We start from the raw sequence: 225312 nt of genomic DNA, 5'->3' as shown, positions 1-225312 counted from the left end.
GTCGAGTGCGGCCAAACAATCCTGTTCGGCCCACTCGCCGCAGCCTGCCAGCGTCGGATGCGGCAGCCCGGCCGGCAACCGGTTTCCCGCGAAGGCGCGCACGCTGACTCGCATTCCCAAGGCCGCCAGGCCTTTGTCGACCCGGGCCGGCCAATCGAACTGCAGCGGCCCCCACAGATCGTCGAGTGCCGCACCGAAAACCGAACACATGCTCTCGTAGACGTCCAGGTAGTCGTTGGCGTACCGCTGTTCGAACGGGCCACCGTCGATCACCGTCCGTAGTGCTTGTGCCGCGGTGGGCGCGCCATCGGCGATCTGCCCGGCGTAGTCCTCGTCCAGCTGCGCCATGGTCTCGGCGCGCTCGGCTGAAATACGCGCGAAGTGGCCGTCGTCCTTCGACCCGACCACTTCGTCGACCGTATTGAGGTCGACTATGTACAGACTCAGGAAGTACCCCACGGCGGGAGTCTATGTCCTCGGCCGTTATGCGTAGCAGGTCGGTAGCCTGCCTCCGTTGTAGGCAACCATCTCGCCGAAAATCGACAGCACATCGAGCGGTTCGCCCGCCGGCCCGCCGTCGAGTTCCGCATAAGCGCGGTACAGGTTTCCGACGATCCGTTCGGCGTCGACGAGTTCGGTGAACTCACCGTGGTCGACCTGCCGTGCGACCTCCAGCGGTGGCAGGCCGAGCGAGCGCCCCTCGGCCGCGAGCTCCTGGATCCATTGCAGGTAGCGGGCCGTTTGTGCGAGCACTTCCGCCCCTGTCACCGGGCCATGGCCGGAGACAACGGTTTTCGCGCCGAGCGCGGCGAGCCTGCGGACGGCGGTGAGCGAGCCACTGATCGATCCCATCAGACAGAACGGGGCCGCGCCGGACATGACGATGTCACCGGCGAACAGGACGCGCTCCTCCGGGAGCCAGGCGACCACGTCGTTGGTGGTGTGGGCGGCGGGACCGAGGTGGATCAGTTCGACCCGGCGGTCGCCGACGTGCACGGTGATCCGGTCGGCGAAGGTGATGGTGGGCAGCGTGACTCGCACATCGCCCCACGCCACGTCCGGCCACAGCTGCGTCAGCGCGAGGCCGGTGTCGATCATCTCGGGGCGGATGCGGTCGTGGCCGAGCACCACCGCGGTGGGACCGAAGAGATGGTTGCCGAAGTTGTGGTCGCCGTGGTGGTGGGTGTTCACGATTGTCCTGGCCGGGCCGACCCCCAAGCCGTCGACGAAGTCGACCAGGGCGCGCGTGCGGCCTTCGGTGGCCAGGGTATCGATCACCAGAGCGCCGTTCGTCCCCGCCAGGACGCCTGCATTGCTGACACACCAGCCGCCGCGACCGTGGGTGTAGGCGAAGACGTTGTCGGCGACTTCATGCACGACCGGCGCGGCGAGCTGGGGGAGTCGGGTCGAGGTCATGTCGGTGACTTCGTGGCGTCGGCCGGCTGTGCTGCGGCATACCGCACCGCGCACAACAGCGTATTGCGGCTGTTGGTGCCGAGGGCCTCGCCGAGATAGGCGCGCGCATCGGCCAGATCGGTATCCGCGCCGAGTATTTCGCGCGCCCGCTCGGGGTTGATGGCGACCGTGTGCCGTGCGGTGACCACCGCGCCGTCCCGGCCGTCGGCGAATTCCCAAGCGCCGCTGTGCCCGAAGAGCATGGCGGGCGGCATCAGCTGCTTGTAGTCGATCCGCGTGCCCTCGAAACAGACGCGCACCGACTTGGTGGTGTGTGCGATCCCACCCGCCGTCACCGTGTCCATCTCCATCAGCTGGACGCCTTCGGCATCCTCGGTGAGCTCGATTCTGCTGACATGCGGAACGTGCTCGGGCCACCGTTCGCTGTGGTAGATGAAGTCGTAGAGCTCGGCGGCGGAGGCATCGAGCACCACGGTGTCCTCGAAGGTGTGGATGACGTCCTCGATCGGATGTCCCAGCTCGGCAATGCGCGCGAGGGCCGCGAGCTCGCTGATGCTGTTGCGGTCCACCGCGCCGGCGACCAGCGCGGGGTCGACGCCGTCCACCACAGTGAAGCGGTGGTCCAACGTCACTTCGGTGACGCCCGGGTCGAGCTCGCGGAAAGCCCAGCTGCCGCCCATGGACGCGATCGGAGTGCGGCTGCGTTCCTGCTCGAACGAGATCCGGCGTTGATCCCGGTCGAGCAGCCGTCGCGAGGTCCAGTTCGTCACCTCACCATTGACGGTGGCCCACAACCGGAATCGCTCTTCGTCCGGTCCGCGATGCAGATGGCGAACCAGCACACTCGGCCCGAAAACCACCGGCCAGCAGCTCACATCGGCGACCAGGTCGTAGACGATCTCCGGTGCCGCCTTGATGACCTGGGTATGGCGCATGTCCCGGGCGAGCGCACTCATGCCGCACCACGCAGCTGGTCGTTGACGATATCGATCAGTTCCTGCGGCGTCTTGACATCGATGAGTTGCTCCTCCGGGATCATCACCCCGAAATCGCGCTGGATCCGCGACGCGGTCTCGATCAACGCCAGTGAGTCGTAGCCGAGCTGGTCGAAATCGACGGTCGAAATATCGCCGTTCAGCTCGGCGATCTCGTCGCCGCCCGCGCATTCCACGAGGATCTGTCGCAGTGCTGTGATGGTCATGGTCATGATCGGCTCCTCGAAGTGCTGCGGATTAGACGGACACGGTGCGTACGACGACCGCGGAGTTGAAACCCCAACGGCCACGGGCAAGAACGAGGGCCGCACCGACATCGGTGGGCCGTGCGGCACCGAGCACCAGATCGATCCGGTAGTCCTCGGCGAGTTCGGTGGTGTGGGCGGTCGGTGGGATCACCGCGTCACGCATCGACAGCAGCGCGGTCACGATGTCGAGCGGGCCGGCCCCGGAAAACAGCCGGCCTGTCAGTGGTTTGGTGGCGGTCACCGGTACGCCGTTCGCCCCGAAGATCGCCTCGATCGCGGCGGCCTCGTCGCGGTCGCGATCGGGAAGCCCGGAGGCGTCGGCGAATACGACGTCGATCTCGTCGGGTCGCAGCCCCGCGTCCGCGAGCGCCAGCTCGGCCGCACGGCGCAGACCCGAGGGGCGCTGCGAGCCCGGTGGCGGATCGAAAGTGGAGGCGTACCCGGTGATCTCGCCGTGTACCTTGGGCACACCGCGCGCTCGCGCGGCCGCCGCATCCTCCAGCACGAGCATCGCGCCGCCCTCACCGGGCACATAACCCGCGGCGGCGACATCGAAGGGCAGGTACGCACGCGACGGTTCGGAAGCCGTGCTGACCGCGCCGCTGGAGACATGCGAAGCCCAACCCCACGGGTCGAGCGCCGAATCGACGCCGCCGGTCACCACCAGGGGGGTGCCGCGTCGCACCGTGCGCCGTGCGTGCCCGACCGCGTCCAAGCCGCCCGCCTGCTCGGCGACCAGCGCACTGCTCGGACCGCGCATGCCGTGCCGGATCGAGATCTGGCCGGTGTTCACCGCATAGAACCAGGCGAAGGATTCGTACACGCTCACGTGCTGCGAACCGAGCGACCACAATTTGTTGAACTCGCGGTGGGTGAATTCGAAACCGCCGGAGGCGTTTCCGGTCACCACCCCCATGTCGTAGTCGGTGAGTGCCGCGGTGTCCACCTTTGCGTCGTCCAACGCCCACTGTGCCGCGACGAGAGCCATTCTGGTCGACACATCGGTCTGTGGGAGCAGTCGACTCGGCAGGTGCTCGGGCGCCTCGAAATCGGTGACCTGCCCGGCCAATCGTGCCGTGGTAGCACTCGTGTCGAACCGGGTGAGCGGCGCGACCCCGCCGCGACCTTCCAGGACCGCGTCCCAGAACCGCTCCGGGCCGAGCCCGTTCGGGGCAATGACCCCCATTCCCGTCACCATAGTCATGCCGCCGCACCCTTCGGGTGGCGCAGCACCATGGCGCTCTGGAATCCGCCGAATCCGCTGCCGACGGTGAGCACGGTGTCCATCCGGTGATCACGCGCGACCAGCGGCACGTAGTCCAGGTCGCATTCCGGATCGGGTTCGTGCAGGTTCGCCGTCGGCGGCACCACCTGGTACTCGAGGGCCAGTAGCGAGGCCGCGATCTCGACCGACCCGATCGCGCCGAGCGAGTGGCCGACCATCGACTTGATCGAACTCATCGGGGTCTCGTACGCGTGCGCGCCGAGGCTGCGCTTCACCGCTGCTGTTTCGTGCCGGTCGTTCTGCCTGGTGCCGGAGCCGTGCGCATTGATGTAGTCGACCTCGGTCGGGTCGATCTGCGATTCGTCGAGCGCCACCCGGATCGCCTCGGCCATTTCCCGGCCGTCGGCCTTCAGGCCCGTCATGTGGTAGGCGTTGCACCGGGTCGCGTAGCCGGAGATCTCCGCGTAGATGTGCGCGCCGCGGGCGCGGGCGCTCTCGTACTCTTCGAGCACGAACATCGCCGCGCCCTCGGCGAGCACGAACCCGTTGCGGGAGTTGTCGAAGGGGCGCGAGGCCACTTCGGGCTCGTCATTGCGGGAGGTGGTCGCCTTGATCGCGTCGAAACAGGCCACCACGATCGGGGTTATCGGGGTGTCGGACGCACCGGCGAGCATGACCTCCGCCGAGCCCTCGCGGATCAACTGCACCGCGTGCCCGACCGAGTCGAGGCCGGAGGTGCAGCCGTTGGAGACCATCGCGACCGGCCCCTCAGCGCCCACGCTCCAGGCCACCTCCGCGGGCATCACGCTCGGGATCATGTAGTCGAACATGTGCGGCGACAGGTAGTTCTGGTCGACCAGCCAGTTCCGCCCGGAATCCGACAGCACCAGGTATTCCTGTTCCAGGCTGGTTGCCGCGGCCACCGCGCTGCCGAGACTGACGCCGAGCCGGTGCGGGTCGAGCGCTCCGATGTCCAGCCCGCTGTCGGCCACAGCCTCCCTCGCACACACGACAGCGAATTGGACGGCGCGGTCCATCCGCCGAATCTCTCTGGGCGACAGACCCTCCAGCACCGGATCGAAGTCTGCTTCGCCTGCTACCTGGGATCGATAGGGCGAGGCGTCGAAGAACGAAATCCGGCGGGTGGCGGTGCGGCCCGAGGACAGCAGTTTCCAGAACTCGTCCTTGCCGGATCCGCCCGGCGCGCGAACGCCGAGTCCGGTGACGACAACACGGCGGGTCATCTCGCACCACCGGTGACGAAGGTGTGCATAGCTGTATCTCCCTTCACGCCGACGAGGTTCTCGCCATTCCAGCGTTGATCGGCACCAAGCATCCGATGGCGCCCTCGAACCTCACTCGAGCCCGCGAGTCCAGTTGTTCTCTAGTGGGCGCGCGGAAGCTGTGGGGAGTAGTCACGTGGCCGGCGTTATCGAGCACAGGAGAAACGCGTGAAGATGTCAGCAGACAGCCGTAACGGCGCCGCGGAGTGGATGCTCTGCCCCGGCTGCCGGATTCCGGTGTACGGCAAACGATTCGCCCGCGACCTCGGCGTCTGCGCCGAATGCGGCAAGCACACCCCGATCACCGCGCAACAGCGCATCGGGCAACTCGCCGACGGCGGCCGCTTCGAACCGTTCGCCGTTGCGTCGACCGACGACGATCCGCTCGACTTCACCGACACCAAGCCCTACCGGGACCGGCTCGCCACGGCGCGGGCCCGCACCGGGATGTCGGACGGGGTGCTCTGCGCTTTCGCGACGATCGAGGACAATCCGGTGATCATCGCGGCCATGGACTTCCGTTTCCTCGGCGGCAGCCTGGGCACCGCGGTCGGTGAGATGATCACCGAGGCCGCGGAAACCGCGCTCGCCGAACGCATTCCGCTGTTGATCGTCACCGCATCCGGCGGCGCGAGGATGCAGGAGGGCGCGCTGTCGCTGATGCAGATGGCCAAGACCAGCGCCGCACTCGAGCAACTCGATCGTGCCGGCATTCTGACCATCACCCTGATCACCGACCCGACCTACGGCGGCGTCGCAGCCTCCTTCGCAACGTTGTCCGACGTCCTCATCGCCGAGCCGGGCGCGCGACTCGGATTCGCCGGGCGACGGGTGATCGAGCAGACGATCCGGCAGGAATTGCCTGCCGAGTTCCAGACCGCGGAATTCCTGCTCGCGCGCGGACTCATCGACATGATCGTGCCGAGATCGGGACTGCGACAGGCGCTCGGCTCGCTGCTGCGCATCGTGACGCCGGTGGCCGCTGCCGCTGGGCCCGCTCTTTCCGATCCGGGCACCATCGCCGATCCCGACCTCGTTTCCGAAACCGATCCCTGGGCCCAGGTGCGCAGGGCGCGCAAGCCGAGCAGACCGACCGCGCTCGACTACTTCGCGCTCGCCTTCGAGGGGTTTCTGGAATTGCGAGGCGACCGGATCTCCGGTGATTGCGCCGCGGTCGTCGGTGGTCCGGCTTGGTTGGATGACCAGCCGGTCATGGTGATCGGGCAGCAGAAGGGTCACGAGCCGAAGGAGCTGATGGCCCGCAACTTCGGCATGCCGACCCCCGCGGGCTACCGCAAGTCGGCGCGGCTCATGCGTCTGGCCGAGAAACTGGGGCTGCCGGTGATCACCTTGATCGATACACCGGGCGCGTACCCGGGCGCGACCGCGGAGGAGCAGGGGCAGGCGATCGTCATCGCCGAGAACATCCGCCTGATGTCCGCATTGAAGGTGCCCGTGATCAGCGTGGTCATCGGCGAGGGCGGCAGCGGTGGCGCGCTGGCGCTCGGTGTTGCCAACCGGGTGCTGATGTTCGCCAACGGCACCTATTCGGTGATCAGTCCGGAGGGGTGTGCGGCGATCGTGTGGAACGATCCCGCCGCCGCACCGAATGCCGCTGCGGCACTGTGCCTTACGGCCCGTGATCTGCTGCGGCTCGGTGTCGTGGACGCGGTGCTGCCCGAACCCGGCGACGATGTGGGCGGTGCGCCACTGGCGGCTGCGAACCAGTTGCACCGCGCTCTCGTGGCGAACCTGCGCGAGCTGAGCGGCCGTAGTGGCGAGGACATCGCGGCCGAACGGCGGGCGCGCTTCCGGCGCTTCGGCGTGCGGCGGCAGGCCCAGGTCCGGTCGGTGGCGTAGGGGATCGGGAGCCGTCATGTTCGACAAGGTCTTGATTGCCAATCGGGGCGAAATCGCGTTGCGGGTCGCGCGTACCTGCCGGGAAATGGGCGTGCGCACGGTGGCCGTACATTCGGTCGCCGACCGCGATTCGGCGGTGGTCCGCCTCGCCGATGAGGCGGTGCAGATCGGTCCCGCCGCCGCGAAACGCAGCTACCTCAATGCCGCGGCGGTGCTGACCGCCGCCGAGCTGACCGGCGCGGATGCGATCCATCCCGGGTACGGATTCCTTTCGGAGTCACCGGATTTCGCTGATGCCTGCCGTGCGGCGGGCATCACGCTCATCGGCCCGCCCGCCGATGTGATGGCGCAGCTCGGTGACAAGCAGTCCGCGCGCACGCTGATGGCGAAGGCGGGGCTGCCGTTGTTGCCCGGCAGCCTCGACCCACTCGAACTCGACGCGGCCCACGCCCTTGCCGATCGGATCGGCTATCCGGTGATCATCAAGGCGGCCGCGGGCGGCGGTGGCCGCGGTATGCAGGTCGTCGGTGACAGTTCGGCGTTCCGGCGCGCCTTCCAAGAGACGCGTGCGACCGCACGAATGTTGTTCGGAGACAGCAGGGTTTACCTCGAGCGGTATCTGGAGGGCGCCAGACACGTCGAGGTACAGGTGTTGTGCGACGGGCACGGAGCGGGCGTCCACCTCGGTGAGCGCGATTGCTCGGTGCAGCGCCGCCATCAGAAACTCATCGAGGAGTCACCGGCGCCGCGGCTGCCCGACGGGCTGGCCGCGCGCATGGGCCGCGCGGCTGTCGACGGTGTATTGGAGGCGGGTTACGTCGGCGCGGGCACCGTGGAGTTCCTGGTGGACAGGGCGGGAAATTTCTACTTCATGGAGGTGAATTGCCGCATCCAAGTGGAACACCCGGTCACCGAGATGGTGACCGGCATCGACCTGATCGCCGAGCAGATCAGGATTGCCGCCGGTGCGCCGCTCGGGTACACCCAGGACCAGATCTCGGTTCGCGGCGCGGCCATCGAATGCCGTATCAACGCCGAGGACCCGGCCGCCGAATTCGCACCCGCCCCAGGAATGGTGTCCGAGTTCACGCCTCCCGGCGGACCTTTCGTCCGGGTGGACTCGCACGTGCATGCCGGCTACCAGATACCGCCGCACTACGACTCGCTGCTGGCCAAAGTCATTGTGTGGGCGCCCGACCGCGCCCGCGCCATCGCACGCATGCAACGAGCACTCGCCGAATTCCGGATATCCGGTGCCCGCGTAGAGACAACACGCGACTTCTTGCGTGAGGTCCTCGACCACCCACGAATGCGCTCGGCCACCCATTCCACCGCGCTCGTGGACGAACTCCTCGGGAAGCAGGACGGTTGAGCCACGCTATCGGGTGCAGATCGAGGACTTCACCCCCACGGTCCGAAATATCCGCAGCCTCCTCCAAGGCGGCCATGAGCACCGTGCCAAAGATCTTCTCCCCGAAGAGCGGGACTACCCGGTTGCCCCAGAGCTGGCCCGCCGCTTGGGAATCGACATCTGACGCACTGCGATGGCACCGCCCGAACTCTCCGGTCGGGTACGTGCCGCCGTGGGCACCGTGGCGAGGAGTTCGTCGGGTTCTCGCTCGGTTTATCGGACCGGCTACCACTCGCCCAGGGTCGCGGGGTCCGCCAGCGCACCTTCGGCGGTGCGTAGGCGGTCGGTGACGGCGGTGAGTAGGTCCATGGACTCCTCGGAGAGACCTAGCGCATGGCGCATCAGGCGACGCAGCGGCAGGCTGGCGATCTGGCAAACCAGAGCGGAGTCGTGGTCACTGTGTCTGTCGAGGTAGTCGGGATCCACGGCGTAGTACTCACAATCTGTTTTCAGTTCCGGACACCACCTTGGGTGGCCGGTCGGCCTGCGAAACTGCGAGGCAACGCACAGTCTCCTTCGCTGCGCCGTCGTCGAATGGTTCGCGACTACTCCGGCCTTGATGATGGACAGTAGCGTCTAATATTCGGCGAGGGAGGCTCGACCCTCCTATCGTCCAGCCGACCGACGGAAAGGCGCAACGATGGCGTTCGCCGATTATCAGAACGAGATCTATTTCGGCGCGCTGGGCGGGCATCCGCCCGAGTTCCCTGCCGACTACGCCACCCTGGAGGCCAAGGCCGCCGCCGCGCTGCCGGATTCCCTGCATTCCTACATCGCGGGTGGTGCGGGCGACGAGCTGACCCAGCGCCGCAATGTGGATGCCTTCGCGGACTGGGGCCTGGTGCCGCGCATGCTGGTCGGCGCGACCGAGCGCGATCTGTCGGTCACCGCATGGGGAATAACGTTCCCGAGCCCGATCTTCATGGCCCCCGTCGGCGTGATCGGGCTGGTCGGCGACAAGCACGGCGACATCGCGGTTGCCGAGGCCGCCGCGAAAACCGGTGTGCCCGCAGTGTTTTCCACCCTGATGGAGGACCCGCTGGAAGAGGTCGTCCCGCACGCCGGTGCGACGCCCAGCTTCTTCCAGCTCTACACGCCCAAGAATCGCGACCTCGCCGCGAGCCTGGTGAGCCGGGCCGAGGCGGCCGGATACCGCGGCATCACGGTCACCCTGGACACCTGGATTCCCGGCTGGCGACCGCGTGACCTCGCGACGGGCAACTTCCCACAGCTGCGCGGGCATGTCCTGAAGAACTACACCTCCGATCCGGTATTCCAGAAGATGGTGGGGTCCGACGACCCGCAAACCATCATCCTGAACTGGATTCAAACCTTCGGTAACCCGCTGTCCTGGTCGGATCTGGCGTGGCTACGGTCCTTGACCGATTTGCCGATCGTGCTCAAGGGCATCTCGCACCCCGACGACGCCCGCCGCGCCATCGACGGCGGCGTCGACGGCATCTACTGCTCGAATCACGGTGGGCGGCAGGCGAATGGCGGCCTCAGCGCGCTGGAGACGCTGCCCGCCGTGGTGGCGGCCTGCGATGACCGGGTGCCCGTGCTTTTCGACTCCGGCGTGCGGTCGGGCTCCGACGTGGTCAAGGCGCTCGGGCTCGGCGCGACGATGGTCGGCATCGGTCGTCCGTACGTCTATGGCCTTGCGCTGGCCGGGGTGCCCGGTCTGGTCCACGTGCTGCGGATGATCCTGGCGGAAGCGGATCTGCTGATGGCGGTGAACGGTTATCCGGATCTGGCGGCGGTCCGGGAGAACATTCGGGCGACGACGAACGGTCGGGCTACTCGCTGACGGTCGTCAGGCTGGTCAGGAATCGGGTCAGCACCTCGGTGACGGCCGCCAGGTCGAGGCGCGAGTCACCGGTGCTCCACTGGTGTACGAGGGCGTTCAGTGCGCCGACGAACCCGGTTGCCGCCGCACGGTAGCCGCCCGGCGGGACAAAGTCCGGTCCGAGGGTGCGAGTGCACTGATCGGCGAAGAACGTCATCCATGCTTCGCGCTGGTCGAGGCGGTGTTGTTCGACCCGTTCGCTGACGCCGACGATCTCGATTTGTGAGATCCGTGCCCGGCGTGGGTCACGCCCGAGCGATTCGGCATAGGCGCGCACGGCGGCCTGCGCCCAGCCGACGGCGTCACCGGGTTCGGCCAGGTCCACCGCCTCGGCCACGGCCTGCCTCGCCTCCTCCTGGATCATGTCGAAGACGGCGAGCAGTAGTTCCTCACGGTTGTGGAAGTGCTCGTAGAACTGGCTGCGCGCCAGGCCAGCGGCCCGGCACAGCGCGGTGATCGAGCTGTCCTGGTAGCCGCTCTCACCGAACAACTCGAGCCCCGCGGCAAGGAACTGCGCCCGTCGCTGGGCCCTGCGGTCTGCAACAGGTCGCCCGTCGTACTTGCGGGAGGAGTCGGGTGCTGTCACGGCACGACCCTAGCGAGCGTGGTCGGCTACGGCGCGGAGGCGTCCGGCGCGCGAGTTTCCGGGGGCTGCGTATCGGGTTTACCGTCGGTGGCGACCGCCGCCCGCGCCTCTTCGCGCAGCTCAGTGGCATGTTGTCCGCCGGAGCCCCAGCCGCTGTATGCCTCGGCCCGCATTCGCTCGACCATGTGCGGGTAATGCAGCTCGAACGCGGGACGCTCCGACCGGATACGCGGCAGCTCGTAGAAGTTGTGCCGCGGCGGCGGGCAGGTCGTCGCCCACTCCAGCGAATTGCCATAGCCCCACGGATCGTCCACCGTGACCACTTCGCCGTAGCGGAAGCTCTTGAAGACGTTCCAGACGAACGGCAGCATCGAAGCGCCGAGGATGAACGCACCGATGGTCGAGATCGTGTTCAGTGTGGTGAAACCGTCGCTGGGCAGGTAGTCGGCATAGCGACGTGGCATGCCCTCGGCGCCCAGCCAGTGCTGCACCAGGAACGTGGTGTGGAACCCGATCAGCGTGGTCCAGAAATGCCACTTGGCCAACCGCTCGTCGAGCATCCGTCCGGTCATCTTGGGGAACCAGAAGTAGATGCCCGCGAAGGTCGCGAAAACGATGGTGCCGAAGAGCACGTAGTGGAAGTGCGCGACCACGAAATAGCTGTCGGTGACATGGAAGTCGATGGGCGGAGAGGCCAGAACGACGCCGGAAAGCCCACCGAACAGGAACGTGACGAGGAATCCGACGGCGAACAGCATCGGTGACTCGAAGGTGAGTTGACCGCGCCACATGGTGCCGATCCAGTTGAAGAACTTCACCCCGGTCGGAACCGCGATCAGGAAGGTCATCATCGAAAAGAACGGCAACAGCACGGCGCCGGTCGCGTACATGTGGTGGGCCCACACCGCCATCGACAGCGCGGCGATCGAGAGCGTCGCGTACACCAGCGTGCTGTAACCGAACAACGGTTTGCGGCTGAACACCGGGAAGATCTCGGTGACGATCCCGAAGAACGGTAGCGCGACAATGTACACCTCGGGATGGCCGAAGAACCAGAACAGGTGCTGCCACAAGAGAACTCCGCCGGTGGCCGTGTCGTAGATGTGCCCGCCGAGATGTCGGTCGAACGCCAGCGCCATCAACGCCGCGGTCAGAATCGGAAAGGCGAGCAGCGCAAGCACACTGGTGACAAGAATATTCCAGGTAAAGATCGGCATCCGGAACATCGTCATGCCGGGGGCGCGCAGACACACGACGGTGGTGATCATGTTGACGCCACCGAGAATGGTGCCGAGACCGGAGACGGCCAGCCCCATGATCCACAGATCCGCACCGACGCCGGGCGCATGCTCGAAGGTGCTCAGCGGGGTATAGCCGGTCCACCCGAAATCGGCAGGGCCACCCGGGGTGAGGAACCCCGCGGTCGCCATGGTCGCACCGAACAGGTACAGCCAGTAGCTGAACGCGTTCAGCCGGGGAAACGCGACGTCCGGCGCCCCGATCTGCAATGGCAGCACAGCATTGGCGAAACCGAACACGATCGGGGTGGCATAGAAGAGCAGCATGATGGTGCCGTGCATGGTGAACAGCTGGTTGAACTGTTCCGGCGAGAGGAACTGCATGCCGGGCCGCGCCAGCTCACCGCGCATCAGCAGGGCGATCAAGCCGCCGATGAAGAAGAAGGTCATCGCGGTGGTCAAATACATGACCCCGAGCACCTTCGGATCGGTGGTGGTCATCATTTTCCAGATGTAGGAACCCTTCGGCCCCACACGCTGCGGATACGGTCGAACAGCTTGTATTCGAGTAGTAGTACTCACGGCCGTCGCCACCTTCCCAACCGCCGACCAGCCTGTGTCCGGATTATGCGCCTTTTCGATCTCCGAAATGGGCGCTTTCCGCCATTGGTGCCCGGGGGCCGATTCGATCGTGCGAGGATGGGTGGGCCTTACCGGGCTATGCGCGGATAGGGGGTAGAACCATGGGGAATCTCGACGAAAAAGTAGCTGTGATCACCGGCGGAGCGCGCGGCCAAGGTCGCGCCCATGCCGTGGCGCTCGCCGCCGCGGGCGCAGACATCGTGGTATGCGATATCGCCGGACCGATCGCCACCGTGCCCTATCCGCTGAGTTCCGCCGCCGATCTCGCCGAGACCGCCGAGTTGGTGGCCGAAGCAGGCCGCCGCTGTCTGGCGATCAAGGCCGACGTGCGCAGTGGGCCCGAGATGAATGCGGTGGCCGAGCAGGCAGTCGACGAGTTCGGGCGCATCGATATCCTCGTCGCCAACGCCGGCATCTCGTCCAATTCGCCCGTCGCGGAGATGGACGAGCAGACCTGGCAGGACATGATCGACGTCAACCTCACCGGTGTTTTCCACAGTTTCCGCGCGGTGGTGCCGTACATGATCGAACGCCGAGGGGGCCGAATTGTGGCGACCTCCTCCATTGTCGGCCGGATGGGTGTCAAGGGCGCGGGCCATTACGCCGCGGCCAAATGGGCGGTGCTGGGTCTGGTCAAATCGTTGTCGCTGGAAGTGGCCGAGCACGGGATCACCGTCAACGCGGTACTGCCCTCCGGCGTGGACACCGACATGATCCAGAACCCCGCCATGTGGCGACACCTGATGCCGGACATCGAAAATCCGACCCGCGAAGACGCCATGAAGATGTTCAACTCCGGCCCACCGAACGGCGACCTGATCGATCCCGCCGAAGTCGCCGAGGCGGTGCTGTTGCTGGTTTCCGATCACGGCCGCCACTTCAACGGCGAAGCCGTGACCATCTCCGGCGGAATGAGCGCGAGCCTCCCCTGATTTCTCCGACCCTGGTGTGATGTGCGCGAGCTCGCCCGGTCGTAGCGCCACCTGACCCGATTGGACGACGTCGACCTGTGACGCTCGTCCCATCGAGCCGATTTCTCGTGGGCCTCGGGAACTTTCGCGTGAGTTCACCCGACGATTGGACGAGGGCCGGTTTCCCACGCAGGACATTCAAGGGATTGGTGGACGACAACGTGCAGGTGCAGCGCTCGGCAGTCCACGTCCTCTGGTGTGCGGCGGCGCTCGTTTCGCTGGTACTCATTGTCGGATCGGTTCTCGGCGCGGGTGAGATGCCCTATCGAGAAGCGGGCACCGCCTACCCAGGCATCGGGGATGTGCTCGGGTATGTGGTGCTTCGGGTGGTGGCCGCGCTCGCGGGCGCGGCCACGCTCGGATCCCTGGTGTACGCGGTGTGCTGCACCGCCGTCACGGCGCGCGGCCGGGTCGATATCGACGGGTACGCCGGAGTCCGGGTCGCCGAGCGGGCGGCCGCGGTGTGGTTGGTGTCGGCGTTGCTGCTGGTCCCGGTCACTGCGGGCAATGCGGCAGGTTTGTCGACAGCGGCGATGTTTCGACTCGGCGCGCTCGGTGCGCTGATCGATGCGAGCGAGAAACCGAAGGCGTGGATCGTCGTCGCGGTGTTGGCCGGTGTCTTGACCCTCGCCACTCGGCTGACATTGTCTTGGGTCGGGTTGGCGGCATGGACCGGGTCGGCGGCCATCGCCGTGCTGCCACCGATGCTGGTCGGCAATGCCGGGGAAGGACCTGATCACGACTATGCCACCGCCGCGATGATCATCTTCCAGATCGCGGTGTCGATACTGCCCGGCCTGGCCTGGTGCGTGGCGGCGCAGGTGCGGCGCAACGGATCTCACGTCGCGATCGCGGTGCGGCGCTGTGTGAGGATCGCCCGGCTGTGTCTGGTGGCGGCGGTCGCGAGTGGGCTGGTGCTCGCTGCCGTGCTGTTGCCCTGGTCAGCGGTACCTGCATCCGGATACGGGCGGCTCGCGATGGTGGCAGTTGTCCTTGCGATCGGTGTCGCAGTGACGGTGCGGCGGATCGCGGCGATGTCGAGCTGCGGCGCTTTCTCGGCATCCGCGCGTGCCCGGCTCGCGCTCCTGATCGGCTGTGTCGCAGCACTTTCCGCGGTCGCGCTGACGACGATAGTGGCGATGGCGGTCCAGCCCGCGCCCGCCTTCGCCGATCGGACGTTCACCGCGCAAGAGGTGTTCATCGGCTTCAACCTGGCGCATCGGCCCGATGCGATCCGGCTGATGACGGTGTGGCGCTTCGATATCGTGCTCGGGACTGCGGCCGTCGTCGGTGTCGTCCTGTATGCGGCGGGGGTGCTACGGCTGCGCCGACGTGGTGACAGCTGGTCGCGGTGGCGGGCGACATCCTGGGTGAGTGGCTGTGCGGTCCTGCTGATTTCGACATCGTCGGGTATCGGCAGCTACGGCTATGCCATGTTCAGCGTGCACATGATCACGCACATGGCGTTGAACATGTTCGTACCCGTGCTCCTGGTGCTCGGGGCCCCGGTGACGCTGCTGTTGCGCGCGGTGCCCGCCGCCGGACGCGACGAGGTCCCCGGTGTGCGCGAAGGGGTGCTGCGGATTCTGCATTCCCGGCCGACCGCGGTCATCGCCCACCCGGGCACGGCGATCGCCGCGTTCGTCGTCTCGCTCTACGGTCTGTATTTCACCCCGCTGCTGGAGAATCTGATCCGATACCACTGGGGTCACGTCCTGATGAACGTGCACTTCCTGATCATCGGCTACCTCTTCTACTGGGGCATCATCGGCATCGACCCCGGCCCGCGCAGGCTGCCGCACCTGGGCAGACTCGGCATGTTGTTCGCGATCATGCCCTTCCACGCCTTCTTCGGCGTCGCGGTGATGTCGATGAACACCGTGATCGGCGCCCGCTTCTACGACCAGCTCGACCTGCTGTGGCATACCGACCTCCTGTCGGATCAACGGGTCGGCGGCGGAATTGCCTGGGTATCGGGCGAAGTCCCGATCCTGCTGGTAGTCGGCGCACTCCTGTCCCAATGGGTAGCCCAGGACCGCCGCACTGCCGTGCGCACCGACCGCAAGGACGACATCTACGCCGACTCCGACCTCGCCGCGTACAACGCCATGCTCGAGCAGTTGGCCGCCACCCGCCGCTGACCGGAAGTCGTGCTCGCCGGCTTCCCGCGCTTCGGCGGCGGCAGGCTCATTCGGTGGCACGCGAGCTGCGCTCACAGCCGGAAGCGGGCTCGGCGCAGGCGGAGGCTGTTGGAGACGACGAAGAACGATGAGAATGCCATGGATGCGCCGGCGATCAGGGGGTTGAGGTAGCCGAGGGCGGCTATGGGGATGGCGATGACGTTGTAGCCGAAGGCCCAGACGAGGTTGCCCTTGATGGTGCGCAGGGTGGCGTGGGCCAGTTCGATGGCGTCGGCGACGGCGCCGAGGTCGTCGCGGACCAGGATGACGTCGGCTGCGGCGATGGCAACGTCGGTGCCTGCGCCGATGGCCATGCCGAGGTCGGCGGTCGCGAGGGCGGCGCCGTCGTTGATGCCGTCGCCGACCATGCCGACGCGGTGGCCTTGTTCCTGTAGGCCGGCGATCAGCTCGACCTTGTCTTCCGGAAGCAGTTCGGCGACAACCTCATCGATGCCGATCTCGTCGGCGACCGATTGGGCCGCGTAGGCGTTGTCGCCGGTGAACATCATGGTGCGCAGTCCGAGTCGATGCAGCCGGGCGACCGCGTCGGCGGCGGTCTCCTTCACCGTGTCGGCCACCGCGATGACCGCCTGGGCGACGCCGTCGACAACGACGAGCACCACCGTGCGTCCAGCCCGTTCCTGCTGCCGCACGACGCGATTCAACGACGGGGGAACCTCGACGCCCTGTTCGTTCAGCAGGCGCAGTCGGCCGACCGACACCAGCTCGCCTGCCACGAGGCCGCTGGCACCCAATCCCGGTAGCGCCGTGAAGGATTCGACCGCGGGCAGCTCACCGAGCAGTGCCCGTGCATACCGCGTGATGGCCGCCGCGACGGCATGCTCGGAGGCCGCTTCGACGGCACCGGCCAGCCGCAGCACGTCGGATTCGGTGATCACGTCGCTGTCGGACACCGCGCTATCGGCGGCTGCCGTGCTGTCCGGGGTTGTCGGGCTGTCCATCGACGCCATGCCGTTCACAGTCGCTGCGCCGACCACGGTTACTGCGACAACGCTCATCACGCCGTTGGTGACAGTCCCGGTCTTGTCGAGCACCACGGTGTCCACATCCCGCGTGGCCTCCAATGCCTGGTGACCTTTGATGAAGATGCCGAGCTGTGCGCCTCGCCCGGACGCCACCATCAATGCCGTCGGAATCGCCAGCCCCAACGCGCACGGGCACGCGACGACCAGCACCGCGAGTGCGGCTGCCGCTGCTTTCTCCGCGCCCGCACCGGTCAGCAGCCAAGTCACGAAGGTGCCCGCGGCAATCGCGAAAACGACGGGCACGAACACCGACGACACTCGGTCGGCCACCCGCTGCATGCGCGCCTTCCCGGTCTGGGCCTGCTCGACCAGCCGGATCATCCCCGACAGCTTCGTATCCGCGCCCACCGCAGCGGCTTCCACGATCAGCCGTCCCGTCAACGCGGTGGTGCCGCCGATGACCTCCATTCCGGGCGTCACGTCCACCGGGATGGATTCGCCGGTCATCGCGCTCGCATCGACGCTGGATCCGCCGGACACCACGAGGCCGTCGGTCGCAATGGTCTCGCCGGGGCGCACGACGAACCGTTGGCCCTCGACGAGTTCGCCGATCGGCACCCGCATTTCGTGATCGCCACGGGTCAGCACGGTTACCTCGCGAGCGCCGAGCGCGGCCAGCGCCCGCAGTGCACTGCCTGCCGCCCGCTTGGCTTTCGCCTCGAAATACCGACCGGCGAGGACGAACGCGGTGACGCCCGCGGCGACCTCGAGGTAGATGGAATCGCTGGACCAGATCGCATCCCACACCCCGTCCGGTGCCGGCTGCGATCGATCCGAATGCACGAACATGGTGTCCAGCGACCACAGTGTCGCGGTGATCACCCCGACCGAGACCAGCGTATCCATGCTTGCGGCAAGGCCTTTCGCGCCGTGGAAGGCGCGTCGGTGGAATGGCGCCGCCGACCACACCACCACCGGCAACGCCAGCACCGTCAGGATCAGCTGCCAGCCCGAGATCCGGGTGGCGGGCACGGTCGCGAACATCACCGACAGGTCGGCAAGGGGGAAGAACAGCAGCAGCGCGACAACCAGGCGGCGGAACAGATCACCGACGGCAGCGTCCTCGGGAGCCGAAACGATCCGGCCCGTATGCGCGACAACGGGTTCCGCCCCATAGCCCGCCGATTCGACTTCGGCGCACAGTTGTTCGGCCGTCACCTCGACGGCGGCATCGATGGTCGCCACGCCGGTGGCGTAGTTCACCGAGGCGGTCACCCCGACCACCTTGTTGAGCTTGCGTTCCACCCGGGTCGCACAGGCCGCGCAGCTCATGCCGGAGACGGCGAGCGAGATGCGGGTGGCGGATTCCGGAAAAGCGACGTCGGTACTCATGTTTCCGTTCGGTCAGGCGGCGGGATCTCGAGTCGATCTGAGGTGGGCGGTGCGACGGCCGAGCTGGGCGCCGGGCGGCAGGACCAGTTCGGTGGGCGGGCTGTTGGTGGTGCGCGAGGGTGGTGAGGTGTGTGGTCGTCGGGTGCGGTGCACGACAACGACCAACACGAGCGCGACGACGAGGACACCGTGGGAGAGGACACGGGACAGCGGCACGACCCCCGAGTTCAGATCGCCGATCACGAACGTCGTCAGCGTCGCGACCAGCACACCGAGCACCGGCAGCACGCCCGAGGTCGCGTACGGCCGCAACGCGCAGTAGATGAAGCCGATGCCGATCGCGAGGCTCCACGCCGAGGTCTCGTTCAGCAGGTGCCGGGTCATGTCGCTGTTGTGCTGGTGGCTCATGCCGAAGTCGGCCCCCGCAGCCTGGCCGATCGCCAAGCCACACTGCACGACGCCGAGCATGCCGAGCAGCAGCCGGGTCCATACAGTGCGCGAGGAGGTCAGCGCGGTGCGCCAGGATAGGAACCAGGCGCTCATCCACGACCCGAGCGAGGGCCGCGGCCGGTCCAGATCGGCGGCGGCGAAGATCGCGGCGGTGAGATCGGGTGCGTACCCGGAGCCGCGGCGCAGCAGCCGCGTGGTCTCCACCGCCGCGACGTACCAGGAGCAGCACGCGGTGCACTGTTCCAGATGCTCGTCCACCCGCGCCGCGGGAACGGTTTCACGTTCGCCATCGATCCGAGCCGACAGCGCCGTCCGGCACACTTTGCACTCCACGTCGAGATTGTCGTTCACGGGGAGACCGAAGTTCCCCGCGCCTACGCCTACGCCGAGGCCGCGACGGTCTGCGGCTGCCCCGTCGGCACGGTCGGGGTGCGAGTGGCCCGCGCTCGTGACGACCGCATCGCCGCAACCCGTTTCACTGCCCCTACCGACGGCTGAGCCCGTCTCGTCGAACGGAACACGGCCGCGGCACCCGTCGAGAAGCACGCGCAGTGATGTCCCGCTCGCCGAGGTCGATGTCATGGCTGGGGAGCAAGAGGGGTGGCGGCGTAGTTGATTCGGATGGTGTGGTCGTCGTGGCGGGTGGTAGTGGCGATGACGCCGAAGACGGTGCGTAGTAGGGCGGGGGTCATCACATCGAGGACCGGGCCCGCGGCGACGACGCAACCGTGGTTCAGGACGACGAGGTGGTCGCAGTAGCGGACGGCCAGGTCGAGTTCGTGCAGGACGGCGAGGGTGGTGATGCCGGTGGAGCGGATCAGGTCGAGCAGTTCGAAGCGGGCGCGAACGTCGAGGTGGTTGGTGAGTTCGTCGAGGACGAGCAGGCGTGGACGTTGCGCGAGTGCTCTGGCCAGCAGGACGCGTTGGCGCTCGCCGCCGGAGAGCGAGCCGACGCAGCGGTCGGCGTAGGCGATCACACCGGTTTCGGCCATCGCTTTCGTGACGGCCGCGCGATCGTCGGCGGTATCGCGGCTGAACAATGCGTGGTGCGGGTTGCGGCCCAGCTCGACCATTTCCGCGACGGTCAGATCCGGTGATCCGGTGCCACTCTGCAGCACCGCCGCGGTCGTGCGCGCCGCGGTGCGCACGGACATTGCGGCGATGTCGGCCCCGTCGATCAGCACCGCGCCACTATCGGGTCGCAGCGAACGGTAGATCGTGCGCAGCAGGGTTGTTTTTCCGCTGCCGTTCGGCCCGACTACGCCGACGATCGAGCCCGGCGGAACGTGCATCGTCACCGCATCGAGTGCGGGAGAATTACCGAACGTGACCGTCACCCCGGTGACCGACAGTTCGGCGGTCGGTTCGATCGCGCCGCCGGGGGGCGTGCTGTTGTCGAAGGCGACAGTCGTTCCGGTAGTGGGTGATTCGGTGGCGTTCTCGGTCATGTCCGCTCTCCGTCGCGGCGCAGCAGCCAGAGGAAGAACGGTGCGCCGAACGCGGCGGTGAAGATGCCCAGCGGAAGTTCATCGGGGGCACCGATGGTGCGTGAAAGCAAGTCCACCGCAACGAGATAGGCGCCGCCCAGCAATGCCGACAGCGGCAGCGCGCGGCGGTGGTCCATGCCGAAGCTCAGGCGCACCAGATGCGGAATCATCAAGCCGACGAACCCGATTCCGCCCGCGACCGCGATCAGCGTGCCGGTCAGCAGGGATGCCAGCACCAGCAAGATGATCCGGGTCGTGCGCACGTCGACGCCGAGGGCAGTGGCCTGTTCGTCGCCGGTGCCGAGCACATTCAGCCGACGGCCGAAGGCCAGCACCACGGCGACGACGAGCAGCACCACCGCCGTGACCGGCCCGAGTCGCTCCCAGCTCGCCCCGGCGACACTGCCCATGGTCCAGAACATCACCGCGCGCAATTCGTTGGGCGCTGCGCGCAACTGGAGGTAGTTCGTCGCCGCCAGCAAGAGGTAGCCGACGGCGACACCGGCCAGGACCAGGCGGATCGGTACCACCGTGCCGCGGCGCTGCCCGAGCGCGAATACCACTGCGGCGGTGAGGATCGCGCCGAGGAACGCGGCGGTGGAGACACCGACGCCGCCGAGCGCCGCCCCCGCGGAGACCATCACCGTCACCGCGCCGAGCGAGGCGCCCGAGGACAGGCCGAGGACGTAGGGGTCGGCGAGTGGATTGTTCACCAGCGCTTGCAGAATCACCCCGGAGACGGCCAGGCCGCAGCCGCACAGCGCGGCGAGGATGACACGCGGTAACCGGTAGTTCCACACGATCTGGTCGACGGTGAACCCGACCCCGGGTGTCTTACCGCCGACATGGGCGAAGATCACCCGCCCGGTGTCGGCGAGGGAAACGGTGACCGATCCGACGCTGACCGACACCAGCATCACAGCGCACAGCACGCCCACCGATACGGCGATCGCGACGGGCAGCGCAGTCCCGGCAAAGGGCGCGCGAGTTCGGTTCGACCGGCTGCCCCGCGAGAGCCGGGACCCGAGGCGCTGCAGACCGGAACCCGGCGAGCGCAGAGACGACGCAGCGACGATGGGCGGCATCGGTCAGAACTGCTCGGGGTGCACGAGCCGGGCGATCTTGTCCACCGCGATGTCGTTGCTGGGACCGAGATAGATCGAATCCGAGAGCGCCACATAGGTCTTGTTCTTGGTGGCATTCCACTGCGGGAACTGATCGAGGATCCGCCCGGCCGCCGCGTCGATATCGGGATTGCGATAGTTCACCACGATCACACCGTCGATCGGCGTCACGGCGAGCTGTTCCTTGCTGATCGTGACGAAGGTGGTGCCGTCCGTGCGGTTGAACGGGTTCACCGCACCGGCTTTGTCGATGATGTCGTTCCAGATTCCGCCCGCCGCGATGGCCGAGAAATCGCCCGCGTCACCCATTCCCATACCGGGAAAGACGAGCAGCACGTTCTTCTCGGTCGCCCCGGCGACGGTGGCGACCGTGTCGGCGATCTTGCGCCGCGATTCGGCGATGAGCTGTTCGGCGCGGCCCGGCACGTCGAACACCGCGCCGAGGTCGCGCAGCATCGCATAGCTGTCCTCGACGGTGGGTGTTCCCGTCACCGCGCCGGTCATGCTGCAGTTCGCCCGTGGCACATAGGTATTCGCACCCGCGGCGGCCAATTGCTCGCGGGTGGCGAAGCCCTGATCGGCGGCGAAACCGCCCCCGCCGGTGGAGAGCACGAAGTCTGCGTGCTGCGCGAGCATGGCCTCGCGCGGGATGTCCTGCATGCTGTTGTATGCGATGCCGCGGGTGGGGAGGGCAGCAATGGCCGCGGCACGGCCGGCGACATCGGAGGAGCCGTAGGACTGCGCATTGGCCAGGATCCGGTTGCCGACGCCGAGCGCGATCAGCGACGAGACCTCGCCGACGGAACCGCCGTTCATGACGACCACACGCTCGGGGGCCTCGGTGTAGGTGTAGGTCCTGCCGCAATTGTCGAGGGTGATCGGGTACTGCGTGACCCCCTCGGTCGATGCGACGGAGCTATCGCCTGCCGGAGCGGATTCGGGCACCGTGGTCGTACAGCCCGTGAGGGCGAGGGTGCCTGCGGCCAGTGCCAGCACGGTGGCGCGTTTCATGAGTCCTCCCGCGGAGTCCGCAGCGCTGTCTGCTGCTCGACTACTGAGTCGGACGGCAGTGCCGCCTGGTTCCCGCTCGCACCCGAGATTCTCGGCGGCGATGATTCGCGTGCTCGCTCCACCGCTGGTGTGCCGATCGGTCGGCCAACCGGCCGGTCGGGTTGCTGACCTGGTTTTCGAGTAGTCGGTACTCAGGACTCCGGGCGGGACGCGGCGGACCATGGTTCGTGTCAACAGTTGGTCGGGGGCCTGTCGAGGATCGGTGTATGAGATGGTCACCCTGCGTATCGCGACGTTCAATCTGGAAAACTTCGATGAGGTGCCGCCGAACATCCGGCCGTCGCTGCCGGACCGGATAGCGGTGATGCGGCCACAGATCGAGCGGTTGCAGGCCGACGTGCTGTGTCTGCAAGAGGTGCACGGGCAGGAGCGGGCCGGGCAGCCACGTGCTTTGCTCGCCTTGGCGGAACTGCTCGCGGGGACGAAGCAGGCGGGGGCGAATGTTGTCTCGACCCTGGATCCCAACGGCCAGGTATTCGATCAACGAAACCTGGTTGTGGTCACCTCGTTACCGGTGATGGCGCGGGCGCAACTGCTGAACACGCTGGTCGCAGCGCCGATGTATCAGATACTGACCGCGAGTCCGCCCGCGCCGCAACCGCTGTCGATTCTGCTGGAGCGGCCGATCCTGCACGTGGAACTCGATCTGCAAGGCGTACCGCTGCATGTGATCGTGGTGCATCTGAAATCGAAGCTGCCCACCAATATTCCGGGCCAGAAGATCGATGATTTCACCTGGCGCAGCGCCGACGCGGTGGCCGAGGGCTCGTTCATCTCGTCGATGAAGCGGATGAGCCAGGCCGTGGAAGTGCGACGGCTCGTCGATTCGATCCTCGACCAGGACCCGGCGGCGCGCATCGTGGTGGCGGGGGACTTCAATGCCACCGCCGACGAGGTGCCGCTGGTTGCCATTCGGGGCGATGTCGAGGAAACCGGCAACGGTGCGCTGGCCGGACGGGTGCTGGTGCCGGTCGAGAACACCATTCCCGAGCCGGCCCGGTACTCGCTGCTCCATCACGGCAGGGGGCAGATGCTCGACCACATCCTGGTCACCCGCAATCTGCTTGCCCACTACCGTGGTTCGGAGATTCACAACGAGGTGCTGCACGACGAATCCGGCGCTTTCGCCACCGATGTCAAATACCCCGAGTCCGATCACGCCCCCGTGGTGGCGACGTTCGAATTCGGTTAAGCCGCGTCGCTGCGATACTGATCGATCAGGGCGGCCGCCATGCGCTGAGCACGACGGGCGGCGCCGCGATCACCCTCGGTCGCGGCGACAATGGAACCCTTCATCAGGATGTGCCAGGAACGAGCGAACTCCTCGGGATCCCGCAGGTCTGCTTCGATCGCACGGGCGCGTACCACGTCACGAATTCGATCGAGATGCACGATGCTCGCCCGACCGGTCGGATGGTTCGGGCCCATTTCCACCAGCACATTGATGAAGGTGCATGCCTCGAAATCCGCGGTGGCAAACCATTCGTCGAACACGTCGAAAATAGCCAGCAAACGTTCTTCCGCTGTGTTGCCGCGCAAGTGCGACCGGTGCTCGACGAAGCCGAAGGTCCACAGTTGTTCGCGGCGCGCGAGCACCGCAATGACCAACTCGTCCTTTGTCCGAAAATGCCGGTACAATGTGGCTTTCGCGATCCCGGCCTTGGCGATCACTTCGTCGATGCCGACATCTCGAATACCGCGTCGAGTGAACAACGCGTAGGCAGTGGCCAGAATTCGCTCCCGAGCGCCGACAACTGGGTCGTTGCTGGCAGTCATGGCCATACTCTATCCCTGTACAGAGCTGTGCGACCCTGCTTCACTAGAGAGACAGGTCTGTCCCTGTGCGCCAGTGACGGGCCCCCAGGAGTCAGCCCATGTCCAGCCGTTCTGTGAATGTTGTTGAGTGCACCACTGTTTGTGCGTCCGGCGGAGCAGATGCGATCCAGTTCTGTGTGAGCCGTCCGCGCGGTGACGTGACACTGATCGAAGTCGCCGGTGAGATCGACCTGTGCACCGCGCCGACGCTGCGGGAGAATCTGGTGCGTGCCTTCGGTTTTCAAGCGAACACCATGGTGGTCGACCTGTCACCGGTGACCTTCTTCGCCGCGGCCGGGGTCACCGCGCTGATCGAGGTACTGGCGGAGGCCGAAAAGTCCGCTCGCCGAGTACTTTTGATCACGGCGGGGCACAGTGTCGGACGTGTCATCGAGATCACCGGCCTCTCCGAAAGCCTGCATTGTGTCGGCTCCCTGGACGCCGCACTCGCCGAAGGATACGAGGCGTCGGCCTAGCGCCGACGGCGACGGCGACGGCTGCGGCGGAGATCAGCCGCGCCTTGCCTCGACACGATCGCGGCCGCATCGGCGAGGTGCGCCCCGCGCTCACGGGCGGTCGCCGCGAGTTCGGGTCCACGTTCCTTCGCGATCTCGGCCCAATCCGAACCGTGCCGCCGAGCGGTTTCGGCGATCTCGGGCGCACGCTCTTTGGCGACTTCGGCCCAATCCGAACCGTGCCGCCGAGCGGTTTCGGCGATCTCGGGCACACGCTCTTTGGCGACCTCGGCCCAATCGGCGCCACGACGCTTGGCCATGTCGGCCAGGATCGCGGCCCGGTGTTTGGCGATCTCGGCCCACTCCGCGCCGTACTCCTTGGCGATCTCAGCCCACTCCACGCCGTGTTCCTTGGCGATCTCGGCCATTTCAGCGCTACGCTCTTTCGCCACATCGGCCCACTCGGAACCGTGCTGCTGCGCGACGCCCGCAACCTCGGACCCCTTGACCGCCGCGATTCCGCTCAGTGCGCGGGTGCGTGCGCGCTCGGCGGCCTCGGACGCGTGCTGGCGCAGCGCCTCGCCCGTTGCACCCTCGGACGCGCCGAAGGGCAGCGCCGCCGATACCGCGGCGGCGGCATGGTGCGCTGCTCGTTTGCCGCGCCATCCCAGTGACGGCTTGCCCGCCGTATCGGCGGCCGCGATCATCAGGCCACCGAGCAGGCCCATATCCTTCAGGAACGCGTTGCGTTTCGCGGCCTTCCGGTCCGGATCCTGTTCGGCCCAGAAGTCCTGTTCGGTGACCGTCGCGGGGATCACTGTCGCGGCAAGCACCAACGAGGCGAGCCTCGGCATCTTGCCCAGCGCCAACAGCACGCCGCCGGACACCTGAGCGATCGCGTTGACCCGGACCACTGTCGCCGTGTCCGACGGGAGCTTCGCGGCCAGATTGTCCGGCAGTCGCTCCTCGCCGCGCTGCCTGAGCGCGGTAGCGGCCTTGGCGCGTGGTTCCGGATGCATCAGGGTATCGACTCCGTCGGCGACGAAGGAGGCCGCCAGCAGCGGTCGGGCGAGTCGGCGTAGCAACATGGCATCAAACCCTTTCTCGATGACTATCGACGGGTTCCCGCAACATATGTCGTCAAACAACACCAGCTGACCTGCCTCTTCGCGCATTCGGCGCACCCATTGGGTGCCGCGCGGGCCGGCCGGCGTTTCGAGTGTAGGTCAGCTGTCGGGCGTACTTGTGGAGTTACGCAGTTGGGCCGCGAGGAACGTCGTGATGGCGGTCGTCACCGCGGTGGGGTCTTCGACCATGGGCAGATGGCCGCAGTCGGGAAGCTCTATTTCGGTGTGCGGGTGCAGGGTGTGGTTGAGGCGGGCGCCCGCGCGGGCCGACAGGATGCGGTTCTGCTTGCCCCAGATGGTGCAGATCGGGGGGAAGCCTGTGGGTGGGCTGAAGGCATCGAGGTCGGCGAAGGCGGGGAAGTCCTGGACCAAGCCGTGCAGGGCTTGCAGGCGACCGCGGTCGGACCAGTGCGCGCGCAGGCGGGGCGAGTGGTGCAATTTCTGGCGTCGGCCACGCGCGCCGAGTTGTTCGGTGACGATCCGGGAGACGATCACTTCGGGCAGCGCCACCCTGCGGGCCACCGGGCCGAGTGGGAGTCGGGCATCGGCCCATGCCATTGCGGCTTGGCGTCCGGCGCGGACGGTGTTCCAGGTCAGCGGGTTGATCAAGACCAGCGCGCGGGCGACGGCGGGGTGCGCGATCGTGTAGCGCAGTGAGGTGGCCGCGCCGAGGCAATTGCCGATGAGAACGACGTCCGTGAGGTGGTGCGCATCGAGGAACGTGCCGAGCATGGCGACATAATCGTCGAGGCGGTAGCCGTCGGCGGGTTGTTCGGATTCGCCGTAGCCGGGCAGGTCGAGCGCGAAGACTTCGTGGTCGCCGCTCAGTGCCGTGACCTGATCGTCCCAGATGCGGCGTTGGGTGCCCGCGTTGTGGAGCAGGACGATCGGCGGACCGCTACCCACCCGGTCGAAGACCACAGCCCGGCCTTGATGCACGAATGTCTCCACGTCGCCTCCTTGCGAGTGGCCGGGCGATCATAGTGTGAACGCCGGTTATAGCTAAGGTAGCTCGAGTCCGACTCGCATGCGTGCGAAATTGGGCCTTACGCTGCACGAATCGGAAAACCATCGGCAGCGTGCACCCGCCGAGTGCCTCGTACTCGCTCAGCCGTCGGGCGTCGCAGCGGCCCAGCCACCAGGCCGAGGTGGCGTTGGTACGAAGCAGTCGGCGGGTACCCCTCAGCTGCCCGTCACGCCTGCTCGCAGGAATCGGCCGGTCCTCCGGGTGCCGAGGACCGGTGCGGATGCGCCGTTGCCGAAGACGTATTCGCCACCGATCAGCACCGCGGTGACCGTCGCATCGTTCCGGTTGACCATGCGTGAGAGATTGTCGAACTGGGCGATCGGAGCCTCGGCGTAGGCGTCGGTGGTCTCGTCGAGGCGTTCGGGATCGATCACGACCAGGTCCGCCCGGTCGCCGGTGCGCAGGTGGCCCGCGTCGATGCCGTACCAGTCGGCGAGTTCGCCGGTGATGCGGTGCACGGCGCGTTCCAGCGACAGGATCGGACGGCCCGCGCGCTCGGCATCGTGTACTCGACGGAGGAACCGCAGCCCGAAGTTGTAGAACGCCATATTGCGCAGGTGCGCCCCGGCATCCGAGAAGCCAAGTTGCACACCGGGATCGGCGGCAAACCGGTCCAGTACCTCCGGCCGGTGGTTGGAAATGGTTGTCCGCCACCGAACCTTGTTGCCGTGCTCGACGACGAGGTCGAGGAAGGCGTCCACCGGGTGCAGCCCGCCCCGATCGACCCCGACCTCGCCGAAGGTCTTGCCGAGCACGGTCTGATCCGGACATTCGACGATCTCGGCATCGAAGAAGTCTCGATGCCAGACCCGCGGGCCGAACTTCTTGTCGTAGTCCTTTCGGAAGCGACGGCGGTAGCCTTCGTCGCGCAGCAGTTCCCTGCGCGCCTCGAGCTGGTCGGCCAGGTGCAGTGCGGCCGCGCCCGAACCGAACTCCTCGAAGACCGGCAGATCGATGCCGTCGGAGTACACCTCGAACGGCACCGGCAGATGCTGCCACCGGAAGTCGCCGCCCAACGCGTTGAGCACCCTGGCAATCCACGGAAAGATATGCGCCACTGCGGGAATGGCCTTGATGTCGGCCGCGGACAGCAGGCTGACCTTCAGTGGCTTGCGGAAGATCCCGACACTGCTGGCCGCCATCGCGACCAGACTTTGCGGCCGTGCGACATCGGGACCGCCCTGCAATGCGCGGCCACGACGCCGCAGTATCGCGTTGAGCCTGCGGCGTTCCCGAGTGGTCGCATAGGTCGAGGGCAGGGTGCGCGATCGACAGACTTCGCCGTCGAGCTTGTCGAACAGCAGCTGCTGCGAGGACATGCCGATGAAGCCCGCGTCCAGCGCCTCATCGAGTTTCGCCACCATGGCGTCGAGTTCGGCAGCGGTGGGCCGAATGTCCTTGCTGGTGGATCGTTCCAGGCCCATCTGCGCGGCACGGATATCGGAATGCCCGATGAACGCGGCCAGGTTCGGACCGAGCGGCAGCGCTTCCAGCGCGTCGACGAACTCGTGCGCCGTAGTCCAGGTCTTGGTTTCGGTGACAGCCTCGATCACATGTCGGCGCGGGATGGCCTCGACCCGGCCGAACAGGTCGCCGGCGTCGGAAGCCTCGACATGTACCGTCGACAGCGAGCACGAGCCGAGCAGCACGGTGGTGACGCCGTGGCGGACCGACTCGGCCAGCGAGGGAGTTTGCAGTACCTCGACGTCGTAATGCGTATGGATGTCGATCATTCCGGGAAGCACCCACTTCCCGGCGGCGTCGATGATGTGCTGGCAGCCGGTCTCGTCGAGCGGTTCGATCGAGACCACGGCGATGCGACCGTCACGGATGCCGAGATGGCGGACCGCGGAGGGCGAAGCGGTGCCGTCGAACCAGCGGCCGCCCTTGATGATGGTGTCGTACATGTCTTCTCATACCTCGATACCGGTGCGCACAACCTTGCCGGTCGCGTTGCGCGGTAGTGCTGTGGTGGTGATCCGCCAACGTGCGGGCACCTTGAAATAGGCGAGTCGCTCCTTGGCGAACTCGAGCAGCTCGTGTTCGGTTGTCGCCGTGTCGTTGTCGACGACGACCACCGCGGCGACCTGCTGGCCGAGATCGGCATCGGGCATGCCGACCACAGCGCACTCACGCACGGCGGGGTGTTCCTCGAGACACTGCTCGATCTCGGTGGGATAGACGTTCTCGCCACCGCGTAGGATGAGATCGGAACGCCTGCCGGACAGGCGAAGCCGGCCCTGCTCCTGCACGCCGATATCGCCGGTGCGCAGCCAGCGGTCGGGAGTGATGGCGGCGGCTGTCGCGGCCTTGTCCTCCCAGTAGCCGAGCATTACGTAGGGGCTGCGCACGCAGATCTCACCCTCGGTGCCTTCGGGGACGGCATTGCCCGCGGCGTCCCGGATTTCGATGGTGACACCGACGACGGGGCGGCCGACGGTATCCGGGAACGCGGCCAGCTCGGCGGGGGCTGCCAGGGTGGCGGCCGTACTGCATTCGGTGAGGCCGTAGCTGGTCACGAGTGCGGTCTTCGCCACCGGAAGTTGTTCGCGTAGCCGGTGTTGCAGTGCGGCCGAGGATGGCGCCGAGTTGAGCGAGAACGACGTCAGCGAGGACAGATCGTAGCGGGACAGATCGGTTTCGAGCATCCGGCTTGCCATCGTCGGCATCGCGCCCCAGTTGGTGATGTGTTCGCGTTCGACCAGGTGCAGTACGCGATCGGCGTCGAACGAACCCTGGTAAATGACGGTGGTATCGCCGGTCGCCATCCGCGGTATCACCAGGTTGTGCAGGCTGGCGATGTGGAACAGCGGCGAGGTGAGCAGGAACCGTCTGCCTTTCGGGCTGCCGTCGTCGGCGCGGCCTTGGAAGGCGGCGGCCAGTGCGTCGTTGAAACGGTGATAGTCGATGACCGCCAACAGGTTTCGCTGGGTGTGCACCGCGCCTTTCGGGCGTCCGCTCGTGCCGCTGGTGTAGAGGATGACCGCAGGATCGTCCTCGGCCACCGGCGTGCGCGGCAGCTCGCCGTCGTCGAATGCGGCGATCAGGGCGGGGAGGTCCTGCTCCATGGTCAGCACCGGGACCTGGATGTCCAGGTCCGCCAGCTGTGCGGCCCGCTTCACGTCGACGATCAACACCGCGGGCCGGGTGTGGTCGATGCCGTATGCGATTTCGCGGGGCGCCCACCAGGCGTTGTACCCGACGGCGATGGCGCCGAGGGTCTGTGCCGCCCAGAACGCGGCGACCCATTCCGGCGTGTTCGCCGCCAGGATGCCGATCCGGTCGCCCTTTCCGACGCCGTACCGGTCGCGCAGGGCGCGGGCAAGCGCGCCGACTGCGTGCGCGTGCTCGGTGTAGGACATCCTGCGGTCCGCGGTGACCAGGTAGTCGCGGTCGGCCAACGCGATGGATGCCGCGAGCACTTCGCCGAGCGAGCGGCCGCGATGCCGCATCACCGGCATCGGTGCGCCGAGCACCTCCTCGACCACCATTTCGAACTGTCCGCCGGGCCCGGTCAGCCGAGCGATTGCCGCGGCCGCCATGGCCTGCGGGTCCAAAGGCTGTGTCATGACATGACCTTCCTCAACATTGATCGGACCTGCCTACGGCACCAGGACCGCACGGCCGGCGACCAGCCCGCGTTCCAGTCGGTCGAGCGCCTCGCGGCCTTCGGCAAGGTCATAGCGTTCGACTTCGACTCTGAGCTTGCCCGCCTGCGCGAGCGCGACGGAGCTGATCAGGTCGGATTTGGTGCCGCCGTAGGACTTTCGGATCGATGCGCCCCACGGCCAGCCGGGTCCGCCGGCCGGGCCCGCGGTGATTTCCGGTGCGCCGCCCCCGAGCCCGATCATGCGATAGGCGCCGTTGGGCGCCACCGATTCCACGGCCAGGGTCGCGGTGTGGTCGGTGCCGACGAAGTCGAACACCGCGTCGGCGCCGCGCCCTCCGGTGCGGTCGAGGACCTCGCGGGCGGTGTCGGGTCCACCGATGAGTCCTTCGGCCGCGCCGCAGCGGGCGGCGAGGTCGAGTTTTTCCGCGCTCACGTCGACCGCGATCACGTGCGCTGCACTGGTCGCGGCGAGGATCTGTACCGCAACGTGGCCGAGCCCGCCGATGCCGATGACCACCGCGACCGAACCCGGCTGCAGCTGTGCACGCGCACCGTTGATCGCGTGATAGCTCGACAGCGCGGCGTCGGCCAGCGGCGCGGCCTGGAGGAAATCCAAGTCACCGATCGGCACGAAGGAGGCGGCCGGAATCCTGATGTACTCGGCCATCCCACCGTCCGGCCCCAGACCTGGGCACGGCGGCATCGCAGTGCGCCCTGCTGCGCGGCACACATTCTCGTTGCCGCTCACACATTCCCGGCACACCCCGCACGACCAGCACAGGTAGACGATGCCGCGCTCACCGGCCGACCGGCCCTCGACAGCGCTGCCGACGGCTTCGATGGTGCCCGCGACCTCGTGTCCGAGGGTCAGCGGCTCGTCGCGCATCTTGAAGGGGATATGCAGCACATGCAGATCGGAGTGGCAGATGCCCGCCGCACCGACGCGTAGCAACAGATCGGTGGGGCCGATCTCGGGGACCGGAACTTTACGCAGTTCCAGCACACCGGGATCGGTGAGTTGCAGCGCCCGCATCATGAGCGATCTCCTCGGACTACAGAAAACACCGAGCGCAGGTAGGCGTCGGCGCGGTCGGAGCCGATCAGCCCCGGTGCCATCTTGTTCATGGTGTAGGCGAAGGTGACTCGGTGCTCCAGGTCGTTGACAACGATGGCCCCGCCAAACCCGGCCCACCAGCAGACGCGCCCGTCCGGGACCTCCGGAGCGGTCTGCGCCTGAGGCAGGCCGTAGCCGATGCCGAAGCGCAGCGGAAGCAGCAGCGCCAGATCCGCACCGTCGGACTGCTGTTCGAAGATCAGGTCGATCGTCTTCTCGGACAACAGCCTTCGGCCGTTCAGCTCGCCGCCGCAAGATACGAGCGACTGCACCTTCGCCACCGAATGCGCGTTGCCGTGGCCGTTCACCGCGCCGATCTCCGCCTGCCGCCATGCGGCGCTATTGGCCTCCGGAATGTCCAGCAGCGGGCTGGTGAGCGTCTTGACCAGGATGCTCTCCTGATCGAGCGAGGCCATATCGAATTCCAGTAGTGGCGGTGGCACCAACGGTGCGATGCGGTGGTGGTGCTCCGGACCGGTGCCGATGTGGAAGTCGGCCGCCAGCGGTCCGGCGAGCTCCTCGGCGAAGAACTGCCCGAGGCTACGGCCGGTAATGCGGCGAATAACCGCGCCGATCAGATGTCCATAGTTCAGGGCGTGGTATCCCGACGCGGTGCCCGGCTCCCACCACGGCGGTTGGGCCGCGAGGCGGGCGCTGGCCGCTTCGGTGTCGTAGATATCGGCCAGCTCGATCGGCCGCTGCCAACCGGAGACGCCGGAGGTGTGTCCGAGCAGCTGACGAATCTCGATGTCGCCCTTGCCGTTCGCGGCGAACTCCGGCCAGTAGTGCGCGACTTTTTGCCGCACATCCAGCTCGCCGCGATCCACCAGCAGCAGCGCGGACAGTGCCGTCATGGTCTTGCTGATAGAGAAGACGTTGACCAGGGTGTCCTCGGTCCATGGCGTGGTGCGCTCGATATCGCGGTGCCCGCCCCAGATATCGACGACTATTTCGCCGTCGACGGTCACACAGATCGACGCGCCGAGCTCCTCGTCCGCAGCGATCCGATTCTCCAGTTCCTGTCGCACGCCCGCGAAACGGTCGGCGCAGAATCCCATCGTCGTTGTCATCGCCGCCTCACACGTGCTCGAGTACTCGGGCAGGCACCGGTAGCGCGTTGCCGGTTGCCGCGGCACGTTTTGCGCCACTGGCCATTTCGCGCTTCATATCGCGCACGTAGGCCTCGAATTCGATTTGGATGGTGTGGCGCGGTGAGTCGTAGTAGCGGCCGCTGCGGCGCTGCTCGGCGGCACGGATCACCTCGTGCATCTCCGGCTCCGATGGCGGGAGGTACGCGCCGGTCAGGTAGGCGGCGACGAGCTTGCTCTGCTGTTCGGCGAAGTTCACCAGGGTAGGCAGCGGCTGTGCGAGGCCCATATAGAACAAATTGTCGACACCCGGCTTCATCATTTGCTTGAACAGCGGGATGCGATTGCTGCTGTCGGGCACCAGTTCCGGATCCGAGAAGAACGGGAAGCTGATGTGGTAGCCGGTCGCACAGACGATGACGTCCACCTCTTCGGTGCTGCCATCGGCGAACTGCACTCGCTTGCCCGCCAATCCGGTGATGGCGGGCTTGAAGGCGATGTCACCGCAGCCCGCCCGGTGCAGGAACTCCTCACTGGCCGAAGGGTGTGCCTCGAACGGTTGGTGATCGGGTTTGGGCAGGCCGTAGAACTCCATGTCGCCGCGGAACTTTCGGACGAACCGCTGCTTGAGCTTCATGCTCACCTTGCGCGGAATCCACGGTGGCACCGATTGTTTGTCGCCGACCTTGCCGTGGACGTATTTCGGCAGCACCCACACACCGCGCCGCGCCGACACGGTCAGCCGCTCGGCGATGAAGCGCTGGGACAGTTCGGAGGCGATGTCGAGCCCGGAGTTGCCCATCCCGACGACCACGACCTTCTTGCCGCGCATGTCGACCGGGTCGAACGGATCATTGTAGGCGTGGCTGTGGATGAGCACGCCGTCGAATTCGCCGGGATAGTCCGGGATATTGGGATCCCAGTGGTGGCCGTTGCACACAATCAGGGCGTCGTAGTCGCGGGTGCGACCGTCGCTGGAGGTGACCAGCCACCGGCCGTCGGGCTGCCGTTCGGCGGCGGTCACCAGGGTGTCGAACAGGATCTTGTCGCGGAAACCGAAATGGTCGACATAGTCCTTGAAGTATTGGAACAACTGCGAGTGGTGCGGAAAGTCCGGCCAGTCCTCGGGCACCGGATAGTCCTCGAAGGCCAAGCGCCACTTGGACGTATCGATGTGCAGGCTCTGGTAGCAGGCCGACATGCCGTTGGGGTTCTTGAAGTACCAGTTGCCGCCCACCTCGTCGGACGCCTCGAAGACGTCGAACGGGATGTCTAAGTCCTGCAGGCGTTTGGCGGTGGTGATACCCGAGGGGCCTGCGCCGATGACGCAGACCTTGGGAAGTGTGCGTGGAGTCAATTCACTAGTCCTCATTCGAAGCTGCCGTCACGGCTCGCAGTGGCGCCGGACACGGCGGGCGAGTGTCCGGAGCCGTGGCGCTCCGGAGTGACGTAGGCAACAACGTAACATTGACTGGACTCTGTGTCTAGTGAATGACAGAATGTCTAGTGAAGACCGCGGCCCGCCCGGGTCGGACGTACACTTGCTCACCGGAAGTCGCACGTCAGCAATAGTTTCCCGACCTACGCGAGGTAGCCGCTCACCATGCCAACGAAGTCGAAACAGGCCGGCACCAGCCTGCGGGACGAACAGAAACTGCAGACCAGGGCCAAGCTGCTGGAGGGTGCGAAGAACCTGTTCAGCACCCAGGGCTACGCGGCTGTCCGGGTCGACGACATCGCCGCCGCCGTGGGCTGTAGCCGGGCTACGTTCTACCTGCATTTCGCCAGCAAGCTCGAGGTGCTGCGCGCAGTCGCCGAGCAGAGCACCGCGCCGAGTGCGCTGTACTTCTATGAGGATCTGGACCGAGTCCTCGACACCGGTTCGCGCGCCGAGTTCGTCGGCTGGATGACCCGCGCCATTGGCTGGTTCCAGGAATACAAGGACCTGCTGCCCGCGTGGGACGAGGCTACCGCGCTCGAACCGGAATTCCGTGACATCGCCCGCCAGGGCATCGCGGCCCTACCCAACGCGATGACGTCCTACCTGGCGCGCTGGCCTGCCGACCGTCAGGACGAGGCCCGCTTGCGGGTGGAACTGCTTGTCGCCCAACTCGAACGCTTCTTCACCCGCTGGGCCATGCAGGGCACCATCGATGTCACGGCCGACCAAGCCGCGGACGTCCTCGCCGACATCTGGTTTCCGGCCCTGCAAGCGCCGCGGGAAAGGTAGCCTCGGCGCGGGATCTCGAATGTAGCTCAGGGTTCGCTGGGGTTGCGGCCCTGGTGTTTCCCGGAGTCGATGTGGTGGCAGCTTGCGAATCTGTCGGTAGCGTGCGGCATCATCTGTGCACGCAGCCATCCACGAATTCGCTCGGAGTCACCATGCCCTCGTCCAGAACCAAACCACAGCCCTTGTCGGACACTGAGATTCAGCAGATCGCCACGGACATTGCCGGCGGCCGACCGCCGATGGTGTGGTTCACCGCTGCCGCGGTGGGCGTGCCCGAAGGTCGGTCGGGGAAGGTGCTCGAACTCGATGATCCATCCGTAGGAGACTTCCTGCGGGTCCGTCCGACCGGATCGAAGGATGTACTGTCCTTTTCTCCGACCGAAGTGACGTTGACCAAGCCGCCCCGCGCGGCGACCGCTTCCACAGCCCAGCCGAAGTCGACAACCAGGAAGGAATCCCCCGTGACCCAGCCGTCGACCTTGACGAGCGTTGCGACACCGTCCACCCCGAGTCCCGGCTCGCTCGGAACCAACGCGGCGACACCGTCGGTGCCCAAGCCGGGCCCGGTCGCCTCGGGAACGAGCGAAGCCGACAACGCCGCCAAGTCTGCCGCGGCCAAGCAGCCCGCCGCGGGCGCGCCCGGCGCGAAGCCCGCCACAAAGGCGCCCGCCGCCGCGCGCAAGGTGAAGGCGCCGGAGGTCACCGTGACGCTGACCGGGACTGCCGACGGCGAGTGGTCGGTCGATGTGATCAGCGGCAAGAAGCGGGCCGTGCGCGGTCTGCCGGTGGCAAGCTCCGCGGTGGCGCAGGCCGCCAAGGTGCTGCATCCGGAGGTGGCCGAGGTGGTCGCCGGAATTCTCGACGCGGCGCGCGAGGTACAGCAGGTCAAGGTCGCGCAACTGGCGGCCGAGCTGGAGGAGGCCAAGCGCCTGCTCGAGGAACTGACCGACTGATCAGACGGCGGTGCTCGTCGACCGATTGGCGGGGCGCCAATTCCGGCGCCCCGTATCGGGGGTCCCATGCCGCACTTCGTCGTGGAACGCGTAGCCGAGCGAGTACTCCTTCGCGTGGTACATCGCCGAATCCGCGTCTCGGATGAGGTCGTAGATGCTGGCGTCGTAACTGCGCGGGCTGCCGCAGGCGATCCCGACACTCGCGGTGATCGGGATCTCGCCCGCGCTCAATTCGAAGGGGCGCACGAACGCGCCCAATAGTCGTTCGGCGAGCATGGCTGCCTCTTGTCTGCCCAGCGGCGCGAGCACCACGAATTCGTCGCCGCCGTAGCGCGCCACTACGTCCTCGCGGCGGATCACCCGCCGAATGCGCGAGGCCGCGTTCGCGATCAGCTCGTCGCCGACGGCATGGCCGTAGCTGTCGTTGACCATCTTGAAGCCGTCCAGGTCGATGAACAACAGGCTCAGCGGTTGTTCGAGCCAGTGCTCGTGATTGCGATTGAGCGCGCGCAGCAGGGCGGACCGATTCAGCAGTCCGGTCAGCATGTCGTGGTCGGCCTGATACTGCGCGCGGCGTTCGCTGCGGGCGCTGCGCACGATGGCACGTTCGCTGCGTGCCAGGACGCCGATCAGCAAGAGCGCGAGCAGCGAAGAGACGACCGCGCGGTCGAGGGTGTCGAGGCTGGACCCCACTACCGGAACCAGGGACGCCATGATCAGTGCGACCGCGATGACACTGGCGCGCTGACGCGAATGATGGGGATGGATGCGGCGCGGTGCGCCGAGGCAGGCCATGGTCGGATGCAGCGCCGCGACCCCGACGGTGATGTAGGCGGCCAGCAGCGGCGTGAGCAACACTTCCCGCCCGATCGTCGCGGTGCCGACGGTCTCCAGGCTGTAGCCGAGATCGCCGAGCAGTACCGCAATCAGGCCGACGTGCAGGAGCCGCAGCGAGGTCTCCGAGCGGGTCGCGGTCGCCACCGAATGCGCGACCATGGTCAGCAGTAGTGCGTCGAGTATCGGATAGATCGCCGCCACAACGGTGTTCATGGTGGTGGCATGTGACTGCAGAATCGGCGAGATGAGAAAGGTCCAGGAGGCCAGCAGTGCGCCGAGTCCGATGAGCCCGGAGTCCAGCAGCAGGTCGTAGTTGTGCTGGACCTGGCGCGGCCGCAGCCACAGGGTGGCCGCGACGCCGACGGCGAAATAACCGGCCAGCGTGAACAAATCGTCGATGGGGTGCATCGAATGCTCGTCGATGCCGCGCAATACGGTGCCGGTGGCGAACAACAGCGCCGACGCCGCGATCAGATACCAGGGCAGCGGCTGCGGCGGGCGATGACGCCGCAGGCCGAGGCCGATCATGGCAAGGGCTCCTACCACCACAACCAGCATCGTCACCAGCGAGAGCAACTGCGAATCGACGGCAATATTCAGCCCGATCGCGGCCGAGCTGACACCGAAAAGTATTACGTACCACCGTAATCCGACAGTGTGGCGTCGGCTCGTCGACTGCTCTTCGGTCAGTGTCATCAGCCCCCCTTTGTCGCTCCATCCCCTGTGAATCGAGCCGCATAGTAGGTCTGCGAATCTTCCACCGCGACTTCGACGTTCGCCTCTTGCTCATCGAGCACTGCTCTGATGCTGTCGGCGAAGGAGAACCGAGTGTTGTTGTACGAGCAGATGTCCCAGCCCACCGCCGCGCGCTCGGCCACAAGGACCTGGACAACTGATTTGATCATGGCATGGAACGCGGCCCCTTGTCGGGCACTTGATGCAACAAGGGTGAAACCGGCGTAGTAGATCGCATCGCGTGCGGCATGCTCCGGATAGCGTGCGGCGAAATAATCGGGGCTGATCCACGGCACCGTCTCCAGATGCCTGGTCAGCGTCGTCACTCCGATGGGCTCTCCTGCGGTGGTGCGCGCGACGTGCTTGAGCACGCGGGGGTCGACCATCTCCGCGCGGAACTCGGCATGGTGCAGCACCTGCCGGGCGATGGCCTTGGTGCGCAGCGGGCCGAAGGCCTCCTCGTAGAGCAGGTGGAACATATCGATCCGGTCGTCGGGGATCGTGGTTTCGACGGTGACGTGCAGCTCGTTCATCGTCTGGTCCACGGCGTGGTGTGGTAGGCGGCCAGCACCATGGCGCAGGCCGGATCGCCCTCGGAGCGGGTCTCGCTGGTGCACAGCTGGATCGGTCCGAAGCGCTCGGGCCGGTTGGCGGTCATATCGGCGAGGCTGGACCGGATCAGCAACTCGACCTCCTCGGCGGTCTCCGCCTCGTGCTCGACGAAAAGTCCCGCACCGGAATGGTCGTCGCGCAGCACCCAGCCGATGCCCGCCGCGGCCCGTCTGCCATTGCCGATCGCGTGCTGTGCCGCGTAGACGCAGTAGAGCCGATCACCCCAGGGTATCGGCTTACGGACGCGGACGGTGCGCTCCAGGGTGGCGTGCGGTGGAATCACCGATGACAGGCGAATCAAGTTGGCATCACCCACTCCCAGATAGCGCAGTGCCGCATCGAAGGCCGACATGGTTGTCGGGCCCACCCCGGTCGCCGCGCCGATCTCGATCGTCAGTGGTGCCCCTGGCAATTGCCGGTCGTCGCGATCCGGCCTGCCGAGGGGCGGGAGCAGTCGATCGATCCACTGCAGCCCGAGTAGGCCGCTGCGTGGGGTCGTAGGAATCATAATGCCCTCCCGAAACTCCCGGCCGATTTTGCAGGCCGATATTGCGTCAAAATCGACTCTGCGTCACGAATGTCGATCGCGCACGCGCACCGCCCGAAAGCAGTGCTCCTGCGGCGTGTCTCGTAACGTGTGCCGGCGAGCCGTCAGACACACTCCGAATCGACGAAGCGAGGACCAGTGCAGAAGTGGGTGGCGCCGGGGCGGGTCAACATCATCGGTGAGCACACCGACTACAACCAAGGCTTTGTGTTGCCCATCGCATTACCGCTGGTTGTCGAGTGTTTCGCCGCAGTGCTCGACACTGGGGATGTGCGGGTGGTCTCGCGTCAGCGGCCAGGGGATCGGGTGCTCGCCGGGGTGGGCGCGCTTGCCGCCGAACGGGATCGAGTGCCTGCCTGGTCGCGGTATCCGTTGGGCGTTGTGTCCGAATTCGTGCGACGCGGGCATCGGATCGCCGGAGTGGACATCGAGCTCGACGGTGCAGTGCCGATCGGTGCCGGGCTGTCCTCGTCGGCGGCGCTGTCGTGTGCGGTGGCAGTCGCGCTGCGAGATCTGTTCGCGCCCACGGTCACTGATCGGGAGCTCATCGATATCGCCCGTGCCGCCGAGAACGACTACGCCGGTGCGCCGACCGGACTGCTCGATCAGTCGGCATCGATCCTGTGCACGGCAGGTCACGCACTGTTTCTGGACGTACGTCGCTTCACGCACATGGCCGGTGGCACCACGCACGAACAGATCCCCTTCGATCTGGACCGTTTCGGGTTGGAATTGCTCGTGATCGATACCGGGCAGGCACACGAGCTGGTCGACGGAGGCTACGCCGCCCGGCGCGCGCAATGCGATGCGGCGGCCGCGGAACTCGGCGTGCCCGCGCTCCGGGATATCGACACCATCGACGCGCTCGAACGCATCGTCGACCCGATACTGCGACGCCGGGCCCGGCACGTGGTCACCGAGAACGCGCGCGTGTTGACGGTTGCCGAGAAGTTGCGCGATGGTGCCGATCCGCGCTCGATAGGCCCGATCCTCAGCGCCGGGCACGCCTCGTTGCGTGACGATTTCGAAGTCTCCACGCCCGCTTTGGACGCGGCTGCCGCCGCAGCGGTCGACGCGGGAGCACACGGCGCGCGCATGGTCGGCGGCGGGTTCGGCGGCAGCGTTATTGCGCTCGTGGATCGTGAGCACGCGGCGGCCGTCGCGGATGCAGTGCGAAATCGATTCGTCCGTGCGGGTTTCGCCGATCCGCGCACCTTCGTCGTGGTGCCGGGCCCTGGCGCACACCGCGTCGATTGAGCGACCGTCCAGGTTTTTGTACGTGATTGTGCTGCGGTGATGCGGCACAATCACCGACAGTAGGTAGTAGCCGACACCATCGGCGGGCGACAGGATAGACCGCACCGCCATACGCATGACTCGCTCGACGCCCGGTTTCATCGCCTGGAGGGACGACGCTGTGCCGCTTGCCGATTCACCCGTGCTCCACTCCGCGCTGGACGTCGCGACCCTGCGGCCGACCGCATCGACCGTGCATCTCGACGCGGCATCGAGCCTGCAACTGGATGCGGATCCCGTCGACTACGCCCTGGTCGCGTTGTATTTCGTCTTCGTGATCGGCATCGGGCTGCTGGCCAGGCGGCGAGTCTCCTCCAGCATCGACTTCTTCCTGTCGGGTCGTTCGCTGCCCGCCTGGGTGACCGGCCTCGCCTTCATCTCCGCCAACCTCGGCGCTGTCGAGATCATGGGCATGTCGGCCAATGGCGCGGAGTATGGCTTCCCGACCTTCCACTACTTCTGGATCGGCGCGGTGCCGGCCATGCTGTTCCTCGGCGTGGTAATGATGCCGTTCTACTACGGCTCCAAGGTGCGCAGTGTGCCCGAGTTCATGCGCAGGCGGTTCGGCACCGGTGCACACCTGGTGAACGCATTGAGCTTCGCGACCGCGCAGGTGCTCATCGCCGGGGTGAACCTATATCTGCTGGGCACCATCGTGAATGTGCTGCTCGGTTGGCCGCTGTGGGTTTCGGTGATCGTCGCGGCGGTGATCGTGTTGTCCTACATCACCCTCGGCGGGTTGTCCGCGGCGATCTACAACGAGGTACTGCAGTTCTTCGTCATCGTTGCCGCGTTGCTGCCGCTCACGTTGGTCGGTCTGCACAAGGTCGGTGGCTGGGAGGGGCTGCGCGACAAGGTGACCGCGTCGCCGGGCGGTGCGGCACAGCTGGAGTCGTGGCCGGGCAATGCGCTCAGCGGCTTCTCCAACAATTTCCTCTCCGTGGTCGGCATCGTGTTCGGGCTCGGGTTCGTGCTCTCGTTCGGATACTGGACCACCAATTTCGTCGAGGTGCAGCGGGCGCTGGCGACGCACTCCATCTCGGCGGCACGGCGCACTCCGATCATCGGTGCGTACCCGAAGATGTTCATCCCGCTGATCGTGGTGATCCCCGGCATGATCAGCGCCGTTCTGGTGCCGCAGATGGCCGAGTACAAAAATCAGGTCACCGCGAATCCGGACTACACCGGGGACGTCACCTACAACCAGGCGCTGCTGTATCTGATGAAAGACGTACTGCCCAACGGATTGCTCGGTGTCGGGCTCGCCGGCCTGCTCGCGGCATTCATGGCGGGCATGGCCGCCAATATCTCTGCCTTCAACACGGTATTCAGCTACGACCTCTGGCAGCAGTATGTCCGCCGTGATCGGCCCGACCACTACTACCTCGGCGTCGGCCGCCTGGCCACTGTCGGAGCCACCGTCGCCGCGATCTTCACCGCGTTCATCGCGGGGAATTTCAGCAACATGATGGACTACCTGCAAACGCTGTTCAGCTTCTTCAACGCGCCATTGTTCGCGACGTTCATCCTCGGCATGTTCTGGAAACGGATGACACCGACCGCGGGCTGGATGGGCCTGGTCTGCGGAACCGGTTCGGCCATTGTGGTTTACGTGCTGCACAAGACGGACGTCTTCGAATTATCCGGCCAGGGATCGAGTTTCGTCGCCGCCGGTGTCGCCTTCTTCGTCGACATCGCCGTCAGTGTCGCGGTCACCATGGTGACCCAGCCGAAGCCCGCTGCCGAACTCGTCGGCCTGGTCTACTCGGAAACCCCGAAGGAAATGCGCACCGATCCCGAGTCCGATTCCCTGCCCTGGTACCAGCGCCCGGTCCTGCTCGCCGGCATCGCCTTCGCCCTGGTCATCGCCCTCAACATCATCGTCGGATAAGGAGGCCAGCCGATGCTTTTCGATATCCGCACCATCGTCGGTGCCCTGCTCGGCAGCTACGGCGTCATCCTCATCATCACCGGCCTCGTCCACGACACCGCCGCCGAGGAAGCCAAAACCGGCGGCATCAATATCAACATCTGGTCCGGCATAGGAATGGCCGCAGTAGCCCTCGCCTTCCTGGTCTGGGTGCTACTGCGGCCGGTCGTCCCGCCGAACCCCGAACCTCCGATCACCGAGGAGGATTCGTCAGCCGAGGTGTGAGGTTCATCAGGTCTCTTCGCTGAAGAGATCGGTGATCGTGGTGGCGGTTATGCAACGGTCGAGCCATCGATCGACCTGGTCGTGATCGCGGCAGGCGGTGATGCGGAATCCGACATCGTCGGGCACTGCGATGTCACGTCGATCGAGGATGTGCAGGATGGATCGGGCGCGGCCTTCCGCAAAGCCAATGGCATAGCCTTCCGCTCGGATCCGTTGGGACGTTTCTGAGCGGAAGAAGGACAGATCAATGGGCATCGGTTGTTGCCTCCCGGTTCTGTCCACCGGTCAGGTATGGCTGAATGCGTTGTGCTGCAGTGCTTTATCGGCCCCTGCTTTCGATGTCAGGTCTCGTCGGCGAAGAGATCAGCGATTGTGGTTGCGGCGAGGGATCGGTCGAGCCAGGTGTTGAGCTGGTCTTGGTCCGCGCAAGCCTTGATCCGGGCGCGGGCATTGTCATCGGTGACGATGCCGCGACGACTCAACACCCGCAGCAGGCCGTCCGCGAGGCCTTCCGCGTGGCCTGCCGCGTGGCCTTTCTCGACGCCCTCCGCGCGCAGGCGCTGGGACGTTTCCGAGCGGAAGAACGACAGATCCATGGTCATCAGTTTCCTCCAGGTCTCGATGGCCGGGCTACTGCTCAGGCCGAGTTCGGTGAGTTCGGCGAAGAGCTGGGCTTCGTCGGTGTTGCCGATGTCTCGCAACGCGGTGACCAGTGCCTTCAGTATTGCACCAATGCCGGGAGCTTTGGCGTGGGTGATCGCAGACAAAGCGGCGAGCGGAATGTCTGCGGCAGCGGTTTCGACATCGGTGACCTCCGGCACGTTGTGGGGGCCGAGCACCAGCGGCCGAACTACCAGGCTCGACCATTGTGGTGGACCCAGCTGCCATGGACCTGCCGCCCAGGTTGCGGTCGATTGGTCCTGGCACACGACAAGTAGTACTGGTGGCAGCCCGAACTTGGCGAGTAGGTGTGACAGGTAGTACGCCCACGATGCTGGTTTGTCGGGATCTTTGTCGCCCTGGGCTTCCACCAGCAGCAGGAAGGACCCGCTGGCGGTGACGATTCGCATGACGGTGTCGACGCGCCGTTCGATCGGCCTGGATTCGGTGAGATCGGTCGATAACAACGCGACTTCGAGCGGGTCGTCGAAGGGGAGGGCCAGTTCGTGGAATGCGCGTGTGAAGACTCCTGGATCGTGTTGGAAGAGCCGGTGCATCGCCTCGTGCGGGGAGCGGACCATGGCGGCCAGGTTAGCGAGCTCTATCGCAAATATGTTCGATCGAATCGGATAGGTTGGTGCGAAGCGGCGAGTTTGCCGACACGCGGGTTGGGTGTCGCGCAACTCGCCAGCAAGTTGGGCGGACGTATGAGAAACCCCGTCCGGTTGTGACCGGACGGGGCTCCTGGGGCTGAATTCTGTTGTGCGGTGGCTTGTTCCGGACTACTTGGCGGGCGGCACGAACGGCTGGTTGATGGTGGTGAAGTACTGGATTGCCGCGCCGATCGCGACCGGAGCCGTCACGAAGATCTGACCCGCGACGGTGCCGATGGCGCCGACCAGGGCGACGCCCGCGATGCAACCCACAGCGGCCGCGGGTAGGAACGGGCCGAACAGGCCGATGATGGTGCCGCCGACGGCGGCGCCGCCGAGGATGCCGCCGAGGACGCAGCCGACGGCTGCACCACCGAGCCCGCCGACCAGGGTGCCGATCGAGGCGCCCATGCCGATGGTGCTGGCCATGCGGCTCCAGGCGGCCTGCTCGCGGTCGTATTCGGTCTTCCACGGCGCTTTGTCCTCGAAGGGGAGGGCGACCGGCTTGTAGGCGGCGTGTGTCAGGTCCATCCGGGGCGTGAGAGTCGCAGTGCGGCCGGAGATTTCGGCGGCGATCGGGAACTCGAACTCGTCGACCCGGAACGTCAGCGGAGTGCCCGCGACGACGGTGCCGTCGGCGGCCTTGATCTTGAAAACGCCGTCTTCGACGCTCAGCGAACCAGCATCGGTTTCGATGATCGATGACTTGTCGGCGGCTCGAGCGGTGAATCCGATCGCGTCGGCCTCGGTGGCAAGCGAGCTTGCGTGGCTTGCGCCGGCGGCGATGCCCACCGCGGTCGTCATGAATGCGGCGGCCAGGGCGAACTTGGTGATCTTCATGGTGTGGGAGTCCTTGATGAGGGAATTCGAGGCATGGCGAAACAACGGCCATACCTGTGACGTTCGGTAGGTCGTTTCGGTAACACCGGAGTCGTTGCCCGGCGGCTAGCGGCCGAGGCTCCGGCGGATCAGAACTGGGTTATGAAGTGGCGCGAACGCGTCCGACGAGACCGATCACCAGATCGATCGCGAGGAAGGCGAGCAGGCTCAGCCCGACCAGCGGGACGAACCAGCCGACCACCAGCGCGGCGGCGACCAGCGGGACCGCCAGCCACGGCGAGGTTTTGCGCAGCACGCCGCGGCGTGGAGCGCGGCCGAGCACGATCCGCGATCCATCGCGGGTCGGCCTGCGGTTCCACCACATCAGATAGCCGCGCACGACGACGGTGATCAGGCCGATCATCACCACGAGCAGCAGCAACTGGTTGAGCAGACCGAACATCAGACCCATATGGAACTGGATGCCCCAGTTGGTGAGCTTGGCCATCAGCGGCCAGTCGGCGTAGGCCAGCTTGTCGGTGACCGTGCCGGTGGCGCCTTCAACGGCGACTGCGTCGACGGTATACACGCCGGGCATTCGTCGTTCCTTCACCGCAAACGCCTTACCGGGCTCGGCCGGGATACTGATCTCGGCCGCTTCTGTCACACCATTGGCACGGGCCACGTCGTAGACCCGATCGACCTGAGCGATTCGATTGCTCGGATCGACAGGCGCGGGCATCTCGTGACCGCCGCCGTGGTGGTGATCGCCGCCCGCAGTGGGAGCGGGCGACCGGGTGTCCGCGCCCGGCAGCGCGGTGCTTACAGCAGGGGTGGTCCAGCTGAGCTGCTGGCGCAATTCGGTGATGTTCTCACCGGCATAGGTGGACCAGGTCATGCCGGTCGCCGACAGCAGCAGCACTACCGGCAGAATCCAGACACCCACGGCGCCATGCCAGTTCAGTCGCCTCCCGCGGCCGCCCTGTGAACGGTCGGGAACCAGCAGCCAGCCCGCCGAATTGCGGTTACGGCGACTGCGGACCCGACGGAACCACAGCACCAGCCCGCCCAGCGCGATGATCCACAGCCAGGACGCCGCGAGCTCGCTGTAGATGCGGCCCGGCTCGCCGAGGTGAAGATCCCGGTGCAGCTGGTCGATCCAGGTGCGCAGCGGCAGTGCGCCCGAGCTGCCGTAGACGACCGAGTCGCCGACGGGATGTGCGGTGTAGGGATTGACGAACACCGCGCGGCGCTCGGACTCACCGAGCGACGGGTCGCTGAAGATCACCCGGGTGGTGTCGTGCGAACCCGGTGCGGGGGCGACTGCGACCAGCGCCAGATTCGGCTGGGTCGCGACGGCCGCATTGATCTGTTCCGACAGCGGCTTCGGGGTGCCACCCGGGTCGACCTGGAGCAGATCGCGGGAAACGATCGATTCGAGCGTCGGTGATATCGCGTAGAGCGCCCCAGTGATCGCGGCGATCAGGATGAACGGGGCGATGAAGACGCCCGCATAGAAATGCAGCCGCATGGCAAGCGGGTAGAGACCGTTGCGGCGGCGGGTGGATTTTTCCGGTGTGCTGGATTCCGGTGGTGGCGCCCCCGATTCGGTATCGGGAGGACTGGCGTCGATGATGCTCATGTTCGATTCGTTTCTGGAGTTCAGGGAACCCGGATGCCTGTCGCCGCACCGTCGAGGTGCCCGACAGCATGTCGGCCGCAGGGTTGCGGCTCGTCAGAAGTCGGCTGCCGACGGCGATGGTCGATGGCTTCGCGCCGGCAGTGGGTGTGCACCTGCGGCGAATGACCGTCCAAGGCCGATGTTTTCGGCGTGCGCGACGACTATGCGAAGCCACGACGGGAGGATATCGGCCTGCAGCTGGAAGTTTGCCGAGGCGGCAGCGGCGACGCACGAGCAACGCGGCTCGTGCACCGGGTGAAGGAATTGGTCAGAGACGAACCGCGAGTGGGGGACCGCGGGTCCGCAGCGATTCGGCGGCGAAGACCCGCAGAATGACACGGTCGCGATGGGTGTCGCGCAGCTGCGCGGGACCGGTGATCGCGGGTGGGTGGTAGCGCATCGGCAGCACGCGCGCCAGCACGGCGCAGCCGATCAGATAGGCGGCCTCGGCGCCGCGGATCACTACGGCGGCCAGCACAGCGGCGATGGTATGCGCGGTGAACATGGCGGGGGTGAGCTGCGCATCGCCGTGATGCATATGCCCCGAACTCCAGCCCATGGCGAGATGGCCGAGCAGCTGACCTGCGACGAGTGCCGCGACAAGACCGGTCGAGGTGTCACGCAGCAGCGGGAGACCGGCCACCAGCGCGCCGATCACCGCAGCGGCGGCGGCCAGCAGCGCCAACGTGGTGCCATCCGGTGTCATTCCGCCGGATGCCCACCCGTGTGCCGCAACCGAAACGGCCCCCGAGATCGATCCGGCCGCAGCGCCGCGCAACCGCGCGACAGCACTGCGTTTCCCCGCAACGGCGCGGCCGGACTCGATACTCACCCGCTGATGATAACTGACAGGTAACGCGCCGAATCTCGAGATAGTCGACACCCGAAATCTCGCGGAATCCGCAGCTTCCATCTGGAAATAATTGTGCCCCCACCGGATTTCCCGCACACCGAACACAAACGGTTCAGGTGCGGGAAATCAACCGAGGCCCATGGGCTATGGTCACCTACCCGCCGTCGACCACCATCTCGATGAGCGGCTTGCGCAGCAGCTTGCCGGTGGCGTTGCGGGGCAACTCGTCGAGGAAGATCACCTCGCGCGGCACCTTGTAGCGGGCCAGGTTCACCTTGACGAAGTCCTTGATTTCCTGGGCGTCGCGCTTGGACTCCGGACCCGGAACAACGAACGCGCGCAACCGCTTTCCGAATTCTCGGTCGTCGACACCGACCACGGCGGCCTCGAAAATGTCCTCGCGGCCCGCGATGAGGTTCTCGACCTCGAGCGGAAAGACGTTCTCGCCGCCGGAGACGATCATGTCGTCGTCACGACCATCGATGTAGAGCAGGCCGTCGGCGTCGAAGTGCCCGACATCGCCGCTGGACATCATGCCGTCCACGATCTCCTTGGTCCGGCCGTCGGTGTAGCCGGTGAAGGCGAAGCCGTTGTCCACGAAGATGGTGCCGGTGACGTTCGGCTCGGTGATCGGCTTGCGGTTCTCGTCGAGCAGCACGATGCGGATGCCGACCGGCGCCTTGCCCGCGGTGGTCGGGGCCTTGCGCAGATCTTCTGGGGTCGCGACCGTCATGACGGCGCATTCGGTGGAGCCGTAGAGGTTGTAGAGGCTGTCGCCGAAGTAGTCGAGCGTGCGGGTGACAACATCCGGAGCGATCGCCGAGCCCGCCGCGAAGATCACCTTGATGGTGCTCGGGTCGTACTTCGCCAGCACGTCGTCGCCGAGATCGAGGATGCGCTGCAGCATGGTCGGAACCACGACCAGCGAATCCGCCCGGTACTGCGTGATATTCGCGAGCGTCTGCTCCGGGTCGAACCGGCGCTGCTGGAAGATCACCCGATTGCCGAGGGCCAGACCGATGGTGAACTGCGAGAGCCCGGTGCCGTGGAAGATCGGCGCCGCCATGATCATGGTGCCGTTGTTGGGCAGCGGCACCCGGTCGACGAACTGAGCCGAGGCGAACGGGCTCACCCGGTCGCGCGGCGCGCCCTTCGGGGTGCCGGTGGTGCCACTGGTCAGGATGACCATGCCGCCTGGCTTGGCGGGGGCGGGCAGCGGTTCGGTGGAGCGACCCGCGATCAGAGTTTCGATAGTGGGGATCGACGGATCGGCGTTGTCCTTCTCGTCGACCCAGGTGAGCACCCGGGGGATCTCGGCGGGGATGGCGCTCATCAGATCGAGGAATTCGCTGTCGTGCAGCACCGCTTTGACGTTCTCGCGTTTGGAGACGTCGGCGAACTGCGGTTTCGCGAAGCCGGTGTTCATCAGGACCGTGCGGACACCGAGCTTGCCCGTGGCAAGCAGGCTCAGCACCATGCCGCGATGGTCGCGTGCCAACAATGCGACCACGTCGCCGGGCTCGATACCCTGTGACTCCAGGCCGCGCACCAGTGCGCTCGACTGCTCGTTCAGCTGACCGAAGGTCATCTCGCCACGTTCGTCGACGATGGCGGCTGCGCTCGGCCGGGTCTGGGCCGCGTGCATCACGACACCGGCGAACGGGCCGAACTTGAGCACGTTGAACGCTGATCGCGCTGCGTGATCGGGCCGGAGCGGATTGAACAGGTGCCGCTTGACCATGACATTCACGCCCTGGGCGAAATCGCCCGCCTTTCGGACGGAGCCATTCAACGCGGGCAGGGATAGAGACATTCGACAACGCCTTCCGCGGTCCGCCCACCGGGACCGGGGGTGGTGTGGACCGCAACTTCGAGATCCAGTGCTGCCGCTAACAATAGCAAGCAACTGTGACTCGGTGTGTCATGTATCTCAATCCGAGGATTGGGCCAGCTCACACAGCCTTCCGGGCAGTGCTGATCAGGTTGCGGCGTTGCAGCCTTCCCAGCAGTGACACGTCGGCCCGATCGCGCCCGCCCGAATGCTCAGGTCTGTACCTCGTACTCGACAAGCACGCGGCGCAGCAGCTTGCCGGTGGGGTTGCGGGGCAGATCGTCGAGGAACACCACTTCGCGCGGCACTTTGTACCTGGCGAGATTGTTCTTCACGTAGGTCTTGATTTCCTCGCCGTCCGGAGTTCGACCGGGTTCCGGAACGACGAAGGCACGCAACCGCTTACCGAACTCGACATCGTCGACGCCGACGACCGCGGCATCGAAGACATCGGGACGCTCCAGCAGCAGGTTCTCGACCTCCTGGGGGAAGACGTTCTCGCCGCCGGAGACGATCATGTCGTCATCACGGCCGTCGACCATCAGCAGCCCGTGCTCGTCGAAATGGCCGACGTCGCCGCTGGACATATAGCCATCGATGATCTGCTTGTGACGACCATCGGTGTAACCCTCGAAAGGCGCACCGCTGCGGATGAAGATGCGGGCGGTCTTGTTGATCCCGGTGACCTGCTTGTCGTTGTCGTCGTAGAGCCGCACCTCGCAGGTGATCGGCGCTCGGCCGACCGTGCCGGGCGCGAGCGCCAGATCCTCCGGGTTGGCGACGGTGGCGACTGCGCATTCGGTCGAGCCGTACAGGTTGTAGAGGACGGGCCCGAATACCTGCGTGGCCTTGACGCACAGCTCCGGCGAGAGCGCCGAGCCTGCCAACAGGATGCACTTCAGCGAGGACGTGTCGTACTTGGCGCGGACCTCGGGGGGCAGCTCGGTCATCCGGTGCAGCATGGTCGGCACCGCCACCAGCATTTCGGCCTGGTGGTCGGCGATCATCTTCAGCGTCGCTTCGGCGTCGAACCGGCGCCGCACCACCACCTTGTTGGTCATCGCCGAGGCGACCAGGTAGGTGCCGAGGCCGGTGCTGTGGAAAATCGGCGACACGATGACCTGGGTTCCCCTGACCGGGAACGGGATTCGATCGACCATCTGGGCGGTGGCCAGTGGGGTCACCTTGCTGCGTGGTGCACCCTTCGGCAGGCCGGTGGTGCCGCTGGTGAGGATGACGAAGCCGCCGGGCTTGCTCGGCGCGGGCAGCGGTTCGGTCGAGTTGGCTGCGATGAGATCGTCGAGCGTCTGCGCGCCGTCCGGCAGCGTGGTGCCTTCATCGACCCAGGTGAGGTAGCGCGGCAGGTCGGTGGGCAGCGCGTCGAGCAGGCCGAGGAACTCGCTGTCGTGCAGCACCGCCTTGACCTTCTCGCGCGCACAGACCTCGGCGAACTGCGGCTTGGCGAAACCGGTGTTCATCAGCGCGACCCGAACGCCGAGCTTGCCCGCGGCGGCCATGGCCAGGATCAGGCCGCGATGGTCGCGAGCGAGGACGCCGATCACCGAGCCCTCGGTCAGGCCGGCGGGCTGCAGCCCGCGCGCGATGGCCGTCGACTGCTCGTCGAGTTCGCGGTAGCTCAGCTCGCCGCGCTCGTCCACCAGCCCGGGCGCATTCGGCGCGATGCGCGCAGAGTGCCGTATCAATGTCGCCTGTGGGCCGTATATCTGGGACTCTTTCATTGTCCGCAGTGCCTCGCCCGGCCTGCGCGGATCGCTGACTCCGCGGGCCCGCAGCACTCCCAACGCCTTGATTGTTTCCAAGGCATGCGCCAACTTCATCCGTCGAACACCTCCACCAACAAACTCGCGTCGGTTCTCGACCTAGCGATATCGAACGGGCGTATATGCCAGCCCACCGTATCAGCGGCAGTGGGGTGGATCACACAATGTCGATAAACCGACATCTGGTGGTCCAGCTGTGGCGCGAGCCACCGTTCACAACACGCCGTCGCACGGTGGGCCGTTAAGGTTCGAGGCATGCGTATCGCGGCCGTCATGGCCATCGTTCTGCTATCGGCCGGTTGTGCTGCGGAAACGGATCATCGGTCGGCTGCCGCCCCGAGCTCGACCGGCGTAGCGTCGGTCGGGCCGTCGGCATCGTCGACGCGGTCGGCTCCGACCAGCGGCGCGTCGGTGGCGGATCTGGAGTCGTGGACCCGGGCGGGTAGTGCGGCCGATCCGGTGGGGTACCGCACCGCACGCCTGGACAGTGGCGCGGTGACCGACCTGAAGAGCGACCGCGCCTTCACCAGTCCCTCCGGAAAGATCAGCTGTATCACCGATTACGAGCACGGTGATCGGGGCGTCGTATGCCTCGTCGAGTTGAAGAATCCGCCCGCCAAACCCCACGACGGCATCGGCAACTGGAAGGGCGGCTGGATCCGCTACACCGGCGGCAAGCTGACCGTCGGCGCCTTCCGTGGCGATCCGGGTCCGTTCGTGCAGGGGCGCGGTGCCGAATTGCCCTACGGCAGTGCGCTGTCCATTCGCGAGTTCACCTGTCGCATGGACGCCAGCGGCCTCGCCTGTGTGAACTCAGAGGCGGGCTCGGGCGTGCAGATGAGCGATGCAGGCGTCATCCCGTTCGGGTGCCTGAAGCAGCAGGTGGCGACCCCGAACGACAACGCGGGCATGCTGTTCGGCTGTTAGCCGCGGTCGGCGCGGACTTGTGTGTGGTCCGATCCGCATCGGCAACCCGATCCGCATCGGCAGCCCGAAGCGCAGTCCGGGCGCGGTCCGATGTCCGGCGGCAGAAAGCGTGGTGTTGCCGGCCGCGACTGCTCTTATCCCGTAAGCGATTTGGTCGCGGACCGCGTCAGCGCCGCGCGCTGGCCAGCGCGACCAGCAGCGGCACGACCCGGCCCTCCGGCACTTCGAAACGCCCACGGCCGGCGGTGTGTAGCCAGCCGACGGCGGCCAACTGCCGCAGATGGTGATACACCTGACCAGAGGTTCCGACCCCTTCGAGCCCGACGAGTTCGGCTGCGGTCCTGCGGCCACCCATCACCTCACGCAGCAGCCGCAGTCGTACCGGACTGCCGAGGGCGGCCAGACATTCGGCTGCCTCGGACCAGTCGTCCTCGATGATCTCACCGGTGGTGAACCGTGCCTGCCACCCGTAATGCTCATCGGTAGGTAGCCGCACCGACCCGGCGAACAGCACCCCGCCGTTGGGCTCGTCGGCGTCGGAGAAATCCTCCTGCAGCCGTTGCACCGCCCACTTCTCCGACGATGCGTCCGCGCCCCGGCCGCCGCCTGCCTCCAACGCGCCGAGCCGTCGCTCCAGCTCCGCAACCCGTTCCTCTAGACCCACGCCCCAAAATTACGGAACTACGTAATGCCGGACAAGAGGACACCTCTGCGCCCTCGCCGTGCCGTTCGGCATGGTGAAACACGCGAGAGCCGATGCGCGTCCAGGACGGACTCGCATCGGCTCTCGGGTGTGGGTTGGGACGGTCAGTTATAGACGGCGCCGAAGGATGGCGTGGAGATAGTGCCGAGCTGGTACTGGTATCCGTCGGGGTTCGCCTCGCTGACCGGGACCGGCCAGCGGTGCCACAGGGTTCCGTACACCGCGGCCACGATCATGCCGCCGCCGGTGTTGATGGCCCGGGTGCGAATGGTGGTGTCCACGGGGGCATTGTTGTGCTCGGTGAGCACCTCGGTGCCGCTACGGCCATTGGACAGGTTGACCCAGGTTGCCTGGAGCCTGGCTCCGCTCTGGTCCGGCGCGATCGTGCCTGGGCCGCCGAAGAATCCGAGCCGGAATCCGTCGATGCCGAGCGCGAGGCCGGTGCCGTAGGCGCCGGGGCCGCCACCGCGGCCGATATCGGATTGCGCCGGCATCTGGAACGGCTGTGCGGGCAATGCCACCTGCTCGCCAGTGGTGACCTGGCCGCCGGAGGCCATCAGCCGATCCACGGCCTGCTCGGCCGTCGGATCGCCCGCGGCCGCGGCACGCAGTTTCTGAACCGCCGTATTCCAGTCGACCTGCACCGGATCGGCGGCGGCCTGCCCTGCGAATACGACAGCCACTGCGGTCGTTGCCGCGAGTGCGGCAGTGAAGCGACGTATCAAACCCAACTTCTGCATAACCAGTCTCCTTGAGGGGTCTTGGTACAGCTCGGTGGAAATTCGTCCGCTGAATTCTTCGGACTCAACACGCAGCGTTACGTTAGTCAAACCCGTGCGTGTGCAGCAACGTAACGGATTGCGCTGTCGAACAGCCGCACCGGGTGGGCATGTCTCTCGGAAAATCCGGAAGTTTCGGCGGTGCCGCCGTCCCGGATCTGGTGATCTTCGACTAGCAGGACACCCGACGCTCGCCACCGGGTGTTGGCGCACAATAGAAAACCGGTGCGAGTCGTTGTGTCGACCTGCGGTTTCGGTTGCAGTACTTACTACTTCAGCATCACTTCGGCTCGGCGCTGGTCTTGCCGAGGACCTGGCGGGCCGGGATGAGCCGCTGGATCTGCTGGGTGCTTGTGGAAGATATCCAGGATCTTGCGACCGGGTTCCGTTGTCCCAGTGGAAGATCGAAAAAACGCTCGATGGCCTGTGCGGAGGTTCTTCGCGCAAGGTGTCGAGCCTCCAATGAAGCCAAAACGTCAAGCATCACCTGAAGCCCGAGGGCAGCTCGGACTCGTGGTCTCGAGATGGGGGTCCGGTAGTCGTAAGCCGTTGATCCGGCGGCTCGGCTCGTGGTCCGTACGGGGAGCGGGACCACCCCTATCGAAGCGTTGTCAGCGTCGTTGATGGGCGATCGAGCATGATATCGCGGCGTCCGGATCGCGTAAGTGCCTTCGCGATGCCCCGACGGTTCAGGCGCAGACGCGGTTGAGTTCGTTCGTGGCGGGGTCCAGGTCGGTGATGTTGTCATCGACCAAGGCGTTGGCGTAGCCGGTGATAGCGTCCTTTTCTTCGCCAACGGCCAGGGCGGCCAGGCCCGACAGCCTGTCGGACAAAGCGTGCTGGGTGGCATCGTCCAGGTTGTCGCCGCTGATGGCGATCGCGGCATTGATCAGCTCGATGGCTTTGGCGCAGCTGGGGGACTTCGCATGTGCGGGCGCGGCGGGCAGGACCTGTAGGGCGGCGGCCGCCGTCGCGGTCAGCAAAACAGCGGAGAAGAGCTTGATCATGACGTCCTCGAGTAGCTTCCAACACGAAGGTCTGCAACTCACCTGAGCGGACCTCTCGGTCTCACACCGTACCTGGTCACCGTTCGATACAGGCAACGAGGTTCTCGGACGGATCCGCGTTCTGGCCGCCGATAAGGCCCGCATACCAACCACTTCGGCGGTCACAAGGTGTGCGGTCGGCAAAGGATATTCGGCAACCCGGTCACCGACTGGGCGATTCCCACTCCCATCTGTGCTGTCAGACGATGAGCTGCTGGATCTGCTGGGTGCCTTCGAAGATATCCAGGATCTTCCAGGCGAATTGCGGTGTCCTGGTGAAAGATTGCGAAAATGCGCTGTGAGCTGGGCGAGGAGTTCTCCGTAGTTCTCGCCCGTTCCGGGTCGAGGCGTTGGAGGGCCATCCGAACGCACGGTAATGGCGCATTCCGCGCGTTCTCACGAGTAGTAGCAGATTATCGCAAGTTCATGAATGAACGGGCTCCCTAAATCCCGGGTTTGCGCGCTTTCATGTCGTAACTTGATGAATCGTGAAGCATCTGTTGACTGCGGCCACGATGGTACTGGGTCTTTCGATCACAATGGGGCAGATACCTGCCCGGGCGGAGGCGGACGCGCCGGAATCTTCGGTGTCGGTTGCCCCGTCCGTTGGTGTACAGGAGGGTCCGAACCCACTGCAGCAGTGGATCGATTCCCATCTTCCCGCGCCGACGAAGATGCTACCGCGAGCGTCGCGGCCCCTTGCGGCACCGAGTGATCTGCCGCAGGAACTGATAGCGCTGTGGAATGGTGTGCAGTCCGCGCCGACCGGTGACCCACTGTTCGACACCTGGCCGGCGGATCTCGCCCGCTATGCGCCCGGCGACATTCTGGAATGGCGGGATGTGACGGCGTCGGCCAAGCCGACGATGCTTCTCCTGAACCTCACCTCCATTTCACGCGCCACTCTCCTGAAATTCCGCACCACCAACTCCGCCGGTGAGCCCTCCATCGGCACCGCGACGCTGGTTCTTCCCCTCAAGGCGTGGACCGAGCCCGGCAGTCAGCCCGTCTTGGTGAACGCGCAAGCCATCAACGCGCTCAACAAGCGCTGCACCCCCGGTTACGTGCTCTCCCACGGCATGGAAGTCCCGACCGGCAACGATTTCACACCGTCGCCGACCGCCTGGGCGATCGAGCACGGGTACGCGCTGATTATCCCCGACCACGAGGGCCCCCTGATGGCCTACTCGGAGCCGGCCGTCGCCGGACACAACCTGCTCGACTCCATCCGCGCGGTCCGCAATTTCGCCCCGGATCAGTTCGGCGAGAGCCGTTTCGCCTCGACCGGATACTCCGGCGGTGCCGTCGCTTCCCACGCTGCGGCCATGCTGGTACAGGAATACGCACCGGAACTGCTCCCGTATTTCGCTGGCGCGAGTTTCGGTGGATTGGTCACCGACTATCGCCGGTTCGCCCACGCCTTCGATGGTTCCTACATCTCCGCGTTCCTGCTCACCACCGTGCTCGCGCTCGGCCGGGAGCACCCAGAAATCCTCGGCCTCATGAACCATGCGGCGCAATGGGTGGCGACGTCCCCCGTCAAAGATATCTGCAGCGGTAGTTTCGGTGCACTCGGGATAATGCCCATCCCGGTCGACACGATGGCCACAATCGATAAGTCGCTCGACAGCGAATCGGCCGAGGCTATCTTCCAACATCTGAGTATGAACGGCCGGAAATCGGGAGTGCCGCTGTTCATTTACCACGGTATCAACGATCCTTGGATTCCCGTGCCGGAGGCCGAGCAGCTGTGGCGCGAGCAATGTGCCCTGGGGGTGGCGGCGACGAAGAATATCGTCGGCGGTGAACATCTGGCGGCCTACGTCAGCTCCTATGGCACGACCATGGATTGGCTGGATCAACGATTGCGCGGTGTGCCTGCGACCGGAACATGTGGCGCGACACCCGGCGGACGGTGACCTGCCGTCCATCGCGGCGTGGTCCACCGGCCGCGGCGCCGAGATCTGCGCCTCGTCATTGATCTCAGATCCCGTCGACCGACGTCATAGTTCGCCGATGACCGACGTCGCCAGACAGCAAACCGGTGCCGGTCCACAGTGGACCGACACCGGTTTTCTGTTGTGCGACTTGTTATTTCAGCTCGGCGCTGGTCTTGCCGAGGACCCGGCGCGCCACGATGAGCTGCTGGATCTGCTGGGTACCTTCGAAGATATCCAGGATCTTCGAGTCGCGGCCCCACTTTTCGAGCAGGGTGCGCTGGGAGTAGCCGATGGCGCCTGCGAGTTCGACGGCCTTCAAGGTCACGTCGGTGCCGGTGCGGCCCGCTTTGGCCTTGGACATGGAGGCTTCCAGGGAGTTCGGCTTCTTGTTGTCGGCCATCCACGCGGCGCGCAGCGACAACAGGTAGGCGGACTCGTAATCGGCTTCCATGCGCAGGAATTCGGCGGCTGCGGCGTGCTGATTGTTGGCCGGGGTGTCGTAGGAGATCTCGACACCGGCGTCGGTCAGGATCGCGCGCAGCTCCTCGAGAGCGGCGCGGGCGACACCGACGGCCATGGCGGCAACGAGCGGGCGGGTGTTGTCGAAGGTCTGCATGACCCCGGCAAAGCCCTTCTCCACGTTGACTTCCGGGCTGCCGAGGATGTTGTCCTTCGGAATCCGGCAGTCCTGTAGCAGTAGCACGGCGGTGTCGGAGGCCTTGATGCCGAGCTTGTGCTCGAGCCTGGCCACCGAAAGGCCGGGGGCCTCACGCGGCACGACGAACGACTTGATCGCGGCGCGGCCGAGGCTACGGTCGACCGACGCCCACACCACGATGTGGGTGGAGCGCTGGCCCGCGGTCACGAAAATCTTCTCGCCGTTGAGAACCCACTCGTCGCCGTCGAGGACGGCGGTGGTGGTGACGGCGGCCGAGTCCGAGCCGAAAGACGGCTCGGTAATGGCCATCGAGGCCCACACTTTGCCGAAACGCTTCAGCTGCTCGTCGGTGGCGACGGCCGCGATGGCTGCGTTTCCCAGACCCTGGTAAGGGATCGAGAGCATGAGGCCGACGTCGCCCCAGGAGGTCTCCAGGGCGTTCAGCAGCGCGGACATATTGCCGCCGTTGCTGTTTCCGAGCAGCTCGGTGGCGTGGCTGTCGGACTCGCTGTCATGCGAACGGCCACCGGCTGCGCCGCCGATCTTCTGGGTGCCGGAGTCGGCGAGGCCCTCGACCATGGCGGCCATGGCGTCCAGCTCGACCGGGTAGTCGTGTTCGCCGAGGTCGTACTTGCGCGAGATCGGACGGAAGATTTCCGAGGCGACCTGGTGGGCCTGGTTGGCGCTGGCCCGCAGCTTCTTGGGGAGTTCGAGATTGATCATGGAATGTCTCCTGGAAGGTAAGGAACCAGCCGGTTTAGATGAGCACGACACCTTCGGCGACGCCGATGGCCCGCAGATCGCGGTACCAGCGCTCGACCGGGTGTTCCTTCGTGAAGCCGTGGCCACCGAGCAGCTGCACGCCATCGAGACCGATCTGCATGCCCTTGTCGGTGGCCAGCTTTCTCGCCAGCGCCGCTTCGCGCGCGAACGACAGTCCCTGCTCCGCGCGTGACGCACCCCGCAGGGTCACGAGCCGAAGGCCGTCGAGTTCGATGGCGATGTTGGCGACCATGAAGGCGACCGCCTGGCGATGGCTGATCGGCTCGCCGAACGCCTCACGCTCGTTCACGTACGGAATCACGTAGTCCAGCACCGCCTGGCCGGTGCCGATGGCCAGCGAGGCCCAGCCGAGGCGGGCGAGACGTACTGCGTCCGCGTACTCTTCGGCGCGCTGGACGGCATCGCTGTCACCGAGGATGGCGTCGGTGCCGACCGCGACATTGTCGAGGATCAGGCGGCCGAGGCCCGCGGCACGCAGACCCATGCTCGGGTCGGCCTCGACGACCAGGCCCTGGGTGTCGGACGGCACGATGAACAGGGCGGGCCGACCGTCCAGCTCAGCGGCGACGAGGAACAGCTCGGCATCCGCGGCGGCGGGCACCAGGCTCTTCACGCCGTTGAGGCGATAGCCGCTGGGGGAGCGAGTCGCCTTGGTCTGCAATGCGAACGGATCGAACAGGGCCCGCGGCTCGCTGATCACGACGGCGGCCTGTGGGACGTTCTCGCCGGTGAAGGCGGGCAGGTAGGTCTGCTGCTGAGCGTCGGTGCCCCACTGGGAAAGGGCAATCGCGACACCGCTCGGCGCGAGGATCGGCAGGGCGAGGCCCATGTCACCGTGCGCGAGGGCCTCGGCGACCAGCGAGTTGGTGACCGCGCCACGCTCGGCGGCCGCGCCCTCGAGCTCCTCGGGCACGTTGATGAGGGTGATGCCGAGTTCGGCGGCCCGCTCGAGCAGGTCGCGCGGGGCCTTCGCGGCGCCGTCGGCTTCGTAGGCGGCCGGGCGCAGGATCTCGGCGGCGAATTCCTTCACCGTCTCGACGATCATCTGCTGCTCGTCGCTGGGGGTGAGGTCGAAGAAATCCTTGTTCTTCGACTCGTTGTCCGCCAGCCGCTTCGGTGCGCCGTTGCCCGCGACCTTGGCGAACGCGCGGGTGGCCGCGCCGAGGGTGCGGAAACCGGTCTTGGTGCCTTCGTAGGTGACTCGCTCGATCGGCTTGCGCAGGTTGTACTTCTCGGCGAGCTCCGACCCGGTGAAGGTCGTCATGATCCGCATGGCCGCGCCCATCCAGTCCCGCTTGGGATGGTTCAGGCCAACAGCGGACGTGTCTGGACGTCGCGTCGTTGCGCTGTCTCGAGTGCTCATCATCACCTGTTTTCTCGGGTGGGTGGGGTGAGGTCTTATCCCAGCTATCTTACTCCTGAGTAAGGCTATCTTACTCCAGAGTAAGAACCCCGTCGAGGTGCAGCTTACGCCGCCGATCTGTGTCAGGCTGGACAAGTGCCCATCGTCGCGGTGCGACAGGTGCCCGCTGTCGCGATGCGGCAGCTGACCATCGTCGCGGGACTGTTTGCTGCTCTACTCATCGCTTTCGCCGCGCGCTACGGGTACCACCGCGACGAGCTCTACTTTCTGGCCGCGGGCAGGCGCCTCGATTGGGGATACCCGGATCAGCCGCCGCTGACGCCGCTGCTCGCTCACACGGTGTCGGCAATCGATCCCGATTCGTTGCTGCTGCTGCGCCTTCCGTCGATCGTGGCCGCCACGTTCATCGTGGTCTGCGCGGGTCTGATGGCACGCGAATTCGGCGGCGGGCGCGGTGCGCAGGCCCTCGCGTCGGCGTCGGTGGCCGCCGCGGCGCTGGTGATGGGTGTCGGGCACCTGCTCACCACCACGTCGCTCGATATGGCCGTCTGGTCGTCGATATGCCTGCTGGTGCTGAAACTGCTGCGTGATCCCGCAGGCGACGGGGTGACCGACAGCGCGGCCAGCCGGGTCGGCAACGCTCGAGGGCAGCGCGGTGCCGACCCGAGATGGTGGCTCCTGATCGGGCTCGTAATCGGGGTCGGGCTGCAGAATAAGCTGCTGGTGATCTTCCCCGTCGGTGCGCTCGTGCTGGCACTGGTTCTGGTCGGACCACGAAAGATCTTCGCTACCACGTTCTTTCCTGTGGCAGTCGGCATCGCCGCGCTGATCTGGCTGCCCTACCTGTGGTGGCAGGCCGAGAACGGCTGGCCGCAATGGGAAATGGGCCGGGCGATCGCCGGCGGCTCCTCGGGCACCTCGGATTCGCCCGCGGCGTTCGTGCTGCTGCAATTCGGTCTGATGGGGCCATTGTTGGTGCCGCTGTGGATATTCGGGCTGTGGCGGCTATGGCGCGCGGTCCGCTACCGAGCTTTCGTGGTCGGGTACGCGCTGATGTTCGTCGTGTTCGTGGCCACCGGTGGCAAGGCCTACTACATGGGCGGGATGTATCCGATTCTGCTTGCTGCCGCCGCGGTGCCGGTCGCGGCATGGCTGGGGCTTCGACGAATGCGTTGGGCGGCAGTGGGTTCAGCACTCGCGGTGAACGCTCTCGTCTCGGCAGTGTTGTTCCTGCCGGTGTTGCCGATTTCGGCGCTGCCGAATTCGCCGGTGCTCGCAGTCGACTACGACGCGGGCGAGACCATCGGCTGGCCGGAATTCGTGCGTCAGATCGCCGACGCGCGCGCCGGACTCGGAGCCGATGTCGCTGTGCTCACCGCCGACTCCGGTGCGGCGGGCGCCATCGAGCGTTTCGGCGGGCAATACGGACTGCCGACACCGCACAGCGGGCACAATGCCTACTGGTGGTGGGGCCCGCCGAGTGCTGCCGCTGCTGTCGTGATCGCCGTCGGTATCGAACGCGATCAGTTGGTTCGCTTCTTTCGCGACATCGAACCGGCGGGTCGAATCGACAATGGCTTCGACATCGACAACGACGAGCAGGGCCGACCGATCTTCCGTTGCCGCGAGCCGCGCGCGGCCTGGCCGGAGCTATGGCCGCAGCTGAAGCATCTCGGCTGACCCCGGCTCGTCAACGATCCTGAAAAGCACCGAAGGAGAGCACGTGCCCGAAGCTGCCCCCATGGTCGTGGCGACTCCCGCTGACGCATCCGACATTGCGCAACTACGCGATCGCCTCGCCGAATGGATGGTCGGCAACGGTATCGCGCAATGGTTGCCCGGCGAGTACCCCGCTGCGGTGGTGGCCGAAGAAGCGACCCGGGGTGAATGGTTCGTGTGGCGCGAGACCCCGACCGAATTGACCGCCGCGGTCCGGATCGTCTGGCGGGATCCGGACTTCTGGGGCGCGGACGACGCCGACGCCGGATACATCCACGGACTCATGGTCGCTCCGGAATATCGCGGACGCGATCTCGGCTCCCGCATCATCCGATTCTGCGCCGAATACACGCTGGCCCAAGGCGTTACGGTGCAACGACTCGATGCCGCCGCGGACAACCCGGTGCTGCGCAAGTATTATGCCGCACAGGGTTTCCTCGAGGTGCGGGAAACACAGCTGCCGCCACAGTTCCACGGCACCGCCCGCGTGGTCCTCATGCAGAAGCAGCTCACGCCGAACTGAGCCGAGAATCAGTCGGCGCCGAGGCGGGCGAGCACCTCATCGTGCAGCAGACCGTTGGTGGCGATGGCGTCGCCGCCGTGCGGGCCGGGCTCGCCGTGCAGCGAGGTGAAGCGGCCGCCTGCCTCGCGCACCAGGATGTCGAGGGCGGCGAGATCCCACAGCGAGACCTCGGGCTCGGTGGCGATGTCCACCGCGCCCTCGGCCAGCAGGCAGTAGGTGAGGAAGTCGCCGTAGCCGCGGACGCGCCAGACGTCGTCGGTGAGGGCCAGGAAGTGCTCGCGTAGACCGCGTTCGCGCCAACCCGACAGACTGGAGAACGCCAGGCTCGCCGAGCTCAGCTCGGCCACCGCGGACACCGAAATCGCCTTCGGCGCTTCCTGATCGAAGGTGGACCAGGCGCCGGCCCCCGCCGCTGCCCACCACCTGCGGGTCAGCGCAGGAGCGCTCACCACGCCGACAACGGGCACCCCGTCTTCGAGCAATGCGATCAGCGTCGCCCAGATCGGCACCCGGCGCACGAAATTCTTGGTGCCGTCGATGGGGTCGATCACCCACTGCCGTCCGGTGAACTCCGCGTCCCCGCCGAATTCCTCGCCGAGCACCGAATCGCCGGGCCGCTCCTGCCCGAGCACCTGCCGGATCGCCTTCTCTACCGCCAGATCGGCGTCGGAAACCGGCGTCAGATCGGGCTTCGAATCAACCTTCAGATCCAGCGCACCGAAGCGCGCCCGAGTAATCGCGTCGGCCTCATCGGCCAACCGCAGGGCAAGTTCGAGATCGGAAGAATCCACCCCCGAACCCTAGCGACCCGCCGATCGGCTCTGTGAGTGGCACATGCGGCAAACATCGAGTCGGTCCCACCACGATGTGTCACTCGTTGTCGAGGTCGGGGGTTACGCGGCGACGGTGGCGGCGCGTGCGGAGGTGAGGGCGGTCGCCCACCAGTGAAGTTGGTCGAGCATGGCTTGGGCGGCTGCCGCAGGTTCTTCGGGGGCGAGGAGGCGGCCTTCGGCGTCGAAGAGGAGGTAGTAGCGGGGGAAAGAGACGTAGTTGCGAATGGTGTGGGCGTTGAGCTCGTTGAACACCTGGCGGAGGCCTTCGATGGCGAGCAGGCCGCCGCTGGCGCCGCTGTAGCCGACGAAGCCGATGGTCTTGCTGTCCCACTGGGTGAAGTGCCAGTCGATAGCGGCCTTGATCGAGGCGGGGAAGCTGCGGTTGTAGTCGGGGGTGACGATGACGAAGGCATCGGCTGTGGTCAGCCGTCGGGTGAGGTCGGTCATACCGGCCGGGCGCGGCGGGTTCGGGTCGAGCGCGGGGGAGACCGCGGGCAGCGCCAGCGGCAGTTCGAAATCCGCCAGGTCGATCACGTCGATCTCGAACCCGCCGTGTCGCACGGCATGTTCGGTGAACCAGGAGGTCACCACGGGGGCAAAGCGTCCTTCGCGCACGCTTGCGACGATTACCGCGAGCTTCAGTGTGGACATGCCGTTCTCCATCGTAGGAACCATCGCCACGACCGGGTTCGGCCGTCGCATGTCCCAATCTGCTGCCCGCCGCGGTTGCCGGGAAGACCGCGCGGAGAGTGGTAGTGGCAGGGTCACCCTCGCGACGGCCGCCGCTTGTACCGTTCGAAGGGTGAGCGACAACGAGTTGGGACTCTTCCTGCGCACCCGGCGCGAAGCGGTCACCCCGGCCCAGGTCGGATTGCCGACCGGTACTCGACGCCGGACCCCAGGACTGCGTCGCGCCGAGCTGGCCACCCTCGCCGGGGTGAGCGTCGAATACATCACCCGTCTCGAGCAGGGTCGCGATCGTCGTCCCTCACCACCGGTGCTCGGCGCGCTTGCCGACGCATTGCACCTCGCGCCTAGTGAGCGTGTTCACCTGCACCGGCTGACCAAGGCCGCCGATGCCGGATTCAGCTGTAGGGGCGCCGCACAGCCGCCGCGCGAGGTGCGCCCCACGGTCCGTGCCGTCCTCGACCGCTTGGAGCCCGCGCCCGCGGTCGTGGTCAATCGACTGCGCGAACCGCTTGCCTGGACCGAAGGCTACGAACGTCTCATGGCGCCGACCGGGCTGCTCGACGATGAGGGCTGGGCGAATCTCGCGCTGTTCGTATTCACTGATCCGCGCGCCCGCACCGTGTACCCGGATTGGGACCATATCGCCGACGAGGCGGTTGCCGCGCTCAAGCAGGGCCCGTTCCGCGCCGATCCGCATATTGCCGCACTGGCCGATGAACTCACCGTCGCCGCAGGCGCGGAGTTCACCCGACGGGTGGAGTCTGTGCCCAGTCTTGCCGCCGCCACGGGCATCACCCGCCTTGTGCATCCTGACGCGGGCAACCTGCGGCTGTCCTACGAGACCCTGGAACTGTCTGCCGACGACGACCAGCAATTGATCGTCTACTTGCCCGCCGACGACTCCACCGCGCACGCCCTCGATGCGCTCGCGGGCCGCCGCCCCGGCGGTCTGCGCGCGGTATCGAGCTGATCGCGCTACTCGGCGACGCTACTGGTCCCGCACGCGACGACCGATCTCCGTGAGTACCCGGTCACACCACGAACACGGGTGTGCACCGACGGGCAGGCCCGCGGCGCCAAGCCCTGTCGCGCTCAGTGGCGCGCTGGGTTTAGGGGCAGGCGGAGCAGCACAGTAGGCTAGGACATCGTGCATCCTGACGTCTCCGCTGATCTCGCCGAACTCGACGCCACCCTCAAGACGGTCGAGTCGGTCCTCGACATCGAGGAGCTGCGTCGCCGTATCGACGAACTGGAACATCAGGCCGCCGACCCGGACCTGTGGAACGACCAGGACCACGCGCAGCAGGTCACCAGTGAGCTGTCGCACGCGCAGAGCGAACTGCGCCGGGTCGAGGAACTGCGCCAGCGGCTGGAAGATCTGCCCGTGCTCTACGAGCTGGCCGAGGGCGAGGAAGGCGAGGCGCAGGTTTCCGCGCTGGCCGACGCCGACGCCGAACGTGCCGCGCTGCACGGTGACGTGGAGGCCATGGAGGTTCGGACGCTGCTGTCGGGCGAGTACGACAAGCGCGACGCACTGGTCAACATCCGATCGGGTGCGGGCGGCGTCGACGCCGCGGACTGGGCCGAGATGCTGATGCGCATGTACATCCGGTGGGCGGACCGGCACAAGTTCTCGGTCGAGGTGTACGACACCTCCTACGCTGAAGAAGCGGGCATCAAGAGCGCCACCTTCGCGGTGAAGTCACCGTATGCCTACGGCACGCTCTCGGTGGAGATGGGCACACACCGGCTCGTGCGCATCAGCCCGTTCGACAACCAGGGCCGGCGCCAGACCTCCTTTGCCGAGGTCGAGGTGCTGCCGGTCGTCGAAACCACCGACCACATCGAGATCCCCGACACCGAGATCAGGGTGGACGTGTACCGCTCGTCGGGTCCCGGCGGCCAGAGCGTCAACACCACCGACTCCGCAGTCCGGCTGACACACATCCCGACCGGCATCGTCGTCACCTGCCAGAACGAGAAATCCCAACTGCAGAACAAGATTTCGGCGATGCGCGTGCTGCAGGCCAAGCTGCTGGAACGCAAGCGCCAGGAGGAACGCGCCCAGATGGACGCGCTGAAGACGAACGAGGGCGCGTCCTGGGGCAACCAGATGCGCTCCTACGTGCTGCACCCGTACCAGATGGTCAAGGATCTGCGGACCAACTACGAAGTCAATAATCCGTCCGCTGTGCTCGACGGTGACATCGATGGTTTCATCGAATCCGGAATCCGCTGGCGAATGCGAGAGCAGGCAAGCTAAATGAATGTCGCGGGGATCCAGGCATTCGCCTCGTCCACCGATTTCACGACCTGGCTGCGTTCCTCGGGCCTGGAGATCGTGCTCTACCTCCTCGGCGCAGTCCTGTTCAGCCGGTTCGCGACCTTCATCAGAGATCGGATCACGCGCAAGATCGACGCCGGATTCCGCAGCAGCGATGCGCTGGTGCGGACCGAAGCGGCCAAACATCGGCACGCGCTGGCGCAGGTGGTCACCTGGGTCGTACTGACAATCGTGTATGTGCTGGTCGGCATCGAGGTGCTGCGGCGCATGGGGTTCGAGGTGACCGGACTCGTCGCGCCCGCCGCGGTGCTCGGTGCCGCACTCGGTTTCGGCGCGCAGCGCATCGTGCAGGACATTCTCGCCGGGTTCTTCCTGATCACCGAGCGTCAGTACGGGTTCGGTGACGTGGTTCGCATCGCGGTGACTGGATCCGCAGAGCAGGCCGAGGGTACGGTCGAGGATGTCACGCTGCGGATCACCACCCTGCGTAACGCGGACGGTGAAGTGATCACCGTGCCCAACGGCCAGATCGTGAAAGTGACGAATCTGTCGAAGGATTGGGCCCGCGCCGCGATCGACGTGCCGGTGGCCGCGAGCGTCGACATCACCAGGGTCAACGAGATCCTGCACGCGGTCGGTACACAGGCGTACGAAGATAGTCGACTGCGGCCGCTACTACTCGACGAGCCCAGCGTGATGGGTGTCGAAGACCTGACGGTCGACCAGATGAACATCCGAATGGTTGCCCGCACGTTGCCGGGTAAACAATTCGAAGTCGGTCGCGAACTGCGGGTGCGAGTAGCCGCGGCGTTGCGCCGGGAGGGAATCAGTGAGACCTCGTAGATCCACGGCGATCCTGATGGCAACCTGGGTCGTCACATTCGTGCTGTATGTGTTCGTCAAGCCGGATAATCCCATTCCAGCCGGATCTAATCCCACTCTGAACATCGTTCCAGCAGGAGTGCTTCCGGCAGTACCCACCCGGTGAGGCCGCGGCGCAAGCAGCGTCCGCACACCGTGGACGGTCCTCGGCCATGCAGTAGTCAGTCGGTTGCTGGTTACACTGGCTCCCCGTGATCACCATGCGGAACGTCACCAAGTCATACAAGACCTCGACGCGACCCGCGCTGGACAACATCACCGTCGATGTGGACAAGGGCGAATTCGTCTTCATCATCGGACCGTCCGGTTCCGGCAAGTCGACCTTCATGCGCCTGCTCCTCAAGGAGGAGGCGCCCACCTCCGGTGAGATACAGGTCGCCGACTTCCGGGTCGACCGGTTGCCGGGGCGGCGGGTGCCGAAGTTGCGCCAGCGCATCGGCTGCGTGTTCCAGGACTTCCGGCTGCTACAGCAGAAGACCGTCCAGCAGAATGTCGCGTTCGCGTTGGAGGTGATCGGCAAGCGCCAGCAGTTCATCGACCGGACGGTCCCCGAGGTGCTCGACATGGTCGGTCTCGGCGGTAAGGCCGATCGACTACCCAGCGAGCTGTCCGGTGGTGAGCAGCAGCGCGTGGCGATCGCCAGGGCGTTCGTGAACCATCCGCTCGTGCTGCTCGCCGATGAGCCGACCGGCAATCTCGATCCCGACACCAGCGGCGACATCATGCTGCTGCTGGAGCGGATCAACCGCACCGGCACGACGGTGGTGATGGCCACCCACGACAACCACATCGTCGATGCGATGCGCAGGCGGGTGGTCGAGCTCGATCACGGGCGTCTGGTGCGCGATGACGCGACCGGTGTCTACGGGGTGGGCCGGTAATGCGCTTCGGATTCCTGTTCGGCGAGGTCATCACCGGCCTGCGCCGCAATGTCACGATGACCATCGCGATGATCCTCACCACCGCGGTGTCGCTCACCATGCTGGGCGGTGGTCTGCTCGCGGTGCGGATCGCCGACAAGACCGAGAACTACTTCATGGATCGGGTCGAGATACGGCTGTATCTCGACGACGATGTCTCGGCGAGCGACCTCGAGTGCTCCCAGGCGCCGTGCCAGTCGCTGATGTCGGAACTCAAGAAAACCGGCGGCGTCGTGTCGGTCCAGTTCGTCAACAGCACGGAAGCGATGAAGGAAGCCACCGAGGTGACCTTCAAGGGCCAGCCCGAGATGATCGAGATGATCCAGGACACCCGGCTGCCCGCGTCGTTGCGGGTGAAGATGACCGATGCCGATCAGTACGAGCGGATCTTCCAGACCTACCATGCGCGGCCCGGGGTGCAGCAGGTCCTCAACGACAAGGAGATCGTCGACCGGCTGGTCAGCATCTTCGATGGGCTGCGCAACGCGGCATTCGGTTTGGCTCTTGTGATGGCGCTCGCGGCGCTGATGCTGATCGCGAATATGGTGCAGATCGCTGCGTTCACCCGCCGCGAGGAGGTGGGGATCATGCGGCTGGTCGGCGCGACCCGCTGGTACACACAGCTGCCGTTCCTGCTGGAGGCGGTCGTTGCGGCGGTCATCGGCTCGGTGCTCGCGATCCTCGGCCTGCTCGTCGCGCGTCCCATGGTGGTCGATCGGGCGCTCGGGCAGCTGTTCGACAGCAATGTCTTTCCGCATGTCACCGGGGACGACATCGCGGTGGTCGCGCTGACCATCGCCCCGATCGGTGTGGTCTTCGCCGCTGTCACCGCCTACGCCACGCTGCGCTACTACGTCCGCGAATAGCGTCGTGACCTCTGTGAACGCCGGGATCCGTGGGGCAGAGTCCGCCCCTTGGGTTCCGGCGTTCCGCGGTTTGGCGGGCCGACAGCGCGGATAACGAGATTCGTTGTGCACATGTGGAGTACCGGCAGTGTCTCTCGCGTTCGGGGCCGGTGTGCGGCCTTCGCCCGCGGGCGGCGCTCGTAGGATGGGCCGGGTGGAATCCCCCGATACTCTCGCGACCGGTCCTTTCGAGCGACCTGCAAGCAGTCGCCACGGCGTGCCGACCGACGGCGATCCCGGTTCCGAATCCGGTGCGGCGCAACAGGTTCTACGTCGGGTGTTCGGTTACGACAGCTTCCGCGGTGATCAGCAGGACATCGTGGAGCATGTGGTCGGCGGTGGGGATGCGCTGGTCCTGATGCCGACCGGCGGCGGCAAGTCGCTGTGCTACCAGGTGCCTGCGCTGGTGCGTCCCGGTGTCGGCGTGGTGGTGTCACCGCTGATCGCCTTGATGCAGGACCAAGTCGACGCGCTCAGCGCCCTCGGTGTGCGGGCCGGGTTCCTCAACTCCACCCAGTTCCCGGACGAGCGGCGGACGGTGGAAGCCCAATTCGTCGCGGGCGAGTTGGACATGTTGTATCTGGCGCCGGAACGCCTGCGGCTGGATTCGACCGCGAATCTGCTGGACCGAGGCAAGATAGCGCTGTTCGCCATCGACGAGGCGCACTGCGTCTCGCAGTGGGGTCACGACTTCCGACCGGATTATCTCGGCCTGTCGATGCTGCACGAACGCTGGCCGGAGGTGCCGCGCATCGCGCTGACCGCGACCGCCACCGACAAGACCCGCGACGAGATCATTCAGCGCCTCGAACTCGGCTCCGCCAGGCGATTCGTCGCCAGCTTCGACCGGCCCAATATTCAGTACCGGATCGAGCCCAAGAACCGGCCGGAGCGCCAGCTGCTGGAGTTCATCAAGGCCGAGCACGCCGGGGATGCCGGCATTGTCTACTGCCTGTCGCGCAATTCGGTGGAGAAGACCGCGGCCTTCCTCAACGAGAACGGGATCAGCGCCGTCGCCTATCACGCCGGGCTGGACGCGCGCACTCGTGCGACGAACCAGTCGAGGTTCCTGCGTGAGGACGGACTCATCGTCGTCGCCACCATCGCCTTCGGCATGGGCATCGACAAGCCCGACGTGCGGTTCGTCGCGCACCTGGATCTGCCGAAATCGGTCGAGGGCTACTACCAGGAGACCGGCCGCGCGGGTCGTGACGGGCTGCCGTCGACGGCATGGATGGTGTACGGCCTCAGTGATGTTGTGCAGCAACGCAAATTGATCGACGCCTCGGAGGGCGATGCCGCCCACCGCAGGCAGCTCCAATTACATCTGGACGCGATGCTCGCACTGTGTGAAACCGTGGAATGTCGCCGTACCCAGCTGCTGGCCTACTTCGGACAACCCGGTCAGGCGTGCGGCAATTGCGATACTTGCCTGACTCCGCCGGAGTCCTGGGACGGCACGGTGGCCGCGCAGAAGGTGCTGTCCACGGTGCTGCGGTTGAAACGCGAACGCGGACAGAGCTTCGGTGCCGGCCACATTGTCGACATCCTGATCGGCAAGAAGAATCCCAAAGTGCTGCAGCATGATCACCACGAGCTAAAGGTCTTCGGGGTCGGCACGGAACTGCGTGACGTCGAATGGCGTGGGGTGGTGCGGCAATTGCTCGCCCAAGGTTTGGCGGCTGTGCACGGCGACTACGGCGTGCTGACGCTCACCGAAGCGAGCGATGGAGTGCTGTTCGACAGCAGGCAGGTGCTGCTGCGTCGGGAGCCGGAGCGCGCCACCCCCGCCCGCGCCGCCCGGTCGGCGAAAGCGGCCAAGACCCCGCCCGTCGATCTCGCGCCGGCGGATGTCGGCCTGTTCGAGAAGCTGCGTGAATGGCGTGCGGCGACCTCGAAGGAGCAGGGCGTGCCCGCCTACGTCGTCTTCCACGACGCCACGTTGCGTGAGATCGCAGGCCGGAAGCCGAAGAGCCTGACCGAGTTGGGCACGGTTGCCGGTGTCGGCGAGAACAAGCTTGCCAAGTATGGGGAACAGGTGCTGGAGGTCTTGGCAGCAGAGTGACATTCTGCACGTCATGACCGTCTACCCATGGCGCGGGTTCCGCTCCTCGGATCATCTGAAAGTGGCTGTGCTGCCGAATATTTCGGATGCCGACCGCAATCGACGTAGGCAGTCGCGGCGCTCAGTGGCCAACCGCTCGGTAACCGACTGATTGCCGATGGTATCTCTTCGTTCCGGCGACATCACCGAGCTCGGCGCGTCCGAGCTATCTACGAACACAATGGAGTTTCGCTCATGCCCGCTGTCTGGTCGCGTTCCACACCTCGTCGGCTCCGTGCCGGTGCCGCCATGGGTGCCGCTGTCCTCGTCGGGGTGCTGGCCGCCTGCGGGTCCTCCGACTCCACGAGCCGAGGCAACGGCGAGCTCATCACCCCTGCTGCCACCGGCGACCCGAGTCAACACGGCGGCGCTCGTCGGACCTCCGGAGACCGCACCGACGCGCTGCGCGCCGCACTCAACGGTAATCAGGCCAAGAACGTCATCCTGTTGATCGGTGACGGCATGGGCGATTCGGAAATCACGGTGGCGCGCAACGTAGCCGAGGGCGCGGGCGGCTACTTCAAGGGCATCGACGCGCTGCCGCTCACCGGCTCCTATACGCACTATTCCCTCGACAAGGCCACCGGAAAGCCGGACTACGCCACCGATTCCGCGGCGAGCGGCAGCGCCTGGGCGACCGGGACCAAGACGTACAACGGCGCCATCGGTGTCGACCTCCACGGCGCCGCACGGGCCAATCTGCTGGAGATCGCGAAGGCCAACGGCAAGGCCACCGGAAACGTGACCACCGCCGAGCTCCAGGACGCGACACCCGCTGTGCTCGGCGCGCACGTCACCAACCGCAGGTGCTATGGCCCCGAGGAAACGGCGCTGCAGTGCCCGACCAACGCACTCGAGCAGGGCGGCCTCGGCTCGATCAGTGAACAGCTGCTCAACACCCGCGCCGACATCACGCTGGGCGGTGGCGCGAAGAGCTTCGAACAGAAGGCTGCTGCCGGCCAATGGCAGGGACAGACGCTGCACGATCAAGCCAAGGCGCGCGGCTACAACCTCGTCGCCGATCGCGCCGGTTTGGAGGCGGTGTCGAAGGCCGACCAGGACACACCGCTGCTCGGTCTGTTCGCCCCGGGCAATCTGCCGATCCGCTGGGACGGCGCGAAGGCCGTGCGCGACGGGCTGAACCTGCCCGCGCAGACCTGCCACCCGAATGCGAACCGGCCCGCCACTCAGCCCGATCTGGCCGGCATGACCCGCAAGGCGATCGACTTGCTGAAGGACCGCAAGGACGGATTCTTCCTCCAGGTGGAGGGCGCCTCGATCGACAAGCAGGACCATGCCGCGAACCCGTGCGGGCAGGTCGGCGAGACCGTCGATCTGGACGAGGCGGTGCAGGCGGCTCTCGAATTCGCCGAGAACGACGGCAATACCCTGGTGATCGTCACCGCCGACCACGCGCAGGCCAGCCAAATCGTGCCGCTCGACACCAAGTCTGCCTCGTTGACCAGCAAGGTCGTCACCAAGGACGGCGCCGAGATCGGCATCTCCTATGGCAACGGTGAAGAAGGCAGTTCCCAGGAGCACACCGGCACCCAGGTGCGAGTCGCCGCCTACGGTCCGCGCGCCGCGAATGTTGTCGGGCTCACCGACCAGACCGACATGTTCTTCACCATCTCCGACGCGCTCGGTCTGGATCGGGACAAGCAGCCGGCCATCGGCAAATGACGCCTCGCGCGACCGCGGGATCCACTACTGGAATATCGATGCGCCGAGTGCTGCGGGACCGCGTGCCCATCCTCCTTCGCCATGGGTGAGGATGGGCGCCGGGACATCTGGTGTCGATCATGAGTGGAGGACAGCGCGTGACGGGTGACAGCAGGATCGGGCGACGGGGCTTTCTAGCGGGTGCGGCGACCGCTGCGGCGGGTGCGTCGCTGGTGGGTCTTTCGCCCGCCGATGCCGTGCCGGTCGAGGCGGGTGTGTCCAAATTCGCTTTTCCTGCCGAGCGCACCGTGCGCGTGCTTGTCACCGGTGATGCGGGCACCGGCACCCGCAGCCAGTGGGCCGTCGCCGACGCCATGCGTGAACACCATCGCCGCCAACCGTTTTCGCTGGCGCTCGGCCTCGGCGACAATATCTACGAGAGCGGCCCCAACAGCGGTGACGACGTCCAGTTCGCGGACAAGTTCGAGAGCCCCAATGCCGGACTGGATTTCCCGTGGCTGATGGTGCTCGGCAACCACGACACCAGCTCGATCTTCGGCGGCGACGGCGGCTGGTTGCTGCGCGGCAACAACGAGGTCGAGTATCACGCGCACTCCGCACGCTGGTGGATGCCGAGCCGGTACTACTCGGTGCGGCTACCCGAAGAGAATCCGGTGGTCGAGTTCTTCGTCCTCGACATCAATCCGCTGGCCTCCTACATCCCGCCGCTGTTCGACCCGTATTGGACGGTCGACGGTCAGTTCATGAACGAGCAGCGCGCCTGGCTGGATCGCGCCGTCGCCGAGTCCCCCGCGAAGTGGAAGATCGCCTGCACCCACCAGCCCTACCTCAACAACGGTCCGCACGGCGACGCCGGCCGCTATGAGGGGCTTGCGATCGAGCCGCTGAACGGCATCCACGCCAAGCGGTTCTTCGAGGACCATGTCGTGGGCAAGTGCCACTTCATTCTGTCCGGACACGACCACTCGCTGCAGGTGCTCGAGCCGACCTCGGAATCGAAGGGCACCCGGCAGATCATCTCCGGTGCCGCCGCCAAAACCGTTGGCGCGGAGCCGAAGCTGACTCCGGGCGGCACCCATCCTGCGCTGTTCGAGAACTATCACCAGCTCGGCTACATGGTCATGGAACTCACTGCGAGCACGGCCGACCTGCGGGTTGTCACCGTCGACCTCGCAAATGGCGGAGCCGATGAGGCATTCGCCCGCCGCCTCGCCTGAGTTCCCATCGCATTGCGCTACCCGGTAATTCCGGCGCAGCCTCGGTCCGGCGGCTACGGTGCTGCTTATGGCAACCGGTGATGGCCCAGCGGACGACGCGTCCGGCGGCTCCGGCGACTACCTTGCCCGCGACGCCGGGGATGCGCTGCCGTATCAACGCAGCACCCACGACCCCTCGGTCGAATCGGTGTGGCTGCGCCATCGTCCGCCACCGCTGCGCCGCCATCCCGCCCTGCCGCGCGCCTCGACGGTCCTGCTGGTGGCCGCCTTCGTCGCCGTGCTGCTGGTGTACCTGATGCTGCGACCGGGCGGATAGCACGCGCCGCGATAGCCAGCGGGTCACGACCTGGGAATAATCCCGTTGCGGCGTCACTTTAAGCTTCTCGTTATGAAGGAACAAGGGCGCAAGGTCATCGCGACCAACCGCCGGGCGCGGCACAACTACACGATCCTGGAAACCTTCGAGGCCGGGATCGCGCTGGTGGGTACCGAGGTCAAGAGCCTGCGCGAGGGCAAGGCCTCGCTGGTGGATGCCTTCGCGACCGTCGACAACGGTGAGGTGTGGCTGCGCGCGCTGCACATTCCGGAGTTCAGCCACGGCACCTGGACCAATCACTCGCCGCGCCGGGTGCGCAAGCTGTTGCTGCACAAGCGCGAGATCGAGCGACTGGTCGGCAAGTCGCGTGAGGGCAACCAGACACTGGTGCCGTTGTCGATGTACTTCTCCGACGGCAAGGTGAAGGTCGAGCTCGCGCTGGCCAAGGGCAAACAGGACTACGACAAGCGGCAAGATCTTGCCAGGCGCACAGCCGAGCGTGAGGTCACTCGCGAGCTGGGGCGGCGGGTCAAAGGCATGCGGTGACAGCTGTCCTGCTGGCGTTGGTCGCTGCTGCCGGCTACGGAGTCAGCGACTTCTTCGGCGGAGTGGCGGCACGGCGGGTAACCGCACTGCGGATAGTCGTTGTTTCCTATCCGATTTCGGGGCTGTTGGTGCTTGCCCTCGCGCCGCTGGTCGGCGGCAACCCGGACCTCGCGTCGATGAGTTGGGGCCTGGCGGCGGGAGTGGCCAGCGGCTTGGCGGTGTGGTGGTTCTACGCGGCGTTGGCACGCGGCCCGATGGCGGTGGTATCGCCGTTGACTGCGGTACTGGTGGCGGGTATTCCGGTGCTGGCCGGTCTGGTGATCGGGGAACGTCCCGGCGCGCTCGCCTTCGGCGGCATCGCGCTCGCGTTGCTGGCCGTCGTGCTGGTCAGCCGGGAAGCGCCGGATGATGTCACCGAGGAGATCACCGGCGGGCGCGAGCTGCGGTTCACCCGCAGCGTTGCGCTGTTGACCGTCGGATCGGGTGCGGCCTTCGGCTTCGCGTTCTTCTTTCTCCACGAAACGCACGCGAGCGCGGGGCTGTGGCCACTGGTCGCACAGCGTGTCGCGGCCACCACCGTGGTGTGGCTGACCGCGCTGGCCGCCGGGGAGTTCCAGACGTTGCGCGGCGAACCACTGCGATTGGCGGCCTACATCGGAGTCCTCGACACCATCGCCAACGCGGCGCTGCTGTATGCCTTCCATGGATCGCTGCTGTCGCTCGTCAGTGTGATCGGTTCGCTCTATCCGGCGGCGACCGTACTGTTGGCGATGGTGTTGCTCGGCGAACGGGTGGGTCGCATGCAGCAGGTCGGCATGGTGCTCGCGCTCATCGCGGTCGGCCTCATCGCCGTGAACTGACCGCCGCCGCCCCCACGCCGGATAATGGAATGAACCAGGCGGCACCAAGTGTTAACATGACTAGCCCGACGAGGTGTCGGGACGTACGGGGCTGAACGGTTTCGACTTTGTACGTAGATTTAGGGGAAGCGTGTCGGTGCAGGCAAGAGACCACCGTAAGCGTCGTTGCAACCAATTAAGCGCCGATTCCAATCAGCGCGAGTACGCCCTCGCTGCCTAAGTAGCCAGGTCGTCTCTGTCAGTCCGGGTTCGTCCCTCGACCCGGGTACTGGCATCAGCTAGAGGGAATTACCGTTCGGCTCGGTCACGGAGTCGGACGGGACATCGAACAGTGACTGGGATCGTCATCCGAGCTTGTTCGCGAGACCCGGAGATCCGAGCAGAGACCTAGCGAACTGCACACGGAGAAGCCCTGAAGACGCGGCGGAGGACCCGGGTTCGATTCCCGGCAGCTCCACAAGAAAGGCCCGGTCCAACAGGACCGGGCCTTCGTCGTTGACGGGATCATGGGTGGCTTGCCGGAGCCCGCACCGTACGTCACATCCCTCGGCTTCAGACGGCGACATTCCGATGGGCGTTATTCCAATCACCCAGCAGATCAACTGCCATGCTTTGCCGTTCGCCGGTCGACGATCTGTCGCTTTTCTCGTAGTACCAGTCGAAGTCCTGAGCCACTTGGCTCGCGTTGTTGGGGTTCGCGTCAACACCTCTTCTGGCATCCTCGTATCCCCCGGAATGCAACTCCTGAACCATGTAGTCGATGTGGGTCTTCCAGTCGCCGCTATCCCTGGGTTTGCCGTGCTTGTCCGGCTGGCTCGCGAACCTCCAAAACCCGTCTTGTCGATCGAAACGCCACTGGAATAAGCCTTTGGCAGTTCCGTTGTCACCCTTAGCCTTGAGGTCGAAGCCTGCTGACTCGACGTAAGCGTTGGCGACGATTCCCGCTGCTTGCGCCGGGGTGAAGTGGTGTTCATTGATGAGATATTCCATCATTTCCGTCGCGGCAGGCTTAGCTCCGGTGGGAATGATCTCGGTGCTTATCGAACCCGAGCTGGGGGACCACGGGGTGCGGTACCCCGAGGAGCGGTTCGACACCGGCTGAACGCCGCCGCCGTTGTTGCGGGGGCTGGGGTCGAAGCTTTCCCCGTTGGCGCGGATTTTGACCGCCTCGGCCGCTGCTTGATCCGAGACCCCGTTGACCTGTTCGAATGTCGTGTTCAACGTATCCCACACACCCTTGAACAGACCGTTGACGATTGCTTGCGGCAGTTCTTTTGTCGTGACGACGTTGCCGTTCGTATCCTTCACCGGGTTGCCGTGCTCATCACGTACGGCCTTGATCAGCACCGCGTTGTGGGAGGCATCGATCTTTGTGTTGAGTTCCCTTAACGAGGTGTCGATGGCGTCATATGCCTTCGTCACAATCTCGCCGATCCCAGCGGTTCTCACGACGATTCCGGCGTCCTCCCGGTGGACGTTCGACTTGACCTTCTCCATCTTGTCTTGGTGATCGCCATACTTTTCGATCATCGCCGACTGGTCCTCAGGTTTGGCGATTCCGTTGTCGCGCAGCAACTGACGCAGATCGGGAGCCTTGGATGGTGTGCCCGAGCCCAGCAGCTTGACCTGCTCTTGAATAACCCCCTCGGCCAGAGTGAACAGGGCTTTCAATCCCGCCGGTGCGCAGTCCGGAAGATCATGCAAATCGCCCAGCAGCTTGGTGTCGTTGGGGCTCATCGGCGCCTCGCTCTCACCTGGGCAGATACCGTCGACACACGTCGATTATCGGATGTTCCCGGACCTGGGAATGTACGTAGGGGCTGTCTGTCCGGTCCGACCTGGATGCGTTCGAAACGCAGCCCCCCACGGCCGCCGTCGCATTAGCCCGCACCCTCGTGTCGCAACCGGACGCGACCAAGCGAGCGACCGCATGAGGCGGCAACTGCGCCACAGGGCCGACCGCATCGCACCGAACTGATCTGCTTGGTGTCGCTGTCCTCTGGTGTACCCGCGGTCGACGCCGGATCTCGTGCAATGCCTGTTCAGGCTGCGTCGCCGTGGTGGCTGTCGGCAGAGTGTTGGTTCAGGTCCACGAGCCTCGGCCGCGGTGCGTCCGCCCCTTGTCCAGGATCACATCCTCTGATGTGCCATTAGCTAATGGCCCGATAGAAGAGTCGAATGACAAATATCGCGTTTGAAGCCGAAATGCGCTGGTCTAGGGCATTGCAGCTGCCGCGACACGGTTACCGTAGGAAATGACCTATTGAACGTGCCGTTGTATAGCGGTACATTGGATGGCATGGGCTCGGCTTCCCTCTGCGGAGGATACCGACTTCGAGCCCGCCTAGATCGTCGATTGCTAACTGATCAATTCGTACCGAAATGAGGAAGTTCCCATGGGTCGAGAGAACCGCACTGGGCGTGCCTGGCCAGTGGTTGCCCGCATCGCAGTGGTGTCCGCGATAGCGCTGATGCCGATTACCGCCGCCGTCGCCCCGGCTGTCGCTGATTCGGCTGTCGCTGATTCGGCTGTGGTCGAGTCCGAGCACGTCGACCTGGTCCACGGCCGTTATGGTCACGGTTACTGGAACCAGCCGCGCTACCCCAGTTACCCCAGCTTCCCACTGTTCCCGAGCTACCCCAGCTACCCCAGCTACCCCAGTTACCCGAGCTATCCCGGGTATGGCGGCTGGCGTCTGCCGGGCACCGGAAGTGGGTCCGGCAGCGGCTCGTGGTGACGACGACCCTGCTTGGTCGTCGTGGGCCGGGCGTGTTGCGGACCCGGGCCAGGTGAGGTCGTTGGTGCGGGTCCAGGCCGGGGCAGGTCGTCGAAGTCGGCCATCTCGCCGGCCTGCACCCGCGGAGAATGGCGCGGCACGCTGGGGAAATCCGGGTTGATCCGCAAGTGGAAGGATTCCTCTTCCGCATCGGCCCGGAGCCGACCGTCGCGAGTCGGGTCCACCTGCCTGGTGATTGTCATTGCAGCGAAACCCTTTCGAGCGCCGGATCACCCCGACCGGTAACGAGCCAACCTTTTCGGACCGGGCTCCGAGGCGCATGTGGTTTCGGCGCCGGCGTCGAGCCCCGATCGTGGGTACCGGCGCGTCTCGTATTACGCCCAGCGGCGAGATGAGTTGTGGGAGAAGGTCATTTCGCTGGGACGTTGAGACACGGAGCTGAGTCTTTCATCAATAATCTGGCGATCTTGGGGCGGTTTGGATCAGGGCATACATCAACGAAGAATGCGGATCAGGGCATGACATCAACGATGAATCAGACGGTAGCTCAGACCGTTCTCGTGACCGCGGGCACCGGCAAGGTGGGTCGTCGGGTGGCGGATCGCTTGGCGGCCAAGGGTTTCCCGGTCGGTATCGGTTCCCGTTCGGCGGAGGTCGCGTTCGATTGGGAGGACCGCAGCACGTGGGCGGCGGTGCTCGAGGATGTGGGGGCGGTGTTCCTCATGTACACCCCCGGGACATCGGGACTCCGGCGCCGGAGACACCATTCGGGCGTTCAGTGAACTGGCTGTGGCGAACGGTGTCGGTCGGTTGGTGTTGTTGTCGGCTCGCGGTGAGGATCAGGCTGCGGCGGCGCAGCAGGCGGTGCGCGACAGTGGTGCGGAATGGACTGTGCTGCAGGCAGCGTGGTTCAACCAGAACTTCGGCGAGGGTGTGTTCACGGATGCAGTATCCGCTGGTGAGGTCGCGTTCCCTGCCGGTCAGGTGTCGGAGCCTTTCATCGATTCCGGTGACCTCGCGGATGTCGTGGCCGCCGCGTTGACCGAGGACGGGCACGCGGGCAGGAACTATGAATTGACCAGTCCCCGGTTGCTGACTTTCGGTGACGCAGCCGAGGCGATCGCGAACGAGACCAACCGGGATGTCGCCTATATTCCCGTCACCGGTGAGCAGTTCGGTGCGGTGCTGACCTCGGAGTTCGATATGCCGGATGAGGAGGTGGCCGTGATGATCGACATCTTCGACACGCTCCTGGATAGCCGTAATACGAAGATGACCGACACCGTCCGTCGTCTCCTGGAGCGCGAGTCGGTCGACTTCGCCGATTTCGTGTGCGAGGCGGTTGCGTCGGGCGCCTGGAAACAGGACTGACCAACGGGCTACGGGTGCGTCCGGTCGCGCGGGTGTGCACTGCACGATCACGATTTCAGAGCCTTCGATCGGCACCGCGCGGTTCGCAAGGTGATGCATCAGTCCCACTCGAAAGGCCCGGTCCACACGGACCGGGCTTTCGTCATTCCGGGCGGAGGATCGTCCGAACAAAGTGCTCATTTGGTGAGCACTTTGTGCTGGAGGATGGTTGTCATGAACATTTTCTTCGCGAGCACAATCGACGACTGGCGTACCTGGTTGGCCCAGAACAGCCAGTCCGAGAAGGAAATCTGGCTGGTCATTCACCACAAGGACAGCGGCGTGCCGAGCCTGCGGTACCACGAGGCGATCGAACATGCGCTCTGCTACGGCTGGATCGACGGGCTGCACCGCAAACGCGACGCGAACAGCTCGCAGCTGCGGTTCAGCCCGCGCGCCCCGCGCAGCACATGGAGCCGGGTGAACAGGGAGCGCGCGGCAAACATGATCGAGCAGGGGTTGATGACCGAGCGCGGTCAAGCCTTGATCGAGCTGGCCACGGCCAAGGGAACCTGGGAAGTGGTCGCGGACGGCGAGCGCTGGGCCGTACCCGATGACCTGCGCGCGCTGCTCGACCGAAATGACGCCGCCCGCACCAACTTCGAGAGCTTCCCGCCCTCCTCCAAGCGGCTGATCCTGGAATGGATAGTCACTGCCAAGCATGCGGATACGAGGGAGCGCCGGATCAATCGAACGGTCGAACTCGCTGCGGTGAACGTTCGAGCCAATCATCCGGGAGTTCGGATGCAGGTCGCCGGCTGAGACCGCCCGGCGGCTTCCGCCGGATGGCAGTCGTGCCTACGTCAGCATCCAGCGGTCCTGGCGTCGACACCTATGCTCGCGCCGTCGTCGACCAGATCCGGGTAATCCGCGGCCCCGGGCCCTCCCGACCTCCCGGATGGCAAGCGCCGGTCTTGGGCAGCAGTGCGGAACAAGCCATTACGGTCGTTCCGATCGGTTGACCGGACCTTGCCGCCATGCTACCGCGTGCTCGGCGGCGTAGGCCGCCAGCGACCGGGCCGGATGGCCGGTGTTTCACGTCGTGATGCAGGGCACCTGCTGGCTGCTGTCCGACGGTGCGGCAACACCTCTCGCGCTCGGCCCCGGTGATGTGGTCTTCCTTCGCAACGGCAGCGCACACGCCCTCGCCGATAATCCGGCGACTGCGCAGGTCGAGTTCGTCCCCGAACGTGCCGACCCTTCCTCGACGATCGGGCAGGTCCGCATCGACGGATCGGGGGCGCACTCGGTTCTGCTGTGCGGCGCTTACGAACTCGATCGAACCCGGTCGCACCCATTGATGAACGAGCTCCCCGATCTGGTGCACTTGCCGGCGCGGTCGGCGAAGCACAGCGAGCTGCGCCACCTGATCGATCTGCTCGCCACCGAGCTCGCGGGTCGGCGACCAGGGGGTGACGGAATCGTGCCCGCGCTGATCGACGCCATGCTGCTGTACATCCTGCGTGCATGGATAGACGACCGATCCGTTACCGAGACCGGCGACCGGGCATCCTCGGGATGGGCACTGGCACTGACCGATCCGGCAATTGGACGAGCGCTGCAAGGCATTCATGCCCAACCCGCTCATCCATGGACCGTGCACGAACTCGCGGCGCGCAGCGGCCTCTCCCGTTCGGTCTTCGCCCAGCGCTTCACCACATTGGTCGGTGAGCCACCACTGACCTACCTGAGCTGGTGGCGGATGACGACCGCCGGACGACTGCTCCGCGAATCCGACGCCCCGCTCAGCGCGGTGGCCCGACGGGTCGGTTACACCTCCGAATTCGCGTTCGCCAAAGCCTTCAAACGCGAATACGGCACTCCGCCAGGCCGATACCGGCATCCGATCGCGCGCGTGCAGCAGGTCTGACACGGACGGTAGCGCCGTCTATCGATCGGCGGACATGGTGACCAGTCTGCGGGCCAGTCGGTGGGTCCGAATGTCCAACGCGCGGTTGGGCACGGCGTTGGTCGTGGCGGGGCGCTCTCGGATGGGTTCTGTCCAGGGCAGTGGCGTCGTCGGCACGGTGAACGGTGTGCCGCAGGCGGAGGCGGTGGATAGGAACACCGTCATCGAGTCGGCGGTCGGCAGGCGTTCGCCTCGGCGGGCGCAGATTCCGGCCACCGCTGCCTGGGTCACTGCTACGGCGTCGACTACCCCTGGCGCGTCGACGGAGAAGGTCACGTAGGCGATGTCCTCCGCGCGGATCGGTCGTAGTCGTTCTTGGTGGGACACCTCGTCGGCCGACGACAGGGTGAGTTCGTTCTGGAAATCCTGGTCGTTCAGCATCAGCCACTGGGCCGAGCCGCGCAGGTTGCCCGCGCCCGCGGTCAGGCCGATCGCCGGTTTCCAGTCGGCCAGCAGTTGGGTGACATGTTCGGCGGCGGTGTTGGTGTCGACCACGATGAATCCCGCGCCGGTTTTCGCGACCGCCCACATGGCCGACACCGACTCGATCGATGATCCGATTGCCAGCGCGACGAGATCGCCAGGGCCGACCTTGCGTTCGATCAACAATCGCGCCAATCGGGAGGACGCGCCATCCAGCTCGCGATAGCTGAGCTCCGATCGCCGACACGACACCGCAGTACCGTCGGGCGCGGCCTCGACGGCCGCCGCCAGTAGTCGCGGCAGATTGACTACCCGTGGTCGCCGCGAGCGGACCGGTCGCGTGCGTGTCGGTTGGTTCATCGGCCGCTGCTCAACGCCACTACTGCCCATCACCATCGTCTACCCATCCACCGATACCGCGATCGGTCGTCACTGCTGCTTTAGTCGAGCCGTCCTTCGGGAAGTTGCTTCTTTGTTGCCCCACTCTAGGAAGGGCGGCCCCAACTTTCGCTGTTGGGTCTACCGCGTGTTGCTTCGCACCCTCGGTAGGCCGGTCGACTCGCGTGCTCCGAGGCCTCGACCAGCGAGACCACCTGGTGGCTGGAGCCGCTGCGGATTCAGGTGCAGAACGGACGGTATTCCGCATCCCCGGCGACCAGCAATTCCCGTCGCGTGGTGTCAGTTTGCTCGGCCGGGTGAATCAGTCCCATGCGGGTGGCCTGCAGTCCCGAGCGAGTCCCTCAGTCCCACAATCGAGCACACGGCAGTGGTGGCAGATCGTCGCGCAGCTCGTCGTCGACGGTGACCCTGAGCTCCGGAAAACCTTGGGCCAGTTCATCGGCCACGCTCTGGGCCTGTTCTGGCGATGCGCGGTAGTCCAGAGTCAATGCGCCGGATTCGATGTGGATGTGTCGCGCCGGTGCTGTCATGTCCCGGCTCCTTCCCTGAGCGACCGGGCCGCGGGGATGGGTCGGTCGTGAGTGTCGAGCGTGGCTCAGGAGAGGGAACAGCTATCGGCTGTCGAGTGCCGGAAGAGTATCTGTTCGGTGCATATTCGCCGACATCGCCAACCGGCCACCAGAGTTCACTTGGGCCGCAGTGATTCTCGGATCGAGCAAACGACCGGGGCGTCCTGGATACGGATGCAGAAGTCTGGCCCGGATTCATCGCCAGTGTGCCGCGAACGCGCGGGCGGGGTTGTCGACGAAGAGGGCGGTGGCAATGTCGGGGCCCAGTTCCCTTGTGATGCGGGGACGTAGCCCACTCAGCAGGAACGGCATGCCGGGGCCATCGGCGCTGGATCTGGCTGTTGCGGTCACCGTGTCACCACCCAGCAGGATCTGGTGCGCGTAACCCGCGTCTACCAGGGCGGCAATGCTGTCGAGTAGCCGCCAGTCGGTGCTGTGGTGGGCGCGGGACGGGCCGTCGAACGACAGAAAAGCGCCCGCCTCGGCGAGTCGGCGATGAATTCTATTGTCGGGAAACCGATGTAGATGTCCGAGGATCACGCGGTGTGCTGGCACGGCGTGGGTGCCGCACAGGAGGTCCAACATTTCCACGCCTGCGGATCCGGCTTCGAGGTGCACACCGATGGGTGCGTCGGTGTCGTGATGTGCCTCGGCCGCGGCGGTCGCGACGTACTGGGCATGGTCATCGATGCGGTGATAGGCGCCGGCGATCTTGATCATTCCGGCGCGCACGCCGGGACCGGTCAGCTCGTGAACGAACAATCCAGCCAGTCCATCGTAGACGCGGTCCAGCTCGTCGCGGTTGTAGTGTTTGGCTTGATGCAGGCCGGTCGCGGCAATGATCTGCACGCCTGATTGCCGGGAGAGGCCACGCAGCATCTCGGTCCGTGGTCCCATGCCCCACGGCGTCCACTGCACGACCGCTCGTCCGCCGAGCGCGGCGAAGGCGTTCAGTTCGGCGAGCGCTGCCGCGCGATCGTCGAGTTCCTGGCCGGGCAGCATCGGTGAGCTGAGGAACAGGTGGTCATGGGCATCGCAGACGCCGAGGCGCTCCGGTCGGAGATCGCCGAGCACCGTCCGGATGGCCGCACTCATTGCTGCTCGGCGTCGGCGAGAGCGGTTGCCGCTACCCGCAATCCGGCCAGCGCTTTCGGCACGCCGATGTACGGCGCGAGGTGGACGAAGACCTCGATGATCTCCGTGCGGGTCATGCCGACCCGCAGTGAGCTCTTGACGTGCCCGGACAGCTGCGGGTCGACACCGCCGAGCGCGGTGAGCGCGGCCAGGTTGATCAACTGGCGGTCGCGCAGCAACAACCCCTCGCGTTGGTAGGTGCCGCCGAACAGGGCCGTTACCAGCCAGTCGGCGAAGCCGGGCGCGAGCTGTTCGAGACCGGGCAGCGCGGCCAGCTGGGTGGCCTCATCTTGGAGCGCGTCGAGCATTCGGTATCCCTCGGCGCGGTCGAACCGTGCTGGCACCAGCAGCTCGGACAGTGCTCGGTCGCTCGTCGCTTGTTCGGTCGTCATGGCACTGCCCTCGCTCCATCGAATCCTGTAACGCTCTGATCGTTACGAGACGCTAGCACATGTAACGGATAAAGCGTTACGATGAATGTCGTGACCAAAGAGGACAACTTCGCCTTTCGCTTCGACTGTGGCGCGACCTGGTTGAACCTGCTCGCCACGAAGGGTCGTACGTTCAGCGCTGGTCCGGTCGAGCGGATCGCGACCCCGGACCGGCTTGCCGAGTGGCTGGAGTTGTGCGACCTTGCCTCGGCCCGGACTCCGGATCAACACGATTTGGACCTGACCTGGCAGCTGCGAGAGACGTTGCGCACCTTGGCATTGGCCACCGTCGACCAGCAGCCGCCCCCTGCGTCGGCTGTCGCGGAGCTGTCAACCTTCTTGACCGAGCACGACCACCCGGTCCAGTTGATCTCGGACCATCGGTTGCGCCGCGAGCCGCCCGCGACGGTGACCGATGCCCTTGCCCGCATCGCCCGCCAGGCCGCAGACCAGTTGACCGGTGCGGACCGGGCATTGCTGAAGAGCTGTCCGGAACACGATTGCCGCGGCGTGTTCATCGATCCGGACGGCCGGCGTCGCTGGTGTCCGTCGCCCGCGTGTGCGAGCCGTGGTCGAGTCCGCGCGCACCGCGCTCGCCGCAGCGCCGAAGAGGCGCAGTGAATCGTCCGTTCGGTAGCCCCTATTTATTCGGCGGCGGGTTCGAGTTCCTCGCCGACTTCGGGCGGCGGGGCTGTGGCCGCATCGATCTGCTCGCCGATGTAGCGGATCGTCACGGCGACGACCGCTGCGAAGGGGACCGCGAGGAAGGCTCCGACGATGCCGTACAGCGATCCACCTGCGGTGATGGCCAACAGCACGAAGACGGCGTGCAGCTTCATGCTGCGGCTCTGGAGCACCGGCTGCAGCACATTGCCCTCGAGCTGCTGCACCGCGATGATGATGCCGAGCACGATCAGCGCCGTGGTCATACCATTGGCTACCAACGCAACCAGCACCGCGAGCGCACCGGCGACGAAGGCGCCGACGATCGGGATGAAGCCACCGATGAACGTGATCACGGCCAGGACAAGAGCAAGCGGCACACCGAGTATCACCAACCCGGCACCGATGAATATCGCGTCGATCAAGCTGACAAGCGCTTGAGTGCGGATGAATCCGCCTAGGGTGGCCCAGATTCGACTCAGCACCTCCTCGAGGTGGCGGCCGGTGCGGCTGCCGAGCGTGTTGTGTAGCCAAGGCATGAAGCGCGGCCCGTCCTTGATGAAGAAGAACGACAGCGTGAGCACCAGGACCAGCGTGACGATCGCCGACGTCGCGGCGCTCACCCCGCTGAAAACACCGGTCGCGATCCGCTCGGTGCTGGACTGCAGCCGTTGCACGATCGCGTCGACCCCGGAATCGAGTTGTTCCTGCTGGATTCTCAGCGGCGGACCCTGCAGCCAGTCGCGCACTTTATTGACGCCTGCTGTCGACTTTTCGGCGAGCTCAGGGGCCTGATCGACGACCGAGGGCACGATCAGTGCCACAACCCCGGCGAGCAGTCCGAGGAAACCGACCAGGGTGACCGCGGCCGCCGCGGCCGGGCGCAGGCCGTGCCGCGTGAGCCACCGCGTCGGCGGCCACAACACGGTGGTGACGACGATCGCGAGTAGGACCGGCAGCACCGCTACCCACAGCTTCGCGAGGACGTAGCCGACTACCCAGGTGCCCGCCGCGATCGCGACGATGCACACCGCCCACTTGGCGAGCCACAGCACGCCGGTGCCGATGACATCGCCGCGGTCGGGCGTCGATTTACCTTCGTTCAGCTCGCTCACGGCCCCAGTCTTGCATGCGTCCGAGGGGTGAGTGGTGATTGTTCGGGCCGTCCGGTTTACGTCGTTCCCGGTTCTACGGTCGAACCGAATTCAGGAAATCCGAGACCAGCGGGCCTGCGGTGGCGCGGAACTCGTCGAAGTACGCGTGTCTGGCACCCGGGATCAGCCGCAGCTGAGCTCCGGGGATGCGATCGGCGAGCAATGCTGCGTTCGCTGCCGGATTGAAACGGTCGTCGGTGCCGTGCACGACCAACGTGGGAACGCCGATGTCGGGCAGGGCATCCCACGCGTCGTGCCTGGCGCTCGCGAGGAGATGTCGTCGTCGAGCGTAGGCAGGCATGGTCGGGTCGCCCAGGGTGTTGAACGGTCCGGGTGCGATCGCCAGATAGGTCGGCGTGTACATCAATTCCAGCAGCGCCGCTCGGGCGGCCGCCGGATCGGGATCGGCCAGCGAGCGGCGGACCTCGTTGTCGCGTTCGATGGCGTGCCGTCCTCCCGGTGTGGTGCAGCCGAGTACGAGGGCGCGCACCCGATCCGGATGGCGGGCGGCCAGCCATTGCGCGACTCGGCCGCCCATGGAGGTGCCGTACACGTCGGCGCTGTCGATGCCCAGATCGTCGAGGACGGCGATGGCGTCGTCGGCGAATCCTGTTGTGCTGTATGGCATATCGGGCTTGTCGCTGTCGCCGGTGCCGCGATAGTCGAAGGTGATCGTCCGGTGGTGGGCGTGGAAGTCGTCGCGAACGCCGTCCCACCAATGATGGTTGTTCGCCTGTCCGGCAAGCAGCATCAGTGGGGCACCGTCGCCTTGTGTTCGGTAGGCGATGCGAACGCCATCGGTGGACTTGGCGTGGGGCACAGTGGTTCCTCCCGGTGTCAGGCCGTCGGTTGCTCGTGCGGCTGTCGGAGGCCGTCGAGTACGAGATCCAGGCAGCGGCGCCAGGCCGGTGGACCTGCGGTCTCGCCGAGTAGCGACAGCGCCCACAGCAGATTCACGACGTCTTCGTCTCGCGCGTCTGCGCGCATCGCGCCGGAGCGGCGGGCCCGGTCGAGCAGTACCGACAGGTGTGACATTCCGCGATGGCAGGCCTGCGTGAGTTGCTCGGCGGCGGGATGGTTGCCGGTGAAGGCCTCGAGCAACCCGCGGTCGGTGGTGAGCTGGTCGAGCAGGGCCCCGGTGAACCCGGTGAACGCCGTCCACGCGTCCGGCTCGCTCGCGGCGCGGGCGGCGAATTCGTCCAACGCGGCCAGCCGCGGCGGCAGCAGCGCGTCGATCAGTGCATCGCGGTGCGGGAAATGGTTGTACAGCGTCCCGATGCTGACGCCCGCGCGCCGTGCGATTTCCTCCAGCGAACCATCGAGCCCCTGCTCGGCGAACACACCGGTGGCCGCACGCACCAGCTTCTCGCGATTGCGGGCCGCGTCCCGGCGCAGGGGTCTGGTCATGCCCGAATTCTACAAAAGTCGAGGGGTGCCTCGGCTTCATGCTATCTTTGCTGAACATGAGGCCCCCCTCAATCTTGGAAGGAATCCTATGCCCACCACGCGAACAGCAGTGATCATCGGGGTCGGGCCCGGTCTCGGCATGTCCATGGCGCGGCGCTTCGGCCGCGAAGGTTTCCGCATCGCGCTTGTCTCACGCAGCGATGCGCGGCACGGCGCCTACCTGCGCGATCTCGCATCCCTCGGGATCGATGCCACCGCACACACCGCCGACGTCACCGATCGCGACCGACTGCGATCGGTACTCTCCGAGATCGGGCGGGACGGAGGTATCGCGCTGGCCTACTACGGACCCGGTCCGACCCAGCAGCCGGTGCCCATCACCGAAATAGACATGGCGACAGCGCAATCGGCGTTCGAGTGGGTGTGGCCCGCGGTCGACGTGGTGCGCGAAGTGCTGCCGGGCATGCTCGACGACGGCGACGGTGGGCTGCTCTTCGCGGGCGGTTTGTCCAGCGTGCGCCCCATGCCGATGCTCGGCCAACTCGCGCTGGCCTCGGCAGCGCTGCGGAGCTATGCGCTCACTCTCCATGCCGCACTGGCCGATCGGGGCGTTTATGCGGGGACGCTCACCATCGGCGGACTGGTGGAACGCGGCGACATCCACGCCATGGTGACCGCGGATCCGGAGCGATTCGGCTCCCCGGACGGCCACACCCTCGACCCCGATCGGCTCGCAGACACCGCATGGGGCATGTACCGAACGCGCGATCGCGCGGAGGATGTCTTCGACGCGTTCGGTGGATGAAGATCGAAGTAGGTTGCTACAGAGCTGCTTTCCTGCGCGGCGCCTCGGCGGTGGTCAGGCGCCGACGACGGAATTCATGATGGTGCCCGCGCTGGTGGCCACCACGCCGCCGATCATGGCTCCCGCGATCATCTTCGGTGATTCGAGCTGGCCGCCGCTCCATTTCTCCCATGCGAACCTCCCTCCTGCGTAGGTGATGCCGGAGACACCGGACAGCAGCACGAACCAGTTCAGGTACCGGACCATCTGCAGGAACTTGTCCGAAGTAGGCGGCGCCTCGGGGGACGGGTTGCCGATCTGAGCGAGGACGGCGTCATAGGCGGCGGTCAGAATCATGGATGTGCTCGTTCCGTGTCGAGGTGGGCGAGGATGGCTAGCTCGAGCGAGTTGTCCAGATGATTGCCAGATCTATACCGCACAGTATGTGGGGCAGTCGTCGTTCGCGTGGCGGGATCGCGCGACCTGTCGAAAATGTCCGAAACTGTCTAGGGGGATGAATGTGTAGGACAAGGCCATTCGGGTCAGTCGGACTCGCGCGGGAGGGGTGACTTTCCTGGCACCGGCCTACCAGGAACGCCCAGTTGGACCTCGGATCAACCGCGGTAGCGCACATCGGTGAGTTTCTCGGAGATCTCCCACAAGGCGGCTTGGCGCACGGGATCGTGGGAGCGGGGGCTGGATTTCACTGGGGCCGGGTAGCCCTGGATCTCGAAAAGGCCTGAGGGTCCATAGTATTCGCCGCCTTTTGCGTGGGGATCGGTGGCGGCGCGGAGGGTGGGGAGGGCGCCCATGGCGGGGGTGCGGCCGAAGAGGCGGGCGATGGCGAGGTTGGGCAGTCGGAATGCCGCGGGGGAGTATCGGAATACCTCGGTGCTTGCGCCGCCGGGGTGGGCGGCGAGGGCGATGGCCGGAGTGTTCGCGAGGCGGCGGTCGAGTTCGTAGGTGAACAGGAGATTTGCGAGTTTCGATTTGGCGTAGGCGTTTCCGGTGGAGTCGGCTGGGCTGTCGGGGTCGACGCGGCCGAAACGATGACCGATGCTGCTGACCGTGACAATGCGCGCGGCCGGGGCGGCTGCGATGTGGCCGAGGAGCAGGCCTGTGAGGGCGAAATGGCCGAGATGATTGATGCCGAACTGGATCTCGAAGCCGTCCTCGGTGACACCGGAGAGTCCGGTGACCCCGGCGTTGTTGATCAGTAGGTCGATGTGGTCGTGGCGGCTGCGGATCACATCGGCGGCGCTGCTGATGGAGTCGAGGGAGTTCAGGTCGAGCTGTGCGGTTTCGATGGTGGCGCCCGGTGTGTTCTCGATGATGCGGTTGGCCGCAGCCTCGCCCTTCTCTCGACTTCGGCATGCGAGAACGACAGTTGCACCGTGCTCGGCCAGTGCCCTTGCCGTTTCGAAGCCGATGCCGGTATTCGCTCCGGTGACGACAGCGATGCGGCCGTTCTGACGGGGGATGTCTACTTCGGTCCACTTGCGCATGTGCTGCTCCTAAGATGAACTACTGGTTCACCATTAAAGTGAACCAGTAGTTCATGTTCTGTGCAAGGTGGTCGAGAGGATCAGAGATGACCGGACAACCGAGACTGCGGGCGGACGCTCAGCGCAATCGCGAAGCGATCCTCGACGCGGCACGAGAGCTCGTGGTCGGCCGCGGTCCCGCCATCGGAATGGACGAGATCGCCGCTGCGGCCGGTGTCGCGGTCGGCACGCTGTACCGGCACTTCCCGACCAAGAAGGATCTCGTCGAGGCGATCGTGGCCGAACTGGCCGCGATGGTCGGCGCATCGCTCGACGCGGCGCTGTCCAGGGTGGGAAGCGGCGCGACATCTGCCATCGATGAGATCGTCGCGTTGCTGCACAGCGTCGTGATCGACATGCGGCAGGAGCGCTTGCTGAGGTTCGCCGTGACCGGATTGGCCGAGGATTCGTTGCAGGACCTGCGGCAGCGTGGCCGCGCCGCAGTCGAGCAGTTGGTTGCGGCGGCACACCGGGACGGATCGCTCTATCCCGACGTTGCGGTCGACGATGTAATCCTGCTCCTGGCGACGTCACCATCGGATGCTGTGTCTAGGGCCGAACAGCAGCGGTGGCTGACATTGGCGCGTCGTGCACTCTCCCCGGTTTCCGAGTTCGAAGCCGGGAACCGACGCCGACCACGCGCCTAGCGGTATGTGCATACGTCCGTCGGTGCGGGCAGCAGTCTTCGACGATCAGCGCAGGGCGAGGGCGAGGAAGAAGTCGACGCGGTCTTCCAGGCGGGAGAGGTCTCGGCCGGTTAGTTCTTCGATGCGTTGGATGCGGTAGCGCAGGGTGTTGACGTGGACGTGGAGCAGGTCGGCGGACTTGGTCCAGGAGCCGGAGGCCTCGAGGAAGGTTTCCAGGGTGTGGACCAGATCCGAGCGGTTGTCCTGGTCGTAGTTGGTGAGGGGGTCGAGCAGGCGCAGCCGGAACATCCGGCGGACCTCGTCGGGGACGCTGGCCAGCAGCAGCATGTGGGTCGCCAGCTCGTCGTGTCCGACGACGCTGGTGGGCTGGTGACGATCGGCTGCCAGGCGGCGGGCGTAACGAGCCTCCTCCACGGCGCCGCGCAGACCTTCGCCGTCGACCACGCCGCTGACGCCGACCGACAGTTGGCTGCCGCGTAGGCCGGGCTCCAGAGCTGCTACGGCCCGGTGGATTTCGTCGATGACCGAGCCGTCGGTGCCAGCAGGTATCAGGGCGATCGCCTCACCATCGACGACGCCTGCGGCGGGCCTTCTGCCGTAGAGGATTTCGCGCAGGAGCACGCGTAATTCGCCGGGGCGCAAGGTATCTGCCTGTGCTGCGGCCACCACAGCGATATAGGACTCGGCGGAGCCGAGGCCGGTCAGTTCGAGGCGGGAGATGATCTCGGCGGGCTTGGCGTCGGAGACGATCAGTTCGATGAGTTCCTGGGCAAGGCGGCCCTCGGCGCTCTGCCGGTCGTCCTGGCGGGCGCGTTCGAGGGACACGACGGCCGCGAGCTCGCCGGTCAGGGCGCGGCGTTCCTCGGGCCAGTCGCCGCAGTCGCCCTCGAAGACCAGAAACCAGTCGGCCGCCCGTGACGTGCGGTGCTCGTCGACGGCGAACAGCGAATAGCGCGCGCTCTGGTGGGTCAGCACATGGGGCAGGCGGCGGGCGCTGAGGAAGGCCGCCGTCACCTCGGCGGGCGGCGGGGGCGGGCCCGCAACCACCCGGCCGGTCGAGGACATGACCCAGCAGCGCATGCCCAGGTCGCGTTCGATGAGTTCCAGCACCGAGCCGAGGCCCGAACCCGCGACCAGCTGGCGATGCCGATCGAGGACAGCGGTCAGATCGGCGGCACGGCCGGTGGAGAGGTTTCTGGTGATTTGCTCGGTGACCGTCGCGAAGGCAATGTTCTCCGGAACCCGGAACAGCGGGATGCCGTGTTTGCGGCACGCCTCGACGATGTCGGGCGGTGCGCCGCCGTACTTGGCATCACCGGCGGCCAGGCCTGCCACGCCTGCTCGGGCCAGTGCTTGGACGAAAATCTCGCTGTCGGCGGGCGTGGAGCGCCATTGCAGGCCGGTCAGCACCAGCTCCCCGCCGGAGAGGTAGCGGCTGGGATCGAGCATGTCCGTGGTTACCACCCAGCGAACGAAGCGGTCGAGCTGGTTCTCGCCGGTCACGAGCTCCAGCCCCAGGTCCGTCATGGTGAGTAGGGAACGTAGGCGCACGTGGTGGACGCTAACAGTCGAGGGGCTTGGACATACCTACAAAGAATCCTGTGTGAACTGGCACACAGTTCGGATTTCTCGTTTCTAGCTGCGCTGATCCCCAGCGGGTGTACTTACCGGACACGTTGAGACCCCGATGGGAGACCGGATGTCAGGTGAGATTGGATGGCTCAACTCACTGCCTCTCGACCACGCGGAGGCGGAGCTGCTGACCTGTTGCGCGTCCCGGACCTGGGCGCGAAAGGTGGTGGCGCGCAGACCATATGAGAACAGCGAAAGCCTGATAGCGGCCGCGGTGACCGGAGTGTGCGAGCTGAGTTGGCCGGATGTCGAGGAGGCGCTGTCGGCGCACCCGCGCATCGGTGAACGAGCCAAAGTGGCTGCAGCAGTGGGAGTTTCGTCAGAAAGTGCGGTAAAGGCACGGCGCGAGGCACATTGGTCGCGCAGCGAGCAATCCGGGGCCGCGACCGCCGACCCCGCGGTGCTGCGCGAACTCGCCGCAGGAAATTTTGCTTACGAAGAGCGGTTCGGGCATGTCTTCCTGATTCGCGCGACCGGCCGCAGTGCCGAGGAAATACTCACTGAGCTGCGTAAACGCCTGGACAATGCGGTCGAAGACGAGCGTGTGGTCATTTCGGCGGAGCTCGCCGAGATCACCAGGCTCCGGGTGCGCAAGCTGCTGGAGCAGCGATGAGCCTGTCGACCCACGTGCTCAATGCGGCCACCGGCCGCCCCGCCGCCGGACTGCTGGTCCGACTGGCGACGGTCGAGGGCACCGTGCTCGCCGAGCATCGCACCGACGCCGACGGCCGGATCAAGGACCTGCCCGCTCCCGCGGCCGGCGTGCACCGCCTGACCTTCGAGACCGGCGAGATCAGCCCGTTCTATCCGTCGGTCTCCATCGACTTCACCATCGCAGACCCAGCCGAGCACCACCACGTGCCGCTGCTGCTCAGCCCGTATTCCTACTCCACCTATCGAGGTAGCTGAACAATGTCGATCAAGCTAGGCCCCAATAGATACGGCAAGTCCGAGAACCGTGTCGTCAGGGTGACGAAAACCGGTGGCATCCATGAGATCCGAGATCTCAACGTCAGCGTGGCGTTGTCCGGAGACATGGACGACACTCACCTCACCGGCGGCAACGCCGCGGTGCTGCCGACCGACACCCAGAAGAACACCGTCTTCGCCTTCGCGAAGGAGCACGGTATCGCCTCGCCCGAGGACTTCGGCCTGCTGCTCGCCCGGCATTTCGTCGACTCCCAGCCGACCATCGAGCATGCCAGGGTCTCGCTGGAGGAGTACGCCTGGGAGCGCATCGTCGTCGGCCCCGGCGACCGGCAGCACTCCTTCGTCCGCTCCAACCAGGAGATCCGCACCGCCCGCGTGCACAACGACGGTGACAATGCCTGGGTGGTCACGGGATTGAAGAATCTCGTGGTCCTCAACTCCACCGGCTCGGAGTTCCACGGCTACATCAAGGACAAGTACACGACGCTGCGCGAAGCCTATGACCGCGTTCTCGCGACCGAGGTCAATGCGGAGTGGCGGCACATCGCCGTCCCCGACGACTGGGACAAGTCCTACCTGACTGCCCGCGGCTGCCTGCTGGAGGCGTTCGCGGAGACCCACAGCCTGTCGCTGCAGCAGACCCTGTACGCCATGGGCAACCGGGTCCTCGACACCTGTCCGGAGATCGGCGAGGTCCGGCTTTCGCTGCCCAATAAGCACCATTTCGTGGTGGATCTGTCTCCGTTCGGCCTGGAGAACGACAACGAGGTGTTCTGGGCCGCCGACCGGCCCTACGGCCTCATCGAAGGTTCGGTCCTGTCCGAGGACGCCCCCGACGCAGGGCCCGCCTGGGACTGAATCGGGAATGACAATGGACTTTCTACAACCTGCCACCTGGGCCGAAGCCCTCGAGCTGAAGGCCGACCGCCCGGACGCCACCCCGATCCAGGGCGGCACCGACATCATGGTCGAGCTCAACTTCGACAAGGGCCGCCCCGCCGCACTGCTCGACCTCAATCAGTGCCGCGATCTGTTCGAATACGAGGAGCGCGACGGCAAGTTCCGGATCGGGGCGGGCGTTCCCTATGTGCGGATAATCAACCGGCTCGGTGACCGGCTGCCCGGCCTGGCGCAGGCATCACGAACGGTCGGCTCGCCGCAGATCCGCAACCGCGGCACGGTCGGCGGCAATCTCGGCGGCGCGTCACCGGCCGGTGACGCCCACCCCGCGCTGCTCGCAGGCGATGCGGTGGTCGAGGTGGAGTCGGCCGCGCGCGGCAGTCGCATGATCCCGATCGACGACTTCTACGTGTGGGTCAAGAAGAACGCACTCGAGCCCGACGAGCTCATCCGCGCCGTGTGGCTCGCGCCCGCGCACGGGCCGCAGTACTTTGCCAAGGTCGGCACCAGGAACGCCATGGTGATCGCGGTGTGCTCGTTCTCCATTGCGCTCTACCCCGACACCCGCTCGGCAAGGACCGGCATCGGCTCGGCAGGTCCGACACCGCTGCGCGCGACGCCTGCCGAGGAATTCCTCGCCACCCAGCTGGCCTGGGACGATCCCGCCCCGCTCACCGAAAGGGTGCTGCGCGAGTTCGGCGCGCTCGCCGCCGCGGCCGCGAAGCCGATCGATGATGTGCGAGGCACCGCGGACTACCGCAAGCACGCACTGTCGGTGCTGGCGCGGCGCACCTTGACCTGGGCATGGAACGACCATCTAGCAGAGAGGAGGGCGGCCTGATGCGCGTGACCTTCGATGTGAACGGCTCGACGGAAACCGTCGACGACGTCTGGGAGGGGGAGAGCCTCCTCTACATGCTCCGTGAGCGGATGGGCCTTCCCGGCTCCAAGAACGCCTGCGAGCAGGGCGAATGCGGTTCGTGCACAGTCTATTTGAACGGTACCCCGGTCTGTTCCTGTCTCGTAGCGGCAGGCCAGGCGCAGGGCTGTTCGGTGCGGACCGTCGAGGGCCTCGCCAAGGGCGACAAGCTCGATCCGATGCAGCAGGCGTTCGTCGAGGCGGGCGCGGTCCAATGCGGTTTCTGCACACCGGGTCTCATCGTCCAGGCACACGACCTGGTCGAGCACAATCCGGAACCGTCCGATGTGGAGATCCGCGAGGCGCTGGCCGGAAACCTGTGCCGCTGCACCGGATACGAGAAGATCCTCGACGCGGTTCGGCTCGCGGCACGACGTAAGGCGGGCAGATGACCAGGGTCGTTATCGAGAACGCGTACATCGCACCGGTCGTCGGACCGGAGATCGCGTCCGGATATCTCGTCGTCGACGAGGGCAGGATCGAGTCGCTCGGTGCGGGTCCAGCGCCGCTGCTGATTGATGCCCAACGCATCGATGCCACCGGCTGCCTGGTCACCCCCGGCTTGGTCAACACCCACCATCACCTCTACCAGTGGGCGAGCCAAGGCCTGTTCCAGGACTCGACGCTCTTCGAATGGCTGACCGGGCTCTACCGCACCTGGGCCCGCATGGACGCCGAGGTGGTCTACGGGGCCGCCTCCGCAGGCCTCGGCTGGCTGGCGCTGACCGGTTGCACCACCAGCAGCGATCACCACTACATCTTCCCCAAGGGGCGCGGCGATCTGTTCGAAGCCGAGGTGCGCGCCGCACGGGAGATCGGTCTGCGTTTCCACCCGTGCCGCGGCTCGATGGACCGCGGGCAGGCCGACGGCGGCCTGCCGCCGGACGAGGTGGTCGAGGACCGCGACGAAATCCTTTCCCACACCACCGAAGTCATCGACACCTACCACGATCCGTCGTTCGATTCGATGCTGCGGGTCGCCGTCGCGCCGTGCTCGCCGTTCTCGGTCAGCGAGGGCCTGATGCTCGACGCCGCCACGCTGGCACGGGCCAAAGGCGTTCGGCTGCATACCCATCTCGCCGAAACGCTCGACGAGCAGGAGCACTGCATCGAGCAGATGGGTTGCACCCCTGTCGAATACATGGAGAAGCTCGGTTGGCTCGGCGAGGACGTCTGGTTCGCCCACGTGGTGCACCTGCACGACGCCGATATCCGCCGGTTCGCCGAAACCGGCAGCGGCTCAGCGCATTGCCCGAGCTCCAACGCCAGGCTCGGCGCGGGTATCGCCCGCGTCACCGATCTGCTCGCCGCGGGCGCGCCCGTCGGCCTCGGCGTCGACGGTGCGGCGTCGAGCGAGCTGACCTCACTCGCCGGAGAGATGCGCCAAGCCATGCTGTTCCAGCGGGCGGTACACGGCCCGACGGCGTTCACCGCGCGCCAGGCGCTGCAGATAGGAACCATGGGCGGCGCACGCAATCTCGGCCGCCACAACGAGATCGGCAGCCTCGAGCCGGGCAAGCTCGCCGACATCGCCATGTGGCGGGTCGACGGCTTCCGCGCCGCGGTCGAGGACCCGGTGTGCGCCCTGGTCTTCGGCCCGACACCGCCACTGGCGCGGTTACTCGTCGGCGGCCGGACCGTCGTGGAGAACGACGAGCTGCGCACCGTCTCGCACGACGCGGTCGGCAGGGCAGGCGCAGCGGCGCGGAAACGGTTGATGGGAGAGGAGTCCCGATGAGTGCGGTACGTACCATCCGATTCCCCGGCGAGGTCGCCGCGCCGGGGAAGGGCGGCATCGGTGAGAGTCCGCTGCGTCCCGACGGCACCCTCAAGGTGAAGGGCGAATTCGCCTACTCCTCCGACCTGTGGATGGACGGCATGCTGTGGGGTGCGACCCTGCGCAGCCCGCACCCGCGCGCCATTATCCGGAGCATCAATATCGCTCCTGCGCTGGCCATAACCGGTGTACACGCGGTGCTCACCGAGGAGGATGTACCCGGCCGCAAGATGTACGGCCTCGACCACACCTGGGATCAGCCGGTCCTCGCCATCGGCGAGGTGCGCCACCACGGTGAACCCATCGCCCTGGTCGCCGCCGACCATCCCGAGATCGCTCGCCGCGCCCTTACCGCCATCGACATCGATTGGGAGGTACTGGAACCCATTACCGACCCGATGGCGGTGGTTTCGGCTCCGAAGCGTCTGAAGGTGCAGGAGCGCGGCGGTATCGCCCGTCACCAGCCGGTGCGCGTCGGTGATATCACTGTGGGCCGCGCCCTGGCCACCGTGGTGGTGACCGAGGAGTTCGAGGTCGGCATTCAGGACCAGGCATTCCTCGGTCCCGAATCCGGCATGGTCATTCCGGCCGAGGACGGTGGCCTCGACTTCTACGTCGCCACCCAGTGGCTGCACAACGATCTCTCCCAGATCGGCCCGTGCCTCGGCCTGGCCGACGACCAGATCCGCATGACCATGGCCGGTGTCGGCGGAGCCTTCGGCGGCCGCGAGGACCTGTCCATGCAGATCCACGCGGGCATGCTGGCCATGCGCACCGGCAAGCCCATCAAGATGGTGTACAACCGCGAGGAGTCGTTCTTCGGGCACGTACACCGGCACCCGGCGAAGATGCTCTACGAGTACGGTGCCAATGCCGTCGGAAAGCTCACCTACGCAAAGGTTGTCATCGTCCTCGACGGTGGCGCGTACACCTCGGCGACACTGAATGTCACCGGTAACGCGTCCTCGCTCGCGGTAGGACCGTACGAGATTCCGCATATCGAGATCGACGCGTACGGTGTCTACACCAACAACCCGCCGTGCGGTGCTATGCGCGGATTCGGCGCTGTCCAAGCGTGTTTCGCGCACGAGTCGATGATGGACAAGCTCGCGGAGGCATTGGAACTCGACCCGGTGCATGTGCGCCAGATCAACGCCGTCTCGCAGGGCTCGAAGCTGGCGACCGGACAGGTGGTGCACGCGCCCGCACCGCTGGCGGAGATGCTCGATCAGGTGCGCGCGATCCCGCTGCCCGCGGCATTGGATGCCTCCGACATCAGGAACCTGCCGGGTGGGGCGTCACAGACCACCCACGGCGAGGGTGTGGTGCGCGGCATCGGCTACGGCGTCGGCATCAAGAATATCTGCTTCTCCGAAGGGTTCGACGACCTGTCGACGGCCCGAGTGCGACTGGAAGTCATTGCCGGAGAACCGGTTGCACTGGTACACACCGCGGCAGCCGAAGTCGGCCAGGGACTGGTCACCGTCGAGGCGCAGATCGCACGCACCGAACTCGGGATCGAAAGGGTCACCATCCATCCCGCCGACAACCAGGTAGGTGATTCCGGGTCGTCGTCGGCTTCCCGGCAGACCTACATGACCGGCGGTGCGGTCAAGACCGCCTGTGAGGCGGTGCGGGCGCGGCTGCTCGAGCTCGCCATCGCGCAGGGTCACGGTCCCGCCGCACAGCTGATCGGCGGCAAGGTGGTTTCGGAGACGGGGGAGGTGCTCGCTGCGATCGTCGATGTCCTGAATGAGGGGGTTATCGAAGAAACCCGCGAGTACCACCACCGCCCTACCACCGGGATGGATCCGGTCACCGGCCAGGGGAGCAGCCACACCCAGCTGGCGCTGTGCGTGCACCGCGCGGTCGTCGACGTCGATACCGAACTCGGGCTCGTTAAGGTCGTCGCCCTCGACGCGGTGCAAGACGTCGGCAAGATCATGAACCGCCTGTCCCTGGAGGGCCAGATCCATGGCGGCTCCGCACAGGGCCTCGGCCTGGCAGTTATGGAGGAAATTCAGGTCAAGAACGGAAAAGTGCTCAACCCGTCCTTCACGGACTATCTGATTCCCACCATCCTCGATATGCCTCCGCAGAAGCTGGAGATCCTCGAGAACGCCGATCCACACGCCCCGTACGGGCTGCGCGGCGCCGGAGAGCCACCCACGCTCTCTTCGACCCCTGCCATCGCCTCGGCCATTCGTGACGCGTGCCGATCGCAGGGTGGAAACGTGCACATCAATCGTGTGCCGGTGCGACCGGAAGACATCATCCGGAGCAGTTGATCAACAGGGGCAGCCTGCCTATCTAGGACAGACCCCACAACAGCAGTACCCGAACCGAGCGGTCCGCTCGAGTCCACAAGGACCGGACCGTAGGTCGGCTACGCCCCGAGGAGGGCACGCCATGACCCAAATTCAGACCAAGCCCAGCGCACCAGAGCCGGTTGCCGGAAGGTCTGCGCTGGACCGGTTCTTCCGGCTGAGCGAACGCAAGACCACGATTTCCCGGGAAATCCGTGGCGGCATCACCACTTTCGTCGCGATGGCCTACGTCATCCTGCTGGTCCCGCTCATTCTCGGCGGTGTCGCGGATGTCAACGGTGACAAGTTGAGCATCGCTCAACTCACCACGGCCACGGCGTTTTCCGCAGGACTGAGCACTGTCCTGATGGGCCTTGTCGGCAATGTGCCGCTAGCGCTCGCCGCCGGACTCGGCGTGGTACCGGTGGTCGCCTTTCAGGCCGCGCCACACATGACCTGGCCCCAGACCATGGGCTTGGTCTTCCTGATGGGCGTGATCATCGTGGTGCTCGCGGCGACCGGCCTGCGAACGATGATCATCAATGCCATTCCGCTCAGTCTCAAGAACGCCATCGGCGTCGGGATCGGCATGTTCATCGCCATGATCGGCCTTGTCTCGGCCGGTGTCGTCGGCCACGGTTCGCAGACGGGTCCGCCGGTCACGCTCGGGGCCGGTGGTCATCTCTCGGGTTGGCCGGTGGTGATATTCGCGGTCGGACTGCTTGTGATGCTCGCGCTGTTCATCCGCAAGGTGCCCGGTGCGATTCTGATCAGCATCGTCATCGCGACGGTGCTCGCCGTCGCGGTCAATTCGCTGGCGAAGATCGACCCGGCGGCGTGGGGCCCTGTCGTGCCGGAGTCGCCGAAAGGCTTCTTCTCCGCACCCGATTTCGGCCTGATGTTCGATATCGACTTCTTCGGGGGATTCGCCGAAGCGGGCGGACTCGTCGCGGGAGTCGTGCTGTTCACCCTCGTGCTGACCGGCTTCTTCGATGCCATGGGCACGGTTTTCGGGGTCTGTGACGAGGCCGGCCTGCTCGACGAGAAGGGCACCATGCCCGGTATCGGCAAGGTGCTCACCATCGATGGCGTCGCGCAGATTATCGGTGGAGCCAGCGGCGGCGCCGGAAACACGGTCTATGTCGAGTCCGCGACGGGTGTCGGTGAGGGCGCCCGTACCGGATTGACCAGTGTGGTGACCGGTGGGCTCTTCTGTCTCGCAGTCTTTTTCACCCCGCTGGCCGCGGTGGTGCCGATACAAGCGGCCGCTCCGGCATTGGTGCTCGTCGGCGCACTGATGATGACCCAGGCCCGCAAGATCGACTGGGCCGATCTCGAGGTGGCGGTGCCCGCCTTCCTGACGATCGTGCTGATGCCGTTCACCTACTCGATCACCAACGGTGTCGGCGCGGGTCTGATCGCCTACGTGGTGATCAAGTCGGCGCGCGGCAAGTTCAGTGAAATCCATTGGCTGGTTTGGGTTGTCGCGCTGGTCTTCGCGGGCTACTTCGGCATCTCGGCCATCGAACTCCTGCTTGGCGGATAAGGCGATGCGTGACCTCGCGACAGAACTCCTGCAATGGCACACGGCGGGCAAGTCCTACGCCGTCGCCACCGTCATCGGTGTCACCGGCAGCGCGCCGCGGCCGCCCGGCGCCGCCCTTGCCGTCGATGCCGAAGGCGCGGTCATCGGAAGCATTTCCGGTGGTTGTGTCGAAGGTGCGGTGTACGAACTCTGTCGCGAGGTGCTGCGCACCGGACAGTCGATGCGCGAAACCTTCGGATACAGCGACGAGGACGCCTTTGCCGTCGGCTTGACCTGCGGCGGTGAGCTCGAAGTGTTCATTCAGGCGATAACGCCCGACGAGCACGGGACCATTCGAGCGATCCTGCAGTCCACCGAGGCGGTCGCGCTGGTGCGGGATCTGAATACCGGGGCGGCGACGGCGCTCGGCACCTGGTGGACCCTCGGTGCGATCTTCGACGAGGTGATCGTCGCGGAGGCCCGGGCCATGCTCGACACCGGATCAACCGGCTTGCGGGTCGTCGGCTGCGGGGCCGGGGAGCGCACGATTTTTGTGGAGTCCTATGTACCTGCGCCGCGCATGATCGTCTTCGGCGCAATAGATTTCGCCGCTGCCGTCACCCGCATCGGGCGTTTCCTCGGGTACCACGTCACGGTCTGCGATGCGCGACCGGTGTTCGCCACCCGCGCCCGATTCCCGGACGCCGACGAGATCGTCGTGGAATGGCCCGACCGCTATCTCGCACGTACCCCGGTGGATTCGCGCACCGTCCTGTGTGTGCTCACCCACGACGCCAAGTTCGACATCCCGCTGCTCGAGGTGGCGCTGCGGTTGCCGGTCGCCTATGTGGGCGCGATGGGTTCCCGTCGCACCCATGCGGATCGCCATGCCAGGTTGCGTGCGGTCGGTGTATCCGAAGCCGAACTCGCCCAACTGCATTCGCCGATCGGGTTGGACCTCGGCGGGCGCACGGCCGAGGAGACCGCGGTGGCTGTCGCCGCGGAGATCGTCGCGGTCCGCCGCGGCGGTTCGACACAGCCGCTCACCACCAGTGACGGCCCGATCCACCGGGACCTGGTCCCGGCCTGGTGAGGGCTTCTTACCGCACACCCCGTGTCTCAGCCGTACACCCATCGCACGGGGTGTGCGGTATGCCCGCGATCGGCCGATCAATGACATGCACCTTTCTGGAGCATCGTACGAAATGAGCTCCGAAACAGACGGTGAGCTCGGTGTTAATCGCTTCTATTCCAAGTGAACCGGTTACCCACATACTTGGACGAAATTTCGAACAAAGGACCCGAACAATGCCGTTGATATTTCTGAACGGTTCCGCGATGCGTGGCGGGCCGCTGAACCACCTGCTGGACGGCGCGCCCTTCGCGGGCGAGGTGAAAACCGCGCCGCGCTACCGATTCTTCTCTGTCGGAGACCGTTTTCCCGGCCTGGAGCCGGCCGCGGACGGCGGCGACTCGATCGAGGGGGAGCTCTTCGATGTGCCGCTCGACGTGCTACGCAGCAGGTTGCTGCCCGCCGAGCCGCCCGAACTCGAGCTCGGCGCGATCGAACTGGAGGACGGCCGTTCGGTCTTGTCCATGGTGCTGCGCAGGCCGCCGACCTCGTATCCGGAGCTGATCGATATCACCGCGATCGGCAGCTGGCAGAAATACCGCCGAAGGAGCTGAATGAATAACTACACGGGGAGTTCGAAACTCCCGAAATTCGATGTCAACTGCTCGATACTCTTCACCGACCTCCCGCTGCTGGAACGACCGGCCGCCGCGAAGCAGGCCGGATTCGACGCGGTCGAATTCTGGTGGCCATTCGGGGAGAATCCGGCACCGGGCGATAAAGAGATCGATGAATTCATCCGTGCGATCAATGATGCCGGTGTCGAGCTGATCGGCCTGAACTTCATCGATCTGATCCCGGCGGGCCGCGGCCTGGTCTCGGTCCCCAGTGCAGTCATGAAGTTCCGGGACAACATCGATGTGGCCGTCGGGATCGCCGACAGCACCGGCTGTCGCGCCCTGAATGCCCTCTACGGCAACCGGATCGCCGGCGAATCTCCGGAGAAGCAGGACGAACTTGCGTTGGAGAACCTGCGCATCGCCGCTCGGGCGGCAGCTCGCATCGGCGCCACCGTGCTGGTGGAGGCGCTCAACTCCCTCGAGTCGCCGGACTATCCGATCGTCAGCGCCGAGCACGCGATTCGAGTCATCGAGCAGACCGGCGAGCCCAATGTGCGATTCCTCTGCGACCTCTATCACCTGGCCAGGATGGACGAGAACCTCATCGAGGTGATCGAGACCCACGCGCCGCACATCGGCCATGTGCAGATCGCCGATGATCCCGGCCGCGGCCGACCAGGCACCGGCGAGCTCGACTTTCCCCGGCTCTTCGAAACCCTCGCCGCCAGTGGCTACGACGGCTGGATCGGCCTCGAATACAAGGACCCCGAGTTGGATTGGAACTGGATCAAATGAGCGAGCGCAGCGAGCGAATCATCGACACAGCGCCCGCTGGGAACGGTGGAGTCATGAGCAAGATCGGATTTGTCGGACTCGGGATCATGGGCAGCCCGATGGCGGGCCACCTCGTCGCGGCCGGGCACGACGTCACTGGTTACGACGTCGGCCCGACCGGGCTCGACAAGCTGAAGGCGGCGGGTGGCGCGGCCGCGGCCAGCGCTGCGGAAGCGGTGCGCGACAAGGACATCGTCATCACGATGCTGCCCCAGGACGAGCACGTCGAGCAGGTCTTCGGTGATGTCCTCGAGCACGCGAACCCCGGGACGCTGTACATCGACTTCTCTACGATCACCCCGCAGACGGCCCGGTGGACCGCGGAAGAGGGCAAGAAGAAGGGCCTGCGTGTCCTCGACGCCCCGGTGAGTGGAGGGGAGACCGGGGCGGTCAATGCCGCCCTGTCGATCATGGTCGGCGGCGCGGAGGCCGACTTCGAGGCCGCCCGGCCGATTTTCGGCGCGGTCGGCAAGACCGTCGCGTTGGTCGGCGGCAACGGTGCGGGGCAGTGCGTCAAAGCGGCCAATCAGCTGGTCGTCGGCGGTACGTATGCCCTGGTCGCCGAGGCGATCCTGCTGATGGAGAATCTGGGCGCGGACGCGGCGAAGGGCCTCGACGTGCTGGCCGGCGGCCTTGCGGGCAGCAAGATCCTCGAGCTCAAGCGCGAGTCCATGCTGGCGCGCAGTTTCGTGCCGGGGTTTCGAATCGACCTGCACCACAAGGACATGGGCATTATCCTGCAGGCCGCTCGTCAGGCCGAGGTGTCGATCCCGATGGGCGCGCTGACCGCGCAGTTGATCGCCGCGGCGCGGGCCATGGGCTACGGCTCGCTGGACCATTCGGCGCTGCTGCTCGTCGCGGACGCGCTGTCCGGGCGGACCGAGACAGACGGGGCGAGCTGACCATGGCACGCATGCGCACCGTCGATGCGGCTGTTCTGATTCTGGAAAAGGAGGGGGCGACACAGGCTTTCGGGCTGCCCGGCGCCGCGATCAACCCCTTCTACAGTGCGATGAAGGCGCACGGCGGGATTCGGCACGTCCTTGCCCGCCACGTGGAGGCCGCATCGCACATGGCCGAGGGATACACCCGCGCCGTGCCGGGCAATATCGGCGTCTGCATCGGCACCTCGGGCCCGGCGGGCACGGACATGATCACCGGGTTGTATTCGGCGAGTGCGGATTCCATTCCGATCCTGTGCATCACCGGGCAGGCTCCGGTGGCCAAGCTGCACAAGGAGGACTTCCAGGCGGTCGACATCGCCTCGATCGCCGCACCGGTCAGCAAGTGGGCGGTCACCGTTCTCGAACCGGCACAGGTGCCCGGCACGTTCCAGAAGGCATTCCACCTCATGCGTGACGGTCGGCCGGGGCCGGTCCTCATCGACCTGCCGATCGATGTGCAGCTCGCCGAAATCGAGTTCGACATCGAGACGTACACGCCGTTGGAGGTGCATCGCCCGGCCGCGACGCGGGCACAGGCCGAGAAGGCGATCCGCATGTTGAACGCTGCGCAGCGGCCGCTGATCGTCGCGGGTGGTGGCATCGTCAATGCCGACGCCGCCGAGTTGCTGGTCGAATTCGCCGAGCTGACCGGTGTTCCGGTGGTACCGACCCTGATGGGTTGGGGCACGATCCCCGACGATCACGCCCTGCATGCGGGGATGGTCGGTCTGCAAACCTCGCATCGCTACGGCAATGCGACCCTGTTGGAATCGGACTTCGTCCTCGGCATCGGGAACCGGTGGGCCAACCGGCACACCGGTGGCGTCGAAACCTATACCCAGGGACGCACTTTCGTGCACGTCGACATCGAGCCGACCCAGATCGGGCGGGTGTTCGCGCCCGACTTCGGTATCACCTCCGACGCGGGCGCCGCGCTCGCGGTGTTCGTGGCGGTCGCCCGCGAGCTGGCGGCGGCAGGGGAACTGGCCGACCGCGGCGATTGGGCGGGCCAGGTGCGGGCACGCAAACAGTTGGGGCAGCGCAAGACGCACTTCGACAATGTCCCGATCAAACCGCAGCGGGTCTACGAGGAGATGAACCGGGCGTTCGGACCCGACATCCGCTACGTCAGCACCATCGGTCTGTCGCAGATCCAGGCGGCGCAACTGCTGCACGTGTACCGGCCGCGGCATTGGATCAATGCCGGTCAGGCCGGGCCGCTGGGCTGGACGGTGCCCGCGGCGCTCGGGGTCGCGACCGCCGACCCCGAGGCCACCGTGGTCGCGCTGTCGGGGGACTACGACTTCCAGTTCCTCATCGAGGAATTGGCCGTCGGCGCACAGTTCAACATCCCCTACATCCATGTGCTGGTGAACAACTCGTATCTGGGCCTGATCCGCCAGGCACAGCGGAACTTCTCGATGGACTACTACGTCCAGCTCGACTTCGAGAACATCAACAGTCCCGAGCTGAACGGCTATGGCGTCGACCACGTCAAGGTGGTGGAAGGCTTGGGCTGCAAGGCGATCCGCGTCAACGACCCCGCGTGGATCGGACCCGCGCTGGAAGACGCTAAGAAGCTGATGGCCGAATTCCGGGTGCCGGTGGTCGTCGAGGTCATTCTCGAGCGCGTGACGAATGTGTCGATGGGACTGGAGATCGACAACATCAACGAGTTCGAGGAGCTGGCAAGCTCTGCCGCAGACGCGCCGACCGCGATCGCGCCGATCGAGGAACCGGAACCCGTCGGAGGCGGCAATTGAGTCGGCCGGGTGCGGCCAGGAAATTGTGGCGGGGCGGGCATTGTGTCATCGCGCCCGACAAGTTCAAGGGGTCGCTGACGGCCCCCCAGGTCGCCGCGCACCTGGCGGCGGGGCTTCGGCAGGTCCGGCCGGACATCCCGGTGCTGACCATGCCGGTGGCCGACGGTGGAGACGGCACCGTCGACGCCGTGGTGGAGTCGGGTTTCTCGCGGTTCCAGACGACCGTCACGGGGCCGCTGGGGGATCGGGTCGTCGCGTCGTTCGCGATCCGCGATCACACCGCCGTCGTCGAGCTCGCCGAGGCATCGGGGTTGCGCAGGCTGCAGGGCAGGCCCGATGCCACGGTGGCCCTGACCGCGAGCAGTCTCGGCACCGGTGAGCTGATCAAGGCGGCCGTCGAACGCGGTGCCGGACGGGTCGTCCTCGGCCTCGGCGGCAGTGCGTGCACGGACGGGGGCGTCGGCATGCTGACCGCGCTCGGCGTCCGCTTCCTCGACGAGCACGGACACCCGCTGGCACCAGGCGGCGGGTCGCTGCGCAGGCTGGCGCGCATCGACACCAGCGCCATGATCAGGGTTCCGGTGACCGTCGCCTGCGACGTCGACAACCCGCTGCTCGGGGTGCGCGGCGCGGCGAATGTCTACGCGCGGCAGAAGGGCGCCGAGACCGCCGATGTCGACGAACTCGAAAGGGGCCTGGCCCATTTCGCGTCGATCGTGCGTCGCGATTTGCCCGTCGACGTCGTCGACCGGCCGGGCGCGGGGGCCGCGGGCGGGGTCGGCTATGCCGCTCTCGCTTTTCTCGGTGCGCAGGTTCGGCCGGGCATCGAGCTGATCCTCGAGCAGCTCGGTTTCGCCGAACAGGTCGAAGGCGCTCGGCTGGTGATCACCGGTGAGGGTTCACTGGATCGGCAGACGCTGCACGGGAAGGCGCCGGTCGGGGTGGCACGGGCAGCGGCGGCCGCCGGTGCTCCGGTCATCGCGGTCGCGGGGCAGCGGGCGCTCACCGACGAGCAGCTGCGGCGCGCCCACATCGAGCAGGCATACACACTGACCGACATCGAGCCGGATCCCGAGGTCTGCATGGCGAAGGCCGGACCGCTACTGGAAGCACTCGCTCGCGACATCGCCGAGAACTGGCTGGGCGACAAGGCAATCGGCAACGAGGCAGGCGCTCATGCATGATCTGGTCATCCGATCCCGGCGCGTCGCACTGCCGGACGGGATCCGGCCCGCCGCAATAGCCGTGCAGGACGGACGAATTGCAGCGCTGAGCGACTACGACACGGTGCTGCCCGCGACCACGATCACCGATCTCGCCGACCTGGTCGTGCTGCCGGGACTTGTCGACTCGCACGTCCACGTCAACGAGCCGGGGCGCACCGAGTGGGAGGGTTTTGCCACCGCGACCAAGGCTGCGGCGGCCGGCGGGGTGACCACCATCGTCGACATGCCGCTGAATTCGCTGCCGCCGACGGTCACCGTTGCCGACCTGGCCACCAAGCGCGCGGCGGCGGACGGACAGTGCTATGTGGACGTGGCCTTCTGGGGCGGTGCGATTCCCGGCAACCTGGACTCGCTGCGACCGCTGCACGAGGCGGGCGTCGTCGGTTTCAAGTGCTTCCTGTCGCCGTCCGGGGTCGAGGAGTTCCCGCCGCTGACACTCGACGAGATCGACAAGGTGATGCGGGAGCTGGCATCCTTCGACGGGCTGCTCATTGTGCACGCCGAAGACCCCGTGCGGTTGGGCGAACCGGTCGACGGCTCCTACCGTGCGTTCCTGAATTCCCGACCGGGGGCCGCCGAAAGCTCTGCGGTGCAACAGATCATCGCGCTAGCGGAGGCAACAGGCACCCGGACCCACATCCTGCACGTCTCGTCGGCAGACTGCCTGGCACCGCTCGCCGCCGCACAGGCGCGCGGCGTGCGCATCACTGCGGAGACCTGTCCGCACTATCTCACGCTGTCGGCCGCGGAGGCATACACGACGGCGTTCAAATGCTGTCCGCCCATTCGGGACGCCGCCAACCAGGACGCGCTGTGGCAGGGGCTGGCCGACGGTGTGCTGTCGTGCGTGGTCTCCGACCATTCGCCGTGCCCGCCCGCCATGAAGGAGGGCGACTTTGCCAGCGCATGGGGCGGCATCTCATCGCTGCAGATCGGGCTGCCCGCGGTCTGGACCGCCGCGCGGGCACGGGGATTCGGGCTGACCGACGTCGTGCGCTGGATGGCGGCCGCGCCCGCAGAGCTGGCCGGGCTACGCCGCAAGGGGCGGATCGAGGTCGGCTGCGATGCCGATCTCGTCGCCTTCGATCCCGCGGCGTCGTTCACCGTGGAGCCGATCGCTCTGGCGCACAAGAACCCGATCACGCCCTACGGCGGCCGCGAGCTGTTCGGCGTTGTCCATTCCACCTGGCTCGGCGGCCGTGTCGCGTGGCACGGCCACCCGCCTGCGGGTCGTCATTTGGTTACCGACAACCGTTGAGAGAGAACACATGTCAGACTTCACCAGCCTGCCCGACTTGGCGCTGCGCAGTAATCGCGCGAGCGTGATCGCCGCGAGCGACGAATCTTTTGAAGAGCGAGAGAATCTCATCAACCCGTGGGAGCCGCGCTTCCAGGAGCACACGTTCGGTCCCAAGGGGCAGGAGTACGACGGCTGGGAAACCCGCAGGCACCGCGGCCCCGGTGACGATTGGGCCATCATCCGCCTCGGTATGTCCGGTGTGATCCGCGGCGTCGTAGTGGACACGGCCTGGTTCAAAGGCAACTACCCGCCCCATATTTCGGTTGCGGCGTGCCGGGCGCCGGACTACCCCTCGGTGGCGCGGCTGAGTAGCGCGGAATGGGTGGACATCGTGCCGCGCAGCGCGATCGGCGGCGATGCGAAGCACGAGTTCCCGGTGTCGGACGAACGCATCTTCACCCACGTCCGCCTGACTATGTACCCGGACGGTGGCGTGGCCCGCCTGCGCGTGCACGGTGAGGTGGTCCCGGATCCGGCCCTGCTCACCGGTCTCACCGTGGACCTTGCGGCGCTGGCCAACGGGGCACGCGCGGTGGCGTGCTCCAATATGTTCTATTCCGCCCCGGACAACATGCTCGCCCCCGGTCTGGCGCGCAACCAAGCGGAGGGGTGGGAGACCGCGCGGCGTCGGGACGGCGGAAACGACTGGGCGACAATCCGTCTCGCCGCCCAGGGCTTTCCGGAGTTGATCGAGCTGGACACCACGAACCTGCTGTTCAACGCCCCTGGCTCGGCCCGCCTGCTCGGTATCGATCACCACGGCGACGAACCGTTGCCCGCGCCGGCCGACCCGGCCTGGTTCGAGCTGCTGCCCGAAACGCCCCTGCAGCCCGACACTCCGCATCGATTCCGGTTGCCGCGTGCTCCGCGCAGGCCCGCCACCCATGTGCGCGTCGACATCTACCCGGACGGCGGCATCGCCCGCCTCGGCGTCCTCGGCACCCTCACCCCGGCCGCGGAGCGAAAGTTGAGCTCTCGCTGGCTTTCATCCGCCGAGTAGCCACCCGCCGCGAAGCTATGTCGCGGTGGCGCGATCGATGTCGTCGACAGGGGTGTCCTCAGGCACCGAGGGCGGCATCGATCTCCGCGAGCAGCCGGGCTTTCGAGCGCGCACCGACCAGCGTGGTGACCGGCCGACCGCCGCGGAACAGGATCAGTGTCGGCAGCGACATCACCTGATAGTCGCGCATCACGGCCGGGTTCGAGTCGGTGTCGATGGCGCGAATCGTCAGCGATCCGGCACGCTCGTCGGCTATCTGCGCGAGTACCGGTGCGATCATCCGGCACGGTGGGCACCATGCCGCCCAGAAGTCCACCAGAACGGGTTTGTCGTGCTCGAGGACATCGCGCACGAAGCTTTTGTCGGTGACGGCGGCGATATCGGCGGTGGTGTGGGTGGTGGACGACATCATGCCTCCGCGATTTCGTTCGTCTCGATGGTGTCTGCTCCGCAGCACGAATGCGCAGGCCGGGTCAGCGCGCGGGTCAGCTTGTCCTGCAGCCCCGCTCGCACCACGTCGAGCCGGGCGATGCATTCCTCGACCTCGGCGAGTTTGCGCTGGTAGACCTCGATCGAGTCGGCGCAGGAATCCCCGGTCTCGTGACCGGCGCGCAGGCACTCGACGAACGGCTTGGTGTCATCGAGGCTCAAGCCGACGGCCTGTAGGGTCCTGATCTCATCGACCAGCCGAAAGTCCGCTTCGTCGTACTCGCGATACCCGTTGGCCGAGCGCCTCGCATCGAGCAGCCCCTGTGACTCATAGAAGCGCAGCGCCCGCGTTGTCGTTCCGGCTCGCCGGGCGAGTTCACCAATTCGCATGTGATCGACGGTAAACCTTGCCCCGAACGTCAAGGCAACACTTTTTGTCGATCGGGCGATGTTCGCCACGTGAGGTTGTGCTTGACCAGGGGTTGTAGTGGAACATACCCTCTAATCGTTCTAGAAGGAACGTTCTAAATAAAGGTGGCGAGATGGCGGTACTCAATATCCACACGCGGCGGCTGCCGGTGTCGGAGTCCGAGGTTGGGGCGCTGATCGACGGCATCGCGAGCGATGGCGACCGTTTGTGGCCGCGGGACAAGTGGCCCGCGGTGCGGTTCGACCGCCCGTTGGGGTTCGGGGCTGTCGGCGGGCACGGCCCTGTTCACTACATTGTCGAGGCCTATGAGCCGGGTCGCTGGATTCGGTTCCGCTTCACCGCGCCTCGCGGGTTCCACGGGTTTCACGAGTATTCGGTGCGGCATGCCGGCGACGGCGCCATCCTGCTCAGTCATGTGCTTGCTATCAAGTTGCGTGGCCGCGCACGGTTGTCGTGGCCGCTGTTCTATCGCTGGATGCACGACGCGTTGCTGGAAGACAGCCTCGACTGTGCGGAACGTGCATTGACCGGGGCGATTCGGACTCCCGCCGAGTGGAGTCGATACGTCGTGCTCCTGCGTGATGTCGGTGCGCGGGCGCGCAAGCGGAAGGCGAGTCGACCGGCGGTGGCGGCTGTGACCGGCGGTGCCCTGCGCAATGCCGAACCAGCCCGTGACCGGCTCGCGCAGTAACGGCTTCTGCATTCGGTGCGCAGGCCGGGAAGCCGAAATGCTCGGACCACAGCGGTACGCGCGATCTGGGCGGCAGACCAGGATTGGACCTCCCAGGTGCGGCAGCCGCCGATTCGGCGGGGCTGCCGCCTGTCGGTATAGTGGCCGCGGATGAGCAGCGTGACCACCCGTGACGAACCGAGGACACCGAACCGTCGATTCGGGCGCTTGGTGTGGCTGGTGCCGCCGCTATTGGCGGGATTCGCCGCACTGTGTCTGATGTTGCCGCTGTGGCCCTTCCAGCGAATCACCGGTGGGTTCATAGATCTGCAGGTGTATCGGCTCGGGATCGAGGCGCTGCGTGACGGCGCGGATATGTACGGACAGCTGCCGCAGACCACCATCGGTATCGGCCTGCCGTTCATCTATCCGCCGTTCGCCGCGGTGGTGTTGAGCCCGTTCGCACTGCTCCCATGGGATGCCGCGGCCTTCACCTTCTTCCTCACCTCCACCGTCGCGCTGGCGGTCACGCTGTATCTGGTCGCACGGCGGCGCTGGCCGGAGGAATCCGGGCGTAGGCAGGCACTGCTGGCCGCCTCCTGCGCGGCGCCACTGGCCATGCTGCTGGAGCCGATCCGCTCGACGCTGGACTTCGGTCAGGTCAATCTGCTGCTGATGGTCCTCGTCGCCGCCGACTGTCTGACGGAGAAGCCGAAGTGGCGGCGCGGCATGCTGATCGGCATCGCCGCGGCGGTCAAGCTGACTCCCGCGGCGTTCGTGCTGTACTTCCTGGTCCGCCGTGACTATCGCGCAGCAACGACCGCCGCGATCACCGGCGCTGCCGCGACCGCGCTCAGTTTCGCGGTGCTGCCGCACGAATCCGTCCAGTACTGGTTCGGCGGGCTCGGCAACGTTTCCGGGCTCAGTGGCTCGTCGTTTCACACCAACCAGTCGATCCAGGCCGTGCTCGCCAGGTTCGGCGTGGAGAAGCCGCTGTTCACCCTGCTGTGGCTGGTGCTGAGCGCCGCTCTGCTAGCGCTGGTCGTCGTCGCCATGCGGCGCGCGGCCTCGGCGCCCGCGCTGGCGTTGGCGATCAACGCGGTCTTCACGTTGCTGGTGTCGCCGATCTCGTGGTCGCATCACTGGGTGTGGGTGGCACCGGCGCTGCTCGCGATGGTCGGGTACGCGACCCGGTTGCCGGTGCGGCAGGCGATCGGCTGGTATGTCGCGATCACCGTCACCGCAGCGGCGTTCGTCTACGGGCCACAGAACTGGATGCCCGGCGACAAACAACGCGAATTGTCGTGGACACCGTGGCAGCACCTGGTCGGGAACACTTATGTCTGGCTCAGCGTCTTGCTCGTCGTGGTGTTCGTCATCACGAGCAGGCGTTCGCCCGCCATCTCGTCGGTGCGTCCGCCTGCCGACGATGCCGCACCGGCACCCGCGGCTCTCACCGGTTCGCAACCGACGGCCTGAGGCGAGCAGGCAGTCTCGGACGACACGATTCATCGTTTGCAGGTGTGCGTGCGGTTCCCCGCCACCATCTGGAACCTGGTGCGCAGCCCGTCGCCGAACTGCTCGTGGGTATCGACGCGGTGGCCGGGTAGCGCCTCTTCGGCACGTGTCGGTGTGGGTTGGCATGGTGGGGGCCTGGGCAATTGGCGATGGAAACGGAGGGATGGCACGTGGTGGCGATCGATCTCGAACGGAGTCCGAAATCGGCGTGGCCGCTGCATGCCGTGCGGGCGATGGCGCAACGTGGGCTCGGGGGCGTCCCGCCGACCGCCCTTGTGCTTGCCGGGATCGTCAGCGTGCAGATCGGTGCGGCGCTGGCCAAGCAGCTGTTCACCGCAACCGGTGCCGCGGGCGCGGTCAGTCTGCGGCTGTTCTTCGCCGGGATCGTGCTGCTGATCTTCTGGCGGTCGGCACTGCGCATCGACCGGCGCGCGCTGCCCGTCGTGCTCGGCTACGGCGCCGTGCTCGCATTGATGAATCTGTCCTTCTACCAGTCGATCGACCGCATTCCGCTCGGCATGGCGGTGACGATCGAATTCCTCGGACCGCTCGCGGTCGCGCTCGCGGGCTCGCGCCGCTGGATCGACCCGCTGTGGGCCTTGTTGGCCGGGGCGGGAGTTGTGCTGTTGACCCGGACCGCAGGGCCGGTGATGTGGTCGGGAGTGCTGTTCGCGTTGGCCGCCGCGGTGTGCTGGGCGGGCTACATTCTGCTCAGCAGCGCGCTCGGAGAGCGGACCAGCGGTGGCGGCGGCCTTGCGTTGGCGATGGCGTTCGGCGGTTTGCTGATGGCGCCTGTCGGCATCGCGGATGCCGGTGCCGCGCTGCTCGAACCTTCCGTGCTCGCAGCAGGATTCGGGGTGGCGATGCTGTCGTCGGTCTTGCCCTACTCGGCGGAACTCGAAGCACTGCGGCGTATTCCGGCTCGGGTGTTCGGCGTGCTGATGAGTCTGGAACCCGCCGCGGCCGCCTTGGCCGGTCTCGTCGTCCTCGGCCAGATCATGAATCTTGCGCAGTGGGCGGGTGTTACGTGTGTGGTCGCCGCCTCGATCGGGGCCACCCGAATGTCGAAGAGGGGCTAGCGGTTCGGCGGCAGGATTCTGAGGGTCAACATCAGTCCAGCCGCGATGCAAACGGTGGAAACTGCTGCGGTAGTGAAGGATCGGGTGATCGCGGCGATGCCGGCGGTGAACGTGAAGCAGGTTGCCAGAGCCAGCAGTGCGGTTCCCCACTCCACACCGGCAATCCGGTGAGTTCGGTTTCTCGTCACTGTCATGCTGTTGTGATACCCACTCGCCGGGGTTATCAAACCGTTATCGTCGGGGCGTCGTAGATATCTCCGCCGCCCGAATGCACCGGCGAGCCTTCCGTCCCTGGTCACGCCTCTGTAGCGCAGTGCAGATACGACAAGCCCGGAATGGCATGGGTCGAGTTGTCCGGTAACGAGCACGCCACCTGCAGCGTGCCGATTCCGGTATACGGTGACCGGTCGGCCATGTTGTTTACCCGTAGCCGCCTGGGTACTCGGTGCGCAGGAGGTGTGACATGCCGAAGGAATGGAGCACGAAGGACGAGCGGCAGTACCAGCACATCAAGGACTCCGCGAAGGACCGGGGCGCGAGCACGGATCGGGCCGAAGAGATCGCGGCCCGCACCGTCAACAAGAACCGCGCCCAATCCGGCAGGACCAAGACGGCGAGTCGGTCCTCGACAAGCGGTATGTCGCCGCAGCGCCGTGGTGGCCTGCGATCCGGGACCAAGGGACCGAAGGGGCCCACCCGCGATCAGCTCTACAACGAGGCCAGGCAGCGCAATATCGAGGGCCGCTCGAAGATGACGAAGAGTCAGCTGGCCCGCGCGCTGGGCAAGTGACTCTCCCCGGCTGACCCAGCAGCCTCGGCACTGCCGATAGCTGTTCGCTGCTGCTCGAGTGCGTACAGCACGGTGGCCCCGATGACCGCGAAGGCGGTGCCGAGCAGGGCTCCGGCGATGACGTCGGTGAGCCAGTGCACGCCGAGGTAGAGCCTGCTCGCCGCCACCAGAGCGATGAGCAGGGCCGCGACCGCGCTGAGTAGCGCCACCAACTGTCGGCCGCGCCCGATCATCAGGATGGCAACGGTGATGCCGACCAGCGCCGAGGTACTGGTGGCGTGTCCCGACGGGAACGAGTAGTCCGTGGTGATGACCTGCTGCGTCTCGATCGGCGGGCGCACCCGTCCCACCACCAGCTTCAGTGTGGTGCTTGTTGCCGAGGCTGCGGCTCCCGTTGCGACAATCACGATGATCGGCAGGGCGGATCGTGCGCGCCACGACAGCCATGCCCCGATGAGCGCGGTGAGCGTTATGACTGCGCCCGGACTGCCGAGTGTGGTGATCACGAGTGCCGCGGTATCCATCCATGGTGTGCGATGGGCGATGAACCAGTTGCGGGTCGGCGCGTCGCCGCCGGTCAGCCAGCCATTGTCGGATACCTGGATCGCGAATATCGCGAACGCGATGAGCAACCCACCGACGCACAACGCCGCTGAGACGTATCGGCGACCGGTCTGGACCATCCCCGTGGTGACCAGAACCCCCGCCACGGCCAGCTCGGCGAGCGCGACATCCTTCGCCGCGGGTTCGGTGACAGCGTCGACGATGGCGCTGTGCAAGAGTCCGAGGGGATGCATTGTTCGAGTATCGCGAGGGGGTGCTGTGAAGAAGCTGAGAGGTGTGCCTACGGCCGATCAGGACGGGGTCGCCGCGCGAGCGATGAATTCTCGAGGTGTGCTTCGTCTGAACTGATGACGAAGCAACCACCACCAGGAGACGTCCCATGAGGAAGATCACCGCAGGTCTGTTCATCTCGCTCGACGGCGTGATCGAAGACCCGCAGGACTGGCATTTCCCGTACTTCAGCGACGAGATGGGCGCGGCGGTCGATGCGCAGCTCGGGTCCGCCGACACACTGCTGCTCGGGCGTAAGACCTATGACAGCTTTGCGGTGGCGTGGCCGGATCGGGAGCTGGCGGGTGAGCAGGACGCTGCGATGGGCAAGGCGCTCGGCGATGCCCGCAAGATCGTCGTGTCGAACCAGGATCTGCAGTTCACCTGGCGCAATTCCGAACTGTTGAAGGGCGAGCTCATCGAGGCCGTCACGGCGCTGAAGAACCAGCCGGGCGCGACCGACATTGCCATCAGTGGGTCGGTGTCGGTTGTCCGGCAGTTGCTCGAGGCCGGACTGCTCGACGAACTACACCTGCTCGTCCATCCGATCGCCGTCTGCAAGGGCGCGCGGTTGTTCGAGGAGGCCGACACTCCGCTTCCGCTGCGCCTGATCTCCTCGGCCACCTTCGAATCGGGGGTTGTGCACCAGGTCTACACACTCGCGGATACGGCGCCCACCGGCACCTACGAGGATGCGAAAGTGCACCTGCCTCAGGGTGATCAGTAATCGAAGGTACGAAATCAGCGGCCCGCGCTGCCCGGTGCGAAGATCGGGATCTCGCACCACCACGGCAGGGCGGGCGGCGGTGTTCCGGGCCGCCTGCCACGATCCATTCGCCTCGGCCGCTGACCTCGCGCCCGGCCGGTCGGCGGGCCCGACGGCGACGATTGACGTGCTCGATGCTCATAACGATCTCGGCGTTCTCGGCCCCGCTGTGGCAGGTGGTACGAGATAGCCGCCGCCACGATTCGAGCTCGCAATCGGCGGCATGGCATGAATCTCGGCTTAGGGTGGTTGTTCACGAGCAATCGGGAGAGAGGCAGACGAGATGCGGGCGATCGCGTTCGACGAGTTCGGTGGGCCTGAGGTGCTTAAGATCGTGGATATCCCGGTACCCGAGCCCGGCGCAGGCGAGGTCCGTGTCGCCGTGCGAGCGGCGGGGGTCAATCCGGCGGACTGGAAGGTTCGCTCGGGCGCTTTGACCTTCGGTGAACCGGTGTTTCCGCAGTATCCCGGTGCCGAGATCGCGGGCGTTGTCGACGCGGTCGGTCCGTCGGTCACCGGAGTGGCCGTCGGTGACGAGGTGTTCGGGTGGGCGCGCCGCGGTGGCTACGCCGAGTACGCGCTGAGTGCCGCCGTCGTCCGCAAGCCTGCCGGGCTCGGCTGGGCGGACGCCGTGGCGCTTCCCGTCGCCGTGTCTACCGCGGACTATGTGCTGAAGCTGTTGCAGCTGCAGCCCGGCGAGACGCTGCTGATCAATGGCGCGGCGGGGGCCGTCGGTTCGATGGCGGTGCAGCTGGCGGTGGCAGGCGGCGTCAGCGTCATCGGCACTGCCTCGCAGGCTAATCAAGACGTCGTGCGTGCCCTCGGCGCCACCCCGACCACCTACGGCGCCGGTCTGGCCGAACGCGTGCGCGCACTGACGCCCAAGGGTGTCGATGCCGTATTCGACGCCGCGGGCCATGGTGGGCTGCCCGATGCCATTGATCTGCGCGGTGGCACCGACCGGATCGTGACCATTGCCGATCCCGCCGCTGCCGAGCTCGGTGTGACCTTCACCAGCACGGGTGGCTCTCCGCGTCCGACCGAACTCGCCGGGCAGGTCGCCGAACGGCTCGCCGCGGGCGAATACCGGCTCCCCGGCCCCGCTCGAACTTTCTCCCTCGACCAGGCCCCCGCCGCTCAACAGGAAAGCGAAACCGGGCGTGGCCCAGGAAAAGTCGTGCTGCTGGTGAGCTGAACCCGTGGTGGCGCACTCGAACCCACCACTGCGGACGTCTCCAGTCACACTCGGACACAGTCGAATTGGGTCTGCGTTGCGCGATGTGCGCGACGATTAGCCGAATATCGCGGGATCGGGGTGGTCCGGGCGTATTCTTTGGGAGGCCGCGGGGCCGCTGGGGAGCGCGCCCGAGCCTGCGGTGCGCTGAGCGAGGAGGGCTGGCGCGGTGGTGGCAGAGGCACAGACCGAGAGTGCGGGACGTGGCGTGCTCGAAGCCGGGTTCCAAGTGCTGCAGGCGATTTCGGTCGTCCCAGAGGGGTGCGGTCTTTCCCAGCTCGCGCGTGCCACCGGGCTGGCAAAGGCCACGGCGTACCGGCTCGCCGAGCAGTTGGTTGCCCTCGGTGCGGTCCAGCGGGTGGAGCAGCGGTATTTCGTCGGTGCTCGAATGGCGGAGCTGGGAAGGCAGTGGCAGGCCGCGCCGTTGCTGCGCCAGGCCGCGCAACGACCGGGGCGGACGTTGGCCGCCATGACCAAAGCGACTGTCGCAGTGTGTGTTCTCGACGGTGACGAGGTACATCTGATCGCCAGCTTCAAGGGTGCGGAGATATTCGTCACGGCCGAGGCGGAAGCCGACCTCACCTTCCGGACCGCGATGGTGCAGGTGCTGCACGCCGCGCGGGCCGACAATGCGCCACCGCCGCCGACCTACTCGGCGGGAGAATGGCGGCGCATCGAAACCGCCATCGCCGACGACGGCATGATCGCCGTCGACCGCTACGACCTGGTGTCCGGAGTCTGTTGTGCGGCAGCGGCAATCAAATCGAATGGGTGCGGTGGTCCCGCTGCAATCGCCTGCATGTCCCTCGCGCCGCGCTTTCCGCCGAATCTCCCGAGCCTGGTTGCCCATGCGGCCCGCGAGATCGGGAAGAATCTTCGCTGATCGGTTCGCTCAGTGGACCGACCCGTTCCGGGTTCGCCCTGCACGCCCCACGATAGTTGGTTGTTCAACTATCGCAAGTGAGGGCTGATCTGCTGATGATCGACTCCAATCTTTGGGGCCACCGCTACGTTTCGTTGTCCGTCACCGAAGACGGACGCCGCCGCTACCTCGTCCGCGGCACCAGGATCACGCTGTGGTTCGTGGCCGAGACCCGCAGGCTATCTGCCCACGCGGGGTGCAACACGGTCATGTTCGACGCGGACATCGACGACGGAATCGTCAAGGCGAGGTCACCGTTTTCCACCGTGCTCACCTGCTCGGCGGAGTTGATGCAGCAGGACCGCTGGCTGAGCGAATTCCTGCTGCTCACCCCGGCCTGGACGGTCGTCGACGACGCTCTGGTGCTAACCGGCGACCACACCGAAATTGTGCTGCAGCGAACGCCTGCCAATCACGATTGAGCCGACGGCGCCACCAGGAAACCCTCGACAACGCGGCGCACTTTGTGCACCACCTCGGTATCGCCGAGACGTAGCGCGCTATTCGCGGCGCCGAGCACGGCGTCGATCTGGAATGCGGCAAGATCGGTGTCCAGGTCGGCGATTTCGCCCGCGGTGACGGCGTGCCGCAGCTCGGCGGCGATGGCGCCGATCCAGTCCTGCTGATCGCGGACAAGGGCGTCGCGGACCGGGCCGGGGTGGCTGTCGAAATCCGCGATGTTCGCCATCCGCAGGCAGCCGCCCGCAAACAGCGGCGTCGCGGCGTAGACAATCCAATGCTCGATCAGCGCGCGCAGGCGTGCCGCCCCGCGAGGTTGTGTGCGGGCCGGGCGGATCACGGCGTCGATGAACATCTCGCGGGCGTGGTCGACGGCAGCTACTTGCAGAATCTCCTTCGTTTTGAAGAGGGTCTGCACGCCCGCCTTACTGAGTCCCGTGTCGGTGGCCAGTTTGCCGAAGCTCAGCCCCTCCAGCCCATCGAGCGATGCGGTGTCGACGGCCTGCCGCAGCACGATCTGGCGGGATCGGGCCCCGCGCAACAGGCGCTTATCCGAGATCATGCCGATACCCGCTTTCCGAGCTGATGGGCAAGGCGTTTGACGACCTCGGCGGCCAGTACGGCCTGGCCCGACGCGGAGAAGTGAATACCGTCCGCGCTCAACAGGTTCGCGCGGTGGTTGATCGGGTGATCCCACATGTCGACGACGTGCGCGCGGTATTCGGCAGCCAGCCTGCGGGTGATGTCGTTGACCGTGCGCACCCGCTGGTCCCAGTCGGGAAAGACCGGCACGATGTACGCCTTGCCGAGGGTGAAGGTGATCAGCTGTGCCCCGGTGCTACTTGCGAGGCGGTACATCTCGCGCAGGGTTTCCTCGATGTCGTCGAAATCGGGGGTGCGCCTGACGATGTCGTTGGCGCCGGAGGGCACATGGAGCAGGTCGGGGGCGAACGCGCGGATTTGCTCGGACTGGTGTTGTAGCGCTTGGTCTGTCGTCGCGCCGGGCTGCGCGGTGCTGAGATACGCCAGATCCGGATGGACCCGGCGCAGGGTGTCCGCTACTCGGTCGGCCCAGCCCAAGGTCGCATAACCTGGGCTCGGGTCGCCCGTGCCTGCCGAGAGGCTGTCGCCGAGCACCGCGAATCGCCGCCATGGTGCGTCGAAGAGCAGTGCTGCCGCATCGAGGGGGTGCAGGCAGTACGGATCGGTTTCTTCGGCCGAGGGGAGGGTCGTGGTGGTCATCAACAAAGAATACGTCCGATCGTATGGTAAAACAAGGATGCGTGGGCGACAGGCCGGGTGCGCGCGTCCCGCCCGGCGCGTCTTCGGGGGATGGTGCGAATCAGGTTGCTGCGCAATCTTTCTCAGAATGACCGGCTATCATCTGGCTAGGCGTTCGACGGCGTCACCGGCATTCGAAGAGGGGTACGACTGTGAGCATGATTCTCGCTGCGGCACATGACATGTACGGGACAGTCCTCGCCCAGATCGGGAACCCGACCCCGCAGGCGCCGCCGATCTCGGACAAGATTTTGCAGATGGTTCGTTACCTGACCTGGTTCGTGCTGCTGTCGGGTGTCGGCGCCATCACCTACGCGGGCGGCCGCTTCGCGTGGGAGAAATGGTCCGGCGGCGGTCTGCAGTCGCCGAAGATGGTGGCGGGAGCCATGATCGGCGGTGTCGTCGCGACAAGCGCGGGCACCATCATGAATGCCGTGATCGGCACCTAGCAGGCCGCGACTAGCCCAGATCCGAGGGATCGGTGTTGGCGCCGCACAATACGACGCAGACCTGCTCGTCCGGATCTGGCAGGTACGCCCGGCCGGGACGCTGATCGTTGCTGGTCAGGACGGCGAGCGCCGTTGCAGCCGCGTGCTCGACGGCAAGGCGGCGATCGTGCCACAGCGCGCGACGGGCGGTCACGATCTCGTTGTCGGAGACCAGCATCGATGCGACGTCGTAGTGCTGAGCCGCGTGCAGCGCCAGCTCTGTGACGCGCCTGGCGCCGAGGGAATCGGCGGCGACGGAATCGACGGGGCCGTCGACGATGTGCCCGGCTTCGATCGCGGCACGGAGCGCACGGCAATTCTCCGGCTCCACCGCAACGGTTCGGATGCCGTAATGATCTGCGGCCGTGGCTATCCCGGCGAAGAGGCCGCCGCCGCCGACCGCGACGACGATGGTGTCGAGCCGGGGAAGTTGCCGGTGGATCTCCTCCATCAGGGTTCCCGCGCCCGCGGCGATGAGCGGATTGTCATAGGCGTGCGACAGCAGTGCGCCGGTGGTGTCGGCGTGCTCCAGGCACGCGGCGAGCGCGTGCGCGTATTCGTCGCCGACCATCCGCACCTGCGCGCCGTAGCCGCGTAGCTTGTCGACCTTCACCGTGGGTGCTGTCGTCGGCAGGAACACCGTCGCGGTCACGCCCTGCTGCTGCGCCGCCCATGCGCACGCGAGGCCCGCGTTGCCGCCGGAGGCAATGGTCACCCCAGCCGCCGGTAATGTGCCCTCGTCCCGATGCGCCTGGATGAAGTTCTGTGCGCCCCTCGCCTTGAATGTGCCGGTGTGCTGCATGAATTCGAGTGCGAACCACAGCTCACCCGAGACGGATCCGGCTCGGCGGTCCCCGGGCGCGAGGGCGACCGGCCGCACCCGACCCGCGACGCGGTCGGTGGCTGCCTTGATGTCGCGGTAGGTCAATTCCATTGCGCTCCTCGTGCCGTTCCGGTCGATCAATGAGTCTTCCGCGGGAGGTGGTCCGCCTGCCGCCGATCTATCCGGTGCCGTCCGCGAATGCGCGATCCAGCAACGCCAGCAGGGCGTGCAGGTGGCGTTCGTAGGCTGCCTCGCTGAACGCTGGAGTGTCACGCATGGTGAAGCCGTGCTGCGCATCCCGATACACCGCCGAGGTGAATCGAACTCCAGCGGCGTCGAGCGTCGAGTCGAGCAGGGTGATCTGGTCGGCGGGCATGGAGACGTCCCGATCGGCGTGGGCGATCAACAGTTCCGCGGTGATGCCGTTCGCGGCGTGGTGCGGGCTGTCGGGCGCATCCTCGACTGCGAGGCGTCCGCCATGGAAACTGGCCGCGGCGGCGATCCGGCTGCCATAGGCGCCTGCGGTGCGCAGGGCGAGCCGGCCACCCATGCAATAGCCCGTCACGGCGAGTGCGCGCGGTGCGACGAATGGGCAAGCGCTCAGCCAGTCCAGGTAGGTTTTCGTGTCCGCCATCATGTTGTTCGGCGTGAGTTGCTGCCGCACCGGGGCCAATGCCGCGAAGAAATGGGCCTGGCCGTCCGGCTCGGCGGGGTCCGGTAGCGGTAGCAGCGGTGCGCGTCCCGAGCGGTAGAAGATATTCGGTGCCAGCACGGTGAAGCCGTGCGCGGCAATGGCTTCCATCATCTCGCGGAGCCAGGGGCGCAGGCCGTAGGCGTCCATGAGGAACAGCAGGCCGGGATGGGCTCGCCCGTCATCGGGTCTGACCAGATAGGAATCGGCGTCGCCATCGGCTGCGGCGATGTCGAAAGTGTCGAATACGACGGGCAACATCATCGGCGTCCTCCGAACCACGGTGCTCACTTCGGTCACCGCGATCTTAACCGTCGGTGCGAAGTTGAACTGACCATGTTCGGTAGGCGCGAATTGTCGTCGGCGGCATACGGATACGCGGAACAATTCTCGGTGCCGGTATGCGGTGCTTCTCCTTGCCCTCGAACTCGGCCGCGCACACTCTATTTGCGGGTCAATTGCCAACTTTCACGCAATGTAGTCTGCATTCATCTGAGAAGTCGTCATACTCTGTTCGATCGCTGATCCGTACCGACGCCTGATTAGTGGGCGCGAAGAGAGGTTTGACCTGTGAAACTGATCTGGATTACGGCGTCCGCACTGGTGGCTGTTGCCGCGGCTGGGTGCTCCGATGACAAGCCGTCTAGTTCCGCTGCGACGTCGACCGTTGCTTCGTCGGGGAGTGCGGTGACCGCTGCTCCGGAGCCGAGCGAGGCTGCCGAGCCCGGCGGCGGTGTGCGGATAACCCTCGGGGAAACCGAGAAAGTGCTCGTACCCGCCGATGCCGTCATGGATATCAAAGTTCCCGCGGAGTGGGGCTCGGCGGCATCGGGCCTGCGCTGCGCGGTAGCCGACAGCACCGGACGAAATGAAGATCTCCGCTCCTCGGATGTGAAGAAACAGGAATCCATCGCAGGCAGAGACTGGACCACCATCTGGACTTTTTCGTCACCGCCCGAGGCAGAGGTCAGCGTCGGGTGCAAGGACCCCGACGCCAAAATCACTGCTACCGATATCAACTACATCCGCGTCGCACCCCGCGGTCTCAACCCGCACTGAGCCGTCGGCGGATCTGATATCGCGCCGGCGCCGGGGCAGCGCCCGGCCTCCGATCCCAGTTGTCTACGGCGTAGATAATCTCGACAGAGTCGCTGACGACACAGGTAGCCTCGAATCGTGGTGGAGGCAACGGCGGAGCTCGGGTATCGCGAGCGCCCGTCACGGTTCGACGGTGCTGTGGTGTGGACCCGCACCGTTACTCGCGATGATCTCGGCCTGCCCGTACTGCCCGATGGGTGCATGGACCTGTTGTGGACCGGCGGCAGGCTGTCGGTCGCGGGTCCGGACACCGGTGCCTACCGCCCAGCTGTTCCGGTGGGAACCCGCTTTGCGGGGATCCGATTCTTTCCCGGCAGTGCGCCCGCGCTGCTCGGGGTGCCCGCACACGAATTGCGTGATCGACGCGTCGAACTCGCGGATCTGTGGCCGTCGGCAACGGTCCGGCAGCTGACTGCGCAGATCGACGACGCCGACGACACGATCGCCGCGCTCGAGGCGATAGTGCTGCGGCGGGCGGCCGACACCGAACCGCCGGATCCGATCCTGCGCCGGATCGCGGTCGCGTTGGATGCGGGGTGGTCGGTGGCGCAGACCGCCGAAGCGGCCGGGCTCGGTGCGCGGCTACTGCATCGCAGGTCCCTCGCGGCCTTCGGATACGGGCCGAAAACGCTCGCTCGGGTATTGCGGCTGCAGCGGGCCCTGGCGGTGGCGCGCAGTGGAGTGGCGCTCGCGGACACCGCCGCACGCACCGGCTACGCGGACCAGGCCCATCTGGCTCGCGAGGTGCGGGACCTGGCGGGAATGCCGTTGCGTGAGTTGCTCAGTCGGTAGCGGGCAACGGGGCGTACAGGTCGACGCCGTTGCCGTCGGGATCCGCGAGCGAGGCGTAGCGCTGACCCCAAACGGCGTCCCATGGCTTCAGTTCGCCGTGGTAGCCGGCGTCGACGAGTTCGGTGAACACCCGATCGACCTCGGCGGGATCGGTGCACCGGAAGGCGAGTCCGGTCCGGCCCGCGGAGCTGGGCGGCTGCCACTCCGGATGAAATGACCTGATCACCGCTTCGGTGTCGAAGGCGATGCGCATCCCTCCCGCGATCGCGGCCTCGACATGCGGCTGGTCCTCGGAGCCCTCCGGAAAATCAAGCCCGAGGCGTCGGTAGAAGTCGAGGGCGGCCGCCATATCGGTGACCACGATGCCGATGAAGTCGAGTTGTGGAGTCATGACCCGCAGCCTAAGTGGGCTCGGTGCGGCCGGTCTTGAACAAATCGGACACCGTGGACGAGGGCGGCGCTCAGCTGGCGGTAGCCGGAATGAGTTCGGCGATCAGGTTCTCCACGAGAATGCGGATCCGGTCACGGATCGAGCGCACGATGGCGATGTCCTCGTCCGACGGGTCGGGCAGCACCCAGTCCCGGTAGCTGATTCCTGGGAAGAACGGACAGGCGTCGCCGCAACCCATGGTGATCACGACGTCGGACATGGCGACCGCGTCGATGGTCAGGAGCTTCGGCGCTCGAGCGGAGATGTCGATGCCCGCCTCGGCCATGACGGTGACCACGGCCGGGTCGAGCGCATCGGCCGGTGTGCTGCCCGCGGAGCGGACCTCGATGCGATCACCGGCGAGCGCACCGAGAAATCCGGCGGCCATCTGCGATCTGCCCGCATTGTGGACGCAGACGAACAGCACGCTGGGCTTGTGAGCCATGTGCGGGAATACCTTTCAACTGGGCGAATCGAGCGATGCTGGACGCGAGGTCGGGCGATGCGGGGTGGTTCGAGCCGGGTCGGGGCGCCCGAACGGCGCCGTAGTGTGAGTGATACGTATACCAGGGTGCGCGAGGGCCGGATGCACGCTCACCGGGTCGCGGCGCACGTGGCGCCGCCGGAATCGATCATCGACACATCCGAGAGTTGTTGCAGCGCTTCAGGTATGTCTCGATAGTAGACACATCAAACGACCCGTGGGTGCCGGGTCGGCTACCACGGGTCGTTTGATTGTCGCTACAGCATCACCAAGAGCGCGGTCGATGGCCTTTCATTCCGGTTGGGTGCGTGTCCCAGGCAGCGCGCCTCGTGGCAATCGGGAAGTAGCGCAGGCGTTCCCGAGCCGATTAGCGCCCGCCGCTGGGTGGGCTGTCTGCCTAGATGGTCGGTTGCAGTGAAGATGCCGATGCCGATGCCGATGAATCGGGTTGGCTCTGGCTTGTCCGGGTCCGCTGGCTGGAGCACGGATGCGAGCCAGTCGTGAGATCCCACCCAGGTGGTTGGATGGCCAAGGAGCTTTTCAACCACCAATTATTGGGCAGCACGCTGGCTGCATTCCCGTTTTTTCGCTACCTAACTGGCCGTGTTCGGGGTTCGAGCTCGAGCTATTTGACGCCCGCGCCTTGTTTTCCGGTGCTCCAGATATCTGTCGAGTTCGAGCCTGCTTTGCCCGGCTCGATGCCCGTGCCGCGGAGCACTATGTTGCCGTCCGTTTGCATAGTCAGTCGGAATAAGCTGTTGGACGGGACCAACGACTGACCGATTTCGAGTTTCTGTCCTGCGAGCAGGGTTATGTTCACGGTTCTGCGCATCGGTCAGGGCGCCATGTGGCGGAGGGGCTACCATCGCTGCGCTCCAGTTCGGTCAGCCACGGACGTCGCCGATAACGGGCAGCATCGAGCCATTAATGCCTCCAAGGCCAGGTCGGTACTCCGGCTCAGACTGGCCTGCAGGGGTCTCAGTCGCTTGAAAAACCTGCTGTCCTGGCAAGCTGCAGCCATTACTCCGAGCGCACCACAAAGAATCGCCGCGATCATGTACCAAATGCGTCATGATCAAACTGCTGCGTATACGCATACTCCTACTTATAGTTGGATTGTTGCTAGGTGCCGAGCCGGAGGGAAACAGTGCACGCTCAACGCACGACCGACACTGACTCGAACAACTCGACCTGGACTGGCATGGTGCCGGTCGACGAGACGGCGCTGGCCTGACCGACACCCGCGGCCCTGGCCGTCCGGTCGTCTATCTGGACGGCTCCTATCCCGAACAGTCGCGCTGGCGGCGCTGGGTCAGGGTCCGCTGACCCAGCCGCCCAATTCACACACCGAACCCATTTCACGCACTGGAGGAGTACAGCCATGCCCACATTCGAGATTGGGGGTTCACGGTGGACATCGAATCGCTGCGCTATGTAGTGACTTTGGCGGATGAGCTGCATTTCGGGCGGGCAGCGCAGCAGCATTTCGTCACGGCAGGTCACTTCGGTCGACGGGTGCAACGACTCGAACGAGCGCTCGGTGCACGGCTTTTCGATCGCACCAGCCGTCATGTCGAGCTGACCTCGGTCGGTCAACGGGTCGTCTCGCACGCACGCGCTGTGTTGCTCGCGCTCGACGAGTTGCGGGCGAGCGCCGATCCGTTGCTGCGGACCGAGGCCGGTGTATTGCGGGTCGGCGTCCTGGGTTTCGGGATGGCGGAGCGATGGCCGCTCCTGCGCGACCTGGTGGGCGCTGCCATGCCGGGCATAAAGCTGGTGTACGAAGACGTGGACCTGTACTCGCAGTACGACGCTGTGCGGCGAGGCGATGTCGATGTCGCGGTCGTGCACTATCTGGGTGATCTCGATGGCCTGCTATTCCAACCGGTCTACACCACGCCCCGGGTGGCGATCGTCCCGGCTTCGTCTCCGTTTGCCGACGCCGATCGGCTGTGTCTGAACGATGTCGCAGATGAAGGTTGGGTTCGGGTCTCGGGCGGCCATCCGCGACTCGCGGAATGGGCCGGCCCTGCGCAACAGGTGCCTCGGGGGTCGCCGCTGGTGCGCACACCGTCGGCGGTCCCGGGCGCTGTCGCGACGACCGGCCTGCTGGGGGTGCACGGTGCTGCGGCAAGTCGGTACTTCGCACGGCCCGATGTGCGATTCGTGCTCCTCGACGGCACACCGGCGGAGGTTGCCGTCGCCACCAGGCGGTCGGACAACCGCCCGATCGTGCAGGCATTTCGACAAGCGGTCGCGGCGCTGGACCATGACCCGTCTGGTACATGATCGCGGCGGCCGTCCATAGTGCGGTGGAAGCAGCCGCCCCCCGGGTTGTGGAGGTGCGCATGGGACAGCAACGCACCCTGGTTACCGCCGGATACGTCGTGTCGATGGTGGTGGTGGACTTCTCGCACTGGAACAACACGACGCCGCTGTGCAGGATTGCAAGAATCCGGAATACGTGCCGCGCACGGTCCGGTTTCTTCGAAAGCAGCCCGCAGGCAACGAAGTTCGGCAGCCACGCTGATCGCATCCGTGACTTCCACCGGGTCGGGCGACAAGTATTTCGCGGCCTAGGGTCTGCTCACACTCGGTGTCGCTCAGCGAGGTCGGCGGAATTCCCTGGGATGCGCGCGATAACGACGCGGATCTCGCGGCGACCTGGCACCGACGTCCAGACGGGACGGGGTGCGCGGCGGTGACGGACAGAGTTACATCGGGCGCAGGTCGATGATCTTTCGCAGTCTGGCGCGGTCGCGTTCGAGGCGGCGGGCTTCGTAGGCAATGGGGAAGTAGCGCAGGCGTTCCGGGAGCAGCGGTACGGTGCGGCCGATCAGCCAACCCAGTGCTCGTAGCTTGCGTTCGTCGGATGCGGTCCAGGTCAGGCCGAGCTTGCGGCGGGCGGGCTCGGGGGTGGTGCCGACGGTGAAGAAATACTGCAGTTGTCCGACCGGGGCTACCGCGCGTCGCCAGATCGGGCGCAGTATGCGCGGGAGTTGGGTAGGTGGCGCGACGGATCGGATCACCTTCAGGTAGTCGTGCGCGGTGGCGGTGTCTTGGAGATAGTTGTCGACCATGTCCTCGAAGAACTTCTCGAACGCGGTGTAGTTCTCCGGAATCTCCTTGGGCGCCACCGAGAAGTTGCGCATCAGTTGCACCACCTCCTGGTAGTACGCCTCTTTGTCCGCCGCGGTCAGCGGGCGGCGGGCGAAGTATTTCGAGCCTTCGGTGAAGGCGAAGGTGCCGGTGTGCAGCACCCAGGCCCACGGCCCGGACGACAGCGCCTTGTGCCGGACGCCGGCGGCATCGGTGGTGTTGAGCGATGCGTGCATCGCGCGCAGGCGATCGGCTTCGGCGAGCGCTTCGTCACCGCCGTAGATCCACATCATCACCGAGCCGAGGCTGCGCACGGCGCGGCCCATCGGGTCGGTGCGAAAGGTCGAATGCTCGTCGACGACGGCGGAAATGGTCGGTTCCATCGTTTGAAGCAGGAACGCCGAGCCTGCGGTCAGGGAGAAGGTGATCAGGCCGGTCTCGTCCCACATTCGCGTGCCGGGCTCGATCGGGCGGCGGTCCGGCAGCGTGTGCGAGCCGGTGGTGTCGAGTGCGACGGCAGTCATTGCGATCTCCTTTGATCGTCCTGCTCAATAGCGTGAGAGATTTAGAGTACCAATCTCTCACTATCTTGGCACACCCGAAGGGGCTGCGTCAGGCGTTGGAGGTCCCGGTCATCCCGCTCGCGCTGGGGCGGCGCTTGCCGAGGCGAAACGAGCCGACGGTAAGCGCGTCGGCCGAATGCACTGACCGCGGTGCTGCCCCTACGCTTTCGATATGACGACCGAATGGCGCAGGCGTTCCGGCCGGATCGGGGTGCTCACGGGCGCGGGGATATCCACCGATTCCGGGATACCGGATTTTCGCGGGCCGCGCGGGGTGTGGACGAAAGACCCCATCGCCGAACTGTTGTCGACCTTCGACGCCTACCTGGCCGATCCGCAGCTGCGGCAACGATCGTGGCTCGCCCGCCGCGACAACCCGGCGTGGCAGGCCGAGCCGAACGCTGCCCACACCGCGCTCGCGGATCTCGAGCGGGCCGGGCGCACCGTCACGATCATTACCCAGAACATCGATCGGCTGCATCAGCGCGCGGGTTCCTCGCCGCATCGGGTCATCGAAATCCACGGCAATATGTTCGAGGTGGTGTGTGTCGAGTGTGATTTCGAGACCAGCATGGCCGCGACCCTGGAACGCGTCGCGGCAGGCGAAGCGGACCCGCCCTGTCCTGAATGCGGCGGCGTGCTGAAAGCGGCCACCATCATGTTCGGTCAGCAGCTCGACTCGCGCACGATCATGAAGGCCGCCTTGACGGCCGAGACCAGCGACATCTTCCTGGCGGTCGGCAGCTCACTGCAGGTGGAGCCCGCCGCCTCGATGTGCGCGCTCGCGGTCGACAACGGCGCCGACCTCGTCATCGTCAACGCCGAGCCGACGCCCTACGACGGCTTGGCCACCGAGATCATCCGGGACCCCATCGGCACGGCATTGCCTCGGTTGATCGCCGAGATCCTGGCCGACTGACCCGCGCGGCGAACTCAGGCGACCGGGCCGAGCACCCGGTCCAGATACGCGTTGCTGAAGCGGCCCTTGGGGTCGAAGCGGCGGCGCACCTCGGCGAAGCGGTCCCAGTCGGGGTAGCGCGGCCGGAGGGTCTCCGCGGTCTGGAAATGGCGCTTGCCCCAGTGCGGTCGGCCGTTGTAGCGGTCGAAGACTGCTTCGCAGGCGCGGAAGTACGGCTCGAAATCCATGCCGCGGTACTGGTGCACGGCGATGTAGCAGGTGTCGCGACCGCCGGCGGGGGAGAGGAACGCGTCATCGGGGGCGACCCAGCGCACCTCGATAGGCATCGGCGTATCGAATGTCGCGGATAGTTCCTTGATTTCGCGGATCGCGGCGATCGAGTGTTCGCGCGGGATCGCGTACTCCATCTCGGTGAAGCGAATCAGGCGGGGCGAGGCGAATACTCGGTAGGAGCGGTCGACCTGGCGGCGGTAGCTGCCCGCGTAGGCGGCGCCGCGATGGATCCACGGCACCAGGCCCGGCTGCCATTTGCCGAGGCGGCACAGCACGTCGAAGGCGTAGTTGGACATCAGGATGTCGGCGAACCAGTCGACGGCCTTGCTGCGCGGCTGTTCGGGCAGCTCGACCGGGTTGTTGCGTTTGGTCATGGCCAACGGGCTGTGCGCGAACATGTAGAACTCGAAGTGCTCGCTGCCGTCGACGTAGGAGTCCAGGTCGGCGAGGATGTCTTCGACCGGCACCGGTCGCTCGATGCCCTCGAGTACGAAGGACGGAACCAGCTGCAAGGTGGTGGCGGTGACGACGCCGAGTGCGCCGATGCCGACGCGTGCGGCGCGCCAACCCTCCGGATCGGTCTCGGCATTCAGTTCTACCCGGCTGCCGTCGGCGAGCATCAGTTCGATGGAATGCAGTGCGGCCGAAAGGTTCTGCAGCGTGGCGCCGGTGCCGTGGGTACCGGTGGCGGTGGCGCCCGCGACGGTCTGCACGTCGATATCGCCCAGGTTGGGGAAGGCGAGCCCGTGCGGGTGTAGTGCATTGCTCGCGGCGTTGAGGGTGATGCCCGCCTCGACCCTGGCGCGGCCGGTGGTCGGATCCACGTCCAGGACGCGGTTCATGTTCGCGAGGTTCAGCAGCACGCCGTCGGTCAGGACGGTGTCGGTGAAGGAATGGCCCGCGCCCGCGACGCGTACCGTCTGCCCGTTCGCGGCGGCGCGGCCGAGGACGTCGGCCAGCTCATCGGTGTTGCGCGGGGCGGCGATCGTCGTCGGCGCGCACTGCTGATCGCCGGCCCAGTTCACCCACGAGTTGGTCATGTGTCCAACTGTAGGGGATTGCGTGTGACGCGCGCTACCTATGTCCCTTTTTTGCGATTACCGCTTGCGGCCCGCGCAGACGTGCGACTTGGCCAGTTCGACCTCTTCGTCGGTCAGTGCGGGCACGGTGAGCGGCTGGCGCGGCATGGCGTCGGCGCGCACCCCGTTGAGCGCGATGGCCATATACCGTTGCCAGACATCGGGATTCACCGGCCTGGAGAACTCGGCGAGTGCGTCCACCATGTGGATGAGGGCGAAGAAGTCCGAGGCCTCGACATCGGGGGCCAGGGTGCCCGCGTCGCGGGCTCGGTCGATGACGGCCGCGACCGTCGGCTTGAGCCGGTCGCGGACGGCGGCGAAGCGTTCCATGTCGTTCTCGAGTTCGAGCATTACTTCGCTGAAGCCGCGGTTGGTGGCCAGGTGCCTGCATGCGTACTCGAAGAACTGGACGAGGCCCTGCCAGGGGTCGGGATGCGCGTAGGCGGCATCGGCGGCGTCGCCGAACTCCGACATGTTCTGCTCGAAGACCTCGGCGATGAGCTCTTTTTTGTTGGCGAAGCGCCGGTAGACGGTGCCGACGCCCACTCCGGCGCGTTCGGCGACGTCGTCGAGGGTGATCTCGAGTCCGTGGTCGGCGAACAGTTCGCGCGCCGCGACGACGATCCGCTGCTGATTGCGCGCGGCATCGGCCCGCAAGCGCCGAGGTGGAGAGAGGGCCGTGGCGTGATTCACACCCACATCCTATCAAGTATCGGGATTAAGTGGAGGCATTACCTCCGTTATCATGGTAGCTTCTTCATAAGCGGAGGCGCCTTCTCCGCATCAAGACCCGATACAAAGGGGACAGCATGACTACGGTGGTCGACCGTGGGGCACCCGCCCCCGAGAAAACGGAAAACCGCAGGCGCGGCTCGCACGCGCTGCGTTGGTGGGTGCTCGCCGTCCTCGGCGTCGCACAGCTCATGGTCGTTCTGGATGCGACCGTCGTGAACATCGCGCTGCCCGCGGCGCAACAGGATCTCGGTTTCAGTGACGGCGACCGCCAGTGGGTGGTCACCGGTTATGCATTGGCCTTCGGCAGCTTGCTGCTGCTCGGCGGACGGCTCAGCGACCTCTTCGGTCGCCGCAATACCTTCATCATCGGACTCATCGGCTTCGCGGGCGCCTCCGCGGTCGGTGGCGCGGCCACCAGCTTCGAAATGCTCGTTGCGGCCCGGGTCGGGCAGGGCGTGTTCGGCGCGCTGCTTGCTCCTGCCGCGCTATCGCTGCTGACCGTCACCTTCACCGAACCGTCCGAGCGGGCCAAGGCCTTCGGCATCTTCGGTGCGGTCGCCGGTGCCGGTGGTGCGATCGGCCTGCTGCTCGGCGGCATGCTCACCGAATGGGCGTCGTGGCGTTGGGTGATGTTCGTCAACTTGGCCTTCGCCGCCGTCGCACTGGTCGGCGCGGTGCTGCTGCTGGCCAAGCACGTGATCACCGAGCGGCCCAAGCTCGATATCCCCGGCACGCTCGTGGTGACGGCCGCGCTCTTCGGCATCGTCTACGGCTTCTCCCACGCCGAGTCGACCAGCTGGACCAACCCGGTCACCCTCGGCTTCCTGATCGGCGGCGCGGTGCTTCTCGCGGTGTTCGTGTGGCTGGAAACCAAGGTCGCCAACCCGCTGCTGCCGCTGCGGATCGTGCTGGACCGCACCCGCGGTGGTTCGTTCCTGACCGTGTTCGTCATGGGCATCGGGATGTTCGCGATCTTCTTGTTCCTCACCTACTACATGCAGCTGAGCATGGGGTATTCGCCGATCAAGACCGGACTTGCCTTCCTGCCGATGGTGGCAGGCATGGTCGTCTCGTCGACAACGGTGCCCTCGCTGTTGCTGCCGAAAGTCGGCCCGAAGATCGTGGTCGCCGGCGGCTTCCTCGTTGCGGCGGCCGGCATGGCCTGGCTGACCCAGATCGGTCTGGACAGCGGTTACGTCACGCACATCCTGCCCGCCCTCGTCCTGATGGGCCTCGGCCTCGGTGGTGCGATGTCGACCGCCTTCCAGGGCGCGACGGCCGGTGTGCGCCACGAGGATGCTGGCGTCGCCTCGGCGATGATCAACACCAGCCAGCAGGTCGGTGGTTCGATCGGCACCGCGCTGTTGAGCACCATTGCCGCGTCGGCGGCGACGGACTACCTGTCCTCGCATCAGCCGGGTCCGATGGCCGTGGCACAGGCTCAGATCGAGAGCTACACCACCAGCTTTTGGTGGGCCACCGCGATCTTCGTGGCCGGCGCCGTGATCACCGCATTTCTGATGCCGAACACGGTGCCCGCTCCCTCCGAGGGAGAGCCCGTGCTCGCGCACTGAAGTTCGACCGAAAAGCACAGCGCCCGTGTCACTTCGACGCGGGCGCTGTGCTGTGTCGCCGAATCTCGGTAGTTGCCGGTGAATCTCAGCGCCGTCGCGGCTGGCGGCATGTAGGTGAGGCTCGATGGCGCGACCGATAGCGCCGCGATGGTGAGCCGCCGCAGTGATCAGCGGCCGCCGAAGGTGATCGAATTCTGTCTGCCGAACAGTTGCTGACGCTCGAGTCGGCGCGGTTTCGCCGTTGCCCGATGGATCGCGGGTACTGCTCGTCGTGCCGTCATCATCGCTCCCGACCTGAGTCTGTAGGGGGTTAGCTGGAACCTCGGCGAAACCTTCTGGGCATTCGAACGTCGTACATGTCGACGAACGGCACTGTTCGTAATTTGTGCCGCCGTCCCGGGCGAACAGACCGCACGGTACAGCCGATAGCATTGCGCCGGTGACATTCGGCTCGGCAGGAGGTCAGCGCATGGGTCGGCGGACCGACGCCCCTGCCGTCGAACCGATAGTGCTGTTGGTGATCTCCGTCGGCGGCGCGATCGGGGCGATGCTGCGCTACGGCATCGGCGTATGGTGGCCGCCGCGACCGGGCCACGTCCCCTGGTCGACGTTCACGATCAATGTCGTGGGATGCTTTGCGATCGGAATTCTGATGATTCTGATTACCGAAGTGTGGGTAGCCCACAGACTGCTCCGCCCGTTCCTCGGCGTCGGCCTGCTCGGCGGCTTCACCACTTTTTCCACCTATAGCCTCGAGGTTCGTAGACTGCTCCAATCGGGTGCAACGGTCGAGGCGCTCGGCTATCTGGGGGGAACGGTGGTGGCGGCGCTCGTCGCGGTCGTGCTCGGAATGGGCTCGGCGCGATGGATGACCGGACTGGCTCGACGGACATGATGACGGCACGACGGAAGGGGGTCAGACGATGAATGATTCACCGGCGGGCGCGCGTCCGACGGCGGGACAGTGGAAGCAGGCCGCGCGGCTGACGGTGCTGCTCGACGAGGACGACAAATGGAAACACGGCCCCCTGTATCACGAAATCGTGCAGCGGGCCCGCGACGCCGGATTGGCAGGGGCAAGTGTGTGGCGTGGAGTCGAGGGCTACGGCGCCTCCTCGCGCATCCACACCAGCCGGATCCTGGATCTGGCCGAACACCTACCCGTGCAGGTGATGGTCATCGATGATGCCCAGCGGCTGCGGTCGTTCGTCGAGCAGAATGCCGAGATGCTCGTCGCGGTGAACGTCACCCTGTCCGACGTGACGATCTGGCAGCCGACCGCAGGGATGCTCGGATGAACGTCGCACTCGTCGTGCTCGGTGCCATGTTCGGAGCACCCGCTCGATATCTGATAGACCGTGCTGTCGCAGCACGTTTCGGATCTCTGCTGCCGTGGGGCACCTTGACCGTTAACATTGTCGGTTCGGCGTTGCTCGGTGGTCTGGTCGGCGCGGGTGCGAACAGTTGGCTGCTCACCGCTGCCGGGACCGGCTTCTGCGGTGCGCTCACCACGTTCAGCACCTTCGGCTACGAGACCATCAGGCTGGTTGCCGACGGCGCCTACGCCTATGCCGCAGGCAATGTCGTGATCAGCGTCGTGGCCGGTCTGGTCGCGGTCTTCGCCGCAGCATCCGCGACACAGTGGTTGTGGACATGATTCTGATGACGAGCCGGGCGCAGCCGATCCGGAAGGGAGACCCGAGCATGGCCCATGATCGAGCCGGGCGACCCGCGCGACCCACCGACCTGGAGGACATCGCGCATCTGGTGACGGCCTACTACAGCCGCATCCCGGATCCGCAGGATCCTGCCCAGCAGGTGGTATTCGGCACCTCGGGGCATCGTGGCTCGAGCTTGGACACCGCGTTCAACGAGGCGCACATCCTGGCCATTACCCAGGCGATCATCGAATACCGTGCGACCCGGGGCATTACCGGCCCGGTATATCTGGCCCGGGACACACACGCATTGTCGGAACCCGCGTGGACCACTGCACTCGAGGTGCTCGCGGCCAACGACGTGACCGCGATCATCGACGCCCGCGACCGATACACCCCGACTCCCGCGCTGAGTCATGCGGTGCTGCGCCACAATCGCGGCGGCACCCGCCACCAGGCCGACGGCATCGTGGTCACCCCCTCGCACAACCCGCCGCGTGACGGCGGCTTCAAATACAACCCGCCGCATGGCGGTCCCGCCGACACCGTTGCCACCGACGCCATCGCCGCCCGCGCCAACGAACTGCTGCGCAGCGGTCTCGCTGGCATCCGCCGCACCACGCTGCAGCATGCGCTGGACACCAGCGTCGAACGCTACGACTACCTCGACCACTACATCGCGGACCTGCCGAACGTGTTGAACCTGGACGCCATTCGCGGCGCCGGGATCCGGCTCGGCGCCGACCCGATGGGTGGGGCGAGCGTCGACTACTGGGAGGAAATCGGTCAGCGCTACGACCTCGAGCTCGAGGTCGTCAACCCGTTCGTCGACCCGACCTGGCGGTTCATGACCCTCGACAGCGACGGCAAGATCCGCATGGATCCGTCCTCGCGCTACGCCATGGCTTCGCTGATCGCGATCAAGGACGACTACGACCTCTCCACCGGCAACGACGCCGACGCCGACCGGCACGGCATCGTCACGCCCGACGGCGGGTTGATGAATCCCAACCACTTCCTCGCGGTCGCCATCGAATATCTCGTCGCGAACCGGATGGGCTGGGACGCGCTGACCAAGATCGGCAAGACGGCGGTGAGCTCGTCGATGATCGATCGGGTGGTCGGCGTGCTCGGCCGCGACGTACACGAAGTGCCGGTCGGCTTCAAATGGTTCGTGCCCGGATTGTTCAGCGGCAGCTTGGCTTTCGGTGGCGAGGAGAGCGCAGGTGCATCCTTCCTGCGGATGGACGGCACCGTCTGGACCACCGACAAGGACGGGCTGTTGCTCGCACTGCTCGCCGCCGAGATCGCGGCGGTCACCGGCCAGAGCCCGTCTGCGCGCTATGTCGAACTCGAGAAGCGCTACGGCAGCCCCGCCTACGCGCGGATCGACGCCGCCGCAACCGGGGAACAGAAAGAGCTGCTCGCGAAGTTGACGCCGGACATGATCACCACACAGGAGATCGCGGGCGAGCCGATCACCGCGGTGCTCACCAGGGCACGGGGCAACGGCGCACCGCTCGGCGGTCTGAAGGTGACGACGGAGAACGCGTGGTTCGCCGCGCGCCCGTCCGGCACCGAGGACAAGTACAAGATCTACGCCGAATCGTTCCACGGCCCCGAGCATCTGACACAGGTGCAGGCCGCCGCGGAGGAGATGGTCGGGCAGGCGCTGTCGAGTGAGTAGTAGATCGAAGGCCCTGCCCACCGAGATCTGGGTGCTGGTCGGGGCCGCGTTCGTCATTGCCATCGGTTTCGGCTTGGTCGCACCCGTGCTGCCGCAGTACGCGCGCAGTTTCGGCGTCGGTGTGGCGGCAGCGTCGGCGATCATCAGCGCCTTCGCCTTGATGCGGCTGCTGTTCGCCCCGGTGAGCGGCCGACTGGTGCAGCGCTTGGGGGAGCGCTCGGTGTATCTGAGCGGGCTGCTGATCGTCGCGGTGTCGACGGGTGCAAGCGCGCTGGCCCAGAGTTATTGGCAGCTGCTGGTTTTGCGTTCTGTCGGCGGTATCGGGTCGACCATGTTCACCGTTTCCTCGCTCGCACTGGTGATTCGGCTGTCGCCGCCCGCGCAGCGCGGGCGGGTGTCCGGGCTGTGGTCGACCAGCTTCCTGATCGGTTCGGTGAGCGGGCCGCTGGTGGGTGGGGCGCTGGCCGGTCTCGGGCTGCGGGCGCCGTTCGTGATCTACATGGTCGCGCTGCTCGCCGTCACCGTGGCCGTCTACCTGAGCCTGCGGAATTCGAATCTGGCCGCGCCGGAGGCGACCGGTGCGGTGCGGGTGCTGACCTTCCGACAGGGCTGGGCGCGGCCGGAATATCGGGCGGTGCTCTGGTCGAACTTTGCCAACGGCGCCGCTGTCTTCGGCGTGCGCATGGCGTTGGTGCCGTTGCTCGTGGTCGAGGTGCTGCATCAGCCGTCGGGGATGGCCGGCGTCGCGCTGACGGTGTTCGCCGCAGGCAATGTGGCGGTGCTGTTCCTCTCGGGCCGGCTGTCGGATCGTTGGGGCCGTAGACCGTTTCTGATCGCCGGATCGCTGGTGTGTTCGGTCGGCACGATCGGGCTCGGATTCGCGCCGAACCTGTTGTGGCTGATGGTGAGTTCGGTGGTGGCCGGGCTCGGATCGGGCATGCTGACACCGACGCAGCAGGCTGCGCTCGCCGACGTGATCGGGCCGAAGGCACGCGGCGGGCCGGTGCTCGCCGGCTTCCAGATGGCGGCCGACCTGGGCACCGTCCTCGGCCCGGTCGCGATCGGTGCGCTGGCACAACACGTCTCCTACGGGGTTGCGCTCACCGTCACCGGTACGCTGCTCGCCGTCGCCGCAGTGGTGTGGGTTGTGGTGCCGGAGCCGTTGCAGTCGCGGATCCGACCGCTCGACACCGATCGATCCGATCACGTGAGCGGCGTGCCGTGCGACGACGCCGAATATCAGCTCGCGCATCGTGCCGCGGAGTCGTGCGGTGATGATGCTCCCGAGCGAGTTCTCGACGCCGAGCAGGGACGCGCCAAGGTCTAGCCCAAGGGGTGGGACACTCGCGCGTTCGCCAGCACCCGGCGCGGGTCGACGCGGACGGTTGCGGCAGAGTGTTCGGGGTGAGCGAATCGCGTTCGAACTACACCCCGCGACCGATGTCGAGCAAGACCACCTATGCCCTCGGCGCCGTGGCTCTCGCGCTCATCGTGTTGATCGTGATCCTGGCCATGCGGTGGGGTCGCGACGAACCCGCCGTGCGCAATGACGGGTACGGTCCGGTACACAGCTCGGCGGTGGTCGCGACGCTGCAGCCGGACGGCCTGATCCTCGTCGGTCGCCCGGACGCGCGGAAGACGATCGAGGTGTACGCCGACCCGCTGTGCCCGGGCTGCGGTTCGATGGAGCGCGTCTACGGTCAGGAAATTGCGCAACAGCAGGATGAGGGCAAGCTCGCGGTGCGCTACCACCTGGTCAATTTTCTCGAATCCAAGTCGCGCAGCAAGGATTACTCGACGCGCGCGATCGCCGCGAACGAGTGTGTCGCCGAGGCCGGTTCCGGTCCGGTCTACTCGAAGTTCCACGCACTGTTGTTCACCACCAGCCAGCCCGAGGAGGGCGGTGCGGACCTGAGTAACGAGGAGCTGGCCGCGGTGGCACGGGAGGCGGGCGCATCTGATCAGGTGGCGCAATGCATCGCTTCCGGCGCGAAGGTCGATGCTGCGCGGGCGCACGCACTGGTCGCGCTCGGCACGCTCAACGAACTGCTCGATGGGCGTGCGGCAACCCCTTCGGTTTTCGACGGCAAGACCAAGCTGGACGTCAACAACGAAGAGTGGGTCCTCGACGTCGCACGCTGATCGCGAGAATCGGCTAGCGTCGTAGGAGTGGCAACCCTGGACGATGCCGCTGAGATCGCTCTCCAGCTCCCCGAGGTCACCGAAGGGCTGCGATTCGACTACCGGACGTGGTCGGTCGCGGGCAAGGCTTTCGCGTGGGAACGACCGTTCAGCAAGGCTGATATCAAGCGATTCGGCGATACCGAGCGGCCCGACGCGCCGATCCTCGCGGTGCGGCTGGCCGACCTCAACGACAAGGAAGCCGTTCTCGCCGAGGATCGCCCCGGTGTGTTCACCATCCCGCATTTCGACGGCTATGCCGCGGTCCTCGTCGAACTGAATCGCACCACCGTTGAGCGGCTGGGCGAACTCCTGCAAGACGGTTGGTTGGCTTGCGCCCCAGCCCGTTTGGCCGACAGCTACCTCCACGGTCGCTGACGGCCGGAACGTCGAAGCGCCCGGTTCGGGCGACGCGATCGCGCCGCCCGAACCGGCGGCGTCACGTCGTCGACAGGGTGGCGAGTTCGCGCTCGACGAGTTTGTCGTGCTCCTGGGCCTGCGCCGCGGCCTTCTTCGGGCTCCAGTGTCCGGCCATCAGGAAGACGAACGGCAGGAACGCGACCTGTGCGATCAGGCAGATCCACCACCAGCGCTTCCACTGCGAGGGCGAATCGGCTTGCGCCTGCTGCACTTCTGTGGCGTGCTCGGCCAGGTAGGCCTGGTCTTCGACGGGAATGGTGCCGACCGCCTTCAGCTTCGCGCTCGCCTGCTCGAGTTGCGGGCCGACCTTCGCGGCCACGGCGAGTTCGGCGGGTGGAATCTGCTGGACGGCGGTGAGGCGGGCAATCGCCTGGTCTGGCGGAATACCGAACTTCTTGGCCACCTGACCGACCGCTGCGAGTCCGGCGTTCGCATCGGTGGGGTTCGCTGCAAGCGCCGCCAACGTGGCGGGATCGATGGCTTGCAGGGTCGCGACTTCCTGCGGGTATTTCATGCTCAGCCCGACGGCCGCCTGAATCTCGGCCGATGTGGCGCCGGTGAGCTTGGTCATCGCCGTGAGCTGTGCGGCCTGATCGTTGGGGTTGGTTTTCAGCGCCGCAAGGGTTTCCGGTCCGACCTGCTGGATGGTCGCCAGCTCCGGGCCGAATCGGTGCTGGATTTCCTGGAGCTTGGGGCCGTAATTGACCAGCGGGCCCGCTGCGTTCACCACGATGAGCAAGCCGAACAGGACGACGGTGACGACACCGCGCAGGGTGCCGCCCCACACCGCGAGTCCGACGGCCGTCGCGGCCGGGTTCCGCTCCTCGACCGTCTCGGTGAAGCTGGCCATCCAGGTGGAGTAGGCGATACCCGTGCCGACCGCGATGACCACGAAAACCGTTGCGAACGCGTAGTAGCCGGTGTCGGGTTTGTCGGTGTAGCCGATGAATACGAACATGCCGACGATGCTGATGAGCGCGCCGACGATCATGAACGGCTTACGCACCTTGAGCTTGTCCGACGCGATTCCGGCGAGCACCAGCGCGATCGCGTTGGCGGTCCAGTACCAGTTGCCGAGCGCGTTGGCCTTGGCCGGACTGAAGCCGAAGTTCGTGGCCATGTAGACCGGGAGAAACGACACGATCGTGTAGAAGAAGGCCAGGAACAGGCTGATCCCGAGGGCCGACCCCACGATATTGAGGCGCAGCATCTGCCGCCACTGCCCCTGCTCCAGCTCGCTGACATCGATGCCGCGGGCGCGTGCCTCGATCAGCGCCCGGTCGCGCAGTGAGACCATGATCTGGTCGCGCAATTGTGGACTCAGCTCACGCAATCCGATTACCGCGATCACGGCGATAACGAGACTGATCGCGCCGCAGAGTCGGTAGTGGAACTGCCAGTCCGGATGCGCGTCCAGGGTCCGGGTGGAGATCTGGGTGGTGACCAGGGCGCCGATGACGGGTCCGAGCGTCCAGAAACCCATCGCGGATGCGCGGTCGAGTTGGGGCGAGAAGTCGCGGATCAGCGCCGGTGTCGCCACGAGGACAGCGCCCTCGACGATGCTCACCAGGATGTAGACGACGAGGTATGCCTCTTTCGTGGTCGTCGCGGGCACCGCGAACAGCGTCAGCAGCGAGCAGATCACCACGCCGTAGGCGACGATATTTGCCCGCCCCCACCGATCGAGTACACCCGCCAGCACCGAAGCGACCGCCCCGAATGCGGCGCCGATAATGAAGATCCACACGAAGTACGCAAAAGAGAGATCGAAGTACGCGATGAGCTCATTGCCCACCGCGCCGGTGACGAACAATTGGTAATACAGGGCGATCGAGGTGATGACCACCACGGCCAGGTACCAGGAACGGGCGGGCGTATCGGGATAGTGCGGTAGTTTGCGCTGCCACAACCCGGTGATCAGGGTCGGCGGGGGCGTAGTCGTGGTCGAACTCATGGTCGAGATGCCTTTCTGGCCACGGCATTTCGCAGGAGGCTGAACCATCCGCAGTTCAGGACGAGTAGCCGGGTGGAAACAATGTAGCGACCAGCCGTGATTTGCATCACTGTTCTCGAAACAACTGCTTGTTTTGGTTGTTGTCGCCGGGCATTCGGTTGCCAGGGGTCGACAAGGATCGATTGCGGAGGTCTGCACAGCGAATCATGCAGAATGGGCGCCGATTGGTTGACGGGAGCGAGTGCTGACGCCGAAGGGTTATTGCGCGCGTTTTCGAGCTGGTTCGGGTCTGTCGTCGGGGATTTCGTCTTCGGGTGGGATCCGCCGAAGCTGTCCGTGGACGACGACGTAGCCGTTCAGGGGGTACGCCATCTCTTCGGCGGTGGGGCGGTCGGGAAGGGCTCGGGGCGGGTCCATCGCCTGCTCGGATCTGTGGACGCCGAGGTGCGGGGCGGCGGGTGCGCCGGTGTCGGTGCGCGAGAAGAGGTATTTGCCGCCCTCGCGGACGGTCGTATGGATGTCGCCGGTCGGTGCGGTCCATTGCAGGCGCTCCAGGTCCGCGCGCGAGACCGTCCAGGGGAGTTTCTCCTTGTCCGCCAACGTCTTCAGGCGATGGTGGCGACCGCAGAGCACGGCGAGGTTGGTGCGTGCCGTCGGTCCGCCGCGGGATGGTCGCTCGCGGTCGAAGGGATGGTTGTGGTCCAGTTCTGATTCGACGGCAGGCATCGCGCAACCGGGGAAGCGGCACATTCCGTCCACCGCCCGGACTTCGCGTTCCAGCCGGGGCGTGGGCCGCCACTGCGCCGCCTCCTCGGCGGTGGTCGGGTCGTCGATATCGGACTGTTCCGGAATCGCCTGGAAGTGAGCGTGTTCGGCCAGTATTCGCGCCAGCGCCGCATCGATGGGCCCATAGCCGGCCAGGAAAGCGGGCGACTCCTGAATCCCGAGCAGGGTATCGGCGGGGATACCTATCTGAATGAGCGGGCGGCGCGGCCGCTCGATCGGTACGCCGTACTTGGGGCAGCGCGCACCGCGCCCGCACTGACACCGCAACTGCCCGGACCCGTCGGCCAGCGCGACGAGCGCGTCTGCGCGGCGCTGCGGCATCGTCCGTGGATCCGACGCGCACACCTGCATGCTCATTTCCCGCAGCCGCATCGCCACCGTCTGGGCCCCCGGTGCGGGCAGCAGTCCATCGAAAACGGCCATGCTGTCCTGGACCGCGCGCAGCCGGACATCGCGTTCTTCCTGTCGTCGCTCTCGCCGCCGCCGCGTGCCGCCGGGATCGAGCCGAGCCGCCCAGCGTCGTGCCGCCTGCCGCAGCCGTAGCGCATTGGTCCGCCCCGCCGCCTCCAGCAATCGCGGCTCCAAATCCGCCACCACCTCCGGCGCCACCGCACGCGTATTGTCGACGATCACCCGCACCTTCGCCAGATCGATCCGCCCCGCCGTGAACGCCGCCCGCGTGCGCGGTAGCGCCTCCTCCAGCGCCATCCCGATATCGATCAGCGCCGCAATGGTCGCCTCGTCGACCTGTAGCGCCACCGCCGCCTCCGTCGCCGCGAACTCCCCGCCCCGCACTCCATCCGGCCCCGGATCCGCACTGTCCGCACGCCGCCGCCGATACAGCTCCCGCGCAGCGAACACCTCCGCCGCCTGCGCGGCCGCAGCCGCCCCGTGCGCCGTCCGAAGGGCGTCGATAAGCCCCTCGTCATTAATGGCACTGAAGTCCACCGTCGAGAGATCATCGCGATCGAACATATGTTCGATTCTACGACCATCCAACCCCCTCCGTCACCCCCTGAATCAAGGCGATTTGGTTGCTGACACGCCGGTGGTGTAACTTCGTTCAGGCAGTCAGGGAAACCTGAGGGCAATCACCAGGGGCTATGGCGCAGCTGGTAGCGCACCACACTGGCAGTGTGGGGGTCAGGGGTTCGAGTCCCCTTAGCTCCACTTTTTGGTTCGATAGTGGCATTGATCTGGGACTTTGTATCGAGCCCCTCATGGAAGCGGGGCCCGCTCTTCTGCGGGTTTTCCCTGTTCAGTGCCCATTTTTCGTGTTCTATTGCCGCAGAGTGTCTTGCTTTCGCCTGGTGTTGATCGGGTCAGGAGTTGTTGGTGTTCGGCTGGCTGACTGAGTGTGTGGGTCTGCTTGTGATTCTGTGGACATCAGGACCGGGCTCGTCCGTGGGTGTCGCGGGTACGGACACCGCGTTCGCGCAGCCGATTTAGCACAGTGACCGGATCAACGGCGAGGTGTCGGGCGACTCGGACGAGGGACCATCCTCGGTTGTAAAGGTCGATTGCTTCGTCAACTTGTCCGGGGGACAGGCCACGCCGCCGCATCGGAATGTTGTGCCGATGGAGGATCGCGCTGACGGTTCGGTGGTCGATACCGAACCTGTCTCCCAGCTCATATGTCGTCGCGCCCGCAATATAGCCCTGGATCAGGACCCGAACTTGGTCCTGATCGAGTCGACGTGCCCGCCGTGGCGGGAGCCGGTCGGCGGACATCGGCGGTAGCGGTGAACTCTTGTCGTTGATCGCCGCTGGATCGTCATAGGCACTTGGGTGGTCGGCCGTCTGCTGTCGTGCGAGTTCGATGAGTACCGTCGCGATCGTCTCGGCATCGGGCGGGTCACGACGGACGCCACGCACATGAAGCTCGCCCTATCGAGTAGCGGCGTTATTCGAAGTTGTCATACGACCCCCCCTCGTCACGCACCACAAGGACGGCCACGATGTCCGCTCTTTGGCTGTCGCCTAATCGTGCAGCAGCCCGTTGAGCGGTCGACGCGTTTGCTGAAATCACTCAAGTACATGGGAAATTCCATGACGAGGGACGCCATGCTGCGGCAACTTCGGCCGATGTCCTTCAGGTGATGGGCGTTCGTTGACCGGTCCAGGTGGCCAGCAGCCGGAGTGCGGTGTGGGAGGGCGATCCCTCGTCGGCGGTGAGCATGACCAGGGCCAGCCCCGGGTCGTCCGGTAGGCGCAGGGTCTCGTAGGCCAGCTCCAGCTCGCCGACCAGCGGATGCCGGTACCGGTACCGTCCATGTCCCTTGTCCTTCACCTGGTGCTCCGCCCACAACTCGCGAAACTCGGCGCTGGCGGTTGACAGCTCGTCGATCAGGTCCGCCGTGGACGGGTCGGCGGGCCGGCGAGCGGCGTCCAGCCTCAGGAAGGCAACCAGGTCGCGGGCCCGTGCCGGCCAGTCGGCGTACAGGTGGCGCACGCCCTCGTCGAGAAAGGTCAGCCGGGCAATGTTGCGTTGCCCGGGCGGCAGCGTTCCGAAGTCGGTGATCAGCGCGGAGGCCAACTGATTCCACGCCAGCACCGTGGTGTTGCGGTCAACCAGGTAGGCCGGTACGTCATGGATCGAAGACAGCAGCAGCTCGATGCCCGAGCGCAGCGACCGAACGGCAATGGGCTCGGCCGCCGTGGCGGGGGCCGGGTGGGCCAGGCGATGCAGGTGGGCGCGTTCGGCCGCGTCCAGTCGCAGTGCCTGGGCCACCGCGTCCAGGACCTCAGCGGAGAACTGCAGGCTGCGTCCCTGTTCCAGCCGGACGTAATGGTCGACACTGACGCCGGCCAGCTGCGCCAGCTCCTCGCGCCGCAACCCGGGGACGCGGCGCCGCTTGCCGTACGCGGACAGGCCGAACTCCTCCGGATGCAGCCGGGCTCGCCGAGACCGCAGGAATTCGCCCAGTTCGGCGCGTCGATCCAACAACATGTTCTCCAGTATCGCGGAGACGCGCTGAGCAAGCCTGGGCATGCCGTGCCCAGGCACGCGCTGCCTCTGGCTGCGCCGGTCGCTATTGGCCAGAGTGGACTTCGCCGGAGCGGTTCCGGCCCCGTCACGGGCGGTGGACGCCCGGTCGGGTTCAGATTACGGGAGCAGCACATGTCCTCTTCTCGCCTGCCCATCCAGCGGCTCGGCCATACCGATATGGAGATCACCCGGATCGGGTTCGGATCGTGGGCGGTGTCGGGCTCGGGGTGGCGCTTCGGCTGGGGTGCCACCGACGACGCCGAGTCCATCGCCGCGATCCGCCATGCCCTCGCCCGCGGCGTCAACTGGATCGACACCGCCGCCGTCTACGGCCTGGGCCATGGGGAGGAAGTGGTCGGCAAGGCCATCGCCGACCTGCCCGAGGCCGACCGGCCCTACATCTTCACCAAGGCCGGGCTGGTCTGGAACCCGGACGACCCGCAGGCCGCACCGCGCCGGATCATGAAGCCTGCCAGCGTCCGCCGCGAGGTCGAGGACTCGCTGCGGCGGCTGGGTGTCGACCACATCGACCTGTACCAGGTGCACTATCCCGACACCGGCGAATCGCTGGAGTACGCCGGTGGCGGCTTCGGCGCCGTCTCGCCCAACGCTACCCCGTTGGAGGAGTACTGGCAGGTGATGGCCGGCCTGAAGGCCGAGGGCAAGGTCCGCGCGATCGGGCTGTCCAACCACTCGCCGGAGGAGCTGACGGCGGCCGAGCGTATCGCTCACGTCGATGTCATCCAGCCGCCGTTCTCGGCGATCAACCGGTCCGCAGCGGCCGAGATCGGCTGGGCCCGCGCCCATGACACCGGCGTGATCGTGTACTCGCCGCTGCAGTCCGGGCTGCTCACCGGCGCTTTCTCCGCCCAGCGTGTCGCCGGCCTGCCCGCCGACGATTGGCGCACGGCCCATCACGACTTCACCACCGGCTTGCCCGCCAACCTCCGGCTCGCTGACGAGTTGCGTCCGATCGCCGAACGCTACGACGTCAGCGTGGCCGAGGTGGCCATCGCCTGGGTGCTGGCCTGGCCCGGCATCACCGGCGCGATCGTCGGGGCCCGCAGGCCGGCCCAGGTCGACGGCTGGATCGGCGCCGCGTCGGTGGAGTTGACCCGCGCCGACCTCGACGAGATTACCGGCGCGATCACCCGCTCCGGCGCGGGAACCGGCCCTGCCCGCCCCTGACCAGATATAGGGACAACGCCATGTCTCTTTGGGGCATCGCCGAGTGTGTTGCCGCGCCTGGGCAGCATGACTGGCTCCGCACGGCACTGGAGGCCATGATCGAACTGTCTCTGGACGAACCCGGCTGCCTGGCCTACCAGCCCTATATCGACCCCAACGATCCCGCCCACATGGTGATCGTCGAGGAGTGGCCCGACCCGCAAGCCCTCGCTGAGCACTTCACCACACCGCACTTTCGCCATGTGGAGCAGGTCCTCGGGCAAATCCTCGCGCAGCCCCTGAGTCTCTGGAAACTGATCATCGCCCCGGCCATCTGAATAAGCTCCAGTGTGTTGGCGTGTGAGTCCACTGAGGATCCGAGTTCGGATGAGGTGATATAGCATCGTGAAGTCATTGGCGTGTCAGGATGTGCCGTGAAACGCGTCGATCCCTTTGCGCCATGTGGTGTTGAGATCGGCGTCGGGCGGGAACCGGTGGTTCAGCTCGAGAATGACCATGCCGTGCGCAAAGGCCCAGAAGGCCCGGGCTTGTTCGAGGTCGCCGCCGGTCGCGTTGAGCAGCGGCATCGCGGCGGCTGCTTCGACGCCGGGGGCGAGCAGGTCGCGGCGCTGGGGTCGTTCGGTCATCAGCCGGAACAGGTGCGGTTGCCGGTGGGCGAAGTCGCGGTATGCGGCGGCGAGGGAGGCGAGCGGGTCGTCGGACCCGTGGACCGCTTGCGTGAACAGCTCGGCCTGTTCCTCGAATCCCATGGAGATCAAGGCCGCTTCCAATGCCTGCTTGTCGCGGAGGTGCTCATAGATCGAGGAGGCACGTATCCCGATCCGGTCGCCGATGCGGCGCATCGACAGCGCGTCGGGCCCTTCCTGTTCAAGCAGTTCGCGTGCGGCCCGCACGATCTCCCGGGCGCGCGGCGCGAGCCGGTCAACCGCGCGGGATGCCATCGATCGCCCGTGGTCCGAGGCTGTCCGGCAGTGCGCACATGATCGAGCAAACCCCTTTCCGAGCGAACCCTAACGGCGTTAGGATACCAGCCGAACACCGTTAGGGTCACCGGTGGATACACGTGGACATCAGGACTTAGGTGAAGAGAAGCGGAGTCGGAGGATGGCGGAGACAGACATCGCGTACTGCGTGACGAGAATGGGTCAGGCTGCGGTGGATTGGCGAACGCTCGTGGTCGCGGGGTCCGGTACTTGCCCGGCGTCGGCTGCGGAACTCTGGGCGGTCTGGTGCGATCTGGAGCGGTGGCCTGCCTGGTCGCCGATCCACCGGTCGGTGGCGGTCGTCGACGCGAGTTCCTTGTCGGTCGGCGGCTCCTTCGAGCAGGAACTCGGGCTGGGGTTTCCGGTCGGTGTCCAGCACGAGCGGGCGACGTTCGACGAGTTCGAGCCGAATGTCCGCGCGTCGTGGTCCGGCAACAAGAACGGCGTGCGCAGCTGTCACGTATGGCGGTTCGAGCCGATGCCCGGCGGGGGCACCCGGGTGCACAATGTCGAGGTCTTCGTCGGTACGACGATCGGACTGGTCAAGCCTTTGGTCGGGAAGCGGTGGAATCGCCTGTTCCAGGGCTCGGTCGACGGTTTGATCGCGGCTGCGGCGGCGGCAGCCGAGGTCGGTCCACATGAGCGCTGAGGACAACCGGACGCGTCAGGATCCTTCGGCGGGCACCGCGGTTGCCGCTCCGGACTCCCTGAGCGCGTCGGCGCCACGGTTTCTGGTCGAGATCATCGCCTGGGTCGCCGCGCCGTGGGCGCTGGCGGCGCATTCGATCTGGCTGGCCGTGCTGGCCAACGTTCTGCTGATCGGCCTGCCCACGGTTTTCGGGATGCCGGGGGCGAAGAAGCAGAAGAATCCGGTCTCGATCCCGGCCCGGCCGGCGATCGCCCTCGAACTGCTGCAGCCCGTCGCCGCCTGCGTGGCCGCTTTCGCGGCGTGGCCGCCGATCGTGGCGTCACTGGTGGTCGCCGCGTCACTCGCGGCCTGCGGCCTTCAGCTTCGCCGCTGGCGCTGGATGCTCACCCGATGAACCGGCTCGTGAAGGGATCTCGACATGAACGACCTCGGTCACTTTCCGTCGACGGCCGCGGGGGCGGTGACACGTGCACCCCCGCCCCCGGGACCTGGTCAGGCGGAAGCCGTCGACCACTGTTCGGCGGGTGACTTGCCGGGCAGCGGCTTGCCGATCAGCGCGAGGGGCACGAAGAAGGTGACCTGGCCGATCGCCAGCGCCAAAGTGGTCAGCGCCTTGTCGTCATAGTGCTCGGCCGCCTGGGCGTAGAGCTCGTCGGAGACCCGCTCGCCGTGCGTCGACGGCTGGAGCACGCCCTCCACCAGCCCGAGCGCCGCGCGCTCGGGCTCGGTGAAGTAGGGCGCGTCCCGCCAGGACGCCACCGCGGTGATCCGCTCCTCCGTCTCGCCTGCTCGACGCAGGGTGCCGGTGTGCAGCACGGTCAGGTAGGTGTTGCGGACGATCTGACCGGCACGCAGCTGCATCAGGGCGATCGTGCTCTTCGGCACCGAGCCGTTGCCGGTGACCTTGAACAACGCCCCGGTCAGTTCCCGCAACTCGGGAACCAGCTCAACCGGATTGGGCAGTCGTGAACCCATTTCTCCTCCATCACCATCTGTTGTTTTCGGATGTCCGCCGGCGAATCGCGGCGCGACGGGACGGCCGCGCTGCGATCAGCGCGGCGGCGGCGGGGTTGGTGCTACACCAACTCCGCAGCGGCGGGGTTGGTGCTACACCAACCCTCCATCGGGGCACCGATCTGATCAACGCCGACTTCGCGGGCCGATCAATAACGTCACACTTATAAGGGGGCAGAAATCCTGTGGAGCTGCGGGACATCGAGATCTTCCTGACCCTGGCCGAGGAACTGCACTTCGGCCGGACCGCCGCTCGGCTGCACGTCTCCCAGGCCCGCATCAGCCAGGCGATCAGCCAACAGGAACGCCGCCTGGGCGCCTTGCTGTTCGACCGCGCCAACCGCCGCGTGGTCCGGCTGACCTCCGTCGGCCGGCAACTCCGCGACGACCTGCGACCGGTCTACGCAGGCCTGCGCGACAGCCTCGAACGAGCCCGCCTCGCCGCTCAAGGCATCACCGCCGTGCTCCGCGTCGGCATGCTCCCCATAAACGGCCACGACATGCGCCCCTACTGGGACACCTTCCGGTCCCGCCACCCCCAGTGGAAGCTACGCATCCAGTACGCGCCATTCGTCGACCCCTTCGCTGGACTCCGTCGCGGAGACGTCGACGTCCTGGTCACCTGGCTTCCTGTCGAGGAACCCGACCTCACCGTGGGGCCGACCCTGTTCGCGGAGCCCCGCGTGCTCGCCGTGGTCAGCGAGCACGAACTCGCCGGCCGTCCGTCGGTCTCGCTGGAGATGATCAGCCACTTCCAGTTCCCCGACATCGGATCGGGCCCGGACTACTGGATCGATAGTTACCTCCCGCCCCACACCCCCCGGGGGCAGCCGATCGAGCGCGGTCCTGTCGTCCAGAACAACGAGGAAGTACTTGCCTTGGTCAGCGTCGGAGAGATCGTCACGCTCTACCCCGGCCACATGAGCCGCTACGGCCTCCGACCCGACATCGCCTACCTGCCCGTCCGGGACATCGACGCCATCTCGTACGCACTCGTATGGCAGCACGAGTCGGAGAACGACCTCATCCGCGCCCTCGCCGACACCATCCGCGACCTCGGACCACTCGACCTCTGAACAGCGACCCCCGCCATCCTGAACAGCCACACACGCGAAACAGAATGGGCGGAAGAACTTGAGACTATCGCGACTGTCGACAACCAGCCCACCTCGGAGGTCATTCGCGCCGTCATCGCGGAGCATGTTGCTGGCCGCCAGGCACCGGGTTCCAGGACAGCCTCCGAGAGCGGATCGAGCGTGCCCATCGGATGCTGAATGATCAAAAACGCTACGGCTGACCGCCCTTGTCCGGTTGCGTCGCTTGGCCGCCGTGGCCCGTTCAAGATCGTGGTCGGCCGTGGCTGTCACGAGTGGGGATGCCGCGTTCTCGGAGTTTGGTTAAGACGGTGGTGTGGTCGACGCCCAGGTGCCCGCCGACTCGCGCAAGTGACCAGCCGAGGTTGTAGAGGTGGATGGCATCGTCGACCTGCTCAGGGGAGAGTCCACGGCGGCGCATCGGCACGTCGTGCCGCTTCAGGATGTTGCTGACCGTCCGCCGTTCGATGCCGAACCGGGTACCCAGCTCGTACACGGTTGCTCCGGCTTGGTACCCAGCGATGAGCTCCTGGACCTGGTCGGCGTCGAGTTGTCGTGCCCGACCTGGTTTCGGCCGGTCGGCAAGCGGCGGAGCGGGCGTCGTGGGGTCGGGCAGCTTCCGGAGCAGCGTCTCCAGGGCTTCTACCTGGGGTTTTGTGTTGTAGTAAGTTCCCCCAAGGTCCACAGAATCGCAGGTCAGGCCCGGTCTAGCACCGGGCCTGACCTGTTTTATTTGAACCAACCCCACGCTTACCCCACGGTTTCGGCCCGTTTTCGGCGGATCGGGGCATGCATCGGTCCGAGGTGGATGCTGGCTGGGGGGCGGCGCGGCGTCGTGGTCTTGGTCGAGGCTGACCAGGAAAGGTTCGAGTTCGGGGTAGCCCGGCCTCGCGGACTTGCTTGATCTATCTGCCCAACGGTGTCCCAGAGAAGCCGTCCCAAGACACCATCTCCCACTCCTTCCCTACACACCCCACGACGATCCGTGGTACCGCTTCACGCACAACGCCAATATCAGCGCGTGGTAGCCGATAGCAGAGTGGGCGGGCACACAAAGAGGGACCGGATCACATCGAGCACATCCGCGATTCAGCGACGGTTCGTTCAAGGGAAGAGGGTGAGCACCTGGCTCAGGATGTAGTCAGCGTCCTCAGGGTTTGTTGCGGTCACGCTGACCGCGGGAACCCTCGGCCCGTATTTCAGGTCCGGGTCGTCGGGGTTGATGGCGGGGCCGACGATCGCGGAGCGGAAGTGGAAGTCGCCCTTGGCCGAGACGTCCTTGTAGACCTTGTAGTGAGTGCCAGGAAGGCCCTCCGGTGCGTCACCCAGGATCATGTCTTGCTCTTCGTACTCGTATCGCACCGAAATCTCAGCGCCGCGATAGGTGAAGTCGCAGGTTCGCATCCGACGGTCGACGGGGTTCACCGTGACTCCCACTTTCGGGAGCACACGCAGGGATCGGCACCGGGTAAGGATCGTCCTCGCCGTCTCCGGTGCCGTCCCCCGCGGCGGTTCCTTCACGAACTCGGCTGCAGCAGTCCACATTACCGATTCCCCGAGTTGGCACGGCTCGGTACCCAACGGGGTCTTGACGAACATCATCAGTGCCGAGCCGGCCGGGAATTGCGCTGACACAGTGCAGTTTCGCTCGACAAGCTGCTCGAATTGCTTATCCGTGAGGCCATCACGATCGTTCGCGAGGTAGACACGTAAACCGTCGACTGCCTTCTCGGTACTCTTCGGGCCTTTCTGTACGGTCGCCACGACAACCGCCCAGTCCAACTCGATCCCATCGCGAGATCCCGCCGAACCGATCTTGGCCTCGCACGAATCCGGCTGCTCATTCTCAACCGACCGAACCGCCCCGAGCTTGCCCAACTCAGCGCGCGACACCAGGGCGCAAGCGTCAATACCTCGCGCACGTCGCAGCAACACAGGACCTGAGTCTGCCCGCCCAGAGATCGAGCAGATCATCCGGGTGCTCGATCCAATCCTCGCGAAAACGGTTGGGAACCACCACATTATGTGGGTGCACTGTGTAACCATCGGCTTTGCACCATGACAATCCCATCTCGATCGAATCTGAGGCCGTCATGAATCATGTTGAGGGGCAGCATGAGTGAGCTCCGTGATGCGTACACTGTTGGCATGAAGTCAGCCCGGGTGCGCGTGAATCTCAACCCGGGCGGCGGTCGTCGGCCCTCGCGGGTTGAGCGGCGTCTGCGCCGTGTGATCAGTGCCGTGTGGGCTGGTAGCGGCCGGTGGCAGTGTGGATGAATTCACCGTTCAGCTGGGCTGTGTTGCCGGATTCAGGTTGGATCTGCAGGACCTCGGCACGAACTTCTCCTCGAACGCCTCACGAATGCTGTCGGCGATGTCGGTGCCCAGCGGGACAACGGGACTGATGGCCACGCTAGGGTCGGCGTTCGAGAGGTTGCAGGGCACGCTGTCATCATCACATCAGCGGGACCTGGCTAGCCTCAACACGTTCAGCGCCAACCTGGCCACTGCCGGGACGCAGTACCAAGCCTCCGACAGCGCCACGACGAAGGCGATTTCGACGCTGGCTGCGGGGGAGACGGCGGGGGTGTCCGGTGCCCTCGGGGTCGTCAGCAGATTCGCGGGGCTGCAACTTCCGAGCCTGTCTGCAGTCGAGGAAAGCCAGTTCACGGTACGGCAGGTGGTCGAAGTGGGTGTTGAACTGGTTGCTCCCTACGACGAAAAGCTGAGCGCAGCGATCGGAATGAAACCCGCCGCGGACTACCTGACCCCCTTGGCTGCGGACTGGGAGGCCCTGCAGACCTTGGGAAAGCGGATCTATCAGTTGGGTATTAACGATTTCGTGGCGTCGGAGAATCTTTCCGGCGGGCTCAGATGGTTACAGGGCAGCTGGAGTGGCAGTGCCGCACAGGCATTCGCTGCCAGCGCGGGCAATCTCGGACAGGCGATCGCGATTCGCAGCGCGGACTTGGATGAGGTGTCGAAGATCGTCCAGAACGGTGGCGTCTACCTCGAGCGCCTCGTATACAACCAGGCTGTTGAGCTCACCAGCGCACTTGCACAGCCGATGAGTTTCCTCGACATCACGCTGCCGCTGTCCGGTTGGGCGCAGCTGGTCAACCAGCCGATGCGGGACACGATCAAGACGGAGATCGTTGCCGCGGTGGACGCCATGAAGAAATCGGTCGACGCGAGACGGGACGCGATAACCACCGGCCTCGGGACAATTTCCCAAGCACTGGATTACTCTCCGGGGCGTGCTGGCCCGACATTCAATGCTATCGAGTTCGAAATTCCGGATAAGGTGATTGTGGATCTGGGTGCCAGGAGATACGGGTTCGGCAACAACATTTGGTGGGAGAGCAACATTGCATCCGCCTCCTGACCGTGACTTGCCCAGCGACCGAGCTGTCTACGGTTCGAAAAACGGAAAATTAGACAAGGCGGAGGCCGCAGCAAACCGCAGCCTGGATGCTACTGCCGTACTGGTCTACTGGGATCTGCGCGGATGGGAGACGGCGCCCAAACTCTTCAGGGAATATCTGAACAACCACGGGTCCGACTATGAATATCGATTCACCAAAGATCAGATGTGGCAGATCACGAGAACGGCAAATGTTCGAAACGCGGTTACTCGCTGCCTGGAATCGGTGAAGGATCAGGCGCGGACGGACCCGCAGACCGGGGTAACCAGAGAAATCACGTCGGACTGGTACGGCAACGTCCACACCGACGACGATGGTGACCTCTCTGCTGCGCTGGGCCACTTCGACGTAGCCGTCGGAAGCGATACCACCGTCTATAAGTCAGATGACGGGTCGGGACTCCGTGCGGAGATACGGTATAAGATCTATGTCTACGACTTCTATAATTTCGACTTCCTGAGGACGGAGGGACCTGTCCCGAGCATCCCTAACAACATAAACAATGAAATGCGGGAGTTGGAGGAGGTCGGGTGGGCCAGAAGCTTCAAGTCTCGAGGCGAGTCGGATATTCAACAGTGGTCTGGCGTGCTGTGATTCGACGGGAACATCGGGGGATGCGCGTCGGCGTGCTCGCCTGCCTGGTTGTATCGCTGGTCGCCGGCTGCAGCGGCGACACCTCCTCGCACCTCAGCATTGTGGCAGATTGCGGCAAGCTGGTATTTCCGGACGACGTGGAGTTGGTGTGGTATCACCGCGAAGTAATGTTTGGGGATCAGATGACCGACGCTGTCGTAGACATTCCGGCCGGCGAGGTCGAGGAGTTCAAGAAGCGATCCGGCATGGACAAGTTCGACGCAGGAGTTCCGCCCGGCTGGCGAGAGGCATGGGAAGACAGCGGCCAAGCCCAGCTCCTTATGGAAAACGCTGGGAATGAGCACCTGGTCGAATTGAACAAGAGTCCGACGAGGTGGGTCGTCATTCACACCGGTGGCAACGAGTCGAGGCGAGTGTTCATTCGATCGGGCTGCTGATCATCGAATCGCGATGCTGGCCGCCAAGGCGGCGAGTCTGGCGGGATGATCGCCGAGCCCGGTGCCGCGGAGGCCTTGCGGATCGCCGCGCGACGCGAGGACCGACGTGCGAGTGACAGCGGCATATGTGGCCGCGGGCTTTCCCGATCCGCACGCCGATTCCGTGGTGTCGAGATTGGCGGACGATTCCGACGACGCCATTCGCGCCCTGGTGCAACGGACGCGGGAGTCACGCGCGCGTCGAAAGACGCTGCGCACCTCTGGGAATCCGGCGCTGAGAACAGCTCATGGGCTGAAACTCGGGCTTCATGAGTTGCTGCCGCGGGATCCGGCCGATGCGACCGAATGGTCTGCTGCTTCGTCCTCCGCATCTGGAATCTGCAAATGACAGCCAGTGAGGATGGCGGCTGTGGCCAGGTCTTTGATGAGGTCGGTTTCGGCGGATCGGCGCCAGATCAGGGCCCAACGGGCGGGTGGTACATCGGGCATGGGGATGTAGGTGACGTCGGGTCTGGAGTAGTAGCGGGCGGCGTGGGCGTGCACCGGGGTGATGGCCTTGCCCGCCGCTACGAGCAATATCAGGTCTTGGAAGTTGGCGGCGTGGGCGGTGCGGAGGATGGGGCGGCCGCTGGGGGTGAAGTACGGAACGGCGGCGGCGGTCCAGTAGTCGGGGGGCAGGTTGACCGGGTCGGATGGGGGCACTCCGAAGACGCCGTAGTCGGCCAGATCCTCGTATGAGGCCGATTCACGTTGTGCCAGTGGGTGATCCGCACCAACGAGCAGCATGAACGGTTCCTCATAGAGAGTCGGGCCCACCACCAGATCGGGCTCCTCGATGGGAAGCCAGCTCACCAGTGCATCGATGTCGTCGCCACGCAGAGCGCCGAAGGGGTTGCCGAAGTGGACGTGCTCGATGTGCAAGGTGCAGTGGGGATGCTGGGATTGGAAGGTGTTCAACAGGGGGCGGACGTTGCCGAGGTTGCTACTGGTGATGCCCAGCCGCAGTATGCCTGCGTCGCCGTAGCGGGCTGAGCGGGCCGCCCGGCCCAGGCTGGCCCGCAGGTCACGATAGTTGGTCTGCAAGTCGTCACGCAGCTGTCGTCCGATCGGTGTCAATGTCACTGTGCGACTGGATCTTTCGAAGAGTTTGCCGCCGATGCGACGTTCCAGTTTCGCGATCACCTGACTGACCCGGGCTGGTGAGAGGTGCAACCCCTCGGCGGTCCGGCCGAAATGCAACTCGGCGGACAACATCAGAAAGATCTCGATGTCGCGCAGATCCAGATCGCGCAGGTCCATGCGGTTTTCCTATCAATCACGGTGGCTTACCGCATTATAAGCAGTTCGCCGTTGATGAATTCTCACCGCGAACCGAGGCTGAAACCTCGACAACCTTTGAGAAGACGGCAGTTCGTCGCCGCCCTCCTGATCGAAAAGAGCAGCCAATGCCAACGCTTCCGTGGAAGACGGTCGGTAACCCCACCACCCCCGAGGTCCAATGCATGGCTTCGCGCCTCGAGGTCAAGTCGTTGGTAAACGCCCCCGGCTTCCTCATCGCGTCACTGACCTTGTGGTGGCAAGCCCGCCGTTCTCCAGGAGCGCTGGGTGTGGCCTTGAAAGCAGAAATGCTGAAAGGCACCTTCTGGACCTACTCTGCTTGGGACGACAAGGCGGCAATCTACGCCTATGCGGGTTCCGAGCCCCATAAGTCGACTGTCGCGCGCAAGCGAAGGGTCATGCGGGATGCGACCTTCGTGTTCTTCAATGCACCGGCGGACGAGTTGCCCCTGTCGTGGGGCGAGATCAGCCGCCGAATCGCCGAGAAACGCGACTCGGCAGCACCGGATCGCGAGACTGGGCCGACCGCCTCGCCGACCGCCTCGCCGGTGTGAACCCCGAGGTGCGATACGCCAACCCCGCCGCTCGCGGAAAATTCGCCGGACAGGTCCTTGCCGAACAACTCGAGGCGCGCTCCGCCAAACGCCCTGTCCTGAAACTGGTTCGCAGGAAAGGGGGCTCTCCGGTAACCGTCGAATTCCGCAATTCCCTGAAGATCACTCGTGACTTCGGCCGCCACCCCGGCACCTGGTTCCCGCCGTTGGTCGTGATGCTGATCCTGGCACTAACTCTGCCTGCGGTCTATCTCGGCGGTACCCTCGATCCGATCGGAAGCCTGCGCGGGCTTCCGGTCGCCATGGTCGTCGAGCCTCAGACCGCCAGCAGTATCGGCGCCGCCGATCAGGTCAGTGCGGCTATCACACAGGGCGTCGACCATGAGGCAATCGAGCTCATTCCGATGACTGCCGAGCAGGAACGCGAGCAGATGGATGGCGGCAAGATCTTCGGAGCCGTCCGCGTACCCGCCGATTTCAATGCCGAGATCTCCCGGCTCGCCAGCGGATCGCCAGGTCCTGCCACACACGCGGTGATCCATCTTGACACCAATCCGGCTGCCGCGACGATGAGCACTGGATTGTTCACCGGGTACCTCGCGCCAGTAGTCGCCGCAGTAAACGCGGGGATGGGTGCCAAGTTGCCGCAGAACGCGCCGACCGCTGCCGCCACTACTGCGCTGGCCAACCCGTTCTCGGTCGCGACCGCACCTCTGACACCACTACCGGCGCACACCGGGTCCGGGACCAGTGTCTTCTATTACGCGGTGGTCTTGGTTCTTCTCGGCTTCGTCGGCGCCTCGGCGATCCACCCGATGGTGGACTCCGCCAGCGGGTTTCAGCCCACTGAGCTCGGACCGAAAGTACAACGTCGCCGCTACACCCACCTGTCCCGACTACACATGCTGGTTGTCAAATGGTGCGTGGCGCTGATCGCGGCGCCCCTGAGCGCTGGATTGGTCCAGCTCCTGGCGACCAAAACACTTCACATGCCTGTCGCCTCGCCGTGGCAGCTGTATCTGTTCTCCGCCACCACGATCGACGCCGTTGCCCTCGGCGCCCTGACGGTCTTCGCGATCTTCGGGTCTCTCGCTCCGTTGATCAACATGTTCTTCTTCGTTGCCATGGCCATGACATCCTCAGCGGGCACAATTCCCATCGAAGCGACTCCCGCGTTCTTTCGCGTGATCGCGAAATTCGAACCGATGCAGCCGATTGTGGCCGGCCTGCGCTCGATTCTCTATTTCCACTCGACACCACCGTCAGGACTGCACACAGCATGGATCCATGTCGTTATCGGTGGCCTACTAGCTGTCGTCGTCGGTGTGGTGATTACCGGCCTCTACGACCGGAAACCGTCCTTCACCCGGCAACCGGTCCTCGCCACTGAATGAGCCTGGACCGGACGCTCGAACAGTGGTGGCGGCGCACCGTCTGGTCCACGACGGTGAAACCGTCCTCGACGTCCCCGCCGAACTCTCCGTGCAGGTGCGAGCCGGCGTAGGCGCGATCGTCCAGGATGTCCACGTGGTCGATCGCCTCCTCGCCGGAGGCGTCCGGCCGGGTGAGGGCCTCGAGGAACCGCTCCCACTCCTTGGGCCGGTCGTAGCAGGTGCGGACCAGGATCGTCAGCTCGGTCTCGGGCAGCATGCAGCCTCCTGTGCGCCGCGGCAGGACGTCACAGCCCAGCGTAGGGAACCGCACACCTAGGCGGTCCATCGTTCGGTCGAAGGAGGTCGAGGTGCCGAAAACGTTTCGGCAGATGTCGTTTCGATCGAGACGGACAGATCGTCGCTGCGGCTGCGTGGTCCCGAGGACGCCGCATGCAATCTAGCGTTGCTGAGTGAGTATCAGGGCGGAACGACCGCGACTCTTGTGGATATCCGGGAAAGCCTGGTCCGGCAGCGAGGCCAGGCGTTGGCCGACGGTATCGGGTTGCTGTCGATCCAGCGTCGGGTCGAGGGAGATCGGATCGGCCACTGCGGGTTGATCGTCGGGCGTGGCCACTTCGAGGAGCAAGAGATCGCATACGAGCTGCTGCCTCGGGTGCATAGTTTCGGCAATGCGACCGAGGCGGCACGTGCAGTGGTCGAAGCCGCGTTCGATACTGGCCGACGACGGATCTGGTCGACTGTCCGTGCCTGTAACAAGCCCTCGCTGCGCGTCCTGGAAAAGATCGGTTTCCATCCCGATCACAGCGTCATCGACGAGCGTGGCGAGCTGATCTACCTGGTTCGCAATGCCCTGTAATGGCCCCCCTTTATGTCATGAGGTGGTTGGGAGTTCGGCGTTAGGTTGGATGTTGGTATGTCCGATGAGCGTGCGAGCAGGTCGATGAGACGATGCCGGCGTAGGCCGAAAGGCGAGAGGCCCGGGTGCAGGTGACGAGCTGGGAACGAGGGGCGCATCGGCCCGATCTGCTTCACATACCGGGGTACTCCGCGTGGATGTCGCCGTCGAACAGTCTCCAGTAGAAGGCGTTCATCTTCGCGGCGGCAGGTGCGTGCCGGGTCAAGATCGCGGCCACCACCGGTGGCACGTCATCCGGGATGTGACCAGCGGCGCACTGGAGTACGTACTCGTTGCGGGCGACTGGGCCGCCGCTGGACGGCATCGGCACCCCGCAGACGTCGGTCACCAGCCAGTTGACCAGTCGCATGGCGGCGTGGCCGGCGTCATGAGTGGCGTGGCGTTCGGCGAAGTCACGCTCGGCGGGCGACAGGTCGAAATGTGGTGAGGTAGCCAGCCCGAAGTCGCTGAGATAGATCCGCTCCCCGTCGGTACGCAGGTTGCCGAAGTGTCCGTCCATGTGCAGCAGCTCCCGATCGCCCAGGAACGTCACAATCTCCGAAAACTGCCGCTCGACCACGGCGGCCTTGCTCGCCGGGTTCTCGCTCAGCCAGTCCGGCGTCGGGTGCGGGATGTATTCGCAGAACAGCACGAGGCTGGACGGCGCGGCGGCCAGCGCTTCGAGACGGGCCCGCACGGCGGGGCTGCCGCCCTGGGCGGCGATCACCGTGTCGATGTCGGCGTGTTCGGCTGCGACCGTAGAACGGCCGGGCAGAACCCGCCAGTAGTAGAGCATCGGGAACGACTGTGTCTCGCCAGCCAGAACGCCGTCGGTGACGATGATGTTCGCGGCCAGCTCGCGCCATGCGTTGAAGCTCGGGCCGCCGATGCCGTACTGGCAGAACACCGGCAGGTCGAACAGGTTCGCGGTAGAGCCCCGGTGGGCGAGTTCCCGATCGGTCAGCGGGATGCGCTTGGCGAACACCGGCACGCCGTCGACGTCCAGGACTGCCGTGCCGCCGCCCACTCCCACGCTGTTGGACCGACCCGTGGCCATGAGCTCGGCGAGCTCAATGTCGCTGTGGGAAGCCAGGAAAGCCGAGAGTCTCTGGTGGCGGTCGCTCCTGGCAGCTGTCATCTCACGATTCTGCCACCGACCGGATGGTTGCCCGCTTGTGGTGAGACGGCCAGACCTACCAACCATATTCGACTGACCACCATCATCACCCCGACTACACGTAGGGGGTATTGGCGGCCAAGCCTTGAGCCCTGCCGACCGATCGGCCGAGAGGCCCCGACACTCCCTTATAACTCAGTTCAGAATGAGTTTGCGGAGGCACTGACAGCGGGAACTCACCCATCATCCTCACGTCGGGCAAGATGCCCGACGCCCGCTCGTACCCGGCTTGTGTTGTCAGCTTGGTTCCGGGATGCCGATCTCTTTGCTGAGTTCCGGGGTGAATACGACCATCACGTCGTCGAGGCCGAGCCAGAAGTTGTAGCCGGTTCCGGAGGGGCCGGACGTGCCTGCCGCGATCCATACGGCCTTGTCGTCGATGCCTAGACGGATGGCCGCCGGGTATCGGATTCCGTCGTCGGGATGGTTGTCCCAACAGATGTCGGCTGTGAGGATCGGTTTGTCGACCAGATCGACCCAATACTGACCGACGGTTGCCGGTACCGGCTTGATGCCGCCGAGGTCGAGTCGAAGGACCTCGGACATCGGTTTGCGGAAAATCTCCATCCCGTATTCGGTGAAGGCATCGGTGGTTCTCGCCGAGTAGTGCCGGCCGCTGTCGGTGATCAGTTCGACGCCCATCCGCGGTTCGTCCCAGCCGGGATACTCCCATTCATCGACGTAGATGTCCTCATCGTCGGTGGTCAGCAGGTAGTACACGACCTCGGTGATGCGCTCACCGCGCAGTTCGGCAACGATCGCCGTCAGTGATTCCTCGGCGCATTGGATTGCCTCCCGTGACATGCGTTGCGGTGTCGGTGACGGCAGCCACTCGGCGCAGGTGACGACCTCGAAACCGCGATTGGGGAAAACGGTATCCATGAAGAAGTCGTGCATTGTCGGTTCGGCGTCGGCGCAGCCGTCGCGCAGAACGATCACCCGGTAGTCGCGGTCTGCTGCGTCGTAGCACGTTGCAGCTACCATTGCGCTGGTGGCGACACCTGCGATCGCGAGCGTGTCGACACCGTTCGCACGGAGTATGAGGTCGAGATCGGTGCCTGCGAATGCGCTGGCACGGCGCTTGGACACGATGACATCCTTTGCGGCGACCGGCAATTCGATCTCCGTTCCGGGTGCCCCCTCATGAAAGGCGTCGCCCGCTTCGTGGAAGGTTCGGAACAACTCGCTGTGTCGCGGCAAGTCGATTCCATTGGGGCGCAGGGCAAATCGCACGAACACTACAAGCGTGCCGACCTCGCGAGCTCGGGGGAGTAGTTCGTACAGTGGGTCCACCACCTGTGCGGCGAATGGATAGTTGGCCGTGATGCCCCGCTGGACGTCCCCGATGATCAGTGCTGTGTTCACGATTGACCCATCTTGCCCGACTTCGCCGCTGGAAGTTGAAGGAAATGGCTTATCTCGAGTTCAGACCTTGCTCAGGACAACGCAACTCGGGTATCAGTAGGGGTCGAGCATCCTGCCCGACTTCGTGGGCTGGAAGGGGAAGGTTTCAACTGAGGTGAGGCGGTTCCTGCAGCTTCCAGCGGTGAAGTCGGGTAGGGCGGGCGATCACCCGTGACCGCCTCGCAACGCGGCGGCGATCTTGGCGGGGAGCTCATCGATGCTGGCCGTTGGACAAATAGTTCGCCCGCGTCGTTTATCGGTCGGCCAGCAAGGCTTCGAGTTGTCCTTCGATGTCTCGAGCTTGCGTGTGATCGTCGGCGATGACGAGGAATTCAGCGGTGCCGGTAGCCACGGCCAGAGCGCGGAAGACCGCCTTGCTGTTGAGCATGGTCGCCAGATCCTGGGCGTAGGCCGTGGAGCCGGTCGCGAGTCCGAGCCGGTGTTCCCAGTGCGCCACATCGCGATCACGGACGTAGCACGACACCGACCATTCGATGAGATCGATGCCGCTGTCCGAGATCCGGTCCTATACTGCGGCAAACAGTTCGGGGTTGTCTCCGGGGTACCAGTGAATTCCGTTGTAGTCCTGCATGGACAGCACTGTGGGGGCCGGGCCGGTGATGCCGAGTAGCTCGATCAGGTAGGTGAGAAACTCCTTGTCGAGGGGGCCGGGGATGATGGCGATGTCCTCGGCATCCAGACTCCACAACATGTGGGCTGCCTCGACATCGCACCCCCGCCAGGACTTTGGGGGCAGGTCGTGGGGTCGGGCGACCATCGCGCGACTGTGCGGATTGGCAAGCACCAGCTTCGGCATGGGTTTCAAACCTTTCTGCCTCGACGACGCCACGGCCGCCGGTTTCGGGTGTCGTCCGGAGCGGTAGCCACAAAGCTGGCTAACCTTACCGGAGGAGCCCGAACACGCTGGACCACAACAGGATTGCCCTGCAAATCGACAACTGCAAGATAGGACGGCCATGGTCGAACCCAGCACCGCACGAGTCGATCCCGCCTCGCCGGCGACGACGGCAACGGACTCGTTCGGGGCTGCTGCATGATCAGGTGATAGCGGTTATGCGGCCCGACCGGCCGCTGAGTACATGATGGTTTCGTACTCGATCGGGGTCAACCGACCGAGTCTGGATTGGCGGCGGCGCCGGTGATAGGTCCGTTTCGATCCAGGACACGATCGCGATCCATAACTGCTCGCGGGTATCCCACCGTTGCCGGTCCAACACGTTGCGTTGCAGCAGGCTGCAGAAGCTTCCATCGCGGCGTTGTCACCAGCAGCACCGACTCGCCCCATCGACCCAACCAAGTCGTGACGGTTCAGACCGAGGCATGGTCATCATCGTGCCGTAACCACGAAGGCTCATCCGCACGGTCCACGCCATCTCCTCCCGGGCCGCCACAGGACGCTGCCGCCGCCCCAGCAACTTCACCCCAGCTGCCGAGATGCGCCAGCCGTCGCGCCGATCCACGGTACCCGCGTCGCAGCACGGTAGTGCCCAAAGCCGTGTTTCCTGGCCTCCATTGGGCGCCAACACCCCAACTGCCGCCCGCCGGGGGACTGCGGTTGAGTCATGACAAATGTAAGCAGTCAGGGCGCATCGATGATCTCGTCAAGCGCTGTTCGGGCGGTGTCGGGATCACGTGTGGCGGTTTCGCGCCGCGCGGGCTCGGTCCCAGAGCCGATCAACGACGAACCTCGAGCGAGGAGACCTCCGGCACACCGGAGGTCTCCTCGTCGCGACAGGTCAATCGTCGTCGTCTTCGTTACGGTCGGCCGCGTCGGCGGCTCGCTCGTCGAACCCTGACTGCGCGGTGGGGCTTTTATGTAGGCGGAGCGTGTGTCAGGGCCTGCACGGTCGTCGGCTTTGTCTCATATTCGGTGGTCGGCGGTGCCCGAAACCTGGATTGCCTCGTTTAGTATTGTTGAATGACTCTGTGGCAGTTGATATTTCGGTATGGCTGTCTAACCTTGGGCACTGTGGCCCGGTCCGGAGGACTTGCCACCACCGCATGTGGGTCCGAGCCGAAAAGTGGGACGGAGCCTGAGGCTGGACAGGCCCGGTAAGGATCTGCGATCTGGTCGGCTATGTGCGGCTCGGTGTGTACGTATCGATGGCGTCGTCCAGCAGGCGACGTAGGGGTGTGGCTGTCGGAGCGAGGGCCGTGGCCAGTAGGGCGGGGCCGGGCAGGGGCGTGACGATGCCCTGGCCGTCGGCGGGGTCTTTGCCGAGCAGGCGGGTGGCGGGTGGGGCGTTGGCGAAGGCTGGGTCGACGATGAGGACGTGGCCGGTGGCGCGGTGTCCGGCCAGGACGGCGGGGCCGTCCCAGCCGGGGGCTGCGGGGCCGAAGGCGGTGTGCTGGGCGAGCAGTGGACGCCCGTCGCGGTGCACGGTGAGGTGGCTGGTGAGGTTGCCGGGGGTTTCGCGGGCTCGTCCGAGGATCAGTTCTTCGCGCAGGACGAGCCGGGCGGTGGGGGCGAGGTCCACGGAGTAGGTCTGGCGTAGGTTGCTGCCGTGGGTGCTGATCAGCGGGTGGGGCAGCCAGGACAGGGTCGCGTGTTCTTCGACGGTGAGAGTCACGTCGTAGGTGGCGTGGTCGGTGGTGGCGCCGCGCAGGGCGAGGGTGGCGGCGGCGGTGGTGATCTCCAGTTCGGCGCCGGTTTCGGCGGTGACGTGGATAGCCAGTCTGTCCCCGCCCAGCGGCGCGCTCATCGCGCCGACGATGCGGACACGTGCTTGGGTGCCGCGGTGGCTGAGCTGGCACAGGTGAAAGGGGCCGTCGTTGTGCAGGTAGGGCACGGCGGTCGGGCCGTCGATGCCGACCGCCCGGATGCGGGCGGTGGCGTGGACACCTCTGCCTGCGCGCGGTGCGGCCTGGGTGTGTGGCGAGGCGCTGGTCATGCCGCGGTCCAGGTGGCCAGGCGTGCGCGTATCCAGTCGGCTACCGGCCGAACGCCGTCATCGGCGGTGAGGGAGGTGAAGGCGACGGGTCGTTCGCCGCGCTGACGTTTGGCGTCGGTGGCCATGGTTTCCAGGTCCGAGCCGACGTGGGGAGCCAGATCGGTCTTGTTGATCACCAGGAGGTCGGCGGTGGTGATGCCGGGGCCGCCCTTGCGGGGGATGTCGTCGCCGCCGGCCACATCGATGATGAAGATCTGGGCGTCGACCAGCCCCCGGGAGAAGATGGCGGTGAGGTTGTCACCACCGGATTCGACCAGCATGAGGTCGAGCGGTCCGGCGGTCGCCTCCAGGTGCTCGACGGCTTCGAGGTTGGCGGAGATGTCGTCACGGATCGCGGTGTGTGGGCAGGCTCCTGTCTCCACGGCCTGGATGCGCTCGGCGGGCAGGACCGCATTGCGCAGCAGGAAGTCGGCGTCCTCGCGGGTGTAGATGTCGTTGGTGACCACGGCGATGGACAGCTGGTCGCGCATGGCCCGACAAAGCGCGGCGACCGTGGCGGTTTTTCCGGAGCCGACCGGACCGCCCAAACCGATCCGCAGTGCCCGGCGGGAACCGTCAGGTCCGGTGGGATCGGCGGGTCGGTCGGCGTAGGCGCTGTGCGAGTGGGGGATGCTGTCGTCGAGGTGCACGGAGGTCTCCTCAGCGGTGTGAACGGGTGTGGTCAGGAAGCGAACAGGCGGACCGGCCACTGGGCGTGTTGCGCGGCGGTGACGTCGAGCAGTGGCGCGGAGTTGGCGGGCAGCACGGCGGTGCCTTCATCTGCCACACGGTCGGCAACTCGTGCCGCACGGTCGGCGACCTGGTCCAGGTCGTCGGCGAGCCGGACAAGGACGGCGGTGGCTTCGAAGGGATCCAGGCCCAGCAGTCGTACCGCTGCGGTGGCTGGGCCGCTGACGCTCTCGTACGCGGCGGCGTACGCGGCGTCCAGGGACGTCAGGCCGGCCACGCGAGCAGCCAAGCCCAGCACCACGGGTTGGTGAGTACCCTGCGGGCGGTCCCGGGCGAGCTTGTCGAGTTCGGGTGCCGGCCACACGGCACGCGCGGCGCGCATCATCTGCCGTCCCTGTTTGCGGGCGATGTCGCGCAACGCCAGGACAGGGGTGCGAGCATCAGCGGCCTCGTCCAGTGCCAGTGGGTCGGCGCCGGCGGCCGTCGCGGCCGCCAGGGCCGCGGCGACCAGACCCGTGGTGTGCAGCCGTCCCTGGCAGAACGTCTGCAGACAGTCTGCGTCACGGATCGCTCCGCGGGCGATGGCAGCTTCCATCCCGCCGGAGTGCGCGTGTCCTCCGGCGGGGAAGCGGCCATCGGCCAGGATGAGCAGGGTTGCGCGGCTCATCGGTCAGAACAGGAAGTAGCGCTGGGCCATCGGCAGCGCGGTGGCGTGATCCTGCTTGGGGAGCATCTTCTGCCCGTCCACCTCGGTCATGTTGTCCCCTGTCGATTTTCCGCCGATTTCCACCGTGAAGGTCTCGGGGTCCACGTCGATTCCGGGCGTGGCGTTGTTTTCCAGCATGCTGCTCTTTCCGCGGCCCCGGGTGTCTTCGATGGCGCGGAACTGCTTGCTGACGCCGAGCCTTTGGGCCAGCCCCTTGTCCAGGGCCCGCTGTGTGACGAAGTTGAACGAATTGGCCGCGGGGGCCCGGCCCTGAGCTGCCCACACCGCACGCGGCAGGATCGGCTGCGGCGTGGGGATCGACGCGTTGGCGTCTCCCACCTGGGCGTAGGCGATCTGGCCACCCTTGAGGACCAGGTGTGGTTTGACGCCGAAGAACTTCGGCTCCCACAGCACCAGATCAGCGAGTTTGCCGACCTCGACCGAGCCGACCTCGTGGTCGATGCCGTGGGCTATCGCGGGATTGACGGTGTACTTCGCGATGTAGCGGCGGGCGCGATGATTATCCGAGCCGTTGTCACCATCCAGAAAGCCGACACGGTTCTTCATCACGTGCGCGGTCTGCCAGGTACGGATGATCATCTCACCGATGCGGCCCATGGCCTGGGCGTCGGAGGACATTATGGAGATCGCGCCCATATCGTGCAGCAGGTCCTCGGCCGCCATGGTGGAAGGGCGGATCCGTGAGTCGGCGAAGGCCAGGTCTGCCGGGATTTCCGGATTGAGGTGGTGGCAGACCATCATCATGTCCAGGTGTTCCGCGACGGTGTTCACCGTCAAGGGTCGGGTCGGGTTGGTCGAAGCAGGCAGGACATTGGGGTGACTCGCCATCTTGATCATGTCGGGGGCATGGCCGCCGCCGGCGCCCTCGATGTGGAAGACATGCAGGCAGCGCCCGCCGATGGCTTTGATCGTGTCGTCGACGAAGCCGGCCTCGTTCAGCGAGTCTGCGTGGAGTGCGAGCTGCACGCCGGTGTCGTCGCAGACCCGAAGGCACGCGTCGAGGACCGCGGGGGTCGCTCCCCAGTCCTCGTGGATCTTGAAGCCGAGAACACCGGCGTCCACCTGGTTGTACAGCGAGGTCTTGGATGTGGTGCTGCCCTTGCCCAGCAGACCGATGTTGACGGGGAAGTCGTCCAGCGCCTCGAACATCCGGGCCAGATGCCACTTGCCGGGCGTCACGGTGGTGGCGGTGGACCCCTCGGCGGGACCGGTTCCGCCGCCGATCAACGTGGTCACACCGGCCGCGAGGGCTACGTGAATCTGTTCCGGACACAGAAAGTGCACATGGGTGTCCACGCCGCCGGCGGTGAGAATGCGGCCCTTACCCGAAATGACCTCGGTTTCCGGACCGATCACGATGTCGGAGGGAGTCCCATCGTCGCCGTGCATCGGGTCCATCGTCTCGGGGTTGTATGCCTTGCCCAGCGCCTGGATCCTGCCGTCGCGCAGAGCCACATCCGCTTTGACCACCCCCCAGTGGTCCAATACCACCGCGCCTGTTATGACGGTGTCCGCAGGCCTGCGCGTATCGCGCGGGCCGGGATCGCGGGCGATGCTGGACTGGCCCATCGACTCACGAATCACCTTGCCGCCGCCGAAGACGACCTCGTTCCCGCTACGGCCGGGCCCGCCAGCCCAGTCCTCGGTGATCTGGATGGATAAGGCGGTGTCCGCGAGCCGGATCCGGTCGCCGGCCGTCGGCCCGAACAGCTCGTTGTACTCCTCGCGGGTCAGTGGATTCTCGTACGCTTCCCTTTTCATGGTCATCGAGAGGTCCTCCCGTTTCGTCGCGTGGACGCAGGATCGAGAGGGCCGCCCACTTCGCCGCGCAGGCCCAGCACGACACGCTCACCCTCGATAGGCACCAGCTCGACCTCGACGGGGCCGCACTCGGGTTCGAAACGCTGGGAGGTCCCGGCCGCCACGTTCAGCCGCATGCCGTGGGCGTCCTGACGATCGAAGTCCAAGCCGGGATTGGCCTCGGCGAAGTGGTAGTGCGAGCCCACTTGGATCGGACGTTTTCCGGGGTTGGACACATCCACCTTCCTCGTCGAATCCTTCAACTTCTCATTGAATTCGATCGGCGGCTCCCCGTCTGGGTACTCCACCTTTCCCGGATGCACCGGTTGCACCGTCGTGTCCTGAACGGGTTCGACCTTCAGCATGTGTACTGGCCCAGAGGGGTGAGCCGCCTGGTGTGGCTGGATAGGGTTGGTGATCGTCACGAGTTTCGTGCCATCAGGGAAGGTCGCCTCCACCTGGACGTCCTTGATCATCTCCGGGACACCTTCCATCAGCTGATCACGACATAGCTGCTGACGACCGGAGTCCATGATGTCCTGTACGAGCGTCCCCGCCCGCGCCTCTTCGTAGACGTACACCGTCAGCAGCGCCATCGCTTCCGGGTAATTCAGCTTCAGGCCACGTTCTTGGCGTCGGCGGGCCACGTCCGCCGCTACATGGATGAGCAGGCGCTCCTGCTCGTGCGGAGTCAGATGCATGTCGTCCCTCCAAACTTCTTCCTTGACCGGCAGCACACCCACACGACATACGCCCAGACGGCACCCGTATCGGGGTCGCGTCCGCTGCGGTGGCACATGACGGCTACTGGCGATCGATGGCAGGCTGGGCAGCACATCGGCAGGCAGTGCGGAGATGCTGGACTGTCACTCGATAATCGGGACTGTCACTCGACAATCAGAATGAAGAGTCGGTCTTGGTCAGCAGCTCGAGGCCACGGAAGCAATGGCCCCGCGCGATCAACGGAATAGCGGATAGTTTGTGCGGCAACAGGTCTCGCCCTGCCGAGCGCCCCGTAAGCGGCATGAGCGCTCACTCGAATCGAACTGTGGCCAGCACCTGGCGGGGAAGACTGCCAAATCGCACGCTCAGCAGGCCCTCACCTGACGACCGGACATCTCATCGCACAACCGGTCAGAGGTGGTCTCTGAAACGGGGAACGCGACGACTGATGTCGGCACTGGTCATAGAACAGGGACTGGCGATAATCGCCTTGCCCCAGAACGACTTTCGCATTGCCATAGTGTGGAGTGAGTGAAGACTTCGGCATAACCGATGCTGGGAGACATCTAAATCCCCTGTCCCGTTCGGCGTGGAAAGAAGGTGTGCGCTCTGCCTGCCGTACTCGAACTCGTTGCCGTACAAAATTCTACAGTGCGCAACGGGGATCGGTACTGAGATTCCGCAGCAACAGCCAACATCGACGCCTGGCACCAGCTCCGGCAGATCGAAGACAGCTTCCCAGAAGCCCACCTGGCAGATGTTCGCCAACTTAACCGTCAGCAACCAGATCGGAGATCAAACCTACTGGAGCATAGAGACATCCGGCCTCGCGTACCCGATGAGCGCCGAATTCCCGTCGTCGCGGCACGCGCCGGCGATGCAGTCCTTCGACGCGGACATCCACAACCACGCGTCGATCTGGACGCCCGAACCGGCACGCGATCACCCGATCGTTACGTAACACCCTGCCCTGCAAGTTATCTCGTAGTGAGCTTGTCCTTGGCGTACCACCGCATACCAACCCATCAGCCCTGTCGAGGTCACCGACGGGTTTGGCATCACCCAAGCTCACTGCGGCACAGCTCGAGTGGCTGTTTGCCCCCTGACACATCTGAACTGACACACCTATGGAAGCGGCTTCAAAATCACTCGCCGACCTCGAGGTTCCCGTGCCGCGACTCGAACAACAGCAGGCGATCGCGGTTGTGTTGGCAGATCGCGAGCAGCGCATCGTATCCCTGCGTGCGGCACTTCGGGCTGAAGAAGAGGGGCGTGATGTGCTGGCAGAAGCATTGGTCACAGGTGTTGTCAGGGTCGACGGGAGGTAGTCGGCGGCATCCTCGGCAGGCGCCGCGCGTGAAGAAGCCGGATCGTTCATCCGAGGCCGGCCCAGTGCTGTTACTCGGATGGAGGGCATGGTCATGCGCCCGCTACCGAGGTCTTCCGTGAGTGTCTCGGGTGGGTATTCCGTGTTGGCGGAGTGCGGTCAGGATGGTGGTGTGGGCTACGTCGAGATGCTGTGCGACGCGGGTGAGGGACCATCCGAGCTGGTAGAGGTGGACGGCGGTCTCGACTTGTTCGGGGGACAGGCCGTGGCGGCGCATGGGCACATGGTGCCGGTGGAGGATAGTGCTGACCGTGCGCCGTTCGATATCGAATCGGGCGGCCAGTTCATACACGGTGGATCCGGTCTGGTATTCGGTGATCAGTTTCGCGATTCGGTCGGCGTCGAGTTGCCGTGCGCGTCGCGGTTTGGGCCGCTGGGCGGTTGTCGTGGTGTCGGGCAGCTTCTGGATCAGGGTCTCCAGGGCTTCTACCTGCGTTTTCGTGTTGTAGTAAGGTCCCCCAAGGTCCACGTATTAATACAGGTCAGGACCGGTATCGCACCGGTCCTGACCTGCTTCATTTGCGCCGACCCCACGTTTACCCCACGGTTTCGCCCCAATGTTTTCATCATGCTGGGGGACGTGTGGGAGGGTGGCTGTTCCTGACCTGGACGCCGTGGCTTGCGCCCGGACTCAGGGTTGCGCTCGAGGTGCACCAGCGCTGCCCGCGACCAGTCTCGGGCGTGGCTTGTCGACAAAGTGCGATCAATCGAGGCCCGGAGGCTCACGACCTGTAGCCGGCCATGTGTTTTGGGTGACGGCGCCTGGGTATTCGCGTGCTGGCCGGGAGGTGCGTGGATGACTGTTGAGCGGGTGTCGGGCCCGACGGACCTGCGGTGGAGGTCCTGGCGTGATGCGCTGTGGCGCACGATTGGCGCGGTCTGGTCGGACAAGCTCACGGATTGGGCTGCGGCGCTGACCTATTACAGCGTGCTGTCGCTCTTCCCGGGTCTGTTGGTGCTCACTGCGGTTCTCGGCATGCTGGAGCCCAGCTCGACGGATACGCTGATCGACACCGTTGAGCAGCTCGGACCGGGCAGCGGTATCGCCCTTCTCGTCGACGCGATCGAGAATCTGCAGAATGCACGTTCGCTGTCGGGGCCCGTGGCGATGGCCGGGCTTGCCGTCGCGGTGTGGACCGCCTCCGCCTACGTCGGCGCGTTCATTCGCGCCGCGAACTCGATCTACGAGATCGATGAAGGCCGTTCGATGTGGAAGACGTTGCCACTGCGGCTTGGATTGACCGTCGCGCTGCTGGTCGTCGTCGCGGCGTGCACGGTCGGGGTGGTCGCCACCGGAGCGGTGGCTCGCGAGATCGGGGCGTGGCTCGGTGTCGGCTCGGCGGGTGTCCGGATCTGGGATGTACTCAAGTGGCCTGTGTTAGCTGTGCTGGTGAGTTTGGTGTGCGCGCTGCTCTACTGGGCCTCGCCGAATGTTCGGCACCCTGGGTTCCGTTGGCTGACACCGGGAAGTGTGCTTACGGTAATTGTCTGGACCACTGCCTCAGCCGGATTCGCGGTCTATGTCGCGAATTTCGGTTCGTTCAACAAGGTTTACGGCTCGTTGGCCGCTGCGGTGGTCTTCCTGGTGTGGTTGTGGATCACGAATCTCGCGGTGCTGATGGGTGCGGCGTTCGATGCCGAACTAGCGCGTGGGCGCGGCATCGAGCAAGGACGGTCACCTGATGCGACCCCGTTCCTACCGGCGCGTGACGAACCCGACACTGCCGCTTGATGAGCGGTCGTTCACGGCGTGTTCGCGTTCCGCTTTTGCGGGCGCGCTGTTCTTTCGGGATCGGGCCGGCTTGTTGAATGCCTGGCGGAGCCCGGCGCTACACGAATGAGAAAGGCCCCGCACCTCGATGGTGCGGAGCCTTTACAGGTCACGCTGGATCAGATAGCGCGGACATCCTGGGCCTGCGGACCCTTCTGGCCCTGGCCTACCTCGAACTCCACGCGCTGGCCCTCTTCGAGCGACTTGAAACCCGCCCCGCCGATAGCCGAGTAATGCACGAAGACGTCAGGGCCGCCTCCGTCTTGAGCGATAAAGCCGAAGCCTTTTTCACCGTTGAACCACTTCACACTGCCTTGAGCCATGTTTTTAACAACTTCTTCTCTGTAGGTGAGCCGTGCAGATCACTTCGATACGCCCGGTCTCAAAGCCAACTATGCCATGAACCGCAGAATCCGCACGTCCGGGGCTCGTGGACCAGCACTCGACACGGTCGACCGGAGTCACGAGGACAGCGAACGCTCGTCGCGTTGTTCCGGCCTCCCACACGATCGGGTCGGTCTCAGCGAGCGGCTGTTCGGCCGGTTGAGGTGCTGCGCAGGGACGTGCACGACGCGAGCCCGGCCGAGATGGCCGGGCTCGCGGAGTACCTGTTCGTTTTTCCGGCGTACTCGTTCGCGTCAGGCGTTGATGACCTGCCGTCGGTTGCTGCGTTCGATGTCGATCTTGCGTGGCTTGGCTTTCTCCGCGATCTGGATGCGAAGTCGCAGCACACCATCGTTGTAGTCGGCGCTGATGGCCTCGGTGTCGAGGGACTCGCCGAGGAACAACTGCCGACTGAACACACCCCGTGCTCGTTCCGCGGCGATCAATTCCCGGCCCGCGTTCAACTCCGAACGCTGTGCTCGCACGGTGAGTACGTTGCGTTCGACATCCAGATCCAGCGAATCCGGATCGACGCCGGGTAGATCCAGCTCGACCACGAATTCCTCGCCTTCGCGCCACGCATCCATCGGCATCGCCGCCGGACGTGCCGCAGTGCCGAATACCTGCTGTGTGAACCGGTCCAGATCCCGGAACGGATCGGTACGCATCAACATGGTCGCCACCTCCAACTGTCCTTTCATCTCGAATCTGCTGGCAAGATAATCTGTGCCAGTGGGTGCATATTTCTTATAGCACCGGGGGTGACTGTGTGCAACCAGCGAGCGTCGACAGGATTCGTCCCTGGCGTAACCCTGTGGGATGGTGCGCTGCTTCGGGCGCGCCGTCCCGGCAAGGAAAGGCCTGTACGCCGGGTTTATTCGTGCACCCACGTGCTGTTGACCGGGCCGGGGAGCGCTGTTGGGCGTGTCTTGCCTCGCAATGGTTGCCGCTCGTGACAGTCGAGCGGTTGCGGCCGTCAATGGTGGAGTGGGCTACGGATCGGCGAAGAAGAAATCTGTAGTGGTGAATGTAGACAACCGATGCAGACTGTTGTACTGTCGCTCTTGTTCAGAGAGTAGGAAGTCCGGTGGCCGTGGCAGAGATGAACTGCCCGGAAGATGTTAGGTTCGGCCGTCCCCTCCGGCTGGGGTGAAGTAGTTGATGTTTGGTTTACCGCCGGAGGGGACGAAGAACACCGCAAGAAAGCGCAGGAAGCGTCTCGACGAGTTTCCGGGCGGGACCGCGTCGCTGGTTGGCGCGGGGTGCGCATCCTACGAACCGGGAGGTGGTCTACGAGCAAACACATACGCACTACGCGTCATTGTGGACATGTCCGGACGCGGTGTGCGACACCGGCCTTGCCGGCCGATAGTCGGAATTGAACAACAGATAGATCGACCCCAGGCCCCGGCGCTGTATGCGCCGGGGCCTGGGGGCATGAAATCCTCGAGAGGTGTAGTGGAAGATCCGCAAGCGAACCCTGACAGCACGCCCGCCGACCGGCTCGATGACGATGACTACCCCGCCTACAGCATGGGCCGGGCCGCGGAAATCGTCGGAGTCACTCAAGCCTTCCTGCGCGGTCTCGACGCCGCTGAACTGCTGACCCCGCAACGCTCCGAGGGTGGCCACCGCCGCTACTCTCGCTACCAATTGCGTATCGCGGCTCGGGTCCGGCAACTCGTCGACGAAGGCAACCCACTCGAGGCCGCGTGCCGCATCGTCATCCTCGAAGATCAGCTCGCCGAAGCCCAGCGCATCAACAGCGAACTACAGCAAACCCTCCGAGATGGCCGGGGCAAGGATCGGCACCCGCCGGAGTGACGGACCAACGGCGGCCGATCCGCTGTCGAAACATGCGGAACCGATTCGCGCTGCCGACTGGAAGGTCACGCGTGGGTGGGCAGCACTCGGTGATCTGACCCCGTGTCCGGGATTTGATCTCGTCGCGGAGTGGCCACACTTATTCGACGCCGCTACTCGCGGTTACCCCACGCTTTCGCCGGTATACACAGCCGCCAAGGCCACCCGCCCAAGGCGCGGACCTCCGAGTCGGAGGATCTATCACGTCTATTCAGGGTGCATTTTGTCTGCCTGAGCGGGGCCCCGGCCGCCATCACGGGACATGATCCTGACGCTCGCTGCCGGGGATGCGACCGGCGACCGAGGGTGGCAACGCCACAGACCGTAGGCAAGACGACTGCACGGAAATCGGCGCTACCGAGCGTTCGAGGTAACTCGCGGTGCAGGTTGCGTATCGTGTGGCGGTTCGCGGGTGTGGGTGCAGACTTGAGCCGGCCCCACAGTTACCCCACTCTTTCGTCATCGATGTGACGTCGACGTCGGGTGCCTACCGGGGGGAGGACTGCTCGCGGAGCCGAAGGGAGATCGTCGGCCGTATTGCCTTTTTCCCTGCTCAGTCGTCTGCTCGGGTGTCACGGACCGTCTTGGACGCAGTGGGCCGGGAGGCTGGGTTGCCGCCGGTCGACTTGACGTTCTGGCGAGCGGGTCATAGAGGGTTGAGTATCCGTTGTGGGGGTGCGTTCGGGGTAGCCCGGTGGGGAGGTCGTGCAGTTCGGACTCGACGGGAGTTCCTCGCTGTGCGCTGTATTTCCGTTGTGGCCGAACGTAATTCGGCGACTTCATAGTCGGAGGGTGCGGCCACTTTCGTTGCCGTCGCGGGGGCGATCGTTGGTGTCGGTGCCGAACATCGAGGTCTCGCCGGACCGATTAGTCTCATGAACCTCTTTGTGGGGGTCAGGGGTTCGAGTCCCCTTGGCTCCACCATGACGGCCATACTCGAACCCGTGACCGGAAGAACGCCGGCCAGGGTCGGTTAGGCCGTTTTGGCATGTAGGGAAGCCTCCGCTTTGCGGGGGCTTCTTGTTTTTGTGCTGGTGGAGCGGCTTTGTGATCCGTGCAGGCTGGTCGCCCGGCTCACACAGGCTCTGCTTGTCTCAACAATTGGCGACCTCGCTCCAGATGCCCATAGCGAAGTTCGCGAAATCGCGGAACAGGTTCAGGATGACGCCCTGCCACGGCCGCAGCCTGAGTTGACACTCATACAGCTTGCGCGATCCTACCCGAATTGAGGAGCGCTCTCCGAAAACCCTGAATGGGCGCGGCCTTAGAGCATTCGGGCTACCGGCGGCGCCGGTTCGGGCTGTCTCGCTCGGCTATCGCTCGGCTCGCGCACCATTGGTTGGTCTCGACTCGCCCTTGCCCTTTCTGGCCAACCGGTGGAGTGCATGTATTCGTTTGTCGCACAATTCCTCCGTGTCCGACGAGTGACTCTCGCAGCTACCGGTCACGTAGACCATGGCGGCGATCGCCTTTGCCTGCGGAGTTCGGCGGCGGTGCTAGGGAGTGCTCGGGGCACCATTGCCGCATCGCGAGCTGGCCGCGTCCGTTGCCGGTAGAGGCGGTGAACTCCACGAGCCCCAGCCATACCCCGTTCGTGTTGATACCGGCACGAACTGACGGCGGAACCCGGAGCGGAATCCGCGTGGTTCTGGTGATCTTGCGCGTACTATCCTCGGGTCGCGAGAGGACCACCACCGCACCGGCGCTGGTGATTACGCCCCTCGCGGCGGCGAGCACGAGATTGCGCAGCCCGGGAATCGTCCTTATCGCGACACCTCGAGTCCCGGATTCAGGGCGATCTCCTCCAGCACCGCGAACGGCAGAGGCTCATCGGCGGCATCGGTGGAGCTGACCTGGATCTGCACCCCGGACCGGCGAGTGACGGTGACGGTGCGGGACGGCGAGCTTCCCAGCTCGCTGGACTCGACCACAGTCCCGTCCGGCAGCCGCCGCGTCGCGCCGCCGTAAGAGGAAGTATCGGGCTCCTGCGGGAGGGGTTGCTCGGTGCTGATCACGATGGCCAACCGCGATTGCCGGCCGGGCGTGGTTACTCGAACCGCCTGGCACACGCCGCCGCCCCTATGCCCTGGCAGCAGCGTCCCCAATGGCCGGTCCAGGGTCACACCGTCGAGCGGGATCTGGGCCAGCACCGCATCCCATCGACGAGCCTGGGCCTGATCGATCACCGCGCCGGATTTCGAGAAGGGCAGGCAGACCTCGGGCGGGCTCGACGTTCCGGGCGGAACCGGCGCGCTGATGCGTAGTTCGGGATCGGTCACGAGCGCGACGAGTTCATCGATGGCCAAGGGGACGGCTCGGGGACGGCCGCTGCCCTCAGCGGGTTGATCGGTGGCGTTCGCGTGGGCGACGGATCCGTCGGGCAGGTAAGCGGTGGCGTCGCGCGTAAGGGTGCGAACCCCGTTGATCTCATACCAGGTGTCATCGGTATCGACGATCGTGCCATCGGGAAGGTGGCGCCGTTCGTCGAGTTCGCCGGCGACGCACGGTGGAATCGGCTTGGTGGCTTGGCGCACGGTCACCGACAGCGCGCCCGCTCGGTCACCGCGCAGCAGCGTGGCGTTCGCACTGGTCCAACCGCCGAATTCCTTGTTCTGCGTGGCATCGCCGAGGATCGGCTGGAACACCAGCGAGCGCGTTACCGGGGCGAAGGCGATCTCGACATCACCGGGCAGCCCATCCTGCAGCGCCTGCGTCATCGCGCCCGCCTTGGGACCGGAGAACCACGGATAGGACGGATTGTCGTATTCGTATGTGACGGAGTGAACCATCCCGAACGTTTGCCCTTCCCGCGGAGGTTCCACGACATCACAGCCTGGGATCTGCACCGGAAACGCGACCGGCGGAGTGACATAGGAGTTTTCGGCCCGAGCTGTGGGCTCCGACGGCTCCGGCTCGTGCACCAGCCAGGCGATGAGGTAGCCGGTCGCGGCGATCGCGGCGCAGGTGAGACCGACCGTCCATCTGTTCACGGCCGGGGAGGGCTGGGCCGCGTCGTTGTCATCACCGTTTTCCATGTCCTGCATTGTGTCTGCCGGTACCGACATGCTGCACACTTGGCCGGATACGGAGAGAAAATCACCACCCTCGAAGCTGCCGCGGCACTGAATTTGCCGTGATGGAGGTCGGTCCCTCGATGGAACTCCGGACGAGCGAGCGTACCCGGCGCGCGACAAGACGGCCCTGGAATCGGTTTCGGCGCTGAAGGTCGCGTTCCTTGTCGGGATTGTGGGCTGAGTGATCGGACTCGAAGTCTGCATTAGTGTTCGGCCGACGGGAGACCCGCGTCGACCGCCTCGGATCGCGGCTCGAGAGTGCGTTGCTGCCGGAGGTCAGCCGGTCCGGTAAGGCGCAGACCACCGAGCCGACCCGTAGGGGTACCGACTTCTTTGGGCCGAAGGTTGCGTGCTGCGTCGGAACTGCAACTGGTGGAGGGCACGTATTCGATGTCTGCACTATTCGTGGTCGCTGCCCCCCGATGGGGCCCGAGGCGGGTACCACTCGCGGAGCCCGCGGGCACTAGCCCCAAGATGGCAGCAGTGAGGACGTGATCACGCGCCGTTGGGCTGTCCTGCCGAGAGATCGGAGCGGATTTCGGTGGCAGTTCATGTCTTGAGCGGCAACCAGTCCAGCCCACCGGCCAGCAGGTCGTGCCGAGCTCGAACCGCGCGGTATGCGGCATTACTGCTCGCTATTGTCAAGTAAGGCCAGCTCTGTCGCCCTCGGATTTGGCCTGCTGCTCGGGCGGCGTCGTACTCAGTCAACGACGCGGCGGCCTTCTGTAAGCACCCGCCGCGCGACAGCTCGAAAACGCTGCAGGGAAGATCGCGGAAGCTCAGCGCACCTATGCCGAGCACCGGCGAAACCAGCTGTAGCCGTATCGGATTGTGCAGAAATCCGCGGCAAAGACCTGGAAGCGCAGCGGCACAAGAAAATTCGCCGCGCGGCGAGCACGTTAGACTCACGTGCAGCCTTGCTTGACGAAAGGTGATCCAGTGGCTGTCGATGATTTGGCGTGGGCGGACGGTGGGGGACGAGATTCGCTGGGGGAGATCTACTGTCTCACCTTCATCCGTGATGTGGACGCTGCGGAGGCGTTGCGGCGAATGGGCGGTCTGCCCGGCACGTTCGCGACCCGCACGTGGTCGGATGTCGGGGACCTGGACAACGTCGACGATGGATATCCCGAGATGGCGATGGCGTTACCGCTGGGCGGGTGGACCGTCGTATTCGAGTCGGGCGGGTTCAACGGCATCAGCCTGACCTCCGCGTTGTCACACGGAACCGAGGCGCTATCGGTGCTGCGGCACGACTACGCGTCTCCTGCGTTCGCCTATGCGGTCGATGGCGTGTTGATCACGGGGTTCGATCCGACCTGCCCCTACCCGCACCTACGGCACGGCGCCGATCCCGACCGCCTGCTCTCCCACATGCTCGAAGTCGGATTCGCTATGGGAGACAACGAGGACGACGAGGACGACGATTTCGACGAGGACGACGATTTCGACAACAACCACGACCGCCCCCACGGGCGTTGCCTACGGTTGATCGAACAGTTCACCGGCCGTCTGCCTACGTTCGAGGCACTCAACGGCCCCCTGATGAGTGCACAGATCGCACCCTGGTTCGCCGAAGCACGCAACGATCCGGCTGTTCGACCCGGCTACGACGGCCCCGTCGATGCGGTCACCGAAGTACGACGGCTCACCAGTCTGCACGGCTTGACCGACACTCCCGGCCTCGCCGACGCACTCGCCGCAGCAGAACGCGGAGAGCCTGTCTCGATCGCCCCCGACAGTTCACTCGGTGAACATGTGCGCAGCTGGCTTACCGAGCACCGGCGCGCCGGTAGGGCAGTGAATGGCGGTGAAGGACGGTGGCGGATGACCGAGATCGAACGTGACCGCGCGTTCGATCTCGGGTTGCTCACCCGCGCTCTCGGCGCCGCCATCCAACCCGGCCCCACCGCTGCGGGTTGACAACACGCTCGGACCGGCAGAACCCCCGGCTGTCCATGGGTGTTCGGCTGCCAGAATTGGCTGACATAACCACACACTCGAACGGGCTAAGAACCCGCACGATATTCGGCATTACAGAGCATTCGGTGAAGCCGGGATGATGGCCGTCGCGCTGAAGGCGACATACCTAAGCCGGAAGGACAACAGCACAATCAACCAACCAGTAGCCACGACTGGCGGAAACACTTCGACCTGTAATACCGTACCGGGGTACCGTCAGGGCTGCAGCGCAGCCTGGGCGGTTTCTACAACCAGGAGGAGATTTTCATGCGAGTACTACTCATCGGTGCGAGCGGCTACGTGGGTTCCGCGGTCGCCGAACACCTCTCGTCCCTCGGACATGACATCGTGGCGCTCGAGCGTCCCGGCACCGATTCCAGCGCGAGTGAGTACGAGACCCGCACGGGAGATCTGGCCGACCCCGCGTCGCTGACCGCCGCGGTCACCCCCGACATCGACGCCGTCATCAACCTGGCCACCCCCAGCGGCGATGCGGCAATCGACGCGGCCGCGGTTGCCGCGCTTACCGATCCGCTGCGCGGCACGGGCAAGTCGTTCGTCTACACCAGTGGAGTCTGGGTGCTCGGCGCGACCGACGGCGCCGACGAAACCACGCCCACCAACCCGATCCCCATCGTCGGGTACCGTCCCGACATCGAACGCCAAGTCCTCGCGCTCGCCGACACGGGCGTCCGCGCGGCCGTCATCCGCCCCGGCATCGTCCACGGCCGGGGCGGCGGAATCCCCGCTCTCCTGGTCGATCTCGCTCGCAAGCACGAGGCTCCCGTGGTCGTCGCCGACCCCACAGTCGTGTGGCCCATGGTTCACATCGACGACCTGGCAGACCTTTTCGCCAAGGTCGTCGACGCGGCCCCGGCGGGTTCGACCTGGCATGGCATCAGTGAGCCCGCGGTCCCGGTCGCCGACCTGGCCGCGGCCGCCGGCCGGGCGGCCGGTGTCTCCGGTGAAACCAAGGTCTGGCCCCTCGACCAGGCCCGAGCCGAGCTGGGCGAGCTCTTCGCCGACGCCCTGGCCCTCAGTCAGTCTGTCACCGGTCAGGCCGGAATCGACGAGCTGAACTGGGAGCCCAAGGGCCCCAACGTCCTAGCGGACCTGACCGCCGGTTCCTACCGCTGATCGGCTCGCACAGAGGAACGAGCCCGTCGGACTGTCTGACGGGCTTGCCCCGGTCGAAGGCTATGGAGCGTCGCCCAGATCGCTGATCACTTTCGCGAGTGCGCGTACCGGCTCGCTGTCGGTGCGCCAAACCAGCGCGTAGGGCAGCGGTGGCATATCAGTGATGGGGATCCAGCGAATGTGGGTCACCCCCCAGTGATAGAGCACGTGGGCGGGGAAAGGGTGAATGATATCGCCGTTGCCGATCCAGTCGATCAGGTCGTCGGGGTTGGTGGCGGGTTTGCCACGGGGTATTGGGCGGCCGCTCGGGGTAGTGAAGGGCAGGTAGGTTTCCTCCCATTCCCGGGGCGCGTCCGGGACAAAGGTGTGCAGATAGTCGGCGAAGTCTTCGACCGATACCGAGTCGCGGTCCGCCAGCGGATGATCGTGGCTGACCGACAAGACGCGAGCGTCACGGAACAGGACGGGGCCGAGGGTCAGGTCGTCGGCGACCGGCGGCCAGACCACGATCGCGTCGTACTGGCCGCTGCGAAGCAGACCGAACGGGTCGACGAAGGACAGCCGGTGCAGCCGCAGTTCCCATTGCGGGTGCCGGCGCCGGAACTCGTCCCAATAGCGGTGCAGCCCTTCATAATTGAAGGGCAGCAGGGCGACGCGCAACTTCGCCGTGTGCCCCTGGGCGGCGAGCTTGGCCCGCCGCACGCTGTGTTCGAGCCCCTCGTAGAGCGGACGCAGATCGTCGCGCAACTGCTCACCGACCGGCGTCAGCCGCACCACTCGATTGGTCCGCTCGAACAGCAGCGCGCCGATCTGCCGCTCCTGCTTCTTGATCGCCTGCGTGATGCGCGCCGGGGTGACATTGAGCCGCTCGGCGGTCCGCCCGAAATGCAGCTCCTCGGCCAGCGTCAGGAAGATCTCTATATCGCGTAACTCCACGAAGTCCCTGTCTCGTTAACTCCGCGGTTAATGCGGTATTGCTTTCTTGATCGTTGTTCGGCGGTTGCCGGCCGCTCATTCTAGAACCCGAGTCCGGTGCGCCCCTGCCACCGAGGTCTCCGAGCCCGGTGCCCGGAAGGTCCCGACCCGATCAAGGAGTTTTCGCATGACGACCGTATCTGCCTCACCCGCAACGGAATCCGTTGCCGAACAGGTGCCGCTGCGGCGCTGGTTCGGCGTCGCGGCTGTAGCCATGGGCACATTCGCGGTGGTGACGTCCGAACAGTTGCCGGTGGGCCTGCTCTCCTCGGTGAGCAGCGCGCTCGGAGTCTCGGAGGGCACCGCCGCGCTGATGGTGACCGTGCCCGGCCTGGTGGCCTCCGCGACCGCGCCCATCCTGCCCGTGGCCATCGGCCGTCTGGACCGCCGGGTCGTCTTGCTGGGCCTGATCACCTTGATGGTCGGCGCCAATCTGCTCTCGGCCTTCGCCCCGAATTTCGCGCTGCTGCTGGCCTCGCGGTTTCTGATCGGCATCGCCATCGGCGGATTCTGGGCGCTGGCCGCCGGCATCGCGGTACGCATGGTGCCCGAGAAGTTCGTGCCGCAGGCCACCGCCATCGCCTTCGGCGGCGCGACCGCGGCCAACGTCCTCGGCATCCCGGCGGGCACGCTGATCGGCGAATTGACCGACTGGCGTATCGCGTTCGGGGTGCTCGGCGGTCTCGGACTGGTCGTGGTCGTGGCGCTGCTCGCCCTGCTGCCGCAGCTGCCCGCGACCCAGGCCGTGCACCTGCGCACCCTCGGGCGGCAATTCCGTGATCCGGTGGTGCGGGCCGGTGTGCTCGTCACCTTCCTCCTGGTGAGCGGGCATTTCGCGGCCTTCACCTTCGTGAGCCCGATCTTGCAGAACCTGGCCGGACTGGACCGGGCGGCGATCGGCCCGGCTCTGCTGGGCTTCGGAATCGCCGGGATCATCGGCAACTTCCTCACCGGCGCCGTGGCCGCGCGCAATGTCCGCGTCGCGCTCATCACCATCAGTGCCGTGTTGGGGACGGTGCTGGTGCTGGTCGCTATGGTGGGCGGTACCGCGGTGGCCGCGCTGGGCCTGCTGCTGGTGTGGGGCTTGGCTTTCGGCGGCATCCCGGTCGGCGTGCAGACCTGGATCCTGCGCGCCCAGCCGGAGTCCATGGAGGCAGCCACCGCACTGAACACCGCCATGTTCAACCTCGCCATCGCGCTCGGCGCGCTGTTCGGTGGACTCATCACCGACAATGTCGCCCTGTCGGCGGTGCTCTGGTTCGGCGCGGCATTGAGTGCGCTTGCCTCCATTGCGATCTGGTCGACTCGCGGATCCAGGTCCGCGAGCATCGCGGAAGCCTGACGCCATGGCCGGTTCCGATGCCGTGGACCAGGACAGGTGGCGGTACGACCGCCGGCCCCGATCGGCCTTACCGGAGTTGAGCATTCGGCTGCTCGAGTCCTTCCATACCGTGGCGCAGGAAGGCAACATCACCCGGGCGGCGGCCCGGTTGCACCTGACCCAGCAGACTCTCTCGGCGCAGATCAAGCAGCTGGAGCGGGCGCTCGGCGCGGACCTGCTGGTCCGGGATTCGCGCGGCGTGCGACTCACCGAGGCCGGTGAGATCTTCGCCGAGGGCGCGGGCGCCATGGTGAGCGGTCTGGCAGAGCTGTCCGCCCGGGTGAATCAGGCTGCGGGGCAATCGATCAGCCGACTGCGGGTGGTGTTCTGCCCGCGCTCCACGACCCCGTTTCTGATCCGGGTCGCGAACGAGCTGGAGGCCGCGGATCCGACCCTGCGGGTCGTGCTGGTCAGCGTGCGGTCCATGGCCGAGACCCGGTGCGAACTCGAAGCGGGTCGTGCGGACGCGGCGCTGATGTGGCTGCCGATCGAGGGCAGCGGACTGCGCCACACCGTCATCGGCTCCGACGGCTGGGTGGCGGTGTTCGCCCACGACGACGCCTTCGCCGACCGGGACCGGGTACTGCTGGCGGAATTGACCTCCGCTCCCCTGGTGCTGCCGGGCATCTTCATGTCCGCCGCGGCCGAACGGCACTGGGCCGCCGCCCTGCGCCCCGATCCCGGATCGCCGCAGGCGACCGTCGCCGACACCGCCGACGGTCCGATCATCGCCGCCCGCCGGCAGGGCATCTGGCTCGCGCCCGAATCCCTGGGTCGCCGCTACGCCGACGCCAACAACCGCATAGTCCGCATCGCCGACGCGCCGCCCATCGAGGCGGCCGTGGTCTGGACCGCGCAAGCACCGCAACCACTGACAACCCTGTTGGTCCGCGCGATACGCGCGGCCGTGGAGGTGAACGAATGACCTGGCGTTCCAAATCCTGCTTGTACCTGGAACCAGAAAAGACTGTTTCCCACCGGCTTCCGGCGGCAGCAGGATTCCATGGCACCCATCTTTCCCTACCCGAGGAGCTCAGCATGCGCACCACCACCGAGGTCATGGACCGGTTCAACCGCGCCTTCACTGATCGCGACCCCGAGCTCCTCGACGACCTTGTCGACGACGACTGCGTCATGGAATCGGTGCAGCCCGCACCAGCCGGCGAGCGGGTCGTGGGCCGGGAGGCCTGCCTGCTGTTCTGGAAGACCCTGGTCGAGGACACCGCCACCCAGTTCCAGCCGCAGGAGGTGATCGTCGCGGGCGACCGCGCGACCATCCGCTGGCAGTACCGCTTCGGCACCGGTGAGAACGACTGGGTCGAGGGCGTCAACCTCATGCACGTCCGCGACGGCCGGATCGTCGAGGCCCTCGGCTACAGCAAGACAACCGGCGATATCCCCCTCGCCACCGACTGAGCGCTGGGCCGCACGACCGCCCGCGACACACAACCAGGAACTACGAAAACGGAGTGGGCAAGCAGGACGCTGGAAGTTCCTTGGCTCCGTTGGACGTCAGCCTGGGATGCCGTTCACCGCCACCGGCCACAACGCGGTCACCGCTGCTCGTCCATCGAGCCTCGATTCGGGTTTGGTCGACCTCAGTGTGACGCTGTACTGCGATAACGCGCATTTCGGTGGTGAGTGGGTCTGGAACCTGATCCGGGACGGTCGGCTGAACCGACGCGACATCTGGCACCGGCTCGACACCGAGGACAGGACCGCGTGGTTGGCGGTGGCGCTCTGGACGAGTGCCTACCAGCGCCGAGGCAGGCCGGATTCTGCCGCAGGCCAAGTCTTCACACTGGATGGACAGGCTGTCACCGACATCGTCAGCTTCTACTGCGCGCTCGGGGAAGCGATCAACGGCCCTGGGGGCTATTTCGGCTGGAACCTCGATGCTCTGTGGGACTGCCTACACGGAGGATGGGGCGCCTGCAGCCCATTCACGCTGGAGTTGCTGCACTCCGATGTGGCGCGGGAGCATCTGCTGACAGACCAGGCCGTGGATGCCGGGCAAACCATGTTCGATCTGCTCTTGGAGATCTTCGATGAGAAGGGCATCGAGGTTATCCTGCGATAACGCCCTGCCCGAATACACTCAACTCGGCATTATGGGATGTCCGGAACCGCATTGCGTCTCATTCCCCAGTCGCCCGCCCAGCGGCATTACCGCGGGTTCATCCGGCCCTGACTGGGCGGGGCTTCGATCTACTGCGCGTGTCCGCAATGGCACCGTCTCCGCAAGCAGCATCATAATTCGACCTTCGACCGGATACCCCACGGTCGCGTGGATCGGTCGACCGTTTCGGAAGAGGATCAGCGTCGACATCGACATGATTTGATATTCCGGTGCAGTGCCGGGATTTTAATCGACATTGATCCTGCAGACGGTGAGACTACCCGCCCGCTCGCGAGCGATGTCGCCGAGCACACGGCCGATCATGCGGCACAGGGCATGCTCGAATTCGGCAATGGCGCCGAGGATCTGGAAGGACATGCGCCCAAGCGCGGTCGAGGTATCGATGCCCTGATCGAGCACCACCAGATCGACGCCGCGCTGTTCGAGCGTTTTCGACACGATGTCCGAGCGCACCCGCGACGGCCTGGTCGCCGGTGCGCCCGCGGACGCACCGGCGACCAGAAGCCGAAGCTCGGTTGCCGTCAGGTGCAGCTGGTCTGGCAGATGTACGACGAGCTCGACGCGGCCGGCAAACGTAAATACACCGTCGCGCAGATTGCCGCCGAGTTCGGCGTCATTCGGCCCACCATCTACCGGCACCTGGACACACCGAGCAACGGTGCTGGGCAAGCGGTTTGAGATCAGGTCAATGGCCGTGCCGGTGCCGGTGCCGGTGTCGGTGTCGGTGCCTGTCGCCGTCTTTGTCCCCGTCTGTGCACTGATCGTCGCTGTCCTGGTCCTTACCGTTGTTCCCGCCTTTGCACTGAGGGTCCTTGCTGCCGTCGTTACCGCCCGGCGCCAGGACCGGACCGGCCGCACCCGAGGGGCTTGGCGGGACGGGCGACGCCTCAGCAACCGCCGAAAAGACCGCAGCGGCCAGTGCCGCTCCACCGATGAGCGCTGCGAGTTCGGCGCGAGATTTCGGAGTTCGGGACATGCGGATCTCCTCAGCGTTGGATTGATTCGAACGGCTTGGTGGTGCAATCCCAGTCGGCGATCGGTGCCGACTCCTCAACGGAGACAGCGGCCTCCGCATTCTCTTCGTCAGCTACAGTACAGCAATCAAGATCGACTACCGTGCCACGAGACACCTCGAGGTGAAGCGAATATGCCACATACGAGCAGCAGGCCGGTCCAGTCCCGCCACAGCATGACAGCTGGTGTCCACACACCGAGAACACTCCAGCGTGGCCGATTCGAATGGTGGAGAGGGGGTGCCATCAGCACGATCGCCGCGCAGGACACACCGGATCGGGTGGGGCCCGCACGCTGGAATCCGTTCACCCGCATCGCGTTCCGGTTCTGCTTCCTGTATTTTGGACTGTACTGTCTGCTGTATCCACAGTTGCTCTCGATTCTCGCGGGGTGGCTCGTCGCCGGGTGGTCGTCGCTCGCGGATCCCTCGACCTGGCAGACGCAGCTGCTGCAGCCGTTCCTGCAATGGGTGGGGCGGCAGGTGTTCGGCGCCACCGACGTTCCGTTGGTGACGACCGGCGGCCGCGACCAGCTCATCTTCTGGGTGCTGCTGTTCTGCATCCTGGTGGTCAGCGTCGTAGGGACCGCGGTGTGGACGCTGCTGGACCAACGGCATGAGTATCGGCGGCTGGCGGGCTGGTTCTTCGTGTTCATCCGGCTCTGTGTCGCCGGGGAGATGATGAATTACGGTCTGGGGAAACTGATTCCGACACAAATGCCCGCGCCCGCGCTGCGCACGCTGCTCACACCGTATGGGGACTTCACTCCGTTGGATGTGCTGTGGAATCAGGTCGGCGTCTCACAGCCCTACGAGGCACTGCTCGGCGCCGCCGAGGTGCTGGGCGGGATACTGCTTTTCATCCCACGGACCAGGATTGCGGGTGCGATCTTGGTAATGGTCGACATGGCCATGGTGTTCGTGATGGATATGTGCTTCGGCGTGCATGTCCGGACCCTGTCCGGGCACCTGATGCTGATGTCGCTGCTGTTGCTGGCGCCGGAGGCACGGCGTTTGGTGAACGTGCTGTTTCTCGACCGGCCCGCCGGTGTATCTACTGCGCCATATCCGTTCCACACCAAGCGATCTCGGCGGGTTGCCGCAGGTGCGCAAGTGCTGCTGGGAATCTGGGTCTCCACCGCTTTTATCCCCATGAGCATCGACTACTGGCGCGAGCAACATCCACCGAAGTCGCCGGTTTACGGCATCTGGACCGTCACGGGGTTCACCCGGGACGGCACCGACGTCCCGCCGTTGACAACCGACCGAACCCGCTGGCGCAAGCTGGTTTTCGATGAGCCCGGCTGGGCCACCTATCAGCGCATGGACGACAGCCTTGTCGATGTACAGGCCACGATCGCCGCTGCAGCCGACCGCATCGAACTGTACGACCAGGGCGACACCAAGCCGAAACCACTGGCAACATTCACCTTCCAGAAGGAAGGCGCCGACCACCTGCGCCTGAGCGGCTCATTGAACGGCCACCCGGTAACGATCACCCTCGACCGGGTCGACCTGAGCCAGTTCCCATTGCGCAACCACAGGTTCCAATGGGTGGAGCCCAACGATTCGTAAACCGGTTCACCGGCACCGCGGACGGGGTCACGGTCCCGAAAAACCGGCGTCCCCGCCGACGGACTGATCACCCGCAACTGACCCGCCTGGGGCGACTTCGGCGCGCATCGAAAGCCCCGGTGCGGTGTTTGGTGGCACGCCAGGGGCAACTGGCGTGGCAGTCTGGTGAATCACTTCCATGAAAGATCATTGTTTGAAGCGTCACGATCCGTCTGGCACGCGCGCCGCAGTCCGCACTGAAATCGGCAGTTGCCGGACGTTCGAGAGCGCGCGCCCCGCGGCGCCTGAGCGGATGTTCGCAGCCACTCTCGCCTGGGCTCGTGCCTGGCTGGTTCGGCTCATTGTCGGACAGTTGCCCGCACGAGTCGGCACAGATCGGCGGGGTGCAGTGCATCCCGGCGCTGCCAGAGTGCTGCATCGACGGCCTCGCGTTGTGAAACGTGTTCGGCCACTGCGAAACCATGGCGTTCGAGCAATAGTGTCAGCTGCTCCGGTGTGAAGACGCTGAGCCACGGCTCGCCCTGTTGCGCGGTGGCCCCGAGTGCGAATTCCGCGTAGACGCGGCCTGGTTCGTCACGTAGTTCGGGCGGGAGTGCGTATTCCATGATGAGCTCGGTGCCCGGAGCGAGCTGGCCCAGCGAGGCGAGTGTCGCTGCTATCGCGGATTCGGTCAGGTACATGGATACGCCGAGCCAGCTCACCAATGCTTGCTGATCCGGGTCGAATCCGTGCGCAACCAACCCGGCGGCAAGATCGCCGACTTCGAAGTTCACTCCGACGAATTCCACCGCTGCGGTATCCAGTCCCGCGGCTGTCAGCAACTCCTGCTTCCAGCTCTGGGTAGCAGGATGGTCGACCTCATAGACTGCGATCGCTCGGGCCAGCGGTGAGCGGTAGGCGAAAGTGTCCAGACCCGCGCCGAGAATCACGTATTGAGTGAAGCTGGCCGACAATCGGTCCTCGGTGTAACGACTGCGGACGTTGACCTGGGTACGAGTGCCGCTGAGTATCGGGTGATCGCCGAACTTGCGGTGATAGCCGACGAGTTCGGCGGCGCGCGCGCCGAGCAGCGCCTCCGCGACAGTGTCCTGGAACAGATGCGGCTCGCGATCGACGATCAGGTGCGCCGCACGACCGGCCGCCGCCATCATCGCGGTCCGGCTCGGAACTTTTTCCATCGAATTCTCCAGTCATCGCCACAGCAGTTCCAACAGGAATACCGATACTAGACAAGGAAATTCGATTTCGCTTTCACCATATCACACAATAATAAATTTCCGATTACGGAAAGTTTGTCTCGCACAATCGGTTCGGTTGATGGCTCGAACTGCGACATCCAGCGGCCTGTGAGCTGGTGCGGTGCCGGGAGCCCTGGCTGACTGCCGGCACGAATGGCTGCTGCTCCGCTTTCAAGATCGGTCCCACACAGCGGATCTGGTATCGCGAGCTGCTTACCGATGAAGCGGCCCGCGCAGCGGCATGTGAGTGCATTGCGAGATGCGAGCAGCGAGACATGCGGCGAATCGTGTTCACGCGATCTCTGAGCTGATTGGCCTACTCAGGTCCCGCAGAGCGTCGTCGTATTGGTTGCGGTCGAACCGGAATGGACCGAACGCGCCATAGTCGCGTGTTCGGCGACCGGGTTGTTCGGAGCAATCCCAGATCACGAGGTCGTCGGTGACGGTGATCTCGGCCAGGAGTGGCCAGCAGCCCCACTCACCGCATTCACATACGAGCACGGGTGTCTTCGATCCCGTTGCCATGGTTGACCTTCCGTGGAAGTGGTCGTCCATCCGCAGGGACCGAGAGTGCGCCGGGATGAGGCCACCGTATGCCCCACCTGCGGGCTGCATACCTGCGTCGAGCTCGAATCTGTCGATCAGATCGGTGAGTGGCACGCCGTCGATACGTGGGATGACCCGGTCACGTCGCATGATCGGAAGGATTCCGGCGAGGAGCCAGCGGCGTGGGCGGGGAAACTGGACTTGTCTGTCGAACTGGATCTTATTGATGGCCATGGTGAAATCCGGTCTCGCCGGTGGATCGGTACGTGGCCGCGGCTTCGTGCAGCTCGTCGATGAGGATGCGGGCGGGGTGGTAGCGGTGCGTGTATCGGTTGAAACCGAATTCACCATCCGGTTCGGAAAGTCAGGCCTCGACCTCATCGGACTATTCGGTGCGCACGAACAGCGCCGAGTAATTCCTGGCCAGACGGGCGACCTCGCCGGATGGCCAATCCAGTTCCGGCGGTGGATCTTTCAGCAACTTCGTGATGGTTTGCACCAGCACCGGTAGCGCATCGGAGTAGTGCCGGGGCCATGGTCCTGAGCCGTGCAAGGCGCTGAGGCCGAGTGGGTGAACAAGAAGAGTGGTCTGGTCATCCGTATCGCCGGAAACCAGCCACTTGCCGGGGATCACCGGCAGGGGCGCACGGCGCCCTTTCCATAAGAGAAGATCACTGCGCCAATATATACGGGCACCCGCTCCACCTGCAATATCCGCTCGAAAAGGTGCAGGCCAACCTGGTGATTCGATCCGATTCGACAGGCCTTTGCCTTCGAACGAACAGACATCCAGATCAGCGACGTATCAAACACCCCTGCCAGCGCGTTAGTCGCTACGAGATACCGTGCCCTGAATCTGAGACGTGCTCGTTCCGCCGTAATCCGCATATTTGTAGGTCGCCGAAACCACCCGGCTACTGCCGGCCTCACAATTCGGAGCGCGCAGCTGAGTAAACGCGAACTCGTTGCCTGTACCAGGCTGATACAGCATCACTTCGGTTCCCGGCGGACCCGACCGTAATGGCAGCTCGTCTCGGAACGAGATCGCGGTCGGCGGGGTAGTTTCGACGCTGCCTGTGCCGTTACGCAGTGTGACCACGACCCCGAACACGTTGTCGGGCACATCCTTCGGCGGATACGACTGTTTCGCCCCGCCCGTGTAGACGGTCGTCTGTCCCTCGTCGGTCCAGTCCGACAAGTTCCTGCCGCAATGGGGGTCGGTGCGAGCCCAGCCAGGACACCGGACGGGGTGCCGCTGCCCGCGATCAGCGGCGGAATCGTGACCACCACACTGACGAGAATGGCAACTACCAGCACTGCTGCGCCTCGCATCGAGGCGGCGCGCGTCCGACCGGATCGGTTGCCATACAAGTGCAAGAAGGCTGCCGCGAACGCTGCGGCAAGTGCGAAGCACGCCGCGACGATGCTCGTGTCGAGGTGTCCGGATAACGCCGGCTTGTAATCGGACAAGTACAGCTCGGTTCCCACCCACTGAGCGAACAAACTGGCAACTACCCCACCCGCGATGGTGCCGCCAGGCGCAAACCGGTATGGCATCAGCCCGAAAATGCCAGTGACGACCAGCACCGGGCTAATCACAAGCAGGAACGGCCAATAGACCATGAGGTTGGCCGCGAAGCGGCCGCCCGCTTCGAGCTCGAACCGTGGATCCGCTCCCGGCTCCGAGTACAGTCCGAGCCCGATCGCCACCCACGCCACAGCCAGCGCACCGACGGCAACGACATGCAATATGTACGCGAGAAGGTTCAAGCGATTCCACGATGTATCACGAGCAAACACGCGGTCAATGTATCGACCAGTTGTGTCCGATCCGGTTACCAAGTGTGGAGAAATCGCGTGGGTCCGGTAGGAGACTCCGAAGTCGCGGAGCCCGAACCCATTCAGAGGGCGTCGCGAGTGCAGCAGGATCGGCGGCAATTCAGGTTGTTCGCCGGACCGGCTCGGCTGACCCCGAGCCCGATCGGTGGGCTCGCTCGTGGAACGCCCCCGCCTCCTTGACTTTCGTCACCGCTGGATGTTCGATGCTGTCCCGAATGAGCGTTGTCAGACTGTGGAGCACACAGAACTTGCTACGGGTCGATAGCCTCGAGCCGCTCCAGTGCGGTTTGAACGCGCGCGGTGGCTGCCACTATCTCCGGGGTGTCGTCCAACGCGTCCAAGGCATTCGAGTGGCCTTCGAGCCCGGCGTTCAGATTTTGTCGCTCGGCGGCGGTCGTGTTCTGCGCCAGCTGAGCTTGGGTGATCGGGTTGGCCGCCGTTCCGAGGACAGCGTCTGCCGCCAGGTTTGCCGCAGCGACGACGGCAGCCGCGTTCTGGTCTGCGTTGACGGGATGAGCCACGACAATCTCCATTGTTCGTTCCGGACGATCAATCAACCCCGCACGAGCACTTGGGCGATGACGACTACGACGTCAGTCTGGAGGATCCCGTCATCGAGGACGACGTGCCGACGACCTGGCAGGAATTCGCCGAGGACGCGCGAAAGACCAGCACTGCTTCGGGAGCGCCACCCATCCGACAACGGCCTACCTGATCGAATAGACGAACTTTCCGTGTTGATGAATTGGTTCCCTCGAGTGGGACTGGCCGGGTAGGAGTTCAAGGGTTAGGGCCTGGGTCGGGTATTGCACCGGGCTCAGGCCTTGATCCGGCGGCGCGTGGTAGTGCGGCCGAGGCAGCAGTACCCATCGACGGGCACGAGTTCCGCCGGACCAAGAGGATGCATAGATGTCGTCACCGATACCGGAAGTCGTGGCCTGGGCGGTGATCGGCTACGTCACGGTTCTCGGGTCGGGTCGGTTATGGCTCGTCGGCGGCACTGTTGTCGATCGGCTGGTAAACCACATGGGCCTGTGGAGCCTCGCGACCCTGCTGATATACCGGTGCGCATCGACGCCGACCATCGATGACCCGGCGAATCAGCTTGCCTTGGGCTGCATTCTCGTGAACACCACATACCTGAGCAGCATCGGTCGGCTTGCCCGCGCGGATTCCGAGCCGGAGACCGTATGGCGCCACCAGCGCAACACCGCGCTCCTCGCCTCGGCCGCGACGGCCTCGATAATCCTGGCCGCGGCATCGGCGAGATACTCGGGACGATCGGTCGACCTGCACCTCGCGGAGGTCGGACTGGTCATCTGTTGCGCCTTCGCCGTCACCTACAACACGTTCGTGATCAGTCGCATCTGCCTCGGCGCACTCCGCGATGTCGGTACCCCGCGCGCGGCGCGGATCGTGTGTATCGGCCTGATCGGCAGCAATGCCGTTCTCTGGGGTGCGCAGGCACTCTCGCTGTCCGAGCTGGCCACGGGATGGCCCGACGGACCACAACTATCGCTGGTCCAGGCTGCGTTCACCCTATGGGTCGCGATCAATGCGACACTGCACGCGATACCGCTGGTCGCGGAGTTGGTGCTGCGAGCGGGTATGGATCGCGCCACCAGAACCTGCCGTCGGCTATTGCCGCTGTGGCGCGATCTCACCGCGGCGGTCCCGGAGATCGTCATGCCCGTCGATGCGCGGCACGGCTCAGATCCAGCCACCCGTCTACTGCGGATGACTGTGGAGATCCGCGACGCGATGCTCCACCTGGGCGCCTATCTCCCGGCCGAAACCGATGAAACGCAACGCAATACCGTGCGAGAGCCCGAATCGGACCGGGGGACTACCGATTACGCCCATCGGCTGATCCGGGCGGCGCAGGCCAGAAAGGCGGGCCTACCGCCCGCTGGCACCGGCGCACCACCGCCATTGCCCGTGGTCGCGCACGATTTCGACGCCGAGCTCGCGCACCTGATCGACCTGGCCCGGATCTGGCCGCAGGCCAAGGCCGCGGTGGAATGAGCCGATCGGCCAGTCCCGCCAGCCCATCCTCGCGATAGCGTTCGACCCAGGTGTGTACCGACTGGTGCGAGACCCGGTCACGGGCCGCGACCTCGACAACCGGGATCCCCGCGCAATGCTCAGGTAGGCGGAGTAATCGATCCTTGGAGGCATCTCAGTCGCCATGTCGAAATATTATCGGAGGTCCAGCGAGGGTGCCCTGCGATAGAAATGCGATGGTCAGCCCACCTCGCGGTGCGGCCGGTCGACCTCGGCGCCGGAATTGACGCCGTCGCAGTGGATCTCCATGATCGTCATCCCATGCAATGCCGAGGACACTGTCGGTCACGGCCTTCACCTCAGGCGAATGGGGCGCCAACGCCGTGACCTTCGTCGAAGTACGCACCCTCGCAAAGCAACTTGCCAGTCGGCCACGTCGATACGAACGATCGTATCTCGGGAAAATGAGGTGCCCGCTGCGTATCTCGCCTCGATCCGTGTCGATCGCTATGCTGCTGCGGCAGTGTCCAGTTGCCGCCCCGTCGGGCTCGGCCAGCGGCGGTGGTCGGCGTCGATGACGAAGACATGGGTGTGTCGGTAGTGGCGTTCGTCCACACGGTCGGCGCCGAACAGCCGGGCCGGGTCGATGGTGCCGACTTCATGCAGATGAGTCAGCTCCTCAGGGTCGTGGCGTGGCCACATCCGCAGTGCCGCAGTGATTCCCGCGACTGCGAACACCGCGAGCGTTATCCAGGTGGTGGTGAAACCGGCGGCGGTGGTCAGCCATCCGGCGATCGGATAGGTGATCAACCAGGCGAGGTGTGACAGCGAGAACTGCGCCGCGAAGAGCGCGGGGCGGTAGGCGGGTTGCGACGAGCGCCGCAGGACCTGCCCGGTCGGCGTCAGCACCGCCGCGGTGCCCGAACCGGTCAGGGCCCACACCGCGATAGCGGCGCCCCATCGCCAGCCGCCGGCATCGGCGGTGGACAGCGCGACGGCCGAGCCGAGTCCGGCAATCAGCGTGGCCGCACCAGCGAACATCACCGGCCGGGCACCGACTCGATCGAGGACCCGGGGCAGCGCGAGCGCGATGATCATGGTGCCGAACCCGTTGGCGGCCAAGAGCATCGCCACTCCGGACTGAGTGCCGCCGAGGGTGTCGCGCACGTAGTTGACGGTGTTGACCATGATCACCGATCCGGCGGCGGCGACCACGAGGTTCAATCCGAGCAGGCCGCGCAACCGCGGTGTCGCGGCGAAGATCCGCATGCCCATTGTGATCCGTTCCCGGAAGGAGCCCCGCGTGGCGGTAGTCGCGTTAGGGACACGGGTGGTGATCACCAAGGCGGCCGAGACGGCGAATCCGATTGCGGTGCCGATGAACAGCCAGTGGAAGCTCATCACGGTCAGTGCCGCCGCGGCGAGTATCGGGCTCAGCAGCGTTTCCATGGTGGCGGCCAGTTGCGCGGCCGACAGCGCTCTGGTGTATTCGCGCTCATCGGGCAGGATGTCGGGGATGATCGCCTGGTAGGTGGGGGTGAAAGCGGCCGAGGCGGTTTGCAGCACCGCGATCAGTACGTAGATCTGCCATACCTGGTCGATGAACGGCAGTGTCAGCACGATGGCGGCTCGAATCACGTTGAGCGCCACCAGGAAAAGCCTGCGGGGGAGTCGGTCGGCGTAGGCGGCCACGATCGGCGCGATCGTCACGTAGACGAGCATCTTGATGGTCAGAGCGGTGCCGAGGACAGCGCCTGCGTCGGCTCCGGCGAGTTCGTACGCGAGCAGCCCGAGGGCGACGGTAGTCAGCCCGGTGCCGAAGAGAGCCGACACCTGAGCGGTGAACAGTCGCAGGTAGTCACGGTGGCCGAAGAGTGTGGTGATCATGGGCATGGAACGCATCGGAAACACATCCTTGGAATGAGTTGGGCGGATCACGGGTCCTGGGACAGCGGCATTCGGACACGTCGGGCTCCTTTCGGGAATTGGCGGCGCAGCGGTGGAACATGCACACGCTCAGTAGGTTTCAGTGATCAGGCATTGGTGGTGTGCTGGGTGGGGAGGACGTCACTGTGCTGGAAACCAAGTGCAGAAGGTAAGTTCCGGAGCCGGGCGCGGCCGTGTGGAAAGTGACATCCGGACCGGGTGCGGTCGATCCGGCACCGGGTTCGCCGTTCGGGCGGATGTGGGCGAGGTCGGATCGCCCGCGGGCAGGGTCACCAAGTGGCCATGGACGGGTAGGGCTGCCGGTCGGTGAACGCTTCGCCGTCCCTGCGCGCGGTGAGCGTGAGCAGCCGGTCCTCGGCCGGCGCGAGTTCATCATCGAGGGTCGCCTCGTACCGTCCACGATCACGGTGCGCGTGGGCTCCAGGGTGGGGCGCAGTTCGTCGGTGTCTGCTACCGAGAGATCCACGCCGAGGGTGATGGTCTTGCCGAGGTCTCGCGGGGTGATATCGGTGATCGCGCGGTCCGCGCCCGCATTGGTGTGAGTCTGCGTGGTCATCGCCCTGGCCGCTCCGATCTTGTTCGTTCGACCCATAGAAAAGATATACCCCTAGGGGGTATATGACAAGGCGGGGGAATGTGATGCGCCTCACTCGCGCTTCGAGTGATGGATGCCGCCGGAATTCGCCGTGGTGGAGTACATGGATCGGCTCGACCGAGCGCAGCGCGAGGCGGCCGAAATCCTGAAGCTGGAGTTCTTCAACGCCAAGCCGATCACCGCGGGACATGGTCTGTGTTCGGACGATCCGTGGGTCAACGGGGTGTTCGATCCGCGCGCCGACTTCCTCGGGATGCCTTTGCACCCCACTGCGAAGGGCGATGCGGTCATGGCGGCCGGGCTGCGTGACTGGATCTCCCGGTGACGACCTCGGACACAGAAGCGCCGAGCACCTCGGCGCTTTCACCCACGGCGCCCGCTACCTCCGGCTCGTCGAGCACGGTCCGGCCGGGCGGAAATCTGCCCGGTCTGACCGGGGCTCGGTGGTGGGCAGCCGCGGCGGTTTTCCTGCTGCACGCGCTGGTGTTCTTACCGACCTACCCGTTCGAGAAGTCGGAGCTGTTCCGCACGATCCATCAGAACTTCCTGCCGATGCAGTTCGGCGCAACGGCTGTCACGTTCTTCTTCGTGCTGTCGGGTTTCATCATTTACTGGTCTTTCCGGCCCGGCACCTCCACGGTGGCCTTCCTGCGTCGCCGCATACTCAAGCTCTACCCCACCCATCTGGTCGCAGCCGCGATGTTCATCCTGGTGGCCTCCGTGCCGCTGAGCCGCATCGTCGTCTGGGTGCCGAACGTGCTGCTGATTCACACTTGGCTTCCGAAATGGACCACGGTGGGCGGGCTCAACGTCCCGTCGTGGTCGCTGGCGACGGACCTGGCGTTCTATCTGAGTTTCCCGCTGGTTCTTCCGTTGGTGCGGCGCATTCGCGTCGACCGGTTGTTGCCCTGGGTCATCGGTCTGCTGGCATTCATCATCCTGATGAACGTCGCCTGTGCGCTGCGCCACCTGCTCCAGCGTCCGAACCGTATGCGGTCGGTCGAAGACCTCGCATTCGACATGCCCAGCTACGGCACCGCCAGCACCTTCCCTGGCTTCGACCACCGGGTAGAAGGCGACTACCGCGTCGTCCTCACCACTACCCTCGACACCCTCGGCCTCACCCGAGTCCACCTCGTCGGCCACAACTGCGGCGTCCCATGGGGACTGGCCTGGGCCGCCGCCCAGCCCGTACACCTCGCCTCACTCACACTCATCAACGCAAGCGCCCTGCGCCCGACTACCGCTGCCGACAGCGAAATGCGTTGCCACGCAAAAGGCCAGATCCGGGAATCGACCGGACCTGGCCTTTGTTGGAGCAAAGCTGAGGCGACTCGAACCCATGATCTCAGTCCGAGAATATGCCGGTGGTGATCACGCGGACTGTTGGATCGGCTGCCGGGGTCGCCCGTGGGCGAACCGGCGCATGATCGGCAGGTCGACCCACTGATAGATGGCGGCGGCGGCCACCACCGCGGCAGTGCGGTCGACCCACCGCAGCCTGGTGAGCTGCTCGAGGATTCGGTAGGCGGTCGACCGAGGCAAGTGGGGGCGTGCTGGCATCGAGTCTGAGCCACCGGGTTTCGCAGCGGCGCGCCGAGCACGATCTGCGCCTAGCCGCCGCGTTGCTCCTTCGCCGGGCACCCGCGCTGAGCTGATGTGCCGGTGCGGCCGCGGCCAAGACGATTTCAATCAGCGGGAATCGTGGTGCCAGCGGGCGGTTGGTGGCACGCCGCTTTCATCTGTTCGGGGGGGTCGGGCGGATCCGTTGATCAACGCGCTTTGGGGGAGCCGGGCAGCTCTCGCCACCGCAGGTCGTGGCGCGTCAGATCATGGCGCGCAGCGGCCCCTGCGGCTCGGCGCCCATCGTGGTCAGTGCTGTCGAGTGATACAGAGGGCCGGGGGTGTGGATGGCGTGCTGCAGGCCGGCGTGGGCGTCGCGCCAGAAGCGCTGCATGACGTGCCCGAGCGGCCCTGAACGCGCTTTCGTTCGAAACATTCGAACGAAAGCGTGTTCAGGGCAATATCGTTCAGGCGAAGTCGGAAATGTGGTCGTCGACCCACTGGGCGTAGCTGCGTGGGGTGTGGCCGGTGAGTTGTTCGACGTTGGCGTTGACCGGTGCGGGCTTGTCAACGGTTGCCGCCATCAGGTCGAAGAGGGCGTTGATGAAGGCGGGGTCCATGAACTGCGCCATCTGCTCCCGGACCGGCGCGTCGTCGAGTTCCTCGAAGCTCAACGGGCGCGCGAGCGCCGTGCCGAGGATATCGACCTGCTCTGCCTGGGTGACCGACTGTGGGCCGGTGAGCTCGTAGATCAGGCCGCCGTGTCCGCCGGCCAGCACGGCTGCCGCGACGTCGGCGACATCCTTCTCGTGGATCGGCGCGCTCGCGGCGTTTGCGAAGGGCGCCCGGATCACGTCGCCGCCGGTCAGCTGCATCGCGAAGGACAGGGAGTTGATCGCTGGGAAGAAAAGGCGCAGGAACGTCCAGCTGATGCCCGAGGTCTCGATTGCGCGCTCTACATCGCGGTGGTACTGGGCGATGACATCCGGTTGCTGGTCGACACCGTCGACGACGGCACCGGAGGACAGGAACACGATGTGCTCGACGCCCGCGCCGCTCGCGACGGCGAGCAGGGGTGTGGCAATCCATTTGATACGGCAGCACCAAGAAGATCGCCCGCACGCCGTCCAGCGCCGGCGCAAGGGTTTCCTTCCGGGTGAGATCACCGGCTACCACCTCGACTTGCTCGGGCAGTCCGGCCGACTCGGGACGGCGGGTGAGCGCCCGAACCGGCTGTCCCTCTGCACATCGGTGGGCAACCGTGCCGAGGAATGCGCCGCGTCAGTAGGCCGATCCTGCCGATCGGCTACCCCTGCCGGCCTTCCGGGTACTCACGAGCGCTGATGTCGTGGGTGATGCCCTCGCCGACGGCGTGGAGTTTGTCGGGGTTGGCGACGTTGTGGATGGTGACGATGCGGCTGTCACGGTCGAAGGCGAAGGTGACCGTGGCAATGACGCGGCCCCGCCCGCTGAACAGCAGCCCTCGGCTGCCGTTGATCTCGACCAATTCGACGGTCATATCAGCGAATTCGATCCCCTGATAGGGATGGCGGCCGAGATTTCCGAACAGTGCGGCCACCGTGGGTGCACCGACGACCGGACGCATGACCTGGCGCACCTTGCCGCCGCCGTCGGTCCACAGCGTGACCTCCGGCGACAGCAGTTCCATCAGAGTGTTGATAGCGCCACGCGGCGGCCAGGAACCGTTCGGTACATTTCAGTCACCGACACGTCCAGCTCAACGGATCTCAGCTCACGGTAATCGGAATTACCGCCGACACACCGTTCGCGCCGTCGATCGTTACGGTCAGGAGGCCGCTGCCGGTGCCGACCGCGCCGACGCCCACAGTGTCCTCGTCCGTTTCACCCGGCAACAGCGCCACGACGTTTCGCCCGATCGACGTGACGAGCAGGCCACCGTCCGTTCCGGCCAGATCGACCCGAACACCGGCCTCCGGCGATTCCTCATCACCGGTGTTCACGCACTTCCATTTCACGGAAAACTGGACGTGTGCCTGTGGTGGATCGGGGACGATCTGCGGAAAATCCTCGACAAAATCCAGCTGATGGGTCATGGCAGCTCTCCTGTGTGCTCGCGTCGCGGGCCGCGGTCAGACGCATTCGTCGATGATGACGTTGCCCAGGGTCAGTGGCGCTTGGCCGTTGATGACGAGGGTCATGACGTAGTTGCCTGCCAGGAGGGTGAAAGTCAACGAGCGCTTCGCCGACTCGCCGACCGCCAGCGGCTCGCATCGCAGCTCCTTGCTGTCGCCCGATCCTTGATCGTCCAGATCGAATATGTCCTGGTACTGGACCGAATCTTCGTCACCGATGTTCTTCTCCTGCCAGGAGACCGTGAATTCTTCTCCTGCACAGGGGCTTACAGGATCGGTCAGAAAGGTGACCTGATCGTCCAGCACGATTTTGACCGACATTTTCGTCTCCCTACTCTGTTTCCCAGCCGGGCAAGCCCCACCGATGAGGTCGCCGGAATCGTCACCGTGGTGATGGCGGTAATGCGAAGATTCGCAGATGCTGCGCGCCTCGGCGTGAGTGGTGTACTACTCGAATTGCAACGCAGAACTCCGGTACACCATCGGCCGGTCACCGCGGATCAGCGGTATGTCTCCCATCACGAACGGCGGGTGGACGGCGTTACGGCGTTGACATGCCCGAGGGAGGCTGGCACCCGAACGGTTACTTGATCCCTGTCTTCAGTACCGGGACCAGCTTGTTCAGCAGGATCTGTTCGGAGTCGGAGTTCCAATAGCGAATGGCGTTGACCGTTTGCGGGTCGTCGACGACGAGGACTGTCGCGTGGGTGTCGAGGAGGGCGCCGGGGAGGCCGAGGAGGCCGCCACCGCCTGCGCGGGCGTCGCTGCGGACGGCCAGGATGTAGCCCTCGGTGACGGCGCTGAAGGCGACGTACTGGCTGTCCTTGCCGATCGGTCGGGGGGATGGTTCATCGCCCTTCTTGGCGAAGGTCGGGTGGTAGGTGAGGCCGATATCGTGCAGGAAAGTGGTGGGCGGGGTGGTGTCGAGGAAGACTTCCATGTCGGGTTCGGCGGTGCGGCCGGTGCCGGTGATGTTGACCATCAAGATCGGGGTGCCGATGAACCGGGGATTCTGGGCGCGGGCCTGATCTTTCGACGTCGGCGGCGGCGCGGATGTCGCGGTCGCGGGGCCCGCGGTGGGGGCGGCACCTGGACTGTCGCGGCCGGTGAGCAGCACGCCCGCGCCGATCGCGAGGGCGACCACGACGGCGGCGGCCGCCGCGATCACGCCCCAGCGTTTGCCGGAAGGCTGGGGGATCGATCGGAGCTCCGTGGGAGCCACCGGAATTCGCGGATCTGTCGGTGGCAGGGGTGCGCCGACCCGAATGGGGGAGGTACTGGTCAGGGCGGGGACACGGCCTGGGAGCATGGCGTCGGCGGCAGCGTCGGTGAATTCGCGGCAGCTGGCGAACCGGTCGGCCGGGTGCTTGGCCATGGCTCGGGCGAGCACGTCGTCGATGGCGGGCGGCAGGCCCGGGTTGGCCGCGGTGGCGAGCGGCGGCGGCTGGTGCAGATGCCCCATCATCACCACGGTCGGCTGCGTCGACGGGTACGGGTTATGCCCGGTCAGCAGCTTGTAGAGCGAGCAGGCCAGGCTGTAGATGTCCGAGCGCGGATCCAGCTGCAGCCCCGAGAGCTGCTCGGGCGACGCGTAGGCGATGGTCGCGACGAAGCTGCCTGCCTGGGTGAGTTCGCTGGTGTCGTCGGAAGCCTTCGCGACGCCGAAATCGGTGAGCAGGACCCGCTCTTCGTCGCCGTCTGCGGTGGACAGCAGAAAGTTCGCCGGCTTGATGTCGCGGTGCAGCAAGCCTTTTCGGTGCGCGTAGTCGAGCCCCTTGCCGACCTCGGTGATAATCCGAAGTGCGCGTAGCGGATTCATGCCATGCGGGTCACGCGTCATGTCCGCGGCGACGTCGGTGCCCGCCACGTACTGCATGGCGATCCACAGTCGACCGTGCTCCTCGCCACGGTTGTACACGGAGACGATATTCGGATGATCCAGTCCAGCAGCGAGATTCGCCTCCCGCTCGAATCGCGCGCGGAACTCGTCGTCGACCGAGCGCTCGGTGCCGAGCACCTTGATCGCGTCGCGCCGCGGCAGGCTGGGGTGCTGGGCCAGGTAGACGGTGCCCATGCCGCCTGCGCCGAGTACCCCCAGGATCCGATATCCGCCGACGATGGTGCCGGGGCTCATCGCCATCTTTGCCGTCCTGTTCCTGCGTCGGCCGCGGGGGCCGAGTGTGATGCCTGGAGGAGCCGATTGCTCGGGTGGGGTCTTGTCATTTCCCGCGGGCTAGCTGTTCGCGAAAAGTGCGTACTGAGCGGCTGCCTGTTTCTGGGCGTCGGCGAGGCTTCGGTGGGAAACGAATCCCACGTACTCGTGATACGCGACGATGCAGGTGAATTTGTAGCCCGATTTCGACGGCTCGTTTTCCACGCATGCCGAATCGGGCAGATTCGCTGGAGCTGCGGCGTCGCGTGCGACCGGAGCCAGGGTGAGGCGCTCGGTGACGATCTTGCGGGCCGTCGCGGCGTCGGCGGTGTGCGCGACCATTGTGCTTTCGACAGTGGCGAATTGGTCCGCGTTCATCGCCGCGAGGCGATTCTCGGCCAGCTCGCGATCCTTGCTGAGGTGCAGCACGCCTTGGCGGCCGACGAGCACTTGGCGGGTGCTGAACGACGGAACGGGGGACTTGTTCGGATTCAACGCTCGACTGTAGAGATGGCCAGTATCCCAGGGTATTTGCAGCATTTCCATGGTGGACAACGGCTTCGCTTGCTCGAGTAGCGGCAGCTGTTTGTCGTAGGACTTCTCGGCCAGCGTGCGCAATGCGTTCAGATCCACGCCCGGAGTGGACAACAGGAACGCCACCACGTATGGGCCGCGCGCCAGCATGGTCCGCAGAAACGGCGAGTCGGGATGCCAATACGAGTGCGCCGCACCATATTTCGGCAAGGGCACCGCTTGGTTCTGGTCCGGGTTGACCGCGAGGTCGGCCTCGTAGAACTCTCTCGCCGCCCGCTCTGCGAGCCCCGCGTCCGGGAACTGCATGATCATCGAGGTGATGATCGTCTCGTCCGCCGTAAACTTCTTCGGCCAATCGTCGGGGGCGACACCGATGGAAAGGCTGAAGCCCTTGTCCGATCCATTCGACATGAATCCGTTGACCAGCTTGTTTCGGATGGCGATCGGTTCCAGATCCGCAGGACGCCCCAGCTTGTCGGGCATGACGCCCGGCAAGATGCTGTACGGGAAGTATCCGGTCTTCAACCGTGGGTCGATGTCGTGGGCGGTCGCGGCGTTCTCGGCGAGCCGCATGGCCGCGACTTCACGCCGATAGAAGAAGCTCGGGGCATAGTCGTCGTTGTGCGCGTGGTACGGCACGGTCGGATACGAGCCGACATCGAGCTTGCGGACATCTATTTCGCCCGGCCCCGAAACACCGGGAACGGTGGATCCGCACGCGGCGACCAACAGCACGAGCGCAGCCGCGGTCATCGCGATCGCACCGGTACGCACCGATCCGATTCGGCGCTGGTAATACTGCATGGAGAACCTCATTCGGCGTTCACCAGGAGCGCGTATTGGGCGGACATTCGTTGCTGCAGATCGACCAGCTGATCCGACCAGACCAGAGCGACATAGCGGTCGTAGGAGACCGAGCAGTAGAACCGGATCGCGAACTTGTCGCTGCCGATGTACTCCTGGCACTTGGCCTGCGGAAGGTTCTTCGGCGACTCGACGCTGCGGAGCTTCTTGTCGAGCTCGGCCTGGTGTGCCAGCAGCTTCCTGGCGGCGGCCACGTCGCGGGTCCGGTAGACGATGGCGTGGTCCCGCGCGTACCGATCGACACCCGCGGCCTCCAGTGCTGGGCGGGCCGTGATCGGTGTGGTGCTGAAGTGCAGTCCGGCGAGGCCGGTGTATACGCCGGGCGGATTGGTGAAGAGTTCCTCGTTGATTCGGGGCAGCGTGCGACCGAGCATCCCGTCGATGTCGACCGGCAGATTCATCAGCTGGTCGGGCGGGGTCGGGGTGAACTTCGCGATCGAAGGAACAACCACGTCCAGGCTCTTTTCCACCAGGCTCACCAAGGTGGTCAGATCCACTTCACCCGCTGCGATCCGCAGATAGTCGTAGACCCAGCTGTAGACGACGAGTTTGCCTGCGGCAAACCAGGATCCGATCGACTGCTCGTGCGGCTGCCAGTGAGCCTTGGCCGCAGGATATTTGGGAATCGCCACGGCCTGGTTGCGGTTGCTGTACTCGAAGTCGGAGCGTTCCAGAGCGACCACAGCGTCCTTGGCCTTCTGCTCGTCGGGGAAGACCATGACCACGTTCATCAAATCCATGCCCTGGACGTTCGGGTCGGTGGTGCCGCTGCTGGCGAAGCCGGTGATGAAATCCGGTGCGGTCTCGGTGAATTTCTCGAGCTTGATGGCATTGCCCAGATCGGAGTACTTCGGATCGAAGAACACCTTCGAGGTGAGCTTGTAGCCGTGCGCGAAGCGCGGGTCGATGTCGGAGGCGAGCGGTATGAAGTTCGCCAGCCGCTCGGCCTCGACGATCTTGGCCTGTTCGAGCGTCTTGGCCGTGCCGTAGTCGTGTGGTTTGGTCGCGTTGCCGCCGACGTCGAGCTGCGCCAGGTCGACCAGCGGATCCGGTGCTACCGGCACGTCCGGTTCGGCCCCACACCCGCCGACCCCGATCGCGACGACCACGGTCCCGACCAATGCCATTGCGGTCCGAACCGCGTTCGATCCCATGACGGATCGCCCCTCCCCCTTGCCGAGCCTCTATCCCCGGGGGATGCTACCGGGAACCGATCGGTATGTGCCACCGCAGCTTTGGTAGCCGCACCGACGGTCTTATGACTTGCCCTTGCCGCTGCGATCCTTCCCTGTCGCGGGGAGCTGGGATGATGACGAGAAATTCGGAAGGCGGGTGTCGGCGAGTATGGCGGACGGCGATGCTGAATACGGCACGGAACTTGCTGGCGTCCAGCGAGGACGGATTGCGCCTGGCGGCGGTACGTTGATCTCTCCGATATTGCCGGATCCCGGTCGGGTTCCGCCTGGTGGCGGAACTTCGGTCTCCCCGGTATTTCCTGATCCTGGTCGTGACGGCGGTACCTCGGTCTCGCCGGTATTTCCTGATCCCAGGCATGGCAATCCGATACCCCGGGACCCTGCTGATCCCAGGCCTGGCGATCGGATGCCCCGGGATCCCGCTGATCCCAGGCCTGGTGATCCGATACCCCGGGATCCCGCTGATCCCAGGCCCGGCGATCCGATGCCGCGGGATCCCGATGATCCCGCGCCGCCGCACATCGGACCTGGCGTTCCGCCCAAGCGTGGGCGCAGTACGCCCCCAGCGCCGCCCAGTGATCCGGCCGACCCCAAGATCCTGCCGGGAGAACCCGCGCCGAACGGGGATTCCTGGTGGCGTCTGGTGCCGCCGCCCGGCGCGTCAGCCCGCTTCAAGGCAGAGTTGATGTTGGCCCAGAGGGCGATTAAAACCGCGATCGACCTGCTCGGCTGCGGTGGGCCGATCCTCCCGCCGCGCATGGACGACCTGCTGAAGTCTGCGCCGGGCGGGAGTTTCGGCGAGAGCCAGGCGAACGAGATATACGAGAAGATCGAGGCCTTCGTGGCCAAGTTGAAGCAGTCGTTGCTGCACATGGATTGGAAGGTGCACGAAGCGTCCGGCACCGTGGCAGACGAGCGGAAAAGGGCGCTACGTGCCATCCATGGCATCGTCGCCAGATTGAAAACCGAGCTGAAAGCTGTCGGAACCGCTGAGCTGAAGCCTGCCGAGGAGACGGCGTTGTGGCGGCGGGTCGAGGCTGCCCTGGAGGCCGTCTTCGACCAGGTCGATTCGGTCTCGGAGTTCAATCAAGATATAGCCGACCCAGGCGAAAAACACCCCATAGGCATCGGGAGCGCCACCGCGGCCACCGCGGCGACCGCCGCCGCCGCAAACAACGGCGCCAGTGGGGGAGGCGGCGGCGGTGGCGGCGGTCTGGACGGGTTGATGCAGGCGCTGATGCCGCTCGGCATGATGGCGGCGCCGCTTATACAATCACTGCCAGGGCTGCTCAACAAAGAGGATGGCGACAAAGACGCTGTCGACGAGAGTGGGCAGACCGGCAGTCCGCAGCGCGATCGCAATGCGGCGTCGTCCGCGGCTGTGGCTGTACCGACCGGACTCCCTGCCGCACAGCCGATCGCCGCCGCCGCGCCCGTCGCGGGACAAGTCGCTCAGGTTTCGTCTGTGCTCAACGGGTCCAGTACCGGCCAGGTCGCAGCGGGTCTCCCCGCAACCCCGGCGTCGGCGATCGCACGACCTGCCGCTCGCACTCGACGCACGACAGATCCAGCCAAGCCTGCCGACGGTGCGCAAGCAGACAGCACCACGGATGCGGACGATACGGCGATCGAAGACGCGGCGGTGGTCGAAACCGTTTGATCGGTGTCGCCGAATCCCGGGGCTGTGTCGACGCGGCCCCGGGATCCCTTTCGGCTGGTCAAGGTGGCCGCACGAGTGGGCCACACCGCGCGGGCTGTTGCTCGTCCACCGGCTGAACCAACCACTGGAGCTGCTCGTCAGAGACCACTGGCGGTGGTCTCTGACGATCCGGGCGGTCGTATCAGGTTTAGGCTTCTGCTCTTATGGCCCTCAGCGCAACATTGCACAACTTCGCCGTCCAACTGGCCGACGTCGACCGTGACGTCTACCAAGACCTGGAGTTGCGGATAGCGCGTCACCCGTCCGAAACCGCCGAATACATGCTGACCCGACTGCTCGCGTACTGCCTCGAATACCAGGACGGCATCGCCTTCAGCGACGGCGGCATTTCGGCGACCGACGAGCCCGCGGTGCTGGTGCGCGATCTCACCGGACGGCTCACCGCCTGGATCGAGGTCGGCGCCCCCGACGCGGAACGTCTGCACCGAGGCAGCAAGCTGGCCGGCCGCGCCGCCGTCTATACCCATCGTGATCCGGCCAAAGTACTGGCCCAACTCGCAGGCAAACGGATCCATCGTGCCGAAGCCATTCCCGTCTACAGCTTCGATCGCGACTTCATCGATGCCGCTGTCGCCGCGCTCGGACGCCGCAACACCATGACGCTGTCGGTCACCGAGCGCCTGCTCTACCTGGATCTCAACGGCACGAGCCTGAGTGCTTCCGTCGACGAGCACCGACTCGGATAGTCCTCGCGCCCGATCTCGCTACCGGACCGGCCGTCGCCGACCCCCGCACAGCGGTTTCTTGCGCGCGTACTTTCGTTGTTACCGTGGCCTATGGTCAGTGAATCCACGCAGCGCCGCCGCGAGCAGCTCCGTGACTTCCTACGCACCCGCCGGGCGCGGCTGGCACCGCAGGATGTCGGAATTCCGGCGGCGGGCAGGCGACGGACTCCCGGGCTGCGGCGCGAAGAGGTCGCGCTGCTGGCCGGGGTCGGAGTGTCCTGGTACACCTCGCTCGAGCAGGGCCGCAACATCACGGTCTCGACCGAAGTGCTCGACGGCATTGCCGGAGCCCTGCTGCTGAGTGAGCCGGAGCGTGCGCACCTGTATCTGCTCGCCGGTCTCAACCCGCCGTCTACCGACGTGCGGACAGGGGCCACCGAGGTCACCTCCGAGATGCGGCACCTGCTGGATGCGTGGGAGCAACGGCCTGCGGTGCTGCGGGATCGCTACTGGAACGTGCTGGCGTTCAACGACACCGCCCGGACGGTGTTCGGCTTCGATAACACCGCCCACAACTGCCTGATCACGTTCTTCACCAATCCCCGATACCGCGCGATGCCCGAGGTGTGGGCGTCGGCCTGCGCCGCTGTCGTTGCCGCCTATCGCGCCGACGCGGCGCACTTTCCCGGCGATTCCGAATTCCGAAGGGTGGTGGACGATCTCAGTGCGGTGAGCCCCGAATTCGCCGAACTGTGGGAACGCCATGAGGTAGGCGTGCCGATTCAGGCAGTCAATGCGCTGCGCCACCCCGAGGCTGGTGCGTTGTTCTTCGACGCGACGACCTTGACAGTCGCCGACCACCCCGACTGGTCCCTCGTGCTGTACAACCCGCAGCCCGGCACCGATACCGCCGGCCGACTCGAACGACTACGGCACCTGCGCCTCGCGGCCCCCGCCTGACAGGGATGGGCGGTTCGATACCGGTCCCGAACGTGCTACTGCCACTCCTACGATAACTGCGCACTGTATGTCTCCGGTGCGCGGCGGCACGCTGAACCCATGACACAGAACAGTTCCCGATTCGACGGCAAGATCGCACTGATCACCGGAGGCACCAGCGGGATGGGGTTGGCCACCGCGCACCGGCTCGTCGCCGAAGGCGCGACAGTGATCATCACCGGGCGTGACAAAACCCGGCTGGACGCCGCGGTCGCTCAGCTCGGCGACCGGGCGCTCGGAATTCCTGGTGACGCGGCGAGTCTCACCGACCTCGAAACGCTGACAACTGCCATTCGCGAGCAGTACGGGCGGCTGGATGTGGTGTTCGCCAACGCGGGCATCGGTGCTTTCCAAGCTGCCCACGACGTCACCGAGGCCGAGTTCTACCGTGTGGTGGACATCAACTTCAAAGCCGCGTTCTTCACCATCCAGAAGACGCTTCCGCTGCTGTCGGACCAGGCGGCAATCGTGATCAACGCGTCTTTCGCAGTGCACCGCGGTGTGCCGGACGCTGCTCTCTACTCGGCGACCAAAGCGGCGGTGCACAACCTGGCCCGCACCCTCGCAGCCGAATTGGCGCCCAAGGGTATCCGAGTCAACTCCGTCAGCCCCGGCTACATCGACACCCCGGCTTTCCGGGCCGAGGCCTCCGCCGAGGCCCAGGCTGGCGTCGGTGCGACAGTCGCCGCCGGCCGTGTGGGCACTGCCGAGGAGGTAGCCGCCGCGGTCGCCTTCCTCGCTTCTGGTGAAGCGTCCTATATCAACGGGCAGGACCTACTCGTCGACGGTGGCCTGATCTCCGCCATCCCGGCGGCGATGCTCTAGGTGGCGGAGGGCCGCGGCGCGGCAGCCGTAGGACGAAACAGGGACATGTGTCCGATACCGCGTGGGTTGGGCCGCTTCTAGAGTTGGAGTGCGGTCCGGTGTCGTCGACCACCCAGTAATTGGGGGCACGGTCCATTGCTGTGACCGCCGATTGATCCGTAACGCACCCAGCCATCGATCCGATGTCAGGTATGTGTCACAAATGATTGCGGCACAAGGATATTCGTGTGCTCGGTGCGAACCGTGCTGCTGCGGTGGAACGCAGCCACGCTGTTCTTTGCGGACGAACAATCGAATGTCGACAACACAATCGGGTCAACTGGTCGAAAGGGAGGCTATGAACATCAAGACGTCGGCTTTTATAGCGATCGCCGCGAGTGTCGTCATCGGCACCGCTGGATGTGGCGCGACTTCGGCGCCATCGGCCACCACCGGAACGCCTGTCCCATCGGCGAATGCCACAGTGTCGCCCGCCGACCGACCGGTGCCGGCGGCCGCTCCGAAGCCTATCGCGCAGCAGCCCGCGGACGCGCCGAAACCCGTTGCCCAGGAGCCCGAGACGGCACCAGGGCCTGCTGTTGCACCGGGGCCTGCTGTTGCACCGGAACAGGCCGCGCCGCAACCCGTGACTGCGCAGGAACCTGTGCCTGGCGCACCGGAATCCGCTCCCAACGGCAGCGGGCACGGTATGTGCTTCGACGTGAATTCGGCACTGGCCAACTCCGCGATCGCCGGACTGGCGCCGCCGCCGGCCGGCGGCGGCTGGACTATCGAGGGCGCGAGCACCGACCCGATCCAGGCGGGATGCTCCGGCGTCTTGTCATGGATGGCGGTGGACTGGCAGGGAATTCATCCCGGAACTCACGTCCTGTTCTTCACCAACGGTACGTATCTCGGAACAGCGACGGCCAAGCCGTACGGCTATACCGAGGTGATCGGAAAGACCAGGAATACCGTCTCGGTGCAGTATCGGTGGCCGAAGCCCGAGGATGCACTGTGCTGCCCGCAGGGTGGACCGAGCGTGGTGACGTTCACCCTGAATGGAACATCGATCCAGGCGCAGGGGCAATTCCCGCCCGACAACTGAATTGCCGGGTCGGACACGTACACAAGAAGAAGCTCCCGCCCGTAGGCGGGAGCGGATCGTCAGGGGTGGGCGGGCGGCGGGGGCAGGGGCTTGCCGTCCGGACCGATCGGGGGCGGGCACGGCTTGCCATCGGCACCGGTCGGTGGCGGCAGCGGCTTGCCGTCGGATCCCAGCGGAGGGGGCAGCGGCTTGCCGTCCGACCCCATCGGGGGCGGCAGGCACCCGCTGGGTGGCTGCCCGGCGGGCTGCGCGCCGACCGGATTGTGGTCCGGGTGCGCCGCCGCCGACGACGCAGCGACGGGGGCAGGGTCGTGATGCTGTTCCTGCTGCGCGGAACACCCCGCGGCGGCGACAGCGGCGGCGACTGCGCACAGGCCAACCACGAGGCGACTTTGTATATGACGCATGACGGTGAACGTACCAGGCGTCCCCGGGCACCGTCACGACCTTGTTGACGCATCGAAACTGGTTGAGCCGGAACATATTCGGCTACAGATAGTCGGATTTTGTCGAGCCTTGCGTCGTGCAGGATTCGCTGTGCAATCCGCATGGTCGGTTCGGTGTGTCGATAGCGCGGCGATCGCATCGCCGTGTTGGGAAAGTGATTCATGGATTGTGCTGGTACGGTTCGGCGGCATGTCCGTCTTGTCTTTTCGGCGCGCAGCTCTCATTGCGGCTTCGCTGGGCATCTGCGCCGCAGCCAGTATCGCCATGCCATCGGCGCAGGCGCAGGATCTCGGACAGCTGCAAAGCGTCGGAGTGCTCGATCCCGCCTGGTCATTCGCCGAGGCCGCGGTTGCGTTGGAGATCGTCTACACCACAAAGGATCAGCGCGACGCGCCCGCTCCGGCATCGGGTGCGCTGTACCTGCCCAAAGGCCTGCCGCCGCTGGGCGGGTGGCCGTTGGTGGTGTGGGCGCACGGCACTGCGGGCATCGGCGATTCCTGCGCGCCCTCGCGCAGGCCGCAATCGGAACGCAACAAGACCTACTTCAATCAGATCCTGGACAGCGGGTATGCGGTCCTGGCTCCCGACTATCAGGGGCTTGGTACCGGTGGTCAGTTCAGTTACTACAACACGAATGTCGAAGGGCGCTCGATACTGGACGCGGTCGCAGCGATTCGCACGACGCCCGTTCCATTGTCGAGCAGATGGGTGGTCATCGGCCAGTCGGAAGGGGCGCATGCCGCGATGAGCGCGGCCGCCCTCTACGGCGCGAACGGCGGCGGCTCCGCGGCAGGGCTGAACGGGGTGATAGCCACGGGGCTGCGCACCAACCCGAGCAAGAGCCTGCGGGAGATGTTCGAGCGAACCTCGACCGGCGCCGAGAACCAGGTGGGCTACGCGGCGTACTTTCTTGCGTCGTTGCAGGAGCTGCACCCCGACAGCGTGACTCCCTTCCTTTCCGACTTCGGAAGGGACTATGTGGAACAGGCGGCGTCGGAATGCCTTGCCGATCTGGTCGCCCGCGCTGGTGGCCGTCGCCCCGCGGCACTGGTCGCCGACCCCGACGAGCCGACGCCGACATTCGAAGCGGATATCACCACGTTGGCCGGATACCCCGAGGACCGCTTCGCCAGTGATGTCATGATCGGCTACGGGACCGCCGACATCGACGTACCTCCTGCGGAGACCGACAGTTACGGAAACCGGCTGCAGGAATTGAATACCGGCGTTCGAATCACCGTGCGGAAGTATCCGGGCAAGAGCCATAGTGGCGCGTTCCTGGCCTCGCTGCCCGATGCCCTCGATTTCCTGAAGACACACCTGCGCTGAATCCCGCGCGTAGCGGCCTTGCTGCACCGGCTCATCGAATCCGAGGATTCGATGAGCCGGGCCGGCGGCTTCGGATCGACTAGGGCACCATGTATTCCACGCTGCAGTCGCCGTAGGTGTAGTTATCGCCCGTTCCGTGGTTCGTCACGCTCAGGACCAGGGCAATCCGTCCCGCTTTCGTGACAGTGCCGGGGATGGACAGGGTGTTGTCGGAGCCTTTCACAAAGGCGGAAGTATCGGCCTGTCCGTTGCGACCGGTAGTGATGTTCGCCCAGGTAACCGCGAATTTTTGATCATATCCGGTCTGCGACCGAGAGTCGGTGTGCAGCTTCAGTTCCATGGACCCGCTGTTGACCGAGGTGGCAAACGCGTCGCTGGATGCCTGGACGGAAAAGTCGTCCGGAGTGGGGTAGGTGATCGTGCACAGTGGATCCGATGGAGCGTTCGGTGCCGCGAATGCGGTGGGTGCATAGCCGACTGTCACCGCGGAGATGCATGAGATGGTCGCGATCCCTGAGAGTAGCCCCGAACACGTGCGCGATTTCATCAATACCGTCCTATCGATCCTAGAGCTGTAAAGAGTGAACATGCGTGCCCTTGCCGAGCAGGGCTGGAGAAGACTGGTTCCACTGTCGAACGAATCGTCTCCCATGCGTAATCGCCCAAAGGTCAACGGCTGACCTGTCTTTCATCCGTTGGTAGCGATGCAGTGGTCGTTTGCTCGGGCGCTTCGAACGTTGACCGGAGTTCGATGCTAGTCGGCGGAGGTGGAGATTCCGTGGCCGAAGGGTCGGCGGACTGTCGTGGAGATCACCCAGCGGGGACGCTAAAAGTGTTGTCCTGCAATCGATTTAGCGAAGCTGGTCGAATGCATCGACAGATGCGCATCGGTTCCCAGGGTTGAGAGGCTGTCGCGCTGTGCGTCAACGGAAATCGGCTTCGGTCCGGCGAGAACCGTATCGGCCGCCCGGCGGGTACTGCGTGATCATCACGCGCGTGACGGAGAAATCAGCGGGGAACGGTTACCGGGTCGGTGCAGCTGGCGACGGCGTCGACGAGGGAGCAGGATTTCGGGGCACGGGTGGGGCGGTAGTCGGGGGTGACGCCGTTGTCACGGGTGATGGCGGTATAGGCGGGGACGGCGTCGGTGGGGCGGCGGGTGAGGGTGGGGTCGGTGCGGACGTCGACGGTGTAGAGGCCGAATCGCGGTGTGTAGGAGCCCCATTCGTAGTTGTCGGTGAGGCTCCAGTAGTTGTAGCCGATGAGGTTCATGCCGTCGGCTTTGGCGCGTTGGAGCCAGTAGACGGTGTCATTGAGGTCGTCGGCGCGGGTGTAGCCGTCGGCGCGGGGGAGGCCGTTCTCGGTGGGCATGCCGTTTTCGACGATGTAGAGCGGCTTGCCGGGGAAGAGGCGGGCGTAGTGCTGGAGGGCGTAGTAGATGCCTTCTGGCTGGAGTGGGTTCTTCCAGAGTTCGGTGAAGTTGGTCATTCCGGCAAGAGTGTCGGGGGAGGTGCCGTAGTAGTAGTCGATGCCGATGTAGTCCAGTGCGGCCGCGATGCGGGAGATGATCGTCGAACCGTTGACGGCGTCCTCGGCGGCAGGAATGTAGGCGACATTGCTGGTGACCATCGCACCCGGCTGGGTGTGGTGGATGTAGTCGTAGATGCTGTTGTGCGCTCGGGCGATCCGATCGAACATGGCGGGGGCCGCGAGTGGTGGGATGCCGCCGTGGCGCGTCTCGTTGAGGACATACATCGTGGGCTCGTTGAAGGTGACCCACAATGGATCGACCGCGGCATAGCGATCGACGACTTTGCGTGCGTTGGCGAGCCAGTCATCGACGATGCCGGGGTTGTTCCAGCCGCCGCGGTCGACTTCCCAGCCGGGGTATACCCAGTGGTCCAGGGTCAGCATCGGGCGCATCCCGGCGGCGGTGATGGCCGCGATCACGTTGTCGTAGAAGCGAAGTCCGTTCTCGTCCCACACGCCGGGCTGCGGCTGTACGCGCGCCCACTCGATGCCGATTCGGTATACCCGCACGCCCAACTGGGCGGCCAGCTGGATGTCGGACCGATACCGCGAGAAGAAGTCGACCGAGCTCTGGTATTGATCGTCGGTCTTGCCCGCCGCGATGTAGCGGGTCCAATTGCTGTCGGGCGCATGCCCTTCCGACTGGAATCCCGAGGCGGCGACACCCCACAGAAAGTCCTCGCCGAGCGGCGCGACCCGCGCGGGCGGCTCCGGTTGTGCGGCGGCCGGTGCGCCTTGCGCGAACGTGGTGACGGCGGCAAGGGCGGCCAGGCAGAGGCTGCTGAGGCGGAGTCGCATCGAGGTGCTCCTGTTCATTCTGTGCAGGCACGGCAGGTGCGAGGAGTGCGTCTGAACGAAAACCGTACAGTGCTCGGTTTTTGCTGGCAAGGTGTGTTGGGTCCGTGCCTACACTGACCCCGTGGTGAAACGGGGTCCCTATGGAAAAGGCATCGAACGGCGGGAACAGATCCTCGACGCCGCGCTGCGCACCATCGCCGAGCGCGGATACCTGGCCACATCCATTGCTGAACTCGCGGAGGCGGTCGGGTTGAGCCAGGGCGGTCTGCTGCACTATTTCGGGACGAAAGAGGAATTGTTCGTCGCCGTGCTGCGCAAGCGCGACGAATCCGACCTCGCCGCCGTGCACGGCCCCGCGCCCGCAGCATTCGTGGAGATCGTCCGTCGAAACACGACGGTGCCCGGACTGATCGAGCTGTTCACCCACATGCAGGCGGCCGCCGCGGATCCACGCCATCCTGCCCACCACTACATGCTGGAGCGCTATCGGCTGGGCACCGAGGGTTTTTCGCGCGCACTGCGCGAGATGCAGAAAGCGGGTGAGCTGTCGGAGGACCTCGACACCGATGCCGCGGCGACGATGTTCTTCGCCCTCGCAGACGGCCTGCAGGCCCGGTGGTTGATCGATCCGAGCCTTGATATGGCAGCGCTGCTCGAACAATGGTGGCAGCGCTATACCGCAGGCACGTCGATCAATAGCCGTCCTGCGAAGCACATCTGACGACGTGATCGACACACGGGAATCGCGCGTGCGCTGTCCTGAGTTTTCGGCGATTGCCGTGTTAGCGTCGCCAGCGATCTGCACGGGCGTCACCGGAAAGGAATCTACAGTGGCAAGGCGAATCATTGAGGCGCTGGTCGACGACATCGACGGTTCACAGGGTGACGAAACGGTGTCCTTCGCTGTCGACGGCCGCGTGTACGACATCGATCTGTCGGCCGCGAATGCCGCCAGGCTGCGGGCGGCACTCGCGCCGTGGGCGGAGAAGGCGCGCAAGACGGGCCGGGTGTCTTCCAGCGGTGGCCGGAAGCGGGCCGTATCCGGTGGCGAGCAACTCGCCGCCATCCGCGCATGGGCTGCCGAGAACGGCCACCAGGTATCGAACCGCGGCCGTATCTCGGCGGAGGTGATGGCCGCCTACCGCGCAGCGCAAGACGCACCGCGGGTGCCGCCACCCGCACGGAGTAAGCGGGACACCCCAGCTGTCGCGGAACGGGAACAGAAGCGTGGTGCGAAAGAAGGCAAGAAGACGGCCGAAGTCGGCGCGTAGGCGCTGGCTGCTGCCGGCGGTGGTTGCCTGGCCGCCTTCAGGACCGGTCAGTATCCAATCGTCGGTGGCGAAGCTGCTGATGGCGTCGGCGTGCGCATCGACCGATGCCATGCGCGTGTGTTGGATGAACGGAACCCGCCCGTGATTGCTTGCCGATACGGCCGGGTTCCTTGTTCGATCCTCAACGGGCGAAGGCGTGCGCGAGCGCTGCCGCGGCCTCGGCTCGTGCTTGTTTGCTGTCGTCGAAGGGGTGCCGAAGGAACTCGTGGATCATGCCTGGATAGCGGGTGACCGTGACCGGCACGCCCGCTTCTTCGAGGCGTTCGCCGTACTGTTCGCCTTCATCGCGCAGTGCGTCGTATTGGGCGGTGATGATGAGTGTGGCAGGGAGCCGGGCCAAGTCGGGGGCCAGCAGTGGCGAGACGCGTGGATCGAGCTTCTCCTCGGCGCTGTTGAGGTAGTTGTCCATGAACCAGTGCTGGGTTTCGCGGCCGATGTTGCCGTACTTGCCCGCGTACTCGCGGATGCTGAAATTCGTTCTGCGGAAATCGAGATCGGGGTAGATCAGCAGCTGGAAGACCAGCGCCGGGCCGTCGTTGTCTCGTGCCATCTGCGCGACAACGGTCGCCAGATTGCCGCCCGCACTGTCACCGCCGACGGCGATACGCGCGGCATCGGCATTGATGCTCGCTGCGTTGTCGGCCACCCACTGTGTCGCGGTGTAGCAGGCCTCGGGCGCCGCGGGGAAAGTGTGTTCGGGAGCCCTCGGGTAGTCGACCGAGACGACGATGCACTGTGCGCCGTTGGCAAGGCTGCGCGCCAAGCCGTCGTGGGTGTCCAGATCGCCGAGCATGAAGCCGCCACCGTGGAAGAAGACGAGCACGGGAAAGGGGCCGCTGCCGTCCGGGGTGTAGATACGGATCGGAATCCGGCTGCTCGAGCCCGGGATGGTGCGGTCCTCGACCTGTGCGATGGGTTCCGGCTCGCCGAGCAGGGCAATCTGTCGGCGGAGACCTTCGCGCGCCTGCTCCGGCGGGAAGGTGTGCAGCGCACCGAAGTTGAAGCCGGCCAGGCGCGCCAGATAGGCCTGGACCTGCGGGTGGAGTGAGATCTGGTCGTTTTGTGTTTCGGTCATGACACCAGCTTCTGACTTGAAGCGCGGTTCAAGTCAAGAGGCAACCATACCGAAGGTGCGGGTTCGTGGCGTCGGGTCGATCACACCTGGTGCCTGCTCCGGGTTCTACGTCGACGAGGCGCGCAGGGCGCGGCGAGCCGCGATCGAGCCGAAGGTTTCGCGGTCGGCGAGGAAGCCCTCCAGGGCGAAGGTCGCGGCGCCGAGGCTGGCCGGGTTGTGCCGGAGCGTGCACAGTTGCAGCGTCACCGCGTCGAAGGGGTCGGACATTGCATGGTGTGCGGCGACGCGGCGGGTCACCTCGAGCAGCGGCGTGCCGAGGTGGTTGGCGACGAGGTCGCCGAAGACCATGATGCGCGGGTTGAAGAGGTTCACCAGGTTGGCCACGGCGACGCCGAGGTACTGGCCTGTTTTGTCGATGACCTCCAGTGCCACACGGTCGCCGCGCGCCGCGGCCGCGGCGATGGCCGCGATGGTGCGTGCATCGTCGCCGCTGATCAGCGGGCTGGATGGGGCGAGTTCGCGCAGGGTTTGCACGATGCCCGGTGCGCTCACGTATGCCTCGACGCAGCCGTTGCGGCCGCAGGAGCATGCGCGTCCGTCGAGCACGAGGTTGGTGTGGCCCCATTCGCCCGCGCTGTTGGTGACGCCGCGGTAGAGCATTCCGTCGATGACGACGCCGATGCCGACGCCGGCGCGCAGCGTCACGACGATCAGGTCGTCGACGTCGCGGCCCGCGCCGAACCACAGCTGTGCCGCGGTGCTGGCCTTGAGTGGGTTGTCCACGTAGAGCGGGTGTGGCAGCCGCCGTTCGAGCAGTTCCTTGAGTGGGACGTTGTGCCAGTGCCAATAGGGTGAGAACACCGAGACCCCGCCCTCGGGTTCGACGAGCCCCGGCACGCTCAAGCCGATGCCGAGCACCCGGTCGGCATCGCCCGCGGTCAGCTCGCCGATGCCGCGGATGATCAGTTCGGCGACGTCGTCGGGCCGGGTGGCCGCGGGATCGACGGGGATCTCGACCGAGCGCAGCACCGACATGGCCAGGTCGAACAGGTCGAAATGGACGCTGGTTTCCGCGATGTCGACACCGATGAGGGTGCCGCGCACGGGATTGATCGCAAGGCGGGCCCGCGGTCGGCCGATGCCGGGAGCGTCATAGCCGAGTTCGGCGAGCACGCCGACGTCGAGCAGCTCGGCGATCATGTTGCCGACCGTGGCGAACGACAGGCCGGTGGCCTGTGCGATCTCCTGTCGGCTGGTGTGGCCATCGGCGGCATAGACCGCCTGTAGTACGCAGAACCTGTTACGGCGTCTGATGTCGCGCGCGGTCAGCTGGTACACGGTCGGGCCCGCTCCTTCCGATGATGTTGGCAAACATACCGGACCACTTCGGCCAACAGTATTTACAACAGTTATCCGAAGTCCTACTGTAACCCGCATCACTATGCGACGCCGCTGTGCGTCAGATCACGTAGGAGTGCTCATGTCCTCGACTCACCGACGCCCTTGGACCAGCGCCGTGCTGTGCGGGGTGGCGCTGGCATTGGCCGCGACCGCCTGCTCATCGGGCAAGGAGACCGGCTCACAGACGAGCGGGCCACAGCACAACACGGGCACGATCAGCCTGGTGTACGCCCAGAAGCAGGGCGACCAGGAGTACTTCATCGGCGAGGCGGAGGGCGCCAAGGCCAAGGCCGCCGAACTCGGTGTCGAGCTGAAGGTGGTCAACCTGGGCAACGACGCGAACAAGGCGGTCACCGAGGTCAACAATGCGGTCAATCAGAAGGCGAGCGGCGTGATCGTCGTCGTCCCCGATCCCTCGGTCGGGCCGCAGGTCGCGCAGCTGACCAAAGCGGGCGGCGTCGCGTTGCTGACCTCCGACGACCAGGTCTGCACCAGCGGGCCGGACCCGTCGAAGTGTGCCAAGGATCAGCTCGTGCCCCGGGTCGGCTTCAGCGGCGCGCAGATGGGCGCCGAGGTCGGGACCAGGGCCGGTCAGGACTTCAAGAAGGCCGGATGGAAGCCGGAAGAGACCGCGATCATCGACGCCTGGAAACAGGACGTGACCGTCTGCACCGACCGGGTAAACGCCAACCAGAAGGCATTCCGGGAGGCGGCGGGCGTCGACGTCCGGGTGATCGAGGTCGGCACCGACAACACTCCATCGGACGCGCAGAACAAGATCTCCGCGACGGTCGCGGGCAACAGGTCGGTCAAGAACTGGATCGTCATGGGCTGCAATGACGAGAACGTCAGTGGTGGTGTCGCCGCGATCCAGAACTCCGGATACGCCGCGGACAATGTGCTCGGTGTCGGCCTCGGCGCGTATCTGGCGTGCAAGGAATGGCGCGGCGGCAAGCCGACCGGCTTCAAGGCTGCACTGTTCATCAATGGCAAAGACGTGGGTGCGCTTGCGGTGCAGACGATCTACGACTACCTGAAGAACGGCAAGCCGATGCCTGCCGAGGCGTTCGCGCCGACCACGATGGTGGATTCGAGCAACTGGCAGCAGGCGGGCGTCACATGCAGCTGACGGGATTGCGTGTGACCGGGGTCGGCAAAAGCTTCGCCGGGGTCCCCGCCCTGCGCGAGGTGAGCCTGGACTTTCCGGCGGGCGCGGTGACGGCCCTGATGGGGGAGAACGGCGCGGGCAAGTCCACCCTCATCCGAATTCTCGGCGGCGATCACCGACCGGACAGCGGCACGCTCGAACTCGATGGCGCGCTGTTCGAACCGGCCACCCCGGCCGCCGCGCGGGCGGCCGGGATCCGGGTGATCGCCCAGGAGCCGGAGATCGTGCCGCACGTCTCGGTCGCCGAGAATGTCTATCTCGGATCGCTGCCACGCCGTGCGGGCCGCCTGGTCGACCGGGCGGCGTTGCGTGAGCGGGTGCGCGCCGACCTGGCCAGGCTCGGCTTCGATCGCGACCTCGATCCCGGCGCCCTCGGTTCGAAGCTGACCGCCGCGCAGCGTCAGCTGGTGGAGATCATGCGGGCATTGACCACCGACGCCAAGGTGATCGCGTTCGACGAGCCGACCTCGTCGCTGTCCGAACACGAGACCGAGTCACTGTTCGCGCTGATCGGCCGGTTGCGAGAACGCGGCCTCGCGGTGATCTACGTGTCGCACCGGATGCAGGAGATCTTCCGGCTCGCCGATCGGGTGGCGGTACTGCGCGACGGTGCGGTCGCGGGCGTGCGGCCGACCGGCGAGACCACCGACCGGGAGATTGTCAGGCTGATGGTCGGCCGCGACCTGTCCACGCTGTTCACCCGCAAGCGCCACGCGCCGGGCCCGGTCGTGCTCGAAGCCGACGCGGTGACCACCGACGACGTGCGGGAGGTCAGCCTGCAGGTGCGGGCCGGTGAGGTGGTCGCGCTGGCCGGGCTGGTCGGCGCAGGCCGGTCCGAGCTGGCCGGGGCGCTGGCCGGAGATCTGCCGATCCGCTCCGGCGAGGTCCGGGTGGACGGCAAACCACTGCGGCTGCGCCAGCCGCGCGATGCGGTGCGGGCCGGGTTGGGTTACGCGCCAGAGGAGCGCAAGGCCCAAGCTCTGCTGCTGCATCGCGGTGTGCGCGACAACATTTCGCTCGCGATGCTCGACCGCTTGCGGCGCTGGCGGTTCATCCGGCGCGGCGCCGAGCGGCGCCTCGCCGAGCAATACGTGCACTCGCTGCGGGTGCGGACGCCCTCGATCGAGCAGGAAGTGCGCAAGCTGTCCGGTGGTAACCAGCAGAAGGTGGTGCTGGCCCGCTGGCTGGCCCGCAAGCCGGCGGTTCTGATCCTGGACGAGCCGACGCGCGGCGTCGATGTCGGCGCCAAGGTCGAGATCTACCACGTCATCGAGGAACTGGCCGAGTCCGGGGTTGCGGTGCTGGTGATCTCCTCGGAGCTACCCGAAGTACTCGGTCTCGCCGACCGGATCGTCGTCATGCAGCACGGCCGCGTCACCGGCGAACTCGACCGCAGCGAGGCCAGCGAGGAAGCGATCCTCGCGCTGGCCATGGCCGAAGACCTGACGTCGCACACATCTCGAGGAAACCGATGACCGAACAACAACTCGCACTCGCCACGGAACCCGCGGCCACCGACACTCGACCACCGGCGCTCCGCTATACCGCCGCGCTCACGCCACGAAACCTGGTGCGCGCCATCGGGACCGGCAACCTCAGCCTGATCGGTGCGCTCGTGGTGATCGTCGCGATCTTCGGCTGGCTCAACGACGGGTATCTCGATCCGGCGAACCTGGCCGGAATCGGTGATGCGGTGACGGTTTTCGGTCTGCTCGCCGTGGTGCAGACCGTCGTGATCATCTGCGGTGCGCTGGACATCTCGGTCGGCTCGCAGGCCGGTGTCGCCTCGGTGATCAGCGCGATGGCGTTCACCGCGACTGCGAGCAACGCGTTACTCGGTGTGCTCGCCGCGATCGGCGTCGGGCTGGTGCTCGGCTTGGTCAACGGCGTGATCATTGTTTACGGCCGGGTCAACCCGGTGATCGCGACGCTGGCGACGTTGGCCGCGTACAAGGGCCTCGCCCAATTGATTTCCGGCGGCAAGGCCCAGGGCTTCGTGCTGGACAACGACGTGTTCATCTTCCTCGCCAGGGGCAAGGTCCTCGGTCTGCCGGTGCCGGTGATCATCCTCGCGATCGTCGCATTGGGGGTGCACGTCCTGCTGAAGTACACCGACATCGGCCGCAATATCTATGCGATCGGTGGAAACGACACCGCCGCACGGCTTTCAGGCATCAACATCAATAAGTATCTGATCGCGGTGTACGTACTCGCGGGCGTGGTCGCCGCGATTGCCGGGATTATCCTGACCGCGCGCACCGGGTCCGGCCAGCCGGTGTCGGGCAGTGAAGGACTCGAGCTCAAGGCGATCACCGCGGCGGCGCTCGGTGGCTGTGCACTCAAAGGCGGCAAGGGCACGGTTGGCGGCACTCTGCTCGCGGTCGTGCTGCTCGGCGCGCTGGACAACGGTCTGAATGTCGTTGGTGTCAACACCTTCTGGCAGAACGTCGCCCAGGGATCGCTGTTGGTGGCCGCCGTCGTCATCCAGCAGCGCCGCAGCGGCGAACGTGCCGTCGGACTACCGACCTGACCGTTTGCCATGTTCTGCCGACCGGTGGTGATCGCCGTTGCCGTCGGCCAACCGAGATATCGGGAGCGAATCATGATCATGTTGCGCGCGCATCCGTGCGGCCCGCCGCCGGGGCGGTTGTGCGAAAGTCCGGTGTGGGACAGCCGCACCGAAGAAGTGCTGTGGGTGGACATTCGCGGCGGCCACGTCCACCGCGCGAGGTTGACCCTCGGTGACAGCGGTCCGGATCTCGCCCACCGATCCACGATCAGGCTGGACCCTCCGGTCAGTGCGGTGGTGCCGTGCGCATCCGGTGGACTGCTCGTGACCGCCGGCGCGACCTTCTACCGAATCGAGGCCGACGGCACCGTCGACCGAGTCGCCGCACTGTCGTTGCCGGACGATGGAATTCGGCGGCGCCTGAACGATGCGAAGGCCGACCCGAGGGGAAGATTGCTCGCAGGCACGATGTCCGAGGACGGTGTCGAGGGCAGCGCCGCTCTCTACCGACTGGATCCGGACGGCACGCTCGGCATCCTGCGCGACGGGGTGACGATCTCCAACGGGCTCGGCTGGAGCCCGGACGGCGCTATCCTCTACTACGCCGACAGCCCGACCCAACGCATCGATGCATTCGAATATGACCTTGCCACAGGCACTTTCGGTGGCAGACGGCCGTTCGCACGATTCGACGACGGCGATCCCGACGGACTGACCGTCGACGCGGACGGTCGCGTGTGGGTCGCGGTCTGGGGTACCGGCCAGGTTCGCGCTTTCGACCCCTCCGGGCGGCAGTGTGCCGTCATCGACGTCGGCCCGTCGCAAGTGTCCAGCTGTGCTTTCGCGGGGCCGGATCTGGATGTCCTGGTGATCACCACCGCCGCCGAGGGACCGGCCGTGCTCGAGCCCGATGCCGGTCGTTTGTTCGTCTGCACGCCTGGCGTGACCGGTCTGCCCGCCACCCCATACGCCGACGTGGGGTTGGTGAGATCCGATGTCCGATAGCCCCTTGAATCTCGACACGCCGATCATCGCGATCCTGCGTGCCCCCACGGCCGCGCGGTTCGCGGAAGTCGCCGCGGTGTTGCACGAATCCGGCATCACGGCAGTGGAATTCACCCTCACCTCCGCAGGCGCACTCGATGCGCTGCGCGACTGCGCGGGATCGGGCCACCCCATCGGCGTCGGCTCCGTGCTGAGCGCCCGAGACGCCGCCCGAGCGGTCGACGCGGGTGCGGCCTACCTGATCACCCCGATCGTCAGTGCCGAGGTCATCGCCGAGGGCCGCCGACTCGGCGTCCCGGTGATCTCGGGCGCGTTCAGCCCCACCGAGATTCACTACGCGCGAGCGGCAGGCAGCACCATGGTCAAGGTCTTTCCCGCCTCGGTGGGCGGGCCCGAATACCTTCGAGCCATCCGTGCGCCTCTGCCCGACATCCCCTTGGTCCCCACCGGCGGCGTCGGTCTCACCGATATCGAGGCATACCTGGATGCGGGCGCCGCAGCCTTGGGTATAGGTTCGCCGCTCATCGGCGACGCCTGTGCCGGTGGCGATCTCGACGCGCTGCGTGAACGCGTATCGGTCGTGCGGGAGCAGTTGTCATGAGGGTCGATTCGCTCGGTCGAGGGCACCTCGGATCCGCGCGTGCCGGGGGCGGTCTCGGTGGGTCGCGCTTCCGGATGTGCTGTCGATCTGGGAAAGCTGTCGGCGAGGTGTGTGGTGTCGGTCGCGCGTTCGTCGGATTTGCTTGTGCCGGTGGCAGTCTCGCGCGTTCACCGGAACGGGTATACCGCGCCGCGGGGAGGTTGTCGATGAGGGACAACTTGCCCGCTGCGGCGCACATCGAACTCGCCTGTGCCGGAGGCGACATCGACGTGTGCTGCGACCGTGCGCCCGTCGGGAGGGACCAGTTGTCATGAGGGGCAATCTGGTAACTCTCGGCGAAGCTGTCGGCGTCGTCGCCGCCACCGAGCCGGGGCCGTTGGCGCCCGGCGCGACCATGCGGATGGACTTCGCGGGTGCGGAGGCGACGGTGGCCATCGGCGTCAGCAGGCTCGGCCACGACAGTGCCTGGGTGGGCACGGTCGGGGACGACGCGGTGGGCCGGATGGTGCTGGATCGGTTACGGGCCGAGCGGGTCGATGTCTCGCGGTGTCGAACCGATCCGGAGCTGCCGAGCGGACTGATGCTGCGCGAGCGGCGGACGGCCGATCGGATTTGCGTCACCTACTACCGCAGGGGGCTGGCCGGTTCGCGGTTGTCGGCGGACGATATCGACCGTGCGCAGATCGCCGCGGCGCAGGTGCTGCACCTGACCGGGATCACGCCCGCACTGAGCGCGTCCGCGCGCGACGCCGTGCACACGGCGTTGGACTGCGCTGTCGATTCCGGTGTGACGGTATCGCTGGACATCAACTACCGCCGCGCGCTGTGGTCGCCGTCGGAGGCCGCGGCGGAACTGGCCGAGCTGTTGTCGCGTGCCGACATCGTGTTCGCCGGACCGGAGGAAGCGGCCCTGCTCGTGTCTGCGGCGAGCGCCGCGGAAATGGCTGAAGCCCTTGCCGCACAAGGTCCTTCGCAGGTCGTGCTCAAACTCGGAGCCGAAGGGGCGCTCGCGCTGCACGACGGCGAGCTGATCACGCAACCACCGATCGCCGTCACCAGCGTCGATCCGGTGGGGGCAGGCGACGCGTTCGTCGCCGGTTACCTCGCAGGCGTGCTCGACGGCAGGTCCGTCCGGCACCGCCTGGACCTGGCCGCCACCTGCGGCGCATTCGCCGTATCGGTGCCGGGTGACTGGCAAGGCCTGCCACTGCGGCGCGAACTCGGTCTGCTCACCGGGGCCGACATCAACCGATGACCACGAAAGGAAGACCATTGAGTCGTCTGGCAGACCGGGTCGCGGTCGTCACCGGGGCCGCGTCGGGGATCGGTGCGGCCACCGCGCAGCGCCTCGCCGCCGAGGGTGCCGCGGTCGTCATCGCCGATATCGCCGAACCCGCGGGACAGGAGGTCGCAGCGAAGATCCGCGCCGCAGGCCAACGCGCCGAATTCGTCGGGTGCGACGTGTCGGACGAAAGGTCGTGGATCGAGCTCCGGGAACGCGTCACCGAGCGCTTCGGGCCGCTGGACTTCTTGTGCAGCAACGCATCCATGCAGGCCACCGTCCCCGCACATGAGCTGACCCGGCAGCAGTGGGACGAGGGTCTCGCGATCAACCTGACACCGCTGTTCCTCGGTGTGCGCACCTTCATCGACGATCTGCGCGCTCGGCGCGGCAACGTGGTCGCCGTCTCCAGCGTGCATGCCCACTTCGGGCTTCCCGGCTATCCGGTCTACGCCGCGGCCAAGGGCGGGCTGACCGCCCTGGTCCGGCAGCTCGCTGTCGAATACGGACCGTCCCGAGTGCGGGTCAACGCCATCCTCCCCGGACCCGTCCTCACCCCCGTGTGGGATGACGTGGACGCCGAGGGTCGCAGGCTCTCGGCACAGGCCACCGTCCTGGACCGGCTCGGCGCCCCGGAGGAGGTCGCGGCCGCGGTCGCCTTTCTCGCCTCGGACGACGCGTCCTTCATCACCGGAACCAACCTGGTCGTCGACGGCGGCTGGAGCGTGCGAAAGGAGTCCCGGTGAAAATCACCGCACTCACCACCTACCTGGTTGCGCCGCGCTGGTGCTTCCTGCGCATCGACACCGACGAGGGCATCACCGGCTGGGGTGAGCCAGTGATCGAGGGCCGCGCGCACACGGTCGCCGCCGCGGTCGACGAACTGGCCGACTACCTCATCGGCCAGGACCCGATGCGCATCGAAGCGCACTGGCAGGTGCTCACCAAAGGCGGCTTCTATCGCGGTGGACCGATCCTGTCGAGTGCGGTCGCCGGGATCGACCAAGCGCTGTGGGACATCACGGGAAAGGCGCTCGGGGTACCGGTGTGGCAGCTGCTGGGCGGCGCGGTCCGCGACCGGATCCGGGTGTACAGCTGGATCGGCGGTGACCGGCCCGACGATGTCGCGCAGGCCGCGCTGGAACGAAAGCGACAGGGCTTCACCGCCATCAAGATGAACGGATCGGCCGAGCTGGAGTTGATCGACACGCCACGGGCCACCATGGCGATCGTGGAGCGAGTTGCCGCCGTGCGGGAGGCGACCGGCGACGACTTCGATATCGCCGTCGACTTCCACGGCCGGGTTTCCATCCCCATGGCACGGCGCGTGCTGCCGCTGCTCGAGCCCTACCTGCCCTTCTTCGTCGAAGAGCCGCTGGTGCCGGAGGCGAGCAGCCAGATCGGCGAAATCACCCGCGCCACCAGCATTCCCATCGCCACCGGCGAACGACTGTATTCACGGTGGGACTTCGACACCGTGCTCGACCAAGGCATCGCCGTGATCCAACCCGACCTCTCGCATGCGGGCGGTATCTCCGAAGTCCGCCGGATCGCCGCCTGTGCGGAGACCCGCGATATCGCCCTCGCCCCGCACTGCCCGCTCGGCCCCATCGCGCTCGCGGCCTGCCTGCAGGTCGGCTTCGCCACCCCGAACCTGCTCATCCAGGAACAAAGCCTCGGCATTCACTACAACACCGGATCCGACCTGCTCGACTATCTCCTCGATCCGGCCGTTTTCGCCTACCGGGACGGCTACGTCGACCTGCTCGAGGCGCCCGGCCTCGGTATCCGGATCGACGAACAGGCGGTCGCCCGCGCCGCCGAGCACGGCCACCGCTGGCGAAATCCGGTGTGGCACCGCAAGGACGGTTCCTTCGCCGAATGGTGACCAGTTAAGCCGGGGTCTGCGCCAGGTCCGGCAACGGCTCGGGCGCGAACTCCGGAATGTCGCTCAGGCCATCGATACCGAGTTCCGCGCGCGTCGCATTGATGACCGAGCGCTCCTCCTCGACGGTCCGCGCGATCGCCTTCGTCCACAGGGTGAGAACGGCCTGCATTTCCTCGCCGGTCGCCTCGTCGTCCATCTCGATCTTCAATCGCTGCAACGTGATATTTCGGGCGGCGGTCAGGGTGCGCAGCAGATCTTCGCAACGACTGGGGATCTCGCGATCCGACAGCACACGAAGTTTGTGGATGAGCCCGCCGCGTCCCCAGATCGTCTGCTCGATGTCCTCGCCGATTCTGTCGATGTCGTCGCTGCCCCCGACATTCCAGCGGTGGCAGGCCGACAGCTGCTGTCGAACCTCGGTGGCGACGGCCAGCACGGAGCTGACGGTCGTCAGAATCGTTTCGCGCCGCCACATTTCGTGTCCACGCTGTTCGGCGGCGGTATTGGTCAGCTCGACGGTGCGCTGCGCGGCGTCGAGTATCACCTGGTTCCGCTCGTCTGCGGCGGCGATCGCGCCGCGATTGGTGCGGTTGTTGATCACCACACCGATAAGCGCCACACCGGCGACGACCAACGAACTGAGGAGCGGAAGCCACGGAGTCACGGGTAGATCATTGCATCACGGGGAATCGGGGCCGTCTGATCGGCCGGTAATGCCGAAGGGCGACCGATTGATTCCGAGGAATTGGCTCGGCTCGAATCTGCGATCGACGCGCGGTTGCGCACCGAAGGACCGTTGCACTGCGGACTGCCGCTGACGGTCATCGTGGCCGAATGATCGGCAGCTGCGCCACGATGTCGGTGAGCAGCTCGGCCAGGGCCTGCCAGTTCGCGCCGGTCAGCGGGTCGTGGCCGGAATTATGTTGCGGCGATGGCTGTTTCATGCGCCGCCAGTAGTGGCGCACCGTTTCCGATATGCGATATCGCGCTGTCCCGGAAGATGTTTCGACGGTCACCACCGAACGGTCGACGAGCGCGGCCAGGTTCGCGAGCGCTGCGGCATCGGATTCGGCCACCGCCTCGGCGGCCTGCCAGGTGAAACCGCCCTCGAAAGGCCACAGCCCCAACAGCAGTGCCTTGTCCACATCGCCGAGTTGCGCGACACTCCATTCGATCGCGGCGGTCAGCGAGGCGTGGGTGACAGCGATTACAAACGTCGCATGCGCCAGCTGGATTCGATCGCGAGTGGTGCGTCGGGGGTGACAAGGCGCGGCAGTGTGTCGAGGCCGTTCGGCGGACCCGACTGCGGTTCGACGCAGACGGCCTCGTCCGTCATGTCGAAGACGACGACCCACTGCTCGGGGCTTGCGACGTTCAGCTCCAGGAACTCCGGCCAGACCAGGGTGACGTCGACGCCGCTCGGCATGCCGAAGCAATCGTCCCAGGGACCGGGGCGCGGTTCGATGCGCCGACCCGTCGGCAGGTAGTCCGATCCCCGCTCTTCCTGCCAGTCCGGCGAAAACTCGATGGCGACGCCCGCCCTGCCGGGCACCGGGTTGCGGTTGAACCACGGATGCCACCCGGCCTGTGCCGGAAAGGCGTCGGCATCTGCGGTGATGCCCATGGTCAAGGCAACCGAGTCCGGTGTGAGCGCGAAGGATTGCGTCACTCGGCCCGCGAACGGCCATGGCGCCGCGAACTCCTGGGTCAGGACAGCCTCGGTGCCGGAAGCTCGAGTCACCTTCCAGGGTCGATCGCGGACGGTGCCGTGGATGGCGTGCGGCGCGGCGTTCAGCGGGAGTTGGTGGACCACCGACCCGTTGGTGAAGCGCCCGTCGCGGATTCGGCCACACCACGGGGCCATGGGAAAGCAGCCGAACGTCGCGCCCTGCCGCAGCAGCTCGACGTCGTCGACGGTGAAGCTGCTGATCCGTCCGCCAGTGCCTGCCGACACTGTCAGCCGAACATCGCCTGCCGTGAGCGTGATCTCGTCAGCGGTCATCCCTGGTCAGGTCCTTTGTCTGCAGCGACTGTGGGGCAGGTGCCCGAATGCGAATGGACGCTAGTTGGTCCGCGCTGGCTTCGCGTGGTGTCGGAGCTGTGCGTCGCGTGGTGTTCCGGGCGCGACCGCCGAGGTGTGCGTACCGAATGCCTGTGACCCCGACTCTGTCGCAGAAGCGTAGGGGACTTTTTGATCCGAACCGTCGGTGCGACTATCCCTGCGCGCTGGCGCCATCGAATTGCCGGACTGCGCAACGGCAGTCGGTCCGGCAACCAGCGTCGGACCGAGCGGCGC

Annotated in this window: 221 protein-coding genes, 1 tRNA gene, 1 other RNA gene, 2 pseudogenes and 1 riboswitch (1 of these 226 only partly in view); of the genes and pseudogenes, 115 read left to right on the top strand and 110 right to left on the bottom strand. The window is 65.7% G+C overall.

From position 1 onward, the window contains the following. The 6 genes in view from OHA42_RS35050 to OHA42_RS35025 are tightly spaced (at most 25 nt apart) and all read right to left on the bottom strand, a layout consistent with a single transcriptional unit that may run on beyond the window. On the bottom strand, positions 1–459 hold the 5' portion of the coding sequence (locus tag OHA42_RS35050; protein WP_406232353.1) for a hypothetical protein. It extends 135 nt beyond the left edge of the window; only the first 459 of its 594 coding nucleotides appear in the window; the start codon lies at positions 457–459; its stop codon lies off the left edge, out of view. A 24-nt stretch (positions 460–483) separates the two neighbouring features. After that, positions 484–1416 carry an MBL fold metallo-hydrolase gene (locus OHA42_RS35045; protein ID WP_406232351.1) on the bottom strand — a complete coding sequence of 311 codons (933 nt, stop codon included), beginning with the start codon at positions 1414–1416 and terminating at the stop codon, positions 484–486. Next, positions 1413–2372, bottom strand: coding sequence for an aromatase/cyclase (locus OHA42_RS35040; RefSeq protein ID WP_406232349.1), 960 nt, complete (start codon positions 2370–2372; stop codon positions 1413–1415). Before OHA42_RS35040 ends, OHA42_RS35045 begins: the two co-directional genes overlap by 4 nt. After that, positions 2369–2623, bottom strand: a complete 255-nt coding sequence (locus tag OHA42_RS35035; protein ID WP_328405121.1) for an acyl carrier protein — start codon at positions 2621–2623, stop codon at positions 2369–2371. The genes OHA42_RS35040 and OHA42_RS35035 overlap by 4 nt, the downstream gene beginning before the upstream one ends. A 25-nt stretch (positions 2624–2648) precedes the next feature. Then, positions 2649–3863 (bottom strand): ketosynthase chain-length factor, encoded by a 1215-nt coding sequence (locus OHA42_RS35030; protein WP_406232346.1) that lies wholly within the window; start codon positions 3861–3863, stop codon positions 2649–2651. Further along, complete coding sequence (locus tag OHA42_RS35025; protein WP_406232345.1) at positions 3860–5128, bottom strand: beta-ketoacyl-[acyl-carrier-protein] synthase family protein; 1269 nt, start codon at positions 5126–5128, stop codon at positions 3860–3862. The genes OHA42_RS35030 and OHA42_RS35025 overlap by 4 nt, the downstream gene beginning before the upstream one ends. Positions 5129–5341: 213 nt before the next feature. On the opposite strand from OHA42_RS35025, the gene accD reads away from it, so the two are divergent. Next, positions 5342–7027 (top strand): acetyl-CoA carboxylase, carboxyltransferase subunit beta, encoded by a 1686-nt coding sequence (accD, locus tag OHA42_RS35020; protein ID WP_406239808.1) that lies wholly within the window; start codon positions 5342–5344, stop codon positions 7025–7027. A 16-nt stretch (positions 7028–7043) separates the two neighbouring features. After that, positions 7044–8399 (top strand): acetyl-CoA carboxylase biotin carboxylase subunit, encoded by a 1356-nt coding sequence (accC, locus tag OHA42_RS35015; protein ID WP_406232343.1) that lies wholly within the window; start codon positions 7044–7046, stop codon positions 8397–8399. Between the two features lie 264 nt (positions 8400–8663). Here accC and OHA42_RS35010 read toward each other — a convergent pair whose 3' ends face one another. Continuing rightward, the gene (locus tag OHA42_RS35010) at positions 8664–8864 is read right to left on the bottom strand and encodes a hypothetical protein (protein WP_406232341.1); all 201 of its coding nucleotides are present in this window, start codon (positions 8862–8864) and stop codon (positions 8664–8666) included. A gap of 214 nt (positions 8865–9078) precedes the next feature. On the opposite strand from OHA42_RS35010, the gene OHA42_RS35005 reads away from it, so the two are divergent. Then, a complete protein-coding gene (locus OHA42_RS35005; RefSeq protein ID WP_406232339.1) occupies positions 9079–10245 on the top strand; it encodes an alpha-hydroxy-acid oxidizing protein in 1167 nt (388 codons plus the stop codon). On the opposite strand, the gene OHA42_RS35000 is transcribed toward OHA42_RS35005, so the two are convergent. Together OHA42_RS35000 and ctaD are read right to left on the bottom strand one after the other, a co-directional pair. Then, on the bottom strand, positions 10235–10870 hold the full coding sequence (locus OHA42_RS35000) for a TetR/AcrR family transcriptional regulator (protein WP_406232338.1): 636 nt from the start codon (positions 10868–10870) through the stop codon (positions 10235–10237). The genes OHA42_RS35005 and OHA42_RS35000 overlap by 11 nt on opposite strands. A gap of 26 nt (positions 10871–10896) precedes the next feature. Next, entirely contained in the window at positions 10897–12612 is a 1716-nt protein-coding gene (gene ctaD, locus OHA42_RS34995; protein ID WP_406232336.1) for a cytochrome c oxidase subunit I, read from the bottom strand. A 239-nt stretch (positions 12613–12851) separates the two neighbouring features. Between ctaD and OHA42_RS34990 the strand changes: the two genes are divergently transcribed. After that, positions 12852–13682 (top strand): mycofactocin-coupled SDR family oxidoreductase, encoded by an 831-nt coding sequence (locus OHA42_RS34990; protein WP_406232334.1) that lies wholly within the window; start codon positions 12852–12854, stop codon positions 13680–13682. Between the two features lie 128 nt (positions 13683–13810). After that, positions 13811–15862, top strand: coding sequence for a cytochrome c oxidase assembly protein (locus OHA42_RS34985; protein WP_406232332.1), 2052 nt, complete (start codon positions 13811–13813; stop codon positions 15860–15862). A gap of 71 nt (positions 15863–15933) precedes the next feature. On the opposite strand, the gene OHA42_RS34980 is transcribed toward OHA42_RS34985, so the two are convergent. The 5 genes from OHA42_RS34980 to OHA42_RS34960 form a co-directional block, all read right to left on the bottom strand. Next, positions 15934–18279, bottom strand: a complete 2346-nt coding sequence (locus tag OHA42_RS34980; RefSeq protein ID WP_406232330.1) for a heavy metal translocating P-type ATPase — start codon at positions 18277–18279, stop codon at positions 15934–15936. Between the two features lie 12 nt (positions 18280–18291). Beyond that, positions 18292–19080 (bottom strand): zf-HC2 domain-containing protein, encoded by a 789-nt coding sequence (locus OHA42_RS34975; RefSeq protein WP_406232328.1) that lies wholly within the window; start codon positions 19078–19080, stop codon positions 18292–18294. 227 nt (positions 19081–19307) lie between these two features. Beyond that, positions 19308–20177 (bottom strand): ABC transporter ATP-binding protein, encoded by an 870-nt coding sequence (locus OHA42_RS34970; RefSeq protein ID WP_406232326.1) that lies wholly within the window; start codon positions 20175–20177, stop codon positions 19308–19310. Further along, the gene (locus tag OHA42_RS34965; protein WP_406232324.1) at positions 20174–21301 is read right to left on the bottom strand and encodes a FecCD family ABC transporter permease; all 1128 of its coding nucleotides are present in this window, start codon (positions 21299–21301) and stop codon (positions 20174–20176) included. The genes OHA42_RS34970 and OHA42_RS34965 overlap by 4 nt, the downstream gene beginning before the upstream one ends. 3 nt (positions 21302–21304) lie before the next feature. After that, on the bottom strand, positions 21305–22351 hold the full coding sequence (locus OHA42_RS34960) for an ABC transporter substrate-binding protein (protein WP_406232323.1): 1047 nt from the start codon (positions 22349–22351) through the stop codon (positions 21305–21307). A 271-nt stretch (positions 22352–22622) separates the two neighbouring features. On the opposite strand from OHA42_RS34960, the gene OHA42_RS34955 reads away from it, so the two are divergent. Then, a complete protein-coding gene (locus OHA42_RS34955) occupies positions 22623–23603 on the top strand; it encodes an endonuclease/exonuclease/phosphatase family protein (protein WP_406239806.1) in 981 nt (326 codons plus the stop codon). Here OHA42_RS34955 and OHA42_RS34950 read toward each other — a convergent pair. Beyond that, entirely contained in the window at positions 23600–24187 is a 588-nt protein-coding gene (locus tag OHA42_RS34950) for a TetR/AcrR family transcriptional regulator (RefSeq protein WP_406232321.1), read from the bottom strand. The genes OHA42_RS34955 and OHA42_RS34950 overlap by 4 nt on opposite strands. 176 nt (positions 24188–24363) lie before the next feature. Here OHA42_RS34950 and OHA42_RS34945 point away from each other — a divergent pair, with 176 nt between their 5' ends. Further along, positions 24364–24702, top strand: coding sequence for an STAS domain-containing protein (locus OHA42_RS34945; protein WP_406232319.1), 339 nt, complete (start codon positions 24364–24366; stop codon positions 24700–24702). Here OHA42_RS34945 and OHA42_RS34940 read toward each other — a convergent pair. From OHA42_RS34940 to OHA42_RS34910, 7 genes are all read right to left on the bottom strand, one after another. Then, positions 24699–25769, bottom strand: a complete 1071-nt coding sequence (locus OHA42_RS34940; RefSeq protein ID WP_406232317.1) for a DoxX family protein — start codon at positions 25767–25769, stop codon at positions 24699–24701. The genes OHA42_RS34945 and OHA42_RS34940 overlap by 4 nt on opposite strands. 138 nt (positions 25770–25907) lie before the next feature. After that, a complete protein-coding gene (locus tag OHA42_RS34935; RefSeq protein WP_406232315.1) occupies positions 25908–26759 on the bottom strand; it encodes an alpha/beta fold hydrolase in 852 nt (283 codons plus the stop codon). Positions 26760–26990: 231 nt separating this feature from the next. Then, complete coding sequence (locus OHA42_RS34930) at positions 26991–28742, bottom strand: amidohydrolase family protein (protein ID WP_406232314.1); 1752 nt, start codon at positions 28740–28742, stop codon at positions 26991–26993. Positions 28743–28748: 6 nt separating this feature from the next. After that, a complete protein-coding gene (locus OHA42_RS34925) occupies positions 28749–30404 on the bottom strand; it encodes a class I adenylate-forming enzyme family protein (protein WP_406232312.1) in 1656 nt (551 codons plus the stop codon). 33 nt (positions 30405–30437) lie between these two features. After that, positions 30438–31478: an NAD(P)-dependent alcohol dehydrogenase gene (locus OHA42_RS34920; RefSeq protein ID WP_406239805.1), complete on the bottom strand. Its 1041-nt coding sequence runs from the start codon at positions 31476–31478 to the stop codon at positions 30438–30440. Further along, positions 31478–32629, bottom strand: a complete 1152-nt coding sequence (locus OHA42_RS34915; protein ID WP_406232310.1) for a serine hydrolase domain-containing protein — start codon at positions 32627–32629, stop codon at positions 31478–31480. Before OHA42_RS34915 ends, OHA42_RS34920 begins: the two co-directional genes overlap by 1 nt. A 7-nt stretch (positions 32630–32636) precedes the next feature. After that, positions 32637–34004, bottom strand: coding sequence for a flavin-containing monooxygenase (locus OHA42_RS34910; RefSeq protein WP_406232308.1), 1368 nt, complete (start codon positions 34002–34004; stop codon positions 32637–32639). A gap of 246 nt (positions 34005–34250) precedes the next feature. On the opposite strand from OHA42_RS34910, the gene OHA42_RS34905 reads away from it, so the two are divergent. Together OHA42_RS34905 and OHA42_RS34900 are read left to right on the top strand one after the other, a co-directional pair. After that, positions 34251–34877 carry a TetR/AcrR family transcriptional regulator gene (locus tag OHA42_RS34905; RefSeq protein ID WP_406232306.1) on the top strand — a complete coding sequence of 209 codons (627 nt, stop codon included), beginning with the start codon at positions 34251–34253 and terminating at the stop codon, positions 34875–34877. A gap of 152 nt (positions 34878–35029) precedes the next feature. Continuing rightward, on the top strand, positions 35030–35830 hold the full coding sequence (locus OHA42_RS34900) for a DUF6319 family protein (RefSeq protein WP_406232305.1): 801 nt from the start codon (positions 35030–35032) through the stop codon (positions 35828–35830). Here OHA42_RS34900 and OHA42_RS34895 read toward each other — a convergent pair whose 3' ends face one another. Genes OHA42_RS34895 through OHA42_RS34885 form a run of 3 tightly spaced genes read right to left on the bottom strand, consistent with a single transcriptional unit; the run spans position 35831 to position 38522 of the window. Continuing rightward, positions 35831–37363, bottom strand: coding sequence for a diguanylate cyclase domain-containing protein (locus OHA42_RS34895; protein ID WP_406232303.1), 1533 nt, complete (start codon positions 37361–37363; stop codon positions 35831–35833). After that, positions 37363–37935 (bottom strand): hypothetical protein, encoded by a 573-nt coding sequence (locus tag OHA42_RS34890; protein ID WP_406232301.1) that lies wholly within the window; start codon positions 37933–37935, stop codon positions 37363–37365. The genes OHA42_RS34895 and OHA42_RS34890 overlap by 1 nt, the downstream gene beginning before the upstream one ends. Next, on the bottom strand, positions 37932–38522 hold the full coding sequence (locus OHA42_RS34885) for a pyruvoyl-dependent arginine decarboxylase (RefSeq protein WP_406232299.1): 591 nt from the start codon (positions 38520–38522) through the stop codon (positions 37932–37934). The genes OHA42_RS34890 and OHA42_RS34885 overlap by 4 nt, the downstream gene beginning before the upstream one ends. A 177-nt stretch (positions 38523–38699) precedes the next feature. On the opposite strand from OHA42_RS34885, the gene galK reads away from it, so the two are divergent. The 3 genes from galK to OHA42_RS34870 all read left to right on the top strand — a co-directional run bounded on the left by galK (position 38700) and on the right by OHA42_RS34870 (position 42012). After that, positions 38700–39818, top strand: a complete 1119-nt coding sequence (gene galK / locus OHA42_RS34880) for a galactokinase (RefSeq protein ID WP_406232297.1) — start codon at positions 38700–38702, stop codon at positions 39816–39818. Between the two features lie 115 nt (positions 39819–39933). Continuing rightward, the gene (locus OHA42_RS34875; protein WP_406232296.1) at positions 39934–41748 is read left to right on the top strand and encodes a sodium:solute symporter family protein; all 1815 of its coding nucleotides are present in this window, start codon (positions 39934–39936) and stop codon (positions 41746–41748) included. A 12-nt stretch (positions 41749–41760) separates the two neighbouring features. Beyond that, positions 41761–42012, top strand: coding sequence for a hypothetical protein (locus OHA42_RS34870; RefSeq protein WP_406232294.1), 252 nt, complete (start codon positions 41761–41763; stop codon positions 42010–42012). Positions 42013–42018: 6 nt separating this feature from the next. On the opposite strand, the gene OHA42_RS34865 is transcribed toward OHA42_RS34870, so the two are convergent. From OHA42_RS34865 to OHA42_RS34835, 7 genes are all read right to left on the bottom strand, one after another. Continuing rightward, the gene (locus OHA42_RS34865; RefSeq protein WP_406232292.1) at positions 42019–42267 is read right to left on the bottom strand and encodes a hypothetical protein; all 249 of its coding nucleotides are present in this window, start codon (positions 42265–42267) and stop codon (positions 42019–42021) included. A gap of 86 nt (positions 42268–42353) precedes the next feature. Then, positions 42354–43253 carry a hypothetical protein gene (locus OHA42_RS34860; protein ID WP_406232291.1) on the bottom strand — a complete coding sequence of 300 codons (900 nt, stop codon included), beginning with the start codon at positions 43251–43253 and terminating at the stop codon, positions 42354–42356. Positions 43254–43454: 201 nt separating this feature from the next. After that, positions 43455–44165: a hypothetical protein gene (locus OHA42_RS34855; protein WP_406232289.1), complete on the bottom strand. Its 711-nt coding sequence runs from the start codon at positions 44163–44165 to the stop codon at positions 43455–43457. A gap of 139 nt (positions 44166–44304) precedes the next feature. After that, complete coding sequence (locus OHA42_RS34850) at positions 44305–45786, bottom strand: PepSY-associated TM helix domain-containing protein (RefSeq protein WP_406232287.1); 1482 nt, start codon at positions 45784–45786, stop codon at positions 44305–44307. Between the two features lie 307 nt (positions 45787–46093). After that, a complete protein-coding gene (locus OHA42_RS34845) occupies positions 46094–46657 on the bottom strand; it encodes a hypothetical protein (RefSeq protein WP_406232286.1) in 564 nt (187 codons plus the stop codon). Positions 46658–46832: 175 nt separating this feature from the next. Continuing rightward, positions 46833–48491, bottom strand: coding sequence for an acyl-CoA synthetase (locus OHA42_RS34840; RefSeq protein WP_406232284.1), 1659 nt, complete (start codon positions 48489–48491; stop codon positions 46833–46835). Between the two features lie 230 nt (positions 48492–48721). Further along, positions 48722–50347 (bottom strand): acyl-CoA synthetase, encoded by a 1626-nt coding sequence (locus tag OHA42_RS34835; RefSeq protein ID WP_406232282.1) that lies wholly within the window; start codon positions 50345–50347, stop codon positions 48722–48724. A gap of 198 nt (positions 50348–50545) precedes the next feature. Between OHA42_RS34835 and OHA42_RS34830 the strand changes: the two genes are divergently transcribed. Further along, positions 50546–51217 (top strand): hypothetical protein, encoded by a 672-nt coding sequence (locus OHA42_RS34830; protein WP_406232280.1) that lies wholly within the window; start codon positions 50546–50548, stop codon positions 51215–51217. A 166-nt stretch (positions 51218–51383) separates the two neighbouring features. On the opposite strand, the gene OHA42_RS34825 is transcribed toward OHA42_RS34830, so the two are convergent. The 3 genes from OHA42_RS34825 to OHA42_RS34815 all read right to left on the bottom strand — a co-directional run bounded on the left by OHA42_RS34825 (position 51384) and on the right by OHA42_RS34815 (position 53706). Beyond that, positions 51384–51881 (bottom strand): ArsR/SmtB family transcription factor, encoded by a 498-nt coding sequence (locus OHA42_RS34825; RefSeq protein ID WP_406232278.1) that lies wholly within the window; start codon positions 51879–51881, stop codon positions 51384–51386. A gap of 143 nt (positions 51882–52024) precedes the next feature. Continuing rightward, positions 52025–52660, bottom strand: a complete 636-nt coding sequence (locus tag OHA42_RS34820) for a hypothetical protein (RefSeq protein ID WP_406232276.1) — start codon at positions 52658–52660, stop codon at positions 52025–52027. Between the two features lie 728 nt (positions 52661–53388). Then, entirely contained in the window at positions 53389–53706 is a 318-nt protein-coding gene (locus OHA42_RS34815) for a hypothetical protein (RefSeq protein ID WP_406232274.1), read from the bottom strand. Between the two features lie 527 nt (positions 53707–54233). Here OHA42_RS34815 and OHA42_RS34810 point away from each other — a divergent pair. Next, a complete protein-coding gene (locus OHA42_RS34810) occupies positions 54234–55664 on the top strand; it encodes a lipase family protein (RefSeq protein ID WP_406232273.1) in 1431 nt (476 codons plus the stop codon). Between the two features lie 172 nt (positions 55665–55836). Here OHA42_RS34810 and OHA42_RS34805 read toward each other — a convergent pair whose 3' ends face one another. Beyond that, positions 55837–57066 carry an acyl-CoA dehydrogenase family protein gene (locus OHA42_RS34805; protein WP_328405032.1) on the bottom strand — a complete coding sequence of 410 codons (1230 nt, stop codon included), beginning with the start codon at positions 57064–57066 and terminating at the stop codon, positions 55837–55839. 34 nt (positions 57067–57100) lie between these two features. Continuing rightward, positions 57101–58495: an acyl-CoA dehydrogenase family protein gene (locus tag OHA42_RS34800; protein ID WP_406232272.1), complete on the bottom strand. Its 1395-nt coding sequence runs from the start codon at positions 58493–58495 to the stop codon at positions 57101–57103. 129 nt (positions 58496–58624) lie between these two features. On the opposite strand from OHA42_RS34800, the gene OHA42_RS34795 reads away from it, so the two are divergent. After that, positions 58625–60169, top strand: a complete 1545-nt coding sequence (locus tag OHA42_RS34795) for a glycosyltransferase family 39 protein (RefSeq protein ID WP_406232270.1) — start codon at positions 58625–58627, stop codon at positions 60167–60169. Positions 60170–60212: 43 nt separating this feature from the next. After that, positions 60213–60731: a GNAT family N-acetyltransferase gene (locus OHA42_RS34790; protein ID WP_406232268.1), complete on the top strand. Its 519-nt coding sequence runs from the start codon at positions 60213–60215 to the stop codon at positions 60729–60731. 8 nt (positions 60732–60739) lie between these two features. Here OHA42_RS34790 and hisN read toward each other — a convergent pair whose 3' ends face one another. Together hisN and OHA42_RS34780 are read right to left on the bottom strand one after the other, a co-directional pair. Continuing rightward, positions 60740–61522, bottom strand: coding sequence for a histidinol-phosphatase (gene hisN / locus OHA42_RS34785; RefSeq protein ID WP_406232266.1), 783 nt, complete (start codon positions 61520–61522; stop codon positions 60740–60742). Between the two features lie 102 nt (positions 61523–61624). Further along, complete coding sequence (locus OHA42_RS34780) at positions 61625–62215, bottom strand: NADPH-dependent FMN reductase (RefSeq protein ID WP_406232264.1); 591 nt, start codon at positions 62213–62215, stop codon at positions 61625–61627. Positions 62216–62366: 151 nt separating this feature from the next. On the opposite strand from OHA42_RS34780, the gene OHA42_RS34775 reads away from it, so the two are divergent. From OHA42_RS34775 to ssrA, 12 genes are all read left to right on the top strand, one after another. Beyond that, positions 62367–63224, top strand: a complete 858-nt coding sequence (locus OHA42_RS34775) for a helix-turn-helix transcriptional regulator (protein ID WP_406232263.1) — start codon at positions 62367–62369, stop codon at positions 63222–63224. Between the two features lie 177 nt (positions 63225–63401). Beyond that, positions 63402–64517 carry a peptide chain release factor 2 gene (gene prfB / locus OHA42_RS34770; RefSeq protein ID WP_328405018.1) on the top strand — a complete coding sequence of 372 codons (1116 nt, stop codon included), beginning with the start codon at positions 63402–63404 and terminating at the stop codon, positions 64515–64517. Further along, positions 64518–65381: a mechanosensitive ion channel family protein gene (locus OHA42_RS34765; RefSeq protein ID WP_328405016.1), complete on the top strand. Its 864-nt coding sequence runs from the start codon at positions 64518–64520 to the stop codon at positions 65379–65381. A gap of 230 nt (positions 65382–65611) precedes the next feature. Further along, positions 65612–66301: a cell division ATP-binding protein FtsE gene (gene ftsE, locus OHA42_RS34760; RefSeq protein ID WP_406232260.1), complete on the top strand. Its 690-nt coding sequence runs from the start codon at positions 65612–65614 to the stop codon at positions 66299–66301. Next, on the top strand, positions 66301–67206 hold the full coding sequence (gene ftsX, locus OHA42_RS34755; protein ID WP_406232258.1) for a permease-like cell division protein FtsX: 906 nt from the start codon (positions 66301–66303) through the stop codon (positions 67204–67206). Before ftsE ends, ftsX begins: the two co-directional genes overlap by 1 nt. A 256-nt stretch (positions 67207–67462) precedes the next feature. After that, positions 67463–69310, top strand: a complete 1848-nt coding sequence (recQ, locus tag OHA42_RS34750; protein ID WP_406239804.1) for a DNA helicase RecQ — start codon at positions 67463–67465, stop codon at positions 69308–69310. Positions 69311–69598: 288 nt separating this feature from the next. Further along, positions 69599–71032 (top strand): alkaline phosphatase, encoded by a 1434-nt coding sequence (phoA, locus tag OHA42_RS34745; protein WP_406232256.1) that lies wholly within the window; start codon positions 69599–69601, stop codon positions 71030–71032. 119 nt (positions 71033–71151) lie between these two features. Further along, positions 71152–72249, top strand: a complete 1098-nt coding sequence (locus OHA42_RS34740) for a metallophosphoesterase (RefSeq protein ID WP_406232254.1) — start codon at positions 71152–71154, stop codon at positions 72247–72249. A 67-nt stretch (positions 72250–72316) separates the two neighbouring features. Continuing rightward, positions 72317–72565: a hypothetical protein gene (locus tag OHA42_RS34735; protein ID WP_406232252.1), complete on the top strand. Its 249-nt coding sequence runs from the start codon at positions 72317–72319 to the stop codon at positions 72563–72565. A gap of 72 nt (positions 72566–72637) precedes the next feature. Beyond that, complete coding sequence (smpB, locus tag OHA42_RS34730) at positions 72638–73111, top strand: SsrA-binding protein SmpB (protein ID WP_328405001.1); 474 nt, start codon at positions 72638–72640, stop codon at positions 73109–73111. Further along, a complete protein-coding gene (locus tag OHA42_RS34725; RefSeq protein WP_406232251.1) occupies positions 73108–73971 on the top strand; it encodes an EamA family transporter in 864 nt (287 codons plus the stop codon). Before smpB ends, OHA42_RS34725 begins: the two co-directional genes overlap by 4 nt. An 87-nt stretch (positions 73972–74058) precedes the next feature. Next, positions 74059–74431: a transfer-messenger RNA gene (gene ssrA, locus OHA42_RS34720) on the top strand. Between the two features lie 92 nt (positions 74432–74523). On the opposite strand, the gene OHA42_RS34715 is transcribed toward ssrA, so the two are convergent. Beyond that, complete coding sequence (locus OHA42_RS34715; protein ID WP_406232249.1) at positions 74524–75708, bottom strand: phage tail tip lysozyme; 1185 nt, start codon at positions 75706–75708, stop codon at positions 74524–74526. A gap of 659 nt (positions 75709–76367) precedes the next feature. Here OHA42_RS34715 and OHA42_RS34710 point away from each other — a divergent pair. The 5 genes from OHA42_RS34710 (at position 76368) to OHA42_RS34690 (ending at position 79989) form a co-directional block, all read left to right on the top strand. Beyond that, positions 76368–76709 carry a hypothetical protein gene (locus OHA42_RS34710; protein WP_406232247.1) on the top strand — a complete coding sequence of 114 codons (342 nt, stop codon included), beginning with the start codon at positions 76368–76370 and terminating at the stop codon, positions 76707–76709. Between the two features lie 518 nt (positions 76710–77227). Beyond that, positions 77228–77491: an SDR family oxidoreductase gene (locus tag OHA42_RS34705; protein ID WP_406232246.1), complete on the top strand. Its 264-nt coding sequence runs from the start codon at positions 77228–77230 to the stop codon at positions 77489–77491. A 7-nt stretch (positions 77492–77498) separates the two neighbouring features. Then, on the top strand, positions 77499–78080 hold the full coding sequence (locus OHA42_RS34700; RefSeq protein ID WP_406232244.1) for a hypothetical protein: 582 nt from the start codon (positions 77499–77501) through the stop codon (positions 78078–78080). 213 nt (positions 78081–78293) lie between these two features. Next, positions 78294–78881, top strand: coding sequence for a YdeI family protein (locus OHA42_RS34695; protein WP_406232242.1), 588 nt, complete (start codon positions 78294–78296; stop codon positions 78879–78881). Positions 78882–79149: 268 nt separating this feature from the next. Beyond that, positions 79150–79989, top strand: a complete 840-nt coding sequence (locus tag OHA42_RS34690) for an AraC family transcriptional regulator (RefSeq protein ID WP_406232240.1) — start codon at positions 79150–79152, stop codon at positions 79987–79989. 18 nt (positions 79990–80007) lie between these two features. Here OHA42_RS34690 and OHA42_RS34685 read toward each other — a convergent pair whose 3' ends face one another. The 4 genes from OHA42_RS34685 to OHA42_RS34670 all read right to left on the bottom strand — a co-directional run bounded on the left by OHA42_RS34685 (position 80008) and on the right by OHA42_RS34670 (position 82945). After that, positions 80008–80811 (bottom strand): AMP-binding protein, encoded by an 804-nt coding sequence (locus tag OHA42_RS34685; protein ID WP_406232238.1) that lies wholly within the window; start codon positions 80809–80811, stop codon positions 80008–80010. 380 nt (positions 80812–81191) lie between these two features. Further along, positions 81192–81380, bottom strand: a complete 189-nt coding sequence (locus tag OHA42_RS34680) for a hypothetical protein (RefSeq protein ID WP_406232236.1) — start codon at positions 81378–81380, stop codon at positions 81192–81194. Positions 81381–81614: 234 nt separating this feature from the next. Further along, on the bottom strand, positions 81615–82514 hold the full coding sequence (locus tag OHA42_RS34675; RefSeq protein WP_406232234.1) for a phosphotriesterase: 900 nt from the start codon (positions 82512–82514) through the stop codon (positions 81615–81617). Next, positions 82511–82945 carry a carboxymuconolactone decarboxylase family protein gene (locus OHA42_RS34670; RefSeq protein ID WP_406232233.1) on the bottom strand — a complete coding sequence of 145 codons (435 nt, stop codon included), beginning with the start codon at positions 82943–82945 and terminating at the stop codon, positions 82511–82513. The genes OHA42_RS34675 and OHA42_RS34670 overlap by 4 nt, the downstream gene beginning before the upstream one ends. A 90-nt stretch (positions 82946–83035) precedes the next feature. Between OHA42_RS34670 and OHA42_RS34665 the strand changes: the two genes are divergently transcribed. Then, on the top strand, positions 83036–83605 hold the full coding sequence (locus tag OHA42_RS34665; RefSeq protein WP_406232231.1) for a CGNR zinc finger domain-containing protein: 570 nt from the start codon (positions 83036–83038) through the stop codon (positions 83603–83605). Positions 83606–83628: 23 nt separating this feature from the next. Here OHA42_RS34665 and OHA42_RS34660 read toward each other — a convergent pair whose 3' ends face one another. The 3 genes from OHA42_RS34660 to OHA42_RS34650 all read right to left on the bottom strand — a co-directional run bounded on the left by OHA42_RS34660 (position 83629) and on the right by OHA42_RS34650 (position 86208). Then, positions 83629–84762, bottom strand: a complete 1134-nt coding sequence (locus OHA42_RS34660) for an AI-2E family transporter (protein ID WP_406232230.1) — start codon at positions 84760–84762, stop codon at positions 83629–83631. Between the two features lie 73 nt (positions 84763–84835). Beyond that, on the bottom strand, positions 84836–85621 hold the full coding sequence (locus OHA42_RS34655; protein ID WP_406232228.1) for an alpha/beta fold hydrolase: 786 nt from the start codon (positions 85619–85621) through the stop codon (positions 84836–84838). Positions 85622–85638: 17 nt separating this feature from the next. After that, the gene (locus tag OHA42_RS34650) at positions 85639–86208 is read right to left on the bottom strand and encodes a TetR/AcrR family transcriptional regulator (RefSeq protein WP_406232226.1); all 570 of its coding nucleotides are present in this window, start codon (positions 86206–86208) and stop codon (positions 85639–85641) included. Between the two features lie 88 nt (positions 86209–86296). Here OHA42_RS34650 and OHA42_RS34645 point away from each other — a divergent pair, with 88 nt between their 5' ends. Beyond that, positions 86297–87013, top strand: coding sequence for an SDR family NAD(P)-dependent oxidoreductase (locus OHA42_RS34645; protein WP_406232224.1), 717 nt, complete (start codon positions 86297–86299; stop codon positions 87011–87013). A gap of 54 nt (positions 87014–87067) precedes the next feature. On the opposite strand, the gene OHA42_RS34640 is transcribed toward OHA42_RS34645, so the two are convergent. Continuing rightward, positions 87068–87349: a hypothetical protein gene (locus OHA42_RS34640; RefSeq protein ID WP_406232222.1), complete on the bottom strand. Its 282-nt coding sequence runs from the start codon at positions 87347–87349 to the stop codon at positions 87068–87070. Between the two features lie 257 nt (positions 87350–87606). Continuing rightward, a complete protein-coding gene (locus OHA42_RS34635) occupies positions 87607–88497 on the bottom strand; it encodes an oxidoreductase (protein ID WP_406232221.1) in 891 nt (296 codons plus the stop codon). 86 nt (positions 88498–88583) lie between these two features. Here OHA42_RS34635 and OHA42_RS34630 point away from each other — a divergent pair, with 86 nt between their 5' ends. Next, a complete protein-coding gene (locus OHA42_RS34630) occupies positions 88584–89183 on the top strand; it encodes a TetR/AcrR family transcriptional regulator (protein WP_406232219.1) in 600 nt (199 codons plus the stop codon). 45 nt (positions 89184–89228) lie between these two features. On the opposite strand, the gene OHA42_RS34625 is transcribed toward OHA42_RS34630, so the two are convergent. Beyond that, positions 89229–90710: a PucR family transcriptional regulator gene (locus OHA42_RS34625; RefSeq protein ID WP_406232217.1), complete on the bottom strand. Its 1482-nt coding sequence runs from the start codon at positions 90708–90710 to the stop codon at positions 89229–89231. 172 nt (positions 90711–90882) lie between these two features. On the opposite strand from OHA42_RS34625, the gene uraD reads away from it, so the two are divergent. The 16 genes from uraD (at position 90883) to alc (ending at position 107931) form a co-directional block, all read left to right on the top strand. Beyond that, positions 90883–91428, top strand: a complete 546-nt coding sequence (gene uraD, locus OHA42_RS34620) for a 2-oxo-4-hydroxy-4-carboxy-5-ureidoimidazoline decarboxylase (RefSeq protein WP_406232216.1) — start codon at positions 90883–90885, stop codon at positions 91426–91428. After that, the gene (uraH, locus tag OHA42_RS34615) at positions 91425–91724 is read left to right on the top strand and encodes a hydroxyisourate hydrolase (RefSeq protein WP_406232215.1); all 300 of its coding nucleotides are present in this window, start codon (positions 91425–91427) and stop codon (positions 91722–91724) included. The genes uraD and uraH overlap by 4 nt, the downstream gene beginning before the upstream one ends. A 3-nt stretch (positions 91725–91727) precedes the next feature. Next, entirely contained in the window at positions 91728–92603 is an 876-nt protein-coding gene (gene pucL / locus OHA42_RS34610; RefSeq protein WP_406232213.1) for a factor-independent urate hydroxylase, read from the top strand. Positions 92604–92616: 13 nt separating this feature from the next. After that, positions 92617–93486, top strand: a complete 870-nt coding sequence (locus OHA42_RS34605) for an FAD binding domain-containing protein (RefSeq protein WP_406232211.1) — start codon at positions 92617–92619, stop codon at positions 93484–93486. After that, on the top strand, positions 93486–93956 hold the full coding sequence (locus tag OHA42_RS34600; protein WP_406232209.1) for a (2Fe-2S)-binding protein: 471 nt from the start codon (positions 93486–93488) through the stop codon (positions 93954–93956). The genes OHA42_RS34605 and OHA42_RS34600 overlap by 1 nt, the downstream gene beginning before the upstream one ends. Next, positions 93953–95302 carry an 8-oxoguanine deaminase gene (locus OHA42_RS34595; protein ID WP_406232207.1) on the top strand — a complete coding sequence of 450 codons (1350 nt, stop codon included), beginning with the start codon at positions 93953–93955 and terminating at the stop codon, positions 95300–95302. Before OHA42_RS34600 ends, OHA42_RS34595 begins: the two co-directional genes overlap by 4 nt. Continuing rightward, entirely contained in the window at positions 95299–97629 is a 2331-nt protein-coding gene (locus OHA42_RS34590; RefSeq protein ID WP_406232206.1) for a xanthine dehydrogenase family protein molybdopterin-binding subunit, read from the top strand. The genes OHA42_RS34595 and OHA42_RS34590 overlap by 4 nt, the downstream gene beginning before the upstream one ends. Positions 97630–97750: 121 nt before the next feature. Continuing rightward, entirely contained in the window at positions 97751–99193 is a 1443-nt protein-coding gene (locus OHA42_RS34585) for an NCS2 family permease (RefSeq protein ID WP_406232204.1), read from the top strand. 4 nt (positions 99194–99197) lie between these two features. Continuing rightward, entirely contained in the window at positions 99198–100265 is a 1068-nt protein-coding gene (locus OHA42_RS34580) for an XdhC family protein (protein WP_406232203.1), read from the top strand. A 215-nt stretch (positions 100266–100480) separates the two neighbouring features. Continuing rightward, positions 100481–100858, top strand: coding sequence for a gamma-glutamylcyclotransferase (locus OHA42_RS34575; RefSeq protein ID WP_406232202.1), 378 nt, complete (start codon positions 100481–100483; stop codon positions 100856–100858). Then, entirely contained in the window at positions 100859–101659 is an 801-nt protein-coding gene (locus tag OHA42_RS34570) for a hydroxypyruvate isomerase family protein (RefSeq protein ID WP_406232201.1), read from the top strand. A 53-nt stretch (positions 101660–101712) separates the two neighbouring features. Next, positions 101713–102600, top strand: coding sequence for an NAD(P)-dependent oxidoreductase (locus OHA42_RS34565; RefSeq protein ID WP_406232199.1), 888 nt, complete (start codon positions 101713–101715; stop codon positions 102598–102600). A 2-nt stretch (positions 102601–102602) separates the two neighbouring features. Continuing rightward, positions 102603–104405, top strand: a complete 1803-nt coding sequence (gcl, locus tag OHA42_RS34560; RefSeq protein ID WP_406232198.1) for a glyoxylate carboligase — start codon at positions 102603–102605, stop codon at positions 104403–104405. Beyond that, complete coding sequence (locus OHA42_RS34555) at positions 104402–105589, top strand: glycerate kinase (RefSeq protein WP_406232197.1); 1188 nt, start codon at positions 104402–104404, stop codon at positions 105587–105589. Before gcl ends, OHA42_RS34555 begins: the two co-directional genes overlap by 4 nt. Further along, on the top strand, positions 105582–106889 hold the full coding sequence (gene allB / locus OHA42_RS34550) for an allantoinase AllB (RefSeq protein WP_406232196.1): 1308 nt from the start codon (positions 105582–105584) through the stop codon (positions 106887–106889). Before OHA42_RS34555 ends, allB begins: the two co-directional genes overlap by 8 nt. Positions 106890–106899: 10 nt before the next feature. Continuing rightward, a complete protein-coding gene (gene alc, locus OHA42_RS34545) occupies positions 106900–107931 on the top strand; it encodes an allantoicase (RefSeq protein WP_406232194.1) in 1032 nt (343 codons plus the stop codon). A 58-nt stretch (positions 107932–107989) separates the two neighbouring features. On the opposite strand, the gene trxA is transcribed toward alc, so the two are convergent. After that, positions 107990–108340 carry a thioredoxin gene (gene trxA, locus OHA42_RS34540; protein WP_406239803.1) on the bottom strand — a complete coding sequence of 117 codons (351 nt, stop codon included), beginning with the start codon at positions 108338–108340 and terminating at the stop codon, positions 107990–107992. Then, positions 108340–108750 (bottom strand): MerR family transcriptional regulator, encoded by a 411-nt coding sequence (locus OHA42_RS34535; protein WP_406232193.1) that lies wholly within the window; start codon positions 108748–108750, stop codon positions 108340–108342. The genes trxA and OHA42_RS34535 overlap by 1 nt, the downstream gene beginning before the upstream one ends. A 152-nt stretch (positions 108751–108902) precedes the next feature. Between OHA42_RS34535 and OHA42_RS34530 the strand changes: the two genes are divergently transcribed. The 4 genes from OHA42_RS34530 (at position 108903) to OHA42_RS34515 (ending at position 112847) form a co-directional block, all read left to right on the top strand. Continuing rightward, positions 108903–109481: an SRPBCC family protein gene (locus tag OHA42_RS34530; RefSeq protein WP_406232191.1), complete on the top strand. Its 579-nt coding sequence runs from the start codon at positions 108903–108905 to the stop codon at positions 109479–109481. A 150-nt stretch (positions 109482–109631) separates the two neighbouring features. Next, positions 109632–110939 (top strand): glycosyltransferase 87 family protein, encoded by a 1308-nt coding sequence (locus OHA42_RS34525; RefSeq protein ID WP_406232189.1) that lies wholly within the window; start codon positions 109632–109634, stop codon positions 110937–110939. A 212-nt stretch (positions 110940–111151) separates the two neighbouring features. Beyond that, positions 111152–112057: an EamA family transporter gene (locus tag OHA42_RS34520; RefSeq protein ID WP_406232187.1), complete on the top strand. Its 906-nt coding sequence runs from the start codon at positions 111152–111154 to the stop codon at positions 112055–112057. Positions 112058–112520: 463 nt separating this feature from the next. After that, positions 112521–112847 (top strand): plasmid stabilization protein, encoded by a 327-nt coding sequence (locus tag OHA42_RS34515; protein ID WP_406232185.1) that lies wholly within the window; start codon positions 112521–112523, stop codon positions 112845–112847. On the opposite strand, the gene OHA42_RS34510 is transcribed toward OHA42_RS34515, so the two are convergent. Continuing rightward, on the bottom strand, positions 112820–113644 hold the full coding sequence (locus tag OHA42_RS34510; RefSeq protein ID WP_406232183.1) for a phosphatase PAP2 family protein: 825 nt from the start codon (positions 113642–113644) through the stop codon (positions 112820–112822). The genes OHA42_RS34515 and OHA42_RS34510 overlap by 28 nt on opposite strands. A 146-nt stretch (positions 113645–113790) precedes the next feature. Here OHA42_RS34510 and OHA42_RS34505 point away from each other — a divergent pair, with 146 nt between their 5' ends. From OHA42_RS34505 to OHA42_RS34490, 4 genes are all read left to right on the top strand, one after another. After that, positions 113791–114408, top strand: coding sequence for a dihydrofolate reductase family protein (locus tag OHA42_RS34505; protein WP_406232182.1), 618 nt, complete (start codon positions 113791–113793; stop codon positions 114406–114408). Positions 114409–114730: 322 nt separating this feature from the next. Next, on the top strand, positions 114731–115642 hold the full coding sequence (locus OHA42_RS34500; RefSeq protein ID WP_406232180.1) for an NADP-dependent oxidoreductase: 912 nt from the start codon (positions 114731–114733) through the stop codon (positions 115640–115642). A gap of 211 nt (positions 115643–115853) precedes the next feature. Further along, positions 115854–116564 (top strand): IclR family transcriptional regulator, encoded by a 711-nt coding sequence (locus OHA42_RS34495; protein WP_406232178.1) that lies wholly within the window; start codon positions 115854–115856, stop codon positions 116562–116564. A 77-nt stretch (positions 116565–116641) separates the two neighbouring features. Continuing rightward, complete coding sequence (locus OHA42_RS34490; RefSeq protein WP_406232177.1) at positions 116642–117025, top strand: META domain-containing protein; 384 nt, start codon at positions 116642–116644, stop codon at positions 117023–117025. Here OHA42_RS34490 and OHA42_RS34485 read toward each other — a convergent pair. Continuing rightward, the gene (locus OHA42_RS34485; RefSeq protein WP_406232175.1) at positions 117016–117624 is read right to left on the bottom strand and encodes a TetR/AcrR family transcriptional regulator; all 609 of its coding nucleotides are present in this window, start codon (positions 117622–117624) and stop codon (positions 117016–117018) included. The genes OHA42_RS34490 and OHA42_RS34485 overlap by 10 nt on opposite strands. Further along, the gene (locus OHA42_RS34480) at positions 117621–118304 is read right to left on the bottom strand and encodes an SGNH/GDSL hydrolase family protein (protein ID WP_406232173.1); all 684 of its coding nucleotides are present in this window, start codon (positions 118302–118304) and stop codon (positions 117621–117623) included. Before OHA42_RS34480 ends, OHA42_RS34485 begins: the two co-directional genes overlap by 4 nt. A 197-nt stretch (positions 118305–118501) precedes the next feature. Here OHA42_RS34480 and OHA42_RS34475 point away from each other — a divergent pair, with 197 nt between their 5' ends. Beyond that, a complete protein-coding gene (locus OHA42_RS34475) occupies positions 118502–118792 on the top strand; it encodes a hypothetical protein (protein ID WP_328413320.1) in 291 nt (96 codons plus the stop codon). A gap of 10 nt (positions 118793–118802) precedes the next feature. Here the strand turns inward: OHA42_RS34475 and OHA42_RS34470 are convergent, their stop codons facing one another. Beyond that, complete coding sequence (locus OHA42_RS34470; RefSeq protein WP_406232171.1) at positions 118803–119765, bottom strand: threonine/serine dehydratase; 963 nt, start codon at positions 119763–119765, stop codon at positions 118803–118805. Between the two features lie 67 nt (positions 119766–119832). Further along, entirely contained in the window at positions 119833–120609 is a 777-nt protein-coding gene (locus OHA42_RS34465) for a dienelactone hydrolase family protein (protein WP_406232169.1), read from the bottom strand. Between the two features lie 423 nt (positions 120610–121032). Between OHA42_RS34465 and OHA42_RS34460 the strand changes: the two genes are divergently transcribed. Continuing rightward, positions 121033–121404 (top strand): hypothetical protein, encoded by a 372-nt coding sequence (locus OHA42_RS34460; protein ID WP_406232168.1) that lies wholly within the window; start codon positions 121033–121035, stop codon positions 121402–121404. 117 nt (positions 121405–121521) lie between these two features. Continuing rightward, on the top strand, positions 121522–122235 hold the full coding sequence (locus OHA42_RS34455) for a helix-turn-helix domain-containing protein (protein ID WP_406232166.1): 714 nt from the start codon (positions 121522–121524) through the stop codon (positions 122233–122235). Here the strand turns inward: OHA42_RS34455 and OHA42_RS34450 are convergent. Together OHA42_RS34450 and OHA42_RS34445 are read right to left on the bottom strand one after the other, a co-directional pair. Continuing rightward, positions 122225–122626 (bottom strand): VOC family protein, encoded by a 402-nt coding sequence (locus OHA42_RS34450; protein ID WP_406232164.1) that lies wholly within the window; start codon positions 122624–122626, stop codon positions 122225–122227. The genes OHA42_RS34455 and OHA42_RS34450 overlap by 11 nt on opposite strands. A gap of 70 nt (positions 122627–122696) precedes the next feature. Further along, positions 122697–123110, bottom strand: a complete 414-nt coding sequence (locus tag OHA42_RS34445) for an arsenate reductase ArsC (protein WP_328404886.1) — start codon at positions 123108–123110, stop codon at positions 122697–122699. Between the two features lie 1449 nt (positions 123111–124559). On the opposite strand from OHA42_RS34445, the gene OHA42_RS34440 reads away from it, so the two are divergent. Then, positions 124560–125438: a LysR family transcriptional regulator gene (locus tag OHA42_RS34440; RefSeq protein WP_406232162.1), complete on the top strand. Its 879-nt coding sequence runs from the start codon at positions 124560–124562 to the stop codon at positions 125436–125438. Positions 125439–125863: 425 nt separating this feature from the next. Here the strand turns inward: OHA42_RS34440 and OHA42_RS34435 are convergent, their stop codons facing one another. Beyond that, the gene (locus OHA42_RS34435; RefSeq protein ID WP_406232160.1) at positions 125864–126772 is read right to left on the bottom strand and encodes an oxygenase MpaB family protein; all 909 of its coding nucleotides are present in this window, start codon (positions 126770–126772) and stop codon (positions 125864–125866) included. Positions 126773–126983: 211 nt separating this feature from the next. On the opposite strand from OHA42_RS34435, the gene OHA42_RS34430 reads away from it, so the two are divergent. Further along, positions 126984–127730: an SIR2 family NAD-dependent protein deacylase gene (locus OHA42_RS34430; RefSeq protein ID WP_406232159.1), complete on the top strand. Its 747-nt coding sequence runs from the start codon at positions 126984–126986 to the stop codon at positions 127728–127730. Positions 127731–127744: 14 nt separating this feature from the next. Here the strand turns inward: OHA42_RS34430 and OHA42_RS34425 are convergent, their stop codons facing one another. Both OHA42_RS34425 and OHA42_RS34420 read right to left on the bottom strand, forming a co-directional pair. Beyond that, positions 127745–129043 carry a D-arabinono-1,4-lactone oxidase gene (locus tag OHA42_RS34425; RefSeq protein ID WP_406232157.1) on the bottom strand — a complete coding sequence of 433 codons (1299 nt, stop codon included), beginning with the start codon at positions 129041–129043 and terminating at the stop codon, positions 127745–127747. A 57-nt stretch (positions 129044–129100) separates the two neighbouring features. Beyond that, the gene (locus tag OHA42_RS34420; RefSeq protein ID WP_328404879.1) at positions 129101–129775 is read right to left on the bottom strand and encodes a TetR/AcrR family transcriptional regulator; all 675 of its coding nucleotides are present in this window, start codon (positions 129773–129775) and stop codon (positions 129101–129103) included. Between the two features lie 116 nt (positions 129776–129891). Between OHA42_RS34420 and OHA42_RS34415 the strand changes: the two genes are divergently transcribed. The 8 genes from OHA42_RS34415 to OHA42_RS34380 all read left to right on the top strand — a co-directional run bounded on the left by OHA42_RS34415 (position 129892) and on the right by OHA42_RS34380 (position 137295). After that, positions 129892–131391 carry an MFS transporter gene (locus OHA42_RS34415; protein WP_406232155.1) on the top strand — a complete coding sequence of 500 codons (1500 nt, stop codon included), beginning with the start codon at positions 129892–129894 and terminating at the stop codon, positions 131389–131391. Positions 131392–131860: 469 nt separating this feature from the next. After that, positions 131861–132286: a fluoride efflux transporter CrcB gene (gene crcB, locus OHA42_RS34410; protein WP_406232153.1), complete on the top strand. Its 426-nt coding sequence runs from the start codon at positions 131861–131863 to the stop codon at positions 132284–132286. 28 nt (positions 132287–132314) lie between these two features. Further along, the gene (locus OHA42_RS34405) at positions 132315–132689 is read left to right on the top strand and encodes a DUF190 domain-containing protein (protein ID WP_406232151.1); all 375 of its coding nucleotides are present in this window, start codon (positions 132315–132317) and stop codon (positions 132687–132689) included. Beyond that, the gene (locus tag OHA42_RS34400) at positions 132686–133048 is read left to right on the top strand and encodes a fluoride efflux transporter FluC (protein ID WP_406232150.1); all 363 of its coding nucleotides are present in this window, start codon (positions 132686–132688) and stop codon (positions 133046–133048) included. Before OHA42_RS34405 ends, OHA42_RS34400 begins: the two co-directional genes overlap by 4 nt. Positions 133049–133095: 47 nt before the next feature. Beyond that, positions 133096–134736 carry a phosphoglucomutase (alpha-D-glucose-1,6-bisphosphate-dependent) gene (gene pgm / locus OHA42_RS34395; protein ID WP_406232148.1) on the top strand — a complete coding sequence of 547 codons (1641 nt, stop codon included), beginning with the start codon at positions 133096–133098 and terminating at the stop codon, positions 134734–134736. Beyond that, entirely contained in the window at positions 134729–136063 is a 1335-nt protein-coding gene (locus tag OHA42_RS34390; RefSeq protein WP_406232147.1) for an MFS transporter, read from the top strand. Before pgm ends, OHA42_RS34390 begins: the two co-directional genes overlap by 8 nt. A gap of 77 nt (positions 136064–136140) precedes the next feature. Beyond that, entirely contained in the window at positions 136141–136878 is a 738-nt protein-coding gene (locus tag OHA42_RS34385) for a DsbA family protein (protein ID WP_406232145.1), read from the top strand. Between the two features lie 27 nt (positions 136879–136905). Further along, entirely contained in the window at positions 136906–137295 is a 390-nt protein-coding gene (locus tag OHA42_RS34380; RefSeq protein WP_406232144.1) for an MmcQ/YjbR family DNA-binding protein, read from the top strand. A 61-nt stretch (positions 137296–137356) separates the two neighbouring features. On the opposite strand, the gene OHA42_RS34375 is transcribed toward OHA42_RS34380, so the two are convergent. After that, positions 137357–139291, bottom strand: a complete 1935-nt coding sequence (locus tag OHA42_RS34375; RefSeq protein WP_406232142.1) for an MFS transporter — start codon at positions 139289–139291, stop codon at positions 137357–137359. 258 nt (positions 139292–139549) lie between these two features. Beyond that, the gene (locus tag OHA42_RS34370; protein WP_406232141.1) at positions 139550–141052 is read right to left on the bottom strand and encodes a DUF222 domain-containing protein; all 1503 of its coding nucleotides are present in this window, start codon (positions 141050–141052) and stop codon (positions 139550–139552) included. A 122-nt stretch (positions 141053–141174) separates the two neighbouring features. On the opposite strand from OHA42_RS34370, the gene OHA42_RS34365 reads away from it, so the two are divergent. After that, positions 141175–141247: transfer RNA gene (locus tag OHA42_RS34365), tRNA-Ala, on the top strand. 922 nt (positions 141248–142169) lie between these two features. Here OHA42_RS34365 and OHA42_RS34360 read toward each other — a convergent pair. Continuing rightward, positions 142170–143027 carry a helix-turn-helix transcriptional regulator gene (locus tag OHA42_RS34360; protein ID WP_364482557.1) on the bottom strand — a complete coding sequence of 286 codons (858 nt, stop codon included), beginning with the start codon at positions 143025–143027 and terminating at the stop codon, positions 142170–142172. 171 nt (positions 143028–143198) lie between these two features. Between OHA42_RS34360 and OHA42_RS34355 the strand changes: the two genes are divergently transcribed. Next, positions 143199–144254, top strand: a complete 1056-nt coding sequence (locus OHA42_RS34355; protein ID WP_406232139.1) for an aldo/keto reductase — start codon at positions 143199–143201, stop codon at positions 144252–144254. 20 nt (positions 144255–144274) lie between these two features. Next, entirely contained in the window at positions 144275–144571 is a 297-nt protein-coding gene (locus tag OHA42_RS34350) for a putative quinol monooxygenase (protein WP_406232137.1), read from the top strand. Positions 144572–144655: 84 nt separating this feature from the next. On the opposite strand, the gene OHA42_RS34345 is transcribed toward OHA42_RS34350, so the two are convergent. Next, entirely contained in the window at positions 144656–145195 is a 540-nt protein-coding gene (locus OHA42_RS34345) for a TetR/AcrR family transcriptional regulator (protein WP_406232135.1), read from the bottom strand. 163 nt (positions 145196–145358) lie between these two features. Here OHA42_RS34345 and OHA42_RS34340 point away from each other — a divergent pair, with 163 nt between their 5' ends. Next, positions 145359–145886, top strand: coding sequence for an SRPBCC family protein (locus tag OHA42_RS34340; protein WP_406232133.1), 528 nt, complete (start codon positions 145359–145361; stop codon positions 145884–145886). After that, entirely contained in the window at positions 145876–146280 is a 405-nt protein-coding gene (locus OHA42_RS34335) for a hypothetical protein (protein WP_406232131.1), read from the top strand. The genes OHA42_RS34340 and OHA42_RS34335 overlap by 11 nt, the downstream gene beginning before the upstream one ends. A 98-nt stretch (positions 146281–146378) precedes the next feature. Here the strand turns inward: OHA42_RS34335 and OHA42_RS34330 are convergent, their stop codons facing one another. Beyond that, positions 146379–146861: a carboxymuconolactone decarboxylase family protein gene (locus OHA42_RS34330; RefSeq protein WP_406232129.1), complete on the bottom strand. Its 483-nt coding sequence runs from the start codon at positions 146859–146861 to the stop codon at positions 146379–146381. Between the two features lie 224 nt (positions 146862–147085). Between OHA42_RS34330 and OHA42_RS34325 the strand changes: the two genes are divergently transcribed. Beyond that, entirely contained in the window at positions 147086–147976 is an 891-nt protein-coding gene (locus OHA42_RS34325; RefSeq protein WP_406232127.1) for a LysR family transcriptional regulator, read from the top strand. 262 nt (positions 147977–148238) lie between these two features. On the opposite strand, the gene OHA42_RS34320 is transcribed toward OHA42_RS34325, so the two are convergent. Beyond that, positions 148239–148679 (bottom strand): hypothetical protein, encoded by a 441-nt coding sequence (locus OHA42_RS34320; protein WP_406232125.1) that lies wholly within the window; start codon positions 148677–148679, stop codon positions 148239–148241. A gap of 419 nt (positions 148680–149098) precedes the next feature. Next, positions 149099–149419 (bottom strand): hypothetical protein, encoded by a 321-nt coding sequence (locus OHA42_RS34315; RefSeq protein WP_406232123.1) that lies wholly within the window; start codon positions 149417–149419, stop codon positions 149099–149101. 844 nt (positions 149420–150263) lie between these two features. Between OHA42_RS34315 and OHA42_RS34310 the strand changes: the two genes are divergently transcribed. Genes OHA42_RS34310 through OHA42_RS34300 form a run of 3 tightly spaced genes read left to right on the top strand, consistent with a single transcriptional unit; the run spans position 150264 to position 152450 of the window. Beyond that, positions 150264–151379, top strand: a complete 1116-nt coding sequence (locus OHA42_RS34310) for a hypothetical protein (RefSeq protein WP_406232121.1) — start codon at positions 150264–150266, stop codon at positions 151377–151379. Positions 151380–151386: 7 nt separating this feature from the next. Continuing rightward, positions 151387–152013, top strand: coding sequence for a hypothetical protein (locus OHA42_RS34305; RefSeq protein ID WP_406232119.1), 627 nt, complete (start codon positions 151387–151389; stop codon positions 152011–152013). A 20-nt stretch (positions 152014–152033) separates the two neighbouring features. After that, positions 152034–152450 (top strand): hypothetical protein, encoded by a 417-nt coding sequence (locus OHA42_RS34300; RefSeq protein WP_406232118.1) that lies wholly within the window; start codon positions 152034–152036, stop codon positions 152448–152450. A gap of 306 nt (positions 152451–152756) precedes the next feature. On the opposite strand, the gene OHA42_RS34295 is transcribed toward OHA42_RS34300, so the two are convergent. Beyond that, positions 152757–153749, bottom strand: a complete 993-nt coding sequence (locus tag OHA42_RS34295) for a LysR family transcriptional regulator (RefSeq protein WP_406230473.1) — start codon at positions 153747–153749, stop codon at positions 152757–152759. 203 nt (positions 153750–153952) lie between these two features. Between OHA42_RS34295 and OHA42_RS34290 the strand changes: the two genes are divergently transcribed. Together OHA42_RS34290 and OHA42_RS34285 are read left to right on the top strand one after the other, a co-directional pair. Beyond that, the gene (locus OHA42_RS34290; RefSeq protein ID WP_328404737.1) at positions 153953–154342 is read left to right on the top strand and encodes a hypothetical protein; all 390 of its coding nucleotides are present in this window, start codon (positions 153953–153955) and stop codon (positions 154340–154342) included. Then, positions 154339–155736: an ABC transporter permease gene (locus OHA42_RS34285; protein ID WP_406232115.1), complete on the top strand. Its 1398-nt coding sequence runs from the start codon at positions 154339–154341 to the stop codon at positions 155734–155736. The genes OHA42_RS34290 and OHA42_RS34285 overlap by 4 nt, the downstream gene beginning before the upstream one ends. Here the strand turns inward: OHA42_RS34285 and OHA42_RS34280 are convergent. Continuing rightward, the gene (locus tag OHA42_RS34280) at positions 155705–155992 is read right to left on the bottom strand and encodes a DUF6924 domain-containing protein (protein WP_406232114.1); all 288 of its coding nucleotides are present in this window, start codon (positions 155990–155992) and stop codon (positions 155705–155707) included. The genes OHA42_RS34285 and OHA42_RS34280 overlap by 32 nt on opposite strands. Positions 155993–156178: 186 nt before the next feature. Between OHA42_RS34280 and OHA42_RS34275 the strand changes: the two genes are divergently transcribed. Continuing rightward, a complete protein-coding gene (locus OHA42_RS34275) occupies positions 156179–156592 on the top strand; it encodes a GNAT family N-acetyltransferase (RefSeq protein ID WP_406232112.1) in 414 nt (137 codons plus the stop codon). Positions 156593–156764: 172 nt separating this feature from the next. Here the strand turns inward: OHA42_RS34275 and OHA42_RS34270 are convergent, their stop codons facing one another. The 10 genes and pseudogenes from OHA42_RS34270 to OHA42_RS34225 form a co-directional block, all read right to left on the bottom strand. After that, positions 156765–157769, bottom strand: coding sequence for a serine/threonine protein phosphatase (locus OHA42_RS34270; RefSeq protein WP_406232110.1), 1005 nt, complete (start codon positions 157767–157769; stop codon positions 156765–156767). A gap of 276 nt (positions 157770–158045) precedes the next feature. Continuing rightward, on the bottom strand, positions 158046–159173 hold the full coding sequence (locus OHA42_RS34265) for a cysteine hydrolase family protein (RefSeq protein ID WP_406232108.1): 1128 nt from the start codon (positions 159171–159173) through the stop codon (positions 158046–158048). Positions 159174–159465: 292 nt separating this feature from the next. Beyond that, positions 159466–159696, bottom strand: coding sequence for a hypothetical protein (locus OHA42_RS34260; protein ID WP_406232107.1), 231 nt, complete (start codon positions 159694–159696; stop codon positions 159466–159468). 42 nt (positions 159697–159738) lie between these two features. Continuing rightward, a complete protein-coding gene (locus OHA42_RS34255) occupies positions 159739–160029 on the bottom strand; it encodes a hypothetical protein (protein ID WP_406232105.1) in 291 nt (96 codons plus the stop codon). 255 nt (positions 160030–160284) lie between these two features. Further along, positions 160285–160545 (bottom strand): annotated as a pseudogene (locus OHA42_RS34250) (IS3 family transposase); the annotation flags it as partial. Between the two features lie 763 nt (positions 160546–161308). Further along, entirely contained in the window at positions 161309–162124 is an 816-nt protein-coding gene (locus tag OHA42_RS34245) for an urease accessory protein UreD (RefSeq protein WP_406232103.1), read from the bottom strand. Then, positions 162121–162813 (bottom strand): urease accessory protein UreG, encoded by a 693-nt coding sequence (gene ureG / locus OHA42_RS34240; protein ID WP_406232101.1) that lies wholly within the window; start codon positions 162811–162813, stop codon positions 162121–162123. Before ureG ends, OHA42_RS34245 begins: the two co-directional genes overlap by 4 nt. Positions 162814–162845: 32 nt before the next feature. After that, on the bottom strand, positions 162846–163520 hold the full coding sequence (locus tag OHA42_RS34235) for an urease accessory protein UreF (RefSeq protein WP_406232099.1): 675 nt from the start codon (positions 163518–163520) through the stop codon (positions 162846–162848). Between the two features lie 3 nt (positions 163521–163523). Further along, the gene (locus OHA42_RS34230) at positions 163524–165341 is read right to left on the bottom strand and encodes an urease subunit alpha (protein ID WP_406239801.1); all 1818 of its coding nucleotides are present in this window, start codon (positions 165339–165341) and stop codon (positions 163524–163526) included. Positions 165342–165343: 2 nt separating this feature from the next. Then, positions 165344–166117: an urease subunit gamma gene (locus OHA42_RS34225; RefSeq protein WP_406232097.1), complete on the bottom strand. Its 774-nt coding sequence runs from the start codon at positions 166115–166117 to the stop codon at positions 165344–165346. Between the two features lie 617 nt (positions 166118–166734). On the opposite strand from OHA42_RS34225, the gene OHA42_RS34220 reads away from it, so the two are divergent. Together OHA42_RS34220 and OHA42_RS34215 are read left to right on the top strand one after the other, a co-directional pair. Beyond that, on the top strand, positions 166735–167064 hold the full coding sequence (locus tag OHA42_RS34220; protein ID WP_406232095.1) for a hypothetical protein: 330 nt from the start codon (positions 166735–166737) through the stop codon (positions 167062–167064). A gap of 166 nt (positions 167065–167230) precedes the next feature. Then, entirely contained in the window at positions 167231–167431 is a 201-nt protein-coding gene (locus tag OHA42_RS34215; RefSeq protein WP_406232093.1) for a restriction endonuclease subunit S, read from the top strand. Between the two features lie 102 nt (positions 167432–167533). Here the strand turns inward: OHA42_RS34215 and OHA42_RS34210 are convergent, their stop codons facing one another. Further along, positions 167534–167959 (bottom strand): helix-turn-helix domain-containing protein, encoded by a 426-nt coding sequence (locus tag OHA42_RS34210; RefSeq protein WP_406232091.1) that lies wholly within the window; start codon positions 167957–167959, stop codon positions 167534–167536. Positions 167960–168286: 327 nt separating this feature from the next. Between OHA42_RS34210 and OHA42_RS34205 the strand changes: the two genes are divergently transcribed. Continuing rightward, positions 168287–169222: a YihY/virulence factor BrkB family protein gene (locus OHA42_RS34205; RefSeq protein WP_406232089.1), complete on the top strand. Its 936-nt coding sequence runs from the start codon at positions 168287–168289 to the stop codon at positions 169220–169222. Between the two features lie 158 nt (positions 169223–169380). Here OHA42_RS34205 and OHA42_RS34200 read toward each other — a convergent pair whose 3' ends face one another. Further along, on the bottom strand, positions 169381–169584 hold the full coding sequence (locus OHA42_RS34200) for a cold-shock protein (protein ID WP_328404798.1): 204 nt from the start codon (positions 169582–169584) through the stop codon (positions 169381–169383). A 315-nt stretch (positions 169585–169899) separates the two neighbouring features. Beyond that, entirely contained in the window at positions 169900–170334 is a 435-nt protein-coding gene (locus OHA42_RS34195; protein ID WP_406239800.1) for an Hsp20/alpha crystallin family protein, read from the bottom strand. Between the two features lie 844 nt (positions 170335–171178). Between OHA42_RS34195 and OHA42_RS34190 the strand changes: the two genes are divergently transcribed. After that, a complete protein-coding gene (locus OHA42_RS34190; protein ID WP_328413311.1) occupies positions 171179–171469 on the top strand; it encodes a MerR family transcriptional regulator in 291 nt (96 codons plus the stop codon). Between the two features lie 1802 nt (positions 171470–173271). Here the strand turns inward: OHA42_RS34190 and OHA42_RS34185 are convergent. Further along, on the bottom strand, positions 173272–174543 hold the full coding sequence (locus OHA42_RS34185; protein ID WP_406232086.1) for a hypothetical protein: 1272 nt from the start codon (positions 174541–174543) through the stop codon (positions 173272–173274). A 107-nt stretch (positions 174544–174650) separates the two neighbouring features. Next, a riboswitch (guanidine-III (ykkC-III) riboswitch) is annotated at positions 174651–174713 on the top strand. 808 nt (positions 174714–175521) lie between these two features. Here OHA42_RS34185 and OHA42_RS34180 point away from each other — a divergent pair. Further along, complete coding sequence (locus OHA42_RS34180; protein ID WP_406232084.1) at positions 175522–176505, top strand: DUF6461 domain-containing protein; 984 nt, start codon at positions 175522–175524, stop codon at positions 176503–176505. A gap of 306 nt (positions 176506–176811) precedes the next feature. After that, positions 176812–177681: an NAD-dependent epimerase/dehydratase family protein gene (locus tag OHA42_RS34175; RefSeq protein ID WP_406232082.1), complete on the top strand. Its 870-nt coding sequence runs from the start codon at positions 176812–176814 to the stop codon at positions 177679–177681. A 60-nt stretch (positions 177682–177741) separates the two neighbouring features. On the opposite strand, the gene OHA42_RS34170 is transcribed toward OHA42_RS34175, so the two are convergent. Next, positions 177742–178617, bottom strand: a complete 876-nt coding sequence (locus tag OHA42_RS34170; protein WP_406232080.1) for a LysR substrate-binding domain-containing protein — start codon at positions 178615–178617, stop codon at positions 177742–177744. Between the two features lie 166 nt (positions 178618–178783). On the opposite strand from OHA42_RS34170, the gene OHA42_RS34165 reads away from it, so the two are divergent. The 4 genes from OHA42_RS34165 (at position 178784) to OHA42_RS34150 (ending at position 182117) form a co-directional block, all read left to right on the top strand. Then, positions 178784–179998 (top strand): MFS transporter, encoded by a 1215-nt coding sequence (locus OHA42_RS34165; protein WP_406232078.1) that lies wholly within the window; start codon positions 178784–178786, stop codon positions 179996–179998. 4 nt (positions 179999–180002) lie between these two features. After that, positions 180003–180962 carry a LysR family transcriptional regulator gene (locus OHA42_RS34160; RefSeq protein WP_406232076.1) on the top strand — a complete coding sequence of 320 codons (960 nt, stop codon included), beginning with the start codon at positions 180003–180005 and terminating at the stop codon, positions 180960–180962. A 113-nt stretch (positions 180963–181075) separates the two neighbouring features. Continuing rightward, positions 181076–181453 carry a nuclear transport factor 2 family protein gene (locus OHA42_RS34155; protein WP_406232075.1) on the top strand — a complete coding sequence of 126 codons (378 nt, stop codon included), beginning with the start codon at positions 181076–181078 and terminating at the stop codon, positions 181451–181453. Between the two features lie 106 nt (positions 181454–181559). After that, positions 181560–182117, top strand: coding sequence for a barstar family protein (locus tag OHA42_RS34150; protein ID WP_406232073.1), 558 nt, complete (start codon positions 181560–181562; stop codon positions 182115–182117). Positions 182118–182402: 285 nt separating this feature from the next. Here OHA42_RS34150 and OHA42_RS34145 read toward each other — a convergent pair whose 3' ends face one another. Further along, the gene (locus OHA42_RS34145; RefSeq protein ID WP_406232071.1) at positions 182403–183035 is read right to left on the bottom strand and encodes a recombinase family protein; all 633 of its coding nucleotides are present in this window, start codon (positions 183033–183035) and stop codon (positions 182403–182405) included. A 289-nt stretch (positions 183036–183324) separates the two neighbouring features. On the opposite strand from OHA42_RS34145, the gene OHA42_RS34140 reads away from it, so the two are divergent. Further along, the gene (locus OHA42_RS34140; RefSeq protein WP_406232069.1) at positions 183325–184764 is read left to right on the top strand and encodes a DoxX family protein; all 1440 of its coding nucleotides are present in this window, start codon (positions 183325–183327) and stop codon (positions 184762–184764) included. Between the two features lie 338 nt (positions 184765–185102). Here OHA42_RS34140 and OHA42_RS34135 read toward each other — a convergent pair whose 3' ends face one another. The 4 genes from OHA42_RS34135 to OHA42_RS34120 form a co-directional block, all read right to left on the bottom strand. Next, positions 185103–185942 carry a class I SAM-dependent methyltransferase gene (locus tag OHA42_RS34135; protein ID WP_406232067.1) on the bottom strand — a complete coding sequence of 280 codons (840 nt, stop codon included), beginning with the start codon at positions 185940–185942 and terminating at the stop codon, positions 185103–185105. Between the two features lie 351 nt (positions 185943–186293). Then, positions 186294–186782 carry a hypothetical protein gene (locus tag OHA42_RS34130; protein WP_406232065.1) on the bottom strand — a complete coding sequence of 163 codons (489 nt, stop codon included), beginning with the start codon at positions 186780–186782 and terminating at the stop codon, positions 186294–186296. 151 nt (positions 186783–186933) lie between these two features. Next, positions 186934–187182: a hypothetical protein gene (locus OHA42_RS34125; RefSeq protein ID WP_406232064.1), complete on the bottom strand. Its 249-nt coding sequence runs from the start codon at positions 187180–187182 to the stop codon at positions 186934–186936. A 1456-nt stretch (positions 187183–188638) separates the two neighbouring features. Next, positions 188639–188908 (bottom strand): hypothetical protein, encoded by a 270-nt coding sequence (locus tag OHA42_RS34120; protein ID WP_406232062.1) that lies wholly within the window; start codon positions 188906–188908, stop codon positions 188639–188641. A gap of 388 nt (positions 188909–189296) precedes the next feature. On the opposite strand from OHA42_RS34120, the gene OHA42_RS34115 reads away from it, so the two are divergent. After that, positions 189297–190412: an MAB_1171c family putative transporter gene (locus tag OHA42_RS34115; protein ID WP_406232060.1), complete on the top strand. Its 1116-nt coding sequence runs from the start codon at positions 189297–189299 to the stop codon at positions 190410–190412. Positions 190413–190898: 486 nt separating this feature from the next. Here OHA42_RS34115 and OHA42_RS34110 read toward each other — a convergent pair whose 3' ends face one another. Next, complete coding sequence (locus OHA42_RS34110) at positions 190899–192278, bottom strand: MFS transporter (RefSeq protein ID WP_406239799.1); 1380 nt, start codon at positions 192276–192278, stop codon at positions 190899–190901. Positions 192279–192417: 139 nt separating this feature from the next. Beyond that, positions 192418–192894, bottom strand: a complete 477-nt coding sequence (locus tag OHA42_RS34105) for a hypothetical protein (RefSeq protein ID WP_406232058.1) — start codon at positions 192892–192894, stop codon at positions 192418–192420. 112 nt (positions 192895–193006) lie between these two features. On the opposite strand from OHA42_RS34105, the gene OHA42_RS34100 reads away from it, so the two are divergent. Together OHA42_RS34100 and OHA42_RS34095 are read left to right on the top strand one after the other, a co-directional pair. Next, entirely contained in the window at positions 193007–193258 is a 252-nt protein-coding gene (locus OHA42_RS34100; RefSeq protein WP_406232056.1) for a hypothetical protein, read from the top strand. After that, on the top strand, positions 193255–194307 hold the full coding sequence (locus OHA42_RS34095) for an acyltransferase family protein (RefSeq protein ID WP_406232054.1): 1053 nt from the start codon (positions 193255–193257) through the stop codon (positions 194305–194307). The genes OHA42_RS34100 and OHA42_RS34095 overlap by 4 nt, the downstream gene beginning before the upstream one ends. Here the strand turns inward: OHA42_RS34095 and OHA42_RS34090 are convergent, their stop codons facing one another. The 9 genes and pseudogenes from OHA42_RS34090 to OHA42_RS34050 all read right to left on the bottom strand — a co-directional run bounded on the left by OHA42_RS34090 (position 194308) and on the right by OHA42_RS34050 (position 201314). Then, positions 194308–194496, bottom strand: a complete 189-nt coding sequence (locus tag OHA42_RS34090; RefSeq protein ID WP_406232053.1) for a helix-turn-helix domain-containing protein — start codon at positions 194494–194496, stop codon at positions 194308–194310. It abuts the gene before it with no gap. 262 nt (positions 194497–194758) lie between these two features. After that, a pseudogene (locus OHA42_RS34085) lies at positions 194759–194890 on the bottom strand (hydroxylase); the annotation flags it as partial. A gap of 73 nt (positions 194891–194963) precedes the next feature. Next, complete coding sequence (locus tag OHA42_RS34080; RefSeq protein ID WP_406239797.1) at positions 194964–195530, bottom strand: hypothetical protein; 567 nt, start codon at positions 195528–195530, stop codon at positions 194964–194966. 272 nt (positions 195531–195802) lie between these two features. Beyond that, a complete protein-coding gene (locus OHA42_RS34075; protein WP_406232051.1) occupies positions 195803–196165 on the bottom strand; it encodes a hypothetical protein in 363 nt (120 codons plus the stop codon). A gap of 79 nt (positions 196166–196244) precedes the next feature. Next, entirely contained in the window at positions 196245–196571 is a 327-nt protein-coding gene (locus tag OHA42_RS34070) for a hypothetical protein (protein WP_406232050.1), read from the bottom strand. A gap of 36 nt (positions 196572–196607) precedes the next feature. Beyond that, on the bottom strand, positions 196608–196931 hold the full coding sequence (locus OHA42_RS34065; RefSeq protein WP_406232048.1) for a hypothetical protein: 324 nt from the start codon (positions 196929–196931) through the stop codon (positions 196608–196610). A gap of 262 nt (positions 196932–197193) precedes the next feature. Further along, complete coding sequence (locus OHA42_RS34060) at positions 197194–198750, bottom strand: serine/threonine-protein kinase (protein ID WP_406232047.1); 1557 nt, start codon at positions 198748–198750, stop codon at positions 197194–197196. A gap of 93 nt (positions 198751–198843) precedes the next feature. Next, on the bottom strand, positions 198844–200100 hold the full coding sequence (locus OHA42_RS34055; RefSeq protein ID WP_406232045.1) for a hypothetical protein: 1257 nt from the start codon (positions 200098–200100) through the stop codon (positions 198844–198846). A gap of 8 nt (positions 200101–200108) precedes the next feature. Next, entirely contained in the window at positions 200109–201314 is a 1206-nt protein-coding gene (locus tag OHA42_RS34050) for a hypothetical protein (protein ID WP_406232043.1), read from the bottom strand. A gap of 526 nt (positions 201315–201840) precedes the next feature. Between OHA42_RS34050 and OHA42_RS34045 the strand changes: the two genes are divergently transcribed. The 5 genes from OHA42_RS34045 (at position 201841) to OHA42_RS34025 (ending at position 206652) form a co-directional block, all read left to right on the top strand. Further along, on the top strand, positions 201841–203016 hold the full coding sequence (locus OHA42_RS34045) for a hypothetical protein (protein ID WP_406232041.1): 1176 nt from the start codon (positions 201841–201843) through the stop codon (positions 203014–203016). A gap of 203 nt (positions 203017–203219) precedes the next feature. Beyond that, the gene (locus tag OHA42_RS34040; protein ID WP_328404680.1) at positions 203220–203762 is read left to right on the top strand and encodes a YaeQ family protein; all 543 of its coding nucleotides are present in this window, start codon (positions 203220–203222) and stop codon (positions 203760–203762) included. Between the two features lie 90 nt (positions 203763–203852). Then, the gene (locus tag OHA42_RS34035; RefSeq protein ID WP_406232040.1) at positions 203853–204701 is read left to right on the top strand and encodes a helix-turn-helix transcriptional regulator; all 849 of its coding nucleotides are present in this window, start codon (positions 203853–203855) and stop codon (positions 204699–204701) included. A gap of 99 nt (positions 204702–204800) precedes the next feature. Then, entirely contained in the window at positions 204801–205565 is a 765-nt protein-coding gene (locus OHA42_RS34030) for a glucose 1-dehydrogenase (protein WP_406232038.1), read from the top strand. Positions 205566–205902: 337 nt separating this feature from the next. After that, positions 205903–206652, top strand: a complete 750-nt coding sequence (locus OHA42_RS34025) for an LppP/LprE family lipoprotein (RefSeq protein ID WP_406232037.1) — start codon at positions 205903–205905, stop codon at positions 206650–206652. Between the two features lie 59 nt (positions 206653–206711). On the opposite strand, the gene OHA42_RS34020 is transcribed toward OHA42_RS34025, so the two are convergent. After that, a complete protein-coding gene (locus OHA42_RS34020) occupies positions 206712–207059 on the bottom strand; it encodes a hypothetical protein (protein ID WP_406232036.1) in 348 nt (115 codons plus the stop codon). A 229-nt stretch (positions 207060–207288) separates the two neighbouring features. Here OHA42_RS34020 and OHA42_RS34015 point away from each other — a divergent pair, with 229 nt between their 5' ends. After that, complete coding sequence (locus OHA42_RS34015; RefSeq protein WP_406232034.1) at positions 207289–208428, top strand: alpha/beta hydrolase family protein; 1140 nt, start codon at positions 207289–207291, stop codon at positions 208426–208428. Positions 208429–208507: 79 nt separating this feature from the next. Here the strand turns inward: OHA42_RS34015 and OHA42_RS34010 are convergent, their stop codons facing one another. Beyond that, positions 208508–208975, bottom strand: a complete 468-nt coding sequence (locus OHA42_RS34010; protein ID WP_406232033.1) for a hypothetical protein — start codon at positions 208973–208975, stop codon at positions 208508–208510. Positions 208976–209436: 461 nt separating this feature from the next. Further along, positions 209437–210756 carry a family 1 glycosylhydrolase gene (locus OHA42_RS34005; RefSeq protein ID WP_406232031.1) on the bottom strand — a complete coding sequence of 440 codons (1320 nt, stop codon included), beginning with the start codon at positions 210754–210756 and terminating at the stop codon, positions 209437–209439. Between the two features lie 121 nt (positions 210757–210877). On the opposite strand from OHA42_RS34005, the gene OHA42_RS34000 reads away from it, so the two are divergent. Together OHA42_RS34000 and OHA42_RS33995 are read left to right on the top strand one after the other, a co-directional pair. After that, the gene (locus tag OHA42_RS34000) at positions 210878–211477 is read left to right on the top strand and encodes a TetR/AcrR family transcriptional regulator (RefSeq protein ID WP_328404664.1); all 600 of its coding nucleotides are present in this window, start codon (positions 210878–210880) and stop codon (positions 211475–211477) included. 109 nt (positions 211478–211586) lie between these two features. Further along, complete coding sequence (locus OHA42_RS33995; RefSeq protein ID WP_406232029.1) at positions 211587–212027, top strand: Lsr2 family protein; 441 nt, start codon at positions 211587–211589, stop codon at positions 212025–212027. Between the two features lie 181 nt (positions 212028–212208). On the opposite strand, the gene OHA42_RS33990 is transcribed toward OHA42_RS33995, so the two are convergent. Together OHA42_RS33990 and OHA42_RS33985 are read right to left on the bottom strand one after the other, a co-directional pair. After that, entirely contained in the window at positions 212209–213162 is a 954-nt protein-coding gene (locus tag OHA42_RS33990; protein ID WP_406232028.1) for an alpha/beta hydrolase, read from the bottom strand. 105 nt (positions 213163–213267) lie between these two features. Continuing rightward, a complete protein-coding gene (locus OHA42_RS33985) occupies positions 213268–214500 on the bottom strand; it encodes an ROK family protein (RefSeq protein WP_406232026.1) in 1233 nt (410 codons plus the stop codon). Between the two features lie 142 nt (positions 214501–214642). On the opposite strand from OHA42_RS33985, the gene OHA42_RS33980 reads away from it, so the two are divergent. From OHA42_RS33980 to dgoD, 8 genes are all read left to right on the top strand, one after another. Beyond that, positions 214643–215692 (top strand): substrate-binding domain-containing protein, encoded by a 1050-nt coding sequence (locus tag OHA42_RS33980; RefSeq protein ID WP_406232024.1) that lies wholly within the window; start codon positions 214643–214645, stop codon positions 215690–215692. Then, entirely contained in the window at positions 215683–217206 is a 1524-nt protein-coding gene (locus OHA42_RS33975; protein ID WP_406232023.1) for a sugar ABC transporter ATP-binding protein, read from the top strand. The genes OHA42_RS33980 and OHA42_RS33975 overlap by 10 nt, the downstream gene beginning before the upstream one ends. Beyond that, complete coding sequence (locus OHA42_RS33970) at positions 217203–218261, top strand: ABC transporter permease (protein WP_406232022.1); 1059 nt, start codon at positions 217203–217205, stop codon at positions 218259–218261. The genes OHA42_RS33975 and OHA42_RS33970 overlap by 4 nt, the downstream gene beginning before the upstream one ends. 72 nt (positions 218262–218333) lie before the next feature. Next, entirely contained in the window at positions 218334–219245 is a 912-nt protein-coding gene (locus OHA42_RS33965; protein ID WP_406232020.1) for an SMP-30/gluconolactonase/LRE family protein, read from the top strand. Next, positions 219235–219846: a bifunctional 4-hydroxy-2-oxoglutarate aldolase/2-dehydro-3-deoxy-phosphogluconate aldolase gene (locus OHA42_RS33960; RefSeq protein ID WP_406232018.1), complete on the top strand. Its 612-nt coding sequence runs from the start codon at positions 219235–219237 to the stop codon at positions 219844–219846. The genes OHA42_RS33965 and OHA42_RS33960 overlap by 11 nt, the downstream gene beginning before the upstream one ends. Before the next feature lie 310 nt (positions 219847–220156). Next, positions 220157–221101: a sugar kinase gene (locus tag OHA42_RS33955; RefSeq protein ID WP_406232016.1), complete on the top strand. Its 945-nt coding sequence runs from the start codon at positions 220157–220159 to the stop codon at positions 221099–221101. 17 nt (positions 221102–221118) lie between these two features. Next, a complete protein-coding gene (locus tag OHA42_RS33950; RefSeq protein WP_328404644.1) occupies positions 221119–221874 on the top strand; it encodes an SDR family oxidoreductase in 756 nt (251 codons plus the stop codon). Further along, a complete protein-coding gene (gene dgoD, locus OHA42_RS33945; protein ID WP_328404642.1) occupies positions 221871–223016 on the top strand; it encodes a galactonate dehydratase in 1146 nt (381 codons plus the stop codon). The genes OHA42_RS33950 and dgoD overlap by 4 nt, the downstream gene beginning before the upstream one ends. Positions 223017–223020: 4 nt before the next feature. Here dgoD and OHA42_RS33940 read toward each other — a convergent pair whose 3' ends face one another. From OHA42_RS33940 to OHA42_RS33930, 3 genes are all read right to left on the bottom strand, one after another. Beyond that, complete coding sequence (locus OHA42_RS33940; protein ID WP_406232014.1) at positions 223021–223680, bottom strand: hypothetical protein; 660 nt, start codon at positions 223678–223680, stop codon at positions 223021–223023. A 157-nt stretch (positions 223681–223837) separates the two neighbouring features. Continuing rightward, positions 223838–224161, bottom strand: coding sequence for a hypothetical protein (locus tag OHA42_RS33935; RefSeq protein ID WP_406232012.1), 324 nt, complete (start codon positions 224159–224161; stop codon positions 223838–223840). 62 nt (positions 224162–224223) lie between these two features. After that, entirely contained in the window at positions 224224–225018 is a 795-nt protein-coding gene (locus OHA42_RS33930; protein ID WP_406232010.1) for an aldose 1-epimerase, read from the bottom strand. Positions 225019–225312 lie beyond the last annotated feature (294 nt).

Origin of the sequence: Nocardia sp. NBC_01009 (assembly GCF_045208035.1) — a bacterium.
In the GTDB taxonomy this organism is placed as follows: domain Bacteria; phylum Actinomycetota; class Actinomycetes; order Mycobacteriales; family Mycobacteriaceae; genus Nocardia.
This window is presented reverse-complemented; position numbering and strand designations above follow the sequence as displayed.

What these genes read in the sequence shown, in the direction of transcription:
- OHA42_RS34780 (WP_406232264.1), bottom strand. Translation starts at nt 62,215, where the DNA reads ATGTCCACACTGAAGCTCGCGGTAATCGTCGCAAGCGTGCGCGAAGGA.
- OHA42_RS34480 (WP_406232173.1), bottom strand. Translation starts at nt 118,304, where the DNA reads ATGACCACCACGACCCTCCCCTCGGCCGAAGAAACCGATCCGTACTGC.
- OHA42_RS34970 (WP_406232326.1), bottom strand. Translation starts at nt 20,177, where the DNA reads ATGACCGAGAACGCCACCGAATCACCCACTACCGGAACGACTGTCGCC.
- OHA42_RS34685 (WP_406232238.1), bottom strand. Translation starts at nt 80,811, where the DNA reads ATGAACCAACCGACACGCACGCGACCGGTCCGCTCGCGGCGACCACGG.
- OHA42_RS34905 (WP_406232306.1), top strand. Translation starts at nt 34,251, where the DNA reads ATGCCAACGAAGTCGAAACAGGCCGGCACCAGCCTGCGGGACGAACAG.
- OHA42_RS34695 (WP_406232242.1), top strand. Translation starts at nt 78,294, where the DNA reads ATGAACATTTTCTTCGCGAGCACAATCGACGACTGGCGTACCTGGTTG.
- OHA42_RS34065 (WP_406232048.1), bottom strand. Translation starts at nt 196,931, where the DNA reads ATGTCGGTCAAAATCGTGCTGGACGATCAGGTCACCTTTCTGACCGAT.
- OHA42_RS35030 (WP_406232346.1), bottom strand. Translation starts at nt 3,863, where the DNA reads ATGACTATGGTGACGGGAATGGGGGTCATTGCCCCGAACGGGCTCGGC.
- OHA42_RS34335 (WP_406232131.1), top strand. Translation starts at nt 145,876, where the DNA reads ATGAGCGCTGAGGACAACCGGACGCGTCAGGATCCTTCGGCGGGCACC.
- OHA42_RS34430 (WP_406232159.1), top strand. Translation starts at nt 126,984, where the DNA reads ATGACGACCGAATGGCGCAGGCGTTCCGGCCGGATCGGGGTGCTCACG.
- OHA42_RS34605 (WP_406232211.1), top strand. Translation starts at nt 92,617, where the DNA reads ATGGACTTTCTACAACCTGCCACCTGGGCCGAAGCCCTCGAGCTGAAG.
- crcB (WP_406232153.1), top strand. Translation starts at nt 131,861, where the DNA reads ATGGGTCGGCGGACCGACGCCCCTGCCGTCGAACCGATAGTGCTGTTG.
- OHA42_RS34900 (WP_406232305.1), top strand. Translation starts at nt 35,030, where the DNA reads ATGCCCTCGTCCAGAACCAAACCACAGCCCTTGTCGGACACTGAGATT.
- OHA42_RS35025 (WP_406232345.1), bottom strand. Translation starts at nt 5,128, where the DNA reads ATGACCCGCCGTGTTGTCGTCACCGGACTCGGCGTTCGCGCGCCGGGC.
- OHA42_RS34940 (WP_406232317.1), bottom strand. Translation starts at nt 25,769, where the DNA reads ATGTTGCTACGCCGACTCGCCCGACCGCTGCTGGCGGCCTCCTTCGTC.
- OHA42_RS33965 (WP_406232020.1), top strand. Translation starts at nt 218,334, where the DNA reads ATGATCATGTTGCGCGCGCATCCGTGCGGCCCGCCGCCGGGGCGGTTG.
- phoA (WP_406232256.1), top strand. Translation starts at nt 69,599, where the DNA reads ATGGGTGCCGCTGTCCTCGTCGGGGTGCTGGCCGCCTGCGGGTCCTCC.
- gcl (WP_406232198.1), top strand. Translation starts at nt 102,603, where the DNA reads ATGGCACGCATGCGCACCGTCGATGCGGCTGTTCTGATTCTGGAAAAG.
- OHA42_RS34965 (WP_406232324.1), bottom strand. Translation starts at nt 21,301, where the DNA reads ATGCCGCCCATCGTCGCTGCGTCGTCTCTGCGCTCGCCGGGTTCCGGT.
- OHA42_RS34070 (WP_406232050.1), bottom strand. Translation starts at nt 196,571, where the DNA reads ATGACCCATCAGCTGGATTTTGTCGAGGATTTTCCGCAGATCGTCCCC.
- OHA42_RS34510 (WP_406232183.1), bottom strand. Translation starts at nt 113,644, where the DNA reads ATGCATCCCCTCGGACTCTTGCACAGCGCCATCGTCGACGCTGTCACC.
- OHA42_RS34895 (WP_406232303.1), bottom strand. Translation starts at nt 37,363, where the DNA reads ATGACACTGACCGAAGAGCAGTCGACGAGCCGACGCCACACTGTCGGA.
- OHA42_RS34400 (WP_406232150.1), top strand. Translation starts at nt 132,686, where the DNA reads ATGAACGTCGCACTCGTCGTGCTCGGTGCCATGTTCGGAGCACCCGCT.
- OHA42_RS34160 (WP_406232076.1), top strand. Translation starts at nt 180,003, where the DNA reads ATGGCCGGTTCCGATGCCGTGGACCAGGACAGGTGGCGGTACGACCGC.
- OHA42_RS34340 (WP_406232133.1), top strand. Translation starts at nt 145,359, where the DNA reads ATGGCGGAGACAGACATCGCGTACTGCGTGACGAGAATGGGTCAGGCT.
- OHA42_RS34050 (WP_406232043.1), bottom strand. Translation starts at nt 201,314, where the DNA reads ATGGGATCGAACGCGGTTCGGACCGCAATGGCATTGGTCGGGACCGTG.
- OHA42_RS34500 (WP_406232180.1), top strand. Translation starts at nt 114,731, where the DNA reads ATGCGGGCGATCGCGTTCGACGAGTTCGGTGGGCCTGAGGTGCTTAAG.
- OHA42_RS34295 (WP_406230473.1), bottom strand. Translation starts at nt 153,749, where the DNA reads ATGGACCTGCGCGATCTGGATCTGCGCGACATCGAGATCTTTCTGATG.
- OHA42_RS34040 (WP_328404680.1), top strand. Translation starts at nt 203,220, where the DNA reads ATGGCCCTCAGCGCAACATTGCACAACTTCGCCGTCCAACTGGCCGAC.
- OHA42_RS34290 (WP_328404737.1), top strand. Translation starts at nt 153,953, where the DNA reads ATGGCTTCGCGCCTCGAGGTCAAGTCGTTGGTAAACGCCCCCGGCTTC.
- OHA42_RS34465 (WP_406232169.1), bottom strand. Translation starts at nt 120,609, where the DNA reads ATGATGTTGCCCGTCGTATTCGACACTTTCGACATCGCCGCAGCCGAT.
- ctaD (WP_406232336.1), bottom strand. Translation starts at nt 12,612, where the DNA reads ATGATGACCACCACCGATCCGAAGGTGCTCGGGGTCATGTATTTGACC.
- OHA42_RS34280 (WP_406232114.1), bottom strand. Translation starts at nt 155,992, where the DNA reads ATGCTGCCCGAGACCGAGCTGACGATCCTGGTCCGCACCTGCTACGAC.
- OHA42_RS34885 (WP_406232299.1), bottom strand. Translation starts at nt 38,522, where the DNA reads ATGATTCCTACGACCCCACGCAGCGGCCTACTCGGGCTGCAGTGGATC.
- OHA42_RS34650 (WP_406232226.1), bottom strand. Translation starts at nt 86,208, where the DNA reads ATGACCAGACCCCTGCGCCGGGACGCGGCCCGCAATCGCGAGAAGCTG.
- OHA42_RS34835 (WP_406232282.1), bottom strand. Translation starts at nt 50,347, where the DNA reads ATGAAGTTGGCGCATGCCTTGGAAACAATCAAGGCGTTGGGAGTGCTG.
- OHA42_RS34890 (WP_406232301.1), bottom strand. Translation starts at nt 37,935, where the DNA reads ATGAACGAGCTGCACGTCACCGTCGAAACCACGATCCCCGACGACCGG.
- OHA42_RS34600 (WP_406232209.1), top strand. Translation starts at nt 93,486, where the DNA reads ATGCGCGTGACCTTCGATGTGAACGGCTCGACGGAAACCGTCGACGAC.
- OHA42_RS34215 (WP_406232093.1), top strand. Translation starts at nt 167,231, where the DNA reads ATGGAAGCGGCTTCAAAATCACTCGCCGACCTCGAGGTTCCCGTGCCG.
- OHA42_RS34805 (WP_328405032.1), bottom strand. Translation starts at nt 57,066, where the DNA reads ATGATCAATCTCGAACTCCCCAAGAAGCTGCGGGCCAGCGCCAACCAG.
- OHA42_RS34535 (WP_406232193.1), bottom strand. Translation starts at nt 108,750, where the DNA reads ATGCGAATTGGTGAACTCGCCCGGCGAGCCGGAACGACAACGCGGGCG.
- OHA42_RS33955 (WP_406232016.1), top strand. Translation starts at nt 220,157, where the DNA reads ATGAGGGGCAATCTGGTAACTCTCGGCGAAGCTGTCGGCGTCGTCGCC.
- OHA42_RS34405 (WP_406232151.1), top strand. Translation starts at nt 132,315, where the DNA reads ATGAATGATTCACCGGCGGGCGCGCGTCCGACGGCGGGACAGTGGAAG.
- uraD (WP_406232216.1), top strand. Translation starts at nt 90,883, where the DNA reads ATGTCAGGTGAGATTGGATGGCTCAACTCACTGCCTCTCGACCACGCG.
- OHA42_RS34060 (WP_406232047.1), bottom strand. Translation starts at nt 198,750, where the DNA reads ATGGCGATGAGCCCCGGCACCATCGTCGGCGGATATCGGATCCTGGGG.
- OHA42_RS34980 (WP_406232330.1), bottom strand. Translation starts at nt 18,279, where the DNA reads ATGAGTACCGACGTCGCTTTTCCGGAATCCGCCACCCGCATCTCGCTC.
- OHA42_RS34155 (WP_406232075.1), top strand. Translation starts at nt 181,076, where the DNA reads ATGCGCACCACCACCGAGGTCATGGACCGGTTCAACCGCGCCTTCACT.
- OHA42_RS35005 (WP_406232339.1), top strand. Translation starts at nt 9,079, where the DNA reads ATGGCGTTCGCCGATTATCAGAACGAGATCTATTTCGGCGCGCTGGGC.
- trxA (WP_406239803.1), bottom strand. Translation starts at nt 108,340, where the DNA reads ATGTCGTCCACCACCCACACCACCGCCGATATCGCCGCCGTCACCGAC.
- OHA42_RS34675 (WP_406232234.1), bottom strand. Translation starts at nt 82,514, where the DNA reads ATGAGTGCGGCCATCCGGACGGTGCTCGGCGATCTCCGACCGGAGCGC.
- OHA42_RS34435 (WP_406232160.1), bottom strand. Translation starts at nt 126,772, where the DNA reads ATGACTGCCGTCGCACTCGACACCACCGGCTCGCACACGCTGCCGGAC.
- OHA42_RS34200 (WP_328404798.1), bottom strand. Translation starts at nt 169,584, where the DNA reads ATGGCTCAAGGCAGTGTGAAGTGGTTCAACGGTGAAAAAGGCTTCGGC.
- OHA42_RS34865 (WP_406232292.1), bottom strand. Translation starts at nt 42,267, where the DNA reads ATGCCCATTGATCTGTCCTTCTTCCGCTCAGAAACGTCCCAACGGATC.
- OHA42_RS34115 (WP_406232060.1), top strand. Translation starts at nt 189,297, where the DNA reads ATGTCGTCACCGATACCGGAAGTCGTGGCCTGGGCGGTGATCGGCTAC.
- OHA42_RS34035 (WP_406232040.1), top strand. Translation starts at nt 203,853, where the DNA reads ATGGTCAGTGAATCCACGCAGCGCCGCCGCGAGCAGCTCCGTGACTTC.
- OHA42_RS34245 (WP_406232103.1), bottom strand. Translation starts at nt 162,124, where the DNA reads ATGACCAGCGCCTCGCCACACACCCAGGCCGCACCGCGCGCAGGCAGA.
- OHA42_RS33980 (WP_406232024.1), top strand. Translation starts at nt 214,643, where the DNA reads ATGTCCTCGACTCACCGACGCCCTTGGACCAGCGCCGTGCTGTGCGGG.
- OHA42_RS34205 (WP_406232089.1), top strand. Translation starts at nt 168,287, where the DNA reads ATGACTGTTGAGCGGGTGTCGGGCCCGACGGACCTGCGGTGGAGGTCC.
- alc (WP_406232194.1), top strand. Translation starts at nt 106,900, where the DNA reads ATGTCAGACTTCACCAGCCTGCCCGACTTGGCGCTGCGCAGTAATCGC.
- allB (WP_406232196.1), top strand. Translation starts at nt 105,582, where the DNA reads ATGCATGATCTGGTCATCCGATCCCGGCGCGTCGCACTGCCGGACGGG.
- OHA42_RS34870 (WP_406232294.1), top strand. Translation starts at nt 41,761, where the DNA reads ATGCTTTTCGATATCCGCACCATCGTCGGTGCCCTGCTCGGCAGCTAC.
- OHA42_RS34425 (WP_406232157.1), bottom strand. Translation starts at nt 129,043, where the DNA reads ATGACCAACTCGTGGGTGAACTGGGCCGGCGATCAGCAGTGCGCGCCG.
- OHA42_RS34585 (WP_406232204.1), top strand. Translation starts at nt 97,751, where the DNA reads ATGACCCAAATTCAGACCAAGCCCAGCGCACCAGAGCCGGTTGCCGGA.
- OHA42_RS33990 (WP_406232028.1), bottom strand. Translation starts at nt 213,162, where the DNA reads ATGACCGAAACACAAAACGACCAGATCTCACTCCACCCGCAGGTCCAG.
- OHA42_RS34630 (WP_406232219.1), top strand. Translation starts at nt 88,584, where the DNA reads ATGACCGGACAACCGAGACTGCGGGCGGACGCTCAGCGCAATCGCGAA.
- OHA42_RS34030 (WP_406232038.1), top strand. Translation starts at nt 204,801, where the DNA reads ATGACACAGAACAGTTCCCGATTCGACGGCAAGATCGCACTGATCACC.
- OHA42_RS34010 (WP_406232033.1), bottom strand. Translation starts at nt 208,975, where the DNA reads ATGAAATCGCGCACGTGTTCGGGGCTACTCTCAGGGATCGCGACCATC.
- OHA42_RS34255 (WP_406232105.1), bottom strand. Translation starts at nt 160,029, where the DNA reads ATGCCGAAGCTGGTGCTTGCCAATCCGCACAGTCGCGCGATGGTCGCC.
- OHA42_RS34505 (WP_406232182.1), top strand. Translation starts at nt 113,791, where the DNA reads ATGAGGAAGATCACCGCAGGTCTGTTCATCTCGCTCGACGGCGTGATC.
- OHA42_RS34350 (WP_406232137.1), top strand. Translation starts at nt 144,275, where the DNA reads ATGTCTCTTTGGGGCATCGCCGAGTGTGTTGCCGCGCCTGGGCAGCAT.
- OHA42_RS34920 (WP_406239805.1), bottom strand. Translation starts at nt 31,478, where the DNA reads ATGCGGGCGCTGCAACTCACCGATCCCGGTGTGCTGGAACTGCGTAAA.
- OHA42_RS34525 (WP_406232189.1), top strand. Translation starts at nt 109,632, where the DNA reads ATGAGCAGCGTGACCACCCGTGACGAACCGAGGACACCGAACCGTCGA.
- OHA42_RS34485 (WP_406232175.1), bottom strand. Translation starts at nt 117,624, where the DNA reads ATGATCTCGGATAAGCGCCTGTTGCGCGGGGCCCGATCCCGCCAGATC.
- OHA42_RS34575 (WP_406232202.1), top strand. Translation starts at nt 100,481, where the DNA reads ATGCCGTTGATATTTCTGAACGGTTCCGCGATGCGTGGCGGGCCGCTG.
- OHA42_RS34165 (WP_406232078.1), top strand. Translation starts at nt 178,784, where the DNA reads ATGACGACCGTATCTGCCTCACCCGCAACGGAATCCGTTGCCGAACAG.
- OHA42_RS34635 (WP_406232221.1), bottom strand. Translation starts at nt 88,497, where the DNA reads ATGCGCAAGTGGACCGAAGTAGACATCCCCCGTCAGAACGGCCGCATC.
- OHA42_RS35045 (WP_406232351.1), bottom strand. Translation starts at nt 1,416, where the DNA reads ATGACCTCGACCCGACTCCCCCAGCTCGCCGCGCCGGTCGTGCATGAA.
- OHA42_RS34625 (WP_406232217.1), bottom strand. Translation starts at nt 90,710, where the DNA reads ATGACGGACCTGGGGCTGGAGCTCGTGACCGGCGAGAACCAGCTCGAC.
- OHA42_RS34045 (WP_406232041.1), top strand. Translation starts at nt 201,841, where the DNA reads ATGCCGCGGGATCCCGATGATCCCGCGCCGCCGCACATCGGACCTGGC.
- OHA42_RS34450 (WP_406232164.1), bottom strand. Translation starts at nt 122,626, where the DNA reads ATGACTCCACAACTCGACTTCATCGGCATCGTGGTCACCGATATGGCG.
- OHA42_RS34590 (WP_406232206.1), top strand. Translation starts at nt 95,299, where the DNA reads ATGAGTGCGGTACGTACCATCCGATTCCCCGGCGAGGTCGCCGCGCCG.
- OHA42_RS34820 (WP_406232276.1), bottom strand. Translation starts at nt 52,660, where the DNA reads ATGCAGAAGTTGGGTTTGATACGTCGCTTCACTGCCGCACTCGCGGCA.
- OHA42_RS34370 (WP_406232141.1), bottom strand. Translation starts at nt 141,052, where the DNA reads ATGTTCGATCGCGATGATCTCTCGACGGTGGACTTCAGTGCCATTAAT.
- OHA42_RS34470 (WP_406232171.1), bottom strand. Translation starts at nt 119,765, where the DNA reads ATGGAATTGACCTACCGCGACATCAAGGCAGCCACCGACCGCGTCGCG.
- OHA42_RS34025 (WP_406232037.1), top strand. Translation starts at nt 205,903, where the DNA reads ATGAACATCAAGACGTCGGCTTTTATAGCGATCGCCGCGAGTGTCGTC.
- OHA42_RS34565 (WP_406232199.1), top strand. Translation starts at nt 101,713, where the DNA reads ATGAGCAAGATCGGATTTGTCGGACTCGGGATCATGGGCAGCCCGATG.
- OHA42_RS34830 (WP_406232280.1), top strand. Translation starts at nt 50,546, where the DNA reads ATGCGTATCGCGGCCGTCATGGCCATCGTTCTGCTATCGGCCGGTTGT.
- OHA42_RS34735 (WP_406232252.1), top strand. Translation starts at nt 72,317, where the DNA reads ATGGCAACCGGTGATGGCCCAGCGGACGACGCGTCCGGCGGCTCCGGC.
- OHA42_RS34875 (WP_406232296.1), top strand. Translation starts at nt 39,934, where the DNA reads ATGACTCGCTCGACGCCCGGTTTCATCGCCTGGAGGGACGACGCTGTG.
- OHA42_RS33970 (WP_406232022.1), top strand. Translation starts at nt 217,203, where the DNA reads ATGACCGAACAACAACTCGCACTCGCCACGGAACCCGCGGCCACCGAC.
- OHA42_RS34005 (WP_406232031.1), bottom strand. Translation starts at nt 210,756, where the DNA reads ATGCGACTCCGCCTCAGCAGCCTCTGCCTGGCCGCCCTTGCCGCCGTC.
- OHA42_RS34515 (WP_406232185.1), top strand. Translation starts at nt 112,521, where the DNA reads ATGCCGAAGGAATGGAGCACGAAGGACGAGCGGCAGTACCAGCACATC.
- OHA42_RS34645 (WP_406232224.1), top strand. Translation starts at nt 86,297, where the DNA reads ATGCCCACCACGCGAACAGCAGTGATCATCGGGGTCGGGCCCGGTCTC.
- OHA42_RS34990 (WP_406232334.1), top strand. Translation starts at nt 12,852, where the DNA reads ATGGGGAATCTCGACGAAAAAGTAGCTGTGATCACCGGCGGAGCGCGC.
- OHA42_RS34740 (WP_406232254.1), top strand. Translation starts at nt 71,152, where the DNA reads ATGAGTGGAGGACAGCGCGTGACGGGTGACAGCAGGATCGGGCGACGG.
- OHA42_RS34710 (WP_406232247.1), top strand. Translation starts at nt 76,368, where the DNA reads ATGGGTCGAGAGAACCGCACTGGGCGTGCCTGGCCAGTGGTTGCCCGC.
- OHA42_RS33930 (WP_406232010.1), bottom strand. Translation starts at nt 225,018, where the DNA reads ATGACCGCTGACGAGATCACGCTCACGGCAGGCGATGTTCGGCTGACA.
- OHA42_RS34075 (WP_406232051.1), bottom strand. Translation starts at nt 196,165, where the DNA reads ATGGAACTGCTGTCGCCGGAGGTCACGCTGTGGACCGACGGCGGCGGC.
- OHA42_RS34570 (WP_406232201.1), top strand. Translation starts at nt 100,859, where the DNA reads ATGAATAACTACACGGGGAGTTCGAAACTCCCGAAATTCGATGTCAAC.
- OHA42_RS34950 (WP_406232321.1), bottom strand. Translation starts at nt 24,187, where the DNA reads ATGACTGCCAGCAACGACCCAGTTGTCGGCGCTCGGGAGCGAATTCTG.
- OHA42_RS34580 (WP_406232203.1), top strand. Translation starts at nt 99,198, where the DNA reads ATGCGTGACCTCGCGACAGAACTCCTGCAATGGCACACGGCGGGCAAG.
- OHA42_RS34715 (WP_406232249.1), bottom strand. Translation starts at nt 75,708, where the DNA reads ATGAGCCCCAACGACACCAAGCTGCTGGGCGATTTGCATGATCTTCCG.
- OHA42_RS34360 (WP_364482557.1), bottom strand. Translation starts at nt 143,027, where the DNA reads ATGTTGTTGGATCGACGCGCCGAACTGGGCGAATTCCTGCGGTCTCGG.
- OHA42_RS34850 (WP_406232287.1), bottom strand. Translation starts at nt 45,786, where the DNA reads ATGAGCATCATCGACGCCAGTCCTCCCGATACCGAATCGGGGGCGCCA.
- OHA42_RS34475 (WP_328413320.1), top strand. Translation starts at nt 118,502, where the DNA reads ATGATTCTCGCTGCGGCACATGACATGTACGGGACAGTCCTCGCCCAG.
- OHA42_RS34855 (WP_406232289.1), bottom strand. Translation starts at nt 44,165, where the DNA reads ATGAAGATCACCAAGTTCGCCCTGGCCGCCGCATTCATGACGACCGCG.
- OHA42_RS34235 (WP_406232099.1), bottom strand. Translation starts at nt 163,520, where the DNA reads ATGAGCCGCGCAACCCTGCTCATCCTGGCCGATGGCCGCTTCCCCGCC.
- OHA42_RS33960 (WP_406232018.1), top strand. Translation starts at nt 219,235, where the DNA reads ATGTCCGATAGCCCCTTGAATCTCGACACGCCGATCATCGCGATCCTG.
- OHA42_RS34765 (WP_328405016.1), top strand. Translation starts at nt 64,518, where the DNA reads ATGAATGTCGCGGGGATCCAGGCATTCGCCTCGTCCACCGATTTCACG.
- OHA42_RS34955 (WP_406239806.1), top strand. Translation starts at nt 22,623, where the DNA reads ATGGTCACCCTGCGTATCGCGACGTTCAATCTGGAAAACTTCGATGAG.
- OHA42_RS34110 (WP_406239799.1), bottom strand. Translation starts at nt 192,278, where the DNA reads ATGATCACCACACTCTTCGGCCACCGTGACTACCTGCGACTGTTCACC.
- ftsX (WP_406232258.1), top strand. Translation starts at nt 66,301, where the DNA reads ATGCGCTTCGGATTCCTGTTCGGCGAGGTCATCACCGGCCTGCGCCGC.
- OHA42_RS34270 (WP_406232110.1), bottom strand. Translation starts at nt 157,769, where the DNA reads ATGACAGCTGCCAGGAGCGACCGCCACCAGAGACTCTCGGCTTTCCTG.
- OHA42_RS34860 (WP_406232291.1), bottom strand. Translation starts at nt 43,253, where the DNA reads ATGGTCCGCTCCCCGCACGAGGCGATGCACCGGCTCTTCCAACACGAT.
- OHA42_RS34670 (WP_406232233.1), bottom strand. Translation starts at nt 82,945, where the DNA reads ATGACGACCGAACAAGCGACGAGCGACCGAGCACTGTCCGAGCTGCTG.
- OHA42_RS34190 (WP_328413311.1), top strand. Translation starts at nt 171,179, where the DNA reads ATGGGCCGGGCCGCGGAAATCGTCGGAGTCACTCAAGCCTTCCTGCGC.
- OHA42_RS34930 (WP_406232314.1), bottom strand. Translation starts at nt 28,742, where the DNA reads ATGTACGACACCATCATCAAGGGCGGCCGCTGGTTCGACGGCACCGCT.
- OHA42_RS34130 (WP_406232065.1), bottom strand. Translation starts at nt 186,782, where the DNA reads ATGGCCATCAATAAGATCCAGTTCGACAGACAAGTCCAGTTTCCCCGC.
- OHA42_RS34175 (WP_406232082.1), top strand. Translation starts at nt 176,812, where the DNA reads ATGCGAGTACTACTCATCGGTGCGAGCGGCTACGTGGGTTCCGCGGTC.
- OHA42_RS33975 (WP_406232023.1), top strand. Translation starts at nt 215,683, where the DNA reads ATGCAGCTGACGGGATTGCGTGTGACCGGGGTCGGCAAAAGCTTCGCC.
- OHA42_RS34020 (WP_406232036.1), bottom strand. Translation starts at nt 207,059, where the DNA reads ATGCGTCATATACAAAGTCGCCTCGTGGTTGGCCTGTGCGCAGTCGCC.
- OHA42_RS34530 (WP_406232191.1), top strand. Translation starts at nt 108,903, where the DNA reads ATGGCGGTACTCAATATCCACACGCGGCGGCTGCCGGTGTCGGAGTCC.
- OHA42_RS34925 (WP_406232312.1), bottom strand. Translation starts at nt 30,404, where the DNA reads ATGACACAGCCTTTGGACCCGCAGGCCATGGCGGCCGCGGCAATCGCT.
- OHA42_RS34150 (WP_406232073.1), top strand. Translation starts at nt 181,560, where the DNA reads ATGCCGTTCACCGCCACCGGCCACAACGCGGTCACCGCTGCTCGTCCA.
- OHA42_RS34595 (WP_406232207.1), top strand. Translation starts at nt 93,953, where the DNA reads ATGACCAGGGTCGTTATCGAGAACGCGTACATCGCACCGGTCGTCGGA.
- OHA42_RS34640 (WP_406232222.1), bottom strand. Translation starts at nt 87,349, where the DNA reads ATGATTCTGACCGCCGCCTATGACGCCGTCCTCGCTCAGATCGGCAAC.
- OHA42_RS34185 (WP_406232086.1), bottom strand. Translation starts at nt 174,543, where the DNA reads ATGGAAAACGGTGATGACAACGACGCGGCCCAGCCCTCCCCGGCCGTG.
- OHA42_RS34355 (WP_406232139.1), top strand. Translation starts at nt 143,199, where the DNA reads ATGTCCTCTTCTCGCCTGCCCATCCAGCGGCTCGGCCATACCGATATG.
- OHA42_RS34100 (WP_406232056.1), top strand. Translation starts at nt 193,007, where the DNA reads ATGCCGCCGGAATTCGCCGTGGTGGAGTACATGGATCGGCTCGACCGA.
- OHA42_RS34015 (WP_406232034.1), top strand. Translation starts at nt 207,289, where the DNA reads ATGTCCGTCTTGTCTTTTCGGCGCGCAGCTCTCATTGCGGCTTCGCTG.
- OHA42_RS34345 (WP_406232135.1), bottom strand. Translation starts at nt 145,195, where the DNA reads ATGGCATCCCGCGCGGTTGACCGGCTCGCGCCGCGCGCCCGGGAGATC.
- pucL (WP_406232213.1), top strand. Translation starts at nt 91,728, where the DNA reads ATGTCGATCAAGCTAGGCCCCAATAGATACGGCAAGTCCGAGAACCGT.
- pgm (WP_406232148.1), top strand. Translation starts at nt 133,096, where the DNA reads ATGGCCCATGATCGAGCCGGGCGACCCGCGCGACCCACCGACCTGGAG.
- OHA42_RS34960 (WP_406232323.1), bottom strand. Translation starts at nt 22,351, where the DNA reads ATGAAACGCGCCACCGTGCTGGCACTGGCCGCAGGCACCCTCGCCCTC.
- OHA42_RS35040 (WP_406232349.1), bottom strand. Translation starts at nt 2,372, where the DNA reads ATGAGTGCGCTCGCCCGGGACATGCGCCATACCCAGGTCATCAAGGCG.
- OHA42_RS34300 (WP_406232118.1), top strand. Translation starts at nt 152,034, where the DNA reads ATGCGCGTCGGCGTGCTCGCCTGCCTGGTTGTATCGCTGGTCGCCGGC.
- accD (WP_406239808.1), top strand. Translation starts at nt 5,342, where the DNA reads ATGTCAGCAGACAGCCGTAACGGCGCCGCGGAGTGGATGCTCTGCCCC.
- OHA42_RS34055 (WP_406232045.1), bottom strand. Translation starts at nt 200,100, where the DNA reads ATGCAGTATTACCAGCGCCGAATCGGATCGGTGCGTACCGGTGCGATC.
- accC (WP_406232343.1), top strand. Translation starts at nt 7,044, where the DNA reads ATGTTCGACAAGGTCTTGATTGCCAATCGGGGCGAAATCGCGTTGCGG.
- OHA42_RS35035 (WP_328405121.1), bottom strand. Translation starts at nt 2,623, where the DNA reads ATGACCATGACCATCACAGCACTGCGACAGATCCTCGTGGAATGCGCG.
- OHA42_RS34445 (WP_328404886.1), bottom strand. Translation starts at nt 123,110, where the DNA reads ATGGCTCACAAGCCCAGCGTGCTGTTCGTCTGCGTCCACAATGCGGGC.
- uraH (WP_406232215.1), top strand. Translation starts at nt 91,425, where the DNA reads ATGAGCCTGTCGACCCACGTGCTCAATGCGGCCACCGGCCGCCCCGCC.
- OHA42_RS34375 (WP_406232142.1), bottom strand. Translation starts at nt 139,291, where the DNA reads ATGAGTTCGACCACGACTACGCCCCCGCCGACCCTGATCACCGGGTTG.
- OHA42_RS34915 (WP_406232310.1), bottom strand. Translation starts at nt 32,629, where the DNA reads ATGACAACGACGATGGGATTCTGCGCCGACCGTTTCGCGGGCGTGCGA.
- OHA42_RS34135 (WP_406232067.1), bottom strand. Translation starts at nt 185,942, where the DNA reads ATGGAAAAAGTTCCGAGCCGGACCGCGATGATGGCGGCGGCCGGTCGT.
- OHA42_RS34680 (WP_406232236.1), bottom strand. Translation starts at nt 81,380, where the DNA reads ATGACAGCACCGGCGCGACACATCCACATCGAATCCGGCGCATTGACT.
- OHA42_RS34090 (WP_406232053.1), bottom strand. Translation starts at nt 194,496, where the DNA reads ATGCCAGCACGCCCCCACTTGCCTCGGTCGACCGCCTACCGAATCCTC.
- OHA42_RS34840 (WP_406232284.1), bottom strand. Translation starts at nt 48,491, where the DNA reads ATGTCTCTATCCCTGCCCGCGTTGAATGGCTCCGTCCGAAAGGCGGGC.
- OHA42_RS34105 (WP_406232058.1), bottom strand. Translation starts at nt 192,894, where the DNA reads ATGACCACGCAGACTCACACCAATGCGGGCGCGGACCGCGCGATCACC.
- OHA42_RS34140 (WP_406232069.1), top strand. Translation starts at nt 183,325, where the DNA reads ATGCCACATACGAGCAGCAGGCCGGTCCAGTCCCGCCACAGCATGACA.
- OHA42_RS34330 (WP_406232129.1), bottom strand. Translation starts at nt 146,861, where the DNA reads ATGGGTTCACGACTGCCCAATCCGGTTGAGCTGGTTCCCGAGTTGCGG.
- OHA42_RS34415 (WP_406232155.1), top strand. Translation starts at nt 129,892, where the DNA reads ATGACTACGGTGGTCGACCGTGGGGCACCCGCCCCCGAGAAAACGGAA.
- smpB (WP_328405001.1), top strand. Translation starts at nt 72,638, where the DNA reads ATGAAGGAACAAGGGCGCAAGGTCATCGCGACCAACCGCCGGGCGCGG.
- OHA42_RS34815 (WP_406232274.1), bottom strand. Translation starts at nt 53,706, where the DNA reads ATGATCAAGCTCTTCTCCGCTGTTTTGCTGACCGCGACGGCGGCCGCC.
- OHA42_RS34705 (WP_406232246.1), top strand. Translation starts at nt 77,228, where the DNA reads ATGACATCAACGATGAATCAGACGGTAGCTCAGACCGTTCTCGTGACC.
- OHA42_RS34230 (WP_406239801.1), bottom strand. Translation starts at nt 165,341, where the DNA reads ATGAAAAGGGAAGCGTACGAGAATCCACTGACCCGCGAGGAGTACAAC.